Origin of the sequence: Acuticoccus mangrovi (assembly GCF_016411865.1) — a bacterium.
GTDB lineage: Bacteria > Pseudomonadota > Alphaproteobacteria > Rhizobiales > Amorphaceae > Acuticoccus > Acuticoccus mangrovi.
Genome location: NZ_JAEKJA010000001.1, coordinates 282,103 through 512,788, shown reverse-complemented (window position 1 = coordinate 512,788; position 230,686 = coordinate 282,103). Strand labels below are relative to the sequence as shown.

The window sequence follows — 230,686 nt, the reverse complement described above, 5'->3', positions numbered from 1 at the left end:
CGAGGAGCAGCGCCCCCATCCCGCTCGCCAGACGCTCCAGAAACGCCTCGATCCGCCTCATCCCCGTCTCGCGGGGCGGATCGCGGGAATAACGGCCAGGCCGCGGGCGAGCCGAGCCGTCGGCGACGGGTGGGAGGGTGGTGACGAAGAGGTGGTGCCGGTGATCCTCATGCTCGCATCAGCGCCGCCCGGTGCGCTCGCGTCGGTCGCTCAGCGCGCGGCGGAGCGGCGCGTGAGGCCGCCCTCCCCGGCGATCAGCACCTCGTCGGCCATCCCGATGAAGAGGCCGTGCTCGACCACGCCCGCCATCTCCGACAAGCGCGCCGCGACCATTTCGGGATCCGCGATGTCGCCGAACGGGATGTCGAGGATGTAGTTGCCGTTGTCGGTCACGAGCGGGGCGTCGTCGCCGCGCAGCACCACCTCGACGCCGAAGGTGCGCTCGATTCGCGCCGCCGTCGCGGCGTAGCCGAACGGCACCACCTCCACCGGCAGGGCGAAGCGGCCGAGCTTTTCCACCATCTTCGTGCCATCCACAATAATCACCACACGCTGCGCCATGGCGGCGACGATCTTCTCGCGCGTGAGGCAGGCGCCGCCGCCCTTGACGAGGCGGAAGGCGGGGTCGACCTCGTCGGCCCCGTCGATGGCGAGATCGAGGCCGGTCGGCGCGTCCGCGAGCATCATGTCGGCCAGCGCAATGCCGCAGTCTCGCGCTTTGTTTTCAGTGGCTTGCGAGGTTGCCACCACGGCGCCGAGGGTGAGGCCCGCCGCAACGCGCCGGCCGAGGGCCTCGACGAACAGAAGCGCCGTCGAACCGGAGCCGAGGCCGAGCCGCATTCCGGGCTCCACCAGGGCGGCGGCAGCCTCGGCCACCTCGCGCTTGGCGGCCAGCATCCTGTCAGCCGTGTTCGGCGGTCCCATGTTGCATCCCCTTGACCGATCCCCTACAGCGCACATAGCGCTGACGATGTTCCCATAGCGCCTGGCCGGGCCATCGCGATAGACCCGCATGGCCGCGCCGAGTATCGATTTCCCCGCCACTGTCATGGAGCGGTCGAGTTTGTCCCACGGAGCGTTCGAGTCGCATCGATCGGCGACCCATCGGAAAGGCGGCCCCCGCCCTTCCCTCATCGCCCTAGACCTGCACTAGCACGAGGTTCGGCGATGCGACTCATCCTGCACATCGGCTCCACCAAAACGGGCAGCTCCGCGCTACAGTCCACCCTCTTTCACCGCCGCAACGAGCTTGCCGACGTCGGCGTGCACTATAGCACCCTCGGCGTGCAGGCCGGCGCGCATCATCTCCTCGCCGCGGCGATCCATCCCGGCGCCTGGAAGATGCACGTCAAGGATCTGCCGGAGGACCGCGCCGCCTACTTCGACGACACCGCCGCCGTCATCATGCATGACGCCGAGCTGAGCGGCGCCGACACGGTGGTGATCTCGTCGGAATATTTCTGGGGCTCGCTGCCGGTCCAGGTCTACAAGACGTTCCGGGAGGCGTTCGAGCCAGCCCAGTTCGAGATCATCGCCTACGTGCGCCGGCAGGACGAGTGGGCGATGTCGTCCTACCTGCAGGCGGTGAAGACGGGCGAGTCCCTGCCCTTTGCCGAGTGGTTCGAGAAGAAGCTGATGCGCGCGACGAGCGGGCTGCACTACTTCCGCATCATCAGCCGCTGGGCCTATTTCCTCGACGCCAAGGTCCACGTGCTGCGCTATCAGGACGTGAAGACGAACGTCTACAAGGGCTTCGCCGACGCGCTCGATATCCCGGTCGACACCAACATCGAGCTCGACCGGGTGAACCCCTCCCCCTCGCCGGAAGGCCTGGAGCTGCTCCTCGCGGTGAACCGGTCCGACCTGTCGGCGGAGCAGAAGCTCGAGCGCCGACGGGAGATCATGTCGACCCACCGTGCCTCCGGTCCCGTCACGCTGCTGATGGACGGACCGGAGCGCGACCTCATCATGAAAGTGGCGCGACCCTCGGATCGGCTGATTGCGCGGGAATATCTACATTCTGATTCGCCGCTGTTTGCGCCCCCGGATGCGCAGCTTCAGCCGGTGTCGGACCCCGCCTGAGCGCCTTGAAGTGCTCCGTCAGCGGGCACGCCTTGGCCCAGTCGACCCGCGCCGGCAACGACCATAGCTCGTCGAGGTCGAAGCCGAGCAGCGCGTTGTTGAGCGCGACCGGGTCCTCCATCAAATGGCGCTCCAGCACCACGCCGCGGCCGTAGTCGCGGATCCGCTCCGCCTGCGCCCCGAGGTCGAACGACACCGTCGGCAGATGCAGCGCCAGCGCCACCGACAGGGTGAACACGTAGGTCTCCGGCCAGATGGAGGAGACGAGGCAGAGATCGGGCTTGATCTCCTCGATCCGGCGCACCGCCGCGGCATCGCCGTGGTAGCGGCCGTGCACGGTGACGCTCTTGCCCGTGCGGATCTCGCGCATCGAGGTGTAGCCGACGACCTCGAGGTGGAGCGGCAGGTTGCGGTGGGCGATGTCCTGCAGCATCGCGTGGAGAAGATAGGCCCCCTTGTGGGGACCGATCGCACCGAGGATGAGGATGTGGCGCTTGCCGTCGCTCTGCGTCGGCTTCTGCAGCGGCTTCACGTCGAGGAGGTGGGGCTCCGGGTGCGGGTGCACCTTGACCTTCGAGACGTCCACCAGGCGGCGGGCACGCAACGCCGCCTCTTCGCTCGGAGCGCTCACCACCTCGGCGTTGGCGAGATAGGCGCGGAAGCGGTCGCGCCAGTCCGAGATGCGCACCCACTCGAAGGGGGCCGTCGTCGCCGCGAGGCACGGCACGCAGCGGCTGACGTCGGTCTCGCCGCAATAGCGATCCTCGGCGTCGAGGAAGGTCAGCCGCGGGCAGAGCGGCTGATGGTCGTGCCAGACATGCCAATAGGGCCGGTTCGAGGCCGTCAGCGCCTCGATCAGACGGGCGATCGAGGGCACCGACAGGCCGGCGAAGGAATTCATGTGGCAGAGCTCGGGATCGAGGATCGCGATGATCCGCTCCAGGAAGTCCTTGTGCCGCTCGAGGTTGAGGGATTCGAGGTTCGGCAGGTAGGGCAGCGGCCTGCCGTCGAACGCGGCGACCTGGATGAAGCCTTCCCGCTGGGTCTGGATCACCACGCCGCGTGAGACGATGTCGGCAAAGCCGTTTTCGAGCAGCGACAAGCGGGTGTTCTCGAGGAAGGTCTCGACCCCGCCGCCGCGGGTGTGGCTGAAGAAGAGCACCGACACCGACCCGAGCGCCTCGGCGAGGCGGGCGACGTCGAAGAGGACGCGGGAGGGCAGCACCGGATCGGCGGCGATGTGACGCGCGACGCGGCCGGCATAGTCCGGGTGCTTGGCGGCGAGCAGCGCCTGCGCTTTCTGCGAGCGCGCCACTTGCGAGGCGCCGAAGGAGGCGGAGCCGTAGTGTCGCACATAGACGCCGGTCGCCATCACGTTGCGCCAGCCCACCTTGAGGGCGCGCATGCAGAAGTCGCACTCCTCGCCGTAGCCGAGGCCGAAGGTTTCCTCGTCGAAGAGGCCCACCTCGGCAAGGGCGGTGCGCCGGATCGCCATGCAGAAGCCGACGCCGGTGGGCACGTCCACCACCGTGCTGCCGTTGGCGCGCGCGGCGAGGCGGTCGAGCGTCGCCGAATCCACCTCGAGCTCGTAGTCGTTGTCCGTCGCGGTGTGTGGATAGCTCGCGATGGTGGCGTTGTTGGAGAGCGGTGTGACGGTGGCGATGCGCGGATCGTCGCGCAGCGGCGTCATCAGGCGGTCGATCCACCCCTCGTGCACCTTGGTATCGGCGTTGAGGATGATGACGTCGCGGTTGGGGTTCTCCGCCATGCCGCGATTGACGCTCGCCACGAAGCCCCGATTGGTCTCGTTGACGATGAGGCGGATGTGGCCGGATGCGGCGAGGCGCGCCAGGAGCGCCGACACCTCCGGCTCCGGCGAGCAGTCGTCGACGACGAGGCATTCGAACGGCGTCTCGTTGTGGGCCGCGAGCACGCTGTGCAGCGTCGTCGCCACGTGCGGCAGGCTCTTGTAGACCGGGATCACCACGTTGACCGCGGGTGCCGTGGGCGGATCGATCAGCCGCTTGGGCAGGGCGGCCCAGACGTCGGCCGCCGGCACCGGCGGCAGCTCGAACGGCGTGCTCGGCCGCTCCAGCGTGCGCTGGCGCGCCTTGGAGACGGTGGCGATGCGCCCTTCCTGACGACCGTGCGTCAGGTAGTGCTGGAAGGGGTTCACCCCCAGGGTGCCCACGTCGTGATACATCTCGAGGTAGGCGGTGGTGGAGAAGGTCTCCGAGGGGTCCTTCCCCTCCTTCCAGCCGACGAGGATATAGTGCCGCACCGGCCCGATCCGCAGCCGCCGCACCTCCGGATAGGTCGACAGATAGAAGTTGTCGTCGAAGTCCTTGTGGATGTCGCGGCGAATGCGGCGGTACTTCCTGCCCTTCCAATACCAGCGCAGGTGAAGCCAGGTGGACCGCGGACGGACCAGGAACGGCAGATACTCGCGGAGGGTGGACAGAAAGGACAAGGTCAGCGCCACACCAGGAGGTCGAGCAGATAGCGACCGTAACCGCTCTTTTCCTGCTCGGCACCGAGGGATTCGAGGGTGGCATCGTCGATCCAGCCGCGGCGCCAGGCAATCTCCTCGGGGCAGCAGATGCGCAGCCCCTGCCGCTGCTCCAGCGCACGGATGAACATCGAGGCGTCGACGAGGGAGTCGTGCGTTCCCGTATCGAACCAGGCGTAGCCCCGGCCCATGATTTCCGCCGCGAGGGCGCCCCTGTCGAGATAAGCCTGGTTCACGTCGGTGATCTCGAGCTCGCCCCGTGCAGAGGGTGCGATTCCCGCCGCAATGTCGAGCACCGCGTTGTCGTAGAAGTAGAGGCCGGTGACGGCGTAGTTGCTGCGGGGCGTCGTCGGCTTCTCCACGATGGCGGTGGGCCGCCCGTCCCTGCCGAATTCGAGGACGCCGTAGCGCTCCGGGTCCTTCACCGTGGTGGCGAAGATCGTGCCGCCTTCGAGGCGTGTCGCCGCGGCGCTGAGCAGCGTCTCGAGCCCGTGGCCGTAGAAGATGTTGTCGCCGAGCACGAGGGCGACGCGGTCCGTTCCCACGAAGCCGCGGCCGATGATGAAGGCCTGCGCCAGCCCTTCGGGCTTCGGCTGCTCGGCATAGGAGATCGAGACGCCCCAGCGCCGCCCGTCGCCCAGCAGGCGCTGGAACAGGGGGGCGTCCTCGGGTGTCGTGATCAAGAGGATGTCGTCGATCCCCGCCAGCATCAACACGCTGAGCGGGTAGTAGATCATCGGCTTGTCGTAGACCGGCAGGAGCTGCTTGGAGATGACGTTGGTCGCCGGCTTCAGCCGCGTGCCGGCACCTCCAGCCAACACAATTCCCTTGGTTTTCGCCACGTCGCTACTCCACCCAACGGCGATGGCTTAAGGGCCCGCCGGGGCGCGATCAACCCTCCCCCGCAATCGCCAGGAAAACTGGCGTCATCGCAGCGCTGCAACTGGGTGTTGCAGCGCTCCGACCCGCGGCGGAAGCGCTCAGGCGGCGTGGCCGAGCCCGGCCGAGCCGGGTTTGGCGTCGTTGGCCGGCTCGACCGGCGGAAGGTGCCCCGCCCCCTCGACGTAGCGCTGCAGGCCGGGCCAGCCTTCGCCGGACAGAAACTCGCGCACCACCATCTTCAGTTCGTGGATCACCGCCCGCGTGCTCTGCGACACCGGCCGCTGCGACGAGGTGGACAGAAGCAGCGTCCGCGCCACGGGCGGATCGACGATCGGCTGGCCGATCAGCCCGTCCTCGGGAGTGAGCGCGCCACGCGGCAGCATGGTGGAGGCGACGCCCTCGCGCACCAGCGTCTTGATGGCGGCGAGCGAATCGATCTCCGCCCGCACGTCGAGAGCGAGGCGGTAGTGGCCCGCGACCCGCTCCACGAGGAGGCGCAGGCCGTGATTGCGGCGCGGCAGGATGAGCGGATGGGTGGTGACGTCGCGGAAGCGGATGGGATCGGCCCCGCTCTGGGCGGTGCCGACGAACACCAGCTCCTCGCGCACCAGGGGCTCGGTGAGGAAGTGCTGGGTGCGCGTCGCATCGTGCAGCACGGCGATGTCGAGAAGGCCGTTCGAGAGCCACTCGTTGACGTAGCCCGAAAGGCCCTCGGTGAACTCCAGCTCCAGCTCCGGATGGCTGCGCCCGATACGCGCCAGGAGCGGCGGAGCGAGATAGCGGATCACCGTCGGCGTGGAGCCGATCAGGATGGTGCCGCGCGCCACCCCCATGCTGTCGCGAACGTCCTGCTCGGCCTGTCGGATGGCTTCCAGGATCTCGCCCACGTGGCCGTAGAGCTGCTCGCCGGCGTCGGTGAGCTTCACGCCCCGACCGTTGCGGAAGAACAGCGGCGTGCCGAGGGCTTCTTCAAGGTTCGCCACCTGTCGGCTGACGGCGGGCTGGGCCACCGAGAGGGCCGCGGCCGCCCGCGACACGCTGCCCGCATCGGCGACTCGCTTGAAATAGCGAAGCTGCTTGATCTCCATACTCCCCCCGCACACCGGCTCGAGGCGGCGCACCAGGTCAAGTGCGTCGCGGCTGATCGTTCTCCAAGACTGGCAATGGTTCCCTCCGCCGGCATCCGCCGGATCGGCTGCCGGCCAGCCCGCACGCTCCGCCCACGCATCGGCAGGCGACGTGGGGCCGCTCATGGCGCGGCCGCTTGGGATCGCTCACATGTCTAGCCGACCGGCCCTACTCATGGCCGCCGGGGACGTGAGAACCGTCCGGTTGGTGCCGCAGCGGCGAGATACGCCACCGCGTCACGACACCCTCTTCGACGTGGGCGAGCACCCTACCCCACGAACATGGTGCGGAGATTGTCTCCCGAACCGGGGCTCTCCGCCGCCCGCCTCAGAGGCCGTAGCGATCCCAGAGGCGGTCGGAGCGGACGGCACCGATGAGGCTGTCGGCCGAGAGGGCGGCGCCGAGCCCCAGCCGGCCGCGCAGGAAGGAGGGACGCCGCGCCGGCACCTCCCGCACCGCGACGCGGGCGCCGTAGCGCTCGCGCAGGACGTCGCGCAGGTTGCCGATCCGATCCACCAGGCCGAGCGCCCTGCCCGCCTCGCCCGACCAGAAGCGGCCGGTGAAGAGGTCCGGATCGTCGGCGAGACGCGCGCCGCGGCGCTCCTTCACCACGGCGATGAAGGCGGCGTGGATGTCGGCTTGCACGGCGTGCAGGATGCCGACGTCGCTTGGCTTCTCCGGTTGGAAGGGGTCGAGCACGGACTTGTTCTCGCCCATCGTGTAGACGCGGCGCTCGACGCCGATCTTCTGCAGCAGCTCCGGAAAGCCGAAGGTGGCGGTGACGACTCCGATGGAGCCGACGATCGACGTGGCATCGGCGATGATCTCGTCACCCGCCGTCGCGAGCCAGTAGCCGCCGGAGGCCGCGACGTCCTCCACGAACACGAGGACGGTCTTCTTCTTCTCCTGCGCGAGGCCGCGGATGCGTGAGAAGATCAGCGAGGACTGGACCGGCGAGCCACCCGGCGAGTTGATCGCGAGGGCGACGGCCGGCCCCTTCATCGCGAACGCCCTGACGAGCGCCGCCTCCACCGATGCCGCCGAGAGGCCGGGCCGCAGTGACGAGCCCATGCCAATCACCCCCTGAAGCCGCACCAGGGGGATCGTCGTCCTACGCTTGGGCCAGAGCCGCATCGTCACTCCTCGGTCTCGCGCGAAACGGCGAACCGTCGCGCCGCCACATCGCCCGCCCGGTGCGGACCGCCCCGGGCGGGGCCTTTCATGTGGGGTGGGTTCGGGGAAGGAAAAGTCAGCCGGCCGGCAGCCGCCCGTCGGCTTCGAGGCGTTTGCGGATCGCCAGGAGGTCCTGCCAGGCGAGGCGCTTCTGCGCCGGCGTGCGCAGGAGATAGGCGGGATGGAAGGTCGCCATCGCCTCGATCCCGTCGGCCTCGCCCTCGGCGAAGGGGTAGCGTACGAAGCGGCCGCGCTGACGCATGATGCCGGCGTCGTTGCGCAGCAGCGTCTTCGCCGAGGCGCCGCCGAGCGGCACCAGGATGTGCGGCCGCACAAGGCGGATCTCCTGCCGCACGAAGACCTCGCAGGTGGCCGTCTCGATGGGGCTCGGCGTGCGGTTGCCGGGCGGGCGCCAGGGGATGACGTTGGAGATGAACACGTCGCGCCGGGTGAGGCCGATAGCCGCAAGCATCTTTTCAAGGAGGCGCCCCGAGCGGCCGACGAAGGGTCGGCCGGCATCGTCCTCCTCCCGCCCCGGCGCCTCGCCGACGAACATGATCGGCGCCCCCTGCGGCCCCTCGCCGAAGCAGGTCGAGCGCGCCGTCCGCTTGAGCGGGCAGCCCTCGAACCCGGCGAGCGCCTCGCGCAGCGCGGCAAGGCTCGTCGCCGTGCGCGCGGCTTCGCGGGCGGCATGCACGGCCTCGTGCGCCTCGCGCCGCTCCGCCGGAGCAACCGTCGAAGTGCGTGCCACAGCGGCGACGGGTGCCGGCGGGCGCGCCGGCGCCACGGTCGGCGCCACGGTCGGCGCGCGCTGGGGCGGCGCCGCGGGGTGGCGCGGCGGCATCGGACGATCGGGCTCCCGGCGCGCCTCCGGTGGCCGTTGGGAGGGGGCACTCGCGAGGGCATGCGCCGTCATCGCAAGGGGGGCGGCGTCCACCTCGCTGAACCGATCCTGGGGCGTCTCGGCGAGCCGAGCAGTCACACCCGAGGCGGAAAGGAAGGCCTCGAGTCGCGCCCGATCCTGTTGTGCCTCTTCCATCACCGGCTACCTTCGACGTATTCAAACCTAACGATTGAGGCGCGTGGCTGTCGAGCCGCGCCAACGAGACGGCCCCCGAGGGAGACAGAATGACCATCGAGCGCGAGCGCATGGACTACGACGTGGTGATCGTCGGCGGGGGCCCTGCGGGCCTCGCTGGGGCGATTCGCCTGAAGCAGATCGCCGCCGAGAAGGGCGAGGAGCTGTCGGTCGTGCTCGTGGAGAAGGGGTCGGAGGTCGGCGCGCACATCCTGTCGGGCGCCGTCATCGATCCCTCCGGTCTCGACACGCTGGTACCCGAATGGCGCACCGACGCGGAATGCCCGCTGAAGACGGAGGTGACGCGCGACGTCTTCCAGTTCCTCGGCCCCGCCGGCAGCATCAATCTGCCGACGATGCTGATGCCGCCGCTGATGTCGAATCACGGCAACTTCATCGGCTCGCTCGGCAATCTGTGCCGCTGGCTCGGCGGCCTCGCCGAAGGGCTCGGGGTGGAGATCTATCCCGGTTTTCCCGCCGCCGACTTCGTGCGCGACGACGGCGGCGCCATCATCGGCATCGTGACGGGCGACTTCGGCATCGGCCGCGACGGCGAGCCGAAGGATTCCTTCACTCCCGGAATCGAGCTCTGCGGCAAGTACGTGGTGCTCGCCGAGGGCGTGCGCGGCTCCCTCACCAAGCGGGCGATCGCCGAGTTCGCCCTCGACGCCGGCCGCGAGCCGCAGAAATACGGCATCGGCCTCAAGGAGCTGTGGCGCGTCACCGACGCGGTGTTCGAGCCCGGCATGGTGCGCCACACCATGGGCTGGCCACTGAAGAACGACACCGGCGGCGGCTCCTTCCTCTACCACTACGGCGACAACATGATGGCGCTCGGCATGGTGGTTCACCTCAACTACCAGAACCCCCATCTCGACCCCTTCCAAGAGCTGCAGCGCCTCAAGACCCACCCCGCCATCGCGCCCTATCTGGAAGGCGCGACGCGCGAAGCCTACGGCGCCCGCGCCATCGCCGAAGGCGGCTACCAGTCCGTCCCCAAGCTCGTCTTCCCCGGCGGATGCCTCGTGGGCTGCGCGGCGGGCTTCGTCAACGTGCCGCGGATCAAGGGCAGCCACAATGCGCTGAAGAGCGGCATGCTCGCCGCCAACCACATCGCCGCGGCGATCGCGGCGGGCCGAGCCGGCGACACCCTCGACAGTTACGAGGCGGCCTGGCGCTCCTCCGACATCGGCCGCGACCTGAAGCCGGTGCGCAACGTCAAGCCGCTGTGGTCGAGGCTCGGCACCTTCGGCGGCCTCATGGCGGGCGGGCTCGACATGTGGCTCAACACCCTCCTCGGCTTCTCCCCGTTCGGCACGCTCGGCCACGGCAAGCCCGACTATGCGGCGCTGAAGCCCGCGGCGCAGACCAAGCCGATCGCCTACCCGAAGCCCAACGGCGTCACCACCTTCGACCGCCCCTCCTCGGTCTATCTGTCCAACACCAACCACGAGGAGGACCAGCCCGTTCACCTCAAGGTGGGCGACGCGGCGCTGCAAGCGACGTCCGAGCTCGGTGTTTACGGCGGCCCCTCGCCGCGCTACTGCCCCGCAGGTGTCTACGAATGGCAGACTGAGGACGGCGACCCGCGCTATGTCATCAACGCGCAGAACTGCGTCCACTGCAAGACATGCGACATCAAGGACCCGAACCAGAACATCAACTGGGTGCCGCCGGAGGGTGGCGGTGGTCCGAACTATCTCGGAATGTGAGCCTCGCGGCCCACGACACGCGCCGCGCGGCGGCTATTTGGGAGACAGGAACCATGGCTGAGGGATCGACCCCGGTGTTCCACAACACGCCGGGCGTGACCCGCGTGAGGATCGGCGTGAAGGAGTTCATGTGCATGGGCGCCCTCCCGCCGTTCGATCACCCGCACGTGTTCATCGACATGGGGGGCGATACCGAGGCGATCTGCCCCTACTGCTCCACCGTCTACGTCTACGATCCGTCGCTCGCGCCGGACGAGGCGGACCCGAAGGAATGCATCGCCTCCCCCGCCGTCGCGCACGGCGTCACGGCCTGAGCCGATAGGACGAGCGGCGCGCTCCGCCCCCCCGGCGGACTGCCGCGCCCGCTGGAGAAAAGGCCGGCTCAGAATGATCCTCATCGTCGGCGCCGGCATCGCGGGACTTGCCGCGGCGCTTGCGCTCGAAGGCTTCGCCGACGTGCGCGTGGTGGAGCGCCGCCGCGCCGCGGACGCCAACGCCGGGGCCGGCATCCAGCTCGCCCCCAACGCCGTCGCGGCGCTGCGGGCGGTCGGCGCGGCCGACCGCGTGATCGCCGCCGCCGCGCAGCCCGACGGGCTGGTGGTGCGCTCGTCGAACCGCCGCAATCCCGTCGGCCGGCTCGACTACGCCGTCGTCGCCGAGCGCTACGGCGCGCCCTCGCTCACCGCCTCGCGCGCGGCGCTCCACGGCGCCCTCCTCGAGGAGGTCGAGGCGCGCGGCACCATCGCCGTCGACTACGACGTCGCGGCGACCGACGCCTTCCACGACGGTGACGACTATTGGGTCCAGGGCGTCGAGGGGCTGCCCGAGCTGATCATCGCCGCCGACGGCGTCGGGTCGACTCTGAGGGCGAGCCTCGTGGGCGATGCGGAGCACGACGGCGGCTGGGTCGCCTGGCGCGGCCGCGGCGGCGCCGCGAGCGGCAACGTGACCGAGCTCATCATGAGCGCCGGCCACCATCTCGTCCGCTACGGGCTCGACGCGGCCGAGGACAATTGCGTGCTCGTCGCCCGCTACGACCGGAACCCGACCGGCCTCTCGGCCGGTGCCGACGACGTGACGGAGTGGACCTCGTGGCCGATCCGCACCCGGCCGGAGCACGTCTACCACCACGGCCGCGTCGCCTTCGTCGGCGATGCGGCGCACGCGATGGAGCCCTTCCTCGCCCAAGGTGCGGCGATGGCGCTCGAGGATGCGGCGACGCTCGGCGCCATGGTGCGCCGCCACGGGATCGGCGAGGCGGCGCTCGCGGCCTACGCGGCGGAGCGCGTCACCCGCACCGAGCGGCTCGCCCGGCAGACGCGCCAGCAAGGCTCGATCTATCACTTCCCGCTGCCGCTCGCGATCGCCCGCGACTTCGCCATGGAGCGGCTCGGCGCCGAGGGCATCCTGTCGCGCGTGGACTGGATCTATCGCTGGACGCCGCCGCAGGCCTGAGGTCAGGCGGCGTCGGCGGCGAGACGGGCCGCATCCTCGTGGATCCGCTTGACCATGGAGTTGAGGCCGTTGGAGCGCTGCGGCGTCAGATGCTCGGCGAGCTGCAGGCGGCGCAGGTAGGCGTCGACGTCGAGCCCCGCCACCTCCGCCGGCCTCCGCCCGGAGTAGAAGGCGATCAGGATGGCGACGAGCCCGCGCACGATCATCGCGTCGCTGTCGCCGATCAGCACCAGCCGCCCGTCCTTCTGCGACACGATGAGCCAGACCTGCGACACGCACCCCTCCACCCGCGTCGCCTTGGTCTTCAGCGGCTCGGGGAACTCGGGCAGCTCCTTGCCGAGTTCGATCACGTAGCGGTAGCGCTCTTCCCAGTCCTCGATCATGTCGAAGGCTTCGGCGATGTCGTCTGCGTCGGTCATGGCATCCCTCTTTCGCGACAGATAGGCCAAACCGCGCCGCCCTCCAATGCGTCGCTCCCTGTTGCGAACGATCAGGCCGTCGGGCGGTATCCGGGGGCGCCCCAGTGCACGGTCGCGGCACGCTCGGTGCCGGCGGTCTCGTCGGCGAGGCCGTAGTGGGCGGCGAGGCGGGCAAGGGCGAGGCGGAGCACCACCTTGCCGCTGCGCTGCGGCCACCCCATCCGCTTCTCCACGTCGCCGAGCCCCACCTCCTCGCAGCAGACCGCGAGAAGCACGCGGTCGAGATCGGGACCGACCGCCTTCAGCGCGGTTTCCAGCCGGCGCCGGGCATCTTCGGCCGCCTCTCCCGCGCTGAGCCCGTCGCGTCGCGGCTCGCCGCGCACGCCGCTCGCGTCCCATGACTGGGTGACGCGGGGCTGGTGATGGCCGCGCGCGTGGTCCTCGGCGAGACGGCGCCCCGCCTCCGCCTCGGCGGGGGTGATCATCGGGCGGCCGTTGCCGTCCCGCCGCGTCGCGAGCCACGCGAGCGGGCTCTCGCCGAGATTGACCGCAACGTCGCGGCGCGCGCCCTCGTGCTCCACCGAGCGCACCGCGGTGGCGCGATGCTGCGCCCCATAGGCGTCCTCACCTGCGGAGAGAGCGCGGCGCAGCATTCCCCGGCCGGCATCGCCGCGCCACACGGCATCGCGCCGGCGTTCGAGCAATCCTTCGCTGACGAGGCGCATCACCTCGGCGGCGGCGAGGCGCACGTCCTCGCCCGCGGGCGAGGCGAGGCGCAGGCTGCCGTCGCCCGCCAGCACCGCCTTGCGCTCGCCGATCAGACGGAGCGCGCGTAGGATCTCGGTCCTCATTCGGCACCGCTCAGCGAGACCTGCCGCACCGTCTCGACCGCGGTGTACCAGACGTGAAGGGCGTCCTCGACCGCCTGCACCATGCTGTCGATCTGCTGATCGTCCCGCCGATCCTCCACCACGCGGCAGGCGTGAGCCGCCGTCGTGCGGTCGCGATCGAAGACGGACCCAGCCTCGGTGAGCGACCAGCCGAGGGTGACGTGAGCGCAATACATCGCCACCTGGCGGGCGAAGGCGACGGGCGCGGTGCGGCGTGTCTTCGCCGCCAGCTCGTCCACCGGAAGGTTCATGGCCGCGGCGACGGTGACTTCGATCATTCGACGAACGGTGCGGCGGTCCACGGACTTGCGCGGGCAGCACATCGGCCTGGCCTCCAGGACCGCGAACTCTTCTGATTGCATCCCTCAGCCCTTCGCGTTGCGATTCCGAGGCGGGCGTTTTTGCCCTGCTCGTTATCTACAATTTAAAGTTGGATGCGGAAAGCGGGGATAACTTTAAGGACCCATCACATTAGAATTGACAATTTTGATGCGTTTGCCGTCGCTGTTTCTTAAAGCGTTGGGTAAATTTATCCCCGGTAGGATTGTCGGCCTTAGCCTCCTCCCCGCGGTCAACCGACCAGGAGGATGCCATGCCTATCGAGGCCGATCGAAATCACATATTACAACCTAAGATTTTTGAATCCGACTCGCACACGTCGAACGTGGATGCGACGCGTCGTCTCGCTCGGCTCAAGGCGGACCTGCGACGGGAACGAGCGCGTGGCACCGCCGGTCACTGGACCTACGACCTCACGCGTCATCTGGCCCTGGTGCGGAAGGTCCGGCAGGCCGAGCGTCTCGTCGGCGGAAGCCTCTCGCCCCAGACGCTTTCGACACAAGCGCTTTCGACACAGACGCCTTCGACACAGGCGCCGTCCCCGCGGCTGCCCTAGCCACGGACACCCCGCCAACAGTTTCGCGAAAGACATATTCGCCGGGAGGACCCGCGTCGGGGACGGCCTCGCCGTAGGAGGACGCGGCTGCATCACACTCCTGAACGGCCAAGGACCTGGACGGGGAAGCGTCGGTCACGCTCGCCGCCGTCTCTTTATCGTCGACATATCCCCGTCACCTGACGGTGCCGGGAACAGCGCCTCCCCGGACGCGAGGAGGCGGAGCTCGGGCCGATCAGGAACCCGAGCGTACCAGGATCAGCTCGCCGCCGTCGCCTTGCTGCCGCGGGTGGCGCGGGTCGGCTTCTTGCGCTGCTGGCCGAGGCCCATGCGCTTGGCGAGCTCGGAGCGGGCCGCCGCGTAGTTCGGCGCGACCATCGGATAGTCGTTGGGCAGGTTCCAGCGCTCGCGATATTCCTCGGGCGACAGGTTGTAATGTGTCCGAAGATGACGCTTCAGCGATTTGAATTTCTTTCCGTCCTCCAGGCACACTAAGTAGTCCGGCGTGATCGACTTTTTGATCGAAACGGCCGGCTTCAGCGGCTCGGGTTCGGGCTCGGGCTCGCCGCCGTTCGTCTTTTGTAACGCAGCGTAAACGTCCGAAATCAGATTTGGCAGGTCGTGCGACGCAACGGAATTATTGCTCACATAAGCGGAGACAATCTCCGCCGCCAAATCGATAAGATTCGAATCTTGGACTGGTTCTGACATTTGTCACTCGTTCTTGTATTCGGTGGCCGGGGCGAGGAATCTACGCGGCAAGACGGACACCCTATGCAGATGGGTTCACATCTATTGCAGCCTTCGGGGTGCTGCAAGATCAGGCCAACAGATTTTTCTCGACATGCCGGGTTAATTCACAGTCGTCCAAGGACTCCTGGACGGATGAACCGTGCCGGCACAATGTCCGTCACGAATGCTTAACAGTTAAGCCCCAGCAAAATCTCAATGCAGCGTTGCGCGACGCTGACCACCCCTATTGTGCGCCAATCAATCGGGCGTTCGTGTGGCAGTGGCCACCGGATGAGTCGCAAGGGCGTCATGCTGGGTCAGACTGCAGGGGCGATATCCCACAGTATAGGCGGCTCGCGCCAGGAGATGGGCCGATACCGGTGCGGTCAAGAGGAAGAACACCACGCCCGCCAACGCCCGCAACACCACGTCGCTCTCACGCGAATAGAGCGCCAAGGCGAGCACCAGCACGCACGAGCCGAGCGTGCCGGCCTTACTGGCCGCATGCATTCGCATATAAAGATCATTGAGACGCAACACGCCGATCGCCGCCACCAGCACGAAGAACGCCCCGCAGAGGCACAGAAGGCCGGTCAAGTAGAGTGCCCACTCAGGCATTGTCGCCCTCCCCTTCGAGCTCCAGCGAGCCCTCCTCGCCGAGCGACAGCTCGCCGCGCCGCAGCACGAAGCGGGCGAGCGCGACGGTGGACAGGAACCCCACCAGCCCCAGCGAAATCGCGATGTCGACGTAGATCGAAAAGCCGGTGTCGATGCCGAAGGCGGCGATGAAGCCGATCGCGACCGACACCAGGAGATCGAGCGCCAGGATCCGGTCCGGCAAGCTCGGCCCGCGCACGATGCGCACCACGATGAGCACGAACGACAGCGCCAGCACCATCAGCGTGACGGCGAGGCAGATGTCGAGAAACAACGTTCCGCTCATGGGTGGAACACCTTTCTGATGCGATCCTCGAAGCTCTTCTTGATGTCGGCGATCACCGCGTCGGGCTCCGGCGCATCGATCGCATGGACATAGAGCGTGGAGCGATCGTCCGACACGTCCATCGACAATGTCCCCGGGGTCAGCGTGATCAGATTGGCGAGCAACGTGATCTCGGCATCGGTCCGAACCTCGAGGGGATAGGCGATGATCGCCGGCGACAGCGTGCGATGCGGCGACAACACAAGCCGCGCCACGATGATCGAAGACTTGACCAGTTCGTAAACGAAGATGACCGCGAGCTTCACGATCGAGAACGTTCGGCGGAAGTGGCTGACGGACCCGGCCTGCTCGCGAATGAGGGCGAGAGCGATCCCGCCGAGCACGAAGCCGAAGGCCAGATTGACGAACGATACCGACCCGGTGAGAAACGCCCAGGCGATGGCGAGCATCACGTTGATGAAGATGAGCCCCATCGCCCTACTCCATGTCCTGCACGCGCTGGAGGTAGACGGTGGGGTCGAGGAGCCCTGCCGCCCCGCTCTGCGCCGGTGCGATCACGATCGTCGGCAACAGCCCCAGCGCCACCACCAGGATGGCGAGCGCCACGAGGGGCGCGGCCATCGCCCGCGGCGCGCCGACCGCCACGTGCCCGTTCTCGCTGCCGTCGCGCGGGCGCAGGAACACGAGCACCCAGGCCCGCCCGATGGCGATCGTGGTGAGGAGGCCCGAGAGGATCACCCCCACGGCCCCCGCGAGCGCCAGCGCCCCGCTGCCGGCGAGCGACGCCTGCACCAGCATCAGCTTCGGCCAGAAGCCCGAAAAGGGTGGCAACCCCGAGACCGCCAGGCCGAAGATCAGGAACAGCCCCGCGGCGAGCCCGTAGCGGGCATAGACGTTGCTGCCGATCGTGAGGTCGGCGTCGCCCGTCAACCGCTCCACCACGCCGATCACCAGGAAGAGCGCCGTCATCACCAGGATCGAGTGCACCGCGTAGACAATGGCGCCGGTGAGGCCCTCCGCGGTGTCGAGGCCGATGCCGATCATCATCACCCCGACGCCCGAGATCACCAGAAAGGCCGCAAGCCGCCGCAGATTGGTCTGGGCGAGCGCGCCGAGCGCGGCGAGCACCGCCGTCGCCACCCCGACCCAGCCGATGAGCGGCAGGAACATCGTGCCTTTGTCGCCGAACAGCATGATCATCACCCGCATCAGCGAGTAGATGCCCACCTTGGTGAGGAGACCGGCGAACAGCGCCCCCACCACGATACGCGGCGTGTGATAGGAGGCCGGGAGCCAGAAGTGGAGTGGAAAGGCCGCCGCCTTCATGGCGAAGGCGAGGACGAAGAGCGCCCCCACCGTCACCACCGGCGCCCCCTCCGTCTCGGCGAGCACGTGACGGATGTCGGCCATGTTGAGCGTGCCGGTGAAGCCGTAGAGCGCGCCGACGGCGATCAGGAAGATCGTGGTGGCGATGAGGTTGAGCACCCCATACTTCACCGCGCCGTCCATCTGGATGCGCTCGCCGCCGAACACGATCATCCCGAAGGACGACACCAGGAAGACTTCGAACCAGACGTAGAGGTTGAAGATGTCCCCGGTGGCGAAGGAGCCGCAGACGCCGGCAATCAGCAGGCAGTAGAAGGTGTAGAAGCCGAACGAGGCGCCCTCGTGGTCGACGTCGCATCGGGCATAACTCAGCCCAATGAAGCCGACGAGGCAGGTGACGAGGACGAGAAGCGCGCCGAGCACGTCGACCGCGATGATGATGCCGAACGGCGGCAGCCAGTTGCCGGCCGCAAGGAGCAGCGGCCCGTGCGACAGCACCACGATGTTGAGGAACACCGCCGACACCGTGGCGAGGAACATCGCCCCGAAGGCGATGTTCGCCTGCCAGGCGATCTTGTGGCGAAAGGCGAGCGTCAGCGCCGAGCCGATGATCGGCAGGACGATGGGCGCCACGGTGAGCCAGGCGGCGTACCGCGTCGGCTCGGTCAGCATGGCCGGCCCGTTCCCGTGGGGCACCGCGATCGCCGCGAAGGCCGCCGTCGGCAGCAACAGGGCGATGAACCCGAGGAGGGCTGGGAGGACTTGCTCTCGTCTCATCTGCATCGAACGTCTCAATAGCCGAGCGGGGGCACGCGCGGGGTGGGCTCGGCGAGCCGCATCGAATCGACCGAGTCGGTGTCGAGCGACTGATAGGCGCGGAAGGTGAGCACCAGGAGGAAGGCGAAGATCGAGAAGGAGATCACGATCGCGGTCAGGATAAGCGCCTGGGGCAGCGGGTTCGCCGTCGCCAGCATATCGGCATTGGACTGGCTGATCGCGCTCGCCACGGCGCCGGCGGCATCGCCCGCGGTGTGGGCGGCGTGGACCGCCGCATCGCCCGCCGCGGCGGCCTGATCGGCGATCGCATCGGGCGCCGGGCTCGTCGGCGTGACCGGCGGCTGGGGCGCATGGTCGCCCGCCGCCGACAGAACCGGCGGCACCGCCTCGGTCAGCCGGCCGGCCGTGAAGATCATCAGGTTCACCGCGTTGCCGAAGATCGACACGCCGAGCAGGATGCGCACCAGCTGCGGCGACAGCATCAGATAGATGCTCGCGGCGAAGAAAAGGCCGACGATGATCGAGAAGATCGTTTCCATCAGTCGGTCTCCTCCAGGGTGAGCGCGATCGACGATAGCGAGCCGACCACCACGAGATAGACCCCGATGTCGAAGGTCATCACCGTCGACAGCGGGATTTCGACGCCGCCGACCACCGGGATCCACCAGAGCCCGGTGAACAGCGGCTCACCGGCAAAGATCGCCGCGACGCCCGACAGCGCGCCGATCAGAAGGCCGAAGCCCGCCAGCGAGTTGGGGTGGATGTACATCGCCCGCCGCACGGTCTCGACGCCATAGGCGATGCCGTAGATCGCGATGGCTGAGGCCGCGATGAGCCCGCCGATGAAGCCGCCCCCCGGCTCGTTGTGGCCGCGCAGCAGCACGAACACCGAGAACAGGATCATCAGCGCCGACAGATACGGTGCGACGGTGCGGAAAATCAGCGTGCTCATGCCCGCCCCTCCCCTTTGGTGCCGGTTGGATCCGGCGCGGCGATGCGGCGCGTCACCGCCGGCACCATGCGGATGAGCACCAGGATAGCAAGACCCGCGGCCATCACCACGGCGCTTTCGCCGAGCGTGTCGAGGGCGCGGAAGTCGACCAGAATCACGTTCACCACGTTGCGGCCGTGGGCAATGTCATAGGCATGGTCGAGGAAGAATTCGGACAGGCGCGGGTCGAACGGCTGCTGCACCACGTTGAGAAGGAGAAGGGTGAAGCCGAGACCGCAGGCGATCGCCACCACGCCGTCCCGCGTCGCCACCGGTCCCGCCCGATGGTCGCTCGCCTTGAGATCGAGGCGGGTCATCACGAGGGCGAGGATCACCACCGACAGCGTCTCCACCATGAACTGGGTGAAGGAGAGGTCGGGCGCGCCGTAGAGCATGAAGATCAGCGCCACCATGGTGCCCTGGACGCCGAGCGAGACGATGGCGATCAGCCGCGTCTTGGCGCGGATCACGATCCAGAGACCGCCCACCGCCACCGCCAGGATGACGAAGTAGAAGGCCTCCGGCGTCGAGCCGACATAGCGCAGATCCGGCAGCCCGTCGGCGCCGAGGGGCAGGAGCAGCGCCAGCGCGATCGCGAGGAAGGTCGCCGTGACGTAGGACTGCATCGACCCCGGCTGGACCACCTTGGTGACCGCCACCGAGCCGCGCACGATGCCGGCGATCACCTGGTCGAAGCCCTTGTCGGGTCCCCAGCCGATGGCCGTCAACAGCCCCGCCACCGCCCGCCGCAGGACCGACAGGAGGATGAAGAGGACGAGGCCGACGCCGATCGTCACCAGCGTGAGGATCACGGGCGGGTAGAGCCCCGTCGGGATGAGGTGCGGGTGAAGCTCCACCGCGGCGCCGGCGACGGCGCCTGTCATCGGCGCGACGAGGAGGTGGGTGAAGTCGTCGAGGAGCAGCGCCCCGCCAAGGGCAACGCCGCCGAGCACGATCGGCCCGAGCCACAGCGCCGGCGGCGCCTCGTGCGGCTTCTTCGGCAAGGCGCCCGGCCGACGCAGGAAGGGCAGCATCACCGCGCCGGCGATGGCGAACATCAGCGCGTTGCCGATCACCGCGACGATGGTCGCCACCGACACGCCGCCCACCTCCCAGAGGCCGTCATAGAGCACTTCCTTGGCGACGAAGCCGACGAGCGGCGGCAGGCCCGCCATCGACAGGCAGCCGAGGAGCGCGGCGAGGAAGGTGATGGGCATCTTGGTGATGAGCCCACCGAGGACGGTGATGTCGCGCGTGCCCGTCTCGTGATCGATGGCGCCCGATACCATGAAGAGGCCGCCTTTGAAGAGGGCGTGGGCGAGCAGATAGAACACGGCGCCCGCGAGCGCATATTCGGTGCCGATCCCCGTCAGCATCACCAGGAGGCCCAGCGAGGCGACCGTCGTATAGGCGAGGATCTGCTTCAGATCGGTCTGGCGGATGCCGAGGATCACGCCGGTGAGGAAGGTGGCCCCGCCGAAGAGCGGCAGCACGGTGCCCCAGAGGGCGGTGTCGCCGAGCACCGGGGCGAAGCGCATCAAGACGAACACGCCCGCCTTCACCATGGTGGCGGAGTGGAGATAGGCCGACACCGGCGTCGGCGCCTCCATGGCGTTCGGAAGCCACGAATGGAACGGCACCTGCGCCGACTTGGTGAACGCGCCGAGGCAGACGAGCACGAAGATCGCCGTGTAGGCGGGCGCCTCGCGCAGCACGTCGGGCGTCGCGAGGAGCGCCGAGACGCTCGCCTCGCCGCTCGCAAGGCGCATCAGCACCAGCCCGGCGAAGAGGGCGAGCCCGCCGGACCCCGTCACGATCAGCGCCTGCAGCGCCGCCCGCCGCGCCGCCGACCGCTCGTGATCGAAGCCGATCAGCAGGAAGGAGGTGATCGAGGTCAGCTCGTAGAAGATGAAGAGCGAGATCAGGTCGTCGGCGACGACGAGGCCGAGCATCGACCCCATGAAGAGGAAGAGAAAGGACAGGAAGCGGCCGTGATGGCCATGGCCGGAGAGGTAGCCTCCGGCGTAAACGACGATGAAGGTGCCGATCCCGGTGACGAGCAGCGCGAAGGTGAGCGACAAGCCGTCGATGAAGTGCGAATAGCGGACGCCGAGGGACGGCGCCCACTCCACCCCGTAGGCGAAGGTGACGCCGTTGGCGACGGCCGGCAGCAGCGAAGCGAAGGCGACGAAGAGAATGGCGGGCACGAGCGCGAGGACCCATCCCGCCCGGCCACCGATTCGGCCGACGAGCCACGGGGCGATCAGCGCGGCGGCGAAGGGCGCCAGCGCCAGCCACAACATGAAGTCGGGAGAGAAAGCCAAGTCGTCGCTCCGTGTCAGGCGCCGGGCGGCACCGCAGATGGCGGGCAGGACGCCGCACGCGTCGCCAACCCACTACAAGATCGCTTCAATTGGCGCATATGCAGGATGAGAAAGAGGAAGCACAAGTATGGCAACGCAAGACGCCCCCGAAAAAATCCAGAAGTCGGACCAAGAATGGCGCGAACAGTTGACACCTGAACAATATCGGGTGGCGCGCAAGCACGGTACCGAGCGCGCCTTCACCAGCCCACTGAACAAAGAGTCGCGCCACGGGACTTTCGCCTGCGTCTGTTGTGGGCAACCTCTGTTTAGGAGTGAGGCAAAGTTCGATTCCGGCACCGGTTGGCCGAGCTTTTACCAGCCGATCGAAGACGAAGCTGTCACGGACCATGTTGATCGTTCTCTCTTCATGCGGCGTGTCGAGACCCGCTGCGCCCGCTGCGACGCCCATCTCGGCCACGTCTTTCCCGACGGACCGGCGCCGACGGGCTTGCGCTATTGTATGAACGGTGTCGCCCTTCAATTCCGACCGGACGATCAATGACCCTCACCCCCTCCGCGACGCCACCCTCGGCCGAGCGCCGCCCGTACGAGATCACCCGCCACGGCGTGACGCTCAGCGACCCCTACGCCTGGCTGAGGGCCGAGAACTGGCGCGAGGTGATGGCCGATCCGAGCGTCCTCGCGCCCGACATCGCCGCCTATCTCCACGCCGAGAACGACTACGCCGACGCCGCCCTCGCCCCGTTGAAGCCGCTCCGGGAAGAGCTCGTGAAGGAGCTGAGGGGGCGCATCGCCGAGGACGACTGGTCGGTGCCGACGCCCGACGGCTATCACGCCTACGGCTCGCGCTACACCGAGGGCGCCGAGCATCCGCTCATCGTGCGCATGAGCCGCGCCGCGGGCAAGGCCGTGACGCCGGACGCCCCGCCGCGGGACGACGAGGTGCTCCTCGACGCCAACCAGGAGGCGGAAGGCTCGGCCTATTTCCGCCTCGCCGCGGCGAGCCACTCGCCCGACCACGCCCAGCTCGCCTGGGCTGCGGACCGTACGGGCGGCGAGCTCTTCACCCTCTCGCTGCGCGATCTCGCGAGCGGCCACGACACCGTGCTCGCCGAGCGCGTGACGCCCGGCACCGCGTTCGCCGCCGATTCGCAGACCCTCCTCGCCGTCGAGCTCGACGATAATCACCGCCCCTGCCGCGTCCTCGCCCTGTCGTCCGGCGCCGCCCCCCAGACCCTCTACGAGGAGGCCGACCCCGGCTTCTTCGTCGCCGTGTCGCGCACCCTGTCGGGGCGCTTCCTCGTCATCGACAGCCACGACCACCAGACCTCTGAGGTGCGCCTCATCGATGCCTGGGCGCCGCTGTCGCCGCCGGTGGTGGTCGCCGAGCGCATCGAGGCGGAGGAGTACGACGTCGCCCATCACGACGACGCCCTCTTCATCCGCACCAACCGCGAGGCGCGCGACTTCCGCATCGTGCGCGCCCCCGTCGCGGCGCCGGGCCGGGAGAACTGGGAGGACATCGTTCCCCATCGTCCGGGGATCCTCATCGTCGCGATGGCGGTGTTCCAGGACTTTCTCGTCTGGCTGGAGCGGGAGAATGCGTTGCCGCGCATCATCATCCGCCGCCTAGCAGACGGCGACGAGCACCAGATCGCCTTCGACGAGGAAGCCTATTCGCTCGGCCTCAGCGAGGGGCTCGAGTTCCAGACCGACACGCTGCGCTTCACCTACTCGTCGATGACGACGCCCACCGAGGTGTGGGACTACGACATGGCGACGCGCGAGCGGCGCCTGCGCAAGCGCCAGCGCATCCCCTCCGGCCACGATCCCGCGGGCTACGTCACGCGCCGCCTGATGGCGCCGACGGCCGACGGGGAAAGCGTGCCGGTGTCGCTCTTCCACCGCGCCGACACCCCCATCGACGGCACCGCCCCCTGCCTCCTCTACGGCTACGGCTCCTACGGCATCACCATCCCCGCCTCGTTCAGCGCCAATGCGCTGAGCCTCGTCGATCGGGGCTTCGTCTACGCCATCGCCCATGTGCGCGGCGGCATGGACAAGGGGTTCGACTGGTATGATCAAGGCCGCCGCGAGCACAAGGAGAACACCTTCTCCGACTTTGTCGCCGCGGCCGACCACCTGATCGCCGAGGGCTACACCGCGAAAGGGCGTATCGCCGCCCAAGGCGGCTCGGCCGGCGGCATGCTGATGGGGGTGATCGCCAACCGGGCACCCGACCGGTTCGGCGCCATCGTCGCCGAGGTTCCCTTCGTCGACGTCTTGACGACGATGCTCGACGATACCCTCCCCCTCACCCCGCCCGAGTGGCCCGAGTGGGGCGACCCGATCCGCGACGAGGCGGCCTTCCGCCGCATCCTCTCCTATTCGCCCGTCGACAACGTCGCGCCTCAGGCCTATCCGGCGATGCTGGTGCTCGCCGGCGTCTCCGACCCCCGGGTGACCTACTGGGAGCCGGCGAAGTGGGTGGCGCGGCTGCGCGAAGCGGCGACCAACGATCCGCTCATCCTGTTGAAGACCAACATGGACGCCGGCCACGGTGGCGCCTCCGGCCGCTTCAAGCGCCTCGAGGAGGTGGCGATGGTGCAGGCCTTCGTGCTCGCGACCGTCGGCCGCACCGTCACCACGCCCGCCGCCGTCTGAGCCATGATCGAACACCGAGGGGCATCGATCCCCAAGGAGAGGAGAACCCGATGAGCATCGCCCGCTCCACCGCCCTCTGCGCCGCCCTTTGCCTGGGCGCGTCGATGGGCGCGGCGACCGGTCCGGCCGCCGCGCAGGGCATCGAGACGCAATTTCTGATCAGCCACATCGACTCCATCACGCCCAAGTGCCGCGACCATCCCGACGCGCCGGTGGTGGGGCGCGTCTCCGGCATCGTCTCGGGCACGCCGAGCCGCGGCGTCTCCTTCGTCGGCTGCTTTGCGAGCATGGAGGCCTGCGAAGCCTGGCGGATGCCGGTGTCGGGCCGCATCAGCGGCCGCATCATCCAGAACCGCTGCAGCTACCGCCACTAGGCTGACGCCCGCCCTGTCGGAAACAGCAGGGCGGGACGAGCCCGCTCACCGCGGCGCATGAGCGATCGGAGGGCCTGCGCCGAAGCTTTCCGGCAGAGGCCCTGACCCTCAGATCAAAAAGCCGTCGTCGCCGGCGGCGACCGCGAACGCCGTGCCGCCCGCGTCCATCACCGAGGGATCCACCCCCATCGGCTCCTCCGGCAGGGCACCGCCGTATCCCTCGTCGAGGCCCGGGTTGACGGGCATGGTGAGGCCGTAGGTGGGGTCCACCGGCTCCACCATCGGCCGGTCGGCCTCCTCCTGCGCGGGGCAGATCGTGCCGCCGCCGAAGAGCGGCGGATCGAGGGCGAGGACGAAGCCGCCGTCGGCGTCGGCGGGGCAGCCGTCGTCGCCGCCCTCCGCCGGCTCGCCCGGCGCCGGAGCGGGCTCACCGTCGCCGCAGCCACCCTCGGTGCCGGGCTCGCCGGTCATCGCGGCGTCGTCGGTGCCCTCGCCACCGGGCTCGTCGCCGGACGTATCCTCGCCGCCGGCCCCCTCGTCCGTCCCGTCGGCACCGTCCGTCCCGTCGGTATCGCCATCATCGTCGCCGTCACCGGAGGAGGTGCCGTCCTCGCCCGTGCCGCCGTCGGTGGACCCGTCGCCGTCTTCGCCGCCGTTCTTCTCGTGCTCGTCCAGGATCTCCAGGATCTCGTCGATGGTGACGCTCGGCTCCTCGCCGTCGGACCCGCCCTCGGCGTCGTCGTCTGCCGGCTTCACCTCGTTGCCCCAGAGATCGGTATAGGTGCCGGGCTCGACGGTATCGACCTCCTGATCGCCTCCCGACACCGGCCACAGCGTATTGGGGATCGCATCGGTGACCTCGCTCGCCGCCGATTCGCCTTCGCTCCAGTCGGTTCGGCTGCTGGTCACCTCCTCCTTCACCGCGGCCCATTCCTTTTCGAAGGGCTCGTCGCTCTCGAAGTAGGCCCACGGGTCGTCGGCGGCCGCGTCGTCGCCGCCCGCCCCGCCCCCGGTCGACTGCATCAGCCCGTCCTCACCGAGCCCGTCGAGGTCGCCACCGCCGAGCGCCGCGCCGCCCACGTCGGGACCGAACGCCTCGATCGCCGCGCGCCCCTCCGCCGTGCCGAGATCGAGCCCCGCTCCCTCGAGCGCCTTGGCGAGATCCTCGGCAAACCCTCCGGGGTCGGCGCCGTACGCCTCGAGTGCCGCTTCCGGGTCGATCCCCATGATCTTCTGCAGCGCATCGGAGCCGAGGATCACATGGGCGTCGTCCTCGCCCTTTTCCGCCGTCACCACGATCACGATGAAGGCCGGGCTCTCGCTCTTCTCCTCGAGGGACAGGGTCTTGAGTTCAAAGGTGGTCATCGGGCGGCCTCGTTGCTTTCGGTTCTGTTCGACGGCCGCGACCTCGTTGCGCGGCTCATCCGAACGAACGGGCGCCCAAGCCCATTATTCCCACCCACCGATGGCCTCGCCGCCGGGCCGCATCCCGACGACGACGATCGGCACATCTATTGGATATATCCAACAACCTCAGGCAAAACCTCGGAATAATCGGCTCGAAGGGGCGTTCTCCCCGACGAGAGGGCCGGTTTCGTGACCGCGATCACAGGTGCGTCGGTTGTCCGTGGCTCGCCGCTTCCGATCGGCTCTCGACCACACATATCCGCATCGTTCGCCAGCAACGGCGGGCGTTCAACACAACAGGGATCAAGAGCCATGAAGACCATCGTTCGCACAGCCCTCGCCGCCGCGGCACTCTCCACCGCGTTCGCCGGCGCGGCGACCACCGCATCCGCCCAGGGCATCAACACCCAATTTCTGATTGCCGATATCAAATCGGCGACGCCGAGCTGCCACGACTTCCCCGAGTACGGCGTGGTCGGACGGGTGTCCGGCATCGTCTCGGGCACGCCGAGCCGCGGCGTCTCGTTCGTCGGCTGTTTCCCGAGCTTCGGCTCGTGCGAGGCCTGGAAGGGCCCGGTGTCGGGCAAGATCTCGGGCCGCCTCACCCTGTCCACCTGCGACTATCGCTGAGGGGGCGGCCGGAGGGCGCCGGCGGGACGCATGGGCCCCGCCGGCGTCACGTCGTGGCCGAGCGTCTCGATCCAGACGGACCGAACCGCTCGGCGGACGGTTTTATAGATCGACCTGACGAGCCATTTCAGTCACGCAACCGGCTTCCGCCGACATGAAAGGCGGGACCCGAATGTCGCGGTCGATCCACTAGAGCCGGTTCAATGAACGCGCGTTCACCAAACCGGCTCTAGCGTCCTTGTCTGCGCGCGTTCCGAGCGGAAAACCGGCTCCACTATTTCGGAACGCGCCCTAGGCCTTCGACAGCAGCTCGGCGGCGTATTCCCAGTTCACCAGGTTGTCGAACCAGGCCTCGAGATACTTCGGACGGGCGTTGCGGTAGTCGATGTAGTAGGAGTGCTCCCACACGTCGACGCCGAGGATCGGGGTCGCACCGTGCACCAGCGGGTTCTCGCCGTTCGGCGTCTTCATGATCTCGAGCTTGCCGTCGCGCACCGCGATCCAGGCCCAGCCCGAGCCGAACTGACCGGCGCCGGCGGCGAGGAAGTCTTCACGCGCCTTGTCGTAGCCGCCGAGATCGGAGGTGATCTTGGCGTCGAGCTCGCCCGGCAGGGTGCCCTTGCCGCCCTTCGGCGTCATCCACTTCCAGAAATGAATGTGGTTGTAGTGCTGGCCGGCGTTGTTGAAGAGGCCCTGGTTGGTGCCGAAGCTCTTCTTGACGATCTCCTCCAGCGACTCGTTCTCGAGGCCCGACCCGTCGAGCAGCTTGGAGCCGTTCGTCACGTAGGCCTGGTGGTGCTTGTCGTGGTGGTACTCCAGCGTCTCGGCCGACATGTAGGGCCCGAGGGCGTCGTAGGCATACGGAAGGTCGGGGAGTTGGAACGACATTCAGTCCTCCATGGTGCGCCCCGTGGGCGCGGTTTCGTTCAGTTGCGAAATTAGGCGGAAACTCAGCGGCTTCAACGTCGCGTGACCCCCGCCCTCGCCCGGGACCGGCACCGAAGCGCCGTCAGGCATGCGCGTATTCCCAGTAGAGATCACGCGCGGTCTTGAACACCGGGCCGGGCTGCAGCTCACGGTCTTCAATCTTCGTAATGGGCAACACCTTCCCATAGTTTCCGCTGGAGAAGATTTCATCGGCGTCCTTGAAGTCGGCCACCGTCAGCGTGGTCGCCTCCACCCGGTAGCCCGCGGCGCTCAAGAGAGCCATGATGCGGGTGCGGGTGATGCCGGCGAGGAAGGTGCGGTTCTCGGCCGGCGTCACCACCACCCCGTCCTTCACCATGAACACGTTGGAACTCGTCAGCTCGGCGACGTTGCCGAGCATGTCGAGCACCAGCGCGTTGTCGTAGCCGCGCGCCTTGGCATCGAGATAGGCGCGGGCGTTGTTGGGATAGAGGCAGCCGGCCTTGGCGTTGGTGGGCATCGTCTCGATGGTCGGCCGGCGGAAGGGCGACACGCACACCGAGGCCCCCTTGCTGGGCTGCGGCATCGGCGCCTCGTAAAGGCACATCAGGAAACGCGTGGAGGCCGCGAGCGGCTCCACCGACCCCGGACCGCCCTGCTCGGCCCAGTACATCGGCCGAATGTAGAGCGGGGTGCTCGAGGGAAAGCGCGCGACGCCGTCGGCGGCGATCTCGGTCATCTCGCCCACCGACTTCAGCGCCTGGAGCCCCATCACCTCCGCCGAGCGGTTGACCCGCTCGAGGTGAAGGTCGAGGTCAGGCGTCACCCCCTCGAAGGCGCGCGCGCCGTCGAATACCGAGGAGCCGAGCCAGAAGGCATGGGTGCGCGGGCCGATGATGGGCTGGTTTCCGGAGATCCACTCACCATCAACGAACGTCCACGTCTCGTTTGCCATGTCATCCTGTCCTTGCATGTCCCATCGTCAGACGCGCTCGCCTCCCGGGCGGCGCGGACGCGACGAACGGTCGGATCGGTGGTTCGGGGGCCGCGATGGCGCGGCGCGAGGCATTCCCTTCACCCTGGAGCGCCTCCATGGTGTAGGACGGTCTGATCGGAGGGGTAAAGACCATGCATGCCGTCTATTGCTTCGACGCCTACGGAACGCTGTTCGACGTGCACGCCGCCGTGCGCCGTCACGCCGCCGCTGTCGGGCCCGATGCGGACCGTCTCTCGGCGCTGTGGCGCACCAAGCAGCTCGAATATTCGTGGACCCGCGCCCTCGCCGGCCACTACCGCGACTTCTGGGCGCTGACGGAGGACGCGCTCGACTACGCCTTCGCCAAGGTGCCGAGCGCCGACACCGGCCTGCGCGGCGCGCTCCTCGACGCCTACCGCACCCTCGACGCCTATCCGGAGGTCATCGACGTCCTCACCACGCTGAAGCAGGCCGGCGCCGAAACCGCCATCCTGTCCAACGGCTCGCAGGCGATGCTCGATGCGGCCGTCGCCGCCGCCCGCATCGGCGCGCTCCTCGATGCCGTGCTGTCCGTTGATAGCCTTGCCACCTATAAGCCGCTGCCGGCGGTCTACGAGCTCGTGACCACCCGCTTCCGGGTGTATCCGAACAAGGTGTCGTTCCAGTCGTCGAACCGGTGGGACGTCGCCGGGGCCACCGCCGCGGGCTTCCGTGCCGTGTGGATCAACCGCACGCGCGAGCCCGACGAATATGCCGACCTCGCGCCGATGGCGACGCTCCCCTCCCTCAACGGGTTGGAGAGCGTCTGAGGGCTCAGGCCGCGGCGGAGGGACCGCTGTCGGCCACCTTCTTCGCGGCGAGCGCCAGCACGATCAGCGCGACGCCGTGGACAATGATCTCGAGCGCCACGAACAGGCCGATCACCCAGCCCCACTCGCGGAACCAGGCGGTGGCGGTCTCCGCCGTCGCGAGGGTGTCGGCCGAGGGCAGGTTGACGATCGAGTAGATCAGCGCGCCGAGGAAGATCGAGATGGCGCCCGTGATGCCCACGACGATGGCGGCGCCCCCCTGCATCTGGAAGGCCATGATGATGCGCAGGATGCCGTTCACCACGAACATCGCGCCGATGAAGAGGGTCAGCCACCAGGCCGACTGCACCGGCAGGACGACGAGAACGATGCCGGCCGCGAGATAGAGGATGCCGAGGAGCAGGTGCCAGATGAACGACTTCCAGCCCGCGTGCTTGAAGGCGTCGATGATCTGGGCGATGCCGCCGATGATGGCGAGAACGCCGAACCACAGCACCGAGATGATCGTGAGGCCGTAGGTCATGCCGAGACCGATGACGCCGAGCACGGCCATCAGGATGCCGAGCGCCAGCATCCATTTCCAGCTCATCGTCAAGCCGGCATAGATGGAGGGGGGCGTGTTGGGGTCCGCGTCCGTGCTCATGGTCCTCTCCCGAGTTTGAACGAATGCCATTGCGGCCTTTTTCCGAGCCTAGTCAATGACGAAGCGAGTATCCACACGCGCATGGCCGGCGTGTGACGGCGGGGCGCTGCGTGTCCCGCGCCCCGCCGTCGTCACCCCGCTCAGAGGGCCGCGAGCACCCTCGCCCAGGAGCGGATCCCCTTGTGGAAGCACTTGAGGTCGTACTTCTCGTTGGGCGAGTGGACGTTGTCGTCCTCGAGGGCGAAGCCGATCATCAGCGTGTCCATACCGAGCTTGTGCTTGAAGGAGTGGACGATCGGGATCGATCCGCCCATTCCCACCATCGCCGTCTCGGTGCCCCACTCGTCCTTGAGCGCCTGCTCGCCCTTCTTCAGCATCGGCCAGTCCTCGGCGACGCGGAAGGCGGGGCTGCCGCCGTGCTCGGCGAAGCTCACCTCGCAGTCCGCCGGCACGCGCTCGCGCACGAAGGCGCGGAACGCCTCGCGCAGCTTCGCCGGCGACTGCTCGCCGACGAGGCGGAACGACACCTTGGCGCTCGCCTCGCCCGGGATCACCGTCTTGAAGCCCTTGCCGGTGTAGCCGCCGATCATGCCGTTGACCTCGAGTGTGGGGCGCGACCAGAGTTGCTCCAGCACCGTGCGGTCCTTCTCCCCTGCCGCCTCCTTGAGACCGATGGGGCCGAGGAATTCCTCCGCCGTGAGCCCGAGGCGCTCCCAGTTGGCCTTGGTCTCGGCCGCGGGCTCCACCACCCCCTCGTAAAAGCCCGGCACGGTCACGCGGCCGTCCTCGTCGTGGAGAGCGGCGAGGATCTTGGCGAGGATGTGGTTGGGGTTGCGGGCCGGCCCGCCGAACTGGCCGGAGTGCAGGTCGCGGTTCGCGGCGCGAATGGTGATCTCCTCGCCGACGAGGCCGCGCAGCGACATCGCGATCGCCGGCGTGTCGGCGTCCCACATCCCGGTGTCGCAGACGAAGGCGGCGTCGGCCTTCAGCTCGTCGCCCGCGGCGGCGAGGAAGCCCGGCAGGCTCGGCGAGCCCGATTCCTCCTCCCCTTCGATGAGGATCGTGATCGGCGCCGGCAGCGCCCCTTCGACCGCCAGAATAGCCCTGACGGCCTCGACGAAGCCCATGAACTGACCCTTGTCGTCGCAGGCGCCGCGCGCGACGATCATCTTGGAGCCGTCCTCGCGCGTCACGAGATGGGGCTTGAACGGCTCCTCCGTCCACAGCTCCAACGGATCCACCGGCTGCACGTCGTAGTGGCCGTAGAAGAGGATGTGCGGCTTGTCGTCGCCGGCGACCGGCGCCCCGTCCGATTTCGCGAGAACCATGGGCTTGCCTTCGGTGTCGCGCACCTCGGCGCTGAAGCCCATGGCCGCGAAATCGTCGGCGAGCCACTGGGCCGCGCGGCGGCATTCTCCGTCGTAGGCGGGATCGGTGGAAATCGAGGGGATGGACAGCAGCGCGAAAAGGCGCTCCAGGCTGGTCTCGAGATCGTCGTCGATACGCTTCAGGACAGCGTCGATATCCATGGCTCTTCCTTCGTGTTGCCTTACGGCTTCGATCGACCATACTCGCTTCGGGGGGAAGGACCATGGCACTGACTGGCGAAGCCGCACTCTGGGACGCGTGGCGCCCGTTGGCGGAAAAGGCGCTGAAGGGCGCCCCGTTCGACACGCTGCGCACGAGGATTGCGGACGGCCCCACGCTGGAGCCGATCTACCCTCCGCGCAACCCGGTCTATAGCGGCCGTCCCGAGGCCGGCCCCTGGCAGGTGGTACAGCGGGTCGACGGCGGCGCCGGGCCCGCCCGCCAGGCGCGCGAGGATCTCGAGAACGGCGCCACCGGCCTCGCCCTCGTCTTCGCCGGGGCGCCCGGGGCCGACGGCCGGGGCCTCCTCGCCGACACGGTGGACGGGCTCGACGAGGCGCTTGCCGGCATCCTGCTCGACCATTGTTCGGTGCGCCTGGAGGCCGGCGCGCGGGGTCTGCCGGCGCTCGCCCTCCTCCTCGCGCTCGCCCGGAGCCGCGGCACACCGCCGATGGTGCTGTCGGGCGGCGTCGATCCGTTCGGCAGCCTCGCAGCGGCGGGCGAAGGGCCGGCCCCCGAGACCCTCGCTCCACTCCTTGCCGGAATGCTGCGCACCGCCGACGAGGCAGGCCTCGCCGGAACGCTCCTCACCGCCGACGCGCGCCCCCTCGCCGAAGCCGGCGCGACACCCGCGCACGAGGTGGCCTTCGCCCTCGCCGCCACCGCCGCCCTCGCCCGCGCCCTCGACGGCGAGGGGATCGCCCCCGACGTCTCGCTGCCGGCGATCGAGATCGCCCTCTGCGCCGACGTCGACGAGTTCGCCACCATTGCCAAGATGCGCGCCGCCCGCCGCCTGCACGGGCTTCTCGCCGCCGCCTGCGGGGTCGACCGCCCCCTCACCCTCCACGCCACCACCACGGCGCGGATGCTCTCCTTCTCCGACCCGCAGACGAACCTTCTGCGCCTCACCATCGCCGCCTTCGCCGCCGGCGTCGGCGGGGCCGACAGCGTGACGGTGCGCGCCTTCGACGCCGCCGCCAGCCCCTTCGCCCGCCGGATGGCCCGCAACGTCCAGACGCTTCTGTTGGAGGAATCGCACGTCGACATGTTGTGCGATCCGGCCGCCGGCGCCGGCGCCATCGAGGCCTATACCGACGCGATCGCCGAGGAGGCCTGGCGTCTCTTCCAGGCCTACGAGCGGGAGGGGCTGACGGCGGCGATCGCGTCCGGCACCGTCGCCGACGCCGTCACCGCGGCGGCCGAGGCGAGCGAGGCGGCCCTTGCCGACGGTGAGAAAGTCATGATCGGCGTGACCCGCCATCCGCCGCCGGCGCCGACGCCCGTTCCGCAGATCGCGCCCGTCGAGGCGCCGACCCGGCACGTGCGGCCCGTCGAGGGCGACGGCTTCGCCGCCCTCCTCGCCGCCGCCGGCGCCGGGGCGAGCCTTGCCGACCTCGCTGCCGCGCTGCCGGCGTCGACGATCACCGCTCCACCGCTTCCCCCGGCCCGCGCCGCGCGCCCATTCGAGGGCTGACCCATGATCCCCGACTTCACCAAGATCGACTATGCCGCCCGCCCGCTGAAACGCCCCGTCGGCGCGCCCTGGACGACGCCCGAGGGGATCAGCGTCGATCCCGTGACCGACCCCGGCCGCGTCGCCGGCCTCCCCATCGAAACGGTGCCCGGCAAGCCGCCTTATATCCGCGGCCCCTACCCCACGATGTACGTCCAGAAGCCGTGGACGATCCGCCAATATGCGGGCTTCTCGACGGCCGAGGAATCGAACGCCTTCTACCGGCGCAACCTCGCGGCGGGACAGAAGGGCCTTTCCGTCGCCTTCGACCTCGCCACCCACCGGGGCTACGATTCGGACCATCCGCGCGTCTCCGGCGACGTCGGCATGGCGGGCGTCGCGATCGATTCCATCCTCGACATGCGCACCCTCTTCGACGGTATCCCCCTCGGCGAGATGACGGTGTCGATGACGATGAACGGGGCCGTGCTGCCCGTCCTCGCCCTCTACATCGTGGCGGCGGAGGAGCAGGGCGTCGCCCAGGCCGACCTCAAGGGCACCATTCAGAACGACATTCTGAAGGAGTTCATGGTCCGCAACACCTTCATCTACCCGCCGCGGCCCTCGATGCGCATCGTGTCGGACATCTTCCGCTACACCGCGCAGCACATGCCGAAGTACAACTCCATCTCGATCTCCGGCTATCACATGCAGGAGGCCGGGGCGACGGCGGACCTCGAACTCGCCTACACCATCGCCGACGGTCTCGAATATGTTCGCGCCGGCATCAAGGCGGGGATGACGGTGGACGAATTCGCCCCGCGCCTGTCCTTCTTCTGGGCGATCGGCATGCACTTCTTCATGGAAGTCGCCAAGATGCGGGCCGGCCGCTACCTCTGGGCGAAGCTCATCGAGAAGGAGTTCCGCCCCAACAACCCCCGCTCGCTGTCGCTCAGGACCCATTGCCAGACCTCCGGTTGGTCGCTGACGGCCCAGGACGTCTACAACAACGTCGCCCGCACCATGATCGAGGCGATGGGGGCGACCCAGGGCGGCACCCAGTCGCTCCACACCAACGCCCTCGACGAGGCGCTGGCGCTGCCCACCGACTTCTCCGCCCGCATCGCCCGCAACACCCAGCTGGTGCTCGCCGAGGAGTCCGGCACCACGCGCTTCGTCGACCCGTGGGGCGGATCGCCGGCGATCGAGGCGCTGACCCACGACCTCGCCGCCCGCGCCCTCACCCACATCGAGGAGGTGGAGGCGATGGGTGGCATGGCGAAGGCGATCGAGGCGGGCACGCCCAAGCTGCGCATCGAGGAGGCGGCCGCCAAGGCGCAGGCACGCATCGATTCGGGCGAGCAGACGGTGGTGGGCGTCAACAAGTACAAGACCGCCGACGAGGAGGCGATCGAGGTCCTCAAGGTCGACAACGCCGACGTGCGCCGCCGCCAGATCGAGAAGCTGGAGCGGCTGCGGGCCGAGCGCGACGAGAGGGCAACGAAGGCCGCCCTCTCGGCGCTCGAGAACGGCGCCAAAGGCGATGCCAACCTCCTCGCCCTGTGCATCGAGGCGGCCCGCGCCAAGGCGACCGTCGGCGAGATGAGCGACGCCATGGAGCGCGCCTTCGGCCGCCACACCGCCGACATCAAGGCGATCACCGGCGTCTACAAACGGGAGTCCGGCAAGATGGGTGAGCGTATCGATGCCGTCCGCCGCGAGGCCGACGCCTTCGCCGAGCACGACGGGCGCCGCCCGCGCATCCTCGTCGCCAAGATGGGCCAAGACGGGCACGACCGGGGCCAGAAGGTGATCGCCTCCGCCTTCGCCGATCTCGGCTTCGACGTCGATATCGGCCCCCTCTTCGCCACGCCCGAAGAGTGCGCGCGTCAGGCCGTCGACAACGACGTGCACATCGTCGGCGTCTCCTCTCTCGCAGGGTCCCACCTCGCGCTCCTGCCGGCGCTGCGCGACGCGCTCGCCAAGGAGGGTCGCTCCGACATTCTCATCGCCATCGGCGGCGTGATCCCGCCCGGTGACGTGGCCGAGCTGCGCGAGATGGGGGCGGCGGCGATCTTCCCGCCCGGCACCGTGATCGCCGATGCGGCGGAGACGCTGCTCGATACACTCAACGCCCAGCTCGGATACGCGCCGCGTGCCGCAGCCGAGTGAGCTGAGCGACGACGAGAAGGCGTTGATCGCCGCGGCGCGCGCCGCCGCCGACAACGCCTACGCCCCCTACTCGAACTTTCACGTGGGCGCCGCCGTGCGGGCCGAGGACGGCCGCATCTTCACCGCCGCCAACGTCGAGAACGCCTCCTACGGCCTCAGCCTGTGCGCCGAGGCCAACGCCATCGCCGCCGCCGCGGTTGCGGGCGTGCGCACCCTCACCCACGTCGCGGTGGTGGGCTACCCGGCGGCAGCGCCCGACGGTCCGACGCTCGCCACCCCCTGTGGCCGCTGCCGCCAGATGATCGCCGAGTTCGCCGGCGGCGACGCCATCGTCCTCGTCCAGTCGCGCGACGGGACGCAGACGCTGCGCGCCCCCTTCCGCGAGATCCTGCCGCACGCCTTCGGCCCCGACCGCCTCGCCGGAGGCTGATCGATTAACCATAAAGAAACGGAACGAGCCGAGAACGCGCGTTCCGGTGCTCCACCCGGTTGCGTCCTCCCGCATTTGTGATGCAGGGTCCAGCGCAGCCGGATCCGAGGCATTTTCCGACAATCGCGACAATTGTCGGTGGGTGATTTCCTCGGAATTGAGGCTATCGTCGGGCGCCGCCTGACAGAAATGCGGCTATTTGATAGTGCGCATGCATGCTTCGAGTCCTGCTCATCCCCCTCCTTCTGTTGAGCGTTGCCGGCTGTGTGGCAACGCCTGCCGAGCCGTTGACGGAGTCCCAAGTGTCTCCGAGCACCTGGCTCGTGATCACCGACGACGGCGCCGGCGAGATTCGCTCCGGCACCCCCTACACCGAGGCCGCCCTCGCCAAGGTCGCCCCCGGTGCGGAGATCCGCCCGATCCAGACCGCCAAGGAAGACAACACTGTGTGGACCCAGGCCGCCTTCATCGGCGACGTCCAGGCGGTGCAGTTCTTCAAGGGACCGGGCAACACCGTGGGCGAGATCCACGGCGTCGTGCAGCATCTCGCCGGGCCCAACGGCGAGCGCATCGGCATGACGATGGCGCAAGCCGGCGTCAGCCGTCGCGACTGCCGCAACGGCCACGCCCTGTGGCGCGGCATGGCGGTGTGCAAGGCGCGGGGGGCGAGCCACGTCACCCTCGTCTTCTCGATCCCCCAATATGACGGCCCGTTCGACCAGCTCGCCTCCGCGGAGGATCTGAAGCGCGCCGAGCTGCAGCGGATCGTGTGGCACGCGAGCTGACCGATCTTGCCCGTCGCGTGGCGGCGGGCGAGCGGGCGGCCCTCGCCCGCGCCATCACGCTCGTCGAATCGCGCCGCCCGGAGCGGCGGCGCGAGGGCAGCGACCTCGTCCAAGCCCTGATCGAGCGCACCGGCAAGGCGATCCGTGTCGGCATCACCGGCGTGCCCGGCGTCGGCAAGTCCACCCTCATCGACGCGCTCGGCATGCGCCTCATCGAAGAGGGGCACCGCGTCGCCGTCCTCGCGATCGATCCCTCCTCCACCCGCACCGGCGGTGCGATCCTCGGCGACAAGACGCGCATGACGCACCTTGCCACCGCAGACGCGGCCTTTATCCGCCCCTCCCCCTCGGCCGGCTCCCTCGGCGGCGTCGCCGCGCGCACGCGCGAAGCGATGCTCCTGACGGAGGCCGCCGGCTTCGACGTGGTGATCGTGGAGACGGTGGGCGTCGGCCAGTCCGAGACCGCCGTCGCCGAGATGGTCGACACGTTCGTGGCGCTGATGCTTCCAGGCGCCGGCGACGAGCTCCAGGGCATCAAGAAGGGTCTCTTGGAGCGGGCCGACATCATCGCCGTCAACAAGGCCGACGGGGCGAACGTCCACGCCGCCCGCCGGGCCGCCGCCGAGCTTCTCAGCGCGGTGAAGATCCTCGCCTCGGAGACGACGCCGACGATCCTCACCCTCTCGGCGGCGACGGGCGACCGGCTCGACGCCTTGTGGACGGCGATCCTCGCCCACCGCGACGGCCTCGCCGCCGACGGGCGGCTCGATGCGCGGCGTCGCGAGCAGGGGGTGACCTGGATGCGCGACATGGTGCGCGACGGGCTCGAGGACTACCTCGCCGCCCATGCCGGCGCCGCCCGCGCCGAGGCGGAGACCGCCGTGCGCGAGGGCCGGCTCGCCCCGAGCCTTGCCGCACGCTCCATCCTGGATCTTCTGCCGTGAGCCGGGCGTTCGGCCATCCGCGCCTGCTCGTGACGGGCTTCGGCCCCTTCCCGGGCGTGCCGGAGAACCCCACCGAGGTATTGGTCCGCGCCATCGCCGAGAGCCCGCCGCCCGGCGTCACCGCCGCATGCCTCGACACCCACTGGAACGTCGGCCGCGAGCTCACCCGCCTCGCGCAGGGTATGGACGGCGTCCTGATGTTCGGCGTCGCCGCCCGGGCGCACCGGATCCGCTACGAGCGCTTCGCCCACCCCGTCGCGGGCGCCATGGAAGACGCCTCCGGCGAGACCCCGACGGCCGCCCCCCTCCGCTTCCGCCACACGGGCTTCGACGTCCCGCGCCTGGTGCAGGCGGCGCGGCGGCGGGGTTTTCCGGTGACCGCTAGCGACAGCGCCGGCGCCTATATCTGCAATGCGGGCTATGGTGCCGCCCTCGCCGTCAGCCGGGCGGCCCTCTTCGTGCACGTGCCCCTCGCCCGGCCTCGCGGTCCGCTCTCCGCGGCCGGCCTACGGCTCCACGCCGACTGGCTGATCGACCACCTGCGCGCGGTGATCGACCGCCGGCGCCCGGGGCTGCGTTAACCCACGGGCTCAGCCGGAATGGGCTTCAGGCTCAGCCGGGGGAGCGGGGCTGATAGGGGTGATCCTCCCGCCACTCGCGCATCATGTCGAGGAAGTCGTCCGGCAGCTCGCGCGGCAGGTCGATGAGAAGCGTCACCAGCAGATCGCCCTTGCCGCCGGCCTTGCTCGGAAGGCCGAGACCGCGCAGACGCAGCGTCTTGCCGCTGGAGGATCCCGGCGGCACCGTGATGTTGACCGACCCCGTCAGCGTCGGCGCGCGCACCTTGGCGCCGAGGGCGGCGTCGTAGAGCGTCACCGGCAGATCGAGCTTCAGGTTGGCCCCGTCGCGAGTGAAGATCGGGTGGGCGGCGATGCGCAGCGTCAGGATCGCATCGCCCGCCGGGCCGCCCGTCAGGCTCTCGTGGCCGAGACCGCGCAGGCGGATCTGCTGATCGGGCTCGGCGCCCGCCGGAAGCGTCACGTCGACGGTGCGCCCCGTCGGCAGCGAGACGCGCAGCTTGTCCTCGCTCGCGAGATCCTCCAGCGTCACCGTCACGACCACTTCGAGATCGGCGCCCCGCTCCGACCCGCCACCGCCGCTGCCGAAGCCGGACTGCCGGCCGGTGCCGCCGCGCCCGCCGCCATTCATGAACTCGCGCAGGATCTCGTCGACCCCGCTCGTCCCGTCGGAGGTGAAGCGCCACGTCCGGTTGGCGCCGCCACCGGCGCCGGCCTCGCCGCCGCGCGCCCCGCCCGCGCCACGGGAAAAGCCGGAAAAGCCCCCGAAGCCGGCGAACGGGTCACCGCCGCTGCCGCCCCCCGGCTGATAGCCTCCGGTAAAGCGCGGGTGCCCGTCGGCGTCGATCTCGCCGCGGTCGAACTGCTTCCGCTTGTCCTTGTCGCCGACGATCTCGTAAGCCCCGTTTACCTCGGCGAAACGCTCCTGTGCTTTCGGGTCGTCCGCGTTGGTGTCCGGGTGATAGCGTTTGGCCAGCCGACGGTAAGCGGACTTGATCTCGCTTTCCGAAGCGGACTTCGATACTCCGAGGACTGTGTAAGGATCGCGCGCCATCCGTGTCCAATCATGCGACTGTCGGCAAAGGGCAAGCCGCCCTTTCCGGTCATCCCCAAGAACGGTGAACTATGAAGACTTCTCTATGTAGTAGCGAGTGGCGATGAGCGCGAGCCTTAGCGACGAGCTTGTCCGCAACGGACAAGCTCCAGCCCCCATCGCCCTGTTCTCGGCCTGGTTCGAGGAGGCCTGCCAGTCGGAGATCAACGATCCCCACGCGATGGCGCTCGCCACCGTGGACGCCGAGGGGATGCCCGACCTGCGCATGGTGCTCCTCAAGGGGCACGACGAGGACGGCTTCGTGTTCTACACCAACACCGAGAGCGCCAAGGGGACGGAGCTTGCCGGTCAGCCCCGCGCCGCGCTGCTCTTCCACTGGAAGAGCCTGCGCCGTCAGGTGCGGGTGCGCGGACCGGTCACACCCGTCACCGCCGCCGAGGCGGACGCCTATTTCGCCAGCCGTCCGCGCCTCAGCCAGCTCGGGGCCTGGGCCTCGGACCAGTCGCGGCCGGCCGCCGACAGGGCCGAGCTCGAAGCCCGCGTCGCCGCCCGCGAGGCGGAGTTTCCGAGCGACGTGCCGCGCCCGCCGCACTGGTCGGGCTACCGCATCACGCCGACGCAGATCGAGTTCTGGAAGGACGGCGCCTTCCGCCTCCACGACCGCTTTCGCTACCTGCGCGACGGCGCGGGATGGGCCGTCGAGCGCCTCTTCCCCTAACCGTCGCGCGCCATCTGCCCGCTAGAGCCGGGCCACGAACGCGCGTTCATGGTCCCGGCTCCTGCCGCAAGGGCGCCCGGTCAGGCCGTCCAGACGTGATCGCGGCGGTCCTCCACGCGCTTCGCCTTGTGCGTGCCGCGCGGCAGGCTGTCGGCGTCGAGGATCGACACCTTCGCCCCGACGCCGCTCACCGCCTTGATGTGGTCCTTGAGACGCTTGGCGAGCTCCTCGTCGGTCCCGTTGAAGCCGCGGATGCGCTCCGCCTCCACCGTGAGCTGATCGAGGTGGTTCACCCGCTCCACGATGAGGCGATATTCGCCGGTGAAGTCGTGGTCCTTGCGGATGATCGCCTCGACGTCGGAGGGGAAGATGTTGACGCCGCGGATCACCAGCATGTCGTCGAGCCGGCCGTGCACGCCGAGGAGACGAATGGAGGTCCGCCCGCAGCTGCACGGCTTGTCGGTGAAGGAGACGATGTCGCCGGTGCGGAAGCGGATCAGCGGGCGGGCGCGCTTCTTGAGCGTCGTCAGCACCATCTCGCCGCGCCCGCCGGGCGGAACGTGCAGCCCGGTCTCCGGGTCGATCACCTCGACGTGGATGTGGTCCTCGGCCCAGTGGAGGCCGTCCTTCGCCTCGCACATGCCCGCGCACGCGCCGAAGATGTCGGAGAGGCCGTAGTAGTCGTAGACGTCGGCGCCCCAGAGATCCTCGATGCGCCGGCGCGTCTCCGGGATGGAGCCACCCGGCTCACCGGCCACGAAGATGCGCTTCACCGCGAGGTCCTTGCGTGGGTCGATCCCTTCCTTGACGGCGGTCTCGCCGAGATACCAGGCGTAGGACGGGGTGGTCCACATCGCCGTCGCCTGGAAGGTCTTCAGCATGGTGAGAAGCCGCTCCGACGGCACCGTGCCGCCGTGGATCGACAGGGCGCCGAGCTTCTGCGCGCCGAGCACGCAGGGGCCGCCGATGAAGAGCGAGAAGTTCAGCGAGTGGCAGTAGCGGTCCTGCGGGCGCAGGCCGGACGACCAGAATTGGCGCGCCTCGTAGTCGATCCACTCGTCGAAATCGGACTGGGTGAAGGGGGAGACGGTGGGGACGCCGGTGGAGCCGGACGAGGCCGAGACGTAGACCACCTCGTCCTCCGGGACGGCGGCGAGATCGCCCAGGAGCGGCTTCGCCTCCTGCCGCTCGCGCAGCACCGACTTGTTGATCGTCGGAAAGCGGCTGAGATCGTCGAGGGTCTTCACGTCGTCGGGATGGACCTCGGCGGCGTCGAAGCTTCGGCGATAGTAGGGGGCGTTGTCGTAGGCGTGGCGCAGATGGCGTTTCAGAAGGTCGAGCTTCATCGCCTCCCACGCGTCCCGACTCTGAGTTTCGAGCGCCGGGTCCCAATAGGCCTCGCTGGGATCGACGTGACCGTGACCGGTTACGGCGCGCGCGGCGACGTTGGTCGGGCGGTTGTGTTGGTTCATGGACTCCTCGTCGTGAGTTCTCGAAGCGGAGCCGCGCGAGGCGACGCCGCACGGCCGAACGGCCGACTAGGGGAGTGACGACCGTGTCCCGCGACGACCGCGCCTCCTCGTGGAAGGCCCGTTCCTCGCGGCACCGGCACGCGTCGAGGGACACGCGCTCAGCCGTCGCGAAAGGCGTCCGGCGGACCGGTCGCCCCGATGGGTCGGGTCGCCGGACGGCAACCCGCGCGAGCCGTGCCGCGCAACGGCGCCAGGCACGGCCGACTGGGCGGCCGGTCCGTGCCGCACCGCGTGCCGCGCAACCGGACTGCCCATCCTCGCCCTCACTCTAGAGCAAAGACCGCACAGGTGGAAATGATTCCGGGCAAAATCGCCGCGGTGCAGCAAAATGCTGTCACATCGCCCTCGGCCCCGGCGGATCGTTTTGGTATCGAGGCGGTGGAGACGGATGATCGACGAGCCCGTTCCCCCGCTCCCCGCACGGCAGAGAAATAGCCACGCGAGGCTGCCGATCATCTCGTCGGATCGGGCCCAAATCTCACCGCGGTCACGTCCGCCCGCAGCGGAATCGTGCATGGCGTCGACCATGACTTCGACACCCCTCGCCATGGTCCGCCGCGCGCCGAGGCCACCCCCCGGCGGCGAACCACCCTGTTGCGCAAACCGATGGTCGGGCTATGCTTTCCCCGACCCCGGGCCACAACGGGGACCACCAGGGGGCGACGCGGGGGCGCCATGCTCAGCTCCATTCAGGACTGGCCGCTGCTGGTCCATCGGATCATCGACCACGCCGCCGCCTATCACGGCGGCCGCCGCATCGTGACGCGCCGTCCGGACGGGCGAATCGTCCGCACCACCCACGCCGAGGTGCGCGACGACGCGCGGCGGATCGTCGGTCGCCTCCTCGCCCGCGGCCTTAAGCCGGGCGACCGGGTGGGCGCCCTCGCCTGGAACACCGATCTCCACCTCGCCCTCTGGTACGGCGTGATGGGCGCCGGCGCGGTGCACCACACCATCAACCCGCGCCTCTTCGAGGATCAGATCCGCTACATCGTCAACGACGCCGAGGACCGCATCCTGGTGGTGGAGGCGAGCTTCCTGCCGATCATCGAGCGGATCGCGGACAGTCTGCGGACGGTGGAGGAGGTCGTCGTGCTGGAGCCGTGGGCGGCGATCCCGCCGACGGCGCTCGAGGGGACGGCCCTCAAGATCACGGCATGGGACGAGTTCATGTCCGGCGCCGCCCCGGCGGACTGGGTGAGCGTGCCGGAAACCGCGCCGGCGGGCATGTGCTACACCTCCGGCACCACCGGCGCGCCGAAGGGCGTCGTCTACAGCCACCGCTCCAACGTGCTCCACGCCATGGCGATGTCGGTGCCCGACATGTTGGGCATCTCGGCCAACGACGTCGTCATGCCCGTGGTGCCGATGTTCCACGCCAACGGCTGGTCGCTCGCCTTCTCCGCCCCGATGCAGGGCGCGGCGATGGTGATGCCCGGCCCCCATCTCGACGGCGCCTCGCTGTTCGAACTGATGGAGGCGGAAGGGGTGACCCTTTCTGCCGGCGTCCCCACCGTCTGGCTCGGCCTGCTGCGCCACATGGAGGAGACGGGCGGGCGCCTGCCGAAGCTCCAGCGTCTCGTCATCGGCGGCAGCGCCTGCCCGCGGGCGATGATCGAGGCGTTCGAGACGCGCCACGGCGTGGAGGTGGTGCACGCTTGGGGGATGACCGAGACGAGCCCGCTCGGCACCATGGCCCGCCCGCTCCCCGAGCACCGCGAGCTCGACGAAGCCGCCCGCTTCGCCGTCAAGGAGACCCAGGGGCGCCCGCCCTTCACCGTCGAGACCACAGTGACCGACGACGAGGGCCGCCCCGTGCCGCGCGACGGGCGCACCTTCGGCCGCCTCAAGGTGCGCGGCGCCGCCGTCGCCGGCCGCTACCATCGCAACTCCGGCGCGGAGAATTTCAGCCCCGACGGCTGGTTCGACACCGGCGACGTCGCGGTGATGGACGCGCTCGGCTTCATGAAGATCACCGACCGCTCGAAGGACGTCATCAAGTCCGGCGGGGAGTGGATCTCGTCCATCGAACTGGAGAACACCGCGCTCTCCCACCCCGACGTCGCCGAGGCGGCCGTGGTGGGCGTGCCGCATCCGAAGTGGGACGAACGGCCCCTCCTCCTCATCGTTCCCGTGGAGGGGGCAGCGCGCGACGGCGGGGCGATCCTCGCCCATATCGCTCCGCACGTCGCCAAATGGTGGCTTCCCGACAGCGTCGAGTTCGTGGAGGAGATCCCCCACACGGCGACGGGCAAGATCCACAAGCTGACGCTGCGCGAGCGCTACCGCACCTACTACGGCGCCTGAGCGGCGGCGCGACGGCTGCCTTCAGGCGAGGTGCCAGCGCGCGTCGACGCCGTACCCTTCGGCGACCACGGCGCCGTCGTCGGCGAGCTTTTCGAGCTGGGCGAGCACCGAGAGGCCGGCGGCCCGTACGAGCCGGACATCGATGTCGGTATAGAGCGCGGCGACGATCTCGGCGACGGTACGGTCGCCCTTCTGAAGGCGCTCCTTGATCGCCCGCTCGCGCATCAGGCGGTGCGACTTCAGCGCCGAGACGCGCTTGTGCGGCTCCTCGATGAGATCACCGTGGCCGGGCAGATAGCGCGCGTGGGCGTGGCCGAGCAGGCGCTCGAGCGAGGTCATGTAGTCCCGCATCGACCCGTCCGGCGGAGCGACGACGGTGGACGACCAGCCCATCACGTGATCGCCGGAAAAGCAGTCCTCGCCGAGGGTGAAGGCGAGGTGGTTCGCCGTATGGCCGGGCGTCGCGATCGCCCCGACCGCGACCTCGCCATTGTCGAGGCGGTCGCCGTCCGCCATCGCGATGTCGGGCACGAAGTCGGTGTCGGACGACTTGGCGAAGGGATTGGTCTCCCCCTCGTTCAGTGCGCGCGAGGCCCGATAAGGCCCCTCCCCCACGGTCAGCCCGCCGGTTTCGGCCCGGAGCGCCGGCAGTCCCTCGATGTGATCGTGGTGGGTGTGGGAGATCAGGATGTGGCTCACCGGCCGCCCCGCCACGGCGGAAAGGATCGCCGCCCGGTGCGCGGCGTCGTCCGGCCCGGGGTCGAGGATCATCAGCGTGTCGGTGCCGAGAAGATAGGTGTTGGTGCCGGCACCCGTGAGCGGTCCCGGGTTGTTGGCGACCAGCCGCACGATGGCATTGCCGAGGCCCACGGCCTCGCCATAGCGGGGATCGAATTCGCTCATGCCACCACCGCTGCCAGCATCGCGGACAGCCCTCTCGATGTTGCCGGAACAGAAAGCACGAACAAAGGTCCGCCGCCCCACTCTGTCAATGGCGAGAGTTGCCGACCCCTGTCCGTCGCCTCCCGGAGACACCGGGGTGCTCCGGCGGGGTGCGTGCCCACAAACCATTCATTTTCTTCACTTTTAGGCCTTGCACCGCACGACATAAAAGTGATCCTATAGATTCTAACAAAAACAATACAATTGACACAGTTTAGACCTACCGGCTCAAGATTTTTAGCCGGAACAGTTGGGCTTGGGCATCATCTATCGTGCCGACCGCTGGAGGATAAGGCAGGTTTGGTGAGCCCTTTCGAGCCGAACGGGACGCGCCGCCATGGGTCGGCTCGGCCTGGTGTCGCGACGGATGCGGCGGGGTCTCGCCGTGGGCGTCGTTCAATTCATTGGATGAGCTGTGCGTCGCCACGGCCGGAAACTGAAGAATTATGACCGTGGTATCACCGGATCCGTCCGACCTCCCGGCCTCGCTCCTCACCGGCAAGACGTTCGCGGCGCTCTCCACGTCCGGCAACCGGATCGTCGATCAGGACGGCGACGCGGTCACCATCAAGGCCATCAACTGGTGGGGGCTCGAGACCAATCGCGGCGCCCCGATCGGGCTCGAATACCGCTCCATCGACGACATGCTGCAGCAGGTCGTCGATCTCGGCTTCAACACGCTGCGCCTGCCCTTTTCCATCGAGAGCGTGCTCGATCCCTTCGAGGTGAACCCCGCCTTTCCGATCGACACCACGCTCAATCCCGAGCTCGTCGGCCTCAATACGCTCGAAATCATGGAGGTCATCATCGACAAGGCCGCCGAGCACGGCCTCTCGGTGATCCTCGACAATCATTTCCTGCGCTTCACCGATGGAAGCTTCGACGGCTACTATGGTGACTGGCGCGAGGACAACTACACCGAAGCGGACTGGATCGCGACCTGGGAGCAGCTCGCCGATCTCTTCTCCGACAAGGCCAACGTCATCGGCGCGGACCTGCGCAACGAGCCCTACTCGGCCACCTGGGACGACATGGCGCGCGCCGCCACCCTCGCCGGCAACGCCATCCAGGCGATCGACGACGACTGGCTCATCATCGTCGAAGGCGTGCAGCTGTCGGCGGACGGCGACTGGTACACCTGGGGCGGCAACCTCAAGGACGTCGCCGACAATCCCGTCGTCCTCGACGTGGCGAACAAGCTCGTCTACTCCGCCCACGACTACGGCGACCCGTCGACGGACAAGCTGGAGTCGTCCTCCTACGACACCTACTACGAGATCTTCCGCGCCTATTGGGGCTATGTCGAAGAAGAACTCGGCGTACCGATCTTCCTCGGTGAGTTCGGCGTCGAGGACGGCGAGAACTCGGCCTGGAGCGAGGCTCTCGCCAACGTTCTCATGGGCGATCGCGACGGCGACGGCGTCATCTCCGCGGACGAGATGTCGGTGGCCGGCTGGGCCTATTGGGCGCTCAACCCGGGCGATTCCACCGAGACGCTGACCTACAGCCTGCTCGGCTCCGACTTCGAGACGGTGCGCACCTACCAGTACGAATATCTCGAAGCCCTGCTCGCGGCGGCGACCGTCGAAGTCGGCGACGGCGAGCCGCTGCCCGAGGACCCGGCCGAGCCGGAAGGCACCAGCCCCTTCGAAATCGCCATCGTCGATCCGTCCGACTGGGGCAATGGTGCCGTCTTCACGGTCGAGCTGACCAATACGAGCGACGAGACGATCACCCTCAGCGACATCACCATCGCCTTCGATCCCGACACCGACGTCACCATCCAGACCAGCCAGGTCTGGGGCGCGACGGTGATCGACGAGGACCCCGATCGCCCGGTGTTCCAGCTGCAGACCTGGAACGACGGGCCCACCGTCGCGCCGGGCGAGGTGGCAAGCTTCCTGTTCGTGCTGAAGTATGACGGGGTCTACCAGCAATCCAGCCTCGGGGTGGACAGCACGACCTTCACGGTGCTCACCCCGCGCATCGATGCGGCCCTCGACGACGCGCCCGTCGTGCCCGACGTCGACTTCGCCCTCTTCGAGGACGTGCCCACCGAGCTCTCCTTCGACACGCTGCTCGCCGACGCGAGCGATGCCGACGGCGACACCCTCACCGTCGTCGCCGTGACAGACGGCGCGCTCGGCACGGTGAGCCTCGAGGACTCCGGGCTCCTCTACACCCCCGCCGCCGACGCCAACGGCAGCGACAGCTTCGTGTTCACCGTCTCCGACGGCACCGGCAACGAGACCACCGCCACCGTGAACGTCACCGTCACGGCGGTGAACGACGCGCCGACCGCCGACGGAGTATCGCTCGAGACGGGAGAGGATGCCGCCCTCACCGTCCCGTTCGACACGCTCCTCGCCGGGGCAGCCGACGTCGACGGCGACACCCTCACGATCACCGGCATCGGCGACGCTCCGGGCCTCGGGGCGGTCACGATCGGCGCCGACGCCATCGTCTATACGCCCGACGCGGACGCCTTCGGCAGCGACGCCTTCAGCCTCGTCGTCAGCGACGGCGCCGGCGGCACGGTGCTCTTGCCGGTGAGCGTGGCGATCACTGAGCGCAACGACGCACCCTTGCTCGCCCCGCCCTCCCTCGTCCTCGCCGAGGACGGGACGGCGAGCCTCGACGTCGCCGCCCTCCTCGCCGCCGCGAGCGACGCGGACGGGGACGCGATCAGCCTTGCCGGCGTCGGCGGCGCGGCCCACGGCACGGTGACGCTCGCCGACGGCGCCATCGTCTATACGCCCGCAGCCAACTACGCGGGCGAGGACGGCTTCACCCTGACGCTCGCCGACGATCGTGGCGCGACGAGCGAGGTCGCGGTCGCCGTCACCGTCACGCCGGTCAACGATGCCCCGACGGCCGATCCCATCGCCATCACCACCTCGGAGGACACCCCCACCAGCCTCGACGTCGACGGCGTTCTCGCCGACGTCTTCGATGCCGAGGGCGACGCGCTCACCATCACCGCCGTCGGCGGCGCCACGCTCGGCACCGTCGCCCTCGACGGCGCGTCCATCGTCTACACGCCGAACACGAACGCCTCAGGCGACGACGTCTTCACCATCACCATCTCCGACGGCGCCGGCGGCACGCTCCTCCTCCCGGTCAGCGTCACGATCACGCCCGTCAACGACGCGCCGACCGGCGAGCCCATCTTCATCGCGACGCTCGAGGACACGCCGGTGACGCTCGATGTCGCGACCGTCATCGCCGGCGTCTCCGACATCGACAGCGACACCCTCAGCGTCACCGCCGTCGATGGCGGCAGCCACGGGACGGTGAGCCTCGACGGCGACGTCATCACCTACACGCCGAACGCCGACTCCACGCTCGCCGACAGCTTCACCGTCACCGTCGCCGACGGCGACGGCGGCGTTCTGGCGCTGCCCGTCGACGTGGCCGTGACCGCCGTCAACGACGCGCCGACGGCGCAGGATGTCAGCCTCACGACGCCCGCCGGCACGCCCGTCACCATCGATCTCGCCGATTTCGGCGCCGCGGACGTCGATGGCGATTCCCTTTCGATCAGCGCCGTCGCGGCCGGCAGCAGCGGCACCGTCGCCATCGAGGACGGCGCCGTCGTCTATACGCCAGAGAGCGGCTTTGCCGGCGAGGACGGCTTCGAGGTCACGATCTCGGACGGAAACGGCGGCACCGTGACGGCGGACGTCCTGATCGAGGTCAGCGCGCCGGCGGCCTCCTCCGCCTTCGATCTCGTCCTCACCACGGTCAACGACTGGGGGAGCGGCGCCTATATCCGCGTCGACCTCACCAATTCGGGCTCCACCGACGTCGCGGCGAGTGACATCACCATCACCTTCGCCACCGACTATCCGGTGACGATCGAACCGGACCAGATCTGGGGCGGCGTCGAAATCGCCAACACCGGCGACAGCGTGACGTTCCAGCTCGACGACGCGGCGCCCGACGGCGTGTTCTCCCCCGGAGAGACCGGCAAGCTCGACTTCGTGCTCGACTATCCGGGAACCTGGAACAGCTCCTCCCTCGGCGTGACGCTGGACGACTTCGCGGTCGAGGTCGCCGAGCCCGACACCAGCGAGACGGCCGGCGAGACGGCCACCGACACCACCGAGCCCGAGATCGACCTCTCGGTGACCACCGAGACGGACTGGGGCATGGGCGCCGTCATCGTCATCACGGCGGAGAATGTCGGCGACGACGCGGTCGACGTCGACGACTTCGCGATCGCCTTCGATCCGCTCATCGACGTTGCCGTCCGCTCCGACGGCGTCTATGGCGCGGACACGCTGTCGTTCGACCCCGACACGCCGGTCTTCCAGCTCGCCCCCTATGACGGCGGCACCAGCCTCGCCCCTGGCGACGTCGAGGCGTTCACCGTCGTCCTCGACTACGCCGGACAATACGGCACCGCCGCCCTCAACGCCTCCGACGAGTATCTGTCGATGGTCCTGACCGGATAGTCGCGGCGCGCACGCCGAACGCCGCCACGCGGCTCGAACGGCGCGGCCAGATGGAGCCGGGCCCCCGCGCGGGCGGTCCCGGACGGGCCTAGAGGCTCGAAGCCTCCTTGAGCCAGCTCGGGCCCTCCGTCCAGATGACGTGGGGCAGGTGCTTCAGCTCTGGATCCTCGGCCACCACCTTCTGCAGCGAGATGCGCACCGCCTCCGCCGCCGGCGAGATGGCGATCCCGGTGCGCCACAGGAGGTGGATCGTGCGGTTGACGAGCGGGCGGAGCGGGCGCACGCGCACCACCTGATGGGAGGCGCGCGGCATCGCGAGCGACGGCAGGACCGAGATGCCGATCCCCTCCTCCACCATCGCCGTCAGCGTGGAGATGTTGGAGACCTCCGCCACCGTGCGCACCCGGATCGCGTGCTGACGCAGCGCCGCATCGAGGAGATCACGCACGCCGTTGTCGTGGGAGAGCGAGATGAACGGCGCGTCGGCGAGATCGTCCCAAGCGAGGCGGCGATGGCGCGCGAGGGGCGAGGTCGCCGGCAGCACCGCCTGCATCTCGTCCTCGGCAAGCAGCGCCGAGGATACGTCGGGATCCTCCTCATAGAGGCTGCCGATGCCGAGATCGGCCTCGCCGGAGCGCACCTTCTCGGCGACCTGGCGCATGTTGGCGTCGCGAATGTTGACGCGGATGCCGGGAAAGGCGCGCTCGTTCTCGGCCACCACGCGCGGCATCAGGCGCGAGGCGACGGAGGGAAGGCAGGCGATCGTCACCTCGCCCCGCCGACGCGACACGAGCTCCTGCATGTTCGTCACCACCGTCTCGAGCTGAGCGAGGAGATGGCGCACATAGGGCAAGAAGCTCATGCCGAGCGAGGTGAGGCGGACCGAGCGCGTCGTCCGATCGAAGAGCCGCCCGCCGAGCTCCGCCTCGAGCTGCTTGACGCACTGGCTCAGCGCCGGCTGCGACAGATGCAGCTTCTTGGAGGCGGCCACGAAGCTGCCCTCGTCGGCGATCGCCTGGAATGCGCGCAGCTGCTTCAGCGTCAGATTATGCGGGTTCATGGATTAAAGGTTTGGTTCAATTGATTTGATGAAGGAATAGCGCGTCGGCATAGTCCGGTCGAGTAGGCCTCGTCGGAGGCCGTCATTGCGCTACAGCCGAGGCCCGACCGTGACAGAAACCGCCCGCGTTTATGTCGTTCCGATTATTGATGTGAACTGGCTCGTCTTCGCGCCGTTCGATCCCGGGCGCGACTATCGGGTCGATCCGCCCAACGTGCCCCAGAGCGTCGTGGACATGCGCACGCTGACGCCGATCATGAAGGATCTCACCGACGGCAAGATGGTGCTGACCCCCCACTCGGGCACCTACTGCCGCGACGGCTATCTGGAGGGCGAGATCGTCGACACCTACCGCGAGGCGATCGCCGGGGGTGCCGAAATGTCCGTCCACCTCCACGAGGAGATCAAGGGCGAAGGCACCCGCTACGCCGAGTGGGACCACGTCAAGGCGATGTTCGAGCACGCCAAGGGGCGCATGGAGGAGGCCGGCATCAGCTGCGTCGCCTATCGCGGCGGCCACTACGCCTATCACCCCTTCATGAACCGCCTGCTCGAGGCGAACGGGATCCATGCCGACTACTCCTGTTGTCCGGGCATGAACCATCCGGACCGCGAGGCGATCTGGACGGAGGCCGGCACCACCGCCGCCCACCTGCCGCAGGACCCGCGCGCGCCCTGGGCCGGGCAGACGCGCACCACCGTGCTCGAAATCCCGATCGGCTCCGACGGCGAGGGCTTCGCCTACAAGAACATCCTCCACGTCGAGATGTCGGAGCTCGACAATCTCCTGCGCGTCTACGACGTGGTGGCCGGACGGGCCGAGGCCATGGGCGTGCCGCAGATCGTCCATTGCCTCTTCCACACCGCCTCCGTCGGCAAGCCCGAGTGGCTCGCGCGCTACCGGGCGTTCCTGGAGGCGCTGCCCAAGCGCGGCGCGGCGTTCATCAGCACCGCCGAGGCGCACGCCCTCCACGCCGAGATCGCCGGAGCCGCCGCGTGATCTGCCTCGTCATCCAGCCGATCCACCCGAAAGGCCTCGCCCTCCTCGCCGACGCCGGCATCGAGACCCGCCTCGCCTCCGCCGCCACCATGGACGTCGTCGCCAACGAGATCGCCGACTGCGACGCCGCGATCACCCGCAACGCCGGCCTCAACCGGGCCGCCATGGAGGCGGCGCCGAAGCTCAAGGTGCTCGGCAACCACGGCATCGGCGTCGACCCGGTCGACGTCGTCTATGCGAGCGAGATCGGCCTGCCCATCGTCTTCACCCCCTATGGCAACGTTCAGTCGGTGGCCGAGCTGGTGTTCGCCCACCTCTTCGCCATCGAGAAGCGGGTGCGCGAGGCCGACGCCGCGGTGCGCGAAGGCAACTTCGACTACCGCTACACCCGCGACTTCCGCGAGGTGACCGAAAAGCGCCTCTTGATCGTCGGCTTCGGCCGCATCGGCCGCCGCACCGCCGACATCGCCAAGGCCGCCTTCCAGATGGAGGTGTCGGTTCACAGCCCCAGCGTGCCGGAGGCCGACATCGTCGCCGCGGGCTTCACCCCCGCCCCCGACCTCCCGGTCGCACTCAAGAGCGCCGACTACGTCTCGCTCCACCAGACGCTGACCGACAAGACGCGCGGCATGTTCGACGCCGCCCTTCTCGGCGCCATGAAGCCCGGGGCGATCCTCATCAACACCGCCCGCGGCGCGCTCGTCGACCCGCAGGCGCTGGCCGACGCGGTGACGGGCGGGCACCTGCGCGGCGCGGCGATGGACGTCTTCGCTCCCGAGCCCCCGCCCGCCGACCATCCCTGGCTGACGCTGCCCGGCATCCTCCTCTCCCCGCACATCGGCGGCGCGACGGAGGAGGCGCTGGAGCGTACCGCCATGCAGACCGCCGGGCAGGTCGTCGACGTCCTGAACGGGCGCCGCCCGGAATATCTCGTCAATCCCACCGTGTGGGAGCGCCGCCGCGGCGCCTGATCCCCTAGGAGACCCCGTCATGATCAAGTCCAACCCCGTGAAGGCGCTCCACGCCGCGGGCAAGCCCGCCTTCGGCACCTGGATCACCCTCTGCCCGCATCCGCGCGTGGTGAAGATCCTCGCCGCGGCCGGCTTCGACTTCGTCATCATCGAGATGGAGCACACCGACTTCACCTTCGCCGAGGTGGGCGTGCTGGCGATGCTCGCGCGCGAGTGCGGCCTCACCCCCATCGTCCGCCCGCCGGGCACCATGAAGCCGCACGACCTCACCCGCCCGCTCGACGCCGGCGCGCAAGGCCTCCTCCTACCCTCGATCGACACCGCCGAGCAGCTCGCCGACATCGTGACGGCGACGAAGTACCACCCCCTCGGCAACCGCCCCATGAACCTCAAGGGGCCGCACACCGACTACTTCATCGACGAGCCGCGCAAGGTCATCGACCACGTCAACCGCGAGACGATGCTGGTGGCGATGGTGGAGACGCGCAAGTCGATCGACAATCTCAAGGAGATCGTGAAGGTCGACGGCCTCGACTGCGTGATGGTCGGCCCCGACGATCTGTCGCAGGACCTCGGCGTGCCGGGCGAGATGCAGGCGAAGGTGCTGCACGAGGCCTACGAGGAGATCTTCGCGATCTGCCGCGAGGCGAAGGTGCCGTTCGGCCTCTCCGCCCAGTCGCCGGAGATGGCGAACGGCTGGCTTGAGAAGGGCGCGCAGTGGATTCCCTATCAGAATGATGCTGCGATGGTGTTCAATACCGCCCGCGCGGCCGTTCCGAAGCTGCGCGAACTCGCAGGACGCTGATCACCTCATGAGCCCACACGCCGCCACCCACGCCCTCTTCCAGAAGATCAAGGACGCGACCACCGACGCCCCCGGCGTCACCCGCGTCGCCTATGGAGACGGCGAGCAGATCGCTCACGACATGGTGGCGGCGTTCGCGACGGAGTACGGCGCCGAGAAGACCTTCGATGCGGCCGGCAACCAGTTCCTGACCCTGCCCGGCAAGGATCGCAGCCGCCGCATCGTCCTCGGCTCGCACCTCGATTCCGTGCCCCACGGCGGCGACTATGACGGGACCGCCGGGGTCCTCCTCGGCCTCGCCGTCGCCACCAGTCTCGCCGACAACGGCATCGTGCCCCCCTTCGATCTCACCGTCGCGTGCCTGCGCGCCGAGGAGAGTTGCTGGTTCCCGCACTCTTATATCGGCTCCAAGACGGCGCTCGGGCGGCTCGAGCCCGGCGCCCTCGACACGGTCCGCCGGGTGGACAGCGGCCGCACCCTCGGCGAGCACATCGCCGAGGCGGGCTTCGACCCCGACGCCGTCGCAGCCGGCGACACCTTCCTGAAGCCTGCCGACGTCGTTGCCTACATCGAGGCGCACATCGAGCAGGCCCCGCTTCTCGAGACCGAGGACATCCCCGTCGGCATCGTCACGGGCATCCGCGGCTCCTCCCGCTTCCGCGAGATCAAGTGCGTCGGCGTCTACGCCCACTCCGGCGCGATGCCGCGCAAGCTGCGCCACGATGCGGCGCTCGCGAGCGCCCACCTCGTCGTCGCCATGGACGAGGTGTGGGACGAGTTCGAGGCGAAGGGCGAGGACCTCACCGTGACCTTCGGCATGGTGAACACCGACCCCACTCAGCATTCCTTTTCCAAGGTGGCGGGCGAGGTGGGCCTCTGCCTCGACATGCGCTCCGAGAGCCGCCCCACGCTGGAGGCCGCCACCCAGCGTTTTCGCGAGCGCGCCGCCGTCATCGCCCAACGCTTCGGCGTGACCTTCGAGGAAGGGCCGAAGTCGGGCTCCGAGCCGGCGGTGATGTCCCCGGTGCTCAACGAGATGGCCGAAGGCGCCGCCGCCCGCCTCGGCATCAAGACGCGCCGGATGCCGAGCGGCGCCGGGCACGACGCGGCGACCTTCGCCCACGCCGGCATCCCCTCCACGATGATCTTCATCCGCAACCAGAACGGCAGCCACAACCCGGACGAGGCGATGAAGCTTCCCGACTTCGACGCCGCGGTGAACATCGTCATCGACATGATGATGCGTCCGGCCACCGAGTGGTCCGCCGCCGGAAAGACCTAAGTGACGGCCAGCTACCCCCCTCGCCTCCTCGCCGAACGCTGCACCGCGCTTCTGACCGCCCTCGGCGTCGCCCCCGACGACGCACGCCAGACGGTCGACGTGTTCCTCCAGGCCGAGCAGATGGGCGAGGAATCGCACGGCCTGCGCCTCTTCGAAAAGGTGCTCCACCGGGTGAAGGCGGGCGGCGACAAAGCCACCGCCGGCGCCGACGTCGTGAGCGCGAAGGGCGCCATCGCCCTCCTCGACGCCCATCAGGGGCTCGGTCAGGTGGCGGCGGCCCAGGCGATGCGCCTCGCCATGGACAAGGCCCACGATTTCGGCATCGGCATGGTCACGGTGCGCAACGCCAACTCTTTCACGTCCGCGAAATATTATCCGCTAATGGCGGCCCAAGCCGGCATGGTCGGCATCGCCTACACCAATACGAGCCGCAAGATGCTGCCGCCGCCGGGGGGCGTCAAACCCGTGCTCGGCAACAATCCCGCCGCCTACGCGGCACCGGCGCCGGGCGGAGCCTTCGTGCTCGACTTCGCCTGCACCGAGGCGGCGGCGGAACGCATCGTCAAGGCGAAGGAGCGTGGCGAGCCGATCCCCGAAGGCTGGGCGCTCGACAGCGAGGGGCGCGAGACCACAGATCCCGCCGAGGCGCTGAAGTCGCTCGCCTTCCTCCCCTTCGGCGGCTACAAGGCGTTCGGCCTCGCGATGGTGCACGAGATCATGACGAGCGTCATCGCCGGCGGCCCGCTTATGGCGGGCGAGGCGAAGGGCTTCGCCCCCTACGACGCCCCCATGAACACCGCCTTCACGCTGATCGCCATCGACATCGCCGCCTTCATCCCGAGGGCGGAGTTCGAGGCGCGGATGGGCGAGATGATCGCCGCGATCAAAGCGTCGCCGCTGCGCGAGGGCGCCAGCGAGATCCGCTACCCCGGCGAGCGCTCGGCCCGCGCGTTCGAGGCGAACGCCGCCGCCATCCCCGTCGACCCGGCAACGATCGCCCTCCTCGACGACTGGGCCCGCCAGCTCGACCTGCCGACCCTCGTTTAGAGCCGGCGCCAAACTCTCCGTCCACTTGAGGTGGAGCGCCGGAGCGTCCTACTTGAACGCCCAAGTGGTGAGCGGGGTGCCGTCCGGCCCCTTCCCGTCCTTCAGCACGATGCCCTCCGCGAGGAGGCGGTCGCGGATCGCGTCGGCCGCCGCGAAGTCCTTGGCGGCGCGGGCGGCGAGGCGCTCGGCGATCAGCGCGTCGACGTCCACCGCGAGGCTCGCGGCGCGCTCGCTCTCCTCCGCCGCGAGCGTGTCGCGCAGCGCCGGAAGGTCGATGCCGATCAGCCCCGCGCTCGCATCGAGCGAGGGATCGCCGGCGCGCGCGAGCTCGGACAGGCGCGCGATGGCGGCCGGGGTGTTGAGATCGTCCGCAAGGGCCGCCTCCACCGCCGCGTCCGGCCCGCCCGTCCCCGCAGGCGCGGCGGCCCAGCCGCGCAACACCGTCTCCGCCTCGCCGAGACGGCGGGCGGTCCAGTCGATGGGCTGGCGGTAGTGCGTCATCAGCATCGACAGGCGGATCGCCTCGCCACGTGCGGTGGCGAGCGCGTCGCGGATGGTGATGAAGTTGCCCTCCGACTTCGCCATCTTCTTGCCCTCCACCTGGAGGAAGCCGTTGTGCATCCACACCGTCGCCATCTCCGGATGGCCGAAGGCCGCGCACGACTGCGCTCGCTCGTTCTCGTGGTGGGGAAAGGCGAGGTCGATGCCGCCGCCGTGGATGTCGAAGGTCTCGCCGAGATAGCGCGCCGCCATCGCCGAGCACTCGATGTGCCAGCCGGGCCGCCCGTCGACGGCGATGCCGGCGGGGCTCGGCCAGCCGGGCTCACCGGGCTTCGACGGCTTCCACAGCACGAAATCCATCGGATCGCGCTTGTAGGGCGCGACGTCGACGCGGGCGCCCGCCAGCATCTCGTCGGTCGAGCGCCCGGAGAGCGCGCCGTAGCTCTTCAGCGAAGCGACGGAGAAGAGCACGTGATCGGCCGCCACGTAGGCGTGGCCGCCGGCGACCAGCCGATCGATCATCTCGCGCATCTCGGCGATGTTGTCGGTCGCGCGGGGCTGGTGGGTCGGCGGCAGGCAGCCGAGGGCGGCGACGTCGGCCTCGAAATCGGCGGTCGTCGTCTCGGTCAGCTCGCGGATCGAGATGCCCCGCTGGGCGGCACGCGCGTTAATCTTATCGTCCACATCCGTGATGTTGCGCACGAAGGTGACGTGGTCCGCGCCATAGCGTGCCCGCAGCATGCGGAACAGCACATCGAACACAATGAACGGACGTGCGTTACCGATATGGGGCAGATCGTAGACGGTGGGCCCACACACATACATGCGCACATTGGCGGGATCCGCCGGGACGAAGGGCGCCTTGTGGCGCGTGCGCGTGTTATAGAGGCTGATCGGTTCCATGGGATGGCCGTTAGCCCACCCACAAGCCCGGCGCAACGCCTTCGGCCGATGCATCAAATGCGATCGAACGGCGGAAGCGATCCGTAAGCCTGCCGCGAGACAACGGGCGAAGCGGAATGGTCAATCAGCTATGAAAGGCACCGCGACAAGGCGTGGCGATCACAACCTTGAAACACGGTTTAACTTGCAAACGTCCCCGGGTTGGGGTTTGCAGGTTTAAAAAAGAGTACGGGGACCTCAGATGCGAAACACCTTTGGTGCGCTGGCGGCGCTCGCAATCCTGATGATCCTGCTCGTCGGCCCGATCTTCCTGGCGGCGAGCAACGCGAGCGACCGTGGCCTCTCCGCCCCCATGCGGTGCGGAACCGAGATCGGCTGCGACGTTTCGGGGCCGACGGTGGCGATGGGGAGCTAAGCCCCTCGACGCGGCCGTCGACACCACGGTGCGACAGCCGAGCCGGCGTCGGCGCCGGGCCGATGCTCGGCGCCCTACCCCATCGGCCGACCCGTAGGTCGGCCCCACTCGGCTAGCGACGCGCGATGATCCAGAGAGCGTGGATCATGCCGGGGAAGAAGAACAGCAGCGTCAGCAGCACGTTCAGGAAGAACTGCAGCGAGAATCCCACCTGCAAGAACACCCCGAGCGGCGGAATGAACACCGCACACAAAATGCGGACCAGATCGGCCATCATGAACTCCTTGGTTTTCGGTTAAACGAGAAACTTCGGAGTTCGATCCCTCTCCCCTTTGCATTTTGTGCGCCGAAGCGCACCATTGTGCCGTCGGCTCGCCGCCCGGAACACGCGCAATCGCAAAGATCTAGAGCCGGTTCGACGGGCGCGCGACGGTCGATCGGCCTAGCGCACGCCCCGCATCATCCGCACGTCGAGGTCGCGGATCTTCTTGCGCAGCGTGTTGCGGTTGACCCCGAGGAGCTCGGCCGCCTTGATCTGATTGCCGCGCGTCGCCGCGAGCGCCGCCGACACCAACGGATACTCCACGTCGCGCATGATGCGGTGGTAGAGCCCCGGCGGCGGCAGCGAGGCGCCGAACTCGGCGAAATAGTCGTTGAGATGGCGCTCCACCGCCTCCTGCAGCGTCTCCGACGGCTGGCCGCCGGACGAGGCGGGGGTCGACGCCGTCGGCGCCTCGTCGAGCTCGTGCTCGATGTGGGCCGCGGTGATCACGTCCTCCGGATAGAGCGCGGCGAGGCGGCGAATGAGATTTTCCAACTCGCGCACGTTGCCCGACCAGCGGTGCGCCTGGAGCGCCGCGATGGCGTCGGGGTCGAGGCGTTTGGGGGGCAGCCCCTCCGCCTCGCAGGCGGCGAAGAAGTGGCGGGCGAGGTCGCCGATATCCTCCTTGCGCTCGCGCAGCGGCGGCAGACGCAGCGGCACCACGTTGAGGCGGAAATAGAGATCCTCGCGGAAGAGGCCCTGCCCGATCCACTGGCGCAGATCGCGGTTGGTCGCCGCCACGATGCGCACGTTGGTGCGGATCGGTGAGCGGCCGCCGACGGTGGTGTACTCCCCTTCCTGCAGGACGCGCAGCAGGCGGGTCTGCGCCTCCATCGGCATGTCGCCGATCTCGTCGAGGAAGAGGGTGCCGCCCTCGGCCTGCTCGAACCGACCCGGATGGCGCGAGGTCGCGCCGGTGAAGGCGCCCTTCTCGTAGCCGAAGAGCTCGGCCTCGATCAGCTCCTTGGGGATCGCGGCCATGTTGATCGCCACGAACGGGCCCTTGCGCCGCTTGCCGTAGTCGTGGAGGGCGCGGGCGACGAGCTCCTTGCCGGTGCCGGACTCGCCGTGGATCAGCACGGTGAGGTCGGTCTGCATCAGCCGGGCGAGGACGCGGTAGATGTCCTGCATCGCCGCCGAGCGGCCCACGAGCGGCATCGGCTCGGTGGCTTCCGGCGCCTTCTCCACGTGCCGGTTGCGCGGCTCGGAGAGGGCGCGTCCGACGACGTTGATCAGCTCCTTGAGGTCGAAGGGCTTCGGCAGATACTCGTAGGCGCCCCGCTCCGACGCGCGGATCGCGGTCATGAACGTGTTCTGGGCGCTGATCACCACCACCGGAAGGTCCGGCCGGCGCCGCTTGACGCGGGGCAGCAGCTCGAAAGCGTTCTCGTCGGGCATGATCACGTCGGTGATGACGAGGTCGCCCTCACCTTGATCGATCCAGTTCCACAGCGTGGCGGCGTTCGAGGTGCAGCGCACATCGAAGCCGGCGCGGGACAGGGCCTGGTTCAACACTGTGCGGATCGCGCCGTCGTCGTCCGCAACCAGGATCGTACCTGTCATTGGTCCGGGTCTCCTTCAGGATTGCCTTGATAAGCAGGCATCAACACACGCACCGTCGTCCCGGCGCCGGAATCGATCTCGATCACACCGCCATGGTCGCCGACGATCTTGGCTACCAGGGCAAGTCCAAGGCCAGTTCCGTTGGTCTTCGTCGTGACGAAGGGTTCGAAGAGGTGGGGCACCAGATCGTCCGGCACCCCGGGGCCGTCGTCCTTCACGCAGAATTCCAGCGGCAGGCTCACCTTGTGGGGCGAGCCGGGCGCGGCAACGCGCATCCCCGGCCGGAAGGCGGTCGTGAGGGTGATGGTGCCGCCGCCGTTCGCCTCCACCGCCTCCGCCGCGTTCTTCACGAGGTTGAGGAACACCTGGACGAGCTGGTCGCGGTTCGCATGCACCGGCGGCAGCGACGGGTCGTAGGAGTTCTTGATCTCGATGCCGCGGGCGAAGCCGGAGCGGGCGAGGCGCTCCACATGGTCGAGCACGTCGTGGATGTTCACCGGGGCGCGCCGCACCGGGCGGGCATCGCCGAACACCTCCATGCGGTCGACGAGCTTGACGATGCGGTCGGTCTCGTCGGTGATGAGGCGTGCGAGCGGGCGATCCTCCTCCCCGAGCGTCGGCTCGATGAGCTGGGCGGCGCCGCGGATGCCCGACAGCGGGTTGCGGATCTCGTGGGCGAGCATCGCCGCAAGCCCCGTCACCGAGCGGGCGGCGGACCGGGAGGTGAGTGCCCGATCGATCTTCTCCGCCATCGAGTGACGATCGAGCGTCAGGATCACCACCTGCGGGTCCTCCGGCAGCGGCATCGCGTGGATGTCGACGATCTGCCCCTGGCCGAGGCGCGGGGAGGAGAGGTCCACGCGATATTCCACCATCCCGGCCTGCTCCTGACGCACCTTGGAGGGCAGCGTGAGGAGCGGGCTGCCGAAGGGCACGAAGGCGGCGATCGGCCGCTTGGACAGATGCGAGAGGCTCGCCCCGAAGAAGGCCTGCGCCGCGTCGTTGGCGGACACGATGGTGTCCTGCGCGTTGAGGGCGAGCACGGCGTGGGGCAGAGCGTTGAGGATCGACGTCGGCGTGACGCTCAGGAGTTCTGCGGTCATGCGGCAAGTGCCATGTCGGGGGCGGCGCCACGCAGCGCCATCGCCCCGGCGGCGCCGAACAAGCGGCGGATGGCGCGCACCGCCTCGCTCGGCGTCTCGGCGACGAGGGCCGCGCGACGCAGCGTTTCGGGAGCGCCGACGAGCTGGTCGGCGTAGGCGGCGACGTGCTTGCGCGCCAGGCGCACGCCGTGGACGGCACCGGCGTGACCCGCGAGACGCTCCACGTGCTCCACCGCCACCTCGCCGAGCGCGGCGGGGCTTTCGGGCAGACGCGGCGCCGGGGTGCCGTCAAGCGCCGCGGCGATGAGGCCCGGGAGCCACGGCGCACCGAGGGCGGCGCGGCCGACCATCACCGCGTCGGCGCCGGACTGGGCGAGGATGGCACGCGCATCCTCGCCGTCGCTCACGTCCCCGTTGGCGACGACGGGGATCGTCACCGCCTGCTTGACGCGGCGGATGCCCGGCCAGTCGGCCCGACCCTTATAGCGCTGGCAGCGCGTGCGGCCGTGTATCGTCACCAGTTGGGCTCCTTCGGCCTCTGCGCGGCGGGCGAGCTCGGGCGCGTTCATCATCGTCTTGTCGTAGCCGAGGCGCGTCTTGACGGTCACCGGAACGGCAACGGCCGCCACCGTCGCCGCGATGAGGCGGGCGGCGTTGTCGACGTCGCGCATCAGCGCCGATCCGGCGAGCCCGCCCACCACGCGCTTGGCGGGACAGCCCATGTTGATGTCGATCACGTCGGCCCCGGCGGCCTCGGCAATGCGGGCCGCCTCGGCGAGATCGTCCGCCCGGCAGCCGGCAAGCTGCACCACGTGCGCCGACAGGCCTCGCCCCTCGAGGCGTAGACGCGCCTCCTCGTGGCGCGCGATCAGCCGGTCGCTCGCCACCATCTCCGACACCACCAGCCCCGCGCCATAGGTTGCGGCGAGCTGACGGAACGGCCAATCGCTGATACCCGACATGGGAGCAAGGATCGCCCGGTTCGGAACTCTCACGCGACCGATGGAAAGGACGTCCATAGGCGAATTGCTGCCTTCCAGATGCACTCTTGCCCACATTTTGACCATGGTATCAAAATTGGCAAGTGTTGATGCGTATGCCATCCCGAGAAAGCAGACGGCAAGGGGTCCGCCTCGGTCGAAACGCCAGGGCGCCTGCGGATGAGGCACGGCGTGCGCGATTTCTGCAATGAATGCCTCTATAGGCTTCATGGCGATAGAAACAGGCCCTCCATGATGTCAATCGATGCAGTGGTGCTCGCCGCCGGCCGTGGCACCCGGTTCGGCGGCGACGCGCCCAAGCAGTACCTCCCCCTCGATGGGAGCACCGTCCTCGCCCGCGCCCTCGACGCCTTCCTCGCCCACGCTGCGATCCGCCGTGTCGTCGCCGTCATCGGCGCGGGCGACGAGGGCGCCTTCCGCGCCGCGGTGGGCCCGCGGGCGGATCGGGTGGAGGTCGTCACCGGCGGCGACACCCGGCAGGCCTCCGTCGCGGCCGCCCTCGCCCACCTCGCCGTGGATCCGCCCGAAAGGGTGCTCGTCCACGACGGCGCCCGCCCCTTCCTCAGCGCCGCCCTCATCGATCGCGTGGCGCGGGCGCTCGACGATGCCGATGCGGTGATCCCCGCCGTTCCCGTCGCCGACACGCTGAAGCGGATCGACCATGGCCGCGTCGCCGGCACCGTGCCGCGCGACGGCCTCGCGCAGGCGCAGACCCCCCAGGGCTTTCGCTTCGCCGCCCTCCGCGCCGCCCACGCCGCAATGCCGGGCGGCGCCACCGACGATGCAATGGTGATGGAGGCGGCCGGCCACCCGGTGCGGGTGGTGGAGGGCGAGCGCACCAACCACAAGATCACCACCCCCGACGACCTCCCCGCAGCCCGCCTCACCTACCCGGCCGTCGGCAAGGGGTTCGACGTCCACCGTCTCACGCCGGGGGGTCCCCTCATCCTCGGCGGCCTCACCCTCGACGCCCCGTTCCACCTCGCCGGCCATTCGGACGCCGATGTCGCCCTCCACGCCATCACAGACGCTCTCTTCGGCGCGATCGGCGACGGCGACATCGGCCATCACTTCCCGCCCTCCGATCCCGCCTGGAAGGGGGCGGCGTCGGACCAGTTCCTGGCGTTCGCCGCCGATCGGGTGCGGGCGGCGGGCGAGATCTGCCATGTCGACCTCACGATCATCTGCGAGCGCCCGAAGATCGGCCCGGTGCGCGAGGCGATGCGACGGCGCATCGCCGAGATCGTCGGCATCGCCGTCGAACGCGTCTCGGTCAAGGCGACGACGACCGAGCGCCTCGGCTTCACCGGCCGCGGAGAAGGCATCGCCGCCGAGGCCGTCGCAACGATCTTACGCAGCTAGGGCACGCAACGTCAGAGACGCATCATATCCGCACTCACCGCCGTAATGATCGGCGTTCCGAGAGATAGATTTCGTTCGTCGTGGAAAACGTCTCCCGACGCGTCGGCAGGACGGTCCCGGTAGGCGACAGCGTCGGCGGTCTCGGCCACACTTTCGCCGAGACGATGTGGAGCAACGACCGATAACGAGGCCGACCGCCGGGCCGACCCGCCGCACCCTTCTGGCGACCAGCGTTGCCGCCGCCGGGTCCTTGTTGATCCCCGCGGGTCTCGCCGAGCCGCTGCCGCGTCCGCGACCCGACCGACCGTCCCACCTCCTCGACGCCCGCACCCTGCCGGCCGGCGGCTTCATCTGGGAGCCCGACATTGCCCCGGACGGCCCCGTGGCGGTGGTCGTCTCGCTGCCGGAACAGCTCGTCCACGTCTACCGCAACGGCGTCGAGATCGGCGTCTCGACCTGCTCCACCGGTAAGCCCGGCCATACCACGCCGACGGGAATCTTCGTGGTGCTGCAGAAGGACAAGCACCACCACTCCTCGACCTACAACGACGCCCCGATGCCCAACATGCAGCGCCTCACCTGGAGCGGGATCGCCCTCCACGCGGGCCATCTGCCCGGCTATCCGGCCTCCCACGGATGCGTGCGGCTGCCGATGGAGTTCTCCGAGAAGCTCTTCGGCATCACCCACCTCGGGGTGCCGGTGCTGATCGTGAACGAGGCGAGCGCTCCAGAGATCGTCGTCCATCCCGGCCTCGTGCTGCCGCCCGAAGCAGAGGCGGACGCGGCGAAGGCCATCGCCGAAGCGGCCCTGAAATCCCACCACGACACCGACGCGACCACCGACACGGCGGACGTGGTCTCGATCGTCATCTCCGGCGCCGACAAGCGGCTCCAGGTGCTGAAGGACGGAGTGGAGGTGCTCGCCTCGCCGATCGCGATCAAGGATCCCGACACCCCCCTCGGGACCCACATGTACAAGATGCTCGACGCCAATCCCGACGACGGCACCTTCACCTGGCTCGCCCACCCGATCGCCGTCGAGGGGCGCGACGCGGCGAGCCCGCACGACGTCCTCGCCCGCATCTCGGTGGAGGACTGGGCCCCGGTCGTCGACATGCTCGGCGAGGTGCGGCCCGGATCGGTCCTCCTCGTCACCGACCTTCCGGCCGACAGCGACAGCCGGAGCGGCCCGGACTTCGTCATCCTCGACGGGCTCGCCTGATCGGGACGCAAAGGTCACGCTTTCGTGAGTATGGCCCGTCGGTGGCGGATTTGCTGGATCCTCAAACCAGGCCCTGCGTCCACCGCATAGCTGCGTCCGTTGAGCTCTGCGCCACTGGCGTTGGCTCCGCGCCGGTCTAGGTTATGAGGGATAATCATTCCAATCCCGTCGGATTTTATGCCAGCTCAGAGCACCCTGGCCGTCGCGTCCCGCAAGATGCCGGCCTTCCCCGAATTCATTGCGATGATGGCAGCGCTGATGGCGCTGACGGCGTTTTCCATCGACATCATGCTTCCGGCCCTGCCGCAGATCGACGAGATGTTCGACATCACCGATCCCAACGCCCGCCAGCTCGTCGTCACCGACTACGTGCTGGGCTTCGCCGCGGGGCAGATCATCTACGGGCCTCTGTCGGACCGCTTCGGGCGGCGCGCCGTCCTCCTCTTCGGCCTCGGCCTCTACGCCGCCGCCTCGTTCCTGTGCATGGTCGCCGGCAGCTTCGAGATGCTCCTCGCCGCCCGCTTCATCCAGGGCGTCGCCAACGCCTCGCCGCGCGTCATCGCCATCGCCATCGTGCGCGACATCTACGGCGGGCGCCGCATGGCCGAAGTCATGAGCTTCGTCATGATGGTGTTCATCATCGTGCCGGTGATCGCCCCCTCCGTCGGCGGCTTCTGGCTCGTCTTCGGCTCCTGGCACCTGATCTTCGGCTTCCTCTTCGCCCTTTCCGTCGGCGTGTTCTTCTGGATGCTCCTGCGTCTGCCGGAGACGCGCCATCCGGAGGACCGGGCCCCGCTCTCCTTCAGGTGGCTCGTGCACGCCTTCGCCATGATCCTGAAGACGCCGCAGACGCTCGGCTACACGCTCGCCACCGGCGCCGTGTTCGGCTCGATGATGAGCTACATCAACTCGTCCCAGCAGATCTTCACCGAGGTCTACGGCGTCGGCGACTGGTTCCCGGTTCTGTTCGGCTGCGTCGCCCTCGCGCTGGTGTTCGCCTCCTTCTGCAACAGCCAGCTCGTCGGCCGCCTCGGCATGCGCCGCCTGTCGCACGGCGCGGTGGTGGGCTTCGTCGCGGTGTCGGCGGTCCACGTCGTGCTCGTCTACACGACCGGTGACGCCCATCTCGGGATCTTCGTCGTCCTGATCGCGCTCAACCTCTTCTGCTTCGGCTTCATCATGCCGAACTTCAACTCGCTGGCGATGGAGCCGATGGGCCACATCGCGGGCACCGCCTCCTCCTTCGTCGGCGCCGCCACGACGGGGATCGCGGCGGGCCTCGGCTGGTATGTCGGCCAGCACTACGCCGGCAGCACCACGCCGCTGGTGACGGGCTATTTCGTCTTCGGCGTCGCCTCGCTGATCCTCGTCCTCATCACCGAAAAGGGCCGGCTCTTCTCGGTCGGCTCCCCTGGGTCGCACTGAGGCGAGTCCGCCGTGATCCCGGATCTCGTCATCTTCGACTGCGACGGCGTGCTCGTCGACAGTGAGACGATCTCCTGCCGCATCGATGCCGCCGCGCTGACGGCGGAGGGCTATCCGATCGACGCCGAGGAGATGGCCCGCCGCTTTGCCGGCGTGCCGAGCGCCGACGTCTATCGTCGCGTCGGCGAGGAGCGGGGCGCCCCCCTTCCCGCCGACTTCGAGGACCGGGTGGATCGGCAGATCCTCGCCGCCTACCCGGCGCAGCTGAAGGCGATCGGCCCGGTCGGCGAGGTCGCACGGGGGCTTGGCCTGCCGATGTGCGTCGCCTCGTCGAGCCGCCCGGCGAAGCTCCTGCTGGCGCTGATCGTCACGGACCTCGTGGAGATCTTCTACCCGCACATCTTCTCCGCGAGCCTCGTCGCCCACGGCAAGCCCGCGCCGGACATCTTCCTCTATGCCGCCGCCGCGATGGGGGTCACCCCCGAGCGCACCGTCGTGGTGGAGGACAGCGTCGCCGGCGTGACGGCGGGCGTCGCCGCCGGCATGACGGTGATCGGCTTCGCCGGGGCGAGCCACTGCGGCCCGCACCACGCCGATCGCCTGACCGCGGCCGGCGCGCGCATCACGATCGCGAGCCACGCCGATCTCGCCGGCGCCATCGATCGGCTGCCCTGACGCCCGGGTGGGCTTGATCGCGCGCGTTGCCTGCGTCACTCCTCGACCGACGGCCACGCTCGCGCCGTCCAAGGACACAAGCACGATGCCCCTCGACCCCCGCGCCATCGCTGCCGCCGCGGCCGACGCCACCGCCACCGCCCGCCAAATCGCCCCCTTTTCCGAGATCGACCCGAGCTTCGACATGCCGACGGCCTATGCCGCCGCGGCCGAGTTCCAGGCGATCCGGGGCGGCACGATGGTCGGCCGCAAGATCGGCTTCACCAACCGCACCATCTGGGAGCGCTACGGCGTCGACGGGCCGATGTGGGGGGTCGTGACCGACAGGACGCTGGTCCCGTTCGCGGGGGAGTGGGTGGTGGAGGTCGCGCCCTTCTGCGAGCCGCGGCTTGAACCGGAAGTCGCGCTCAAGCTCGCCGCCGCCCCCGAGGCGGGAATGGACGAGACCGCGCTCCTCGGCATCATCGAGTGGTTCGCGCCGGCCTTCGAGATCGTCGATTCCGTCTATCCCGGCTGGCGCTTCAGCCTCGCGGACTGCGTGGTGACGGGAGCGCTCCACCGCGCCCTCCTCCTCGGCCCCGCCGTGCCCAACGACCCGGCGTGGAGCGGGCTTCTGCCCGATCTGGAGCTCGAGCTGAGGCGGAACGGCGAGCTCGTCGAGACCGGCCATGGGATGAACGTTCTCGACGGGCCGGTGTCGGCGCTGCGCTTCCTGGTGGACACCATCGCACGGGACGGCGGCCCGCCGCTTCAGGCCGGCGAGATCATCTCCACCGGCACGTTGACCGACGCCTGGCCCATCGAGGCCGGAGCCACCTTCGAGGCGCGCTACAAGGGCACGCCCTTCGCCGACACGCGCGTGCGCTTCGTCTGAAGGCGGCGTACCCGCGGTACGCCGCCTCGCCTGTCGCCGTCAGCTCTTCGGCAGCTTATAGGCGATGATGTAGTCGCCCACCGGCGTCTCCATGAAGTGGTGGCCGGTTGCGGCGATCAGCACATACTCCTCGCCGTTCACCTCGTAGGTGATGGGGTTCGCCTGGCCGCCCGCCGGCAGCACGTCCTGCCACAGCGTCTTGCCGGTCTTGAGGTCGATCGCCCGGAAGAGATCGTCCGTCGCCGCGCCGATGAAGACGAGGCCGCCGGCCGTCACCACCGACCCGCCGTTGTTGGGCGTCCCGATGTTGAAGGGCAGATAGGAGGGGATGCCGAACGGCCCGTTCCGACGAGCCGTGCCGAGCGGGCGGTCCCACAGCGTCTCGCCCGTCTTGAGGTCGATCGCCCGGATCCCGCCATAGGGGGGCCGAGTGCAAGGCATCCCCGTCAGCGCGCTGCGCCAGCCGGCGTTGACGTCGATGGCATAGGGCGAGCCGGTCTGGGGATCACCCTCGCCCTCGGCATTGGCGCCGCCCTTGGCGCCGGCCGGCGTCTCGTTGATGGGCTTCAGCCCGCGCTCGTCGGCTTCGGCCCGCGGGATCAGGCGGTTGAAGTTCGGAATGTCGTTGTAGTTCGCGACGATGATCCCGTCCTCGGTGTCGACCGCCACCGAGCCCCAGTCCGAGCCGCCATTATACCCCGGATACTGGATGTAGGGCCGGTCCGCCGAGGGCGGCGTGAAGAAGCCCGAATAGTTGGCGAGGCGGAACTGGATCCGGCACCAGAGCTGATCGATGGGGGTGAAGCCCCACATGTCGGCTTCGGTGAGGTCGGGCCCGCGCAGCGTGTGGTAGGCGGACGTCGGCTGGCTCTGCGCGAGGTCGTCCGGCTCAACGTCGCCGCGCGAGGCGACCGTGAAGTCCTCCACGCCGAAGAGGCTCTCGCCGGTCTTCCGGTTGAGGATGTAGATGTCGCCCTGCTTGGAGGGCAGGACGAGCGCCGGAACCGATCCCGATTCCGCCGGGAAGTCGACGAGGCTAACCTGGCTGCCGAGGTCGTAATCCCACACGTCGCGGCGGACGGTTTGGAACGTCCACACCGGGCGCCCCGTCGTCACGTCGAGGGCGACGAGCGAGGTGGAGTAGTCGTTCTCCGCCTCGGAGCGGTTGCCGGCATAGTAGTCCACCGAGGAGTTGCCGAGCGGCAGATAGACGTAGCCGAGCTCTTCGTCGGCGACGGCGGCGGTCCACATGTTGGGTGTGCCGCGCGTGTACGTCTCGCCCTCGGGCGGCCCGTCGATATTCTGATCCGGCGCGCCGAGGTCGAAGGCCCACACGAAGGCGCCGGTCACGGCGTCGAAGCCGCGGATCACGCCGGACGGGGCGTCCTCGGCCTGCCCGTCCTTCACCTGTGCGCCGGTGACGATGATCCCGCGCACCACCACGGGTGGCGCCGTCACCGCGTACCAGCCGGGCACCCTCTTGCCGATGTCCTTCCAGAGGTCCACCGCGCCGTTCTCGCCGAACTCCTCGCAGGGCTTGCCCGTCGCGATGTCGACGGCGATGAGACGCGCGTCGATGGTGCCTTCGATGACGCGCGTGGCGCACGCCTCGTCGGCACCCTTGTCCGGATCGGTGTAGGTCGCGACACCGCGGCACGAGGCCGAATAGGGGATCGCGTCGTTGGAGACGCCGGGATCGTAGCGCCAGTTCTCGGTGCCGTCCGCGGCGTCGATCGAGATGAGGACGTTCTTCGCCGAGCACATCAGGAGATCGTCGCCCACCTTCAGCGGGGTCGTCTCGGCGGCATACTTGCCCTTCGCCGTGCCGGTCGGCATGTCGCCGGTGCGGTAGACGAAGGCGCGCTCCAGCCCGCCGACATTCTGCGGCGTGATCTGGTCGAGCGGCGAATAGCGCGTCGCCCCCGACCCACCGCCGTAGAACGGCCAATCCGCTCCGACGGCAGGCTGCGAGCGGGCGACGTCGACGCCCGTCTTCTCCGGAGCGGCAGGCGCCACCGGCGCGGTGGCGTCGGCGGTCGATGCGGGGCTATCCGCCTCGGCCGGCGTCTCGCCTGCCGCCGCGCCCGACGAGGGCGCCGGTGCCGCGGAGGCGGGCGGCGTGGATGTCGCGGGCGCCTCCGACGCGGGAGGCGCCGCGGCGGCGGGGGTGTCGGCCGATGGGGTCTGGGCGTGCGCCGCGACGGCGAGCGTCAAGAGCGGCGCGACGATGATCAGGGTGCGTCTCATGCCGGCACCTGTCGGGCTGTGGGGCGGGAGCTCAGGGCGGGAATGGCGCACAGCACGGCGATCAGCACGAGCGTCGGCGCCACGAGGCGGGGCACCTGCGCCCACAGATCGAGACCGACCTCCCAGTAGGCCCAGACGAGCGTCGAGACCCACACGGCGAGGTAGAGATAGACGGCCGCCATCTGTCGGCGCACCAGGAGGATCGCGGTGAGCACGAGGCCCAATCCGGCGATCCCATAATACCAGCTTCCGCCGAGAGCGATGAGCCACGCGCCACCCGCGAGGATGACGGCGCCGAGCACGCCGATGACGAGCGCCAGCGCGAGCAATGCCCAGAACCCGCCGCCACGGCGCGCTCCATGGGCTGAATTGTCAGACATAGTGACCTCTTTGGTCCGCGAGAACGGCCGATGGGGGCCGTGCCCTCGGATCGGCCACATGAGTCCAACGGACCCATGTGCATCGCGTTCCAAACCTTTAGATCATTTCATGAAACGATCACCGAGGGGGTCGCCCGCCCGTCGCCGCCGCGTCCGCCCCTCACGCCAAGGTGACGTCCACCACCCCCTGCATCGCCTTGATCGCGCTCGCCACCGACCGCGACACGCTGCGCGTTCCCTTGAGCGCGATCTCCACCTCGCGGCCGTTGTCGTCGCACACGGCGACGAGGCGCACGGCGCACGGCCCCTTCGCCTTGATCAGCCGATCGATCGACCCGATGGGCGCCGGCGAGTTGAGGAACACGGTGAGGGCGCTGTCGCCCATCGCCAGCCGCTTCAGCGGCTCCACGTTCTGGATGCGCACCGCGAGCCCCTCCTCCCGCTCCTGCGCCGTCACCGACAGGAGCACGCAGGACCCGACCTCGAGCCGCTCGCGATGGGCCTCGAGCACGTCGGAGAAGGCGACGGCCTCGAACTGGCCCGAGGGGTCGGACAGGAGCACCACGCCGAGCCGATTGCCGGTGCGCGTGCGCCGCTCCTGCCGCGAGACGACGACGCCCGCGAGCCGCGAGCCCTCCCCGCGCCGCAGCGCCTGGCTGAAGTCGCGCCACTGGACGATGCCGCTCTTCTTCAGCACCTCCGCATAGTCGTCGAGCGGGTGGGCGGAGAGGTAAAAGCCGATGGCGTCGTGCTCGCGCTGAAGCCGCTCCTCCGGCGTCCACACGACGTCCGTCGGCAGGCGAATGTCGTTCGCCGCGCTGGTGCCGAAAAAATCCGACTGGCCGAGCGCGGCGCCGTTCGCCACGCGGTTGGCGACGCCGAGGATCTGGTCGAGGCCGGCCGCGAGGCTGCCCCGGTCCGCCACCCAGCAGTCGAACGTGCCGGCGGCGACGAGCGCCTCCAGCGCCCGCTTGGGCGCCGCCTTCGGGTCGAGGCGGTTGGCGAAGTCCGTCAGCGACTCGTAGGGCGCCTTCGCCCGCTCCTCCTCGATGTGGGCGACGAGCGGCCGCCCCACTCCCTTCACCGCGGCGAGGCCGTAGACGATGTCACCGTCCTCCACCGAGAACTCCGCCTTCGACATGTGGATCGAGGGCGGGCGCACCTTGATCGACATGCGCTGCGCCTCGGCGCGGAAGTCGGCGAGCTTCTCGGTGTTGCCCATGTCCATGGTCATCGAGGCGGCGAGAAACTCGCGCGGATAGTTCGCCTTGAGGTAGGCCGTGTGATAGGCGACGAGAGCGTAGGCGGCGGCGTGCGACTTGTTGAAGCCGTAGTTGGCGAACTTCGCCACGAGGTCGAAGATGCGGTTGGCGTCGGCCGCCGCAGTGCCCCGCTCCACCGCGCCGTTCACGAAGCGATCCCGCTGCACCGCCATCTCGGCGGCGATCTTCTTGCCCATGGCGCGGCGCAGAAGGTCCGCCTCGCCGAGCGAGTAGCCCGACAGGACCTGCGCGATCTGCATCACCTGCTCCTGGTAGATGATGATGCCGTAGGTCTCTTTCAGGATCGGCTCCAGCGTCGGGTGGAGATAGTCGGGCTCCTCCTCGCCGTGCTTGCGCTTGTTGTAGCTCGGGATGTTGTCCATCGGGCCCGGGCGGTAGAGCGCCACGATGGCGATGATGTCCTCGAAGCGGTCCGGCTTCATGCCGATGAGGGCGCGCCGCATACCCGCCGATTCCAGCTGGAACACGCCGGCGGTCTCGCCGCGGGTGAGGAGGTTGTAGGCGGCCCGATCGTCGAGCGGCAGCGTGTCGAGATCGATCTCGTCGTCGATCAGCGAGAGCGCCCGCTCGATGGTGGTGAGCGTCTTGAGGCCGAGGAAGTCGAACTTCACGAGGCCGGCGCTCTCCACCCACTTCATGTTGTACTGGGAGACCGGCAGGGGCGAGCGCGGATCGCGGTAGAGGGGGACGATCTCCTCGAGCGCCCGATCGCCGATCACGATGCCGGCCGCATGGGTGGAGGCGTGGCGGTAGAGCCCTTCGAGCTTCAGCGCGATCGCGAGCAGGCGCTCGACCTCGGGGTCGGCCTCCTTCGCCTGCTGCAGCCTCGGCTCGCTTTCGAGCGCCTGGCCGAGCGTCACCGGGTTGGCGGGGTTCGAGGGGACGAGCTTCGCGAGCTGGTCGACCTTGCCGTAGGGCATGTCGAGCACCCGGCCGACGTCGCGCACCACGGCGCGCGCCTGCAGCGTTCCGAAGGTGATGATCTGCGCCACGCGGTCGGTACCGTAGCGGTCCTGCACGTAGGCGATCACCTCGTCGCGCCGCTCCTGGCAGAAGTCGACGTCGAAGTCCGGCATCGAGACGCGCTCCGGATTGAGGAAGCGCTCGAAGAGGAGGTCGAACCGCAGCGGGTCGAGATCGGTGATGGTGAGGGCGTAGGCGACGAGGGAGCCCGCGCCCGAGCCGCGCCCCGGCCCCACCGCGATGTCGTGCGCCTTCGACCACTGGATGAAGTCGGCGACGATCAGGAAGTAACCCGGGAACTTCATCGAGTTGATGATGTGGAGCTCGTGCGCGAGGCGCTTGTCGTAGGCCTCGCGGTCGACGCCGGGGGCGGCGCCACGCGTCGCGAGCCGCCGCTCGAGGCCGGCGTGGGCCATCTCGGCAAGCCGGTCGGCCTCGGCGGCGAGCTCCGTCTCGTCGTCGTTGTGGGGGTCCGCAAGCCCTTCCATCTTGCGCTCAGACGCCAGATAGCGCGGCAGCATCGGCGACCGCTTGCGCGGGCGGAAGGAGGAGCGCAAGGCGATCTCGACGGTGTTGTCGAGCGCTTCGGGAAGGTCGGAGAACTCCGCCTCCATCTCCTTCTGGGACTTGAAATAGTGCTCCGGCGTGAGGCGGCGGCGGTCGTCGTCGCCGAGGCGACGGCTCTCGGCGATGGCGATCAGCGCGTCGTGCGCCTCGTAGTCCTCCCGCTTCGCGAAATAGGCCTCGTTGGTGGCGACGAGCGGCACGTCGGCCTCGTAGGCGAGCTCCACCGCCACGCGCTCGAAGATGTTCTCCGCGTTGAGGCCGTGCCGCTGGATCTCGCAATAGAAACGATCACCGAACGTTCCATGGAGATCCCGGAACATTGCGCGCGCGCCATCCATGTCGCCATAGTGATGGGCGAGCGCGACCGGCCCGTCGGTCCACCCGGAAAGGCAGATGATCTCGTCGCTGGTGCCGGCGAGGTCGGCGAGCCCCACCACGGCGCCCTGCCCCTCGGAAGCGAGGTAGGCGCGGCTGACGATGCGCTGGAGATTGGCGAAGCCCTCCGCCGTCATCGCGATCAGCGGCAGGCGGGCGACGGGGACGATGCGCTTGCCGTTCTGGATCCGCTCCATCAGCTTCACCGGCAGCGTGCACCCCACGACGGGCTGCACGCCGGCGGCGAAGGACGCCTCGGAAAACTCCAGCGCGCCGAAGAGGTTGGCTGTATCCGTCACGGCCACGGCGGGCTGATCGTCGGCCTGCGCGAGGGCGACGATCTTCTTCAGGTGCAGCGCCCCTTCGAGCAGCGAGTAGGCCGAATGAACCCTGAGATGAATGAACATGGCCCCTCCCCCTCGATCGCCTCAGAGACTAGCGAAACGGCGCTGCGGCGCGCAGGTCAGATCGACCCCTGAAGGTAGCCCATCCACAGATAGAGCGCTGAAGCGAACGACACGCACGACACCAACGCTCCGCAATCCATGAGAAACCGACGCATGACTAACCCTCCATGTTCTGGAACGGAAGGTACGAGAATGTTCTGAGAACATCAAGCGTACGGAACAGCGAATCGGCGTATGGTTACCGATTCACCTCCTCGGTCGAGACAATCTTTCCCTGCTTCAGCGTCACCGTGCGGTCGAGCTCTCCGGCCAGCGTCTGGTTGTGGGTCGCGACCAGGGCGGCGAGGCCCGTGTCGCGGCTGAGGGTTAGGAACGCGTCGCGAACGGCGCCCGCCGTCCGCTGATCGAGGTTGCCGGTCGGCTCGTCGGCGAGGAGAACGCGCGGCTCGTTGGCGACCGCCCGCGCGATGGCGACGCGTTGCCTCTCGCCGCCCGACAGCTCCGCCGGCCGATGCTTGCGCCGATCCTTGAGGCCGAGCCGGTCGAGGAGCTCGTCGGCCCGCGCGAGCGCCGCCCGCGCCGAGCGGCCGGCGAGGCGCTGCGGCAGCGCGACGTTCTCCCGCGCCGAGAAGTCGCCCATCAGGTGGTGGAACTGGTAGATGAAGCCGATCCGATCGCGCCGCAGCGCCGTGCGGTCCTTGTCGCTGAGGCGGCCCGCGTCGGTGCCGCCGATCATCACCCGCCCGGCATCCGGATGCTCCAGAAGCCCGGCGATCTGCAGGAGCGTCGACTTGCCGGCCCCCGACGGCGCGACGAGGGCGACGAGCTCGCCTTCCCGCACGGTGAGGTTCGCCCCGGTCAGCACCTTCACCTCGGCGGTGCCGTCGTCGAAGGTGCGCACCACGTCGGCGAGAACGAGAGGGTCTGCCATCACCCTGCCTTCACTCGGCCTTCAGCGAGACGACGGGGTCGGTCTTCGCCGCCTTCCACGCCGGATAGATGGTGGCGAGGAGCGACAACAAGAGCGCCATGACCACCACGGCGGTGGTCTCCACCGAATCCATGTCCGCCGGCATCCGGCTCAGGAAGTAGAGCTCGGGCGAGAACAGCTCCATCGACAGCAGCGAGGAGATCCCCTGCCGGATCGCCTCGATGTTGAGCGCGATGAGGGTGCCGAGCACGAGCCCGATCAGCGTGCCCACCACGCCGATGGACAGCCCCACGATCAGGAACACCCGCAGCACCGAGCCCCGCGTCGCCCCGATGGTGCGCAGGATCGCGATGTCCCGCGTCTTCTCCTTCACGAGCATCGTCATGCCCGACACGACGTTGAGCGCGGCGACGAGGATGATCAGCGTCAAGATGATGAACATCACGTTCCGCTCCACCACGAGCGCCGAGAAGAAGGTCTGGTTGCGCTGGCGCCAGTCGACGATGAACAGCGGCCGCTCCGCCGCGTCGATGATCTTCTGGCGCAGGGCGTCCATGTCGTCGGGATCCTCGGCGTAGACCTCGATGGCCGTCACCGTGCCTTCCTGGTTGAAGTAGAGTTGGGCGCGCTCCAGCGGGATGTAGATGAAGGTGGAATCGTACTCCGACATGCCGATCTCGAAGATCGCCTGCACGGGGTAGGAATCGATGCGCGGCGTCACCCCGAACGGCGTCACCGCCCCCTTGGGGCTGATGAGCTGGATCGTGTCGCCGATCGTCACCCCGAGCGCCCGCGCCAGACGCGAGCCGATGATCGCCCCCTTCTGCGTGCCGAACTCCTCGTCGGAACCGAGGAGGAGACGGTCGGACACGAAGTCCAGCCGGTCGAAATCCTCCTTGGTGAGGCCGCGCACCAGCGCGCCGCCGGCATTCGCCGGTCCCGACACCAGCACCTGGCCCTCCACGAACGGGATCGCCCGCACCACCCCGTCGATGGCGTCGATGCGCTTTGCCACCTCGCGATAGTCGGTGAGCGGCCCGTCGAGCGGCTGCAGGAGCACGTGACCGGAGACGCCGAGGATCTTGTTGAACAGCTCGGCGCGGAAGCCGTTCATCACCGCCATGACGATGATGAGCGTCGCGACCCCCAGCGCGATCCCGATGAGGGAGAGCGTGGAGATCACCGAGATGAAGGCCTCACGCCGCCGCGAGCGCAGATAGCGCAGGGCGATGGCCCACTCGAGCGCGCCGAACGGCCTCACGAGAGGCTGTTCTCGGCGAGGAAGGGGATGAGGTTCTCCTCCGGCATCGTGTGGCGCTCACCCGTCGCGCGCCGCTTCACCTCCACCTCGCCGCTCTTCGCCCCGCGCGGGCCGACGATGACCTGCCAAGGCAGGCCGATGAGGTCCATGGCGGCGAACTTCGCACCGGGACGCTGGTCGGTGTCGTCGACGAGCACGGTCTTGCCGAGCGACTCGAAGAGCGCCTCCAGGCGATCGACCATCGCATCGGTCGCCGCGTCGCCGGGCTTCAGATTGACGAGGGCGATGTCCCACGGCGCGATGGACTCGGGCCAGATGATGCCCGCCTCGTCGTGGCACGCCTCGATGACGGCACCCACGAGACGCGACACGCCGACGCCGTAGGAGCCCATGTGCACCGGCGCCTCGCTGCCGTCGGGTCCGGCGACGTTCGCCCCCATCGGCGCCGAATATTTGGTGCCGAAATAGAAGATGTGCCCCACCTCGATGCCGCGCGCCTCCACCTGCTTGTCGGCGGGGATCGCGGCGAAGGCGGCCTCGTCGTGCATCTCGTCGGTGGCGGCGTAAAGGCTCGTCCAGTCGTCGACGATGGGGGTGAGGTCGGACATGAAGTCGAGATCGGCGGGGGGCACCGCCTTCTCAAGCATGTCCTTGTGGCAATAGACCTGGCTCTCGCCGGTGGAGGCGAGGATGATGAACTCGTGGCTGAGGTCGCCGCCGATGGGGCCGGTGTCGGCCCGCATGGGGATCGCCGTCAACCCGAGGCGGTGGAAGGTGCGCAGATAGGCGACGAACATGCGCTGATAGGAGTGGCGCGCCGCCTCCTTGTCGACGTCGAACGAATAGGCGTCCTTCATCAAGAATTCGCGACCGCGCATCACGCCGAAGCGGGGGCGCACCTCGTCACGGAACTTCCACTGGATGTGGTAGAGGTTCATCGGCAGCGCCCGATAGGAGCGGACATGGGTGCGGAAGATGTCCGTCACCATCTCCTCGTTGGTGGGGCCGTAGAGCATGTCGCGCTGGTGCCGGTCGACGATGCGCAACATCTCCGGACCGTAGGCGTCGTAGCGGCCCGACTCGCGCCAGAGATCCGCCGACTGGATCGTCGGCATCAGGATCTCCTGCGCCCCCGCCCGGTTCTGCTCCTCGCGCACGATGTCGGCGATCTTGGTGAGCACCGTCATGCCCATCGGCAGCCAGGAGTAGATGCCCGCCGACTGCTGGCGGATCATGCCTGCCCGTAGCATCAGCCGGTGGGAGACGATTTCCGCCTCCTTCGGCGTCTCTTTCAGAAGGGGCAGGAAGGTACGGGAGAGGCGCATTTCGGGCTCGCTGCAAAGGACCCGCGTATTGGACCCTCTAGGCCGACGTGGTCAATGCGACGGGCACGCTTTCGGCCTCCCGCTGCGCCATGGCGATGATCGTGTCGATCGCCTGGTCGTCGTTGCGCGGCATCGGATCGGGCATGCGCTGGATGCGGCTCACCGACAGGCCGTGCCCCCGCCGTTCGGCAACAAGCTGGCGGTCGCGCTGGACGAAGGCGCCGCGCACCAGCGTGTGCACCGGCGCACCCACCGTCTGCCGCCCCTCGAACGGGGTGATCTTGCCGCGCGAATGGAGGCGGCGCGCCTCGATCGTCTCGCGACGGGTCGGATCGATCACGGCGATGTCGGCGTCGGCCCCCACCGCGATGCGGCCCTTCGCCGGCCACAGGCCGAACTTGCGCGCCGGGACCGCCGAGGAGATCGCCACGTAGCGCTCCAGCGTCATGCGCCCCTTGGCCACCTCGGTCAGCATCAGCGGCATCTGGGTCTCGACGCCCGGGAAGCCGCAATCGGCTCGCCAGATGTTCGACTGCCGCTTCTCCTCGGGCGTGTGCGGAGCGTGGTCGGTGGCGATCATGTCGATCATGCCGGCGTCGAGCGCGTCCCACAGCGCCGCCGCATCGCGCCGCTCACGCACCGGCGGATTGACGCGGATGACGCTGCCGACCCGCGCATAGTCGCTGCGGTCGAGCAGCAGATAGTGCGGGCAGGTCTCGCCCGTGACGTCGACGCCGCGCGCCCGCGCCTGCATCAGCGGCACCAGCTCGGCGGCCGACGAGATGTGCAGGATGTGGATACGCGCGCCGGCCCACTGGGCGAGCGCGGCGGCCCGGCCGACCGCCTCGACCGCCACCACGTCCGGCCGCGAGGCGATGTGGTCCGTCGGCGCGCACAGGCCCGCCTCCTCGAGCTGCGCCTGACGCCGCGCCATGATCGAGGCCGTCTCGGCGTGGAGCGAGATCCTGAGCCCCGAGCGGGCGATGATCTGAAACCCCTCCAGCATCGCCCCCGTCGAGGGTGACGGCAGATCGCCGAACGTGTTGCCCATGAAGCATTTGAAGGCCGCGACGCCGCCGTCGATCAGGCCGGGGATCTCGTCGAGATTGTCCTCGGCCAGCAGCCCGTAGATGCCGAAATCCACGTAGGACTTGCGCGCGCAGGCGAGCTTGCCGCGCAGCTCGACGATCGAGCGCGTCGGCGGATCGGTGTTCGGCATCTCGAAGATCGTGGTGACGCCACCCATCGCGGCAGCCGCCGAGCCGGTCTCCCAGTCCTCCTTGTGGGTGTAGCCCGGCTCGCGGAAGTGGACGTGGACGTCGATCGCCCCCGGAATGAGATAGAGGCCCGAAACGTCCACCCGCTCCTCGGCCATCGGCATCGTCTCGGGGGCGCCGACCGCCGTCACGATGCCGTCGCGAATCGCGACGTCCGCCCGCATCGACATCCTGTCCGACACGACGGTGCCGCCGGTGAGAACGGTATCGGCATAAAAGGTGTTCATAGCGCCGCCCACCCCCCATCAACGGGGAGATCGACCCCGGTTATCTGACGTGCCGCGTCGGACGCGAGAAACAGCGTCGCGGCTGCGATGTCCTCGTCGGTGCTGATCCGGCGAAGCGCGTAGTCGGCGGCATGATGGTCGATCGCCGCCTCGACGCTGATGCCGAGCCGCTCGGCCATCTCCGGCACGACCTTGGAGCGAAAGCGCGGCCCCTCCACCATGCCCGGCGCGACGGTGTTGACGTTGATGTTGTCGGCGCCGAGCTCCAGCGCGAAGCTCTTGGTCAGTCCCCGCAGGCCCCATTTGGAGCCCGAATAGGCGAGGCGCCCCGCCTTGCCACGCAGCCCGAAAGTGCCGCCCACGTTGACGATCTTGCCGTACTTCTGCGCCCGCATGATGGGCGCGACCTCGCGGATCATCAGGAACGGGCCGCCCATGTTGAGGGCGACGATCGCGTCGAACTCGGCGGGCGTGGTCGCTTCGCCCGCCTTGCCGATCGGACCGGAGCCGCCGGCGACGTTGACGAGAATGTCGATGCGGGTGAACCGCTCCACGACGGCCGCGACGGTCTGCGCCACCTCGTCGGGCCGGGTCACGTCGCAGCGGAAGATCTCGGCCGTCACACCGGTGCGTCGGCATTCCCCGGCAACCGGCTCGATCGCGGCCACGTCCCGGCCGACGAGGGCGAGGTCGGCGCCTTCGCGCGCGAAGGCGCGGCTGATCGCACCGCCCATCCCCTTCGCCGGCCCAGTGATGAGCGCGACCTGCCCTTTCAAGCCGAGATCCATCGCTACCCTCGTGTCCACGCCCCCGGCGCCGCAAGTCATCGCGGCGCGGCCGGCCCTCTTCTTCGTCTTCGCACGGCGGTTGCAGCAAACCGCACCCTCGGAAATGGACCGGTGTGTCGCAGCTGTCTTGTGCTCATTTTGCGGTAGGGTGCTCGAAAAAATAGAGCACTGGGGACATCGGACATGGTCGAACGCCTGCGTCACCTTCTGACCCTGCGGCTTGTTCAGGAGATCGCTCGCACCGGCTCCGTCCGCAAAGCCGGTGAACTGATGTCCATCACGCCGTCGGCCGTCCAGCGCCGGCTGCAGCTCCTCGAGGAGGAGCTCGGTCAGCCGATATTCGAGCGTCTTCCCAACGGCATGCGCCTCAATCCGGCGGGTGAGGTGGTGCTGCAGCACATCCGCCAGCAGTTCGCCGAGGTCGAGCGCCTGCGCGGCTCCCTCGCCGAGCTTTCGGGCATGCGCCGCGGTCACGTCAGCATCGCCTGCAGCCAGGCCGTGGTGTCGTCCTTTCTGCCCAGCGAGATCGTCGCCTATCAAGCGCTCTACCCGGACGTCACCTTCAACGTGGAGGTGCTCGACCACCTCGCCGCCAGCGCCCGTCTCGCCGACTTCACCGCCGACATGGCCCTCGTCTACGACGTCTCCAACCCGCCCGACGTCGACGTGGTCGTGACGGTGCCCCAGCGCATCTACGCCGTGATGGGGGCCGGGCACCCCCTCGCCCATCGCAAGACCCTGCGCCTCGACGAATGCCTCGCCCACCCCCTCGCCCTACCCAATCCGCGGTTCGGTGGGCGCGTCCTCCTGAACCGCGCCCTCGCGGCGAGCGGCCGGCAGATCATGCCGAAGATCGAGTGCAACTCGTTCGAGTTCCTGAAGGCGATGGTCGCGAGCAACAACTACCTAACGTTTCAGATTCCGATCGGCGCGCCGGTCATCGCGGGCTCGCCGATCGTGACGGTCCCCGTCGATTCGCGCGACATCGACGCCGGCAACATCTACTTTCGCCAGCTGCGGGGGCGCACCCTGCCGATCGCGGCGCAGCGCTTCGCCGACCAGATCACCCGAAGCCTCTCGACGTACGAACCGGTCCTCGCGCCCGGCGCTTAGGCGTCCCGCGCACCGCAACGTCTCGGATGCGCGAGACGCAAGTCGCTCCTCGAACACTTCCAATCCGATCTCGGATCGCTTGACCACTCGGCGGGTGGGCGCGCAACTTGCTTGCAGATGACGCAAATCGAGATCGCCGGCGGGCACGGTCCCACACGATGAACGTGGAGCTGTCTACAATATGAACCAAGAGATGCAATTCGAGGCACGCTCGCCCGATATTTGGCGTTGCGGGTGGGTGTTCCGTATGATCGCATGCCGCCCGTGATGTGACGGGCGATGACGCCGTGATGATCGCGCAGATCCGGGCTCGAGCACGATGGAAGGCCGTACCCACATGCGGTTGAATCCGCCGGCCGTGGCCGGCGCGCTTCCATCGGCCCACAGGGTCCGGTCATGTCCGCCCACCACAGGCCACGCGCGCCGCTTCGCCGCGGTGCGGGGCCGCCACCGACACCCCGACAACAACTGCCGATAGAGCCCATCAACTTGTATCGTGTGACGAACCTCATCGACCGCGGGAACATCCTCTTGGGAGAAATCCTCAAGTGGTGCCTGCCCGTCATCGTCGTTCTCGGCGCGGCTGTCGCGATCCTGCGCTATGCTTTCTCGCTGGGTCGCCCCTGGCTCTCCGAGAGCTTCGTCTGGCTCAACGCCGGCGTGATCCTGCTCGGCACCGCCTCGGTGCTGGCGACCGAGGGCCACGTCCGCGTCGACCTCCTCTACCGCCGCATGGGGCCGAAGGCCAAAGCCGTGGTGAACCTCTTCGGCACGGTGATCTTCCTGTGGCCGTTCACGGTCATCGTCGCCCATGCGGCCTGGCCCGGCGTCGTGCGCTCCTGGCGCCTCATGGAAGGCTCGGCCTCCATCGACGGCCTGCCCTTCCTCTATCTCATCAAGACCGGCATCATCGTCTTCTGCGTGCTTCTCGCCCTCCAGGGCATCGTCACGGTGGTGCGCAGCCTCGCCGTCCTGCGCGGGACGGCCGAGCCGCGTCCCGAGGTCGAGACCGAACCGGCGGACCGCCCGCTATGAGCACCGAAACGCTCGAGATCGTCTTCGTATCCGTTCTCTTCGGGTCGGCGATCCTCGCCCTCCTGTCGGGCTTTCCGGTGGCCTTCGCCCTCGGCGGCGCGGCGATCCTCACCGCCTTCGCGGCGAGCTTCACCGGCCTCTTCGACATGGTGCTCCTCGGCTCCTTCCCCTCGCGCATCCTCGACATCGTGCTCAACCAGACGCTCGTCGCGGTGCCGCTCTTCGTGTTCATGGGCACCGTGCTCGAGCGATCGCGCATCGCCGAGGAGCTCCTGTTGACGATGGGCCAGCTCTTCGGCTCGCTGCGGGGCGGCCTCGGCATCGCCGTGGTGATCGTCGGGGCGCTCCTCGCCGCCTCCACCGGCATCGTCGGGGCGACGATCGTCACGATGGCGCTGATCAGCCTGCCGGCGATGCAGCGGGCGCAATACAACACCGCCCTGTCCTGCGGCGTGATCTGCGCCTCGGGCACCCTCGCCCAGCTCATCCCGCCCTCGACGGTGCTGATCTTGCTCGGCACCACGCTGCAGAACGCCAACACCCAGGCCCAGCTGCAGCTCGGCAACTTCTTCTACGACCCGATGACGGTGACCGACCTCTTCGCCGGCGCCCTCATCCCGGGCTTCGTGCTCGTCGCCTTCTATGTCATCGCGATCCTCGTGACCGCCTTCATCAGCCCCAAGAGCTGCCCCCCGGTCGACCAGCCCGCGGACGACGATCGCAAGCTCATCACCAAGATCCTGAGAGCGATGCTGCCGCCGCTCGCCCTCATCCTGGTGGTGCTCGGCTCGATCCTGTCCGGCCTCGCGACGGCGACCGAATCGGCCGCCCTCGGCGGCGTGGGCGCGATGATCCTCGCCTTCCTCAAGGGCGGCTTCGGATTGCGCAAGCTCGGTGAGGCCTCGCGCTCGGCGATGTCGATCTCGCTCATGATCTACGCCATCCTGGTCGGCGCGACGGTGTTCTCGCTCGTGTTCCGCGGCCTCGGGGGCGAGGAGCTCGTGACGACGCTGCTCAGCACGATCCCCGGCGACGCCTTCGGGGCGACGCTCTTCGTGCTCGGCCTCATCTTCCTGCTCGGCTTCATGATCGACACCTTCGAGATCATCTTCATCGTGATCCCGATCTTTGCACCCGCGCTCATCGTGCAAGGCGTCGACCCGCTGTGGTTCGGCGTCGCGGTCGCGATGGTGCTGCAGACGAGCTACCTGACGCCGCCCTTCGGGTTCGGCATCTTCTACCTGCAGGGCGGCGCCAAGGGCACGCTGGCTCTCAACGACATCTACAAGGGCGTCACCCCGTTCGTGCTGATCCAGCTCGCCGGCGTCGGCATCCTGTGGATCTTCCCGGGCCTCGTCAGCTGGCTGCCGACGGCGCTCGGACTTTGACATCCGCGGCGCGCCCCGGCGCGTCGCAAACACCGGCCACCGGACAGTCCGGGCCGAAAATGACGGAAAGGAGAGAGCGAAGATCATGGACCGCAGACAGTTCATTAAACGATCCGGCGCTGGCGTCGTGGCCGGGGCCGCGGCCTCGACCGGCCTCGCCGCCCCCGCCATCGCGCAGGGCGCCATGCAGTGGCGCATGCAGATGACCTGGGCAAAGAACTCGCCGCTGCTTTCGACCGGCGCGCAGATCGTCGCCGATCACATCACCAAGGCCTCCGGCGGTCGCCTCTCGGTCCGCCTCTACGCGGCCGGCGAGATCGTCCCGCCCTTCCAGGTGCTCGACGCGGTGGCCGACGGCACCCTCGACATGGGCCACGGCTACCCGGCCTACTGGGCGGGCAAGCACCCGGCGATGCAGTTCTTCACCCCGATGCCGTTCGGCATGACCACGCAGGAGCAGAACGCGTGGCTGTCCTACGGCGGCGGACTGGAGCTCGCCGACGAGCTCTATTCCCAGCTCGGCGTGAAGTTCTTCCCCTCGGGCAACACCTCGGTGCAGGGGTCGGGCTGGTTCAACAAGGAGCTCAACTCGATCGCCGACTATCAGGGCCTCAAGGTGCGCTCCGGCGGTCTCGCCGCGAAGGTGCTCAGCGAGGTCGGCGCCACCCCGGTGCAGATGCCGCTCGGCGAGGTGCCGCAGGCGCTCCAGTCCGGCGCCATCGACGGTGCCGACTTCGTCGGCCCGATGAACGACATGGCCTTCGGCCTCCACAAGGTGGCGAAGTACTACTACTGGCCGGGCTGGATGGAGCCCTGCGGCCTGATCGACTGCTTCGTCAACATGGCGAAGTGGGACTCTCTGGACGACGATCTCAAGGAGATCATCCGGGGCGCCAACTGGATGGCGAACCAGATCATGCTCAACGAGTTCGTGGCCAAGAACGCCCAGGCGCTCGTGCAGATCAAGGCGACCGAAGGCGTCGAGGTCCGCACCCTCTCCGACGAGACGCTGAGCGCGCTCGCCGAAGCCGCGAAGGGTGTCGTCGAGAACGTCGCGACGCAGGACCCGTTGGCGCAGAAGGTGTATGATTCCATCATGACCTTCTCCAAGATGGTGCGCCCGTACACGGTGATCTCCGAGGCCTCCTACATCAACGTCCGCCCGATGCTCTAGCGGATCCCGGCGGGGGCCTCGGGTCCCCGCCATCCTCCCGGCCCCGCGCCGCCCTGCCAGACGACCAACAAGGACCGATGCCATGACCGCCGCCCCCCGGAACCTCAACATGCAGGGTGTTCTGTCGATGCGGGGGGGAGGCTACTACACCGAGCGCACCCAGGGTGCGAAGCTCGTCATCAACAACGCCCTGCCGCTCGTGAAGGAAGGCCTCAAGGTCGATCCGAAGAGCGAAGGCGTGCTGCGCGTCGCCGATTTCGGCTGCGCCGACGGCGGGACCAGCCAGGAGATGTGGTCGAACGCCTTCTCCTATCTGCGCGCCAGCGGCGACAAGCGGCAGATCGCCATCACCTACACCGACCTCGCCTCCAACGACTTCTCCCAGCTCTTCCGCTCCATGCAGGGGCTCGCCGGCGACCCGTCGATCGCCTACCAGAAGAACCTCGAGGGCGTGTTCGTCTACGGCTGCGGCACCGGCTTCCACTACCAGCTCTTCCCCGAAGGAACGCTCGACTTCGGCTTCTCGGCGACGGCGATGCACTACCTGTCGGAAAAGCCCTGCGAGATCACCACCCACTGCCATTCGGCGAGCGCCGGGGAGGCGGAGCACGCCCAGTTCGCCGCGCAGGCCAAGGCCGACTGGGAGCGCATCCTCCTCGCCCGCGCGCGCGAGCTGAAGCCCGGCGGGCGCTTCGTGTGCCTCAACTTCGGCATCGACGAGGAGGGCCGCTATCTCGGCAACACCGGCGGCCAGCACATGTTCGACATCTTCGACCGGCTGTGGGCGCGCCTGCGCGATGCCGGCAAGATCACAAAGGACGAGTACGACCGCGCCACGTTCGTCCAATATTACCGCACGCAGGCGGAGTTCGCCGCCCCGCTCCTCGACGAGACGTCGGCGGTCCATAAGGCCGGCCTCCGCCTCGTCGACAGCTTCTCCACCTACACCCGCTGCCCCTACGAGCAGCACTTCGCCGAGGCGAACGGCGCGATGGACCCGCGCACCTTCGCCAAGACGCTCATTCCCACCATGCGCTCGTGGTCGGAAACGGTGTTCTCCTCCGCCCTCTCCGACCGCGATCCGGCCGAGGCCGCCGCGCTCGTCGACGAGTTTTTCCAGAGCTACGAGGACCTCGTGGCCGAGGCTCCCGCCGGCCACGCGATGGACTACGTTCACATCGTCGTGGTGATGGAGAAAGTAGCCTGATATCGTGGTCGCGGACACGACGATGACGACGGCCGGGCGACCATGAACCGAACCGAGCAATTCGAGCGAAGAGGCCGATGATTATCGACGGTCTCCAGTACGCGAACTGGTCGGATGCGATCTTCCAACAGATGCGTGAGGGCGGCGTCGACGCCGTCCACGTCACGATCGCCTACCACGAGACCTTCCGCGAGACGGTCGCCAACATCGAGCGCTGGAACCGCTGGTTCGAGCGCTATCCGCATCTCATCATGCAGGCCCGCTGCGGGGCCGACGTGCGCCGCGCCAAGCAGACCGGCCGCACCGCCATCATCTTCGGCTTCCAGAACCCCTCGCCGATCGAGGACGATATCGGCCTCGTGGAGGTGAGCCACACGCTCGGCGCCCGCTTCATGCAGCTCAGCTACAACAACCAGTCGCTGCTCGCGACCGGCTGCTACGAGGCCGAGGATCCCGGCATCACCCGCATGGGCCGGCAGGTGATCGCCGAGATGAACCGGGTGGGCATGGTGATCGACATGAGCCACTCCGCCGAGCGCTCGACGCTGGAGGCGATCGAATATTCCGCCCGCCCCATCGCGATCACCCACGCCAATCCCGCGAGCTGGCATCCCGCGCTGCGCAACAAGTCCGACACCGTGCTCACCGCCCTCGCCGAGACCGGGGGCATGCTGGGTTTCTCGCTCTACCCCCATCACCTCGAGGGCAAGTCCGGCTGCACTCTGGAGAGCTTCTGCACGATGGTCGCCCGCACCGCCGAGCTGATGTCGGTCGACAATATCGGCATCGGCTCGGACCTCTGCCAGGGTCAGCCCGACAGCGTGGTGGAATGGATGCGGGTCGGCCGGTGGACCAAGGCGGTCGACTACGGCGAAGGCTCGCCGAACGCGCCCGGTTTTCCGCCGATGCCTCACTTCTTCCACGACAATCGGGATTTCGCTAATATCTCAAGCGGTCTCGCCGCAGTGGGCTTCGACGCCCAAGATGTTGCCAAGATCATGGGCGAGAACTGGCTACGCTTCTTCGATCTCAGCTTCGGCCCCATGCCGGAAGGTCCGCCCCGCGCTTATGACGATTGAGCCCGCGTCTCCCACCACCACGCCCGTCGCTCCGCCGGCCATCGCTATGTCCGCCTCCGCCCCCGTCGCCCTCCGCGATCCCGAGTGCGTCATGCGTCTCGCGCGCCTCGGCTCGTCCCATCCGACCCGCCTCTCCTTCCTCTATGCGATGCTGCGTCGGCTGCAGCGGGAGGGATGGACCTTCGACCGCCCGCTCTTTCAGCTCGACGACAGGGGCGTCGGCCGCGCCGTCTACACCGTCCGCGGGCCGGAGCGGACCTATTCGCTGGTCGCCTTCGCCCACGACCTGCCGGACCATCTGCGCTCCGACCGCGTGATCGCGACGCGCTGGGACGCCACCTTCGCCCTGCACGACGGGGTTCCGAGCGCCGAGGACCTCGACCGCCTCGAGGCGAACGTCCCGTTGCAGGAGGCCGGCAGGATCAGCCCGCGAGAATTGACGCTCGCCCGCGCCAACCGCTCCGTGCGCCTCTTCGAGCACGTGGTGGAGAGCCTTGCGGCCGGTCGTCAGCCCGATCCCGCCGAAGTCGCTCCGGTCGGCTACCTGATGCGCACCACCGCGGTCTACGGCTCCGGCAAGTTCGGCGCCGCCGACCGCGCCCTCATCGCCGACCGGGCCGAGCTCAAGGGCCCCTTCCAGGCCGAGATGCTGACGGTGTGGCTGATCCGGGCCTTCACCGTCGACCTCGTGGAGCACCTCGCGGCGGTGCGCGGCGGCGATCGGGCGGTGCCGCTCGACCCGGCAATGCGCCGCCGGTTCGGCGTCGGCAACTCGACCGGGCTCGGGATGGCGCCCTTCCTCGTCAACCATCCCGTCCTCCTCAACAACTGGGTGATGGCGCGCGAGAAGGCCCTCGCCGCCGTGCGCGCGCTGCCGGACGCGACGCCGCGAGCGCGCGCAGCCTTCGCCGACGCCCTCGCCGCCGCCCGCGCGAACGCCGCCGCCTGGCGCTCCGATCACCCGCTGCAGATCGAAAAGCTCGCCGACCTGCGCCACGACCTCGCCCTCGTCGAAGCGAGCGCCGACGCCCATCTCTGCGCCCCCTCGCCGTGGGACGCGTTGTGGCGGTGGGGCGAGGCGACGCTGTCGCTGGAGGGGCAGGAGGCGCTGCTCGCCCTTCTCCTGGAACCTCACGGCGACGTCGTCGACGCGCTCTGCGAGACGATGGACGCCGACGAGGGCGCCCACTTCCGCATCGATGGGGCGATGACCGTCGGCGCGCTGCGCGATCTCCTCGCCGGCCCCTATCGCTGGGCGCTGGCGCCGGACTATGCGAGCCGCGAGGAGTCGGCCCGCTTCTGGTACGTGTCGGAAGAAAAGCTGGAGCCGCGCCTCGGCGAGCGCCACGAGGAGGACGGGGCGGAGCGCGAGGATCCGCTCGGCGTCGGCCGCGACGTCGCCGCGCTCGCCGCCGCGCTCGCCAAACGGCCGGCAGAGGAGCCGCTCGCCACTTTCCTGATGGCCGAGCCGGGGCATCGCCACGTGGTGCGGCGGGTACAGATCGGCGCCCGCCATCCCTACGCCGAGGTCCACGACAACCTCCTGAGCTCGACCATGATGCCCATCGACCTGTTGCGCGCCAAGCTCGCCTTCTTCGGGGCGACGCGCTTCGATCCGCGCTCCGACCGCTGGGTGCGCATCGCGCTCTTCCAGGAGGCGCCCTTCCCGCACGAGCATCTGGAGGCGACGGTGTGACCTACGCGCTCAGTCCCACCATCACCCTGTCCCTCAGCGAGATAGGGGCGACGGCGCGGAAGGCCGCCCGGGGCATCGGCATGCCCTGGGGCTTTGCCGAAGAGGCGAGCCGGGCGACCCGCGCCCTCACCGCCTTGAACCTCCCCGGCCCCGAATCCCTCCTCGCCGCCCTGCAGGCGATGGACGGGATCATCGACCGCTTCCACGCCGAGGAGACCGGCGGCGCGCTGACGAGCCGCTGCGGCCGCCTCTGCCCCATCAGCGCCGGCGCCGCCCTCTCCGATCGGGCGACCCTTCTCGCTTCGGGGGCCATCTACGCCATGCAGCCGGTCGTCTCGCCCCTCCTCCTCCTGCCCTTCCTCATCGACATCGCCGCAGTGACGGGGACGCCGATGTCGCTCGCCGTCGGCATGCGGCCTTACGCCGTGTCCCCCTTTCCGGCGAGCGAACTTCTCGGCCATCTGAGCCGGAACGAGGTCGCGGCGCTGCGGGTGCTGCGTGGCGCCGAGACGGAGCCCGGCTCCAGCCCCTCCCCGACGGCATCGCGCACCGTCGGCATCGCCACCTGGCAGGCGCTCGACCGCCTCGCCTCGCGCACCTACGTGCCCGCCACGGAGCACTCCCGCCGCGCCGGCGCCGGTGCCGGCACCAGCGACAACGACTAGAAAAGGCCCACAATGTCCGACACCGTGGTGATGACGCCCACCGAGATCGAGGCGTTCGCGGAAGAGATGCTGGTCGCCGCCGGCACCCTGCCTCAGAATGCGGCGCCGCTCGCCCGCGCCATCGCCGCCGCCGAGCGCGATGGCATCCCGAGTCACGGGCTGATGTATCTGCCGACCTACATGGAGCACGTGCGCTGCGGCAAGGTGGACGGCAAGGCGATACCGGTGGTGACGACGCCGAAGCCCGGCACCGTCGTCGTCGATGCGGCGACGGGCTTCGCCCATCCCGCGATCGCGGCCGGCTTTCCCGCCCTCGTCGCCGCCGCCCGGACGAACGGCGTCGCCGCGATGGCCGTGCGCAACTCCTATAATTGCGGCGTTCTGGGCTTCCACACCGAGGCGATCGCCGTCGAGGGCCTCCTCGGCATCGGCTTCACCAACGCGCCCGCCTCGATCGCCCCCGTCGGCGGCAAACGGCCGGTGATCGGCACCAACCCGTTCTCCGTCGCGGTGCCCAGCGGCAAGCGCGGGGCGAGCCTCCTCATCGACCAGAGCGCCAGCGTGGTGGCGAAGTCGGAGGTGATGAAGCGCGCGCGCGAGGGCGAGGCGATCCCAGAAGGCTGGGCGCTCGGGCCCGACGGCGAGCCGACCACCGATCCCGCCGTGGGCCTCAAAGGCTCGATGGCGCCCGCCGGGGGCTACAAGGGCTTCGGCATCGGCCTCTTCACCGAGATCATGGCGGCGGCCCTCAGCGGGGCCACTCTCGGGATCGACGCCTCCCCGTTCTCCGGCACCGCCGGCGGTCCGCCCAAGACGGGCCAGTTCTTCCTCGCCTTCGATACCGACACGCCGTCGGGCGGCGCCTTCTCGCAGCGCATGGAAGCGCTCTCCGCCGCGATTGAAGGCGCCGGAGACGCCCGCCTGCCGGGCGCGCGCCGCCTCGCCGCCCGCGCGAAGTCCGACGCCGAGGGCGTGCGGGTGAAGGCCTCCCAGCTCGAAGCCATCCGCAACTGAGGCCCGGCGCCGCCGACGGGCGGCGTCAGCCGACCGCGAGCACCGAATCAGCGCGGGCGAGCACGTAGAGCGGCAGGCCCGCCCTCTTGGCGCGGTCGATGGCGAGGCTCGTCGGCGCCGAGATCGTCACCAGAGCGCCGAGCCCCGCCATCACCGCTTTCTCCACCAACTCGTAGCTGCAGCGCGAGGAAACGAAGGCGAACACATCCCCCTCGCCACCGGCGCGCACGAAGGCGCCGATCGCCTTGTCGAGCGCGTTGTGCCGGCCGACGTCCTCGCGCACGAAGAGCAGCGTTCCGTCCGGCCGGCAGATCGCCGCGGCATGGACCGCCGAGGTCGCCGCCCCCAAGGGCGTCGCCCCGTTCAAGGCGGCGCCGGCGGCAAAGATCGCCGCATCGGCGAGCGACAGGGGCGCGGCGACGGGCGGCAGCGGGCGCAGCACCTCCTCCAGATTTTCGAGGCCGCAGAGGCCGCAACTCGACTCGGCGACGCGGCGGCGGGCCCGCTCGAACACCCGCGCCCGTCCCGCATCGGGAAGCTGCGCCCGCGCGATCACCCCACCCGCGACGTCGTGAAGGCTCACCTCCGGCGGCGGCGAGCCCAGCTCCAGAAGTCGCTCGGCAATGGCAAATCCGGTGACGAAGTCGGCAAGGTCGACGGGCGTCGCCATCATCACCGCGTAGCCGATCCCGTCGAACTCGATGGCGACGGGGGTCTCGGCCGGAACCTCCCGCGACCGCGGGACGGCGGACCGCCCGTCCGCGAAGCGCTCCTCGAAGCGCACGGAAAGGTGCGATGTCGCCACGGCGCTCAGCGGACCGCCGAGGGCCGGATGGCGGCAACGCGCGTCGCCGCTGCCCGTTCGGCTGCGGTCGTCATGCTTCACTCCCCTCGGTTCCGCGGAACCCGGGCCCGCGGCGGCTCTTCTTCGGCGATTGAACGACGAATCGCACACCCCGGCAACCGCCACACGGCCGCCCCGCGTGGCTACCCGTCGACGGCGTGTCAAACGAGGCTGCCGTCGCCGCGGAAGAAGGGATAGGGGCCGTCGTAGTCGCCGATGAAGGAGAGATGGGTGACGTGGGCGAGGCGTCCGCCGTCCTGGGAAACGCGATGGAGGAGAACGGCGGGCGGCTCGAACTCGAACGTCGCCGGCGCGCCGGGGCGGACGTCCAGCGTGACGGCGTGGGCCGGGGACGGGCCGATCAGCGTGCGCACGCCCCCCACCGTGGCGCTCACCATGCGGTGGACGTGGCCGCAACCGATTGCGAGCAGCCCGCGTCCCTCGACGGTCGCGGCGAGCCGCTCCGCCTCGCGGCAGTTGTTGCGGTCCATGTGCTCGATGCCGGTGAGAAAGGGCGGATGGTGGAGGAAGAGCAGCGCCGGCCCCTCCCGCCGAAGCGCCTCAGCGAGCCAGGCGCACCGCTCGGCCGTCGCGAGCCCGTAGGGGGCGCCGGCGACGGTGGAATCGAGCATCAACAGCCGCAGCCCCCCGACGCTCACCTCGTAGCCTAGCCCCTCCCCCGCACGGATCGCGCCCGCCTCGGGAAACGCCTCCCAGATCAGAGCGCTGTCGTGGTTGCCGGGGATCACCCATAGAGGCGCCCGCAGCGGCGCGACGAGGCGCTTGAAGTCGGCATATTCGGCTGCGCTGCCGTAGTCGACGAGGTCGCCGGAGACCACCACCGCGTCGGGCGCCGGATCGAGCGCGTTGAGGTGGGCGACGGCGGCCGCGAGGAAGCGCGTGGTGTCGACCTCGCCATAGGCGAGGCCCCCATTCGCACGGATATGGGTGTCGGTCAGTTGAGCGATGAGCGGCATGGTCAGAACGTCTTGATGGCGTCGGGACGGAGGGTGAGGCCGACGCGGTCCCCGAGAGCGAGCGGCATGTCGGCGGGCGCGTGGGCGCGCAAGGGCGGGTTCCCCGCGAGCGTGACGATCTGGTGGCCGCCGACGAACACAGCCGCCGCGACCTCCATCACCAACCCGTCGCCGACGGAGGTGGCGGGGCCAACGAGAGCGTCCTCGGGCCGAAAGCGCAGCGTGTGCGTTCCGTCGCGGAGGTGGCGGGCGGGCATCGCGCCGTGGGTGGCCCGGAAGACACCGGCCGCGACCTCGCCGCGCAGCTCGTTGGTGAGCCCCACGAACTCGGCGACGAAGCTCGTGGCCGGACCGCGGTAGATCTCCTGCGGCGTGCCGATCTGGGCGATGCGACCCTTCTCCATCACCGCGATCCGGTCCCCGAGCATCAGCGCCTCGGCCTGGTCGTGGGTGACATAGACCGACGTCACCTCGAGGCGGCGAAGGAGCTCGTCGATCTCGGCCCGCAGCGTCTCGCGCAGGTTGGCGTCGAGCGCCGTCAGCGGCTCGTCGAGGAGCAGGATGCGGGGCTTCGCCGCCAGCGCCCGGGCGAGCGCGACGCGCTGGCGCTGGCCGCCGGAAAGCTCGGTGATGCGGCGCTCGCCAAGCTCCTCGATGCGGCAGAGGGCGAGGAAGGATGCCGCTTCGGCGAGCCGGGCCCGCCGTCCCATGCCGCGCACGCGCAAACCATAGGCGACGTTCTCGGCAACGCTCATGTTGGGAAAGAGCGCGTAGGACTGGAACACCATGCCGACGCCGCGACGCTCGATCGGCAGCGCCGTCACGTCCTCGCCGTCGAAGTGGATGGCACCGCCCGCGTCGCTCGCCTCGAGACCGGCGATGAGGCGCAGCAGCGTGGTCTTGCCGCAGCCGGACGGGCCGAGGAGCACCAGCGTCTCGCCGCGCGCGATCGCAAGGTCCGTCGGGTGGAGGGCGCGCGTGCCGTCGGGAAAGGTCTTCGCGACGCCCGTCAGCGTCGCGGATGTGCCGGAGGGTTCGGTCATGAGGACTTTCGCGGGGCTTTGGATCGCGGCGCGCCGGCCCCGACGATCTGGATCGCGACGAGCAGCGGGATGATCATCACGAAGAAGATGAGGGTGTAGGCGGAGGCGATCTCGAGGCGCATCGAGGCGTAGGAATCGGCGAGCCCCACCGGCAGCGTCTTGGTGAGCGGGGTGTGGAGCATCCAGGTGAGATTGAACTCGCCGAGCGACAGCGTCACCACCATCAGTGCGCCGGCGAGAATGCCCGGCCGCGCGTTGGGCACGATCACCGTGATGAAGCGCTGCCACGCGCTCGCTCCGAGCGAGGCGGCGCCCTCCTCCATGGTCCGCGCGTCGATCGACTGGAGCACCGCCATCACCGCGCGCACCATGAAGGGCAGCGTGTAGAGCACGTGGCCGACGAGGATGAAGAGCCATGAGGCGCGGAACTCGCGCACGCCGCCGTAGACGAGGATCAGCGCCAAGGCGATCGCGAGCCCCGGCACCGCGACGGGCAGCGTGATGATCTCCTCGAACGCCCGCGTCCAGCGCGACGGGTGACGCACCATCACCCACGCCGCCGGCACCCCAACAAGGAGGGTGGCGAGGAGCGTCGCCGCCGCCACGAGCAGCGACAGGCCGATGGTGCCCTGGTAGAGGGCGAGCACCTCGCCCACCCACTTCAGCGTCACCCCGGAGGAGAGGCCGCGCATGTAGTTCTGGGTGACGCCGGCGAGCATCGACAGCACCACCGGCACCACCAGAAAGGCGGCGACGAGGACGGTGAAGGCGAGCTGAAGCCAGAAGGAGAGACCGCGGCGCATCGCCCTACCCCGCCGCCGCCACCGTGGTGCCGGCGAGCGATCGCGCCACCGCGAGCACCGCCCAGGTCACGAGCCCCAATACGATCGAAAGGGCGGCCGCCGTGGCAAAGTTCGCCCGCAAGGTGAACTCGGTGTAGATCAGCATCGGCAGCACGTCGATGTCGGTCGCGAGCGTGAAGGCGGTGCCGAAGGCCCCCATGGCGGTGGCGAAGGCGACGGCGCCGGAGGCGATCAGCGCCGGCTTCAGCGCCGGCAGCGTCACGTCACGCAGGATCTGGAGCGGCGAGGCACCGAGCGAGCGCGCCGCCTCCACCGTCGCCCGGTCGAGCTTCTCGATGCCCGCCATCACGGTGAGGAGCACGCGGGGGATCGAGAAGTAGAGATAGCCGAGGAAGAGGCCCGTCATCGAATAGGCGAACACCATGCGGCCGGCGCCGAGCGAGACGGAGAGGGTGTTGATGACCCCCTGCCGCCCGCCGAGGATGATCACCAGGAAGCCCACCACCACGCCGGGAAAGGCGAGCGGCAAGGTCAGCACCGAGACGAGCACCGCGCGCCCTGGAAAGGCGTTGCGCGACAGGAAGAGGCCCACCGTGGTGGAGACGGCGAGCGTCGCGAGGGTGACGAGCGCCGACAGGAGCAGCGTCGCCAGCATCACGCGCATGTGGCGCGGGTTGGTGATCACGGTGAGGTAGGCGCCGAGCCCGTCCTCGCCCGACCCGCCCACCACCGCGAGCACGCCCATCGGCACCAGGAAGAAGGCGAGCGCGAAGACGAGCGCCGGGAGGGCGAGCGCGGCATCGAAGGCGCCGAAGCGGGTGGTCATGCTGTCTCCGCAGGTCCGGGGTGGGTGGCGGCCGGGATCGAGGCGAAACGCTCCCGGCCGACGTCCATGCGGTGCGGCGCCGGCCGGGACCGGCACCGCGGCGGCGCGCGTCAGCGCACCTCGTCGAGGTAGCGCTCGCCGAAGCCGGCCTGCACCTTCTCCATCTTGGCGTAGTCCACCGGCACGGCGCGCGCATACTCGGAGGCGGGCAGGAACTTCGCCGCGATCTCCTCCGGCAGCTCGATGTCGCGGGCCGGCCGCAGGAAGGCGTTCGTCCAGATCGCCTGCCCCTCGTCGGACATGATGAAGTCCAGCACCTTCTTGCCGTTCTCCTCGTGCGGCGCCCCCTTCACGAGGCTCATCACGTAGGGCACCACCACGCTCGCCTCGCACGGCAGCACGAACTCGAAGTTGCCGTCCTCGGTGTACTTCGCCCGGTAGGCGTTGAAGTCGTAGTCGAAGAGAATGGGGATCTCGCCGGAGACGACGCGGGCGTAGGCGGTCTGCTTGGGCACGATCGGATCGTTCGCGGCGAGCTTCTTGAAGTAGTCGATGCCGGGGTCGAAGTTGTCGAGGTCGCCGCCGAAGGCGAGGTTGGCGGCGACGGCGCCGGCATAGCCCACGAAGGCGCTCGAGGGGTCGAGGTAGCCGACCATGCCCTCATATTCGGGCTTCAGAAGGTCGGCGAAGCAGGCCGGCACCGGCGCCCCGCCGAGCGCGTCGACGTTGACGAAGAAGCCGATGGTGCCGGAGTGGACGGTGAACCAGCGGCCGTCCGGATCCTTCAGCCCGTCGGGAATTTCGTCGAAGTGGGCGGGCTTATAGGCTTCCACCACGCCTTCGGCGGCGGCCTTGATGCCGGTCGTCACGCCATAGTAGGCGACGTCGGCCACCGGGCTGCCGCGCTCGGCCATGATCTGGGCGAAGGTCTGGCCGGAGTTCTTGTTGTCGTGCGGCATCGCGATGCCGACATTCTCCTTGATCGCCTCCAGCATGGAGGCCCAGTCCGCCCACTGGGGCGGGCAGTTGTAGCAGATGGCATCCTGCGCGCTCGCCGGAGCGGCGGCCATCAGCGGCGCGAGCGCGAGGCCCGCGGCGAGGAGGGTCGACTTGATGGTCATGGGATGGTCTTTCGGTTGAGGGCGGGTGCCGGAGCGGCTCGCAACGCGCCGGCGATGGTTCCTCCCCGGGCCGCTGCGAGCGATCGGCCGGGGCGAAAGGTGTGGGGCATGATGAGGGTGGCGGGCTCCCGCTCTCCCCTCATCAGAGCAAACAGGAACTGCACCGCCTGCCGACCCATGTCGGCGGCAGGCTGCAGGATCGTCGCCAGCGAGGGTTCCACCATCCGGCCGATGTCGATGCCGTCGAACCCGGCCACCGACAGATCCTCCGGCACGCGTAGCCCGAGGGTGCGCGCCGCCGCCATGATGCGGATGGCGAGAAGATCGTTGGAGCACAGGAGCGCGGTGGGCCGCGTCGGCGCGTTGAGGAAGCGCGCGACGGCGGCGACGAAGTCGCGGTCCTGCCCGACGAAGGGCACCTCCACCGCGGCCTGCGGCTTCAGCCCCGCCTCGCGCATCCGGTCGCAATAGCCGGCATAGCGAATCCGCGCGCGGTCGGACGAGCCGAAGACGCCGGAAACGTAGCCGATGTCGGTATGCCCGCGGGCGATCACCTCACCGGTGAGGTCGGCGGTGGCGCGGCGGTTATCCACCGTCACGGCGGCGACGGCGGGGTCGATCGGCTGGTTGTAGAGAAGGACGTGAGGCACATGCCGTGCGGCGAGGCGGTCGGCGACGCGCCCCGTCGCCGGATCGGTGACGGTGAGGAGTACCCCCTCGACGCCCCGCGCCAAGAGCGCTTCCACCGCCTCGCCGTCGCGGCCGGGGTCGTAGTTGGACGTCGTGACGATGATGTCGTAGCCGGCCGTGCGCGCCGCCTCCTCGATGCCACCGAGGGAGGAGGCGAACACCGGATTGGTGATCGAGGGGATCAGCACGCCGAACGCGCCGGTCTTCTGCGTCTTGAGGCTGCGGCCGATGGTGTTGACGCGGTAGCCGAGCTCGTCGACGGCCGCCATCACCCGCACCCGCGTCGCTTCCGTCGTATGGGGCGAGCCGTTGAGGACGCGCGACACGGTGGAGATCGCGCATCCCGCCCGCATCGCCACGTCCTGGATGGTGGTCATGGCCGGCCTTTGGGAACGTTTCCACCGCCCTATAGAGGCGCTTCATCTCAGAACGATGACGCCCGTTCCGCCGGCCTCCCTCACGCGGCTTGACGTGATGGGCTCACGGGGCGAGCGTGCCCCGACCCACCGGAGATGCCGCGATGGATGACCACACCCCGCCCGACAACAAGCTCACCACCACCAAGCGGCGCTGGGCCGCCGAGGGGCGTTTCCTCACCGGTCGCACGACCCGGCCGGAGGCCGAGCGGCTGCCGCCGGGACAGCACCTCGTGCGCGACTGGCCGGTGCTCGACCTCGGCCTGCAGCCACACGTTCCGCTCGAGACCTTTTCGCTCAGGGTGACGGGCTTCGTCGAAACCCCGCTAAGCCTCGACTGGGCGGCGTTCACGGCGCTGCCGCAGACGGAGGTGACGAGCGACATCCACTGCGTCACCACCTGGTCGCGCTACGACAATCTGTGGCGCGGCGTGACGGTGCGCGACCTCCTCGACCTCGCCCACCCGACGACGGACGCCCGCCACGTGATGCTGACGAGCGCCGACGGCTACTCCACCAACCTCCCCCTCGCCGACTTCGCCGCCGAGGACGCCCTTCTCGCCACCCACTGGCAGGGCGAGCCCTTGACCCGCGCTCACGGCGGCCCGCTGCGGGCGGTGGTGCCGCATCTCTATTTCTGGAAGAGCGCCAAGTGGCTGTCGGGGATCGAGCTGATCGGCAACGACCGCGCCGGCTTCTGGGAGAAGAACGGCTACCACATGTACGGCGATCCCTGGCGCGAACAGCGCTACAGCGGCGACTGAGGCGCGCCGGCGCCTCCCGCCCCGAGGCCGCGCCGCCTCAGCTGAAGATCATGCCGTCGGCGAGCACCTGATCGGCCACGAGCTTCTGATGCTCGCGCCCCTCGGCGAAGTTGCGGAACAGGTCCGATCGGTCCTGCAGGCCCTCGTCGAGCTGATGGGTCCAGGCTGCAAGACCCGCCGCATCGGGGTCGCGGCCGAGAATGTCGTTGTAGAGCGCGGTGATGAAGCCTTCGTCGTCGAGCCCGGCATACCGATCCTGGACCTCGTCGCTCGAAAATATCTGATCGGCGACCCAGTTCAGCCGCTCCAAATTGACGGTGCCGTAGTCCCGGTCGAACTCGTCGTACGTGGGCATCCGGTCATATGCGGCGAGGTAGAGGAGCGACACGCTGACGGCGTTCTCGTTGGCGCTCCAGAGGCCTTCGGCGACGACGTCGGCGAGTTGGGCAACGTGCTCCCGGCTCTCGGCAAAGCGCCAGAGCAGCTCGCTGCGCTCCATCACGCCGCTGTCGAGCCGCGCGGTCCATCCGGCGAGGCCCGTCGCGTCGGCATCGCGGCCGAGCGCCGTCTGATAGAGCGTTTCGACGAACTCCTCGTTGGAGAGGCCGCCGTAGATCTCCTGATATCTGTTGGTCGCAGTGAGGCTTTCCGCCAGATCCTCCAGCGACGCGCCACCCTCGAGTCGCTCGATCCACTCGTTGAAGCCCACGAGGTCCGGCCCGCGGCCCCACGCGGCCTCATAGAGCCGCAGCACCGTGGCCGCGCTGCTCTCGTTGTCGAAATCGAGCTGACCATCGACGAACTTCAAGACCTCGACGTTGGTCAGCGTCATGTCGATGACGGTATCGCCGGTCACCGAGATGACGCCGTCGTCGTTGACGACCGTGACGTCGAGATACGGGATTCTGAAGGTGTTCATGTCGATGACGTCGGTCCCGGCGCCGCCGTCAATGTCGCTGTGGTCCTGTGACACGCTGTCCACGTCCGCAGCCGTGGCGCGAACCGTGTCGTCGTCGGCGCCGGCCTGTATCGTGTCGAGACCCGGCGAAGTGATAATGAGATCGTCGCCGTTGCCCCCGGTGATCCAGTCATCGTCCAGGCTGCCGGAGATATAGTCGTTGCCGTCCCCTCCGTCGAGGCGGCTCCCCCCTTCTAAAGCCCCACTGACGACGTCGTCGCCAGCACCGCCGAGGACGGTGTTCATCCCGTCCCCGCCAATCAGAAAATCGTCGCCGGGACCCCCGTCCATGAAGTCGTTGCCGTCAAAGCCGTTTATTGAATCGTCACCGTCACCACCGAAGAGGCGGTCGTCGTTCGAACGTCCGTTGATAGAATCATCCGCAGGCGTTCCGACGTAGACGTCTCGAGCCGACGACCCTTCAAGCGTGATCGGTCCGGCTTCGAGAGCAGCGTCGAGAAAGTCGATCTGTGTTCCTTGCCCGTCGAGCGCCAGGATCGCGTCGATCCAAGTTTGAATGTCGACGCCCAAGGTCCTGTACAAGCCAGAGATCAACAGCTCTTGAGGCGCGCCGCTGGATGTCCCCAATCGGCCGAAATCGACGGTGCCGTCGTCTTCATTGTAGGTTTGGCCGAGGCGGCCGAAGCTGATGCGGTGGACCGAACCCGACGCCTCGCCCGTGTCCGGGTCGTACGACAGACGACTGCCCGAGCCTATAGGGGCCCGAAGCGCGATATATCGCGTATCGGCCCCCTCGTCCTTGCCGAGGAACACAATCGCCCCGCTGGAGACGATGACCGTCGTCGTCACAAAGTCGGACGTGAGGTCGTGCAGGAGGGCGTTGACGTCGATCCGGCGATAACTCGGAAAGCGAAGATCAAGGTCAATGCTCATCGCCGCATCTCACATCGCAAGTGCGAGCCCGGCGAATACTGGTCTGCCGCACCCCGAAGCTATGACAGGACATAGACGCTACAAGGTCGGCCCCCTCCGACGCAAGCGCTTGTCCGGACCTCGATTGTGAAAGGTTGGTGACGCCCGCCCCGCACGGGCGCCACCGGCGACGTCAGGCGAGAAGAACGCCGTCGTCGAGCACGGAGCTGGCCGTGAGGATCTGGTGCTCCTTGCTGTCGGAGAAGCCGATGAGCACCTCGGCACGGGTCATGTTGCCGCTTTCGAGCTGATTGACCCACGCTTCGAGGCCCGATTCGTTGGGGTCGCGGTCGAGCACGTTGTTGTAGAGCAGCGTCACGAACGCCTCGTCGTCGAGGTCGCCGTAGCGCACCTGGAACTCCTTCGAGGCGACGAAGCGCTCGGCCACGAACTCCAGCCCATCCTCTTCGGTATATTCCGTCCACGTGGCGAGCCCGCTGGCGTCCGGCGAGCGGCCGAACGCGGCGTAGTAGAGGCGCGCGGTGGAGGCGGCGTCCTCGTCGGCGTCCCAGATGCCGGCTTCCACCTCATCGGAGAACTTGTTGATGTGCTCCTGGCTCTCCGAAAAGCGCGCCAGCACCTCGCCTCGATCCATGTTGCCGCTGTCGAGCTGACTGGTCCAAGCGGCGATCCCGCTCTCGTTCCCCTCGCGATCGAGCACGTTGAGGTAGAGCTGCTCGACGAACTCCTCGTTGGAGAGCGAGCCGTAGGTCTTGGTGAACTCGGCGGAGGCGGCAAAGCTGTCCGCCATCTCCTCGACCGTCAGCCCGCTGTCGAGCTGCTCGATCCAGGTGTTGAAGCCGACGAGATCCGGATCGCGGCCGAAGGCGGCGTCGTACATGCGCAGGGCGACGGCGGCGTTGTCCTCGTTGTCGTAGACCATCCGGCCGTCGACGAACTCCAGCACCTCAACGTTCGACACCGTGTCGGTCCCGTCGGTGCTGGTGGTGACGGTCCAGTCTTCCGTCGTGCCACTCACGGTGGCCGCGTTGTAGGCGGTGGCGAACACGGCGGTGTCGCTATCGTCGCCGCCGTCGATGACGTCGTCGCCCGTGCCCGACACGATGGTGTCGTCGCCCGCTCCGCCGGAGAGGGTATTGGTGCCGCTGTCGCCGTAGATGAGATCGTCGCCGCTCCCGCCATCGACCGTGTCGGCGCCGGCACCCGCGGAGATCGTGTCGTCGCCGGCGCTGCCGCTGAGGCTGTCGGCGCCCGCGTCGCCGGAGATGCTGTCGTTACCCGTCCCGCCGTCGACACTGTCCGCGCCTGCACCGGCGACGATGGTGTCGTCACCGGCAACGCCCGTCAGGCTGTCGGCGCCGTCTCCACCGTCGATCGAATCGTTCCCCGCGCCGCCGGACACCGTGTCGCTGCCGCCATCACCCGACAGCGTATCGTTGCCCGCGTCGCCGAGGATCTGGTCGTTGCCCTTGCCGCCCGCCAGGTCGTCGTCGCCGTCGCCACCGTGGATCGTGTCGTTGTACTTCGTCCCGGTGTAGTGGTCGCCGCCGGACGAGCCGATGACGTTGTGGGCGGACGATTCCAGGATGTCGAGGAGGTTGGTGATGCCCTCGGCGTTCTCGCCGCCGAGATACATCAGCTCGGCAACCAGCTCGTGGAAGTCCCCCCGCTCGCTCGACGTGTTCGACACGGAGAGGCCGCTGATCTCGATCGACGCGGTGTAGCCGGTGATGTTGCCGTCGCTGTCGAGATCGAAGGACCCGTCGTCGGCATTATAGCTGTCGCCGAGAGTGCCGATGGTGATGCTGTTCAGCGTCCCGGACACCGTGTGGGTGCCGAGGTCGTAGTCCATGTCCTCGCCTTCGAGAACGATGATCTCCGTGTCGGCGCCATCGACCTCGCCGACGATGATCATTTCGTCGTCGACCTCGAAATAGGGGTAGCCGCTCGATACGAAGTCGGTCTCAAGGCCTGCGAGAATCGCGTCGTAGTCCGCGCCCTCAGTGCCATCGGCATGAAGGGTGATCGTGATCGTCATCAGAACGCTCCGGAAAGAGATGCAAGCTTGGGCGAGCCGCCGAAGCGGCGCGTCACCGAGAAGATCGCGGTGAAGCCGGGGCTTGCCTGCAAGTTGAGATACTGCGTGTATTCGCGGTCGAGGATGTTCTTCAGCGACAGGCTCGCGACGGTGTCCTCATCGAGCATGTAGTTGGCGTAGGCATCGAGGAGACCGTAGGAGTCGCCAGTCAGGCCGAAGAGCTCGGACGCGTCCTTCTTCTCGCCCACCAGCGTGACCGTGGCGCCGATGTCGAGGCGTCCCTCGAACGCGCGCATGCCAAGCGTGGCGGACACCCGGCTCGGCGGCACGTTAGTGAGCTCGCCCCCCTCATCGAGATTGCGACTGTCGAGGACCGTCGCAGCGAGCTGACCATAGAAGCGGCCAGCGTCGTAGAGTCCCTCAAGCTCGATGCCGCGGATCTGCGCCTCATCGATATTGACGTAGGTGCACCCTCCTGGCAGCGGGAAGGTGGAGCACTCGAGATCGATATAGTCTGTGACGTTGTTCTGAAAGGCCGATCCCTTGAGGCGCAGCTTGTCGCCGGCCGTCAGGAGATCGTTGAAGCGCAGCATGAGGCCGGCTTCGATGTTGTGTGCCACCTCGGGCTTCAGGTCCGGGTTGGGGTAGAACGGGAAAGTCACCGGCGGCGGATGCTCACCTTGGATCAGCGTCTCGGTGACGGACGGGCTGCGGAAGGCTTCCGCATAGGTTGCGTAGACCGTCACCGGATCAACCGGCGTCACCGACACGGTGATCTTCGGGGAAATGCGCCCGCCGGTGCGATCGATGTCGTCGCCGGTGGTCTCGTCGGTCCCCTGAAGGCCGTAGCCGTCGTAGCGCAGAGCACCGATCACCTCGAACCAGCCGCGCCGTACGGTGTGCTGAATATAGGCGCCATAGACCTGACGGTCGCCGCTCGGGGTGGAGCCTTCGGCGTACCCTTCGGGGTCCCTGGTCTCCACATGATCGACGTAACCGTCAGCGCCGACGATGGTCTCGTTGCTGAAGCCGTAGGCGTCGAAGCGGGCGACGTTGTAGAGCTCGCCTCCGAAAGTGGCGACATCGAAGCTGCGCTGCGCGCCGAGCAGGTCACCGTCAACGTCTTCCTGATCGAGATGGGTGCCGGTGTAGTAGGCACGCGCCTGAAGGTCGATGAGATCGTTGTCGGCCGGCGCCCAATGGTGGCCGAGGCTGAGCGTCGTGTCGGTGGTCTCGGTGCGACGGACGGTCGAGATGCCGTTGTCGTAGTTGTTGCGCAAGCGCAGCGCGGTCAGCGTGGTCTCGTGCCCTTCCGCGACGCGCAGCCGCGCCTTGATGAGACCGGAGAGGAGATCTTGCGCGCTCAGCAGCTCGTCGCCGTCACCGGTCGTATAGTCACCGGCCGACCGGAGCGTCGCGGCGGCCACGATGTCGAAGGCGTCGCCGATGCGTGTCGCAGCCTCACCATGGATGGACCCGGCGGGACCGTTGCTTTCCGCCGACGTCGTCACGCGCGCGGCAACCGTCTCGTCGCCCTTCAAGACATCATCGGCATCGATCGTGGTGAAGGCGACGCTGCCGCCGATGGCGCCACCGCCGACCACGGCAACCGGGCCACGCGTCACCTCGATCGACTTCACCATGTTGGGATCGATGTAGACGACACCGTTGGCGCTGTGGCCGCTGCGGCCGAAATTCTGCTGTGCCCCGTCGATCGTCACGCTCACGCGGCCAAAGTCCTGCATGCCGCGGATATTGACTGCAACGCCGGGATCGTCCGCGTTGGTCGGGGCAATGACACCCGGCACATTCTGTAGGACGCTGGCAACGCCGGCGCCGGTCTCCCGGTTGATCTCTTCGCGGGTAATCACGTCGACCGGCGCGGGAGTCTCGTACGCAGTCTCTTCACCCTCCTCCCCGTCGGTGGTCGGATTCACGACGATCTCATCAAGCACGATCACCTGAGCGGTCGCGGGATGCGTCAGGAGCGGGCCGACGAGCAATGCGGCGATGGCGGAGGAGCGGAACACGGACACCGGAGACACTCGCGAGGGGTGAGCGGGAATGGCGCGCCGAGCACCCGGGCCGGCGCGCCGGGTCGTCACAGGATGAAGTCGCTCTCCACGATGTCGCCGGTGTAGGCGATCACGAACATGTCGCCGACCGCGTCGCCGTCGGAATCGATCTGGATGATGGACAGATCGCCGCTCGTCTTGACCCGCACCTCGGCCTCGCCTTCGCCCGAGAAGCCCTCGCCGCCGATGTAGGTGAGGTCGAGATCGAGACCCGACAGGTCGATGCTGTCGCTGCCGGAGTTGAACGTCACGATCCGGTCGCGCGCCTCGCTCAGGCTGTCTGAGAGGTCGTTGAAGACGTAGGTGTTGTACCCACTGTTGCCGCGCAGGATGTCGGCCCCCTCGTCGCCGCGGATGATGTCGTTGCCGCTGCCGCCGATGATCTTGTCGTCCCCCTCGTCGCCGATGAGGATGTTGCGACCCTCACCGCCATAGAGGGTGTCGCTGCCTTCGCCGCCCCAGAGGGTGTCGTCGCCGGCGTTGCCGATGATCCGATCGGCGCCCTCGTCGCCCGACAGCTGGTCGTCGCCGGCGTTGCCGCGCAGCTCGTCGTCGCCCGCACCGCCGAACAGCTGGTCGTCGCCGATGCCGCCGAGCAGGCTGTCGCTGCCCGCGTCGCCGGAGAGGATGTCGTTGCCTTCGCCACCCGCGACGAAGTCGTCGCCGGCGCCGCCGCTCAGCTCGTCGTCGCCGCCGTAGCCGCGCAGGTCGTCGTCATACTCGGTCGCGGTGAAGATGTCGTCGCCTTCGCTGCCGAGGAAGCGCTGCGCGTCGCTCGAGAACACCTCGTAGAGGTAGTCGATGTAGCTCGAATCGGTCCCGGCGCTCCGAACGGCGGAGTAGAAGCTATAGACGAGATTGTCCGAGCCCGTGCCCGCGCCGGGCTCGGCGGTGAGGTCGAGATTGTAGACGACGAGGCCGTCGAGACCGGTGACGAGGCCGTTCTCGGTACCGTCGACGGTGGTGGTGTCCGCGTCGGCGATGCCGAAGATGACACCGTCGATCTCGCCAGAGATGCCGTGACCGTAGTCCGAGCCGTAGGTCAGGAAGTCGTAGGAGATGTCCGAACCTTCGAGCAGCGTCATCTGATCGACGTCGTCGCCGTAGGAGAACGAAACCTGCGAGCCGCTGACGTAGTAGCTGCCGCCGAACGCCGAGACCGGCTCACCACCGTGGAACGTGGAGGACCCGGTCGTCAGCCCCGAATAGTAACTGGCAAGGTACGTAGCATAGTCGATCCCATCGGACATGCCACGTGCGTCGATCACGATCATTGCTTAAAGCTCCTTGGACACAGCGCCCCGCCAGCCGCAGCTTTCCGCGGCTTGATCACGCCATAAATCTAGTCGACCGGAGTCATGATTGAGGCAAGACGATGTGTCAACAATTGAACTTGATCGTCACAGAGTGTCACTCTGACGCAACAAGTATAGTGTACTATCTCTAAGGTATAGAAATACTTTTTATTAGAATAGTTCTACACGAAGAGAGGTCGTCGCCCACCACACCGGCAGGCGACGACTGTGTCTTACGCGACGGCTTCGGCCTCTTGCCCCACCGTCTGGATGACCTCGAAGCCTTCGAACTGGGGGCCGCCGATGTAGAGGCTCGCACGGGAGCCGGCGCCCTTGTGGGCCTCGCGGAAGGCCTCCCCCTTCGTCCAGGCGACGAAATCCTCCTGGCTCGCCCAGATGGTGTGGGACACGTAGAGGCGATGGTCGTCGGCCTCGGGACCCCGCAGCATGTGGAACTCCACGAAGCCGGGCTCCTTGCGCAGCTTGACGTCGCGATCGAGCCAGACCGCCTCGAATTCCGCTTCGGCTCCCTTGCGCACGCGGAACCGGTTCATCGCGATGAACATCAACAACTCTCCTTAGGATTGGCAAAACGGCAGAAGCGGGCGAACGGCCCGTCGGTCGGATCTGTCATGCCCACCAACGGTCGATCGGCGAGGGTGGAAAGCCGTCCTCCTCCGCGGCGGGACGGCTGAACCGGTCCCACCAGGCGGTCCGCACCTCGTCGTCGCGCCACAGCGGGATCAGGGCGAGGGTGTGACGGAAGGCGCGGTCGAAGGCGCGGCCGGCGACGGCGAGCGCATCGGGATCGGCCGCCTGCTCCAGCGCTTCGATGGTGCGGTCGACGGCCGGATCGTGCAGCCCGGCGAGGGCATAGGAATTCGGCATGTCGGCGAGGGCGCTGTGCCACAGGAGCCGCTCCGCGGTGCCGGGCAGTCGGGCCGGCGTCCAGGTGAGGCCCGCGAGGTCGAAGTCCTTGCCGAGCATGCGGCGGGAGGCCGTCGCGGGATCGGTGCGCGTCTCCACGAGCTCCACGCCGAGGCGCCGCGCCGCACGCGACAGCCAGGCCGTCGGCTTCTCGAAGTTCGGCGTCATCAGCAGCACTTCGAGCCGCATCGGCGCGCCGGCCGCGTCGCGCCGGACGCCGTCGACGACCGGGTAGCCCGCCTCGTCGAGGAGGCGGGAGGCATAGGCGAGCGCCTCCCGCGAGCCGGGCGCCGGCAGGCCCGCGAAGGGATCGGGATCGGCAAGCGTCGCGGCATCGACGTCCGCCCCGAGGAGCGCGCGCTCGCCCTCCCCCGCGACGCCCTCGGCGGCCAGAGGCGTGCCGGCGAAGACGCTCTGAAGAGGCTTGTAGGCGCCGTGGAAGAGCAGCCGGTTCGCCTCGCCGAAGTCGTAGGCGAGCGCCAGCGCCAGCCGCACCCGACGGTCCGCCGTCAGGGGTCGGCGCAGGTTGGCGACGAGCCCGTTGAGGGCGCCGACCGAGAGCGTCGGCGAGGCCTGCCGCCGCATCGCGCCGGACGAGAGCGCGGCCTCCGGATAGGCCTCGCTCCACCGGGTCGGGCTGTCCTCCTCGCGCACGTCCGCCTCGTCGGCCTTGAAGGCTTCGAGCGCCACGTTGGCATCGCGATAATAGTCGATCTCGATCCGATCGAAATTCCACCGCCCCCGGTTCACCGGATGCTCGGCCGCCCAGTAGTCGGCGGCGCGCTCGAGCACCAGGAGGCGCGGCGCCTCTACGGTGGCCATGCGATAGGGGCCCGATCCCAGCGGCGCGGCGGGCGAGCCGTCCCGATAGGCGTGCTCGGCGTGGATCGGGATCGTCGCGAGGCGGCGCATGACGTCGCGATCGCCGGTCCGCGCGTTGCGCACCACCACCGTCCGCGCATCGACCGCCTCCACCGAAAGCGGCCGAAAGGCCTGACGGTAGAACGGCGCCCCCTTCGCCTTCAGCGTCTCGAGGGTGAACACCACATCGGCCGCCGAAACGGCCTGGCCGTCATGCCAGCGCGCGTCGCCATGGAGGTGGAAGACGATCTCGCCGTAGTCGTCGGAGACTTCGAGCCCGTCGGCGAGGAGGCCGTAGTAGCTCGCCACCTCGTCGTCGCTCGCCACGATGAGGTGATCATAGATCAGCCGCAGGTCGGAGGGCGCGCGGGCCGGATAGGTCAGCGTTTCGGTGTCCTCGAACGCGCCGATGCGGGTGAGACGCAGCCGCCCCCCCTTCGGTGCGTCGGGGTTCACGTAGTCGAAGTGGGCGAAGCCGGGACCGTAGCGCACGTCGCCGATGGGGGAGAAGCCCGGCACCTGCCACTCGGCGCCGACCGCGGCGGCGAGGCGCCCGCCGAAGGGGAGCGCTCCGGCCGCGCCGGCGAGCGCCAGAACGCGGCGCCGAGTGAGGCCGAAGCCGCTCCCTGCCGCCGTCGTCGTCCGCGCTGCCGTCGTGCGCCCCATACCCTCGCTCCCGGATCGGATGATCGGGCGCGCCCATAGCTCCACCCTTGGGCGCGAGGATGTCTTAAACTTGACTGAGCGAGTCAATCAATTTTCTGTCGCATGTTTCAGTCTATAATTAGATCTATTCGAATCTATACTTACGACTTGATCAAACTCGTGCCTCTCTCGGGGCGATCGGGCGACGTCGGCTCCCCACCAGGATCGTCGGCGATGATCGTCGCGGGACCCGGCGCCGTCACCGCGGATTCCCGATGAACGGCCCTTTCGGACGGCAACGTGTGCCCATTTTCCTCGCAGTTGATCGGGTGATACAAATAATTCTCGACCTCACACGATCTTGAATTGTCCTTTCAACTCGAACCGACTCTGCAATCCGAGAACTCGGATGGTCGGATTCTTCGGAGCGCGAGCAAAAGTCGCGCTTCTCTGCGCAGATCGCGATTGATTCGGTGCGCGGATCCCCGAATAGTCATCCCGTCGGAGCGCCGGCGGCGTGCGGAGACCGGGGCTCGGGAGAAAATATGTATATCGGACGACAGATCGTAGTGCTCATGGCGCTCGCCGCCCTCGCCGGCGGGGGGTACACCCTCTACCAGGACCATGTGAACCGAGCCGCCGACACCGGCGGCGGCAGGAGCCCGTCCCGCCCCCGCACGACAACCGTCGAAACCGCCCTCGCCGAGACCCGCACGCTCGTGGAGCGCGTCGAAGCGGTCGGCACCACGCGGGCCCTGCAGTCGGTCGACATCGTGCCCCTCGCCGAGGGGCGCCTCGTGGAGCTCAACATCGAGCCCGGGGCGGAGGTCGGTGAGGGAGCCGTGCTCGCCCGGCTCGATTCGGAGATCGAGGAATCGACGTTGGAGGAGGCCGAAGCCCTCCTCACCGAGCGCGACAGCCGCCTCGCCCGCTCCAACACGCTGATGCGCTCCAACGCCAGCACCGTCAGCACGGCGACCCTCGAGCAGGTCCGCTCCGAGCGCGCCGTCGCCGCCGCCGCCGTCAACCGCGCCCGCCGCCGCTTCGAGGATCGCACCGTGCGCGCCCCCTTCTCCGGCGTCCTCGGCATCCGCCGGGTGGACCTCGGCGCGCGCGTCGACACCTCCACCGTCCTCGCCACCCTCGACGACCTCTCCAAGGTGGAGATCGAGTTCAGCCTTCCCGAGACCGTCTACGGCCAGATCCACGAGGGCCAGCGCGTGGCGGCGACGAGTGCGGCCTTCGCCGACCGCACCTTCACCGGCACCGTCGTCGCCGTCGACAGCCGGGTCGATTCGGCCTCCCGCGCCTTCCGCGTGCGCGCCCGCGTGCCCAACGCCGACCGCGCGCTCCCGGTCGGCATGTTCATGCGCCTCGATCTGGAGCTCGCCGACCGCCAGGGGATCGTGGTGCCCGAGGAGGCTCTGGCGGTGGAGGGCGGCGAGCCCTTCGTGTTCGTGGTGGTCGACGGCAAGGCCGACCGCCGGCCGGTCGAGACCGGGCTGCGCCGCAACGGCCTCATCGAGATCGTCGACGGGATCGCCGCCGGCGACGAGGTGGTGACGCGAGGCATCCAGTCGGTGCGCGACGGTGCCGGCGTCACCGTGCTCAAGACCGTTGGCCCGCAGACATCGCCGCAGTCGAAGGCGCCGGCGCTTCCCGCCACGGAGCAGGCCGCCACCGAGACGCCGCAGGCAGCCGGTCCCCTGACCGACACCGGCGGCGCAACCACCGCCCCCACGAGGGGCCGGAGCCGCAGCTGATGTTGTCCGACCTCTCGATCCGCCGGCCGGTGCTCGCCGCTGTCGCGAGCCTTCTCATCATCGTCTTCGGCATCGGCGCCCTGCTGCGGCTGCCGATCCGCGAGCTTCCGGACATCGACACCGCCGTCGTCACGGTGCGCACCACCTACACCGGCGCTGCCCCCGAGATCGTCGACACCGACATCACCGAGATCCTGGAGGGCTCCATCGCCGGCATTTCCGGCGTGAAGACGCTGTCTTCCTCGAGCCAGCGCGGCCGCAGCTCGATCACCGTCGAGTTCGAGGTGGGCCGCAACATCGACGAGGCCGCCAACGACGTGCGCGACGCCGTCGCCCGCGTCCGCGCCGAGCTTCCGGACGACGTCGACGAGCCGCAGGTGGTCAAGAGCGACGCCGACGGCGACCCCGTGATGCGTCTCGCCGTGACCTCGAGCCGGATGACCCCGGCCGAGATCACCGACTATGTCGACCGCTACGTCGTCGACCGCCTCGCGACCGTCCCCGGCGTCGCCTCCATCGACCTCTATGGCGACCGCCCCTATGCGGTGCGCATCTGGCTCGACCGCCGGGCGATGGCGGCGCGCAACCTCACCGTCACCGACATCCAGCAGGCGCTGCAGCGGGCCAACGTGGAGCTGCCCGCCGGCGAGATCGAATCGACCTCCCGCCAGCTCATGGTGCGCCTCAACAGCCGCCTGCCGACGGTGGAGGCGTTCCGCAACGTCGTCATCGACCGCGTCGCCGGCTACCCGATCCGCCTTTCCGACGTCGCCCGGATCGTCGCCGGCGTCGCCGACGACACCACCATCGTGCGCAACAACGGCGTGGCGGCGGTGGGCCTTGCGGTGGTGCGCCAGAGCCAGTCGAACACCATCGCCATCTCCAACGGCGTGCGGGCGGAGATCGAAGCGCTCACGCCGGGCCTGCCGCAGGGCATGGCGATCGAGGTCGGCTCCGACGACGCGATCTTCGTCGCCGCCTCGATCCGCGAGGTGGTGATCGCCCTCGGCATGTCGCTGATCCTCGTCATGCTCGTCATCCTCGCCTTCCTGCGCTCCTGGCGGGCGACGCTCATTCCCGCGATCACCATTCCCGTCGCGCTGGTCGGCACCTTCGTGCTGATCGGCGCCATGGGCTTTTCGATCAACGTCTTGACCCTGCTCGCCCTCCTCCTCGCCATCGGCCTGGTGGTGGACGACGCCATCGTCGTGCTGGAGAACATCCAACGCCGCCTCGATCTCGGCGAAAGCGTCCTCGTCGCGAGCGTGCTCGGCTCGCGGCAGGTGACCTTCGCCGTCATCGCCACCTCGCTCACCCTCATCGCCGTGTTCATCCCCCTCTCCTTCCTCGACGGCCAGGTGGGGCGCCTCTTCACCGAGTTCGGCTTCGTCATGGCGAGCGCCGTCGCGATCTCCACCTTCGTCGCCCTCAGCGCCTGTCCGGCGCTCGCCTCCAAGGTGCTCACCAATCGCGACGGGGTGGGCGCCGGCGGTGAGGGCCGCGTGCTCGGGGGCTTCCGCCGCATCCTCAACGCGGCGGTGGGAATGCCGCTCATCGTGATCGGCCTCGCCGGAGGCATCGCCGCCCTCGGCGCCGTGGTCTACGTGAACATCCCGCAGGAGCTGACGCCGAGCGAGGATCGCGGCGTCGTGTTCGTGCCGCTGACGGCGCCGGAGGGAAGCACGGTGGGATTCACCGATTCGGCGGCGCAGCAGGTGGAGGCGATCGCCGAACCGCTGCGGCAGGAGGGCGTGGTGGAGACCATCTTCACCTACTCCGGGAGCTGGGGGCGGCCCAACCGCTCCTTCGTGGTGCTGCGCCTCGCCGACTGGGACAAGCGCGAGATGGACCACCGCGCCATCATCGCCGCGATGGGGCCGAAGATGCGCACCGTCACCGCCGCCCGCGGCTTCCCCCTCTCCCCCGCCGGCCTCGGCCTCAGGGGCAGCCGCAACCCGGTGCAGGTCGTCGTCAGCGGACCCGACTTCGAGAGCGTGAAGAGCTGGGCCAACGATCTCCTCGCCATCGCCGAAGGCTCCGACCTCCTCTCCAACGTCGAGATGGACTACGAGGAGAACCAGCCCCAGCTCGACGTCACCCTCGACCGCGAGCGGGCCGACGATCTCGGCATCAGCGTCGAGACCATCGCCGGCACTCTCCAGACCCTGCTCGCCTCGCGCGAGGTGACCAAATATGTCGACCGCGGCCGCGAGTATCCGGTGCTGATGCAGGCGGCGAGCGACGACCGCGCCTCCCCGTCCGACATCGACTTCATCTTCGTGCGCGCCGCCGACGGGGAGACGCTGGTGCCGCTCAGCGCCCTCGTCACGGTGAAGCCGACGGCGGCCGCCGCGTCGCTGCGGCGCTACAACCGCCTCCCCTCGATCACCATCCAGGGCTCGCTGGCGGACGGGGCGACCCTCGGCCAGGCGATCGAGTTCCTGGAAGGGGCGGCGCGCGCCTCCCTCCCCGCCGAGGCGCGCATCAGCCTCGCCGGCCAGTCCCAGCAGTTCCGCGAGACCTCGAGCGGCGTCGCGACCACCTTCGGCCTCGCCCTCCTCATCGTCTTCCTGGTGCTCGCGGCCCAGTTCGAGAGTTTCGTCCACCCGTTCGTGATCATGCTCACCGTGCCCTTGGGGGTCGCGGGCGCGGTGTTCTCGCTGGCCGCCGCCGGCCTCACGCTCAACATCTACAGCCAGATCGGCATCATCCTCCTCATCGGGCTGATGGCGAAGAACGGCATCCTCATCGTGGAGTTCGCCAATCAGCTGCGCGACGAGGGGCGGAGCGTGCGCGATGCCGTGGTCGAAGCCACCGTCCTGCGCCTGCGCCCCATCGCGATGACGGTGGTGTCCACCGTGCTCGGCGCCGTGCCGCTGGTGCTCGCCTCGGGTGCGGGGGCGGAAAGCCGCATCGCCATCGGCACCGTCATCGTGGGCGGGCTGCTCCTGTCGAGCGCCCTCACCCTCTTCCTCACCCCGGTGCTCTACGACCTCCTCGCCCGCTTCACCAAGCCGCGCTCGGCCATCGAAAAGGCCATCGCCGACGAACTCGGCCACATCGGCGCCCCTCGCCACGACGAAGCCGCACCCGGAAATGCATAGCGGCGGCGCCCCGCTGACCGGGGCGCCGATTGCTCAATTTCACGAACCGGCCTTACCATGACCGCCTCGGCAATCTGGTGTTGCGCGGAGTTCGGCAAGCCTCCACCATCACAAGAAAAACACCGGGAGGTTTCACGATGGCACTCGATCAGATCGCGATCGACAGCTTCTGGCGCGATGGCTACCTGTTTCCGCTACGCGTCATGTCTCGCGCGGACGCCGCTCACTACCGCCACGCGCTCGAAGCGTACGAGGCTCAAAATGGCGGCCCCATCGCCGGCAATCTGCGCCACAAGACGCACCTGCTCTTCACCTGGGCCAACGAGATCGCCCGCACGCCGGCGATCCTCGACGCGGTCGAGAGCATCCTCGGACCCGACATCCTCCTGTGGGCGTCGTCCTTCTTCATCAAGGAGCCCGGCACGACGTCCTACGTCTCCTGGCACCAGGACGCGACGTATTGGGGGCTCGACGGATCCGACGTCGTCACCGCCTGGGTCGCCCTCGCCGACGCCCCGGTCGAATCGGGCGCCATGCGCTTCTGGCCGCAGAGCCACACCAAGTCGCAGATCGAGCACAAGGACACCTTCCACGACGACAACCTCCTCTCCCGCGGCCAGGAGATCGCCGTGGACGTGCCGGAAGACGAAGGCGTCGACGTGCCGCTCGAGGCGGGCGAGATGAGCCTCCACCACGTGCTCCTGGTGCACGGGTCGAAGCCCAACCGCTCGGCCGATCGGCGCATCGGCTTCGCCCTGCGCTACATCCCGACGCGGCTCGCGCAGTTGAAGTCCAAGGACTGCGCCATGCTAGTGCGCGGCAGGGATGCCTACGGCCATTTCGAGCACGAGCCGTCCCCCGTCGCCGATCTCGATCCGGCGGCCATCGCCGCTCACGAGCACTCCATGGCTGCGCAGGTTGCCGCGCTCTACTCGGGCACGGACAAGACGCAGTTTCGCGCGTGACGGTGCCGGACATAGGACCGGCCGCAGGCTCATTGGAGCCCATGGAACTGCCGCCCCGGGCCGACGGCCCGCAGGCGGCAGACATCGAGCGCAAGGCGGATCTGTCGGTGCTCAGCGCGCTGCTCCTCGCCGCCCGCACGCACGGCGGCCCCGTCGTCGCCGTGGAGGACGGCGACCGGCGCACGCTGACCTATACCGGGCTGATCCGCGCCGTCAGCGCCCTCTCCCGCGTCATCCGCCGCGAGACGCGGGGCGAGGTGGTGGCGATCATGCTGCCCTCGAGCGTCGCGGCGGTGGTCGCCTACTTCGCCGTGCTCGCCGCCGGCCGCATTCCGGCGATGCTCAACTTCACCGCCGGACGACGCACCCTCCTCGGCGCCTGCCGGCTCGCCAATGTCGGGGCGATCCTCACCGCCGACCGCTTCGTGCAGGTCGCCCAGCTCGAAACCCTCGTCGGGGCCCTCTCGGCGGCGGCGCCGGTGTTCGCCCTCGAATCGCTGCGCGAACGGGTGCGGCTACGCGACAAGGCCTTCGCCGTCGCCGCCGCTCCCGCCGGCCTCCTGCCGCGGAGGGAGGCGAGCGAGACCGCGGCCATCATCTTCACCTCAGGCGCCGAGGGCGACCCCAAGGGGGTGGTCCTCAGCCACCGCAACATCCTCGCCAACATCGCCCAGGTGGAGGCGGGATTGCCGCTGGAGCGGGCGCAGGTGTTCTTCAACCCGCTCCCCGTCTTCCACTCCTACGGCCTCGTCCCGGGGATGATCCTGCCCCTCGTTCTCGGCCGCAAGCTGGTGCTCCACCCCTCGCCGCTACGCGCCAAGGAGGTCGCCAAGCGCATCGCCGAGACGAAGCCCAACGTGCTCCTCGCCACCGACACCTTCCTGCGCCAGTACGCCCGGGCCGGCGATCCGGGGAGCCTCTCCTCGCTCCACTTCGCCGTGTGCGGCGCGGAGCGGGTGCGGACCGAGACGCGCGATCTCGTGCGCTCGCGCTTCGGCTTCGAGGTGGTGGAGGGCTACGGCGTCACCGAGACGAGCCCCGTCCTCGCCGTCAACCATCCCGACGACATCCGCGACGGCACCGTGGGGCGCCTCCTCCACGGGATCGCCGCCCAGCTCGAACCGGTGCCCGGCCTCTCCGACGGCTGGCGTCTCAAGGTACGCGGCCCCAACGTGATGGAGGGCTACCTTCAGCCCGACGGCCGGATCCGAAAGCCTCCGGACGGCTGGCACGACACCGGCGACATCGTCGCCTTCGAAGACGGCTACCTCGCGATCCGGGGCCGTCTGAAGCGGTTCGCCAAGATCGGTGGCGAAATGACCTCGCTGGTGATGGTGGAGAACATCGCCGGCCAGGTGTGGCCGGACTCCCTCCACGCCGCCGCGGCAATTCCCGTGGGTCCGAAGGGCGAGGCGATCATCCTCCTCACCGAAGAGAAGAACCCGGACCCCGCGAAGCTCCTCGCCAGGATCCGCGCCGAAGGCCTCCCCGACCGCTTCGTGCCCTATCGCATCCTGGAGGTCGATGCGGTCCCCCTCCTCGGCACCGGCAAGCTCGACACCGTGGCGGCCACCCAGCTCGCCGGCCAGCGCCTCGCCGAGGCCGACGCCCGCGCCGACTTCAACCGCGACGATCCGGGCGACGACGACCCCCCTCAGACCACCTCTTCGGCGTAGACGAAGGTTTCTTCGGCGCCCACCGGGCGGTCGATGATGTGGGTGTCGGCCGCCTGCCAGCGCGCCGCCACCCGGTCGCCCACCGCGACCGGCGTCGCGAAGAACACCTGATCGGGCACGTGGACCACGAAGGGCTCGCCGTCCCGGCCCATGGTGACCTTCACGAAGGAGCCCTGATACTCGATCTCCTCCACCGACCCGACGACGAGGTTGGGCTCGGCCGCCACCTCGCCGCTCGCGGGGGTGAGCAGGATGCGGTCGCGGCGGATCGAAAAGGCGATCGTCGCGTCACGCGCCGCGCCCTCGCCCTTCGGGTCGATCGCGACGAACGCGCCATCCTTGCCGGCGATGCGGATTTCGCCCGCCTCCGCCGACGTCACCGTGCCCGTCACCACGTTCTGCCCGCCCATGAAGCGGGCGACGTAGGGGGTGGCGGGCCGGGTGAAGATCGCCTCCGGCGTGTCGGCCTGCACGATCTCGCCATGGTCCATCACCACCACGAGATCGGCGAGCGCGATCGCCTCCGGCTGCGTGTGCGTCACGTGCACGAAGGTGATGCCGAGCTGGTTTTGCAGGCTCTTGAGCTCGGAACGCATCCTGAGGCGCAGGAACTCGTCGAGCGCGGAGAGCGGCTCGTCGAGAAGGAGCACCCGCGGGTTGGTGATCAGCGCGCGCGCCAGCGCCACGCGCTGCTGCTGTCCGCCGGAGAGCGCCGCCGGCATCCGATCGGCGAGATGATCGAGCTGCACCCGCTCCAGCATCTCCCCCGCCCGCGCTCGGCGCTCCGCCTTCCTCACCCCGCGCATCTTCAGATAGAAGGCGACGTTGTCGCGCACGGAAAGGTGCGGGAACAGGGCGTAGTTCTGGAACATCATCGCCGTGCCGCGCTGCACCGGTGGCAGACCCACCACCGACTGGCCGCCGATGGTGATCTCGCCGCTGGTGGGCGTCTCGTGGCCGGCGATCATCCGCAGGATCGTCGTCTTGCCGCAGCCCGACGGGCCGAGCAGGCAGCAATAGGAGCCGTTGGCGATCGTCAGGTCGATGTCGCGAACGGCGTGGGTGTCGCCGAAGCTCTTCGACACCCCTTTGAGGCGGATCTCGCCGGATTGGCTCATGGGCTAACAGTTCCGGATGAAAGTGAACACGAGCTGATCTCCCTTCAGCCGTCCGGTGGGACGGCAGCGGTCGTGCACCTCGTAGCGACCGTCGACGATGATCGAATAGGGGTCGTCGTAGACGCGGCCCGACACGCGATATTCGAGCGGCTCGCCGGGACAATAGCGCGAGAAGCGGCGGGCGACGCCCGAGAAACTCCCGTTGGAGACGTTGCCGTCCAACAGCACCGTTCCGCGCCGCACCCCCGCCCGGCGCAGCACGTCGCGCGGCTGCTCGTAGCGCATCACGTAGGAGCTGCCCCGGGTCTGAAGCCGCATCAGCGAATCATTGTGCACAAAACATTCGTCGGCGATCGCAGCGCCCGCCGAGAGGCCGCCCCCCACGATCACCGCGGCGAAAAGCGCCGCCATCCCAATACGCATTTCCCTCGTCCCTTGTTGGTTTATCCGCCGGCGCGCAAACGCCGCCGCTGGATTATAGCGATCGAGCCGATGGCGAGCGCAATCACCAGGAACGAAATCAAGGTGGTAACGGTGCCGAGCGCATAGAGCGACGGTGACGTGACGTTGGTCGTCATCGTCCAGATCTCGAGCGGCAGCGTGTTCTTGGGGCCGGTGGTGAGCCAGGAGCGGGGGAACTCGTCGTAGGACAGGGTGAAGCCGAAGAGGGCAACGGCGATCATGCCGGGGAAGACGATGGGCACGATCACCAGCATCAGGGTCTGGAAGCGGCTCGCGCCGAGGTCGTAGGCCGCCTCCTCGTAGGAGCGCGGCAGGCGCGAGATCACCGCGAACATGATGAGGAGGCCGAAGGGGATCGTCCACGACAGGTGGGCCCCGAGCGCGGAGGTGTACCAGCGCGCCGGCAGGCCGAGGAAGTTGAAGGTGACGAGCGTGCCGATGGACAGCACCAGCCCCGGCACGATGAGGCTCGCGATCGCGGCGTAGAAGATCAGCGTCGAGCCGTAGAAGTTGCGGCGGAAGGCGAGGCCGGCGGGGACGGCGATCAGCACCGTGAGCACCATGACGGCGAGCGCGAGGGGCAGCGAGCGGGAGAAGGCGCCGCCGACGTCACCCGTGCGCGCCTGGCCGAAGAGGTCGCCGAACCACTTCAGCGACACGCCCTGGAGGGGAAAGGTGAGCCCGCCCGTCGGTCCCTGGAAGGACAGGACGTAGATGGTGATCATCGGGCCGTAGAGGAACACGACGAACAGCCCGAAGAAGATCGCCAAGACCCAGAACGACCAGTCCCGCCTGGTTCCCGTCGCCGCCATAGTCGCCTCCCCGTCGCTCGCCGCGATGCATCTCGCATGCCATCTGCGCACGAGGCTCCCACGGCGCTGCGGGTGCGATCAAGCGCCCAGACGGCCCCGAACGGTCAAGTCAGACGGCACCGAACAGAAAGAGCGCCAGCCCCACCACCAGGAGGGTGAGGGCCATCGCTCCGGCGGCCGCCCCCACGCTCCGCCGCGCGACGCGACGGGGCTCGCGGCCCGGATCGGTCATCGCGGGACCGCCGGCGGGAAGTGAACCGCCGGCTCAGCGATAGGGCGCATCGGCGGCAATGTTCGCAGCGATCTCGCGCTCCCAGCGGTCGCCGTTCGCCAGCAGCTTGTCCTTGGTGTAGTAGAGTTCCTCGCGCGTCTCGGTGGCGAACTCGAAGTTCGGCCCCTCGACGATCGCATCGACCGGGCAGGCCTCCTGGCAGAGGCCGCAGTAGATGCACTTCACCATGTCGATGTCGTAGCGCGTGGTGCGGCGCGTACCGTCGTTGCGGCGCGGCCCCGCCTCGATGGTGATCGCCTGCGCCGGGCAGATCGCCTCGCAGAGCTTGCAGGCGATGCAGCGCTCCTCGCCGTTGGGATAGCGGCGCAACGCGTGCTCCCCGCGGAAGCGCGGCGAGATCGGGTTCTTTTCGAAGGGGTAGTTGATGGTGGCCTTCGGCTTGAAGAAGTAGCGCATCCCGAGGAAGAACGCCGAGACGAACTCCGACAGAAAGATCGACTTCGCCGTGCCCTGAAGAGTTGCCATGGGTTTCACTCGTTCGATTGGGAGGGCCTGCCGCCCTCCGGTTGTCCGTTGCGCTCAGCCACGCCAGCCGGTCAGCTTCAGCACCACCGCCACCACGACCACCGCCGCCAGCGAGGCCGGCAGGAACACCTTCCAGCCGAGCCGCATCAGCTGGTCGTAGCGGTAGCGAGGCACGATCGCCTTCACCATGGCGAACATGAAGAAGACGCCGAAGCACTTCAGCACGAACCAGATGACCCCCGGCACCCAGGTGAAGGGCACCACCGCGATGGGCGGCAGCCAGCCCCCGAGGAAGAGGATGGTGGTCAGCGCGCACATGAGGGCGATCGACACGTACTCGCCCAGCATGAACATCATGTAGGGCGTCGAGCCGTACTCGACCATGAAGCCGGCGACGAGCTCCGACTCCGCCTCCGGCAGGTCGAAGGGTGGCCGGTTCGTCTCCGCCAATGCCGAGATGAAGAAGATCACGAACATCGGCAGCAGCGGCAGCCAGTACCAGTTGAGGATCGACAGCCACGGGATGCCGAGCATGGTGGCAAGGCCCGTCTCCTGGCTCGCCACGATGTCCTGCAGGTTCAGCGAGCCGACGCACAGGAGCACGGTGATGAGGACGAGGCCGATCGACACCTCGTAGGAGATCATCTGCGCCGACGAGCGCAGCGCCCCGAGGAAGGGGTATTTCGAGTTGGACGCCCACCCGCCCATGATCACGCCGTAGACGCCGAGCGAAGAGATGGCGAGCACGAAGAGAATGCCGACATTGATGTCGGCGATCACCCAGCCGGGCGCCACCGGCATCACCGACCAGGCCGCAAGCGCCAGGACGGTGGTGATGAAGGGGGCGAGGAGGAACACCACCCGGTCGGCGCCGGCGGGGATGACCGGCTCCTTCAGCGCGAACTTCGCAAGGTCGGCGAAGGATTGCAGCAGGCCGAAGGCGCCCACCACGTTCGGCCCGCGCCGCATCTGCACCGCCGCCCAGATCTTGCGGTCGGCGAGCAGCACGTAGGCGATCGCCACCAGCAGGATCACCAGCATGAGGACGCTTTGGAGCGCGATGATGATCGCAGGCGCCGCGTAGTTGCTCCAGAAATCTTGCATCGGTCTTCCCTAGCGCGCCGTCCGGCCGGCGGTGAGATGGTATAGCTGTCCGCCGGCCACGGCGGGGATGGTGTGGCCTCGCATCATCGCCCTACTCCGCCGCCACCTTCACCGCGGCGCGCTCCTCGATGAGCTTGGCGCACTCGGCCATCACCTTGGAGGCGCGGGCGATCGGGTTGGTGAGGTGGAAGGTGGTGAGCGGGTTCACGAAGGGTGCCTCGTCCATGCTGCCGCCGAGGGCCGCGAGACGGTCGATGGCGGCGGGGTCGCCCGGCACCACCTCGTCGACCTCGCCGAGCCAGGGCGCGGCGGACACCATGGCCGCGTTGAGCGCCGCGAGGCTGTCGTAGGGGAGCTGGGCGCCGAGCTGGGCCGAGAGCGCCCGCAGGATCGCCCAGTCCTCGCGCGCCTCGCCGGGGGCGAAGGCCGCCCGCACGGCCTCCTGCGGACGGCCTTCGAGGTTCACGTAGGTGCCGGACTTCTCCGTGTACGCCGCGCCCGGCAGGATCACGTCGGCGGCGTGGGCGCCACGGTCGCCGTGGCTGCCGATATAGACCACGAACGGCGCCTTGAGGGCGGCCGTGTCGATCTCGTCGGCACCGAGGAGGAAGAGCACGTCGAGCTCACCCGCAGCGCTCGCGGCGAGGATCTCGGCGGTGGGCTTGCCGCCCTTCGCCGGGACGCAGCCGACGTCGAGCCCGCCGACGCGTGCGGCGGCGGTGTGGAGGATGCCGAAGCCGTTCCAGCCCTCGGCGACCGCGCCGACGTCCTTGGCAAGGGTCGCGGCGGCGGCAAGGACGGCCGCGGCGTCGGGCCGGCTGAGCGCCGCCGCGCCGACGACGATCATCGGCCGCTCGGCCTTCTCCAGCACCTCGCGGAAGGAGCCGAGATCGGACAGCGAGGTCGGGCCTGCGCCGATATATTGGTAGGGGTAGGTGAGGTCGACGCGCTCGCCGACGAGCCCGACCTTGGTGCGGTTGTGCACCCACGCCTTGCGGATGCGGGCGTTGAGCACCGCCGCGTCCCAGCGCGGGTTGGCGCCGACGAGAAGGATCGCGTCGGCGCTGTCGATGCCGGCGATGGTCGGGTTGAAGAGGTAGGTGGCGCGGCCGAGCGAGGGATCGAGCGGCGAGCCGTCCTGCCGGCAGTCCACCGAGGCGACGCCGAGCCGGTGCATCAGGTCCTTCAGCGCGTACTGCTCTTCGGTGGTGGCGAGGTCGCCGGCGAGCGCCGCCATCTTCTCCGGCTTCGACGCCTTGACCCGTTCGGTGATGGCGCCGAACGCCTCCCCCCAGGACGCGGCACGCAGCCGCCCGTTCTCACGCACATAGGGGCGGTCGAGGCGCTGGGTCTTGAGCCCATCCCAGATGAAGCGCGACTTGTCGGAGATCCACTCTTCGTTCACCGCCTCGTTGAGGCGGGGCATCACGCGCATCACCTCGCGACCGCGCACGTCGACGCGGATGTTGCAGCCGACCGCGTCCATCGCGTCGATGGTCTCGGTCTTCGTCAGCTCCCACGGGCGGGCCTGGAAGGCGTAGGGACGCGAGGTGAGCGCGCCGACCGGGCAGAGGTCGATCACGTTGCCCTGCAGCTCGGAGCCCATGGCGCTCTCGAGGTAGGTGGTGATCTCCATGTCCTCGCCGCGGCCGATGGAGCCGAGATCGGGCACGCCCGCCACCTCGGTGACGAAGCGCACGCAGCGGGTGCAGTGGATGCAGCGCGTCATGATCGTCTTGACGAGCGGGCCGATATATTTGTTCTCCACCGCCCGCTTGTTCTCGGCGAAGCGCGAGCCCGAGACGCCGTAGGCCATCGCCTGGTCCTGCAGGTCGCATTCGCCGCCCTGGTCGCAGATCGGGCAGTCGAGCGGGTGGTTGATGAGGAGGAACTCCATCACCGCCTCGCGCGCCGTCTTCACGAACTCGGTCTTCGTGTTGATGGTCGGCGGGGTGCCGTCGCGGCCGGGGCGCAGGTCCTTGACGCTCATGGCGCAGCTCGCGACCGGCTTGGGCGGCCCGCCCACCACCTGCACCAGGCACATCCGGCAGTTGCCGGCGATCGACAGCCGCTCGTGGAAGCAGAAGCGCGGGATCTCGGCCCCCGCGGCCTCGCACGCCTGCAGCAGCGTATAGTGGTCGGGTACTTCGACCTCGGCCCCATCGATGATCAGCTTGGCCATCTCGGCCTCCTCACGCTGCGTGTGTGTCGACCGCTCTCGCATCGCGGGAAGCGGGACGGGGCGCCGGCGACGGCGCCGAAGCGATCGGCATCAACACGTCTGTCATTATTCAAAATCGCGTCCGGGGCAACGGTTGCAGTGCAACGACGGCAATTTCCCGCAAGGGCGAGCGCAGTTTGCTCCGGCCGCGCGCCCGCCTCGGCCGCGCCATCACCCTTCGGCCGGGCTGCGCGCCGCCTGCGCGGTGTAGGCCGCCAGAAGGTCGCTGACCGCGATCCCGTTGATCCGCATCCCGGCGAGCTGGGCGTTGTCGATGCGCACGTTGCTGAGATTGACGTTGGTAAAGACCGCATTCGACAAGTTCGCATCCTCGATCCGCGCGTTGCTGAGATTCGCACGGCTGATCGAGGCCACCGATAGATTGACGTTGGTGAAGGTGGAGTTGGAGAGGTTGACATCCTCGAACGCCGAGCCGGCGAGCGTCGCCGCCCGCACATCGATCGCCTCGCGTTTGTCGTGGATGTCCATCCCCCCTACTCCGCCGCCATCGGGACCGGCGCCGGATGAGCGGCCTGGTAGCCCTCGATGCGCTTTTCGATCTCGGGGCGGAAGTGGCGGATGAGGCCCTGGACCGGCCAGGCCGCGGCATCGCCCAACGCGCAGATGGTGTGGCCCTCGATACGCTTCGTCACGTCGAGCAGCTGGTCGATCTCGCGCTTGTCGGCGCGCCCTTCCACGAGGCGCTCCATCACGCGCCACATCCAGCCCGTGCCTTCGCGGCAGGGCGTGCACTGGCCGCAGCTCTCGTGCTTGTAGAAGTGCGACAGGCGGGCGATCGCCTTGATGATGTCGGTGGACTTGTCCATCACGATGACGGCGGCGGTGCCGAGGCCGGACCGCTTCTCGCGCAGCGTGTCGAAGTCCATGTTGAGGTCGTCGCACTCCCAATGCGGGATGAGCGGCACCGACGAGCCGCCGGGGATCACGGCGAGGAGATTGTCCCAGCCGCCGCGCACGCCGCCGCAGTGCTTTTCGACGAGCTCGCGGAAGGTGATGCCCATCTCCTCCTCCACCGTGCACGGCCGCTCCACGTGGCCGGAGATGCAGAAGAGCTTGGTGCCGGTGTTGTTGGGACGGCCGAGGCCGGCGAACCAGTTGGCGCCGCGCCGCAGGATCTCGGGCACCACGGCGATGGTCTCCACGTTGTTCACCGTGGTGGGCGCGCCGTAGAGGCCCATGTTGGCCGGGAACGGCGGCTTCAGGCGCGGCATGCCCTTCTTGCCTTCGAGGCTTTCGAGAAGCGCCGTCTCCTCGCCGCAGATATAGGCGCCGGCACCGTGGTGGACACCGAGCTCGAAGTCCCAGCCGTGCACGTTGTCCTTGCCGATCAGCTTGGCCTCGTAGGCCTCGCGCACGGCCTGCTCGAGGTGCAGCCGCTCGGTGATGTATTCACCGCGCACGTAGATGTAGCAGTGGTGGGCGTCCATCGCCCGGCAGGCGATGAGGCAGCCCTCGATGAGAAGCTGCGGATCGTGCCGCAGGATCTCGCGGTCCTTGCAGGTGCCGGGCTCCGACTCGTCGGCGTTCACCACCAGATAGTGGGCCCGACCATTGTCGGACGCCTTGGGCATGAAGCTCATCTTGAGGCCGGTCGGGAAGCCCGCGCCGCCCCGGCCGCGCAGACCCGAGCCCTTCAGCTGCTCGATGATCCAGTCGCGCCCCTGGTCGACGAAACCCTTGGTGCCGGACCACTGGCCGCGCTTGCGCGCCCCGTCGAGGTGCCAGTCCTCGAAGCCGTAGAGGTTGGTGAAAATGCGGTCCTGATCGTTCAGCATCGTTCAGCTCCAGACGCGCCCGGCCGAGGCGCCACACAGACGGCGGAAGAGATCGACATCACCCCTCCTCCTTGCCGCCGGCGGCGAGGTCGGCCGCCTGTTCCACCCATTTCTCCCGGTCGATCCGCCCCTTGAAGGCGAGGTAGCCGTCCACCCACGCCTTGTTCTGCGGCGTCCACGCCGCGATCTGGGCATAGGTGTAGATGCCGAGCGCGTTCAGCGTCTTGCGGATCACCGGACCGATGCCGGAGATCTTCTGCAGATCGTCGGCGGTCACGTCCCCTTCGGCGACGGCGGCGGGGCGAGTGCCGAGCTCGTCGGCCCGGGCGGCGGCGGCGCTGTCCGGCACCTCCGACGCGACGGTCTCCACCTCCTGCGGCGCCGCGGTCTCTTGCGGCGCGACCGTCTCTTGCGGCGCGACGGTCTCCACCTTCTGCGGGGCCGCGGGCGGCGTCGGCTTGGCGAGCGCCTCGGTGGAGGGCTCGGCCGGCTTCTGCTTGGCCGCCTCCTCGGGAGTGTCGGCGAGGCGTCCGTCGGTCTTCGGCGCAGGGGCGACGTCGGCGGCCTTCGACGGTGCCTCCCCGGTCGCCCGCGTCACCTCCACCTCGGTGCGGTTGTGGCCGCTCGGCCGGGCCGCGCTCTGGTCGCTAGCAGCGGGGGTCGACGGATTGACGTCGGCCTCGGGCGCGGCGTCGGCGGGTGCCTCGGCCGCCGCGGCCACCGCGTAGCGCAGCGGCGTCGTCAGGCTGGTGGCGCCGGTGATCGGCTCGGACGCCTTGCGCGCGCTCTGCGGCCCCGGCGTCGGCGTGCCGCCCGATGCCAGCGTGTCGAGAAGCGCGTTGAAGGTGTCCTCGGTGAGATCCTCGTAGGTCTCGGCGCCGATCTGCACCATCGGCGCGTTCACGCAGGCGCCGGCGCACTCCACCTCTTCCCACGAGAAGCGCCCGTCGGGCGACAGCTCGAAGGCATGCTGGGCAATCCGCTTCTTGCAGATCCGGATGATGTCTTCCGAGCCGCGCAGCATGCACGGCGTGGTGCCGCACACGTTGACGTGCGCCACCGTTCCGACCGGCTGCAGCTGGAACATGGTGTAGAAGGTCGCGATCTCGAGGACGCGGATATAGGGCATGCCCAGCATGTCGGCGACGACGCGGATGGCAGGCTCGGGCAGCCAGCCATTGTGCTGCTCCTGGGCGCGCCACAGGATCGGAATCACCGCGCTCGCCTGGCGGCCCTCCGGATAGTCCGCGATCTTGCCCTTCGCCCACGCCAGATTCTCCGGCGTAAACTCGAACGAGGCAGGTTGTTCGCTGGCAAGGCGCCTTACGGCCATCTCGAAGCTCCGGCAGGTTGGGCGGACGGTGTCATCACTACCATTGTGCGCCGCAAAGAAAAGCCACGACGGGTCGCGGCATGGGGGCCGTCCGCCGACACCCCCCGCCCCTCTCCGGCGGCCCCTCGCCTATGACCGTCAGCGGCGGCCACTCAGCGATCCACCTCGCCGAACACGATGTCCAGCGACCCGAGGATCGCCGCCACGTCGGCGAGCATGTGCCCCTCGCACATCGTATCCATCGCCTGCAGGTGGGCGAACCCCGGCGCCTTGATCTTGCAGCGATAGGGCTTGTTGGTCCCATCGGCCACCAGGTAGACGCCGAACTCGCCCTTCGGCGCCTCCACCGCGGCATACACCTCACCCTCGGGCACGTGATAGCCCTCGGTGTAGAGCTTGAAGTGGTGGATGAGCGCTTCCATCGAGCGCTTCATCTCCGCCCGCTTGGGCGGTGCCACCTTGCCGTCGAGCGTATGGATCGGCCCCTTGGTCACCCGCAGCTTGGCAACGCACTGCCGCATGATCCGCACCGCCTGACGCATCTCCTCCACGCGGATGAGATAGCGGTCGTAGCAGTCGCCGTTCTTGCCGATGGGAATGTCGAATTCCATCTCGTCGTAGCATTCGTAGGGCTGCGCCTTGCGCAGATCCCACGCCGCACCCGAGCCGCGCACCATCACCCCGGAAAAGCCCCACGCCCAGCACTCGTCGAGCGAGACGACGCCGATATCGACGTTGCGCTGCTTGAAGATGCGGTTCTCGGTGATCAGCCCTTCGAGATCGTCGACCACCTTGAGGAAGGGGTCGCAGAACGCCTCGATGTCGTCGACCAGCGCGTCGGGGATGTCCTGATGCACGCCGCCGGGACGGAAATAGTTGGCGTGGAGGCGCGCCCCGCAGGCGCGCTCGTAGAACATCATCAGCTTCTCGCGCTCCTCGAAACCCCACAGCGGCGGGGTGAGCGCGCCGACGTCCATCGCCTGCGTCGTCACGTTGAGGAGGTGGGACAGAAGCCGGCCGATCTCGCAGAACAGCACGCGGATGAGCTGCGCCCGCTTCGGGATCTCGACGCCGAGCAGCTTCTCGGTGGCGAGCGCGAAGGCATGCTCCTGGTTCATCGGCGCCACATAGTCGAGGCGATCGAAGTAGGGCACCGCCTGCATGTAGGTCTTGTGCTCGATCAGCTTCTCGGTGCCGCGATGGAGAAGGCCGATGTGGGGATCGACACGGGTGACGATCTCGCCGTCGAGCTCCAGGACCAGACGCAGCACGCCGTGCGCCGCGGGATGCTGAGGGCCGAAGTTGATGTTGAAGTTGCGGACCTGCTGCTCGGCCATGCCTCTATTCTCCCCCGAACGCCGCCATCACCTCGGCGCCGGTCATCTTCTTCGTGTCGCCGGCGAAGGCGTAGGTGTCGGGCTTGTCGTCGATGAAGATCTCCGTGACGAGCGGCTGGGTCAGCGGCGTGTCGAACACGAAGGCCGACAGCACCACCATCGGCCCGTCCTTCATGCGGAAGCCGAGGCTGGAGCCGCACTCGCGGCAGAACAGCCGCTCGCCCCACTCCGACGAATCCCAGACGCCGAGCGGAGCCTCGGGCGCGACGGAGAGGTTCTGCACCTCGACCGCCATGAACGGGCCGCCCGACCACTTACGGCAGCGACCGCAATGGCAGGCGTCCATCTCGGTCCCCGTCACGTCGACCGAGAAGCGCACCGCCCCGCAGGCGCAGCCGCCCTGCCGCGGCCCTGCCGCAGTCGCGTCGTCCGCCATCAGTTGGCCTTTTCGTCGCCGGGAAGCACGTAGTCGGTGCCCTCCCACGGAGAAAGAAAGTCGAAGTCGCGGAACTGCTGGGCAAGGCGCACGGGCTCATACACCACGCGCTTCGCCTCGTCGTCGTAGCGGACCTCCACGAAGCCCGTCAGCGGGAAATCCTTGCGCAAGGGGTGGCCGTCGAAGCCGTAGTCCGTCAGCAGGCGGCGCAGGTCCGGGTGCTCGGAGAACAGCACGCCGTAGAGGTCGTAGGCCTCGCGCTCGTACCAGTCCGCCGCCGGGAAGAGCCCGGTGAGCGAGGGCACCGGCGTCCACTCGTCGGTGTGGACCTTGAGGCGGATGCGCAGATTATGGACCGGCGAGAGGAAATGGTAGACGACGTCGAACCGCTCCGGCCGGGCCGGCCAGTCCACCGCGCAGACGTCGACGAGGTTGACGAAGGCGGCCCGCGGGTCGTCGCGCAGAAAGCGCACCACGTCGACGAGACCGTCCCGCGTCACGAGCAGCGTGAGCTGGTCGAAGGCGAACGTCTCGTCCACGATCGCCGCGCCGTGCGCCTCGCGCACGATGTCGACGATGTCGCCGAGGGCGTCGTTCTCAAGGGCTTCGGCCATATCAGCGCTCGATCGTACCGGTGCGGCGGATCTTCCGCTGCAGGAGGAGGACGCCGTAGAGCAGCGCCTCGGCCGTCGGCGGACATCCGGGAACGTAGATGTCCACCGGAACCACGCGGTCGCAACCCCGCACCACGGAATAAGAATAATGATAGTAACCGCCGCCGTTGGCGCACGAGCCCATGGAGATGACGTAGCGCGGCTCCGGCATCTGGTCGTACACCTTGCGCAGCGCCGGGGCCATCTTGTTGGTCAGCGTGCCGGCGACGATCATCACGTCCGACTGGCGCGGGGAGGCGCGCGGGGCGAAGCCGAAGCGCTCCGCGTCGTAGCGCGGCATCGACATCTGCATCATCTCCACCGCGCAGCAGGCGAGGCCGAACGTCATCCACATCAGCGAGCCGGTGCGGGCCCACTGAATCAGCGCATCGGCGGAGGTGACGAGAAAGCCCTTGTCGGCGAGCTCGGCCGAGACCGACTGGAAGAAGGCGTCGTCGGGAGCGTTGCCGGGCGCGCTCTGCTGCGCGAGCAGCGGTTTTTCGGTGGTCAGTTCCATTCGAGCGCTCCCTTTCTCCACTCATACACGAAGCCGATGGTGAGGATCGCCAGGAAGAGCATCACCGAGCCGAAACCGAACCAGCCGATGGCATCGAACGACAGGATCCACGGGAACAGGAACGCCACCTCGAGGTCGAAGATGATGAACAGGATCGCCACCAGATAGAAGCGGACGTCGAACTTCATGCGGGCGTCGTCGAAGGCGTTGAAGCCGCATTCATAGGCCGAGAGCTTCTCCCGGTCGGGGCTCTTGTAGGCGACCACGAAGGGCACCACCAGGAGCGCGATGCCGATCACGGAAGCCACGCCTATGAAGATGATCACCGGCAGATAGCTGGCGAGTAGCTCTTCCATAAGGGTCCTCGTCGCGGCGCGGAGCCGCTCAATTCGATGTAGGCCATTCTTGGAATGACTCAAACGACAAGCCGCCGCAACTGTGGCGACGCGTGAGGCTGGTGCGAGACACCGTGCGCGGCGACACCTCGCCGCACATCAGCGCCCGTCCTCTCCGGCCGGCGCTGGCTCGAGAAGGTCCCACCGGTTGCCGAATGGGTCACAGAACACCGCCACAGTACCATAGGGCTCGTGCCGCGGCGATTCGACGAAGCGCACCCCGGCGCCGGTCAAGCGCATGTGATCGCGGGCAAAATCGTCGGTGTGGAGAAAGAAGGCGACGCGGCCGCCGGTCTGACGGCCGATCGCCGCACGTTGGGCCGCGTCGACAGCCCGCGCCAGGAGGAGCCCCGCCCCACCCTGCGGCGGGCGGACGACCACCCAGCGCTTGCCGGGCGCGACCGGCGTGTCCTCCACGAGAACGAAACCCAGCGTGTCGCGGAAGAAGGCGATCGCCGCGTCATAGTCCGGCACGACGAGTGTCACGAGAGCGAGGCCGAGGGGCGCACTCATCGCAGCGCGCGCGCCCCTGCGGCGCGCCGCGTCGCCACGCAGCGCAACGCCGCTCGGACGCGCGACGCTGGCGGCAATGCGCTCGTGCCCGGGACGCTTTCGATTGTGCGGACTAATAACTGGCGGGAGTGACGGGGCTCGAACCCGCGACCTCCGGCGTGACAGGCCGGCACTCTAACCAACTGAGCTACACCCCCAGCTGCAGACGTCGCCGCCGCAGTGACGTGCTGATATTCGAGGGGGCGCGCTGGTGTCAAGCGACATTGTGCGATGCGCCGTGGATCTCTTTCCACCGCCTCGCCGAGCCGCTATTGAAGCCGCCGCGGGGCGGTTAGCTCAGCTGGTTAGAGCGACTGGTTTACACCCAGTAGGTCGGGGGTTCGAATCCCTCACCGCCCACCACCCCTCACCGCTCGCGCAGCATCCATCGTTCGCGCGGCGACCGTCAGTGCACACAGCGACCGTCCGCACGCTCCCGGCGCGCCGCGCCGGCCGAGGCGGGATCGGTCTCACGCCGCGAACCGGCGCTTCGCAACGCAGCCCCCCTCGCCTATTGTCGGACCTGCCGCCTCGCGTGGCCCCCGTTTGCCCCGCGAGGAACCGTTCGATGACCCCCTCCCGCCCCGTTCCCTCGGCCGCACCCGTCGCGCCGCTCTCGCGGCTTCAGCGGCTGACGGCCGGCTGGGTCTACGGCGGCAGCCTCAGCGGCCTCGTCATCCTCGCCCTCGTGCCGGCGATCGGCGCGGCCTGGACCCTCGAGCAGCTCCTCGTCGTCCTCAGCCTGCCGATCTACATGATCCACCAGTACGAGGAGCACGACGACGATCGCTTCCGCCGCTTCGTCAACGACACCCTCGCCGGCGGCCGCGAGGTCCTCACCGTCGCCGACGTCTTCGTCATCAACGTCTTCGGCGTCTGGGCGGTGCTCGCCGTGGTGATCCTCGCGAGCTTCACCCTTCACCCGCCCTGCGGCGTGACGGCCGGCTACTTGCTTCTCGTGAACGGCCTTCTCCACGTCGCGCAGGCCCTCGCCCTGCGGCGATATAATCCAGGTCTCGTCACCGGGATCGTGCTGTTTCTGCCGCTCGGCGCGACGATACTCGTCACCGTCGGGGTCGACGCGAGCCTCCTCGAGCACCTGGTCGCCCTCGGGCTCGTCGTCCTCCTCCATCTCGCCATCGTGGCACGCGTCGCCTCGCGCCGTCGCCGTGCACCCGCCACCTGACCGCCCGCAAAGGGAGACGTCCATGCTGCCGACCCCCGGACCCCGCGATGTGCTCGTCGTGGTGGACATGCAGAACGACTTTTGCGAAGGCGGCGCCCTCGCCGTTTCCGGCGGCAACGCCCTCGTCGCGCCCATCAACGCGGTCGCAGCCCGCTTCGACACCGTGGTCCTGACGCAGGACTGGCACCCCGCCGGCCACTCCTCCTTCGCCTCCTCCCACGCGGGGCGCGATCCTTTCACCACCATTGAAATGCCCTACGGCCCGCAGATCCTGTGGCCGGACCACTGCATCTGGGACACCCACGGCGCCGCCTTCCATCGCGATCTCCACATCCCCCACACCCGCCTCGTGGTGCGCAAGGGCTGGGATCACCCCGTCGACAGCTATTCGGCCTTCTTCGAGAACGACGGCGTCACGCCGACGGGTCTTGCCGGCGCGCTGCGCGAATGGGATGCGGAGCGGGTGATCCTGTGCGGCCTCGCGCTCGATTTCTGCGTCGGCTGGTCGGCGCTCGACGCGCGCCGACTGGGCTTTTCCGTGATGCTCGTCGAGCCGCTCTCCGCCGCCATCGACGTCGACGGCTCGCTCGCCGCGATCCGCACCGCCTGCGACGACGCCGGCGTCGTCCGCATCCTCGAGTGAGATCCGCCCTCGCCGGGCTTCCAGGGTTTTCCGACTGGGTGCTCGGCCCAGTGATCACTTGAAACGCTCCAACAAGAAGCGCGTCCAGGATTGGAAAATATAGGAGTAATGAGTCACAAAGACAAAACCGAATAAGAGTTCTTTCATAGCAGGGTGGCAGTCGCCCCCAGGCTCGCGAAAAAGGTACAGCGGTTCTTTCCTTTCGAACCCATTGTTGGCCCCGCGTTCGAAGACCGTCGAATGACGGTGATTTGCATGACGCCCCGGTCCGGCAGCAGCTATCTCGGTTCGGTGTTGCGGGAAAACGGCTTCGGGACGACCCAAGAGCATTTCCGCATTGTAGGCGGATCCCTGGAACGCGACGCAGAGAAGCTTAAGGGCAAGTCTTACGAAGGTTATTTCCGCGAGAAAGTACAAAGACTGACGGAAAATGGTTATTTCTCAGTCAAACTCGACTGGCCACAGTTCGTTCCTCTCTATTTTTCTAGCGTTTTCGCGACTTATCTGAATAACGCAAATTTCGTTTATCTCACACGCTCCGATATTCTGGCGCAAGCCATCTCTCGATATGTCGCAACCGTGACCGGCTATTTCCATACGACCAACGAAGGCGGCGTTCAGGAAGGTGTCGTACCGTTCGACTATGAAGGTATTCGCAAGCATCTCGATTACCTCGTGACGATGCAAGGCGATTGGGAGCGCTTCTTCGCCAGCGAAGGGCTGCTCCCCGTACGCATCACCTATGAGGAGGTGGCAACCAATCCGACGGAAGCGTTCGCCAAGATCGCCCAGGCTATCGGCGCACCCGTTCCGGAGAACGTCGTCACCAAGACCGAATTCGGTGTGACTCGCACGAGCGAGAATGAGCGTCTGCGCAAGGCCTTTGTCGCGGAACATCGCCAGCGCATGCGGAAGGGAGCAGCGGCGCTCGCCGGTCGGATGCTGACCTGATCAACCCGGGCCCGACCCGATATGGCGCAAGCCGCGGGCCCAGGTGAGGAAAAGCTGCACGAAGCCGATGCGGAGACGCTCCGTGCCCAGACTTGGGCGGAGCGATCCGACATCACGAACCTCGATGTCGCTCAACGGTATGACCGCCATAGCCGGTTTCGTTTCGAACCGAGCTCGCCGCTGCTGTCGTGTCGATCGGGCGGTCGCATGCGAAAACAAGGTCGCCCGGACGAGCGACCACGCGGAGACCGATGATAGGCCGATGCGACTGCCGATCCCCGATGACACTCGGCGATCGGTCGTCAAGGCCCGCGCCGGGGAGTGTCAAGCAGAAGTGTGACGACACGAGGCACCGTGTTCGGCGATCATGACTGCTCGCGGTCGCGAGGATCGTAGCCGGCGCCGCGCGAACGTTCGGCTCGGCCCAACGAGCTTCCGGCCCCGCACGCCACTGTGCAGGTCTCCCCTGCGCAGATGGGCGGGCCCCACCAGTCAGGAATGAGAGACATCAGGAAGATCGCCGGCGAACGCGCTCCCCAGCGGCACTAGCGGCACAGCGTCGCTTGGATGAACAATCCACCGCCGCACGCCGACAGGCTGTCGACGTGCATCCTTGGCCCTTCACTGTCGCGTCCGCTGGTCGTCAGGGTGTCGACGGTTGGGCCTCGACGCCATTCAACCGCGCACTAAGACTGCACCTGATCCCCTCGTGGGGAAGGCCAGACCGGGCCAAGTTCTCTTGAAATCGCGACTCAGCTACACTACCACAAGGTAAGGCATAATTCTCAGGGGACCTGCATGGCGTACAACCTCAAGCCTCGCGACAGTCGCGATATCTGCGAGCGGTGACAGTGCAAGCCCGGAATGCGACTGATATGGCTCTGACGTTGTACGAACATAAAATCCTGCAAAGGTCGAACGAATGGTTCGACAAATACTTGGCTCCCGAGAAGACTGGGCCGGTGTCCGAGTCAGACGGGCCTCTACTGCTTCTGTGCATGACACCGCGGTCAGGCAGTTCGGCACTGTCGGCGGCGCTCACCAGCACCGGCAAGTTGGGTCGAGGGGGCGAGCGCCTCAACCGCAAAGACGGTGGACCGCTGGAAGAAGCGCTGTTGAGCAGCCCTTGCGGGACGCGGCGACAGGTCTTGGACATGGTGATCGCCGGATCGCGCACGCCGAACGGCGTCGCGCAGATCAAGTGCGACCTCGCCCAGATCTACCCTTTCCTCGCGGATGCCGAAAGCTTCGAGCGGCTGAAGACAGCAACCTGGGTCTATCTCACACGGCAGGACATCCTCGGGCAGGCCATTTCCCGATACCGCGGCTTCAAGACCGGGTTCTGGCATTCCACGGGCGGCAAGAAGACGGAGTCCCCTGACGCTGGCTATGATTTCGAAGAGATCCGCCGGCAGGTGGTCTTCATCACCGACATGATGGCATCGTTCGAACGGACGTTCGCCTCGATCGGGGTGCAGCCCCTCAGGATTTCTTATGAGGAGTTGACCGCCAACGAGGGCGGTACGTTGAAGAAGATCGCCGATGCCATGGGGATCGAGATCGACAACGATCTCACGCTTGAGGCGAGCGGTTATTCCAAGGTTGCCTCATCCAATACGGATGAGCTGCGCGACCGATTCCTCGCGGATTTCAAGAGCGCGCTTGTCGCAGGTGGCTGATCTGAGGCGGCCCAACAACAGGCTGGCGGACCCGCGATCTCTCCGATAGGAGTCGACGGCAATAGCGACAGGAGAATCCCGGTCGAGAGTCTGGCAGACGTATGCTCCGGTCGGGCCGTAGGAACGGGGTCGCCGACAGCGGCGAGCGGTCCGCCCGCCGCAACCAACCGGAATACTCGCCAAATCTGGACTGCTGAGGGCGGCGTCACCATCGACGGAGACGCGGTGGATGACATAGGTCTGACCGCAGCGGTGGAGCCGCGGTGGCGGCCCTCGCCGGCCTCCGGACCCGAGCGGCGCACCGCGGGACGATTTGAAAAGCAAAGCCGTCAGGCACGGAACAAGGCATCGGGGGAGATCAATTTGGTCGTGACACGCAGTGCTGAGGTGCCGATGGAGCTTGTCGGCGACCATGCCGACGACCTCGAGGTCGTCGTCGCCCCTGGCGTAAAAGCCGACTTCAGCCTCTGCACGGTTCGGGTGACGGCGCCGGGACCGCATCGACTGGAGATCAACGGCAGCGGGACCGTGCGCGGTCAGATCATCTTTTCCGGCACGAACGGCCGGTTTGTCTTCGGCGGAGATCCGACCCCACCGATGGACAAGCACGCACTCCGCTTCAAGGCCGTGCTGAAAGGCAAGAACAGTCTGCTGGACTGGGGGCGCGGAACCAGCTGCGTCGGCGCCGAGTTCGTCGTGAACGGCAACGACACGCGGATCGAGATCGGCGAGGACTGCATGTTCTCGCAGGGCATCATGGTGCGCACGACCGACAACCATTCGGTGTTCGACATCGACACGTTCGAAATCCAGAAATCCTCGGATTCCATCGTCATCGGCGAGCATGTCTGGCTGGGCATCAACTCGACCGTACTCAAGGGAGTGACGGTCGGCCGCGGGTCGATCATCGGCGCCGGCGCCATCGTCACCGCGGATGTGGGCGAGGCCTCCGTGGCGGTCGGCGTGCCGGCGCGGGTGATCGCCACCGGCAAGAGCTGGAGTCGGGTCGCCAAGCCGACGCGCGACGAGATGGAAGGCATTGCGCGACGGCTGCGCAGCTAGCGCCCTCCCCTTCGGTCCATCCAGACTGAAATTTTGTCGCGGACGCCTTCAGGCGTCCTGTCGGTAGTACTCCGCCAGATACTGGATATCGTCCGCGGCGATCTTATCGCACAGGTCGACAATCTCCGAATCGAGCTTTTTCTCCGAGTTCGTCTTGTGCAGGTGGGGCACCTTTTTGCCGAGCACGTCGCCGAGCTTGTGCAGCTCCTCCATCCGGATGACGTCCGAGTAGTAGGACAGATCCGGCCCTAGGAAATATTGCTGCGGCAGCAGATGCCCGGCAAGATTGGGGCTGAGGGCGGCATAGCGATCAATGTCGCGCAGGAATTCGAGCAGAGTGGGTGACGGGGACAGGCCGGCGGCAATGATGTTCTCACGGCCCTTTTCAGCGTCCGGGCCGCTCGTCACCCACAGCAGTTCGTTCTCCGCCACCCGATGCTTGTAGCACGAGACCAGGCGGGCGACCGGCTCGCGAACAATCGCGATCTTGCGGTACCCGTCCCAAACGTCCTTGAACTTGCTGGACGACATCGTCGCGCCCGGGCCTTCGTGGCGCCATGTCCGAAAATCGGTGTCCGGAGCTTCGATCTTGTAGACCAGACGGCGGATCGAAGCCGAGGCGACCTTGCGCGAGGTGAACACGACGATCTTTTTGGAATGAAACGGATACGGCATCTCGCATGCCCCTCAAATATTTTCGGATGGCTCTACCGGACGCTCCTCTATGAGAGGGACAGCCCGGCCTGATCTTCCGGGGCACGTTCTTCCGCCGGCTGTGGTGGCCAGCCGGCCCCGAGCACACGTACTCTCGGGGCCGGTGGCACCAACGTCACTCTTCGCTGGTGGCGCCGCTCTTCGAAAAGCGGTCGATCGTGTTCAGAACCTTCTTGGCCTTGCCAAGATGAGGCTTCCGCTCGTCTTTGCTCAGCGCCTGCCAGCTCTTCATATCGAGCCCCGAGAGGGTCCGGGCGACGCGCTTGACAAGCGCCCGATCAGGCGCGGTCTTCTCAATGGTCTCGGTTTCTTCGGACAATTGTCGTCTCCTGCAAACTGATGCCCCGGGTCTCTGGGCCAAGTGAACCATCTTCTGCGGCCGGCTCGGGCATACGAGGGGTCGGCCCGCGTGCTACAATAGGCAGCGGTCGATTGCCACGCAAGGGGCCGCAATCACTGTGGATCTCGCACTCGCAGCAAGATCTCCTCAGCCGCAAGCGCTATGTCGAAACTGGCTAATTTCTGTTCGCTTGCTCGCAACTCGGACGTCCACTCGGCAGCGCCGAATTCCCGGGTCGCGCTCCATGGCTCAGGGTCGGATTCGCTGAAATTGCACGGCAAGCGCTGGGTGCTCCGTTCGAGAGGATCCGAAGAACGACCGCGCTCCGCCGAATGTCGAATTGGGTCCCGACGCGCCTGCGAATCCCCATTGTCGAGGTCCGCGCCGGTTGCCAGGAACAGACCTCCCTGCTAGGCAACGGGCCAGTCGAAGCTGCGCTGCAGCATGCCCCTGCCCTGCAGCACCACGGACCCAGATTGTGGGACAGGATGAAGCGGGCCATGCTCAAGTTCTGCATCATCGACGACGGCCATAGGGGCACGTTTCGCCACCCCGCCCCTCCGCGCTTCGACGCTCTGACCGTCAGCAGCTCGACTTCCGGAACGCGAGCGAGCACAGGGCTGGCGCACGGATTCGACCGTGGTCGTCGCAACCTCGCAGCGCAGACAAGGCGGATGGTCGAGAGCTGCGATCCTGAGCGCACGCCGCAGATGCGCGCCCATAACAGCAAGTCGCGCATGCCGTGGGGAGCTGTTGCGCCGCTTCCGAGCCGGCGGGCGACCGTGCCTTCGATGATCCGGCCGAGACCCCTTCGGCACTCGCGGTTCCGTTGGACGGCGGCAGGCATAATGTCCTATATGTTTGTAAAGGTCAGCATCGCGCCGAGTCCCTCGACATCGCGCCGATCGGAGTCCTATACAAGGAGACCAATCCCCGAGCAGATGTTGCACGGGTTCCCTCGGGCGAGGTGCCGATCACCCGTTTGCTCGCCATCGTCGCGCTTGAGCGGACCAGCAACCGCAGCTCTCACGCTGCGACCCGATGATCACCGCCTAACCAGAAATCGACGCACCAGAAGTCGACACAGAGGAGATCGGTCTCATTCGCAGCACCGCAGCCAAGCCGCGTGATGTTGGCCTCAGGCGATCTGTGGGCGCTCCTGTGCTTGACGGACGTCACTGTCTCTATTGGGAACGGATCGAAACTTGACCCATCCCATCTCACTATTGGCGACGAACGACGCAATGGCGACACCACGATGCCATGTCTTTCCATGATCTCGCGTCACGTCCGATCACTGGACCGACCAACCACGCTCGCCGAGTCTGTCCCCGTCTATTCGGTCATGTTCGGTGGTGTTCGCACATTTCTTCCTGCTTCTGTTGGCGCTCTGCACTCGAAGGGAGGCGTATCCATTTCTCGGCACGCATCGTGCATGAAACCCTCCGAGTCCGCCCTTTTCAAATGCTGTTGGACCAGCCACAATCAGCAGCTAGAACTCGGCCAATCTAGGGGGAGTACGATTGAACACACTCAATAAGCAAAGTGTGCGAGACTCGGACATTCCACAAGAAACACAAGTAGACGACTTCGAAGAGACGATAGTCGCCTCCCCTTCTGACATGACTGCTCACGACAAAGAACACTTGAAAAGCCAGGTGCTGGTGACGACCTCCGTTTTGAATGACGGAGTGCCCACTTGCATTGCTTGTGACAACACAGCGGTTGAGACGATCAGCGCCAAGCTGGAGTCTTATTTCTTTTCCGTGCAGGCGTATACGGCACTTTCGACTGAAGAACTCAGCGACGGGGGCGAATATTATCCTATATTTTTCATTGGAAATATATACGACTACTATGAACTCAAACCTTTAATTGCAGCGACTCCAAATTTTGAAATTGTCGCACCCAAAGAATTTAGGTCACTATGCTCAAGTTTAAAGCCTAGAAATCTATTCAACCTCGCGACGTTCGCTCAAAAGAAATATACACGCCCTGCGTCGGCTGTCATTGCGTGTATTTCGTTTGACCCGGGCTATGAGATGGCGCGCGAGTTTGCCGCCAGCGTCAACCGCCCTTTGGTTGGACTTGTGTCGGGATCGTCGACCCCCTTCCGACGGGACTCGTCAAGTCCTTTGGTTGCAGCGGAGTTCATGCGCAACCGCCTGGATGAGTGTCACCTCGTCCTCTATAACGGTCCAGCATCGCTGTCGGAGCATACGCCGAAGCGCTTTGCCGTGCTTGGTGGCGACGTCCCGGTCGATGACCCGGAGCAGCGGCACGGCATCGTCGTCCATCTCGACTTCTCCGAGATCGACCCCTCCCGACGCAGCACCGAGCATCTCGAGCACTGGCTGGCCGAGGTCATGCGCTGTCTCGGTAACCGACAGTTTCGACTGATCGTCCCACCGCACTACACATTCCCGGCGGAGACGGCAGGGGTCGAAGTCACCTCTCTCGAACCGGATGCCTACTTGGAGGCGTTGCAGTCGGCAAGCTTGGTCATTACTCCAGCGTCCCGGGCGATCGGACTTGCGCTGACGGCCAACACCCCAGTTATCCATTTCAATCCGTCGATGTTTTCTGAGCCGCTGCTGTCTCTTTTCGAGGACCAGCGGTTCCGCACGCTGACGTCACGCTCGGAGCTCAACCGCTTCCTGCGGCAGGAACTGCCCACGACGGAGGCCGAGCCAACCCCCGTCGAGCCTGGAGCCAGCGTCGAGATCTTTGGCGCGCCGAATCCGACACGCGCAGCGGACGTCGCTTCCATTGTCGCTCGCCTGTCGGCGGCTTTCCGTCCGGACACGTTTGGCGCACCGCGTCACGGTTCCGAATTGGCGGCCATGCGGCGCCGTTTCGTCTTTTCGAAAATGCCGCCAAAGGGATATTCGGGCGGCCGCTACCATGCACTCACTCTGTGCGAGGCCATGGCGGCCAATGGTGACGAGGTGGTGCTCGTCACCAACCACGTCCCGATCTTCTGGCGTGACTTTTTCGAGTACACGAGCCATCGGCGCGTTCAGATCTGGTTGACCCGGGATTTCCGTTCCGACCTCCCCGACATGCATGGGGACACCGTCTTCATTGTTCCCGGCATGGACCGCGATGATCGGATGTATCGCTTGGCCCTGAGCTTTGCCGCCACACGCGACGCTCATACGGTCCTGGTCAACTTCGAAAGTCCGAACTGGTTCAATTCTCTCTCACCGGTCAATCGCGATCCTGAACTGTGGCGTCATTGGCGAAGCACGGCGGAGCTTTGCTCCTTGGTGCTGTCCACGACACAAACGGGCCTCCACTATGCCCGCGACTGGTATCCCTCGCATCCTGAGATCAGCCACGACTACGCGTGGGCGGCGATCAACAGCCTGGCCCTCGAGCGGGTCCGTCACGACCTGATCAAGGAAAAGCGAATCCTTCTGCTGTCCGCCCGTGCCAAGTATGGCGAGCACAAGTCACTCGATCCGGTCCTCAAACTCATCACGCCGGCCCTTGAGGGTTACACTCTTGCGGTATTGCTCGGCGGCGATCCGCTGAGCGACGAGATGAAGGCCGAGCTCGAAGGCAAGGCCGCGGGCGTTGGAGCCAACGTCGAATATCTGACCACCGTTTCCGACCGCGAGAAGTTTGCCCAATACTGCCGCGCCGCGGCGTTGGTTTTCCCGTCTCGCTTCGAAGGCTACGGCTATCCGCCGATTGAGGCTGCCGCCTGCGGCACCGCGGTGGTCGCCTATGATCTGGCCGTGCTGCGGGAGACCGGCGACGACTGGTACAAGCTGGTCTCGCCGGACGGTAGAGAACCATTGGGGCCGGCGCTCGATATGGCGCTTGCGGAGCAAGCCATAGGGGCGCCTGCCGACAGCTTGCCAGAGCCGGCCATGAGAATTGCCGACGCGGCCAGCTTCACCGCGTACGCACGCCGCCTCGCACAGATCCTCGACAGGCTGCACGCTCGCCCCAGTCGATGGGCGGGGTTTGGCGACATGGCCGAAGTTCGGCGCGCCATCGCGAGCGCCTTCGACTACGAGCTGGACCACTCTCAGCGAACCTCGCTGAAGGCCGATCCAAACCAGCACAGCACCGGCGTCAATTTGGCCGGACGAGCGCTCGGATCGCGAATCCTGTTCCTCATTGGCTTTGATGCGTCGCGACCGACCAGCATCTGCGAGATCGCGATCATCGCTGCCATCCATCATGTCTGCAGCCTCGGGATCGGCGTTGATATTATTAGCACCGAAGCCCATGTCGGCAATTCACGATGGATGCCGACGAGCGTTCGTCTCCTGACTCTTACTGCTTCTGAAGATCAGACTATTCCAAGCGAACCGATCCTCAACGCACTTCGTCTATATAGTTATAATCACGTCTTTATCGATCAGACCTGGAATGCCGAATCCGTCCGAGAGCACTTGAGCGAGGACAGTGTCGACGTCTTTCAATTCCGGGCACCGAGCAGGGGCCTGACCGGTGCAGGGATTGAGTGTGAGGTCATCTCGCCGACATTGGCCACAACGATCCAAGTTCCTCCCGACTATTACCGATATGGGGTGATGGCAAACGTCAATGCCGCCAATCGGAATTGGAATCGTATAGGAATTCTCGCCGGATCCGAAGTCAGGCATTCGTCCCTGTACAGTTATATCTGGCAGTATGCGGAAGCATTGCGTGGTGTCGGTGATGATTTAGAATTTTGTTTGGCGGGTGGCCTCGCTGAGGATCCCACGATAAAAATTCCGTATGGCCTAAAAGTAACGATGGCCAAAACAGAATTCGAAGCGTGGACTCGTTTGTCGACGTGTTCCGTCATCGTCGATTTTTGTTCCGAAGACATCGATTCCATCCAACTCAGAGATCATTTCAAGGCGCTTGGGCTACCGCTGGTCGCGATCAGCGCGCAGGCAAGTGTCGAAGAGCGGGCACGCGCCGTCGCGCAGTGTTTGGCTTTGCGTGATCGTCAGTACTGGCTACAAACGCACGACTCCGCCCTGGGCGACGCCGTCCCGCTGATCGCCTCGAATTGCTACAAGGAGTTGGATGCCAACCTCGGTCTGTCGAAGTCGGCGAATCGGACCGCATTTGCGCCGATCGACCTCTTGGACATTTTCGATCTTCAGGAGCGAGAGGACCGAAAAGTATTCGAGGAGGGAGGCTTTGCCGGTCGGCAAAGCCTCCAGTCGGCGATGTCGGCATACTGGCAGGCGCTCGCATCCGATCAGCTCGAGGTGGCCTTTTCCTACATCGTTCGCGTCGCGCGCATCGCGCCGGAACGCGGCTGGCCGCTCTTTCGAACGGTGGAACTGGGCATTCGTCTCAGGCGTCCTTCGAAGGTGGTCGCGCGCGCACGGCAGCTGGCTCAACTGTTTCCTTTCGAAAAGACCGCCTACATTTTGCAGGCGCGGGTCCTCGCTGCCGATGGCGCCTTCGACAAGGCGCTGAAAAGCCTCCAAAGAGCGCCGCTATCCGGCGACCGAGCGGACATCGCCATCGAGAGCACGCTTCTGAAGTCCACCATCAGTTCGTTGAACCCAACCGAACTCAACGAGTTCGACCCTGCGGCGCTCTCGCTCGAATTTCAAACTGGCGAAGAATGGCGCCCGTTGGCCAGTCAGCTCATCGTGCAGCGTCGCTCCGATCACGCTCGGACATGGCGCAGCAGTGCATTGGACGTTTCCGGCGACGAGCATCTCGATCTCGTGGTGTTTGACTCCGCCTTCGAAGGCGAGGGTTGGTATCCCCCGGAGCAGGCGTCCGAGAAGGAATTTGCAGAGTTTCGTTGGATGGGCTCTGACGAATCTGCGTCTTTCGAAGTCATATGTGGAGATGCCGCCTCTGTTCACGTTCAGATTTTGATCGCCGACGTGGCAAATCCCACTGTTCTACCTGGTCTCAGAGTGTATTTCGATGGCCAAGCCCGGCCATATCAATTCGGGATTCGTGTCGACGCTCCGCATGTGCTGAGCTTTGGGGCCGTTCTTCAACCGGGCCCTCCCCAGCGAACCGTCAAGTTGGTGGCCCCTGTGCGCGTGCCTCCCAAGGAGGAACCGGAGGGTCCAGCCCTGTCGCTGGCGTGTCTCGCCGCGATCGTCAAACGCAATCCCAGCAAGTAGGAATTTCTGCCGAATATGACGCAAGTATCGGCAATGGACCCCGTCCACGTCACCCAGCACTCGGTCGTGTACTATCCGCCGTTCTCCACACAGGAAGACCTGAACAATCACTACCATCGCGCGTGTTGGTATCTTCCCTATACGCCTGGTGTCTTGGACGATGTCATTTTTGGGACATCGAATGACATCAGCATGGCGCGACGGCCGGACCATATGTGTGCGTCTCGCCAACCGGTTCCTCACATTCGATTGGTGAGCGCTGGGAATGCCTATGCCGAAGCGCTCAGCAGAGCCAAACTCGTCCTGGTGTGGACACGGGTCCCCGATTCGGCGCTCGAGATTTTTCGCAACGCTAAGATCCCCGTGGTGAACGTAACCACGGATGATGTCGACACCGCAGAGTACGGAAATTACTGCCGCCTGATGTGGACCTTGCATTCGGCAGATCAGCGTAACGCGGAATTGCACAAGGGTCGACGTCGCTTTCGCGAATTCGGAAAACAAGTAAGTGAGAAAAACTATAAGTCAGCGTGCGTCTTCGGAACAGGCCCGTCGATCGATACTGCCTTTAATTTTGATTTCTCAAGCTGCTTTACTCACGTCTGCAACTCCACTGTTCAGAGCCAAGAGCTTCTCGGTCATATCAATCCCGACTTAGTTTCGGCCGGCGATGTGGTCAGTCATTTTGGTGTATCGAGTTATGCAGAGCGTTTTCGCAATGATCTGTTCAGTTATATGAGATCGAGCGAGGCGTATTTTCTGACAACAGCTCCTTTCGGAATCTTACTAGCTTTACAATACCCTAAATTACGTGACCAAATAATCCTATGCAATCAAGGGCCGGCACTGCCGAACTTCGCACTCGATCAGGAGTGGTGGCTTCCCGGATTGGATAGCGTGCTGAACATCATGATGTTACCCGTCGCCGCGACGTTTCACGACACGATTTACCTTCTCGGTTGTGATGGGAAAAACCCCGATCCAGAACTTAACGAGGATTTCTGGGCCCACTCCAAGTTCGCGCAGTATCACGACCTCGTCGATACCGGGCATCTCTGCCATCCGACGTTCGAGATTCACCGCCAAGTTCGCACCTGGGCTCGGTTTCAGTCGTCGGTCAAAGCCACATCCGAAATCGGTGAGAGCCGATTTGGCAAGCGCTATGTCTCCTTGGCACCGTCGTTTACGCCGGGCGTCACGGAGCGATACAGACCGGACGAAGCCCCTCCTGTGTGAGGCCGGGCGACCTTGATTGCGGGAACCGAGGCGGGTCCGCTCGGTGTTGCCGTGAACGAGCCGAAGAAGCTCTCGCACATCGCATTGTCGAAGGCGTCGCCGGCCGATCCCAAGGATCGTCATACGCCGGCCTCCTTGCATCGGCGGCCTCACCCCGAATGAGTTTGCAGCCCGGTTCCGAGGGGAGCACTCCATCATCCGGCGCCAGCGAATTGACGTGTCTTTTTCAGGGTCTCGCGCATGCCCGGCCAAGGAGCGGGCCTAGACCGACCGTCTAGGACGCGGCCGATCCAGACTCCGCCGGTGGGAATGCCGTTGCGCCTCCTCGGGCCAAGGTTCATTGTCGCGCCGATTGACGGTTCAACTGCGATGGCGGTCGCGCGAGAGAGCGACGTTGAATGTAACGCAAAAGCCGAGCGCAGTTGACGATCCAGCCACCGATCGTGTGGCACGAGTTGGGGAGAATAAATAACTAATGAAACTGAAGTGTGTCTTGATAGCCGCCGTGTTCGCCGCATCGACGTTGCTGCAGGCTTCGCCCGCGTCCGCGCAGGGCATTTCCCAAAGCGAAGCCGATGCGATCGCAGTGGAAGCTTATCTCTATTTCTATCCGATCGTGACCATGGATTTGACGCGCCGGCAGCTCACGAGCATTCCGCCGGGCGCGAACGCCTTCGGCGGCAGCGAGAACTGGTTCACCAACGTCCGCGCCTACCCGACCGCGAACGAAAAATCGGTGGTGCGGCCAAACTTCGACACGCTCTATTCCTCGACATTTCTCGACCTCAGCGAAGAGCCGATGATCGTGTCGGTGCCCGACACCAACGGCCGCTACTACCTTTTGCCGATGCTGGATATGTGGACCGACGTCTTCGCCTCCCCGGGATGGCGGACCACGGGGACGAAGGCGGCGAACTTCCTCATCGCCCCGCCGAAGTGGCGGCCGGACCTCGGCAGCGACTTCGCCAAGACCCTGGGGCTGCCGGAGGGAACGGCGCGGATCGACGCCCCGACCTATCGCGTTTGGATCATCGGCCGCACCAAGACCGACGGTCCGTCCGACTATGCCGCCGTTCATGCGATCCAGGATGGCTACAAGGTGACCCCGCTGTCGAAATGGGGGCAGACCGTGAGCGAGCCGAAGTTCACGCCGGATCCCACGGTCGACATCTCGATGCCGCCGAAGCTGCAGATCCGCCAGATGGCCGGCAAGGACTATTTCACCTACGCCGCGAAACTCTTGGAGGTGGAGCCGCCCCACCTGACCGACCAACCGATCGTCGCCCGCATGGCCCGCCTCGGGATCGTGCCGGGTCAGAGCTTCGACGTCGACACCGCCGATCCGGTCGTCAAGGCCGCGATCGAGGCCGCGCCGAAGACCGCGCTCTCGCTGATGGACTGGAAGACCCCCCAGATTGCGCCGACGACCAACGGCTGGTCGATGGACATCGACACCGTGGGTGTCTACGGCAACTACTATCTGAAGCGCGCGATCCTGACGGACGTCGGCCTCGGCGCCAACGTCCCGCAGGACGCCATCTACCCGATCGCGCTCGTCGATGGCGACGGCCAGCCGTTCGACGGCAAGAACGACTACGTCCTGCACTTCGAAGCGTCGGAGATCCCGCCGGTCGACGCCTTCTGGTCCGTGACCGTCTACGACAATGACGGCTACCAGATCGCCAACAGCCTGAACCGATTTGCCCTTTCGAGCTGGATGCCGCTCGAGCACGGTTCGGACGGCTCGCTCGACCTCTATTTCCAGTCCGAAAGCCCCGGAGCGGACAAAGAGGCGAACTGGCTCCCCGTTCCCGACGGGCCGTTCAACGTCACGATGCGCCTTTACGCACCGCGTCCGGATGCGATCCTCGGAAAGTGGGCGCCTCCGGCGATCGCCAAGGCCGGACACGCCAGCCAACCTGCGCAATAGTCAGATCGGGGGCGCACGGTGATGCCCCGGGCAACGGCACGGACGGACCGGCGCTCTCCGCGCGCTGGTCCGTCCACCAGGTTTCGGTGATCAAACGAATGAAGGACACATGACGCAGATCGTCGTACGGGCCCTAGCCGCCCAGCTTCTCCTTTGGCCCGCCGCGCCGGTCCTCGCTCAGACCTCGCCGCCGGAGGGCGCAAGCTTTGCGAGCGGCGTCGCCGCGCTTCACACCTACGCGCCGACGGGCAATCCCGGCTCGACGGATTTCGACGTCACCGATCGCGCCGCGATCACCAATCTGATCTCTGCCTATTCGTTCGCCTACGACAACTTCGAGGCCGCCGCCTGGCTCTCCCTCTTCACGGCGGACGCCGAGTTCGTTGCCGGTGAGCCGGGCGAGCCGGCGCTGTCGTTCACCGGCGACGGCTTCCGGTCGTTCTGGACGAAGCGGATGAACGCGTTCCGCTCATCCGGCGAGCAGCGTCGGCATCTGATGGCAAACATCCTCTTCCTCGACCAAACCGCCGACACGGCCCACGTCAGCGTCGTCGGCCTTCTAGCGAGCACGGCGGATGCGCATACGTTCAGCGCCGTGTCGAGCCTCAACTACGAAGGCTGGCTGGTGAAGGGACCCGACGGCTGGAAGATCAAGCGCTGGCACGACTTTCCCGACGCCGCGTTCTCCCAATAATTCGCGAGGCGGCACAACCCCGCGCCCCGATACACCAGAGGCAAAACGTGGCGGTTCGCCCACTGCCGTCTCGATCCCATCGTCATCCACACCGGCCTGCATGGCCGCTCTCCGCAGGGCTGCGCCGCATGCCGCCCTGCCCCGCCTCCCCTTAGCCTCCCTGGGCCCCGATCCTTCCGGCACGCCGGTCGCAGGAGCGAACCTCGACCTTCGAGAAGTCGATGAGTTGGCGGGCGGAGTGGGAACGCGCCGGCGGCTTGTTGCTCCTGCGCTGGCGCCGCCACAGGCTGGAGCCCATCGAAATCGAAGACCCTCGCGCGCGCGCCGAGCGGGGTCGCCAAGGTTACGCAGCGTGTCAGCCGATCCTCGTCATCGGAGATGCTGGGCCCTCCCCGCGCCACGCCCTCTCCGTCACAGTGAAAAGGATCGGATCGCTACCTTTGCTTATATTTAGAGGCGTTCGATTGTCTCATAGAATTTTAAAAGACAGCATCCCTTCGCCAAATGTATAGAATACGCAAAATGAAAAAATGTTGCTGAACAGACACGCTGACTGCTCGAGATTTTGCATGAAGGTAAATTTAGACTCGTGAAGGCGAGTATTGGTGTGCATAGTCACAACTGTAGAACGGTTGGATGACATGCGATGCCTTGTAGTAAGATCTCCATACTTGTGTCGGCAAGTGCGGCCGCGGTTTGCCTCACCGCAGGACATTCGCCGTCGTATGCGCAAGTGATTCAACTCGAACAGATCGTTGTTGAGGGCAACTCCGACGATGCTGGAACGACGCCCGGCGGTATCGCCGATCCGGCTCCGCCCGTCGGCTACGTGCCCACCGAGACCACCGCCGGCTCCAAGACCGCCACCGATATCCTCGCGGTGCCGCAGTCGGTCTCCGTCGTCGGCGAGCGCGAGATCGAGGATCTCGGCGCCCAGAAGATCGACGAAGCCCTTCGCTATACGGCGGGCGTTTACGCACAGCCCTTCGGGCCCGACGGGGATACTGACTGGATCTACATCCGCGGGTTCGACGCCAGCCAGACCGGTATCTTTCTCGACAGCCTGCAGCTCTTTCAATATGCCTTCGCCGGCTACGTGATCGATCCGTGGATCACCGAGCGCATCGAGGTCCTGAAGGGAGCCGCGTCGGTGCTGTACGGCGGCTCGAACGCCGGCGGCATCGTCAACATCATCAGCAAGCGGGCGGACGGCAAGCGACGCCGATATGTCGAATTCGGCATCACCGATGAGCCGAATGGCTACGGGGCCTTCGACTTGGGTGATCGGTTCAACGCTGACAGTCCGTGGAGTTACCGTGTCCTCGGCAAGCTGAAGGGCGGCGCGACGCAGACCGAATATGCGGACGAGTTCCGCGGTCTCATCAACCCGAACCTCACCTTCGACAACGGCACGACGCGCGCCGAGTTCTATGGCTCCTTCCAATACGACGACAACCAGCACACCGGCGGCTTCTGGCCCTATGTCGGCTCAGTTGTCGACGCACCCTACGGAAGGATCCCGCGCGACCTCTTCTACTCCGAGCCGGAAGAGGATTACATCCGCGCCTGGCAGGCCGCCGTGGGCGCCGACGTGGAGCACGACGTCAACGAGAACGTCACCGTGCGCTCCAACACGCGATACACCGCGATCCATCGCGAGGAGTACGGACCTTACCCCTACGACTACGACACCACGGACAACACGCTCTATCGGCTCAACTTCAAGCACGACACCGACGCGCAGTTGTTCAACAGCGACAACCAGATCGTCCTGCGCGGCGAGACCACTCCGCTCGTCCAGCACGAACTCCTGCTGGGGGTCGACTACCGCTACTTCCACATCGATCAGGTGCAGGCGACCGGTCCCGCCGATCCGCTCGATCCAATCAATCCGATCTACACCAACGCGCTCCCCGCCCTCTACGACCCCTATCTCGATGACGTCATCGATCTGCACCAGCTGGGATTCTACGCTCAGGACCAGGCGCGGTTCGGGAACGGCTTCATCCTCACCGCGAATGGGCGCGTCGACAATGTCTGGATCGACCGCAACGACCGCTCCGCCTCTAATGCGGACTACTCGGGGTTCGAATCGGCACTGTCCGGCCGGATCGGCCTGGGTTACGAGTTCGACTTCGGCCTGGTGCCGTACGTCTCCGCCTCGCACTTCTTCGCTCCGCAGATCGGCACGGATGCGAACGGCGATCCGGTAAACTCGCAAACCGGCGAACAGTACGAAGTCGGCTTCAAGTATCGCCCCCAGCTCAAGCCCGGGGTCATCGACGGGCTGTTCACCGTGTCCCTGTTCGATCTGACGCGCCGCAACACCCTGCAGTCCGTCGCGCCCCTCTACATTCCGCAAACGGTGGGAGAGATCAATTCGAAGGGGATCGAGCTCGAAGCGACTCTGAGGCTGTGGAACCAGCTCGACGTGAAGGGCGCCTTCACCGCCTACGACCTCACCATCGTGGATGACGCCAACGAGGCGATCATCGGCAATCAGCCGTACCTAATCCCGAACGTGCTCGCTTCACTCTGGATGAACTACACCGTGCCGACAGGACGGTTCGCGGGTGTCGAGATCGGCGGCGGCGTGCGTTACCAGGGCGAATCCTATGCCGACAACGAGAACACATTGAAGGTGCCCGACGCGTTCATCTTCGATGCCCGCCTCGCCTACGAGCGGGACAACTATGGCGTGTCTCTCAACGTGACCAACCTCTTCGATGAAGAGTATGTCTCCGGCTGTCAGGGCATCTACACCTGCGGCTATGGGGAAGGCCGCAAGTTCCTGCTGAAGGCTTTTGCCAGATTTTGAGGATCTGGTTTCGGTCGAGGCGTCGCCCCACAGCGAGCGACGTCGTTCCCGCGTTCCGATGACCTTCGCGGGGTGGACCACATGTCAGCGCTGGATTGAGAACGTGTCTCCCTGCACTGCCCCTGTGCCTACCTCCACCCACTCGATTTCTGGCATTGACCACCGCGAAGCAATCTCGTTCCCGAGAGCATCGCCAGTTCGAGATTGGAGAGGCTGCGGACTACGTCTCACCTCGCGGTAGACAGGCTCGAAGGCATCGCGTTCCGCCGGTCAGGATCGAACTATGTCCATGGTATCCGATCGATCGTTACGAAGCTAAATTAACTGAAACATTTAGGCAACAGTACGACCGGCGACGGTCCGAGCGCCCCGCTTGCCGTCGGGAATTGCATTGAAGCTCCAAGTTCCGTGGGACCAACATCCTCGCAGTCAGGTCGGGGAAGGTTATGGTGCGGAAAAGGCACTCTGCGAGCGTACGAATTCTGAAGTTCGGTGTGAGCGCCATAGCACTCGTCGCAACTGTCCCGACACTTTCCACATTGGCGCATGGACAGTCCGCCTATACCGGCCCGATCGCGGCAACTGGATCAAACGGCAAAGACGACGGTGTCTTCTCGGACGCGGGTGGGGGTGGAACACCTGCACCGATCGACGTGATCGCAAGCGGAAGTGCTACCGTGACAACGGTTTCCATCACATCGACCGGCGGTGATGGTGGTAACGGGAGCGATCACAGCGGTGGCAACGGCGGCGATGGCAGCAGCGTTACCGTAGCCACGCAGGGCGACTTCTTCGACTCTATTGGCTATTCTGCAATCTATGCCGCTTCGGTCGGGGGAAATGGCGGATCCGCAGGCTCTGCGGTTCTCGGTCGGCACACCGCCGGTGCGGGCGGTGCAGGCGGATCCGTGGCGGTGACGATCGACCCCGCACAAGGGAGCTCCGACCCCGCCTCGATCCTCCATGCGAGCAGCTCTCTCGCGACGATCCAGGTCCGCAGCGTCGGCGGTGACGGAGGCTACGCCGAGGGCGACTTCGCCCTCAAGGGTGCCAACGGAAACGATGGCGGCGCCGGGGCGGATGCGTACCTCGAGATCAACGGCGCGACCATCGACACGGAGCCGGACACCGACGGGCAGAACACGGGCAGCCCCGGTATCGAGGTCAGCTCGCTCGGCGGGAACGGCAGCTTGGGCGGGCAATCCGGCGATCCCCACGACAGCGCGAACGGGGGTGCGGGAGGTGCCGGCGGCCCGGCGACCCTCGTCTTCACCAGCGGCACGAACTCGATTACGGCAGCGGGTTCCTACAACCCCGGTGCACTCGTGGAGAGCGTCGGCGGCAGCGGCGGCGCGGCAGGCGCGGGCGGCGGCGGGGGCGACGCGGGCGCAGCCGGGGCCGGCGGCGCCTCCACCCTGATCGTCAGTGGCGGGACACTCGACGTCACGACGAGCGGCACCGGCTCGCACGGCCTCGCCGTCCAATCGATCTCCGGAACCGGCGGATCGGGCAACGCAGAGAACTTCTCGCTGATCTACGGTGCCGGCGATGCGGGCGGCGCGGGCGCCGACGCGGACACGGCGACGGTCACGCTGAACGCGGAAACCACGGTTGGCACCAGCGGCGACGGCGCAATGGGCGTCTTCGCCCAATCGATCGGTGGCGCCGGCGGCAACGGCGGTCCGTCGACGAGCCTCTTCGGCGTCGGCGGTGACGGCGGTGGCGCCGGTGGTGGCGGAACCGTGACCATCACGAACCCCGGCACCGTGACGACGAGCGGCGACGGCGCCTTTGGCCTCTACGGCCTCAGCATCGGCGGTGGTGGCGGACTGGTCCTCGGCTCCGCCATTCCGTCCGAATATCTCGGCGGCGGAACGGGCGGCGGCGGCAACGGAGCGTTCGGCATCGGCGGCTCGGGCGGCTCCGGCGGCGACGGCGGTAGCGTCACGATCGAAACGACCGGCACCGTCAAGACGACGGGCTCGAACGCGCACGCCGTCGTCGCGAGCTCGATCGGCGGCGGCGGCGGCGCGGGCGGTGGCGCGTTCTCGGTCGCGCCGTTCGTCTCGGTCGCGGTCGGCGGCTCCGGCGGCTCGGGCGGTAACGCCGGCACGGTGGAGGTGAACCCCGACGCCACCGCGGCCGTCGACGGCGCGATCATCTCCACCTCGTCCGTCGGGGCGTATGGCATCAAGGCGATGTCCGTCGGTGGTGGCGGTGGCGACGGGGGTGGCGCCGTCGCCACCGCATTCGCGGCTCCGATCACGCTGGCGTCCGGCGGAGCCCAGTTCGGCGCCGCGATCTCCATCGGCGGATCCGGCGGCGCGGGCGGCGACGGGGGCGAGGTCCACGTCAACAACGTGGCCGACCTGTCGACCGCCGACGACGAGTCGATCGGCATCTATGCCGCCTCGATCGGCGGCGGCGGCGGCACCGGCGGTCACGCCGCGTCGTACACGGTCGGCCTCGTCCGCTCGCCGGGAACCGTCTCGCTCAACGCATCGGTTTCGGTCGGCGGGTCCGGCGAAGGTGGCGGCAGCGGCGACGAGGTCTACGTCACCAACTATGGCTCGGTGTCGACCACCGGGATGATGGCGAGCGCAATCCACGCACAGTCGATCGGTGGTGGCGGCGGCAACGGCGGCAACTCGCAGGCGGTCGCGGCGAGCCTTGCGACCGAGAACTCGGTGGGCAGCAGCCTCACGGTCGCCGTCGGCGGCTCCGCCGGTGGTGGCGGCGACGGCGACGAGGTCCACGTCACCAACGACGGCTCCATCTCGACCGCTGGTCAATTCTCCCACGGCATCATCGCGCAGTCGATCGGCGGCGGCGGTGGTACCGGAGGCCTCGGCGCGGCGTATTCGATTCCCGGCATCTCGCTTGCGGCGGCCAACGGCATCGCCGCCGGCGTGGCCGTGGGCGGCAGCGGCGGACCGGCGACGGGGTCCGCGCTCGTGAAGGTCATCAATTCGGGCTCCATCACCATCGAAGGACCGAACTCGTCCGGCATCATCGCCCAGTCGATCGGCGGTGGCGGCGGCTACGGCGGCGGGGCTCAGGCCTCGTCCAACGCCGACGGCCCGCAACTCTCGGTCTCGGTCGGCGGATCGGGCGGGAGCGGCGGCGCCGGCGGTGACGTGACCGTCGACAACCAGGCCGGCGCGGTCATCAAGACCTCCGGCCACGGCGGGTTCGGCATCCAAGCACAGTCGATCGGCGGTGGCGGCGGCGCCGGCGGGGCGGCGAGCGCGGGCAACGACCTGCCCGTCGAGATCCTCGACGAAGCCGACGCTCTCCACCAGGACGCGACGACGATCCAAAAATTCCTCAAGGCCGTCCGCCCCGCTTCCGCGACGGTTTCGCCGGAGGGCGAGGCCTCGGAGCCCGAAGAGCCGGAGGGGATCGAGCTGCCCAACGTCGCTCTGGATATCTCCGTCGGCGGCTCGGGGGGTGTCGGCGGCATCGGCGGCACGATCGAGGTGAGCAACGAGGGAACGATCTGGACCGAAGGTGACACGGCGAGTGCCATCTTCGCTCAGTCGGTCGGCGGTGGTGGCGGATTTGGCGGCGGCGCCAGTGCCGAACTCGGCCAGCTTTCCGGCTCCGTCAACGTGGGCGGTGGCGGCGGCGCCGGCAACAACGGCGGCCAGGTTACCGTCACGAACAGCGGCGAGATCACGACGGCGGGCAACTTCTCGCCCGGCATCGAGGCGCAGTCGGTCGGCGGCGGCGGCGGCACGGGCGGTGCCGCCACGTCCGAGGAAGGCATTTTCCTGTCGGCCGCGCTCACGGTCGAGGTCGGCGGCGACGCCGGCAACGCGTCGAACGGCGGCGAGGTCGACGTCACCAACACCGGCATCATCAAGACGCAGGGCAACCACTCGCACGGCATCTTCGCCCAGTCGGTGGGTGGTGGCGGCGGCCACACCTACTTCAACGGGCAGAGCTTCGACGACAACGGCATGGCGAGCGTCTCGGGCGCTCCCCTTTACGAGACGCCCGGGCTGTCGACCTCGGTCGCGACCGCCGAGGGTGGCGAAGCGGAGGACGAAAGCAAAGGGCTCAACTTCACCTTCGGCGGGAATGGCAGCAACGGCGGCAATGGCGGGCTCGTCGACATCGAGGTCGGCGGCACCATCACCACCATGGGCGACGACGCTTTCGCCGTGTTCGGTCAGTCGGTCGGCGGCGGCGGTGGCACTGGCGCGGTGGGCTCGGGCTATATCGACATCCCGCTCACGTTCAGCGCCGGCGGCGACGGCAACAGCGGCATCGGCGGCAACGTCGAAATCACGCTCGACGACGGCGCCGTGCTCTCCACCGAAGGCACCGGCGCCAGCGCGCTCGTCGCCCAAACGGTCGCCGGCGGCGGCGGTCACGTCGCCGGTCTGGGGACTGAGCTTGCCGATGCGATGAGCTTCCTGGTGTCGAACGGAACGGCGCACACGGGGGGGAGCGTGAGCGTCACGACCGCGGCGGACGCCACCGTGTCGATCAAGACGACGGGCTACGGCGCGCACGGCATCTTCGCGCAGTCGACGGCTGGCGGCGGCGGCTCCATCGGCAGCTATGCCGGGCACCTGTCGCTCGCCGCGATTCCGACCGAGATCGACCTCGAGAATTGGGGCTCCGGCGGCGCGGTGACGGTCGACGTCGTCGGCGACGTCGTGGCGACGGGCGCCCACTCCGTCGCCGTCTACGCCGAGAGCAGCGGCTTGGGCTATGTCACGAACGGTACGATCAGCGTGACGACCAACGGGACCGTGACCGGCGGCACAGGATCGAGCGCGGCGGGGATCGCCATCCTCGGCGGCAATCAGTCCAACACGATCACCATCGAAGGCGGTACGGTCTCTGCCGGCGAGGGCGGCTACGCCGTCGCCGCGGCTCACCTTCTGTCGTTCGACGATCCCGCCTCCGTCACTCTCACCAACCGGGGCACGTTGATCGGCAACATCGATCTCGGCTTCGGCAGCAACGTCTTCGACAATTCCGGGACGTTCTATCCCGGCGAGATCGTCGTCGTCGGCACCAACGACGACACGCTGCATTATGTCCCGCCGACGGTTCAGGCGCTGCAGGGCAACTGGTCGAAGCAGCCTTTTTGGGGCGAGGGCAGCTTTCAAAACACCGGCCACATCGACGTCGCCGGCCCGGGCGTGATCGGCTCCACCGAGTTCCAAGCGGTCGAGTTCTCGCAAATCGGCGGCTCGCTCGGCCTCGACTGGGATCCGGCCAACGGCATGATCGACACGATCGACGTCACCAACGGCGGGGTCGAGGGCGGTACGCTCTCCTTCGGCGGAACGGTCGTGCCGACGCTTCTGTCGCTTCCCACGCCGTCGCAGGAGGCCGCAACCTTCCTCACCACCGACCTCGGCTCGGTCACGCTGAACGCATCGCCCGTTGACACCCTCGCCACCCAGTATTCGCTCAATCAGGTTGGAAGCACGTTCACCGTGGGGGCCACGATCGACTACACCACACCCGAGAGCCTCGCCGGCACGAGCGCCCAGGATGTCGCGCAGCATATCCAGTCCGTCTACACCGCCGGCGGGGGTTCCGGTGGACTGAGTGCCACACTTGTCGCGCTCGCCAACGAGACCGACGAAGACGACTACGTGGCGATGATGAAGGAGATGAGCGGCGACGTCGCCAGCGCGACGACCGGGGTGCATTCCTCCGACAAGGCACAGATGGTTCTGGAGACGCAGAACTCGTGCCCTGTCGTCAATGCGGCGACCGGCCGGCTCACCGAAGAATCCTGTGTCTACCTGAAGCCGATCGGCCGCTTCGCCTCGCTCGATGACGACAGCGCCACGTCCGGTGTCGATACCGTCTACGGCGGCGTCGCCGTCGGCGGACAGAAGCTCGTCGGCGACGGCTGGTATGTCGGCGGCGTCGTCAGCTACGGCCAATCGCGTGCGGAAAGCGACGATGGCCGGTTCGAATCCCATGCCGACGACTATGCCGCCGGCGTGGTCGTCAAGAAGCGCATCGACGACGTGTTCCAAATCGCGCTGGCGGGCACCTACATGTTCAGCGATCTCAACCACGAACGCACCACGGCCCGCTTCACGACCACCGGTGGCCGCGTCGCGCGGTCCGACGCCGTGGCACACACGCTCGCCGGCCGCGTGCGGGTCTCCTATGACGGTGCCGTCGGCCCGATGTACGTGAAGCCGATGGCCGACCTCGACGTGGTGTGGACGAGCGTTCCAGCCTACAGCGAACACGGTGCAGGCGCCTTCAACCTCGCCTACGAGGACACGCAGGACGTCAACGTCGCGGTCAGACCGGCGGTCGAAGTGGGCACGCAGGTGGTTTTCGACGGAGCGAAACTGCGGGCCTATGGCCGCCTCGGCCTCACCTATTGGTCGGATCGCGAGTTCAACCAACGCGCGCGCTTCGCGGCGGCTCCGGTCGGAGCCACCGCGTTCGACAACTCGTTCGAGGGCGCGCGGCTTCTCGCCGACGCCACGCTCGGCGCCGAGCTCGTGACGAGCGGCGGCCTCGAGCTACGCGCGCAGTACGACGTCTCCGCCGGCGGCGACTCGATCTATCAGGCCATCTCCGGCCGCGTGGGGTTCCGCTTCTGACCCCCACACGCCCTGGCTTGCGATGGTCGGTGTGCCGCCCTCGATCGAGGATCTGGCGTTCACGCCCCCATCGCCGACGAGGCATTCGACAGCAACCGGCTCGTCGAAGAGATGGACGGTCGTCGTCCGCGATGGAGAAGCCGACAAGCAAACGGAAGCCGACCATCCGCCGGCCCACTCCGTTGGTCGCGCACACCCGCTCCTGGGTCGTCTCAGCTCGGCGACAGGGACGGCCGATGCGGCACGTCGTCGAATGGAACGGCAAGCCGGTGGAGTCGGTGAGGAAGGCGTTCGAGCGGGCGCGTGAGGCTGCCGGGCTGGGCGAGGACGTCACGCCGCACGTGCTGCGCCATACCTGCGCGACCTGGCTGATGCAGTCCTGGGCGGACCCTTCGGAGGTGGCCGGCTACCTGGGCATGACCATGGAGACGTTGCAGCGGACGTACGGCCACCATTCGCCGCTGCACCCGGCTTCCGTCCACCGATCCTTCGTGAACCGGTTCGCGAAACGGTCCGCCGGTTAGAAGGTTGGGATGGAGAAAGCTAGGAAATCGGTGGTCGGAGTGGCAGGATTCGAACCTGCGACCCCCTCGTCCCGAACGAGGTGCGCTACCAGACTGCGCTACACTCCGCTGCCGACCCCCGCCACATAGCGGGAGATCGGCGTGACCTCAAGCCTTAAACGCGCTCGATCCGCAACGATTGCGCACCATGCCACAGCGTGCGGGTGCCGAGGGCATGCAAATTCTCCAGCCCGCTCGTGAGCGTCAGGAAGTGGTTGCCGGCGAGCTGGCCCATCTTGCTCGCAAAATGCACCCCGCCATAGGCGAGCAGAATCTCCGTCTCGGAGATGCCACCCGGATAGAGGATCATCTGGCCCGGCGCCGGGTAGCTCGTGTGGTTCTCGTAGCTCACGCCGAAATCGCGCTCGCCGAGCGGCACCCACACCCCCTCCCCGCTCCAGCGCACGTGCACCACCTGGCTCTCGAACGGGAGCGCCGCGAGGATTGCCGCGCACGTCTTGGGCGCCCTCTCCTCCTCCAGCACCGCGTCGAACGCATAGGGTCCCGCGATCACCTTCACCGTCGTCATGCCGTCGCTCCCTTGCCGGTCTTTCCCGCCGATGAATGCCCGTTTGCCCGGCCAAAGGGAACGGGGACGATGCATTTCCCCATAACCAGCTATCGTTCCCCGGCGCGGCGTCGCCGAATCGCCCCCATATGCGCCGTTCGCCACCCCACTTCCTGGCCCGAGGCTGCCGCCCATACGTTTGGATGTCTGTCTCGGCAGAACGCCCGTCGTATAACGAAGGCTGTACCCACGACGGGGCGTTTGAGTGCCATGGTGACCAACTGCGAAAGCTGCGAGAAGATCTATCGCGCCCTCGGTTTCGAGTTCACGTTCGCGTTCCAGCCGATCGTCGACCTCCAGAATCGCCGAGTCTTCGCCTACGAGGCTCTGGTGCGCGGCACGCACGGGGAATCGGCGCACACCGTCCTGTCCCGCCTCGACGAATCCAACCGCTACGTGTTCGATCAGCGCGCCCGGCTGAAGGCGATCGAGGTCGCCGCGCCGCTGATGCGGGACGACGGGACGCTGTTGTCGATCAACATCTTCCCCAACGCCATGTTCGACCCGGTGCGCTGCCTCAAGGCGACGCTGCGCGCGGCGAAGGCGCGCAACTTCCTGCCGAGCCGCATCATGTTCGAGTGGACCGAGCAGGAGAAGGTGAAGGACGTCGGCCGGCTGCGTCAGATCGCCCGGCACTACGCCGCCTTCGGCTTCACCACCGCCATCGACGACTTCGGCAGCGGCTTCGCCGGCCTCGGCTTCCTCGCCGAGTTCGTGCCTCACGTCATCAAGATAGACCGTGGCCTCATCACCGGCATTCAGCGCGACGCGGTGCGGCAGGCGATCGTCGAGGCGGTGCTCACCGCGGCTCGGCGGATGAATGTCCGGCTGATCGCCGAAGGTATCGAGACGGCCGACGAGCTGCGCTGCCTGCGCGAGATGGGGATCGATCTCTTCCAGGGTTATCTGTTCGCCCGCCCTGAGATCGAAGCCCTGCCGGACGTCGACCTCTCGCGCCTGCCACCCGACATCTTGGCGTCGACGCCCGACCGGCGCGGCGCTTCTGTGCCGCTCGTCGCCTGAAAGCCTATTCGCGGAAGCCGTGGAAGAGGGCGCGAGACCCCTTCTGCGCGCCATACTCCGCGTCGACGGTGACGCGCGGGAAGCCGCACGCCTTCAGCATCGCCACGACGCACGCGACGTTCGGTCCCCACCAGTTGGTCGGATCGTTGTTGAGCTCGCGGCCGGGATAGAAGGCCATCGACGGCGGCTTGGCCGGAATGTTGAGATCGACGTGCGTCTCGATCACGAACATGCGCTTGGCGAGCGCCCCCACCTTCTCCACCGCCAGGAACGGGTTCTTGAGGTGGTAGAACACGCCGAGCATCAGCACCGTGTCGAAGGTGCCCACCGCGTCCTCGGATAGGTCGAGAACGTCGATCTCCTTCTCGCGCACGGTCGGATCGATCGCGGCCTTCGCGAGATCGAAGCCGCGCTTGCTCGCATGGCCCGGCCCACTCCAGCAGAAATAGTCGGTAGCGAGCACGTCGCTCGCGCCGCGGCGCTTCGCCTCGAACGAGAAGTAGCCGTCCCACGCTCCGACATCGAGCACGCTGTGTCCCTCGACCGGGTGGGCGAAAACGCGGTCCGCCTGATAGGCGAGCCGATCGGCCGGCTTGATGCCATGGGTGACGACCCCGTCGCCGAGATCCATCGTGTGGAACCAGTGGATCTTCTCCGCCCGCGCGCGCTTTTCGTCCACCGTCAGGGGGGCGGCCATAGTCGTGCTGTTCACGGTCTCGATCTCCTCGGCATCGCTCCCGGCAGCCGCCTCGACTGGGTCGATGCGGGCGCCGACGTAGCGCTTTTCAGTCTCATAGTAAGCGTCGAAGCCCACCCGGCGACGCAGTTCGGCAAAGTCGAGAAGCCCCGCCGGGGCCTCGCCCACCTTGAGAGCGTCGAGCGCCTGCGTCATCGCCCGCATCGCGGCCGACATCAAGGTGAGCGGATAGATGGCGATGCGAAAACCGAGATCCGCGAGCTCGTCGTTTGCGAGGATCGGCGTCGCCCCGCCCTCCACGAGGTTCGCCATCTTGGGCCCCGGGAGCTCCTCGCAGATCCGCCGCATCTCTTCCACCGACTGCGGCGCCTCGACGAAGAGAATGTCGGCGCCCGCCTCGTGGAAGGCCGCGGCGCGGGCGATCGCTTCGGAGAGGCCGTGCTCGTGGCGCGCGTCGGTGCGGGCGAGGATCAGGATGTCCCGCCCCTCGTCGCGCGCGTCGGCGGCGGCGCGGATACGGTCCACCGCCTCCTCCCGCCCCACCACGGCCTTGCCCCGCGTGTGGCCGCAGCGCTTGGGGGCGAGCTGATCCTCGATCATCACCGCGGCGAGCCCGGCGTCGGCGTAGCCCTTCACCGTGCGGCGCACGTTGAGCATGTTGCCGTAGCCGGTGTCACCGTCGCCGATCACCGGGATCGACACCGCGCCGACGATGTCGCGCGCCGCCGCCACCATCTCGCCGTAGGAGATGAGGCCGGTGTCCGGCGCGCCGATCCGCGCCGCCGACACGGCGAAGCCCGACATGAAGGTGAGCTCGAACCCCTCCTGCTCGATGAGCTTGGCCGACAGCGCATCGAACGCCGACGGCACAGTGTAGCAACGTTCCTCCGCCAACAGCCCGCGCAGACGCTCGGCGATCAGAGATGGAACGGCAGCCATAGAACGATGTCCTGGAAGATGGTGATGACGAGGACCGTCAGCAGCATGAGGGCCAGGAAGGGAAGAACCCCTCGGGCGACCTCTGTCAACGTTCCTTTCCCCACCGCCTGTATGACGTAGAGATTGAGACCCACCGGTGGGGTGATCAGCGCACACTCGACCATGATCACGAAGAAGACGCCGAACCAGATCGGGTCGATGCCGAGCGGCATCAGCGACCCGGCGAGCACCGGCACCATGATGAGGAGCAGCGAGAGCGACTCCATGAAGAGCCCCATCACCAGGAGCACCAGCGCCACCACCAGGATGAAGAGACCCGCCGAATCGATGTTGGTGGAGATGAAGGCGGAGACGTCCTGCGGGATCCGGTAGAGCGCGATCGCCTTGCCGAACACCTTGGCACCGGCGACGATGAGAAGGATCACCGCCGTGGTCTTCATCGAGCCCACCACCGCGTCCCAGAGGTCGCGCAGGCTGAGGGTCCGCAGAACGACCCCGGTCACGAAGAGGGCGCCGGCGAAGCCGATCGCCGCCGCCTCGGTGGGCGTATACCAGCCGCGATAGATGCCGGCGATGACGAACACCGCGAGCGCCACCGTGGGCAGCGCCCGGACGCCGCTGCTCCAGCGCTCCTCCCACGTCGCCTTGGCGATGCGCTCCAATGACGGCAGGGTCCGCGCATAGAGGATCGAGTAGATGATGAAGAAGACGATCATCAACAACCCCGGCCCGACGCCGGCGATGAAGAGGGCGAGCACCGATTCCTCGGTGATGACGCCGTAGATGATCATGATGAGCGAGGGCGGGATCAGGATGCCGAGCGTGCCGCCGGCGGCGAGCACGCCGAAGGTGAAGTGGCGCGGATAGCCGCGCTTGGTCATCTCCGGGATCGCGACGGTGCCGATGGTGGCCGCCGTCGCCACCGAAGAGCCGGAGATCGCCGCGAACACGCCGCAGGCGAGAATGGTCGCCACAGCGAGGCCGCCCGGCAGATGCCCCACCCACGCCTGCAGCGCGGCGAAGAGGTCCTTGCCGACGCCCCCCTTCAGCATGACGTTCGCCATCAGCAGGAAGAGCGGCACCGAGACGAGGACGAAGTTGTCCATCGACGACAGGATGCCCGCCGGCGCCATCAGCGGCGAGAAGCCGCCGAAGGCCAGAAGCATGAGACCAAGCCCGCCGAGCGCGAACGCCACGGGCACGCCGATCAGGAGCAGCGCGAAGAGCGCCGCAAGAATGAGGAGCGTTTCCAAGGGGCCTAGTCCGTCAGCGGGCGTTCGTCGCCCTTGTGGTCATAGTCGAACGGGTCCCACCCCCCGCAGACGGTGGAGACGGTCAGGATGAGCGCCTGCAGCGAGAGCAGGCCGAAGCAGAGCGGAATGGCGGCCTGCGACCACCACTGCGGTATGTCGAGCATCGAGCCCGACGAGCGGCCGGTGGCAAAGCTCTTCGCCACCGTCGGAAAGCCGTGCCAGGCGACGAGGCCGGCAATCACCGCCACGAAGGTGAGGCTCGTCACGTGCGCCACCTTCTTCGCCGGGCGGGGCATCAGGTCGAGCAGGACCGTGACGCGGATGTGATCGTTGGAGCGCAGCAGGGCGGCGCTCGCGAGGAACACCGCCCAGGTCAAGAAGAGGCGCGACAGCTCTTCCGCCCAGATGGTGGGCGCATTGAAGAAATAGCGCGCCACCACCTCGTAGGTCAGCATCGCACCGATCAGGAAGAGCAGGACGGCGGCCACGACCGCGAGCGCGTTCGCCACCCACGCCACGGGGCCGCCCCCCGTCATCGTCGCATTCCCCTCCACGGCGGCCTCAGAGGCTCTTCGCCGCGTCGTAGACCTTCTGGCCGAGATCGCCCGCTTCCTTCAGCCACGTGTCGATGACGGGCTGGGACGCGGTCTTCCAGGCCTCGATCTCCTCCGGTGTGGGATCGTAGATCGCCATGCCGTTCGCCTCGGCGTCGGAATAGGCCTTGGCCTCGATGTTGGACATCTCGTCGCGGACGCGCTCCTGAGCCCGGGTCGCGGCCTCGTTGATCCACATCTGCTCCTGCTCGGAGAGACCTTCCCAGTAGTCCTGGTTGATCACCACGATGAACTCGATGTCGGCGACGTTCACGCGGGTGATGGTGTCCATCACGTCCCACAGCGAGCGCGACTGGACGCCCGACACGCCGGTCATGCCCACGTCCACCGTGCCGCGCTGATAGGCGAGGAACTGCTCTGAGCCCGAGATCAGCGTCGGCACGCCGCCGACCGCCTGCACCCACTGGCCGAGCGTCTTGCCGAACACGCGGACCTTCTTGCCCTTCATCTCGTCGGGCGTCTTGATGGGCGCGTCGTTCGACAAGAGGATCACCGTGCCATAGGCCTGCCACCAGAGCACGTTCGCCCCGGTCTCGGCGATGGCGTCGTCGATCAGCGTGCGGACGGGGCTGCCGGCGGCGACGGCGGCGCGCACCTTCTCCTCGGAGTTGAGGAGGAAGGGCATGTAGAAGACGTCCACCGCCGGGATCTCGCCCACATAGGTGGTCAGCGAGGCGACGCCGGCCTCGATCTGGCCCGAGCCGACCGCGTCGGGCACTTCCTTGTCCTTATAGAGCTGCGCCGAATCGTAGATTTCGACGCTGACGTCACCCTCGGAGATCTTCTCCACCTCCTCCTTGAAGTAGAGAAGATTCTGGCCGAGGTGCGACTTCAGCGGCAGCTGCAGCGTGATGCGGAGCGTGGTCTCGGCCTGCGCCGGCAGCGCCGTGATCGCCGTCGCCGCGGCAAGTGCTCCGGCCGCCGCCAGACGCGCGACGGTGTTCCATGGGGTCATCGTTTTCCTCCCTCCCTTAGGCCATTCGGCCGAACGCCGATCAAACGCCGGCGATTTCAGCCAGATGGGCTCAGCAGGAAGCAGGCTGTCAACCCTCACCCCATCGAAGGCTCCGTCTCGCCCACGCCAATATGGGGCGCTCGGGTCGAGTTAAGCCGCGACCGCGAAGGCGAGCGGCGTCTCGGCGCCCGCCTCGAGGCCCCGTCCGTCCCGCCGCTCGTTCCAGCCGCGGCCCGGCGCGGTCAGCCACAGTCGCGCGGCCGAGGACAGCATCGAGAAGGTGTCGCGGGTCAGCGCGGCCACGAACATCTTGTCGGACGAGGACAGCGCCGGGCGCATCACGGCGGCGAGCTGATCGGCGTCGCGGGCGGTGTCGACCAGCCAGAATTCCACGCCGACCCGGTAAACCTCGCTGAAGCGCTCGCGGAGGGCGCGATCGATCGCCCCTCCGTCCTTGGACTTCGACGAAATGAAGACCCCATGCACCGCCATCGCGACCTCCCGATCCAGGTTGAGGCAGGGTGAACGTTCTTGGTTAACAAGACGCTAATACGCGCATGACCGTCCGCCGGCGCCTATTGCAGGCGACCGTGCGGACGCCTAATGCGAGGAGATGGCAAGGCCCCCCGTTCTCACTCTGCAAGACATCGCCCTCACCTTCGGCGGCACGCCGCTGCTCGAGGCTGCCTCGCTGCAGCTCGGCGCCGGCGAGCGCATCGCCCTCGTGGGCCGCAACGGCTCGGGCAAGTCCACCCTCCTCAAGATCGCCGCGGGGCTCGTCGCCCCCGATTCGGGCCGCCGCTTCGTGCAACCCGACGTCACGGTGCGCTACCTCGCCCAGGAGCCCGACCTCAGCCAGTTCGCGAGCGTCGGCGCCTACGTGGAGACGGGGCTCGGCCCGGGCGACGATCCGCACGCCGCGCGCGCCACGCTGGAGGCGCTGGGGCTCGACCCCGACGCCGCCCCCGGGCCGATGTCGGGCGGCGAGATCCGCCGTGCGGCCCTCGCCCACGCGCTCGCCCCCAACCCCGACGTGCTCCTCCTCGACGAGCCCACCAACCACCTCGACATCGCCGCCATCGGCTGGCTCGAGGCCGAGCTCAAGGCGCGCCGCGGTGCCCTCGTCCTCATCAGCCACGACCGGCGCTTTCTGGAAAATCTCTCCACCGCCGTGGTGTGGCTCGATCGCGGCCGCACCCACCGCATGGAGCGCGGCTTCGCCGCCTTCGAGGACTGGCGCGACGAGATCCTCGCCGCCGAGGACGACGAGCGGCGCCGCCTCGACAAGAAGATTGCCCAGGAGGAGGAGTGGTTGCGCTACGGCGTGACCGCCCGGCGCAAGCGCAACATGGGGCGCCTGCGCAATCTCCAGGCGCTGCGGACGGAGCGTCGCGAGGCGCGCCGCCAGACCGGCCTCGCCGACATGCAGCTCGCCGGCGCCGAGCGCTCCGGCAAGCGCCTCATCGTCGCCGACCACATCTCCAAGGCGTTCGGCGACAAGACCGTGGTGAAGGACCTCTCCCTCACCGTGATGCGCGGCGACCGCATCGGCCTCGTCGGCCCCAACGGCGTCGGCAAGACGACGCTGGTGAACCTCCTCCTCGGTCGCCTCTCACCCGATCTCGGCACCGTCAAGTTCGGCGTGGACCTCGAGATCAACCTCCTCGACCAGCGCCGCGCCGCCCTCGACCCGGACATGCCGCTGCGCCAGGCGATCAGTCCGTCGGGCGGCGACCAGATCACCGTCGGCCACACCACCAAGCACGTGGCGGGCTACCTGAAGGACTTCCTGTTCGCGCCGGAGCAGTTCAACACCCCCGTCGGCGCGCTGTCGGGCGGCGAGCGGGCACGCGTCCTCCTCGGCCGTGCCTTCGCGATGCCCTCCAACATCCTGGTACTCGACGAGCCGACCAACGATCTCGACCTCGAGACGCTCGACCTCCTCGCCGAGGTGATCGCCGACTATGACGGCACCCTCCTCCTCGTCAGCCACGACCGCGACTTCCTCGACCGCACGGTGACGACGACACTCGTCGCCGAGGGCGAGGGCCGCTGGGGCGAATATCCGGGCGGCTATTCCGACATGCTGACCCAGCGCGGCGACGCGCCCGGCACCGAGCCGGCGGCCGCCGCGCCCAGGGCCGAGAAGGCGGAGAAGGCGGAAAAGCCCCGCCAGGAGCCACAGAAGAAGCTCTCCTTCCGCGAGAAGCACGACCTCGAGACGCTACCCGACCGCATCGCCGCGTTGGAGAAGGAGATGGCCGACCTTTCCGACCGTCTCGCCGATCCGAACCTCTATGCACGCGACCCGAAGCGCTTCGACAGCCTGACGAAGACGCTCGCCGACCGTCAGACCGAGCACGCCGCCGCCGAGGAGCGCTGGCTCGAGCTCGAGATGAAGCGCGAGGAGCTCGAAGCGGGTTGAGCCCGTCGGAGCCGGTGCGGATCACGAACCCCGACGATCCGCGCATCGCCCTCTTCCGTGAGGTGAAGGAGCGCGACCGGGTGGGGCGCGAGGGCGTCTTCATCGCCGAGGGACAGTCCGTCCTGACGGTGCTTCTGACGCGCTCGCCGCTCGACCGGCTGGCGATCCTGGTCGACGAGCGGCGGGCCGATCGGCTCGACGTCCTCGCCCACCGCGGCGCGACGCCACTCTACGTGGCGCCTCAGAAGGTGCTCAACGCGATCGCCGGCTTCGACCTCCACCGCGGCATCCTCGCGGCGGGGCGCATCCCGCCGTCGGCCGCACTCGACGGGGTGGGCTCCGGGCCGCTCGCCCTCCCCGTGCTCGTCAATCTCGCCAACCACGACAATGTCGGCGGCATCTACCGCAACGCCGCCGCCTTCGGCGCGGCGGCCGTGGCGATCGACCCGACCACGGCCGATCCCTTCTATCGCAAGGCGATCCGCGTCGGGGTGGGCGCCCCGCTCTTCCTGCCGACGATCCGCACCGGCGATCCCGTCGCCTTCTGTGCCGAGCTCGCGGCGCACGCCATCGTGCCCTACGCCCTCACCCCCTCGGCGCGCCGCCACGTCGGAGCGGCACCGCTCGCCCCGCGCGCCGCCTTCCTGCTCGGCACCGAGGGGGCGGGGCTGCCCGCTCCCCTCCTCGCCGCCGCCGAGCCGCTCGCCATCGACATCGCCTCGGGCTTCGACAGCCTCAACGTCGCCGCGGCGAGCGCCATCGCCCTCCACGCCCACCGCCTGGAACACGGCGGCGATCGCCCGCTCGCGGACCCGAGCTAAAGCGCGTTCCGGAAAAGTGAAGCCGGTTTTCCGCTCGGAACGCGTAGCCGAGGAAGCTGGAGCCGGTTCGGTGAGCCCGAACCGGCGCTAGCCGACGCGGGTGAGGCTCACGCGGTTGTCGTGGAAGGCGGCGCCGCCGTGCGGGGCGACGGGGTCGGCGCCGGTCAGCACGTTGATGCCCTTGCCGTCGACGAACGCCTCGTTGGGGTAGAGGCCCTCGCAGATCAGCGTGCCCCTCTGCACACCGTCGAAGAGACGCGCCTTCACCCGCACCGCACCGCGCGCGTTGGAGAGACGCACCATGTCGCCCGCCTCGATGCCGTTGGCGGCGGCGTCGTCGGGATGGACCATCACCGAGGGCTCGCCCTCGCGCTTCTGCGAGCCCGGCGTCTCGTTGAACGTCGTGTTGAGGAAGGAGCGCGCCGGCGCCGTCACCAGGCGGAACGGCTCCTGCGGCGTCGCCACCTCGATGACGTTCCACTGATCCGGGAACGTCGGCAGGCCCGCGACGGGCCCCATCGGGCCGTTGTTGGGGGCGCGCGTGCCCACCCAATCCGGCCGGAAGCGGAACTTGCCGTCGGGATTGGCGAAGCCGTTCAGATAGTGCGCCTCCTCGAAGGGGGGCTGCATGTCGATCCAGCCGTCGCGCTCCAGCGCCGCCATGTCGAGGCCCGAGGCGGTCACCATCTGCTCGATGAGCGCGCGCGCCGACATCGCGAAGCCCGGATGCTCCGCCCCCACGCGGCGGGCGATCTCGGCCTGCACGACATGGTTCTCGCGGCACTCGCCCGGCGCGTCGACGAGCTTGAGGCCGAGGAGGAGGTTCTGATGGCCGCCGCCCTTATAGATGTCGTCGTGCTCGGTGAACATCGTCGCCGGCATCACGATGTCGGCCATGCGGGCGGTCTCCGTCATCGCCTGCTCGTGGACGGCGACGAAGAGATCCTCCCGCGCGAAGCCCTTGCGCACCTTCTCGTGCTCAGGCGCCACCACCATCGGATTGGTGTTCTGGATGAACATCGCCGACACCGGGGGACCGCCGAGGAGCGCTTCGGGCTCGCCGAGGAGAACGCGGCCGATCATCGACTGGTCGAGCCGGCGCGTCGTCGGGTCGACCACGTCGGTGCCCTCGATCAGCGTCTTGTCGAGGGTGTAGATCGCCCCGTTGTTGTGGAAGGCGCCGCCGCCCTCACGCTGCCAGAGGCCGAGCACGGTGGCGATGGAGGCGGCCGCGTGCATCGCCACCGCGCCGTTGCGCTGGCGGGTGAAGCCGTAGCCGAGGCGCAGATAGGTGCGCGGCGTGGTGCAGACGAGCTTGGCGAACGCCTCGATCTCGACCACCTCGAGGCCGGTGATGGCGGCCGCCCACTCCGGCGTGCGGGTCGCAAGGTGGGCCTCGAGGCCGGCGGCATCGTCGGCGTAGCGGGCCATGTAGGCGCGGTCGGCGTGACCGTCGCGGAAGGCGACATGCATCACCGCGCAGGCGAGCGCCGCGTCGGTACCGGGGCGCAGCACGAGCCCCATGTCGGCCTGCTTCACGGTGTCGTTGCGATAGACGTCGATGACGACGATCTTGGCGCCGCGAGCCTTCCGCGCCGCCGCCGCATGGGTCATCACGTTGACCTGCGTCGACACGGCGTTGGTGCCCCAGATCACCAGGCAATCGGTCTCGCGCATCTCCCGCGGATCGGGGCCGGCCAGGCGGCCGGTGCCGGCGATGAAGCCGGTCCACGCCATATTGGTGCAGATCGTGTCGAACTGGCGCGAGTAGCCCTTGGCGTGGCGCAGCCGGTGGATGCCGTCGCGCTGCACGAGGCCCATGGTGCCTGAATAGTGGTAGGGCCATACCGCCTGCGCCCCCGCCTTCGCCTCGGCGGCGAGCATCGCCTCGGCGGTGCGCTCGAGCGCCTCCTCCCACGAGATGGGCTTGAAGTCGCGCCCCCCCTTCGGCCCGGTCCGCAGCAGCGGCACGGTGAGACGGTCGGGGTTATGGGCGCGCTCAGCGTAGCGGGCGACCTTCGCGCAGATCACGCCGGCGGTGTAGGCGTTGCCCGGCGCGCCGCGCACGCGCCCGATGCGCCCGTCGGCCACCTCCACCTCCAGGGCGCAGGTCGACGGGCAGTCGTGCGGGCAGGCTGAGCGCAGACGGACGGGTGCGTTCATGTGAGTTCCCATGGGCGACGTGGTGACTGCAACCTTACGCGATCATGCAAGCGCATCAAATGCCGGCGCATAGGCGACCGGGCCCGCCCGGCCGTCGAGCGCCCCGTCGGACAGCGCCAACGCCAGAAAGTAGGGTCCCGCATAGGGCGAGGCGAACGGCGCGGCCGCCTCCGCCGAGAAGCCGAAGCGCTCGTAGTAGGCCGGCTCGCCGAGCACGAACGCCACCTCCCATCCACCCCGCCGCGCCGCCTCCAGCCCGGCGCGCACCAGCGCGCTGCCGATGCCGAGGCGCTGGGCGGCGAGCACCACCGACAGCGGCGCGAGGCCCACCGCGGGCAGCGGCGCCGTCATCTGCGAAAACGCGACGTGCCCCACCACCTCCCCGTCCTGCCGGGCGACAAGCGAGATCGCCATGTCGCCGTCCTCGCGCAGCCGGCGCACCAGATCGCGCTCGGCTCCCCGATCGAACGCGGCAGTTACCACGCGGTCGATGGCCGGAAAGTCGGCCTCCGTCTCCCTCTCGATCACGATCCCGATCTCGCCCCCACCCATTGCAACGGCCCCGTTCTTTCCCAACTGCAAGTCCGGATTGTCCGGCTGCCGGTTGTCCTGCCGTCGCGGCATGCGCTACCCCTCGGGGGTGCCGAGCCGCACCATCGGCCGCAACCCACTACCCGAAGGTACAGCGTTGAGCGCACTCCCCACCTCCATCGACGAGACCGAGGCCCTGCTGGCCGGCGCCGACTACGTGGCCGACCGATCGCTTGCCACCGTCCTCTACCTCGCCCTCAAGCTGCAGCGACCGCTGTTTCTCGAAGGCGAGGCGGGCGTCGGCAAGACCGAGATCGCCAAGGTGCTCGCCTCCGCCCTCGGTCGCAAGTTGATCCGCCTGCAGTGCTACGAGGGACTCGACCAGGCCGCCGCCCTCTACGAGTGGAACTACCCGGCCCAGATGCTCGCGATCCGCCAGGCCGAGGCGAGCGACGGTCATGCCGTCGACGTGTTCTCCGAGCGCTTTCTCATCAAGCGCCCCATCCTCGAAGCGCTGCAGACGCCGACGGAAGGTGCGCCGGTGCTCCTCATCGACGAGCTCGACCGGGCCGACGAGGCGTTCGAGGCCTTCCTTCTCGAAGTGCTGTCCGACTTTCAGGTGACGATCCCCGAGTTCGGCACCGTGCGGGCGGCCGAGCCGCCGATCGTCATCATCACCACCAACCGCACGCGCGAGATCCACGACGCGCTGAAGCGGCGCTGCCTCTATCACTGGGTGGACTACCCCTCGATGACGCGCGAGCGGGAGATCGTGCGGCGCAAGGCGACGGGCGCCGGCGAGCGCCTCGCCGAGGAGGTGGTGGCGTTCGTCCAGATGCTGCGCGCGGGCGACCTCTTCAAGCCGCCGGGGGTCGCCGAGACGCTCGACTGGGCGCAGGCCCTCGCCGAGCTCGATCAGATGGTGCTGGAGCCCGGCGTCGCCGACGACACGCTCGGCGTGCTCCTGAAATATCAGGACGACATCGCCAAGGTGCGCGGCTCCGAGGTGCAGCGCATGATCGACGAGATCCGCGCCCGCGCCGCGTCCCATCCGGTCTGAGCCGGAGCGGCATGAACGCCCCGGCGACGCCACCGACCCCCGCCCCCGGCGGCCACATCCACGAGAACATCGCGATGTTCACGCGGGTGCTGCGCGACTCCGGGCTGCCGGTGGGGCCGGCCCATGCGCTCGACGCGGTGCGCGCGCTCGAGGCGGCGGGCCTCGCCTCCCGCACCGACGTCCACGCCGCCCTCAAGGCCGTGTTCGTGCACAAGCGCGACCAGATCCCGGTGTTCGACGCCGCCTTCGACGCCTTCTTCCGCGGCCGCAACCTGCTCGACAAGATGATGGAGCTCCTGTCGCCCGTCGCCGACGAGCGCAAGGCGGAGGAGAAGCCGCGCGCCGGCGCCGCCCGCGTCGCCAACGCCCTCCATCCGCCGCGCCGCGACCCGGGCACGGAGCAGCCACAGGATATCGAGGTCGACGCCCGCCTCACCGCCTCCGAGCGCGAGACGCTGCGCACCAAGGACTTCTCGCAGATGACGGCGGCCGAGCTCGACGCCGCCCGCGCCGCCATCGCCCGCCTCGCCTTCGACGGCGACCGGGTGAGAACGCGCCGCCGCGTCGCCGCCCCGCGCGGCCGCTTCGATCCGCGCCGCTCGATGCGCGCCGCGATGCGCACCGGCGGCGAGATGATCCTTCCCAAGATGGCGACGCGCGCCGTCAAGCCGCCGCCGGTGGTGGCGCTCTGCGACATCTCCGGCTCCATGGCCGACTATTCGCGCGTCCTCCTCCACTTCCTCCACGCCCTCGGCGAGCGGCGGCGGGTGACCACCTTCCTGTTCGGCACCCGCCTCACCAACGTCACCCGCTCGCTCGATCGCCGCGATCCGGACGAAGCGCTCGCCATGTGCTCGCAGCAGGTGGCGGACTGGTCGGGCGGCACCCGCATCGGCACCTCGCTCGCCACCTTCAATCGCGAGTGGTCGCGCCGGGTGCTGTCGGGCGGCCCCATCGTGCTCCTCGTCACCGACGGGCTGGAGCGCGACGGCGACACCACGGAGCTCGCCCGCGAGACGGACCGCCTGCACCGCTCCTGCCGCCGTCTCCTGTTTCTCAACCCGCTTCTGAGGTTCGAGGGGTTCGAGGCGAAGGCGCGCGGCATCCGCGCGATGCTGCCCCATGTCGACGCCATGTTGCCGATCCATTCGGTCGAAAGCGTAGCCGATCTTGCCGCCGCACTTGCCGGACATGAGGTGCATCGCGCATTTTATTAGTCCGGACATGGGAGATCGTTGAACCGATGGGGTAGTGGTATGGTGCGCGATCCTCTTCTTCGCGGTGCTCGGCCTCGGGCCGGCTCACGCTCTCTCGGGTGACGCGACGGCGGAGCGCCTCGTCACATACGCGCCGCCGCTCGGTGCCGACGCGATCAATTTCGACGACGTCCGCCAGGAGCGCGACACCGTCACCATCCGCTCGATGGATCTCGTCTGGCATGCGGCCATCGGGCGCCCGCCCTATCGGGCCGACCTTCTGCTGCGGATCCCGCATGCCGTCTTTCAAGGGCTGAGCCGGGTCGGGGACCGCGTCCGCGCCGATAAGATCCGCGCCACCGAAGCCCGGATCAGCGTCGTCCGGGCGGACGGCTCCTCCCTTTGGGCAATCACCGTGCGACAGCTGACGCTGTCCGCCGTCTCCTGGGAAATCGGCGACAAACGCCGCCCGCTCGAGCGGCTTGCGGGCTTCGCCGCCAAGGAGATGCAACTCTCCGTTCCGAGCGGCTTCCGGCTGACCGCCCGCGACATCGCGCGCGGTCGGATCGGCTGGATCGGCGTCGGCGACGCGGCGAAGCCGAGCCCCGCCGTTCACTGGAGCTACGCGACGCTCGAGGGGATCGACCTCGTTGCGCTGTTTTCCAGCCTCTCCGCCGAGCCTCGGGCGGGCAGCTCGCGCCCCTTCCTGCGGCGGGGGCGGGTCGGCCCGCTCTCCGCCGTCGGCACCGACGGCGCGGCATGGTCCCTCGGCTCGCTCACCGTCGAAGGGCTCGCCGCGAACGGTGGCATCGTCTCCCTCCTCGACAGCATCGCGACCGGATCCGAGCCGACCTCGCGAACCATCGAGACGGCCGTCGCGAGGACGCTCTGCGCGATGTCGGCCGAGCGCATCGAAGCGACCCGGCTCGTCGCACGCGGCGACCGCGACGTCGCCCTTCGCGTCGACACGCTCACGGCCACCGGGGTGCACCCGGACAGATCGACGACGCTCGCCATCGAGGGAGCCTCGGTGCGAAGTGCGACGAGCGCGGCCCGGCTGGACCGGTTCGAGATCTCGCGCGCCGTGTTGCCGAACTATCAGCGGGCCTGCACCACCCGCAGCGCCGGGCTCACGCGCCTCGCGCACCTGGTGGCGCTGGTACCGGTCATCGAGGCCGTGTCCGTCGAAGGGCTCGCCCTACAGGAGACGGCGAGCGCCCGCGTCACCCTCGACCGGGCCGAGTTGGAGCTTTCCGAGCACGTCGGCCCCTTCCCCACGTCGGCGCACTGGACGGCGTCGCTGTCGGCGCCGATCGGCACCCCCGTCGACCCGCCGGTCGTGGTGCGCATGCTCGCCCGGCACGGGATCCACGAACTGCGCATCGAGGAGAGCGGCTCGCTCCGCTGGCGCAGCGACGAGACGCTGCACGTCACCTCCACCAGCACCTACGCCCACCTCGGCAGCTTGAGCCTCGACCTCACCCTGACGGGTCTGCCCTACGCCGTGCTCGTTCGCCCCAGCCGCCTCGGTGAGGCTCTCAGTACCCTCGCCGCCAAGCAGATGACCCTCACCCTCGCCGACGACGGACTCGTCGATACCATGATGGCGGTGATCGAAGAGCTCGCGCCGACGGTGGCGATCAGCGGTACCGACATGGCGTTGAGCTTCTTTGCCCGCTCCGTGGAGCCGCTCGTGTCCGCTCCGGACGGCGGACCGGCGATGCCGGCGTTCGCGGCCTTTCTCCACGAAGGTGGCGAGCTGGTGCTCTCGGCCACTCCGCCGAAACCGGTGCCGGTCACCCAGCTGATGGTGGCGGCGATGCGGGCGCCGGCGGCGATCGCGACACTGATGCGGATCACCCTCGATCACCGGAATTGAGGGGCTTGTGCCGTCCGCCGGCGGCGGCCGACGCGGTGGACACGCGCTCGCCGCGCGCCATTTCCGCAGCTTGGTGTTCTCGCCATTCCATGCCAGAACGCCGAGCCACGACGACCGCTTGAACAAGGTGTAGACCGATGCGGCAACGAGTTTTTGCGTTTACTTTTTCTCTCGCGGCGCTCGGTGCGCCGACAGCATTTGCACAGGATAATCCCGCCCCCGCGTTCGACCCCGTGAGCGAGGTCAAGGAGTTTCTCACCGACGCCGCAGCGATGGGGGCGAGCTCCGCCACCGTCGGCAGCGTGACCGCCGACGGCGACACCGTCACCGTCACGAACTACCGCGTCGAATGGTCGGCCGATTTGGATGCCGGCAGCGACGATGTGACGTTCCGCGCGACGATCGACGTGCCCACCATCTCGCTGGAAGGCTTCGCCAGAGCCGACGGCCGCTACTCCTCCTCCCGCCTCACCATCCCGTCGATGGAGGCGAGCGCCGAGCTGAGCGGTGGCGCCAAGGAAACCGTCAGCGTGGACGCGAAGTTCACCGACTACACCGCCACGAACCCGAGCTGGGCGCCGCTGCCCACCATCGCAGACGATCCGCAGGCGCCCGTGTCGCGCTTCGCGCCGCTCGCCGAGTGGGCGCTCACCCAGTCCTTCGACGGGACGAGCCTTGCATCGAGCACCGTCACCGTCGTCGCCCCCGATCAGACGCAGACCACCGAGACCGGCCCGATCACCAGCGGTCCCCAGAAGGACGGCCTCCTCAGCTCAATGGAGTACGGCCCGACGACGACCCGCGGCACCACCATCATGCCCAAGGACCCGGGCGCCGACGACGCCTCCGGCGCGCCCGAAGCGATGCAGATGGAGTTCGTTCAGAACGCGCAGAAGGTGCGCATCACCAATTTCGACGTCCGCCCGCTCGTCGCCCTCCTCACCGGCAAGGGTGCGGACGGCAGCGTGGGCACGCTGCTCGAGAGCGCCGTCAGCGAGGGCTTCTCGATGTCGTTCGGCGATCTCGTCAACGTGAAGATCGGCCCCAACCGGCTCGAGAACGTCACGCTCGACCCGTCCGCCGGTCCGGTGCTCCAGAAGCTCGACACCTTCGTGGTGCCGGCGCTCCAAGGCGAAGAGCCGGACCCGCAGACATTCCTTCCCTTCGCCCTCGACCTCTATGGTGCGTTCGGCATCGGCACCTTCAGCGTGTCGGACGTGAAGGTCAGCGGTCCCGAGGGAGGCGACGCGGCCGCCGGCGTTCCGCCCTTCTCCGTCGGGCTCTCGCAGCTCATCGTGGAAGGCCTCTCCTCCGCCGGCCTCGACCGGTTCCTCATCGGCGGTCTCGAAGCCGACGTTCCGGGCGGCTCCGGCAAGCTCGGCAGCTTCGAGCTCGGCTCGCTGGTGTTTCCCGCGCGCGACGTCTTCATGGAGGCCGTCATGGCCAACATGATCGGCGTGCAGCCGGACCTTCAGACCACGCTCGGCGCGATCCCCTACCTCGGCAAGGTGAGCGTCGCGGGGCTGGAGGTGAACCAGGACGACGGCGAGACCTTCAAGGTCGACCTCTTCGAGACCTTGCTGAAGGACTACATCGCCCCGATCCCGACCGAGATCGCCATCACGCTCAAGGGCTTGGAGCTGCCGGTGTCGATGCTCGGCAATCCGCAGACGGCGATGGTGCTCACCGCGCTCAAGGCCGATCCCGTCAAGGCCGACGCGGAGATCACGTTGCGCTGGGACGAGGACACGCAGCGCGTCGAGCTCGACGAGAATGCGAGCGTCGGCGGCGTCGGCACGCTGCAGGCGGACGCGACGCTGTCGGGCATTCCCCGTCTGGTGTTCGAGAACCCGATGCGCGCCAACGAGGCAATCGCCACCGCCGCGGTCAACGGCATCAGCCTGAAGTTCAGCGACGACGGCATCACCTCCTTCCTGCTCGGCATGATCTCGCAGCAGGCCGGACTGGAGACCGCACAGTTCGTCGAAATGCTGAGCCAGCAGGCCGCCGCCCAGGTGAACGGGGTGACCGGCGATCAGAGCTTTGCCCAGCAGGTGTCGGACACGCTGCGCGCGTACCTGTCCGACCCCAAGTCGCTGAGCATTTCGGCCTCGCCCACCAATCCCGTGGCCGTCGCCCAGATCCTCGGCGCGGCGATGACGGCGCCGCAGGCACTCCCCGGCCTCATCAACTTCTCGATGAGCGCCAACGACTGATGCGATGCCGGCGGGGCCTTGTCCGCACAGGATCGGCCCCGCGGGCGGAACGATCCGCCTAACCTCCCGTTGATGGCGACGGAGGATCGGGAGGGGGCATGAGGGACGAGCGAATGGCTGAACCGCCGATCGAGACACCGGCCCGCTCCGAGGCGGGCTGGGGTCGGGCCGCCCTCATCTACGGCGGTGCCGCGCTCGTCGGCACCGCGCTTCTCGAGGCCCACCAACGCCGAACCGCGGAAACGGCGTTCCCGCCCGTCGGCCGCTTCGTGCGCATGGGGGGCAGCCGCCTCCACGTGCTCGACGTCGGGTCGGGGCCTCCGGTCCTTCTGATCCATGGTGTCGGCTCCTCGATCCTCGATTGGATCGCGAGCGGGCTCATCGATGCGCTCACCCCTCACGCGCGGGTGATCGCGATCGACCGGCCGGGATACGGCCACTCGGTGGGCTCGAGCCGCGTCACGTGGACGCCGCGGCGCCAGGCTTCGCTCTTCGCCGCGCTGCTGGAGCGGCTCGGCGTCCCCGAGGCGACCGTGGTCGGCCACTCGTTCGGCGTCCTGCCGGCGCTCCATATGGCGCTCTTCCGCCCGCCCGCGGCGCGCGCGCTGGTGCTCGTCGGCGGGGTCTTCTTTGCGGGATCCACCGTCGCCGGAGCGGGCGGCCTCCTCCCCTCCGTGCCGGGGGTGGGGCGGGTGCTGCGCTCGACCGTGATGCCGAGCCTCGCACGGGCGGCGATGCCGTCGCTGATCCGGCGGATGTTTGCGCCTGACGAGCCGACGGACGCCTTCAACGCGCTGTTTTCGCCATCGATGGCGTCCCGCCCGAGCCAGCTCCACGCGAGCCTCAGAGACATCGCGGCGATGGAGCCGGCGGTGGAGCAACTCTCCTCCCGCTATGGCGAGCTCGCCGTACCGACGACGCTGATCGCCGGGGAGAAGGACCAGATCTTCCCGACCGCGTCTCAGTCGGCCCGCCTCGCCGGCGCCTGCCCGCACGCGCGCTTCGTGCCGATCGCGGAGGCCGGTCACATGGTGCACCACACCGACACGGCGCGGGTCGCAGCGGCAATTCTCGACAGCCTGGGGAGCGGTGTGCCACAAGCGCGCTGATCGTCAGGTCCGCCACGGGCCGAGCGATCACCGCCCGCCGCGTCCCCTCGGACGCGATCGGGACGGGGCTGAGGTGAGGCCACGGGGATGTTCGAAGCCATCCCGCCGGCCATCGGGTGGCGGGGCGTCGTCGTGGGTCTTCTTGTGGCGCTCGCCACCTTCGTGCTGCTGATCAACGTTGCGAGTGTCGCGGTGTTCGTCGCCGACAAGCGGGCGGCCATCGCGGGGCGCCGGCGCGTTCCGGAGCGGGCGCTTCTGACGCTCGCCGCTCTCGGCGGGGCTCCGGCGATGGTGGCCGTCTCCCGTACGGTGCACCACAAGACGCGCAAGGAGCCGTTTCGCTCGCTGCTCCGGGCCATCCTCGCGCTGCAGATCCTGGCGCTTCTCGGTGCGAGCGCCTGGGGGCTCGGCCTCGTCTAGCCTCGAATGAGCCGCGGTCGGCGGATGATCCTGCGCGCGGAGCCCGGTGCGATGAACTCGCGCTGATCGATCCCTCCGCTGCTGTCGTCCCGATCGCGCATTCCGGGCGGATGACCGGGCCTCGCCCCGTCCTGAATGCGCTCGTGTGTGTCCCCCGACGGTCGGCCATCGGGGCGTGCGGAAGATCGCCGCCGCTCCGTCAGCCGAACAGCGCGTCCACGTCGTCCTGGCTGACCACCCCGTGATCGCTCTCGAGCGCCGGCCCGTTGAGGAGGTCGCGATCGGTCTTCTCCTTGCGCGGCTCCACCGGCATCGTGAGGTCCAGCGTCTTCCACACGTCCACCATCGAGCCGATGCGCTCCTCGATGAACTGCAGCGAATCCACCACCTTGGCGATGCGTTGACCGGTGATGTCCTGGAAGTTGCAGGCCTCGAAGATCTGCACCACGGCGTCCGCGATGGTCTGCGCCTTCTCCCGCCCGGGCCCGGGCGGGCCGCTCAGCGCCGGCTGGACCAGATTGTCGATGGTCTCGGCCGCGGCGAGGATGGTGTCGGTGGCGCTCTCGGTTCCGGTGACGACGGCCCGCAATTCGTCCGCAGCCCGGCTGTTGCCGGCGTCCGCCACGCCGTGGGCGTAGAGCGCGCCGATCTCGTTCTTCGTCACCTCGATGCGCTTCTGGATGTCGTCGACGCCGCTCCATAGGGCGATGGCGTTCTCCACGGGCTCGCTCTTGGTGGACTGGCCGCGGAGCGTGTGGAGCTCGCGCAGAATATGGTCCACCTGATGCGACATCGGCGAGCCGCCAGCCAGCCGCTTCGCCTCAGCAATCTCGACCCTGTATGGTCTGGGCATAGTTCGTCGGCTCCCCTCTACACACGGCGGCATGATACACGCATGAAGTGCGTTTACAATCTGGCTCGGCGTGTGTTCTCAGGTCGGAGCAAGGCTCACTGACAGGCTCAAGCAAGCGCTCTCGACTAAAACACTGGCTGAAAGAAAAACCGCCATACCCGATCCTACTCACTCGCGGAGCGCTCCATGTCTCTCGATCTCAAGATGCCCGTTCTGGTTGTCGACGACTACAAAACCATGATCCGCATCATCAAGAACCTGCTTCGGCAGATCGGCTTCGAAGACGTCGACGATGCGGCCGATGGCGGCGAGGCGTTTCAGAAGCTCAAGGAAAAGAAATACGGTCTCGTGATCTCCGATTGGAACATGGAACCGATGACGGGATACGAGCTGCTGAAGCAGGTCCGCGCCGATCCCGATCTCGCCGAGCTCCCCTTCATCATGGTGACGGCGGAGGCGAAGTCGGAGAACGTCGTGGCCGCGAAGAAAGCCGGCGTGAACAACTACATCGTGAAACCCTTCAATGCGCAGACGCTGAAGGGCAAAATCGAGTCGGTGTTCCAGCCGGCCTGACCACCTTCCGTCGGGACGGGACCTATCGGCGCAGCACCAGCGGCTCTGTGCACGTCCATTCTCCATGCGAGGGCACGCAACGCACCCCCTGCATGGCTCACGAATCATCTAATAGGCGAATTTTCGCCCGCTGGTTGCAATATATGGTTGCAATTGGATTAAGGTCCGTCCATGCTCGTCTCGTTCGACAGACCAGGCCCCCTCGATCCGATCAGGAGATGGCGAGAACGCTCATTCCATGCCTGCGATCGAGCCGAGCGCCCGCGCCACAATCGAAAGGTAACGCACCGTGTACATCGTCATCGATTCTCGAGATGTCGTCGCCAACGGCTACAAGTCCGGGTTTGACCGCGAAGGTCTCGCGTGCACCACGTTCGCCGGTCACGACTTCGTCGATTGGCTCCAGTCGCTGTCCGACAGCGACATCAACGCCGTCCAAGCCATCATCGTCGGCGAGACGGAGGATCGGCTCGGAATCCCGGCCCTCATCCGCCCGCGCGGCAAGACCCCCATCATCGCCCTCAAGGAAGAGCGCGGCCTCGACGAGACGCTGTCTCTCTTCAACGTCGGGGTCGACGATGTGGTAAAGAAGCCCGCGCCGGTGCGCGAACTCGTCGCCCGCGCCCACGCCATCTGGCGCCGCTCCAACGACGCGCGCGAGCAGGCCGACTTCGGCCGCCTCACCGTCTACTTCGATTCCCGCGACCCCACCGTCGACGGCGAGCCGCTGGAGCTGCCCCGCCGCGAACGCCAGATCCTGGAATATCTCGTCAAACACAGGCGCCGGCGGATCACGAAGACGCAGCTCTTCAACGCCATCTACGGCCTCTTCAACGAGAACGTCGACGAGACGGTGATCGAAGGTCACATCAGCAAGCTGCGCAAGAAGCTGCGCCAGCGCCTCGGCTACGACGTGATCGACGCCAAGCGCTTCGCCGGCTACGCTTTCATCTGCGAGCGTCAGCCGTGCGAGATCGCGCCTCCGGCCGAACAGCGCCGCGACGACGATCGGAGCGAGAAGGCGGACGTCCCCAATCTCTCGCTCGTCGCCTCCTCGAGCTCCCACGGCCTCGGTGGCCGTCACAGCAGTCGCCCGTTCCAGCGCGACGTTTGATCCTGCCGCGCCACGGCGCGACCAGACCCCGGCGCACCGGCATGAGGCCCGAGCGCGCCCAGCGCGGACCACGCCCGTCCACACCGCACACCGCGTTTTGAGACGATTGCCAGCGGAGACGGCTATGACGGCCGCTGCCGCGTGGCAAATCGATCGCCCAGCAGGCTGATACCGAGCACCGTCACCGCGATCGCCATTCCCGGCAGCAGCGCGACCGCCGGCGCCGTCCGCATCAGCGTCCGCCCGTTGGCGACCATCGCCCCCCAGCTGAACACGTTGGGATCGCCGAGGCCGAGGAACGACAGCGCGCTCTCCACCAGGATCGCCTCCCCGACCGTGACCCCGAACAACGCCGCGACCGGCACCAGCGCCCCCGGCATCACCACGGTGAGCGCGATCGAGAGCGGCCGTAGCCCCGCCATCCGCGCCGCATCGACATATTCGAGAGTGCGCAACCGGAGGACCTCGCCGCGCACGAGCCGTGCCGACAGCGGCCACGACGCGATCGCGATCGCCACGACGATGGTGGTGAGCGAGGCTCCCATCACGCCGCAGAGGGCGAGCGCCAGCAAGAAGGTCGGCACCGTCTGAAACGCCTCGGTGACGCGCATCGCGACGGCGTCCGCGAAACCGCCGAGAAAGCCCGCCGCAAGCCCGACGGCGGTGCCGAGGCCGAGCGTCGCGAGCGCCGCCGCCACCCCCACGAGCAGCGAGATCCGCGCGCCGTGCACCACCCCCGCCAACACGTCGCGCCCGAACTGGTCGGTGCCGAAGAGGTGGCCGGGCGAGAAGAGCGGCAGCATCGGCCGCGCCACCATCGCCGCCGGATCGCCCGGGGCGATCTGCGAGGCGAACACCGCCACGAGCACCACCAGGCATACGAGGCCCCCTCCGATCAGCGAGGCGACGCGCATCTCAGCCCCTTCCCGCCGCCCCGGCGAGCCGCACGCGCGGGTCGATCACCCCGTAGAGAATGTCGACCAGGGCGTTGACCGCGACGACGAGCACCGCGCCCGACAGCACCACCCCGGCGAGAAGCAGCGTGTCGCGCTGGGCGACCGCCATCGCCGCGAGGCTACCGTAGCCCGGCACCGCGAACACCGTCTCCACCACCACCGAGCCGCCGAGCATCGCGCTGCCTTGCACGCCGATGAGGGTGACGATGGGCATCAGCGCCGGCCGCAGCTCGTGCCGCAGCAGAAGACGGCGGCCGCCGAGCCCCTTGGCCCGCGCCGTGCGCACCATGTCGGCCCCCGCCATCTCGATCATCGCCGCCCGCGTGACGCGCACGTAGAGGGCGAGATAGGTGAGCGCCAGCGTACTCACCGGCAACACCAGGTGGCGCACCATGTCGAGTGCCGGCGACCCCTCGGCGCGCCCGATCGTGCCGATCCCCCCGACCGGCAGCCACCGCAGCATCACCGCGAACACCAGGAGCCCGACGAGGGCGACCAAAAAACCCGGCGTCGCGTTGAGCACCAGCGCCACCGTGATCACCAGCGTGTCCACCACCCCGCCCGGCCGGCGCGAGGCGACGATGCCGAGGATCGTGCCCACCACCGAGGTGATCAGCAGGGCGCTTCCCATCAGGATCAGCGTGATCGGCAAGCGCTCGGCGAGCACCTGCGTCACCGGTCGCCCGAACGCCACCGACGTGCCGAGATCGAGGCGGACGAGACGGCCGAGATAGGTGAAGAGGCGGTCCGGCACTGTGCCGGCGAGGCCGAAGCTCTGCCGCAGCGTCTCGGCATAGCCGGCATCGCCGCCCCCGGTCTGCGCGAGGTAGGCGTCCACCGCGTCGCCCTTCGCCACCTCGAGCAGCGCGAACACCGCCACCGCCACGATGAGGAGAACGACGACGCGCTGTCCGAGAGCAGCGCCGATGCGGGCCGCGGCCTCTGCCGCCCCCCTCACGCGTCGAGCCAGACGTCCGCCCAGCCCGAGGTCGCCCAACGCGGGTTGTTGGCGACGTTCTGCACCCGCTCGCGCGCCACCGTGGTGAAGGTGAACTCCACCAGCGGCAACAGCGGTAGCTCGTCGGCCGCGAGGCGCTGCATGTCGGCATAGATCGCGACGCGGGCGGCCGGGTCCACCTCGCTCGCCCCCGCGGCGATGAGCTCGTTCATCTCGGCGCTGTCGTAGCCGTACTGGTTGGCGAACGGCACGCCCGGCGGCAAGCCGCCCTGATAGAGCACCGTGGTGGAGATCGCCGGGTCGTTGCGCCACACCGGCGTGCCGATCGCGAGATCGAAGTCGTGATCGGTGTAGACCGCCTTGATGTGCCCGCCCGGATCGGCGCTCACGAGCTCCACGGCGATGCCGACCCGCTGCAGCGCCTGCTTCACGTAGTCGCCGGCGGCGCGGCTCTCGTTGAACCAGGGCGCCGGCCGCAGGCTCACGCTGAAGCGCGTCCCGTCGCTCCCCCGCGGATAGCCCGCCTCGTCGAGCAGCGCCTCGGCGGCGGCGGGATCGAAGTCGTAGAGGGTGACGTCGTCGGTATAGAAGGCCTCAGCGCTCGCCGGCACCAGCCCCGTCGCCGCCCGCGCGTAGCCGAGGAAGATCACGTCGACGATGAAGTTGCGGTCGATGGCGTGGGCGATCGCCTTGCGCACGTCCACGTTGGCGAGGATCGGGTTGCGGTGGTTGATCTCCACCGTGAGGTCGTAGGTGATGCCCTCGTAGCCGCCCGGGATCACCGTCACCCCGTCGGTCGCCTCGAGCCGGGCGAGGTCGGTCAGCGGCACGGCGGAGAAGGCGGTGAGATCGATCTCCCCCGTCTCGATCGCGGCGGACTTGGCGCTCGCGTCGGGCAGCACGCGGTAGACGATCTCGTCGAGATAGGGCTTGCCCTCCTCCCAATAGTCTTCGTTGCGCACGAGGCGGTAGAACTCGCCCGGCTTGTGCTCGGCGAACTTGAAGGGGCCCGTGCCGATTGGTTCGAGGTTCGCCGGGTTCTCGGCGATGTCGCCATCCGCGTAGACGTGCTTGGGCAGCACCGACGTCAGCGCCGGAAGGGCGTTCTCGATGAGCTGGCCCGGCGTCGGCACGGCGAAGCGCAGGATCGCGGTGTGGTCGTCCGGGGTGTCGACGGTTTCGAGATCCTTGAACACCACGCGGCCGAGATTTTGCAGCGGCTTCCAGACCTCCATCGCCGAGAAGGCGACGTCGGCGGCGGTGAAGGGCTCGCCGTCGTGCCACGTCACCCCCTCGCGCAGGTGGATGGTGAAGGAGAGGCCGTCGTCGGAGGCGTCCCAGCTCCTCGCGAGCAGCGGGCGCAGGCCCGTCTGATAGTCCATCTCGGCGAGTGGCTCGACCACCTTGGAGGCGACGTAGAAGACGCCGTTGGAGGCGACGATCGCCGGGTTGAGGCTTCGCGGCTCGGTGTCGGCGGCGACGACGAGCGTGCCCCCCTTGGTCTGGGCGAACGCCGCCGGCACGCGCAGCCACGAGGGGAGCGCCACGGCGGCGGTGGAGGCGAGAAGCGTGCGGCGGCTGAGAGCGAACGTCATGTTCCATCATCCATGATGTCGGCGGCAGGCGGAATAGCGGCCGTCGGCGCGATGGTTGAGCCGCATCGGCACGCTGTCAATTCTCGCCCGCGGCATTTTGGAGAGGAGCCGATATGCGCCCGCCGCCGGGCTGCGCCGGAGGCTCAGCCGCCACCCTGCCGGCGCGCGCCCGCCGCCTTCAGCTCGGCGCGCGCGATGCCGCGCAGGTGCACCTCGTCCGGCCCGTCGATGAAGCGCAGCGCTCGGCCCCAGGTCCACAGGCCCGCGAGCGGCGTGTCGTCGGTGAGGCCCATGGCGCCGAACACCTGCATCGCCCGGTCGATCACCCGCGTCTGGAGCTGCGCCGCCGCCACCTTGATGGCCGACACCTCGGTGCGGGCCGCCTTGTTGCCCTTGGTGTCCATGGTCCAGGCGGCGTGGAGGTTGAGGAGGCGCGCTTGATCGATCTCGATGCGCGACATCGCGATCCAGTCCTGGAGGTTGGCGTAGTCGGCGAGCGGGCGGCCGAAGGTGGAGCGCGACAGGGCCCGCTCGCACATCAGCTCCAGCGCCAGCTCGCACTGGCCGATGGTGCGCATGCAGTGGTGGATGCGCCCCGGCCCGAGCCGCGCCTGGGCGATTGCGAACCCCGCCCCCGCCTCGCCGAGGATGTTCGAGGCGGGCACCCGCACGTCGTCGAAGCGCACCTCGCAGTGCCCCTCCACGGCGAAGTGCTGCATGATCGGCAAATTGCGCACCACGGTGAGACCCGGCGCGTCCGCCGGCACGATGACGAAGCTGTGCCGCTCGTGGCGCGGCGCCTCCGGCTCGGTGTTCGAGATGCCCATCACCAGCGTGAAGGCGAACTTCGGATGCAGCGCGCCGGTGGTGAACCACTTGCGCCCGTTGATCACGTAGTCGTCGCCGTCGCGCACGATGGTGGTCTCGAGGTTCGTCGGGTCCGAGGAGGCGACGTCCGGCTCGGTGATCGACACGCCGGAGCGGATCGCCCCGTTCAGCAGCGGCATCAGCCACCGCTCGCGCTGCTCCGGCGTCGCGAAGAGGTGCAGGATCTCCATGTTGCCGGTATCGGGGGCGTTGCAGTTGAACACCTCCGGCGCCCACGGCAGCCGGCCCATAATCTCGGCGAGCGGCGCATATTCGACGTTGGTGAGACGCGTTCCGGGCTCGTCGTCCTTGAGGCCGGGGAGGAAGAGGTTCCATAGCCCCTCCGCCTTCGCCTTCTCCTTGAGTCCGTCCACGAGCGCTTCGGGAAAGACGCCGCGGGCGGCGCTCTCGTGCCAGGCGGCATCGGCGGGCGCCACGTGCTCGGCCATGAAGGCGGAGAGGCGCGCGCGCATCGCCTCCACCTTGGGGCTGTGAGAGAAGTCCATGGAGTTTCCTTCTTGTTCTTGCCACCCTCAGAGGGAGGACACGAGGTGACCACCGTCGACGGTGATGACGCTGCCGGTCATGTAGCTCGACGCACTGCTGGCGAGGAGGAGAAGCGGCGCATCGAGCTCCTCCACCTCGCCGAGGCGCCGCTGAGGGATGCGCTTGACGATCGCGGCACCCGCATCGGTGGCGAAGAAGTCGCGGTTGATGTCGGTGAGGATGTAGCCCGGGGCGAGCGCGTTGACGCGGATGCCGTAGCGCGCCCATTCGAGCGCCAGCGACTTGGTGAGCTGCACGAGCCCGGCCTTCGCCGCCGCATAGTGGGCGAGCGCTCCGGCGACGCGAAAGCCGAGGATCGAGGCGATGTTGACGATGCTGCCGCCGGACTGGGCCGCCCGCATCCGCCGCGCCGCCTCCCGCGCCACGGTGAAGCAGCCCGTGAGGTTGGTGTCGACGACGCGGGCCCAGTCCGCGTCGTCGAGGTCGATCGCCGCGCCGGTGGTGGTGACGCCGGCGTTGTTGATGACGACGGTCGGCACGCCGAACGCCTCGGTCGCCGCGTCGAAGCCGGCGACGACGGAGGCGGGATCGGTCACGTCGAGCGCGACGGCCGCGGCGGTCCCGCCGTCGTCGGCGATCTCGGCGCAGAGCTCGTCGAGCCGGTCGCGGCGGCGTGCCGCAACGACCACGTCGGCCCCGGCATCGGCAAGGGTGCGGGCGAAGTGGGCGCCGAGCCCGCTCGACGCGCCGGTGACGAGCGCGACCTGTCCGGCGAGGGAAAGCTCCATGGTTCGTCCTCTTGTCGGCCGGGACCGGCGAATGATCCCTGCGCCAAGGATTTAGCCGCCGCCGGGGCGATCGGAAAACCCCACCCGCCGACCTATTCGACCGAACGTTCCGGCCGGCCGCAGGCCGAGGGTGGTGCCGATCGCGGCGATCGTCCGCCCCCCCTCTGCGATCGGGCGCGGATTTGCTATGGGTTCGACGAGCAGCCCCCCGAAGACCCGCGGCGGACGTCGTCCACCGCCGGTCGCCCGCCCCGAACGACGACGAGACGCGATGCCTCTCCCCAGAATGCGATGGTGCGCCCCGTGAGCGTCTCCCACGGCGGCGATCTCGCCGAGGCGCGCCACCTGGCGGGCGGCAAGGCAGTGCTCGACCTCTCCACCGGTATCAATCCGCACGCCTATCCCGCGACCGTCCCGCTCGATGCCATGACCGGGCTGCCGCAGTCCGAGATGCTCGCCGGCTGCCTCGCGGCGGCACGCGAGGCCTATCGGGTTCCGGCCTCCGCCGCGATCGCGGCGGCGCCGGGCACCCAGGCGATCCTCCAGTGGCTGCCGCGCCTCTTTTCGGCGCGCCGCGTCGCCGTCGTGGGGCCGACCTACGGCGAGCACGCCGCCACCTGGCGCCGGTGCGCGGAGGTGGTCGAGGTGCCCGATCTCGCCGCAGCCGAGGGCGCCGACGTCGCCGTCGTGGTGACCCCCAACAATCCCGACGGGCGGCGCACGCCCGCCGCCGAGATCGCCGCCTTCGCCGCGGCGACGGGGGCGCGGGTGATCGTCGACGAGGCCTTCGGCGATCTCGATCCCGCCGCCACCGCCGCGGGCCGGCCGGGAACGCTCGTCCTCAAGAGCTTCGGCAAGTTCTACGGCCTCGCCGGCCTGCGCCTCGGCTTCGCGATCGGCGATGCCGCCGACATCGCCACCCTCGCCGACGCGCTCGGCCCCTGGGCCGTCAGCGGGCCAGCCCTCGCCGTCGGCCGCGCCGCCCTCGCCGACGCGGCATGGGCCGCCGCGATGCGCCGGCGTCTCGCCGAGGAGCGCATCGCCCTCGACGGCGCCCTCGCCGCCGCCGGCCTCGCCGTCGTCGGCGGCACCGACCTCTTCCGCCTCGTCGAGACGGATCAGGCCGCGGCCTGGCACCATCGCCTCGCCGAGCGGGGCATCTGGACCCGCCGCTTCACCGAGGCGCCGGACCGGCTGCGCTTCGGCCTGCCCGGCGCGGCATTGCCGCGGCTCGCCCAAAGCCTCCTCGCAACGCGCGCCGCGCTCGGGGTCTGACGGATGGCGCTCGTCGTCCTCGCCATCCTGATCGACGCGATCGTCGGCGATCCGCCCACCCTCTGGCAGCGCGTCGGCCACCCGGTGACCTGGTTCGGCAAGGCGATCGACGCGCTCGACCTGCGGCTCAACCGGGGAGCGGCGCGGCGGCAGAAGGGCGTCCTCGCCATCGCCGCCCTCGCCCTCGGCTTCGGTTTTCTCGCCGCCGTCGTCGCCGGCGCGCTGGCGCTTCTGCCCGGCCCGGTCGGCCTCCTCGTCGAGGCGGCGCTCGCCTCAAGCCTCATCGCTCACCGCAGCCTGCACCAGCACGTCGCCGCCGTCGCCGACGCCCCAACGCTCGCCGAGGCGCGGCGCCGCGTCGCGATGATCGTCGGCCGCGACACGGCGAGCCTCGAGGAGGCGGGCATCGCCCGCGCCAGCATCGAGACGCTGAGCGAGAGCCTCTCCGACGGGGTCGTCGCGCCGCTCTTCTGGCTCGCGGTCGCGGGGCTGCCGGGGCTCGTCGTCTACAAGGTGGTGAACACCGCCGATTCCATGATCGGCCATCGCACGCCCCGCCATGAGGCCTTCGGCGCGGCCGCCGCCCGGCTCGACGATCTGATGAACCTCGTGCCCGCCCGCCTCACGGCCGCCTTGGTGATCCTCGCGCGACCCGCGCTGCGCCACCGCTTCGCCGCCATCAAGGCGGATGCGGACCGGCACGTTTCGCCCAACGCCGGCTGGCCCGAGGCGGCCTTCGCCCACGCGCTCGGCGTCTCGCTCGGCGGCCCACGCACCTATGCTGGGCGCCTCGTCGACGGGGTCCGCCTCAACGCCGGGGGACGCGCCCCGGACCGGAGCGACGTGCGGGCGGGCCTCGCCCTCTCGCGCCAGGTGGGGCTGATCGAGGCGGGGCTCTACGCCCTCCTCGCGCTCGCCGCCGCCCTCGCCTGAGCGACGCGCCACAGCGCCTCGACGTCGAGCGAGGCCTCGAGGTGATCGGCGAGGCCGTCGAGCGCCGCGTCGACCCGCGCCTCGTAGGCGAGCGAGGCCGCCACGCCGAAGCCGCCGAGAAAGGCCGCGCGGAACGCGTCCGAGCCGAAGAGGCCGTGGAGATAGAGTCCACACACCCGGCCGTCGGGCGACGTGGCGCCGTCGACGCCCTCTTCGAGCCGCACCGCCGGGCGGGCGCAGTCCGGCCCGGCGGTGCGCCCCATGTGGATCCGGTAACCCTCGACCGGCGCCCCCTCCGCCCCCGCCAGCAGCGACGTGCCGCGGGTCTGGCGCGTGGTCTTCGGCGCCGACAGCACCGTCTCGACGTCGAGAAGGCCGAGGCCGGTCATCTCCCCCGGCGGCCCTTCGAGCCCGTCGGGATCGGCAATGGTGCGGCCGAGCGTCTGGTAGCCGCCGCAGAGACCCAGGATCCGGCCGCCGCGCCGCAGGTGCGCCCGCAAGTCGATGTCCCACCCCGCCGCCTTCAGCGCCCGCGTGTCGGCGATGGTCGACTTCGAGCCCGGCAGGAGCACGAGGTCGGCGTCGGCCGGCAGCGGGTCGGCGAGGTCGGCGAGCACGAAGTCGACCTCCGGCTCGAGGCGCAGCGGGTCCGCGTCGTCGAAATTCGCGATGTGCGGGGTGCGCGGCATCACCACCTTGAGCGCGCCGTGGGCGGAACCCGAGGCGAGGCCCAGCGTGTCCTCGGCCGGAAGCGCCGCGGCCTCGGCGAAATGCGGCACCACGCCGAACGAGGGCCAACGGGTCCGCGCCTCGATGGCGGCGACCCCGTCGTCGAACAGCGACACGTCGCCGCGAAAGCGATTGACGATGAAGCCCGCGACCATCGCCCGGTCGGCGGCGGGGAGCACCATGTGGGTGCCGACGAGGTTGGCGATCACCCCGCCCCGGCCAATATCGGCGACGAGCACCGCCGGAACCCCCGCCGCGACGGCGAAGCCCATGTTGGCGATATCGCCGTCGCGAAGATTGATCTCGGCCGGGCTCCCCGCCCCCTCCGCGATCAGGAGATCGGCGTCCCGGCCCAGAATCGTGAAGCTCTCCAGTACCTGCGGCAGGAGACGTCCCTTCATGGCGCCGTAGTCGCGCGCCCGCGCGCTCGCGACGGCGCGGCCCTGCACCACGATCTGCGCCCCGGTTTCCGACTGTGGCTTCAGAAGCACAGGGTTCATGTGAACGCTCGGCACCGCCCCCGCGGCGCGCGCCTGCAGCATCTGCGCCCGGCCGATCTCGCCCCCGTCCGGCGTCGCCGCGGCGTTGTTCGACATATTCTGCGGCTTGAAGGGGCGAATCCGCAGGCCACGCCGGGCGAACAGCCGGCAAAGACCGGCGACGATCAGCGACTTGCCGACGTCCGACCCGGTGCCCTGAATCATGATCGCGGGGACGGTCAAACGATTTCCCATGCCGAGAGGTGGATTTTCCTTCATCTGCCGTTAAGCCGGCTGGCAAGATGAGGAATTGTCGGCCGACCTCATGTCTGCGGGCCGGCTAAGGGGGTGTATCATGAAAAAGATCATTCTGGCGTTGAGCCTCGTGACGGCGCTGGCGGCATGCAACTCGACCAACCAGCAGGACCGTGCACTCGTCGGCGGCGCGCTCGGCGCGGCGACCGGCGCGACCATCGCCGCGGTGGCCGGTGCCGATGCGGGCGGCGCGCTCGCGGGTGCGGCGGTCGGCGCGGTCGGCGGTGCGGTTCTCGGCGCGGCGACCACGCCGTCCTCGCGCTGCGTCAACCAATACGGCGAGCCGGTTCCCTGCCCCTGATCCCAGCGCCACGCTGAGGCCCGCAGCGGCTCGACCATCGCGACACCGGGCGCTTCGGCGCTCGGTGCTCACCTCTCGCATATTGCCTAAAACTCGATCCCGGCCTGCGGCTTCACGCCGGAGCGGAACGGGTGCTTCACCATCGTCATCTCGGTCACGAGGTCGGCGATCTCGATCAGCTCGTCCTTGGCGTTGCGGCCGGTGACGATCACGTGCACGTCCTCGGGCTTCTCGTCCCGGAGGAAGGCGACCACCTCCTCGAGCGGCAGATAGTCGTAGCGCAGCACGATGTTGAGCTCGTCGAGGAGCACCATCTTGTAGGTGCCGGAGGCGATCATCTCCTTGGCGGCGTCCCAGGCGGCCCGGGCGGCGGCGATGTCGCGCTGCCGGTCCTGGGTCTCCCAGGTGAAGCCCTCGCCCATGCGCTTCACCGTCACCTGATCGGCGAAGCGGTCGAGCACCGCCTTCTCGCCCGTCTCGATCCGACCCTTGATGAACTGCACCACGGCGACCTTCATGCCGTGACCGACGGCGCGCATCACCATGCCGAAGGCGGCAGTGGACTTGCCCTTCCCCTTGCCGGTGTGGACGATCAGGAGGCCCTTCTCGATGGTCTTGGTGGCGAGGATCTTGTCCCGCGCCTCCTTCTTCTTGCGCATCTTCTCCGCGTGGCGGACGTCGAGATCGGACTCGCTCATCGGATGTCCTCGGCTAGCAGCGCCTCGAGGCGCTGGTGAACGCTGTTCTTCTTCGGTGACCATAACCCCCGGCGGATCGCTTCAGCGAATCGGGCGGCGATCTCGCTCAGCGCCGGCCGGTTGGCCTCGGCGATGAAGGCGGCCACCGTCTCGTCGTCGAGATAGGCGTCGTAGAGCTGGTCGAAATGGTGGCTCTCCACCGCGTTGGTGGTGGCCGCGAAGGCGAAGAGATAGTCGACGGTCGCGGCGATCTCGAAGGCGCCCTTGTAGCCGTGGCGCATGACGCCCTGAAGCCACTTGGGGTTCGCCGCCCGGCCGCGGACCACGCGGGCGATCTCCTCGCCCAGCGTGCGGGCGACGGGGCGCTCGGCCCGACTGGTGTCGACGTGAAGGCTGACGGGCGCCCGCCCCGATGCGGCCTCCACCGCCGCCGCGAGCCCGCCCTCGAACTGGTAGTAGTCGTCGCTGTCGAGGAGGTCGTGCTCGCGATTGTCCTGCGCCTGCACCACGGCGTCGATACCGGCGAGGCGGGTGCGCAAGGCGTGCTCCGCCGTCTCGCCCGCGCGGCCCTTGCCGTAGCCGTAGCGGCCCCAGGCGACGAACGCCTCGGCGAGATCCGTCCGCCCCTCCCAGGCCCCGGTGTCGATCAGCGCCTGGAGGCCCGCGCCATAGGCCCCCGGCATCGCTCCGAACACGGAGATGTCGCCCCCCTCACCCGCCTCGCGGAAGCGCTTTGCGACGGGGTTCTGGTCGTCCGGCTCGTCGAGGGCGGCGACGGCGCGGGCGGCGGCGTCGAAGAGGGCGATCTGCTCGGGAAAGGCGTCGCGGAAGAAGCCGGAGACGCGCAGCGTCACGTCGACCCGCGGGCGGCCGAGATCGCCGAGGGAGCGCACGGAAAAGCCCGTCAGGCGGGCGCCGTCCCACACGGGTTCGGCGCCGACGAGGGCGAGCGCCTGGGCGATGTCGTCGCCGCCGGTGCGCATGTTGGCCGTGCCCCAGCAGGTGAGGACGATGGAGCGCGGCCAGTCGCCCTCCTCCATCACGTAGCGCTCCACCACCCGCTCCGCCGCGAGCGTACCGATCTGCCAGGCGGCGCGGGTCGGGATGCCGCGAATGTCGACGGCGTAGAAGTTGCGGCCCGTGGGCAGGATGTCCGGCCGGCCGCGGGTCGGCGCGCCGGAGGGACCGGGCAGCGTGTAGCGCCCGGCGAGCGCGCCGAGAACGGCGGCGATCTCCCGTTCGCCCGAAACGTCGAGCGCGGCGGCGATCGGAGCGAGAGCGTCGAGCACGGTGCGCGCCGCCGGGCCCGCCTCCGCCTCGCCGTCGAGGAGGGCGGCGGCGAAGTCCTCCACCCGCTCCACCGTGTCGGCGGCGGTGCGCCACGGGCTCGCGAGGCGGTCGAGGGCGGCCGGGCGAGGCCCCTCCCAGGGGGCGACGCCGGCGTCGAGCGGATCGAAGTCGAGCCCGAAGTCGGCGGCGATGGCCCGCATCAGCGAGGCGTCGCCGGGACCCGCCCCGCGCGGCGCCCGGGCGATGGCGAGCACGAGATCGCGCCGCTGCCGCCCCGTCGGGCTTTCACCGAGGATGTGCAGACCGTCGCGGATCTGCATCTCCTTGAGATCGCAGATGTGTGCGTCGAGAGCGGCGATCGCCGCATCCCGATCGCCGCCGAGATCGAGCGCGAGGTCCGCGGCGAAGCCCCCGCGCTCCGCGATCTCGATGATGTCGCCGGCGAGGCGATCGGCGCGGCGAGGGTCGAGCGCCCGGGCGCCGGCATATTCGTCGATCAGCGTCTCGAGCTCCAGCGAGGCGCCGTGGCTTTCCGCCCGGGTCATCGCCGGAGTCAGATGGTCGACGATGACCCCCTGCGCCCGCCGCTTCGCCTGCGTCCCCTCGCCCGGATCGTTGACGATGAAGGGATAGACGTGCGGCGTCGGCCCGAAGGCGATCTCCGGCCAGCACGTCTCGGAGAGGGCGACGCCCTTGCCGGGCAGCCACTCCATGTTGCCGTGCTTGCCCACGTGCACCACCGCGTGGGCGCCGAACGTCTCGCGCAGATAGAGGTAGAAGGCGAGATAGGCGTGCGTCGGCACCAGCGCGGGGTCGTGGTAGGTCGCCTTGGGGTCGCGCTCGTAGGCCCGCGTCGGCTGCACCGCCACCACGAGGTTGCCGAAGCGATGGGCCGGGATCATGAAGCCCTCGCCCGTCGCGGAGGGATCGTCCTCCGAGGCGCCCCACTCGGCGAGCACCGCCCGCTGCGCCTCGGCCGGCAGCGCCGCGAAGAAGGCGCGATAGTCGGCGATCGACACTCGCTCCGGCGGCGCGTCGCGGCCGGCGAGAAGGTGCGCCATCAGCTCCGCCGAGGTGCGCGGCGCCGCTGCGACGTCGAGCCCCGCCGCGCCGAGGGCGGCGATGATGTTCGCCGTCGCCGCCGGCGTGTCGAGGCCGACGCCGTTGGCGATCCGCCCGTCCTTGCCCGGATAGTTGGCGACAACGAGGGCGACCCGCTTCTCGGCGAACGGCGTCGCCACCAGCGTGGCGTGCGCGGCGGCGAGGCAGGCGACGAAGCGCGTGCGCCCCGGCTCGGCGACGAAGTCCACCGGGAAGGCCCCGGTCAGGGCGTCGCGCTCGCCACGCGTCTTGAAGGCGAAGGCGCGGGAGAGGACGCGCCCGTCGAACTCCGGCGTGACGACGCTCATCGCGAGGTCGCGCACCGCGAGGCCGGCACTCGTTTCCCGCCACACCTCCACGCTCGCCGACGCCTGCACCGCTTCGAGCACCACGCGGCGGCGATCGTCGAGCGCCGTCCCCGCCCCGCCCGCCGAGAAGGCCATCGTCGTGAGGACGACGCCCGCCCCCGCCTCGTCGAGGAGATGCCGCACGACGCGGTCGGCCACCTCGTCCTTGAGGCTCGCCGCGAAGATCGGCACCGGGGCGAGGCCTTCGGCGGCGAGCGCCTCGACGAGGGCGTCGATGCCGCCCACCTGCCCGTCCATCAGGTGCGAGCGGTAGAAGACGAGGCCGACGGCGGGGCCGTCGGGCATCATCGCGGCGAGCTCGGAGAGGTCCTTCAGCATCCGCCCGCGAGCGTAGAGGCCGGCCGCGGGAACCGACGTCGCCGTCGGCGGCATCGGCGCGTCCGTCACGAGGGCGCGCAGCGTCGCGAGCGCCCGGTCGCGGTTCTCCGGCCCCCCCTCGCGGCAGTAGGCGTGGAAGCGGCGGGCGACCTCGACGGGCGCCGTGCCGCGGGCGGCGAGAGCCTCGTCGAAATCCGCTTCGCCCGGCACCACGATCAGCCGCGCCCCGGTGGCGAAGGCCACCCGCCGCAGCGTCTCGATGCCGTAGGCGAAATAGCCCTCGCCGCCGAGCACGCGCACCGCGATCACCTCGGCATGGCGCAGCGTCTTGTCGGCGAGCATGTCGACCGACATCGGGTGGCTCAGCGCGGCGAGGCTCGCAAGCCGCACCTCCGGCCCCGCCGTCCGCCCCGCAGCATGGGCGAACGCGGTGATCTCCCCGTCGGCGGCCGACAGGATGACGATGGGGGCGGGAGCGAGGTCGAGGTCAACGGCCTCGTCGTCGTCGATGCGCTGGGCTTCGGCGGCGAGAAGATGCATCAGGCGGCTTTCAATTCTCCGAGCGGGGCGAGCACGGCCTCGTTCATGGGGCTGGTACCGATCACGACGAGACCCGTCGCCACCATGCCGGGTCGGCCGAACCAGGTCTCGACGCGCGGCCCCACCGCCTGCACGAAGAGCGGCGCCGGCCGGTCGGCGAGCGCCACGCTGCCCTTCACCCGCAAAATGGTGGGATCGGCGGCGAGCGCGGCGATCACCGCCTCTGCCGCGGCCTTGCTGGCGAAGCGGGCGGACAGCACGCGGCTGTCGAAATCGTCGTGCTCGTGGTCGACGTCGTGGCTATGGTGGCCGTCGCGGGCCGCGGGATCGGCCTCCGCCGCCGCGCCGATGCCGAACACCTGCGGCGCCGCCCCCGAGACCATTGCCACCCCCTCGCGGATCTCCGCCGCGACGAGCGCCCTCACCCGCGCCACATCCTCCGCCGCGACGCCGTCGACCTTCGACAGCACCACCAGATCGGCGGCCTTCAATTGATCCTCGAACAGCTCCTCGAGCGGGCTGTGATGGTCGAGATTGTCGTCGGCCCGGCGCTCGGCCTCCACCGCCGCCGGATCGTGGGCGAAGCGGCCGGCGGCGACGGCCGGCACGTCCACGAGGGTCACCACCGCGTCGACGGTCACGCGCGGCTTCACGCTCGGCCAGGCGAAGGCGGCGATGAGGGGCTGCGGCAGGGCGAGCCCCGACGTCTCGATGACGATCCTCTCCGGTCGGTCCGCGCGCTCGAGCAACGTCTCGAGCGCCGGCACGAAGTCGTCGGCGACGGTGCAGCAGAGGCAGCCGTTGGTGAGCTCCACCACGTCGTCGGCGCAGTCGGGATCGAGGCAGGAGGCGAGCATCTCGCCGTCGAAGCCGAGATCGCCGAACTCGTTGACGATGAGACCAATGCGCATCCCCTTCGCCTGCTCGATCAACCCTTTGATCAGCGTCGTCTTGCCGGCGCCGAGGAAGCCCGTGACGACGGTGACGGGAACGCGCTCGCTCATAGGGTCGGCTCCGGGTGGGGATTGGGCTTCACGACAAGCGGATAGCCCGCGACCATCTTCACGACCGTGTCGGCGGCGCGGGCAAGGCGCTGGTTTAACATACCCTGCCGATCACGAAAGGCGCGGCCGAGCGGCGTCGCCGGCACGATGCCCTCGCCCACCTCGTTGGCGACGGCGATCACCGGAGCCCGCCGGGCGTCGAGGGCGGCGACGACTGATTGGGTCGCACCGTCGATGTCGTGCTCGTCGAGCATCAGATTGGTGAGCCACAGGGTGAGGCAATCGATGAGCAGGATGTCGCGCGCGGTTCGAATCGCCTCGTCGAGCGCGTGAGTCACCTCGAGCGTCACCCACTCGGGCGGGCGGCGGGCCTGGTGCGCGGCGATCCTCGCGGCCATTTCGGCATCGCGGGCGGGGCCGGCGGTGGCGAGGTAGGTGACGGGTCGGCCACCCGCCCGGGCAAGGCGCTCGGCGTAGCCAGACTTGCCCGAGCGTGCACCGCCGAGGACGAGGATGAAGGGTTGCTCACTCACAAGCTGCGATCCGCTGTTGCACGTCGGCCAGAGCGTTGCTATATCGCCGCAACGCCACGGCGTCATTCCCCGGTAGCTCAGTGGTAGAGCAACCGGCTGTTAACCGGTTGGTCGCTGGTTCGAATCCGGCCCGGGGAGCCATCTTCATAGGAAAAGTCCTTTCCTGACTTCGGGTTAGTGACTTCGGCTGTCCCACCTTCGCCGTCCAAAGCTTCGGGTGGGACAGTCTCTTCCTTGCGGGTCGCCCCGCTCTCTTCCAGCCTCGCCATTGCTGACGCCGCCAGAAGCCTCTTGTTCGCGGCCCGCGTATAGACCGCGACATGCTCGAGCTTCGTGTGGCCTGTGACGGCCGCGATTTCGTGCTCGGTGCATCCCAGCTCGGCGAGGCGGGCCGACGTTGCCTTGCGCAGCCCGTGAGCACTGCAATGCTTCAGGCCGGCCGCATCGCACCAGCGACGGAAGCGCATCCCGAACGACTTGTCCGTGAACGGCGTGCCGAGCTCGGACACGACGAAAGTACCGGCCCCGGTCCGGGTCGCAGCGATGCTCCTCGCCAGTGGAGGCAGCACGGGCACTTCCCAGTGGACGGGCTTCCGGTTCCGCCCCTTGTGCTGCACCTTCACGAACCAGCCATCGCGAACGTGCTCCGGCCCCAGGCGAATCGCATCGGAGCGCCGCGCCGCCGTGTAGAGCATCAGGTCGAAGGCCAGGCGCGCCATCGTCCCAACCGGATGGCGGGCTTCGTACTGGCGCACCTCTTCCAGCGTCCAGGAATGGAAGCCATCCGTGACGACAGGGATCAACGCCACCTCGGCGGCCGGATTGCTGGCGACAAGGTCCTCTTCGAGCGCCCAGCGGAAGAGACCCCGCAGGATCTTCACCAGGTGATTCGCGCTGTTCGGCCGCGCCGCGCTCCGATCGCGCAGGCGCCGCACGATCCGTGGCGTCATCGCGGCAAATGGTAGGTCGCAGAATTCGAGATTGAGCCGCCGCAGGATGCCTCGCCGCGCAACCTGGGTCTTCTCATCCAGCGAAAGCCAGGCCGGCGATTCCTGGTAGCGGTCGACCAGCCATTCGAAGCTGGTGCTGTTCTTTCGCGGCAATGACGCCGGCTTTGCGGGGAAGCGTCCCACCAGCGCATCGCCATAGGCCTTGAGAAAGGCATCGGACCCTTCGGGGCCTGGCAGGCGCACTTTCAGCTGGCCGGGGCGCCGGAAGTAGAGCCGGATATTCCCTCGCCGGTCGCGGTCACGCGTCACAAACCGATACGATCGAGCCACTTGTCCTCGTCCGTTGCCTCGCCTTCGGTCGGCAACCGCAAGGCCGCTTCCTCGATCTCGAGCCGCACCCATCGCGCAATGCCGCCCCGCCGCCGGGGCTTTGGCATCACGCCTTCCTTCACCCACCTGTCAAAGGTCGCCGGTGACACCATCAGGTGGCGCGCCGCTTCCTGCCTCGTCATGCCGAAGGGTGGATAGGCCCGGCCGTCGGTGCGGTCCTGATGCTGCGCCATGGCGACTTCCCTTCATCTGACAGATGGTCTGCGCGCGCCGGGAAAGCTCATCCGGCAGGCCGGCGCGCGCTTGAGGCGGGACCACCGCCCGGGCTCTCCTGCCGGAAGCCTAGATCGTGATGCCGTTCAATCGCACCTTCACCGTAGCGTCGCCGCTCTGCCGCGCGGCGATCGCGGCGCCGATGAGGCTGTTGCCGGACGCCGTCGTCGTGACGTTGCCGTTCGCCGTGCTCCAGTAGACCTTTGCGCCGGCGGTGACGGCGCCGGCTGCCTTGGGCAACTCGAAGATGCCGACAAGCGTGCATTCCACCTCCTCGCCCTCCGGGGCGTCGAACGCCGCCACACCGAACACGGTGCCGACGAGAACGCCGTCACCAGAGGTCGCGCCACCCGCCGGGGCCGGCAGGGTAACGGTGTCGCCGCGGTGCACATAGTTCTTCATGACAAACCTCGATCCACACGAAGCTGAAGGAAAGGACGACGCGGCCGGCTCAGGGCGGAAATGCGCCGTTCGACATCGCGGATAGCCACGGCCAGCTGGGCGTCGCTGCGAAATGTCATCGAGCGTGAGCCCATCGCCGTGTTGATAGTGTAAGAGTCCACGCCCTTCGCGCGGACTTCCCGGAGCCTCTCAAGCTGCTCCTCGAGCAGTTCGATCGTTTCACTCATGATCAAGCCCCGGGATTCGCGTACCAGCCGCGCCAGTCCAAGAAGGCCGCGCCAAAGTCGAGGCGGACCTTGATTTCGACCCCATCCACCTCGAAGCCGGCCCGCGTGCTCGTTTGCGGCCCCTCCTCGCCCTCGAGGTAGGCATATTCCAGGCCGTCGATCTGCGCGGGGTCCGCGATCAGGTACCAGCGCGTCGCACTCGACAGGCGCGCATCGACCAGCAGCTCGAGGCGCCCCGCGAAGGGGTTCACATCCGAGCTGGCGCTCGGCTGGATCTGCGCGATTTCCTTCTCCGCCGTGGTCTCCAGCGCCGGCGGCACCAGGAGGTAGCGGGGGCGGACGTTGACCGGGTGCCCACTCAGGCCGACCTGGGTGCGCATCGCGAGCCGGGCCGCCGAAAGCGTGCCTTCGGAGATCGTCGCGCCGCTGCCCGCCAGATTCCCATGGTTGGCATGGAAGAGCGCATTGCCGTCTTCCATCGTCGGGCCGCCTCCGGCATTCGCCTCCAGAAGCCCGATCTTCAGCCGCGCTTCGGTCTCGGCGGCGCCCTGCCCCAGCCGCGCCGCGAGGTCGGCGAAGGCACCGAGGTCGTCGTTGACGATCGCCGGGCGCGAGAGAGCGATGATCTTGCCGTAGGTGGCGATGCTGTAGCTCTCTTTGGCCTCGCTGAGCGTGCCGTGCGTGAACTCGCCGCTCTCGTTCACCCGCTCGAGCACCGGCGCCTCGCTCAGCTGGATGGACGTCTTCGCGCGGAAGTCGCGGGCCGTGGTCTGCCGCGCCACCGTCTTCAGCGCGTCGGGGGCCAGTTCATAGGCCCGGCGCGCCTGGCGTCCGATGGCGTTGCCGAAGATCTGCGGGAAGTCGCTCGTCGTGTGCAGCGCGCGCGTGATCACGTCGTGCGCCGCGCCGGCGGCACTCTCCCCGCGGAGCTGAAGGCAGTGGCGGGCGAGATCGAGGTTCGTCATGCTGACGAACGGCCGCGCCGCTTCCGAAACCTCATGGCGAGGGTTCGCCCGGGCGAACACCGCCTCGCCAGCGCGGGTGACGAACTGCTCGGGCCCGTCGATGTGGTGCACTGCCGTGATCCGTGCCACGGGCGCCGCCGGCTGGTCCCGAAGCGAGCGACGCACCGCCGCGAGCGCTTCCTCGACGCTGGCGCCGCGGTCGATCAGCTCGTCCGAGAAAGCCGGCCCGAGGTCGAACGTGGTGGCGAGCGCCCGAATTTCTCGGTTCGCCTCGGCGCGGTTGATGATGGTCTCGGGCACGTTCTGGGCGGCCGGCTCGGTCGTAGGGTCCATGGTTCTCACCCTCGTGTTCGCATCTGCCGGCGTCGGCGTGATGCTGACTTCCAACAAAGTTGCTCGTGTCGCGACGCGGGACCCCGCCTCGCTGCCGCCCCAGGCGTCGACGCGAAAGCCGACGCTGAGGCCTGAAAGCGTGCCATCCGCCAACCGATAGACGAGCCATAGAAGCGTGGGGTCACTCGACAGGCGGAAGCGGCCGATGAGCTGTCCGCTCTCGGCTCGGTGCTCGATCATCCGGCCCACGGTGGCGCTGGCCTCCGCCCGATGATCGAGGAGAAGCGGCACGTTGTCGGCGATCGCCAGACCGGCCAGGCGGAGAATGATGCCGCCAACCGTGGCTTCCGTCGCGATGACGGCCTCGAATTCCCGGCTCTCCCGGTCAACTGTCGTCGGCGAAGCGATCGTGCGCCGGCGCTCGATCACCTCGTTCATTCCGGGCTCTCCTCGATGGATGCGCCGGTCGCCCCAAGCGTGATGCCAAGCGCTCGCGCTCGTTCGGCGTCGGCCGCGATCTGGCGGTCAAGCTCCTCGGCGTCGAGGCCACGCTCAGCGACCAGCTCGCTACGGCTGCGGAGGCCGGCGTTCAGATCGAGCACGGCCGCCTGCGCGTCCTTCACCGGGTCGACGCTCGGCCAGTGCGGCGGCAGCCAGCGTACCGCGTGGTAGGCGCCAGGGTCGCGCTGATAGGCAGCCGCCGAGACGCGTCCCATCAGCACCTGGTGCCGCATGAAGCGGGTCCAGGCGGGACGGCACAGCTGATGGACAAGCAGACTCTCTTGGACGGAGCGTGCGAAGCGGCGGAACTCGAGCGCGGCCGCACGGGCGGACGAATAGTTCACCTTGCTGTAGTCGCCGGTCACCTGTTCGAACGTCGTGCCAATGCCGGCGGCCAGCATGCGCAGCATCGCGGTCGCAAACTGCTCAACGTCTCCCGTATCCGGGACGTTGGGGAAGGTCATGCTTTCGCCGGGCATCAGCTGGAAAAACGACGCCTGCGGCATCTTCGTCCCCGCGCCGCCGAAGGTCTCGACCGTCGTCTTCCCACCGCCCTCGAGGAAGTCCGGATCGACGGCGATCGCGCCGGGCTGCGCCGCGCCGAGGCGGGCGCGCTCAAGGATGGCGTCGTAGTAGCCGTGTAGCTCTTGCGACGAGAGGAGGACCGGCGCCAGCCAGGACAGGCCGCGATGCTGACCGGGAGCCAGAGGGCGGCACACATGCAACACGTCGGACCGCGGAACCCTCACGGACGGCTGAGCCATCATACCGATCCGTTCGGCCGGCCCGCCGGGACGAATCCAATAGGCGGCGATCCGGCCATAGCCATCGAACTCCACCCCCTGCGAAATGCGGGAGGCGCCTTCCGACCAGGTGTTTCGGGTGCGGTCGAGCTGCTCGGGGTGCAGGCGGCGGAGCTGCGGCTCGCCGCTGTCGGGGTCCGTCGTCCACACCAGCAACGCCTCGCCGAGCACCACGATGTCGCGCGTCGCCGCGGCCAGAAGCCCCGCGAAGCTCGCCAGGCCATCAGCGTCTGCGATGTCCGACCAGACCGACCACTCCCGCGATAGGCGTTCTCGCTCGTCGTCGTCGGGGTGCTGCGGCCGCGCCTTGAATCCGGTGCCGACGAGGTTGCCAACCAACGATTCGACCGCGCGCGTAAGATGCGGATCGTTCGCCACCCGCGCCGAGGCGCGCGCAGCGACCAGGGCTGCACCCTGGTGCGCCATCCGGGCCGCGTCGGCCGTGCCGGGGGTCTCTTCCCAGCGCCGGCCGCCGGCCGCCGCCTCCAGCGAGCGGCGGACCGAACCACCTTTGGGGGCAGCGCCTCGAATTGCAGAGGCGATGCGGCGAAGCATGTTCGGCTATTCCGCCAAACGCTGTTCGACGATCACGGTGATTTCGTCGAGATTGAACAGCAGGACGCCCCCGTCCCCCGAGCGAAGGAAGTCGATTACGAGCGCCAGCGGCATGATGCGCCCCCGCAACTCGCCTGGCTGAACCTCACCGTTCACGCGCTCAACCACGCGGAAGAAGCTCGACCACAGGCTATGGCTGACGCACAGGACGGGGGCCAGTTCCTCGGGTGTAGCAGAAGGATACTCCTTCACCCACCGGGCTCGGGTGGCAGCCTCATTCGGGAAGAGATCGGTCAGGCTCTTGCACCAGCCGTCGGAGAAGAGCCCGCAATCCGTGAAGATTTGGGGGAGCGCATCCCAGGGGACGCCGATCGCGCGCAATCCGGCAACCACATGGATCCAAACAAGGTCTGTCTTATCGAAGGGGCGTTTCTTTCCGTTCTCGACATTCATGTGGCGCATCGGAATCCATGACTTCGCGACCGCCGCAGCGAGCGTAGAACGGCTGAAGCCGGACACCTTCATTCCGTCGTGAATTGTGTAGGACATGAGCCACCTATTAGATTTTCTGTGAGCATATAGCGAGGCTCATAGAAAGTCTAGTAGGTGAGCGCACAACGTGGATATCAGCCCTCACCACAATGCGCTCGGCGCTCCGCCCGCACTTCGTCGAGCGTGTCCCTAAAGCCTTCCGCCCACTCGAGGAGATCGGCCGCTTCGTCCAAGGACAGCGCGAGCGCCTGGGCTTGCCGCTTCGCGCACGTCGCAGCTGCCCGGCCGATCCTGCCCTTTCAGTCTTTCTCGTCGGCCCCGCACAACGAGAATTCTTCGTCATCCCGCAGCGGCACCCACCGACCAAGCTCAGCCTCGACCCGCCGGTGCGCGATGCGGCTAATCCCCTTGAGGTCGAGATAGAGGTCGTCGACCACGCCGCCCACGTCATCGACAGCCCAGCGGAGGGCACCTCTATCGTCCGATGGCACGCTGTCACCCCCGACCGCCAGGTCGAGAAGGTGAATTCGCGGCTGCAACTCCGCCGAGATCTTGTCCAGCAGGTCGAGGATAGTGTCACCCACGAAGCGCTCGAACTGCACGCGCTTCAAGCGGTCCTCGTCGGCTTTGTTCTCAGCATCTGTCGCACGCCCAATCAGCGCGAAGAATTCTTCCTTCAATTCGCGCAACCGGACCTTTTCATCCGGCGTCAGCTCGCCGCCGGGCATGGCTTCCCCGTCGGCCGGAACGGTGGTGTTCGGCATTGTCGTTGCTCCTGTAACGTCGCGTTTGTACCTTGTCCCTAGTAGTGCACTCGAAACGATACACTGTCAACGCGCATAAGGACCCAGAACCAATGACGCCAATTCAACTGAGGATGGCCAGAGCTGGGCTAGGGTGGGGAGTGCGGGAGCTAGCCGCGGAGGCAGGCGTGACAGCCAATACCGTGACCCGCATTGAGAAAGGTGGTGACGCCAAGCAGTCAACGCTTCAGGCTATCCAGCGAGCCTTGGAGGCAGCCGGGGTTCAGTTCGTTTCGGACGAAAGTGGCCGCGGGCTAGGAGTCCAGATAAAAATCCAAGAAGGAGACAAGTAATATGAACAATTATCTCGGGGCAGGAGTAGCGGTTATTATTGCTGCACTCATCGAGATCCTCAAAGAAATAGATCCCGATGTACGGCCCAAGTTCATAAGCCAACTTAATGATGCATATACCAAAGTAAGACACATGCTAGACACAGCAAATGAGACCGATCTACAAGTAATGCGATGGACAATTGAGCTAGTATCAGGATTCTCAAAAATTGAAAGCCAAAAATTGCCATTCCTAAAGACTTAAAAGGTAGACCCTATGAAGATCGAGTTTCGCGATACGCGTGCCGAAGGCGATTTAATCCTATGTCTAGACGCCAATGGTGCACCACGCAAGGGCGACACTGTATACATTGCTGACCGAATTTACCGGGTAGAAACAGTCAGCTGGGCGGTCGACAACGTTGACAAAGATCAAGCCCCCTCTCTCCGCGCTACCGTTATGTTGATGGATGTTGGATCATCCATACCAAACGCGGCCGACTTCGCAAACTGATACTCGCTTCGTCTGTTCAATAGATACCAATCGCAGATACTCTGTACGATAGAGAATATCTGCGATTGCGACACAAATTACGCCCTCTCACCTTATACACGCGCCAGTACCCCTAAACACTAAACGGAGTGTTTAGGCTTCAATCTCGTCTGTAACTGGAGCCACACTGCGGCGCGAACTACCCGCATCCTCCTCCCCAGGAAGGACCCGCGCCGACAGGTCCACGCCTTCCAGCCCCTGCCGGCGGCCGCCTCCTCTCCGTCTGAGTGAGATTTAGTCTCCGAAATCTCCGTAAATCTCTAGCCCCTGTGATTTCAATGAGTTACAGCCGGTTTATCGGAGAATAGCGAGTCTCCGATTAGTCTCCGAAAATCTCCGTAAATCAGCCCCCACACACCGGCGCGGCCCGGTCGACCGATTTACGGAGATTTCGGAGACTCGGCACTCTTCAAAAATACCCCGAAAAAACCGTGCGATATCAACGGTCTGCGATTTACGGAGATTTCGGAGATTTCGGCCTATAGAGATGGTTTTGAAGTGTGTGTTTATATTTTGTTCTCTTTTCGGAGGGCCAGATGCCCTCTCAGCTGTCGCACGCTCTCGCCCCCGCGCATGCGGAAAGGGGGCGCGTGCGCCCCCTTTCAACTCTCCTGCCTTTCGAAGGCCGGTGGCGGCGACCGGCGCCTAGACGGTTCGCAGCGCGCGCACGCGGCTGAGGGCGGGATGCACATCGAAGTGCCGCGCCTGGCGCCCCCGCTTTCGGGCACCAACAGGATGGAGCTCACGGATCAGGCCGGCCTCTTCCAGCTCGCCGCACGCCGCGAGCATCGCTTCAGAAGTCCGCAAGCTTCCGCCAAGCCGCAAACGCACCTCGCGAGCATTGAACACGGTCAGCCCCTCAGACCTGACATGCCGTGCCAAGCGCGTCGCCCCCCGGTCCGCAGGCGGGATGATCGCATCGCCGAACACACGCTCGGCCATCGGCACGAAATAGGCCGCGATGAGATCCACAGCGCGGCGCATCGCTTCTCCGCTGATCCCCTCCGGCTCCGGATCACCAGGCGCCGCACACCAGGCCAGATGCTCGAGAATGCAGGCCAGCCGCAGAGCATGCCCCCGCGCCTTCCCCAGCGCACCGGCAAGCGGTCCGGTGATGTCCTCCGCCTTCGCGGCCATGTCACGGGCAAGCTCCTCGAGGATGAGAACGGCATCCTCGCAGAGCGGCAGCCGCTTCGGCTCCGGGTTCCCGTGCCCATCAGTGCCGATCGGCAACCGCGCCAGACGGACGAACGCGGCGCGGGCCTCGCTGTCGTCGATCGGGGTTCGCGCGATCCGGAACACCGGGGGCCGCTCCGGCCATGCCCACAGGAACCGCGTCGGGAGCCCGTCGTCGGGACCGTCGATGATCGGGGCGAGCCGATCTGGTTGGATGCCGCCCAGCGCGCCCACGCTCAGGTGGCGGACCCGGATCGGGTCCGCCGTCTTCTTGCGGTCGACCACATAGGCGCCTCCGTTCCACGCCTCGAGCGCGAATGAGCGGTCTGCGCCGTCGCCGCTGTATCGGCCGAAGGATGCAAGCCAGCCACTCAGCTCGTCCCTCACGAGGAGAAGGCCACGCGGCAGGACCGCAGCAAGCTCGGCCTGCTTTTCGCTCGTGGCATCGGCGATCAGGATGCGCGGCGCGACGAACGGCGCCGGCGGCTCGGCGTCCGCCGGCAGCGGCGGCGGATCCCGGTCCTCGCGAGCGGCCGCCGCAACCTCCTGCTCCCACACTGCGCGCCGCGCCTTCGCCGCCTGCTCCTTGGTCCGCCAGGCGCGAAGCTTGTCGTCCAGGCCGACGCGAAGCGCCCCCTCGGCCTCGCTGATGAGGCTCACTGCGGCCTTCATCGCCGGCGACTTGCCGGCGGACGGCGAACCCACCAACGCGACCCAAAGATGCGCCGGCTCCGCCCACCCGGCGCCGGCGACCGGCCACCGCACGTTCGCAATCGCGGCGCCTGCACAAGCCAGCAGGGAAGCTGCCACATAGTCGACCGGTGCCGACGCTGCATCTGCTCGTGCGGTTACCCATCGTGACCAGAAGTCGCCGAGGATATGCGTCGGAAAGGGCGGAGCCTTGCGCACCTCGCCGTCGATGACGGTGAGGTCCGGCGTCACCCAATCACCGGCCGCCTGCGCCCCCGGAAACGGCCTGCCTCGGTCTCCGGCGGCGGAGCTCGCCGCTCCGCCTGAACGGAGAGGCATTCCCTCAGAGGCGCGGCCGCGCGAAGGCGCCGCCTTCGCTTCAACCTCGGCGAGGTCGCGCGGCTGCGCCATGCCCGCCTTGAGGCCGCTGGCGATCGTGCCGCGGCTCTTCCGCAGGTTCGGCCAGGTGTCCGCCACCTCCTCAAGCGCCGCGCGCGCCACGCCCTCGGAGAGAGCGCCAGCGCCGGCGAGCTGCCCCAGGGCGAAGGCCGCCCGGTTCAGCCGATCGTTCTGTTCGCCAACCGGTGCGGCCGCGAGCTGCTGGATCTCGGCATCCATCGCAGCAAGGGCATATTTCCGACGCCGTTCCGATGCGTCTAGACGCATCGCCTGGGGCGGCCGCTGAGGGGCGAAGGCGCCCCTTCGGAGGATGCAGTCAACGAGGGGGCCGGCGGCGCTGTGAGCCCTCGCTCGCCATCGGCACGGCGGCGCCACGTGTAGGTGCGACCGTCGCTCATCACGGAAGGGAGCGCGATAACATAGCCGCCGGCGCCGCGGACGTCGACGTGTGGGATCAGGCCGCCGCGGTTCCCGAGCTTCGCACCCTGCGGGAGGTCCGGCCAGGCGAAGTAGAGATGCCAGCCGCCGGACTGAGTGATCGCCACAACCGGCTCGCCGAGTTCGGCACCGATGTGCTCCTCGAGCCTGCGCCACAGGGTCTCGCAGTCGTCCTCGCGGGGATCAAGGTCGACGACGAAGGCGCCGAGGTCGCGGCCGGTCGACAGGCCGATGAGAGCGTCCGGGTGCTCGCGCCACCAGGTGCGAATGGTGTCGGGGTCAGTCGACGCACCTTTGAAGCCCTTCGCGATGAGCGGCTGCTTGCCCTTCGCCTTGTCGGCGGCAGGGTTGCAGGGGAAGACAGGCCAACCGCGTTCGGCGAGCGCGAGGGCGGCGGTGAGGAGGGCGCTCATGCGGCGCCTCCAATGCTCGGAATCCTTGCCGGCGAGGGCTGCAGGGGGTACATATTGGGTGAGCTCTGCTGCTCTACTCTATGATGATTGACGCCGTTCCGGGCCCCCACCCGGGCGGCGTTCTTCGTGATGAAGGGCCGCGGATCGTGGGACACTCCAACGCCGAAACGCGTAGACAGACGAAGAACACCGCCTGTCCTGAAAGAGGCTATCGCCTTGTTATTCCTTGGGCCTTTCAGTGCGGCCCGGGGAGCCACTCCCTCTTCAGACCTGGGGAAGACATTTGCGCCGCGGGCGGCCCGATGCCGCCGAGCGCGTTGCTCCGCGCGTCTGCGCGATCGCTCCAAGTCCTTGAGTTGGCAGGCTTCGTGCACGGCTTTGCGCCGGGCGCGGGATCACCCTCCCGGATGCCCGTGCCGCGAGGGAGCGCGATGGGCCTCATTCTGACCGAACATCATGTGGAAGCCGCGGTGAAGGGCGGATCCGTCTATGCCGCCGGCGGCGGCGGATGGGCCGACCACGGCCGCAAGCTCGGCTATGCCGCCGTCGCCGTCGGCACGCCGGAGCTCGTGTCCATCGACGAGCTCGACCCCGACGCGTGGGTGGCGACCGCCGCCGCCATCGGCGCGCCCGCCTCCACCACACCGTGGGAGATGCAGGGCGTCGACTACGTGAAGGCGGTGGAGCTTCTGCAGGATGCACTGGGCGCCCCCGTCGCCGGCCTCATCATCGGCCAGAACGGGCGCTCCTCCACGCTCAACGCCTGGCTTCCTTCCGCCATCCTCGGCACCAAGGTGGTGGACGCCGTCGGCGACATTCGCGCCCACCCCACCGGGGACATGGGCTCGCTCGGCATGGCGAGCTCGCCGGAGCCCACCATCCAGACCGCCGTCGGCGGCAACCGGGCCGAGAACCGCTACATCGAGCTCGTCGTCAAAGGGGCCACCGCCAAGGTGTCGCCGGTGCTGCGGACCGCGGCAGACATGTCGGGCGGCTTCATCGCCTCCTGCCGCAACCCGCTGCGCGCCGCCTACGTGAAGACCCACGCCGCGCTCGGCGGCATCTCGCTCGCGATCCGCCTCGGCGAAGCGATCATCGCCGCCGAAGGCAAGGGCGGACGCGCCGTGGTGGACGCCATCGTGACCACCACCGGCGGCGCGATCATCGCCGAGGGAACGGTCGCGAAGAAGGCCGTGCGCTACACGCCCGAGGCGTTCGACATCGGCACCCTCACCCTCGACAGCGGCCATGTGCTCCACGTGATGAACGAATATCTCGCGGTGGAGGACGGCGAGGGCGAGCGCCTCGCGACCTTCCCCGACGTCATCACCACGCTTTCCCCGGCGGGCGAACCGCTCAGCGTCGGCGAGATCTCGGAAGGCATGCCCCTTCTCGTGCTGCGCGTCGCAAAGTCGGTGATCCCCCTCTCCTCCTCCGTCGTCGACCCGGCGGTCTACCCGCCGGTGGAGGCGGCGACGGGGCTCGAGATCGCCCGCTACGCGCTCGGTTGAGGCGCCACGTCGGCACACGCCTATCGCGAAATCGAATGTCGCTCGGTCCCGGGTCCGGTTAAGTTGCCGGCCCCTTGAGTCTGCCTGCAAAGGACCCGATCGATGATTCGCCTGCTGACCGCCTTCGCGACACTGTCGCTTTCCGCGGCGCCATCCCTTGCCGCCGATCCGCTGCTCGAAGACGCCATCAGCTTCAGCGGACAGATCTTCCACCTGCAGACCGAGGTGCCCGGCCTCGTCATCGCCGGCGTGCGCGGCGGGGAGAGCGCCGTGTTCGGCTTCGGCGAGGTCGCCGAAGGGTCCGGCCGCGTGCCCGACGGCGACACCGACATCGCCGTCGGCTCGATCAGCAAGAGCATCACCGGCCTCGCCCTCGCCCACCTCGTCGCCGACGGCACCGTCGCCCTTACCGACCCCGTCGCCCCCTACGTCGCGATCGTCGACGCGATGCCCGAGCGCGACGGCCATGCGATCCGCTTCGTCGATCTCGCCACCCAATCGAGCGGGCTGCCGCGCGAGCTGGCGCCGGCGGACGGCGTCGCGAAATACTCCGACGCCTCGTTCGCGGCGAACCTTCGCGACGACGCGCTCCTCTTCGCCCCCGGGACCGGCGTCCTCTACTCCAACGTCGGCTTCGATGTTCTGAGCATCGCCCTCGCCGGCGCCGCGAAGACGCCGTTCGCCGACCTCGTGAAGGCGAAGGTGTTCGATCCGCTCAAGATGGATGCGACGGGCTATGCCGAGCCGACCGGCGACAACGCCTTCACCGGCTACGACTGGACCGGGGCGCCGATCGACCCGGACGCGGTGATCTCGAACCAGTTCGGCGCCTCCTCCGTCCACACCACCGCCAACGACATGGTGAAATATCTGAAGTGGAATCTCGACCGCTTCGGCGCCGGCGGGGCGGAGGCGCGCGCCCTCAGCCACGCCGCCCATCTGATCCGCGACGGCCTCGACCCGGTCTACGGCATGGACGAATCGGGCCACATGGACGCCATGGGTCTCGGTTGGGTGATCATGATGCCGGAGGGGGACCGCCCGCTCATCATCCAGAAGGCCGGCGGCACCAACGGGATCTTCAGCTATCTCGCCTTCGCGCCGACCCGCGGCGTGGGCGTGTTCATCTCCATCAACAAGTTCGACTTCGCCGCGTCGGTGGAGATGGCGGCGATGGTGAACGGCCTCATCGCCACCCTCGCGCCGCGCTGAGGCAAGGCCACGGCGCCGGCCGTCAGCTCGCCGCGCCGGCGCCGTGGATCGTGCGGAGCTCGTGCGCCACGAGCTCCTGCAGACGCCACAGGTTGCGGTCGCGAATGCCGAACTCCTCCAGATGGGCGACGGTGTTGTAGAGATATTCGGCACACGAGCCGACGCTCCCGCACGCCCGCGCCAGGATGTGAGCGACGTCTTCGAGGGGCAGCTTGCTCGCGACGCGCTCGCCCGTCGGCCCGGCCCAGAAGGTCAGCGCCATGCGCGGCCCGTCCTCGGTCTGCACCTTGACCCAGCGCGCCATGTCGACGTTCTGCTCGAAGCGGATCTCGCGACGCAGGACCCGTCGGATCTGACCGAGCCTGTCCTCCTCGCTGAGGCGATAGATCACCCCGTCGCAACGGCCGCCACGCTCCAGCGCCATCATCAGCCCGGTCTGCTCGGGCGAGCCGCGCCAGCGCGTCATCTTCAGGCAGAAGGAGCGGTGCCAGCCGAACGCGGAGGCGCGCATGTGGCCGATCGACTCGAAGTCGGGCTTCCAGATGAGCGAGCCGTAGGCGAACACCCAGATGGGCTCGGCCCGGCCGTTCTCCTCGTCGACGCGGTGGGCGAACGCGTCGAGATCGTCGTCGCTCAGCAGGGTCCATCCCGGCTCCGGCCCATGGTCGGGCTCCGGACGGATGCTGAGGGCAACGAGTTCAGGCGTCAGCAACATGGGTCTTCTTCGCTTGCCGTTGTTTTCGAACAAGAAACGTCATCGAACAAGGGACCGGGCGGGCCGCGGCGGAGGCGACAGCCCGGCGGTGCCGGCTAGCCGCCGTGCCACCACCTGCCGTTCAGCACGACCCCCTCGGCCGACAGCCGAGTCGATGCCGTCTCCACCATGCCGCGGACGTCCTCGAGCTGGAAGACGCCCTCCTTCAAAGAGATAATGCTCGCCTCGCCGATTGCACCCGGCGCGAGGGTGCCGAGCTCGGGACGCTGCATCACCTTCGCCGGGACGCTGGTGGAGCGCGCGACCACCTCCGCCAAAGGCATGCCGAGATGCAGGAATTTCGACATCGTGGTGAGCTGGTCGTAGGCCGGCCCGTTGATGCAGAAGGCGTGGACGTCCGAGGAGATGGTGTCGGGCGGGAAGCCCGCCGCCATCATCGCCCGCGCCGTGCGCCAGGCGAACGAGCCCATCCCGTGGCCGACGTCGAAATAGACGCCGCGCTCGCGCCCGCGCCCCACCTCCGCCTTGAGCGCGCCGTCGCCGGTGACGGGCGCATTGGGGAACGGTCGATAGCAATGGGTCAGCACGTCGCCCGGCCTCAGCCGCGCCACCACCGCCTCGTAGGTCGGCGGCGGCTCGTCGATGTGGCACATCACCGGCAAGCCCACCTCGCCGGCGAGCTCCAGCGCCACGTCGAGCGGGGCGATGCCGGAGGGGCCGCTGGCGTTGCGGCCGATGCGCACCTTCACGCCGATGATGAGGTCGCGGTTCGCCGCGATGACCTTCGCCGCCTCCTTGGCGGCCATCAGCCGCCAGTCGTGGCTTTCGCCGACCATCAGCGGCGGTGCGAATCCGTAGATCCCGGCGAACGACACGTGGAGATAGGCGAGGATGCGGACCTCGCTGCGCTCGATGACGTGGCGGCGAAAGCCCATGAAATTGCCCGGACCCGCGCTGCCGGTGTCGACGAGCGTGGTGAGCGCCCCGCCGCGGGCGTAGGCATCGGCGTCGACGCCCAGCGACGTGCCGCCCCAATAGACGTGGGTGTGCAGGTCGATGAGGCCGGGGGTGATGATCTTGCCCGTGACGTCGCGGACCTCGGCGGCCCCGTCTGCGAGGTCGTCGCCGATCGCCGCGACCCGTCCCCCGGCGAAGGCGACGTCGACGATGCGGTCGAGATCCTGCGACGGATCGATCACCCGCCCGCCTTTGAGAATGAGATCGAAGCTCATGGCATCATCACCGTTGGCCGGTCGCACGGGTGGGACGCCCGATGCCGCGACCGGCGCCGGACGGAAAGGCGCAGCACGAGCCTAGAGCCGACCGCCACCCCTGCCTAGAGTGGCCGGCCGGCCACTCTAGGCAGGGGTGGTGCACGGTCAGGCCGCGCGGGTCACCTGATGGTCCTTGGTCTCGCCCGTCGTCACGAAGGGAACCACCTCGATGGCGCCGTCGACCTCCCGGAAGCCGCGCACCCCGGCGTAGGAGATGCCCGCCTCGTCGAGGAGCGTCTTGGTCGCCGCCTCCATGCCGGCGGGCACGTAGACGAAGAAGTGACGCTCACCCGAATCGGTGTCGTCGTCCGCGGCCTCCGACGCAATGCTCCAGTGGGCGACGCAGTCGGGCCCCGGCTCCAGCTCGACCTCGCCCACCTCGCGCACGCGGTCGGTGCCGTCCACCACGCAGATGTCGGAATAATGCATGCCCCACGGCGCCGGGATGCCCCGCTTGGGCGTGCCCGCGTTGATGTGGGTCACGTAGTCCGCGTGCCAGTCGGTCTGGCCGGGAAACGGATAGCGCGTCGTGCCGACGACCCGCGCCACCTTGTCGTGCAGCGTCTCTTTGTCGTGCAGCGTCTCTTCGGGGGTGTCCTGCATGAAGGCCTCGTCTGCCGCCGCGACGCGAGCGCCCGTCGGCGGGAAGCTGGGATCGCCCGCCAGCGGGCGGCGCCGATGTCGCGTGCCGGCCGCGCCGGGCCGGGCGACGCGGCGAAGAGTTCTAGTCGCGGTAGCTCATGTCGATCCGGTCGAGCTTGCGCAGCAGCGAGGGCCACATGCGGGTGCCCTTCGGGGCGGTCGACTCGAACTGGCCAGCGGCGTGGGCGATCACCTCTTCCGGCGGAATGTCCATCTCGGCGCCGGTTTTCTGCGTCTCGAGCTGAATCCGGCAGGCCATTTCCAGATAGTACATGTAGTAGAACGCCTCGGCGACGGTGCGCCCCACGGTGAGAAGCCCGTGATTCTTCAGGATCATCGCCGGCTTGGTGCCGAGGTCGCGCTGCAGCCGCTCGCGCTCGGAGAGGTCGAGCGCGATGCCCTCGTAGTCGTGGTAGGCGAGGCGGCCATAGAACTCCATGCTCATCTGGTTGAGCATCAGGAGCTCGCCCTTGAGCGCCGACACCGCCATGCCCGCGAGGGTGTGGGTGTGCATCACGCACATCGCGTCCTCGCGCGTCATGTGGATCGCGCTATGGATCGTGAAGCCGGCCGGGTTGACGTTGTCGGTCCCCGCCACCGAATAGCCGTCCGGATCGACCACCACGAGGTCGCTGGCGCGGATCTCGTCGAACTGCATGCCGTAGGGATTGATCAGGAAGCGGTGGGGTTTTCCCGGCTCCGAAGGCAAGCGCACCGAGGTGTGGGTGTAGATCATGTCGTCGAGGCCATAGTGGGCCAGCAGCCGATAGGCGGCGGCAAGATCGACGCGCAGCGTCGCTTCCTCGAATATGGGGGCGTTGTCCATCTTGGCCTCTCACTTGCGTGCTTACTCAGGAATCTAGCAGGAACTATGCCATGAGCGACCTCGAATCCCAGCTTCTCGCCGCGCTGGAGCGCGACGAGGACAATTTGATCTCCTTCTTCCAAAAGTTCCTGCAATCGAAGAGCGCCAACCCGCCCGGCGACACGCGTCCGGCGGCCGACACGATCAGCGAGTGGCTGAGCGAAGCGGGCGTCGACCATCGCATCGAAGCCGCCAAGCCGCACATGCCCAACGTCGTCGGCACGATCGAGATGGGCGCCCCCGGCCGCCACCTCGTGCTCAACGGCCATATCGACGTGTTCGCCCCGATCGACGACAGCACCGCCTGGACCGGCGAGATCAAGGACGGCCGCATCTACGGGCGCGGCGCCTCCGACATGAAGTGCGGCACCGCGGCCTCGATCATCACCTATGCCTACCTTTCGGGCGTGCGTGATCAGCTGAAGGGCAAGCTCACCCTCACCTGCGTGTCCGACGAGGAGACCGGCGGGCGATGGGGCACGCTGTGGCTGATGGAGACCTTTCCCGACGAAGTGCTCGGCGACTGCTGCCTCAACGGCGAGCCGTCCGGCACCAACAACATCCGCTTCCTCGAAAAGGGCACCCTGCGCTTCACCCTGATGACCAAGACGGCGGGCGGCCACGGGGGCTATCCGCACCTGTCGCCCAACGCCATCGTGCAGGCGACAGAGATCATCAACGGGGTGCTGGAGCTGCACGGCCGGGAGCCGGAGCTCCCCGAGGCGGTGGCGCGGGCGCTGCTGTCGAACGAAGGCATCGCCGGCACCGAAAAGGGTATGGGCGAAGGCGCCGCCAAGGTGGTGCGCTCGGTGACGGTGAACATCGGCACCATCCACGGCGGCCTCAAGGTGAACCAGATCCCCCACGAGTGCCGCACCGAGATCGAGATCCGCTTCCCCTGGGGCTTCACCCGCGAGGAGATGCTCGCTCACGTCGACGCGGTGGTCGCCAAGGTGCCGGGCGCGAGCTACGAGCTCGACGTGAACCACTCCTACCCGCCGAGCCTCGCCAATCCCGAGCACGAGATGGTCAAGATCCTCGCCGACGTCGTGGAGGAGCTCGGCATGGAACGGCCGATCCCGCTGTCGAGCCTCGGCGGCTCTGACAGCCGCTACTGGCGCTGGCGCGACATCCCCGCCTTCCTCTACGGCCCGAGTCCCGTGACCATGGGCCGCGCGGACGAAAACGTGACGCTCAAAGAGTTCCTTCATATCGTGAAGACGCACTGCCTCGCCTCGGCGCGCTACCTCTCGGCCTGACGGAAGCCTCCGGCGAGCGCCGATGCGATCGCCCAAACACCGGCATCACGATGGCGGGGCGCGGCCATGCCGGCCCGCGGGGCGACAACGGCCGGTGCACGACGTATCGTCCATCGTCCCGGCCCCCGCCCGTCGCCTCTCCGCAGGTGGTGCAATCCTTGCAGCGCGACACTGCAAAATGAGCATTAGAAGTCGTCACCGCGGCGTCGCATGCTCGAACGATGAAGATGGGTGCCCAGGGCACCCGTGCGACACAGGCGCAAAGCCGCCCAACGCAAAGGTCGGAGCACAATGAGCAACATTCTCTCGAGGAGATCCCTTCTCAAGGCCGGCGCCGGCGCGGGCGTCACCGCGTCCATGCTGCCCTTCCTGCGCGCCATCCCGGCGTCCGCGGCGGGCAACGACGTGCTCGTGGCGGTGACCGGCTACACCGTGAACAGCCTCGACATTCATCGCACCGGCACCAACCGGCCGAGCTACCAGATCGCCGTCAACTGCTACGACCGCCTCGTCTCCTTCGGCATCAAGGAGACCGAGGAAGGCCTCAGCTACGACTACGAGACAATCAACCCCGATATCGCCGAGAGCTGGACGGTCTCCGAGGACGGCAAGGTCTACACCTTCAAGATCCGCCAGGACGCGGTGTTCTCCGACGGCCGTCCCGTGACCTCCAAGGACGTGAAGTGGTCGTTCGACCGCGCCGTCACGGTGGGCGGCTTCCCGACCTCGCAGATGGCCGCCGGCGGCTTCAAGCGCCCCGACCAGTTCGAGGCGCCGGACGACTACACCTTCGTGATCACCCTCGACGAGGCGTCCAAGCTGGCGCTGCCGGACCTCGCCGTGCCGATCCCGATGATCATGAACTCCGAGCTCGCCAAGGAGCACGCCACCGCCGACGATCCCTGGGCGCTCGAATACACCCACAAGAACACCATCGGCTCCGGCCCCTTCACCGTGGCACGCTGGGACCAGGGCCAGCAGCTCGTCTACCAGCGCAACGACAAGTGGACCTCGGGGCCGCTTCCCGAGATCCAGCGCCTCATCATGCGCGAGGTGCCGAGCCCGGCCACCCGGCGCGCCCTCATCGAGCGCGGCGACGTGCAGATCTCCTTCGACATCCCCAACAAGGATGCCGCCGAGCTCGACGCGAACCCGGACGTCGACGTGTTCTCCAACCCCATCGAGAACGCGATCTACGTCGTCGGCCTCAACTACGCCTTCGAGCCCTTCCAGGATTCGAACGTGCGTAAGGCCGTCGCCTTCGCGATCCCCTACGAGGAGATCTTCCAGACCGCCGCCTACGGCCGCGGCAAGCCGTTGTGGGGCGGGAAGGCCGGCGTCACGAGCACCGAGTGGCCGCAGCCCTCACCCTACTACACCGACCTCGACGTCGCGAAGGACTTCCTCGCCCAGTCCGGCTACAAGGACGGCTTCGAGGTGCCGCTCTCGATCGACATCGACCAGACCTCCTGGATGGAGCCGACGGCGCTGCTCGTCGCCGAAAATCTCGGCAAGCTCGGCATCAAGGTCACGATCAACAAGATCCCGGGCGCCAACTGGCGCACCGCCTCGCTCGTCGAGAAGCGCCTGCCGATGCACCTCGAGACCTTCGGCGGCTGGCTGAACTACCCGGACTACTATTTCTACTGGTGCTACCTCGACGGCCACCTCTTCAACTCCTCGAACTACAAGAGCGAGGTGATCGAAGAGCTCGTGCCGGTGACGCTGCCCCTGCCCGTCGACGACCCGGCGTGGGCCCCCAACGTCAAGAAGATGATCGAGACCGCCTTCGAGGACATCCCGCGCATCCCGCTCTTCCAGCCGGCGGTGAACGTCGCCACCCACGGCGCCGAGGGCTATGTCTACTGGTTCCACCGGCAGCTCGAGGGCAAGACCCTCAAGAAGAGCTGACATGGGGCGGCTGAGGCAGATTTCGAAGCGGGTCGCCCAGGCGATCCCGGTCGTGGTGGGCGTCGTCATCATCAGCTTCGTGCTGACCCGCGCCCTCCCCGGCGACCCCGCGGTCTACTTCGCCGGCGCCACCGCCGACGAGAAGTCGATCGCGGAGGTCCGCGCCAATCTCGGCCTCGACAAGCCGCTTCCCACCCAGTTCCTCTACTATGTGAGGGACCTTGCGACCGGCGATCTCGGCCGGTCGCTTTCCACCGGCCAGCCGGTGACGGAGGATCTCGCGCGCCGTCTGCCCGCCTCGCTGGAATTGACGCTGTGCGCGCTGCTCCTGTCCTGCCTCGTCGCGATCCCGCTCGGGGTGCTCGCGGCGACGCGCCCCAACTCGTGGGTCGACCATCTCTGCCGCGTGCTCGTGACCACCGGCGTTTCGATGCCCACCTTCTTCACGGGCATCCTGCTGATCTACGTCTTCTATTATCTCCTCGGCCTCGCCCCCTCGCCGCTCGGTCGGCTCGACTTCATCTACATCGACCCGCCGAGCGTGACGGGCTTCTTCCTGATCGACTCCATCCTCGCCGGCGATTGGGAGACCTTCCTCGGTGCGCTGAAGCAGCTCGTCCTGCCGGCGGTGACGCTCGCCCTCTTCACCCTCGCCCCCATCGCGCGGATGACGCGCGCGGCGATGCTGTCGGCGCTGTCGTCCGACTTCATCCGCACGGCGCGGGCGGCGGGGCTGACGTGGCGCACCATTCTCTTCGGCTACGCGCTGCGCAACGCGATGCTGCCGGTGATCACCACGCTCGGCATGGTGTTCTCCTTCACCCTCGGCGCCAACGTGCTCGTCGAGAAGGTGTTCGCCTGGCCCGGCATCGGCTCCTACGCGGTCGAAGCGCTCGTCGCCTCCGACTACGCCGCCGTGCAGGGCTTCGTGCTCGCGATGGCGCTCCTCTTCGTCGCCCTCAACCTCGTGATCGACATCCTCTACACGCTGATCGATCCGCGCATCGGGTTCGCCGACTGATGAGCGACGCGACCGCCCCCGCTCCCGCCCGCCAGTCGACGCTCGGCCACATCGGCTACGTGCTGCGCGACAACCCGGTGACGCTCGTCGCCTTCCTGATGTTCGCGCTGCTGATCGTGCTCGCCTTCTTCGGCCCGATGCTCGCTCCCTACGATCCGCTCGCCTCCAACGCATCGCGTGCGCTCGAGCCCCCGTCTTGGGACCACTGGTTCGGGACCGACAATCTCGGCCGCGACATCCTCTCGCGCGTGATCGTCGCGACCCGGCTCGATCTCACCATCTCGGTGGCGGCGGTGGCCCTCTCCTTCATCGCCGGCTCTGTCCTCGGCGCTGTCGCCGGCTACTGGGGCGGCTGGGTCGACGCCGGGTTGTCGCGCTGCCTCGACACCATCATGGCCTTCCCCCTCTTCGTGCTCGCCATGGGCATCGTGGCGGCCATGGGCAACACGGTGGAAAACATCGTCTACGCCACCGCCATCATCAACCTGCCCTTCTACGCTCGCCTGGTGCGCGCAGAGGTGAACATTCGCCGCAACGCCGGCTTCGCCCTCGCCGCCAAGCTCTCCGGCAACTCCGACGCGCGCGTCCTCGCCCTCCACATCTTCCCCAACGCGCTGCCGCCGATGATGGTGCAGGTCTCGCTCAATCTCGGCTGGGCGATCCTCAACGCCGCCGGCCTCTCCTTCATCGGCCTCGGCGTGCGCCCGCCCACCGCCGAGTGGGGCATCATGGTCGCCGAGGGCGCCAACTTCATCGTCTCCGGCGAGTGGTGGGTCGCCCTCTTCCCCGGCATGGCGCTCGTCCTCGCAGTGTTCACCTTCAACCTTCTCGGCGACGGGCTGCGCGACATGGTCGACCCGCGCCGGCGCACCTGAGGGCCTTGGCGATGCTGCTTTCGGTCAAGGACCTCAAAGTCGTCTTCCGCACCCGCCGCGGGCCCGTCGAGGCGGTGCGCGGCATCGACCTCCACGTCGAGGCCGGCGAGACGCTCGGCATCGTCGGCGAATCGGGCTCCGGCAAGTCCGTGACCTCCTACGCGCTGCTGCGCATCCTCGACGCCGGCGGCTCGATCCGCGCCGGCGACATCGTCTATGGCGGCATCGATCTGCGCCATGCCCCGGAGCGGCAGATGGCCGATATCCGCGGCCGCGAGATCTCGATGATCTTCCAGAACCCGCGGTCGGCGCTGAACCCGATCCGCAAGGTCGGCCATCAGATCGAGGACGTGCTGCGCCGCCACAACCGGGCGACGCGCGGCACCGCCCGCGCCAAGGCCATCGAGGCGATGGAGGCGGTGAAAATCCGCGACGCCGCCAAGCGCTACGACGCCTACCCGTTCGAGCTCTCCGGCGGCATGTGCCAGCGCATCGTCATCGCGCTCGCCCTCGCGTGCGACCCGCGCCTGCTGATCGCCGACGAGCCCACCACCGGCCTCGACATCACCACCCAGAAGGCGGTGATGGATCTCGTCTCGCAGCTCATCCGCGAGCGCGGCATGAGCGCCATCGTGATCACCCACGACCTCGGCCTCGCCGCCCAATATTGCGACCGGATCGCGGTGATGAAGGACGGCGAGGTGGTGGAGACCGGCCGCTCCGTCGACGTCTTCACCGCGCCGCGGCACGCCTATACGCGCCGCCTGGTGGACGCGACCCCGCGCGACGGCGCCTCGATCCGCAGCCTGCTGCCGGCCGAGGTGCGCACGCCCGAGCTCACCCACACGCCGAGCCCGGAACCGCTCCTGCGCGTCCAGGACCTCGTCAAGACATTCGAGGGAAAGTCCGGCCCGGTCCATGCCGTAAAGGGCGTGTCGTTCACCGTCCACGACGGCGAGACGGTGGGGCTCGTGGGTGAATCGGGCTGCGGCAAGTCCACCACCTCCTCGATGGTGGTGCGCCTCCTCGACCCGACGTCGGGGCACATCATGTTCGCCGGCGAGGACCTCGCGAAGACGCCCGCCAAGGCCTTCGCCCGCGATCCGCGCCGCGCCTCGATCCAGATGGTGTTCCAGGACGCGACCGACAGCCTCAACCCGCGCCACTCCGCCGAGCGATCCATCGAGGAGCCGCTCCGCCGCCTCGCCAAGCTCTCCTCCCGCGCGCGGATCGACCGGGTGCGCGAGCTCGCCGACCTCGTCGGCCTGCCGCGCCACCTCCTCGACCGCTTCCCCCACCAGCTCTCCGGCGGGCAGAAGGCGCGCGTCGGCATCGCCCGCGCGATCGCCGTCAACCCGCGCTTCCTCATCCTCGACGAGCCCACCGCCGCGCTCGACGTGTCGATCCAGGCCGTCGTCCTGAACCTCCTCGCCGACCTTCGGGCGAAGCTCGGCATGAGCTATCTCTTCGTCAGCCACGACCTCCACGTCGTCCGCCTCCTGTGCGACCGCGTGGTGGTGATGCGCGACGGCGAGGTGGTGGAGGCCGGCACCGCCGAGGAGGTGATGGAGCACCCCTCCCACCCCTACACCGCCGAGCTGATCGCCGCCGCGCCGCGCCCGCCGGTGCGCCATCAGGCGGCCTGACGGGTCGGCGCTAAGCCCTCGTTCATGTGGAGAGGTCCAGTGTGGCGCTCCGGCCCGGCCGGGCGCTGCGGCATGCCGCGTTCCCCTGCCGGCCAACATCGGCTAAAGCTGGACCCATGGCGCGCAACCGTGATCCCTATCGGCTGACCTACCCCCAGGTCTATCTCTGGCGGATGGTGCTGTTCGTCATCCTCGTGGCGTTTCTGATCTTCATTCAGATCGTCACGGTGGCGGACGCCTTCATGGCGAACCCCATCCTCAACGGCCTCATCATCGGCGTCGGCCTCATCGGCGTGTTGCTCGCGGTGGTGATGGTGACGCGCCTCTTCCGCGAGGTCGCCTGGGTCAACCGCTATCGCTCCGGCGCCGTCGCCCGGCGCCAGCCACGCCTCCTCGCGCCGATGGCCACCCTGATGCGCGACGGCGTCAACGACACCGTGATGAGCGCCGTCACCATGCGCTCGATCCTCGACACCGTCGGCACGCGGCTCGACGAGCAGCGCGACATCCTGCGCTATCTCATCGGTCTCCTGGTGTTCCTCGGGCTGCTCGGCACCTTCTACGGCCTCCTCCAGACGGTGAGCTCGGTCGGCGCCACCATCCAGTCGCTCGACGTGTCGTCGGGCGATTCGGCGGTGATCTTCCAGGACCTCAAGGCCGGCCTCCAGGCCCCTCTCGGCGGTATGGGAACGGCGTTCTCGTCCTCCCTCTTCGGCCTCACCGGATCGCTGATCGTGGGCTTCCTCGACCTCCAGGCCGGCCAGGCGCAGAACCGCTTCTACACCGAGCTCGAGGACTGGCTCTCCACCCTCACCGACATCGTCGACGACGTGGAGGTGGCCGCCGGCGCCGCCCAGGCCACGGTGGAGCTGCAGCGCTCGGTGGACCGCCTCGCCGACCTCCTCGCCGAGACCGTGGAGAACGGGGCGGCGGCGAACGGCGGCGACCGCGCCCAGGTGAAGGCGATGGCGAGCCTTGCCGAAGGCATCCAGGCGATCGTGAAGAATGTGCGGCGGGAGCAGAAGGTGCTGATCGACTGGGCCGAGGCTCAGGCCGCCCAGAACGAGCGCGTCGAAGAGCTTCTGATCCGCCTCAATCGCGCGCTCGAGCAGGACGAGCGCGCCTGACGCGGGAGGGAGTCCGATGCCGCTCCGATCCCGCCGCCGCGAGGTCCGCGCCGACTATTGGCCCGGCTTCGTCGACGCGATGGCGACGCTGCTCCTCGTCATCATCTTCCTGTTGTCGCTGTTCATGCTGGCGCAGTTCTTCCTGAGCCAGGAGCTGTCCGGCCGTGAGAGCGCGCTGGAGCGGCTCAACGCGCAGATCGCGGAGCTGTCGCAGCTCCTGGCGCTCGAGCGCGCCGGCAGCAGCGAGCAGGCCGACGAGGTGACGGAGATGCAGGCGAGCCTCGATGCGCTGATGGCCCAGCGCGACCAGCTTCGCGGCCAGCTCGCCGGCGAGACGGAGAATTCGGAGGCGGTCAACGAGGAGATCGCCAGCCTGCGCGCCCGCCTCGAGAGCGAGAAGGATCTCGGCTCCGACGCCCTCTCGCGCGTCGCCCTCCTCAACCAGCAGCTCCGCGCTCTACGCCGCCAGATCGCCGCGCTCGAGGAGGCGCTGGAAGCCTCCGAGGCACGCGGGGAAGAGAGCCAGACGCAGCTCGCCGACCTCGGCCGCCGCCTCAACGTGGCGCTGGCGCAGCGGGTGCAGATCCTCAACCGCTTCCGCTCCGACTTCTTCGGCCGCCTGCGCGACATCCTCGCCGAGCGCTCCGGCATCGAGGTCGTCGGCGACCGCTTCGTGTTCCAGTCGGAGGTGCTGTTTCCGACGGGCTCGGCCTCGCTCAACGCGGCCGGCCGGGAGGAGCTCGCCAAGCTCGCCGCCGAGCTGAAGCAGCTCGACACCGAGATCCCCGACGACATCGACTGGGTTCTGCGCGTCGACGGTCACACCGACAACCGCCCCGTGTCGGGCGGCGGGCGCTACGCCTCGAACTGGGAGTTGTCGGCGGCCCGCGCCATCTCGGTGGTGCAAGATCTGATCAGCGAGGGGGTGCCGCCGTCCCGCCTGGTGGCGGCGGGCTTCGGCGAGTTCCAGCCGCTCGTGGAGGGCGACAGCCCCGAAGCGCTGGAGAAGAACCGCCGCATCGAGCTGAAGCTCACCCAGCGCTGAGCGATCACCGGCGGCGGCCGGTGTGGGTGGCGGAGCGGGGCGACCAGCGCCCCGCCGCAAGCCTCAGTCGTCGTCGTCCTCGTCGTGGTGCCGCTCGCCCTTCTTCCAGGCCTGGAGGCCGGAGAACACGGCCTCGGGGTCGTAGCGCTCGTTGGAGCGGCGGTGATCGTCCTCCTCCTGGGCGTCGAGGCTCTCCTCCACCGGCATCAGCGCGTCGGGCTGCTCGCCGAGGCCCGGGATGACGGTGGGCTGCGTGATCCCCGCCTCGCGGGCCGCCACATCCACCTCGCGATCGAGGTCGATCTGGGAGCACAGACCGAGCGTCACCGGGTCGACGGGCTGAAGGTTGGCCGAGTTCCAGTGCGTGCGGTCGCGAATCGCGTGGATCGTCGTCTTGGTGGTGCCGACGAGACGGATGATCGCCGACTCCTTCATCTCCGGGTGGTGCCGCAGCAGCCAAAGGATGGCGTTCGGCCGATCCTGGCGCTTCGACACCGGCGTGTAGCGCGGACCCTTGCGCTTCAGCTCCGGAACGATGGTCTTCGGTTTCGACAGCTTGAGGCGATAGGCCGGGTCGGCCTCGGCCTTCTCGATCTCCTGCCGGGTCAGCTGCCCGGTCTGGATCGGGTCGGCGCCCTTGATGCCTTGTGCCGCATCACCGTCGGCGATGGCGCCCACCTCGAGCGGATGCAGCCGGCAGAAGGCCGCGATCTGCTCGAAAGTGAGCGAAGTGTTGTCCACCAGCCAGACGGCGGTCGCCTTCGGCATCAAAGGCGTATCGGGGTCAGCTTGCATGGATCCTCCTTGTGCTCTCGCGCCAGAGGCGGGAGAACCCGGGACGTGTCACGGGATTTTCGGGAACGGGGTAGATATAGGCCTCCCCTGCCGGCGACGCAAACACGAACCGCCTTGCCCACCGCTTTGCCGGGATCATCGATCGGAGGGGCGGAAAGCGGGCGACACGCCCCCGCCGGGCCCGAAGATGTCCCGGCGAGGGCATGGCCGAACGGTCGCGCGCCGCCGCGATCGGGCGGCGTGCGGCGGCGTCAGACGGTGAGGACGATCTTGCCGATATGCTTGCTCGATTCCATGCGCCGATGGGCCTCGGCGGCGTCGGCGAGGGCGAAGCTCCTATCCATCACGGGCTTCACCTTGCCGGCCTCGATGAGCGGCCACACGTGCTCCTTGAGCGCGGCCGCGATCTCCGCCTTGAAGGCGACGTCGCGCGCTCTCAGCGTCGAGCCCGTATGCACCAGCCGCTTCTGCATGACGTAGCTGAAATTCGCCTCCGACGGCCCGTTGAGCGTCGCGATCTGCACGATGCGCCCCTCGACGGCGGCGGCCTTCCAGTTCCGCTCCACATAGTCGCCGCCGACCATGTCGAGGGTGAGGTTCACGCCGCTCCCGGTCACCTCCTTGGCGACGCTCACGAAGTCCTCGGCGTTGTAGTTGACCGCCCGGTCGGCGCCGAGCGCCTCGCAGGCGGCGCACTTTTCCGGCGAGCCGGCCGTCGCGATCACCTTGGCGCCGAAGAGCTTGGCGAGCTGGATCGCGGTGGTGCCGATGCCGGAGGTGCCGCCGTGCACCATGAACCACTCGCCGGCCTTCAGCTTGCCGCGGTCGAACACGTTGGTCCACACGGTGAAGTAGGTCTCGGGCAGCGCCGCCGCCTCCGCGAGGCTGAGGCCCTTGGGCACGGGTAGCGCGTTCGCCTCGTCGACCGCGCAATACTCGGCATAGCCGCCGCCGGGAACGAGGGCGGTCACCTCGTCGCCCACCTTGTAGCGCGTCGCGGCGCGGCCGACGGCGACCACCGTGCCGGCGAACTCCAGCCCGAGGATCGGCGTGACCCCCGGCGGGGGCGGATAGTTGCCGCTGCGCTGAATGCAGTCGGGACGGTTCACGCCGGCGGCGGCCACCTTCACGAGCAACTCGGTGGGGCCGGGCGCTGGGGTCGGATGATCGTCGATGGCGAGCACATCCGGTCCGCCCGGCACGGGAGCGGTCACGGCGCGCATCATGGTTTCAATAGTCATTTCAGACCCCTCGAACTCTGGTGCCGAAAACGATAGGCTTCGGCACGGATGGAGGTGACCATGGACGATGAGCCCCTCGCGGGAAAAGCCCCAGGTACACAGTCCCACACCTTGGGCGACGACCTGTCCCGCCTGTCGGTACGCGAGCTTGCCGAGCTGAAGGCCGCCTGCCTCGCCGAGGCGGAGCGGATCGACACGGAGATGCGCACCAAGGACGAGACGCGCGAAGCCGCCAACAGCGTCTTCCGCTTCTAGCGCGCTTGCCGCTCAGGTTGGATCAACCTGGAGCCGGCTCAATGAACTCGCGTTCATCGCACCGGCTCCAGTTTCCTTGTCGGCGCGCGTTCCGAGCGAAAAGCCGGCTCCACTGTTCCTAAACGCATTCTAGCGGCGTCGTGCCGCGCTCAACGCGTCGTGATCTCCGAGAGGTCGAGGGGCCGCAGCCGCCCGGGATCGAAGGCGGCGAGGTTGACGGCGGGGGCCTCGTCCACGAGGAGCGCCGCCATCGCCTCGCCCGTCGCCGGGCCGTTCAGGATGCCCCAGACGCTGTGGGCGGTGGCGAGGTAAGCGCCCTCGACGCCCGGGACCGGACCGATCAGCGGCAGCCCGTCCACGGCGACCGGACGGTGGCACGCTTGCCGCGCCAGCACCTTCGCCCGCGCCAACACCGGCGACAGCTGGCAGCAGATCGCGTGGAGGCGGTCGAACGCCCCCTCGTCACCATCGACCGCGGCTGGGTCGACGGGGAGCGGCGCGTCGCTGGAGAGAGCGCAGATATAGGTGGTGCCGTCGGGGCGGGGAAAGATTTCCGGCGTCTCGACGCCGCCGCCCGCCTCCCGCGCTTCGAGGAACAGCGCCTCGGGCGGCACCTGATCGCCCGTATCGAACACCAGGCTGTGCCCCTTGATGCCGTAGACGGCCGGAAGCGGCAGCGAGCCGGCGAGGAGGATGGACCAGGGCCCCATCGCCACCACCACCTTGTCGGCGGGGAGCCTCTGCCCGTCGGCGAGGTCGACGCCGCGGACGGCGCCGTCCTGCGTCGCGATCCCCGCGACGGTCGCCGTCACGATGCGGGTGCCGCGGGCGCAGGCGGCTTCGGCGAGCGCTTCGGTCAGCCGGCGCGGATGCACCTGGCGGGTGGTCGCCGGGGTGCCGATCCGCCCCTCCAGGCGCACCTGCGGGGCGATCCAGGCGAGTTGGGGCTCGCCCGCGGCCGCGCCGCCGGGGTCCGCGCCGGCGTAGGTGTCGAGGGCGCGGTAGCCCCACCGCCCACCGCCGAGCGCATTCGCAAGCTCGGCATGAAGATCGAAGCTGCGGCGGGCGAGCGGGGCGACGGGCGTCCCCTCGCACCAGTCGCGCGCCAGGAAGCCGCCGGATTTACCGGACGCCGCGGCCGCGAGAGCGGTCCGCTCCACGATGGTCGCCCCGATCCCGCGGGCGGCGAGGTAGTAGGCCGTCGCCGCCCCGATGATACCGCCGCCGCAGATCACAACGCGCATCGCCACCTCCGATGGGAGAGGCTAGCGCGTCCGCTTCCGCTCCGACAGCCCGCCGCCGGCTCCCGATCAGAGCGACTGACCGCCGGACGCCTCGATGCGCTGACCCGTCACCCAGCCATTCTCGCCGGTGAGGAGGCTCGCGATGGCGCCACCGATGTCGTCCGGCTGACCGACGCGGCCCATTGCGGTGGCCTCCTTCACCATCTGATTGACGGCGGGGTTGTCGCGCACCGCACCGCCCGCGAAGTCGGTGGCGGTGGCGCCGGGGGCGATGGCGTTCACCGTGATCCCGCGCGGGCCGAGCTCCCTCGCGAGGTAGCGCGTCAGAACCTCGACGGCGCCCTTCATCGAGGCATAGGCGGCGTAGACGCCCAGCGTGAAGCGGGTGAGCCCGGTGGAAAGGTTCACGATGCGCCCACCGTCGACGATCACGGGCAACAGCGCCTGGGTGAGGAAGAACACGCCCTTGAGGTGGATGTTCATCAAGACGTCGAATTCGGCCTCGGTGGTCTCGGCGAAGGTCTTGTGGAGGCCGGTGCCGGCGTTGTTCACCAGGAAGTCGATGGTGTCGCGGCCGAAGGTGGCCTCGAGCGTCTCCTTCAGCGTCGCCACGAAGGCGGGGAAGGTGCTGGTGTCGCCGGTGTTGAGCTGAAGCGCGACGGCGCGGGCGCCCGCCGCCTCCACCTCGGCGACGGCAGCCTCGGCCTCGTCGGCGCGGCTGTTGTAGGTGAGGATCACGTCGACGCCGTGCCTGGCGAGATGGAGCGCGGCGTTGCGGCCAAGCCCGCGGCTGCCACCGGTAATGAGCGCGATCTTCTGTGTCATGGTCGATATCTCCTCGGTCGGATGACATCGATGTGGGGCACGGCGGGCGTCTTCGCCTGCCGCATCGTCGCAAGGACCTGCCCGATCCTCCAGAAGGATTGATCGTCCCCCCTCCACCACCCACGTTCCAGGCAGTCGATGGAGAGGACCATGACGCTTGCGACGTTCACCGAGAGAGTTGCCGCCTTCGCCGAGGCCCACGGGATCGCCGGCGCGCAGCCCTTTGCAACGTCGATCGCCGGTCTCACGGTGATGCGGGCCACCGAGGCGCGCGACATCGCGGCCACCCTCTACCACCCCGTGTTCTGCCTAGTTCTCCAAGGCGCCAAAGAGCTCGTGCTGGAGGATGGGCCCGTGCGCTTCGGCACCGGCCAGTCGCTGATCGTCAGCGTGGATCTGCCGGCGATCTCGCGCGTCACGGAGGCGAGCCTTGCCCGCCCCTATCTCGCCGTCGCGCTGCGCGTGGACATGGGGATCATCCGCGACCTCGCCGCCGAAACCGGCATCGGCGGGGCGGCCGAAGGGGGCGCCTCCGTCGCCGCCGACACCGCGGACGCGGGCGCCGTCGCCGCCATGAGCCGCCTCTTCGCCCTTACCGAAACGCCGGAGGCCGCTCCCGTCCTCGCCCCCCTCGCGGTTCGCGAGATCCACTATTGGCTCCTCGCCGCCGGCCATGGCGGCATGCTGCGCGACCTCACCCGGGCCGACAGCCACGCGACGCGCATCGTGCGCACCATCGCGACGATCCGCACCGACATCGCCCGCCGCCTGTCGATCGGCGAGCTCGCCGCGCAGGCGGGGATGAGCGCGTCGGCCTTCCACAACCACTTCCGCGGCGTCACCGGCACCAGTCCGCTGCAGTATCAGAAGCGGCTGCGCCTCATCGAGGCGCGGCGGCTCCTGATGGCGGGCACCCACGGCGTCGCGAGCAGCGCCTTCGCCGTGGGCTACGAGAGCCCCACCCACTTCAGCCGCGACTACTCGCGCCTCTTCGGCGCGCCGCCGCGGAGCGACCTCGCCCGCGCGACGGGCGGCGGCATCCCCGAAGGCGCCGCCGCCCGCCCCGTCACAGGATGACGTCGCCGACCGTGATCGAATCGGAGAGGCCCTGCGCCTGGAAGCCCCACCCGGTGGAGCCGCCGCTTGCGACGCTGTCGTTATATCCGAGGCTGCCGATCACGTAGGTGTCGCCGGTGTGGGAGACGATCGCGGCGTTCCAGATGTTCACGATCTCTCCGTCGAGGGCGAAGCTGACCGTCCAGCCGTCGATACCGGCGCCGCTCTCGTTGAACACCGTGCCGTCGGCGACGAAGCCGCTGCTCCAGCTGTCGCGCACGCTGATCACCGAATAGACGCCGTCGCCGTTGGCGTCGCCTTCCTCGGGCGGCGCCGCCTCGTCGTTGTCGAGGATCGTCAGCGTCGCGCGGTCGTCGCCGATCGTCGCCCCGTCGGCCCCGGTGAGGCGGAGCGTCGCCGTCTCCGTGCCCTCCACCTCGTCGTCGTCGACGAGGTTCACGGCGAGGAACGCCTCGGTCTCGCCGGCGGCGAAGAGCACCGCCCCGCTGCCGATGTCGAAGTCGTCACCATCGGCGCTGCCGCCGCTCGCGGCGACCGTCACGGCGACGTCCTCGCTCGCCGCGCCGTCGAGCGTGAGGCGGACATAGGCCGTGCCGTCACCCTCCTCCACCTCGAGGCCGGCGATGGAAACGACGGGGACGGCGTCGGGCGTCTCCTCGCCGCCACCTTCCTCGTCGTCGTCGAGGATCGTGATCGTGGTGCGGGCGCCGTCGAGCTCGCCCCCGTCCGGGTCGGACAGCACCACGTCGAAGCTGCGATCGTCCTCGGCGACGCCGTCGCGCAGGACGTCGACCTCGATGATCACCGTCGTCTCGCCGGGATCGAAGGTGACCGTGCCGCTCGTCGCTTCGTAGTCCACGCCGGCGATCGCCGTGCCGTCCACCGTCGCGTAGTCGACGCTCACGCTGTGGCTCGCCGCCTCCGAGAGGCTGACCGCGATCGCCACCGTGGTGGTGTCGACGGTGCCGCCATCCGTCGGCAACGCGTCGCCGAGGGCGGCCTCGAGGAGATCCATCTTGGCCTCGACCACGGTGGTCCAGTCGTCGGCGAGGATGCCCCCGGTGTCGCCGGAATTGGGGTTCCACGACCAGTAGGTGAAGGAGAGCCCGTTCTCCTCCAGATAGGGCACCATCTCGTCGAACCAGGCGACGTCCTTCGCGTCCTCGAGGCGCGAGCCGAACTCGCCGAGGAGCACGGGAGCGATGCCCTCCTTGGCGATATAGCCCCAGTTCTCGTCCCATTTGTCGGTCAGGTTGTCGGGAAAGTCGGGATCGGAGAACCAAGGCTGACTGTAGATCGAGTTCGGGTAGGCGTGGGGCGAGTAGACGAGCTTGTCGGTCGCGTCGAGCCGGATCGGGGCGCTGGCGACGCCCTTAAGGTTGCCGCCCCACCAATAGTCGCCGCCGATGCCTTCCACGAGCACCAGCACCTCGGGGTTGACGGCGTGGATCGCCTCGATCGCCGCCTCGGCGCCGAGCCGCCAGTCGGTGGCGAGATTGCCGTCGCCCCACGTCGCCGAATGCGGCTCGTTGGAGAGGTCGAGGCCGACGACGGTCGGATCGTCCGCGTAGCGCTCCGCCAGCATCTGCCAATCGGCGATCCAGTCGTCCTGGGAGTAGCCCTCGCCGTACCACAGGCCGTTGCTCGACGCCCCGTCGCCGGCGGCGTTGCGGTGATTGTCGAGGATGATGCGCATGCCGATCTCGCCGGCATAGTCGACGATCTTGTCGATGATCTCGATCGGCGAGAGCCCCGCGAGGTCGGGGTTCAGCGCGTAGTTGATCCCCGACGGCGTGGCCCCGTCGCGCAGCGCGTCGTTGGAGAACGGCAGACGGATGGTGTTGAAGCCGAGATCGGCCATCTGATCCATCATGTCCTGCCAGTTGCGGGTGTGGAGACCGTCCGGCGCCATGCGCGTGGTCTCCGCCCCGAACCAGTTGACGCCGGTGAGACGCACGACGTCGCCGTTCGCATCGACGATGTCCGATCCGGACGTCGAGAACCAGCCGGCCGCGGCGCCGGTCTCGACGTCGCCCTCGGCGACCGCCTGCGACGCCTCGATGGTGATCGACGGCGGCGGGGCGACGTCCTCGCTCACGATCGTCACCGTCGCCTCGCCGTCGCCGATCTCCGCCCCGTCGGCATTCTCGAAAACGAGGGTGAAGCCTTCGTCGGCCTCGATCTCGCCGTCGTCGGTGATCGCCACCACGATCTCGGCGGTGGTCTCGCCGGCGGCGAAGGTCAGCGTGCCGCTCGTGCCGGTGAAGTCGGCGGCGCCGGCGGTCCCGGTCACGGTCCGGTAGTCGGCGCTGACAGGGCCGTCGGCCGCCTCGTCGAGCCGTACCGTGAGGGTGGCGCTCCCGCCATCCTCGGCGACCACCACGTCGTCGACGGTGAGGACCGGCAGGTCCGGGACATCATCGACGGGCTCGTCGTTGACGGCGATCTCATCGACCGCGGGCGTCGCCCCGTCGGCGCGGCCGATGAAGCCGAAGGAGATCTCCGACCCGCTGCCGATCGTCGCGTTCCAGGACAGATTCTCCACCACGTAGGTGTCGCCCACATGGGACACGATGCGTGCGCCCCAGATCTGAGAAATCTCGAAATTCGCGGTAAAGGACAGCAACCAGCCGGACACGGCCGACCCGCTGTTCGAAAGCTTGAATTCGCCTTGGAATCCCGCGCCCCAATTGTTGATATCGGTGAAACTGACGTCGATCATGGCTCCTGTCGTCCCCACACTGTGCGTGTTGAAGCAAGGGATATGTAAAGGCCTTGTAAAATGCCGTTTTTCCCTGGCTGCGGTCCCCGAAGACAGTCAAGGTGGACGATTGTGGCGGAACTCTGGCCTTTTCGGTCGATGCAAGCGGCAAATCATGAACAAGATTTCATTCTGAATGCCTGTGACCGGGGTGCGAAAACATGACCGCCGCGGACAGATTCTCATCCGCGCACCGCGGAATCGCCGATGAGCCGGGGCGTTCACGTCGTCGGAAACGCGGCCGTCGACATCATCTATCGCGTCGACCGCCTGCCGCGGTCCGGTGAGACGCGGCTCGCCGGCCGGCCGCATCGCGATTGCGGCGGCAAGGGTCTCAATCAGGCCGTCGCCGCCGCCCGGGCCGGCGCGCGCGTGGTGTTCCATGCGCCGGTGGGGCGGGATCGCGAGGCCGAGATGCTGGCCGCCGCCCTCGCCGGCCACGACGGGCTCACCGTCCGCTGGTGGCCCCGACCGCTCGCCACCGACCACTCGATCATTCTGGTGGAGGACGGCGGCGAGAACATCGTCGTCAGCACGACCGAATGCGCCCATTCGGTGAGCGAGGCGGAGGCGGCGCACGCCGTCGACGGGACGCAGGCGGGCGACGTCCTCCTGATGCAGCCGGGCCTCACCGATGCGGCGACCCGTGCCGCCCTCGCCCGCGGCCGGGCGCGCGGCCTCGTGAGCATCCTCAACGTCGCCCCTCCCCTCGACCCCGGCCCGCTTCTCGGCCTCGCCGACGTGATGGTCGCGAACAAGGACGAGGCGGTGGCCCTCTTCGGTGCGCCGGTCGCCGACGGACGGCATCCGCCGAAGGGGGTCGCGCGCCTGGTGGTGACGCGCGGCGCCCGCGGCGCGCTCCTATGGGAAGCCGGCGGCTGCACGGTGCTGCCGGCCCCGACCGTCGACCCGGTCGACACCACGGGTGCGGGGGACGCCTTCGCCGGCACCCTCGCCGCCGGGATCGCGCTCGGGGTGGACCTTCGCCGCGCCCTCGCGGCGGCCATGCGCTCGGCCGCCGACAGCGTGACGCGCCGCGGCACTCACGCCGCCATCGCCACCCTCACCCCACCCCGCTGGTAGGGCCTCAAGCCTTGCCGAAGTGACGCTCCGACACCTTGGAGCGGGCGATGCGCTCCCAGTCATAGCTCACGCCGAGGCCCGGCCCGGTCGGCACGGGGAAGGTGCCGTCGGGCGAGATCGCATCGAGATCGTCGGAATAGCCGCAGGTGTAGATGGGTGGCAGGGCGTTCTTCATGCCCGGCCCCACGAGGGTCGATTCGTAGAAGTTGGTGTTGCGGATCGCCGCCATCGCGTGGCGCTGGGCGGGGCCCGGCGAGTGCAGCTCCACGTCGAGGCCGAAGGATTCGGCGAGGTGGGCGATGCGCATCGTGCCGGTGATGCCGAGGTCGAACTCGGGATCGGCGCGCACATAGTCGGTGGCACCCGCCACGATGAAGTCGGCCTTCTGCTCCAGCCCGCGCACGTGCTCGGTCATCAGAAGCGGCGTCTTGATGAAGGATTTCAGCCGGTTCGCCCCGTGCTGCGAGACGCCGTTGTCGCGATAAGGGTCTTCGAGCCACATGAAGTTCGCCTCGTCGCAGGCCCGCCCCACGGTGAGGGCGGCCGAGAAGGTCCTGAGATCGCACGAGGGGTCGAGCATCAGCTTCATCTCGCCGCCGAAGCGGTTGCCGAGGAGTCGCACGGTGGTCGCCTCCTCCTCCGGGTCGCCCTCCGAAAAGCCGTGCACCTTGAAGCCCGTGTAGCCGAGCGACTGGCACTCGGCGCAGAAGTCCACATAGGCCTCGGAGCTCGACAGGCGCCCGTTGCGGTCGCCGTGGATGGTGCTCGCATAGGCGGGCACGGCGGTCTTGTCGCCGCCGAGAAGGGTGGCGACGGACGCGCCGAAGCGCTTGCCGGCGAGATCCCACAGGCAGATGTCGATGAGGCCGATGCCCATCATGTCGGTCTGGCGCAGGCCGTAGCGGAAGTGGGCGTAGATCGCCTCGCGGTGCAGCGGATCGCGGCCGATGAGCTGGGGGGCGAGCTGATGGACCTGCGCCATGGCGCCGGGCGTGCCGCCCCATCCCACCACGTATTCCCCGCTCACCCCGTCGCTGTCGCGGATCACGATGGCGTGACGCGTCATGCGGTGGCGCTGCCCGGGGGCGCAGACGATGTTGAAGCCGCCGTCGTCGAGGGCGAGGTCCTCCACGACATACTCGAACTCGGTGACGGCGACGCTCTCGATGACGCTCATCGGATCCTCTCGGTGGGAAGGGGGTTGCAGATTGCGGCAATCTCGATAACGATAATGATAACGATGACGAGAGGGAACAACCTTTCGTCGGTTCGGGTGCCAAAGCCTGAGAGGAGGAACAAGATGCCCAAGGGTCTCAACCGTGCCGCGCTGACCGCCGTCGGCCTCGTGGCGTTCGCCGGTGCGGCGAGCGCCGACGAGCTCGTGATGTACTGCTCGGTGCAGCAGTCCTGGTGCGAAGCGACCGCCGCCGCCTTCACCGCCGATACCGGCGTCGACGTCGCCATGCAGCGCAAGGACACCGGCGCCGCCCTCGCCCAGATCCGCGCCGAGGCGTCGAACCCGCAGGCGGACGTGTGGTGGGGTGGCTCGGGCGACGCTCACATCCAGGCCGCGTCCGAGGATCTGACCGAAGCCTACGAATCGCCGAACATCGACCAGCTCCAGGATTGGGCGATCGAGCAGTACGAGACCGCCGACCACAAGACCGTCGGCATCTATTCCGGCGTGCTCGGCTGGGGCTACAATACCGAGTTCTTCGACCGCATGGGCCTCAAGCCCCCGCTCGCCTGGTCCGATCTCGAGAACCCCGACTACGAAGGCGAGATCCAGGTCGCCAACCCCAACACCTCGGGCACCGCCTACACCGCGCTCGCCACGCTGGTGCAGCTCTACGGCGAGGACGAGGCGTTCGAGTTCCTGAAGCGCATCGACGACAACATCTCCGAGTACACCCAGTCCGGCACCGCCGGCATCCGCGCCGCGGCGCTCGGCGAGACCGGCATCGGCATTGCCTTTTTGCACGACGTGATCCAGCAGGCCGCCGCCGGCTTCCCGGTGAAGGCCGTCGCCCCGTCCGACGGCACCGGCTACGAGATCGGCTCGATGAGCATCATCGCCAACGCGCCCGACCCCGAGCTCGCCAAGCAGTTCTACGACTGGGCGCTGACGGCGAAGGCGCAGTCGCGCGCCCTCGAAGCCGGTGCCTATCAGATCCAGGCGAACAAGGCCGTCGCCCCGCCGCCCGAGGCGCCGAAGCTCGAGGACACCAAGCTCATCGACTACGACTTCGCCAAGTACGGCTCGGCGGAGACGCGCTCTCACCTCCTGAAGCGGTGGGACGACGAGATCGGCTCGCAGCGCTGACCTCCTGACCCTTTAGGCGCGACGTGTTGCGACCCTCTTTCCTGTGGCTCGTCACGATCCTCGTGGCGAGCCTCCTGCCCTGGTATGCCGACGGCCCGGGCGGGTTCGTCTCCGGCGGCCTTCTGGGCCTCGCCCTGTCGGGCCTTGCGGCCGTGTGGCCGGTGGCGCTGGCGGCAATCGCCGTCCTCGCCTTCGTCGTTCTCGACACGCGGGCGAGCGCTCTCGCCACGCTCCTCGTGAGCCTTGCGGCGGCGGGGTGGATCCTCGCCTCCGGCGGCCTTTCGGGCCTGCCCTACGATGCCGAGCTCCCGCTCTCGCTCGCCAATCAACCGGCCATCGGCTGGGGCGCCACCCTCGCCTTCTTCGCCTTTCTCGGCCTGATGGGCGACGCGCTCGCCCGTCGCGGCGTGATGGACGGCGACCCCTTCGGCACCCATCTTCTCGTCTTCGCCTCCGCCGTGCTCGCGGTGTTCGTGCTCTTCCCGCTCGCCCAGGTGTTTCAGGAGGTGCTGCGGCCCGACGCCGCGGGCTCCGTCGCCGGCGGCCTCGCCGACCATCTCCTCGGCAAGGACGTGTGGGGCCTGTCCTGCCTCACCGGCGGGCGGCGCTGCGGCATGGTGTGGAACTCCATCGGCCTCGGCGTGGCGGTGGGGCTCGCCACCACCCTCCTCGGCCTCGCCGCCGCCCTCTTCATCACGCGCATCCGCACGCCTTTCTCCACACCCGCTCGCCTCATCACGCTGCTGCCGCTCGTCACGCCGCCGTTCGTGGTGGGCCTCGCCCTCATCCTGCTCTTCGGCCGCTCGGGCTCGGTCACCCTCTTCCTGTGGGACGCGTTCGAGATCCGCCCCTCGCGCTGGATCTACGGACCGCAGGGCGTGTGGCTCGCACAGACGCTTGGGCTGACGCCTCTCGCCTTCATGGTGATCCACGCGACGCTCGTCTCGGTCAGCCCGTCCATCGAGGAGGCGGCCTCGACGCTGCGCGCCTCGCGCTGGCGCACCTTCCGCACCGTCACGCTGCCGCTGATCCGGCCGGGGCTCGCCAACGCCTTCCTGCTGACCTTCATCGAAAGCCTCGCCGACCTCGGCAACCCGCTGATCCTCGGCGGCGGCTTCAAGGTCCTCGCCTCGGGCATCTACTTCAAGATCGTCGGCGCCCAGGCCGACCTCGGCGAGGCGGCGGGGCTCGGGGTGATCCTTCTCGTGATCTCGCTCGGCGTCTTCCTGTTGCAGACGCTGTGGCTGCGCAACGCCTCCTTCGTCACGATCACCGGCAAGGGCGACGGCGGCCAACCCGCCCGCCTCGCCCTACCGCTCAAGGCGGCGGTGGTCGGCGTCACCCTCCTCTGGGGCGCCTTCATCCTCACCGTCTACGGCACCATCATTCTCGGCTCGTTCGCCACGCTATGGGGCCGCGACTACACGCTGACGCTCGCCAACTACGTGGACGCCTTCAACGTCATCGCCGGCGACCACGGGCTCGTCTGGGCCGGCGGGGCGTGGAACTCCTTCGGCACCACGCTGATGCTCTCCACCCTCGCCGCGCCGTTGACGGCCGCCCTCGGCCTCCTCATGGCCTACCTCATCGCCCGGCGGCGCTTCAGGGGGCGGCGGACCTTCGAGTTCGCGGCGATGATGAGCTTTGCGATGCCCGGCACCGTGATCGGCCTCGCCTACGTGCTCGCCTTCAACACGCCGCCCATCGAGATCACCGGTACGGCCTTCATCCTCGTGATCGCCTTCATCTCGCGCAACATGCCGATCGGCGTGCGGGTGGGTCTTGCCCAGTTCTCCCAGCTCGACCCCTCGCTCGACGAGGCCTCCACCACGCTGGGCGCGGGGCCGGGCATGACGCTGCGGCGGGTGCTCTTCCCGCTCCTCAAGCCGGCGGTGGCGACGGCGATCATCTACGCCTTCGTCGCCTCCGTCACCACGCTCTCCCAGGTCATCTTCCTGGTCTCGCCGCGCTACGACTGGGCGACGACCTACATCATCGGCCTGGTGGAAAACACCAACTACGGGCGCGCGATCGCCTATAGCGTGGTCCTGATCGTGCTCCTCATCCTCGTCGTGGCGTTCCTGCAGCTCATCCTGAGCCGGGTGGAGTTCCGCCGCGTC

The 230,686-nt window shown here is 68.2% G+C and carries 193 protein-coding genes, 4 tRNA genes and 1 pseudogene (2 of these 198 running past the window's edge); 86 read left to right on the top strand and 112 right to left on the bottom strand.

Annotation, left to right across the window (positions count from 1 at the left end):
• Positions 1–61 carry the beginning of a TRAP transporter large permease subunit gene (locus JCR33_RS02320; RefSeq protein ID WP_198880381.1) on the bottom strand. The gene continues 1,640 nt to the left of window position 1, outside the view, so only the first 61 of its 1,701 coding nucleotides appear in the window; the start codon lies at positions 59–61; its stop codon lies off the left edge, out of view.
• 149 nt (positions 62–210) lie between these two features.
• Complete coding sequence (gene rpiA / locus JCR33_RS02315; RefSeq protein ID WP_332461097.1) at positions 211–924, bottom strand: ribose-5-phosphate isomerase RpiA; 714 nt, start codon at positions 922–924, stop codon at positions 211–213.
• A gap of 243 nt (positions 925–1,167) precedes the next feature.
• Here rpiA and JCR33_RS02310 point away from each other — a divergent pair, with 243 nt between their 5' ends.
• Complete coding sequence (locus JCR33_RS02310) at positions 1,168–2,082, top strand: hypothetical protein (protein ID WP_198880380.1); 915 nt, start codon at positions 1,168–1,170, stop codon at positions 2,080–2,082.
• On the opposite strand, the gene JCR33_RS02305 is transcribed toward JCR33_RS02310, so the two are convergent.
• From JCR33_RS02305 to JCR33_RS02285, 5 genes are all read right to left on the bottom strand, one after another.
• Entirely contained in the window at positions 1,967–4,552 is a 2,586-nt protein-coding gene (locus JCR33_RS02305; RefSeq protein WP_211110004.1) for a glycosyltransferase, read from the bottom strand. The two genes, JCR33_RS02310 and JCR33_RS02305, sit on opposite strands and share 116 nt — an antisense overlap.
• A 2-nt stretch (positions 4,553–4,554) precedes the next feature.
• Positions 4,555–5,409: a glucose-1-phosphate thymidylyltransferase RfbA gene (gene rfbA / locus JCR33_RS02300; protein WP_211110003.1), complete on the bottom strand. Its 855-nt coding sequence runs from the start codon at positions 5,407–5,409 to the stop codon at positions 4,555–4,557.
• A 162-nt stretch (positions 5,410–5,571) separates the two neighbouring features.
• Positions 5,572–6,561, bottom strand: a complete 990-nt coding sequence (locus JCR33_RS02295; protein ID WP_198880377.1) for a LysR family transcriptional regulator — start codon at positions 6,559–6,561, stop codon at positions 5,572–5,574.
• 367 nt (positions 6,562–6,928) lie between these two features.
• Positions 6,929–7,735 carry a S49 family peptidase gene (locus tag JCR33_RS02290; protein ID WP_198880376.1) on the bottom strand — a complete coding sequence of 269 codons (807 nt, stop codon included), beginning with the start codon at positions 7,733–7,735 and terminating at the stop codon, positions 6,929–6,931.
• Between the two features lie 115 nt (positions 7,736–7,850).
• Positions 7,851–8,813 carry a uracil-DNA glycosylase gene (locus tag JCR33_RS02285; RefSeq protein ID WP_198880375.1) on the bottom strand — a complete coding sequence of 321 codons (963 nt, stop codon included), beginning with the start codon at positions 8,811–8,813 and terminating at the stop codon, positions 7,851–7,853.
• Between the two features lie 89 nt (positions 8,814–8,902).
• On the opposite strand from JCR33_RS02285, the gene JCR33_RS02280 reads away from it, so the two are divergent.
• The 3 genes from JCR33_RS02280 (at position 8,903) to JCR33_RS02270 (ending at position 12,019) form a co-directional block, all read left to right on the top strand.
• Positions 8,903–10,564 carry an electron transfer flavoprotein-ubiquinone oxidoreductase gene (locus JCR33_RS02280; RefSeq protein ID WP_198880374.1) on the top strand — a complete coding sequence of 554 codons (1,662 nt, stop codon included), beginning with the start codon at positions 8,903–8,905 and terminating at the stop codon, positions 10,562–10,564.
• Positions 10,565–10,617: 53 nt separating this feature from the next.
• Positions 10,618–10,878: a zinc-finger domain-containing protein gene (locus JCR33_RS02275; RefSeq protein ID WP_198880373.1), complete on the top strand. Its 261-nt coding sequence runs from the start codon at positions 10,618–10,620 to the stop codon at positions 10,876–10,878.
• A 73-nt stretch (positions 10,879–10,951) separates the two neighbouring features.
• The gene (locus JCR33_RS02270) at positions 10,952–12,019 is read left to right on the top strand and encodes an FAD-dependent monooxygenase (RefSeq protein WP_198880372.1); all 1,068 of its coding nucleotides are present in this window, start codon (positions 10,952–10,954) and stop codon (positions 12,017–12,019) included.
• A gap of 2 nt (positions 12,020–12,021) precedes the next feature.
• On the opposite strand, the gene JCR33_RS02265 is transcribed toward JCR33_RS02270, so the two are convergent.
• The 11 genes from JCR33_RS02265 to JCR33_RS02215 all read right to left on the bottom strand — a co-directional run bounded on the left by JCR33_RS02265 (position 12,022) and on the right by JCR33_RS02215 (position 21,295).
• A complete protein-coding gene (locus JCR33_RS02265; protein ID WP_198880371.1) occupies positions 12,022–12,438 on the bottom strand; it encodes a SufE family protein in 417 nt (138 codons plus the stop codon).
• A 71-nt stretch (positions 12,439–12,509) separates the two neighbouring features.
• Positions 12,510–13,289, bottom strand: a complete 780-nt coding sequence (locus tag JCR33_RS02260; RefSeq protein WP_198880370.1) for a DUF6456 domain-containing protein — start codon at positions 13,287–13,289, stop codon at positions 12,510–12,512.
• Entirely contained in the window at positions 13,286–13,606 is a 321-nt protein-coding gene (locus JCR33_RS02255) for a helix-turn-helix domain-containing protein (RefSeq protein WP_198880369.1), read from the bottom strand. Before JCR33_RS02255 ends, JCR33_RS02260 begins: the two co-directional genes overlap by 4 nt.
• Before the next feature lie 875 nt (positions 13,607–14,481).
• Positions 14,482–14,934: a MucR family transcriptional regulator gene (locus tag JCR33_RS02250; protein WP_198880368.1), complete on the bottom strand. Its 453-nt coding sequence runs from the start codon at positions 14,932–14,934 to the stop codon at positions 14,482–14,484.
• A 279-nt stretch (positions 14,935–15,213) separates the two neighbouring features.
• Positions 15,214–15,573 (bottom strand): monovalent cation/H(+) antiporter subunit G, encoded by a 360-nt coding sequence (gene mnhG / locus JCR33_RS02245; protein WP_198880367.1) that lies wholly within the window; start codon positions 15,571–15,573, stop codon positions 15,214–15,216.
• A complete protein-coding gene (locus JCR33_RS02240) occupies positions 15,566–15,898 on the bottom strand; it encodes a cation:proton antiporter (RefSeq protein ID WP_198880366.1) in 333 nt (110 codons plus the stop codon). The genes mnhG and JCR33_RS02240 overlap by 8 nt, the downstream gene beginning before the upstream one ends.
• Complete coding sequence (locus JCR33_RS02235) at positions 15,895–16,371, bottom strand: Na+/H+ antiporter subunit E (protein WP_198880365.1); 477 nt, start codon at positions 16,369–16,371, stop codon at positions 15,895–15,897. The genes JCR33_RS02240 and JCR33_RS02235 overlap by 4 nt, the downstream gene beginning before the upstream one ends.
• Positions 16,372–16,375: 4 nt before the next feature.
• Positions 16,376–18,007, bottom strand: a complete 1,632-nt coding sequence (locus JCR33_RS02230; protein WP_198880364.1) for a proton-conducting transporter transmembrane domain-containing protein — start codon at positions 18,005–18,007, stop codon at positions 16,376–16,378.
• Positions 18,008–18,015: 8 nt separating this feature from the next.
• Positions 18,016–18,540 (bottom strand): Na+/H+ antiporter subunit C, encoded by a 525-nt coding sequence (locus JCR33_RS02225; RefSeq protein ID WP_198880363.1) that lies wholly within the window; start codon positions 18,538–18,540, stop codon positions 18,016–18,018.
• Positions 18,540–18,953 carry a Na+/H+ antiporter subunit B gene (locus tag JCR33_RS02220; protein ID WP_198880362.1) on the bottom strand — a complete coding sequence of 138 codons (414 nt, stop codon included), beginning with the start codon at positions 18,951–18,953 and terminating at the stop codon, positions 18,540–18,542. The genes JCR33_RS02225 and JCR33_RS02220 overlap by 1 nt, the downstream gene beginning before the upstream one ends.
• Positions 18,950–21,295: a putative monovalent cation/H+ antiporter subunit A gene (locus JCR33_RS02215; protein WP_198880556.1), complete on the bottom strand. Its 2,346-nt coding sequence runs from the start codon at positions 21,293–21,295 to the stop codon at positions 18,950–18,952. Before JCR33_RS02215 ends, JCR33_RS02220 begins: the two co-directional genes overlap by 4 nt.
• 148 nt (positions 21,296–21,443) lie before the next feature.
• Here JCR33_RS02215 and msrB point away from each other — a divergent pair, with 148 nt between their 5' ends.
• The 3 genes from msrB to JCR33_RS02200 are packed head-to-tail and all read left to right on the top strand — an operon-like array spanning position 21,444 to position 24,357.
• Positions 21,444–21,860 carry a peptide-methionine (R)-S-oxide reductase MsrB gene (msrB, locus tag JCR33_RS02210; protein WP_198880361.1) on the top strand — a complete coding sequence of 139 codons (417 nt, stop codon included), beginning with the start codon at positions 21,444–21,446 and terminating at the stop codon, positions 21,858–21,860.
• On the top strand, positions 21,857–23,983 hold the full coding sequence (locus tag JCR33_RS02205; protein ID WP_198880360.1) for a S9 family peptidase: 2,127 nt from the start codon (positions 21,857–21,859) through the stop codon (positions 23,981–23,983). The genes msrB and JCR33_RS02205 overlap by 4 nt, the downstream gene beginning before the upstream one ends.
• 50 nt (positions 23,984–24,033) lie before the next feature.
• A complete protein-coding gene (locus JCR33_RS02200) occupies positions 24,034–24,357 on the top strand; it encodes a hypothetical protein (protein ID WP_198880359.1) in 324 nt (107 codons plus the stop codon).
• Between the two features lie 108 nt (positions 24,358–24,465).
• Here JCR33_RS02200 and JCR33_RS02195 read toward each other — a convergent pair whose 3' ends face one another.
• The gene (locus JCR33_RS02195; RefSeq protein WP_198880358.1) at positions 24,466–25,722 is read right to left on the bottom strand and encodes a hypothetical protein; all 1,257 of its coding nucleotides are present in this window, start codon (positions 25,720–25,722) and stop codon (positions 24,466–24,468) included.
• 354 nt (positions 25,723–26,076) lie between these two features.
• Between JCR33_RS02195 and JCR33_RS02190 the strand changes: the two genes are divergently transcribed.
• The gene (locus tag JCR33_RS02190; protein WP_198880357.1) at positions 26,077–26,394 is read left to right on the top strand and encodes a hypothetical protein; all 318 of its coding nucleotides are present in this window, start codon (positions 26,077–26,079) and stop codon (positions 26,392–26,394) included.
• Between the two features lie 291 nt (positions 26,395–26,685).
• Here the strand turns inward: JCR33_RS02190 and JCR33_RS02185 are convergent, their stop codons facing one another.
• Complete coding sequence (locus JCR33_RS02185) at positions 26,686–27,282, bottom strand: superoxide dismutase (RefSeq protein WP_198880356.1); 597 nt, start codon at positions 27,280–27,282, stop codon at positions 26,686–26,688.
• A gap of 121 nt (positions 27,283–27,403) precedes the next feature.
• Positions 27,404–28,255 (bottom strand): branched-chain amino acid aminotransferase, encoded by an 852-nt coding sequence (locus JCR33_RS02180; protein WP_198880355.1) that lies wholly within the window; start codon positions 28,253–28,255, stop codon positions 27,404–27,406.
• Between the two features lie 173 nt (positions 28,256–28,428).
• On the opposite strand from JCR33_RS02180, the gene JCR33_RS02175 reads away from it, so the two are divergent.
• On the top strand, positions 28,429–29,085 hold the full coding sequence (locus JCR33_RS02175; protein ID WP_198880354.1) for a haloacid dehalogenase type II: 657 nt from the start codon (positions 28,429–28,431) through the stop codon (positions 29,083–29,085).
• A gap of 4 nt (positions 29,086–29,089) precedes the next feature.
• Here JCR33_RS02175 and JCR33_RS02170 read toward each other — a convergent pair whose 3' ends face one another.
• Complete coding sequence (locus tag JCR33_RS02170; RefSeq protein ID WP_198880353.1) at positions 29,090–29,728, bottom strand: HdeD family acid-resistance protein; 639 nt, start codon at positions 29,726–29,728, stop codon at positions 29,090–29,092.
• Between the two features lie 140 nt (positions 29,729–29,868).
• Positions 29,869–31,257, bottom strand: a complete 1,389-nt coding sequence (locus tag JCR33_RS02165; protein WP_198880352.1) for a dipeptidase — start codon at positions 31,255–31,257, stop codon at positions 29,869–29,871.
• Positions 31,258–31,319: 62 nt separating this feature from the next.
• Between JCR33_RS02165 and JCR33_RS02160 the strand changes: the two genes are divergently transcribed.
• From JCR33_RS02160 to JCR33_RS02135, 6 genes are all read left to right on the top strand, one after another.
• A complete protein-coding gene (locus tag JCR33_RS02160; RefSeq protein ID WP_198880351.1) occupies positions 31,320–32,789 on the top strand; it encodes a methylmalonyl-CoA mutase family protein in 1,470 nt (489 codons plus the stop codon).
• Between the two features lie 3 nt (positions 32,790–32,792).
• Positions 32,793–34,940 (top strand): methylmalonyl-CoA mutase, encoded by a 2,148-nt coding sequence (scpA, locus tag JCR33_RS02155; protein ID WP_198880350.1) that lies wholly within the window; start codon positions 32,793–32,795, stop codon positions 34,938–34,940.
• Positions 34,924–35,370, top strand: coding sequence for a cytidine deaminase (locus tag JCR33_RS02150; RefSeq protein WP_332461096.1), 447 nt, complete (start codon positions 34,924–34,926; stop codon positions 35,368–35,370). The genes scpA and JCR33_RS02150 overlap by 17 nt, the downstream gene beginning before the upstream one ends.
• Positions 35,371–35,672: 302 nt before the next feature.
• Positions 35,673–36,155 carry a DUF1131 family protein gene (locus JCR33_RS02145; protein WP_198880348.1) on the top strand — a complete coding sequence of 161 codons (483 nt, stop codon included), beginning with the start codon at positions 35,673–35,675 and terminating at the stop codon, positions 36,153–36,155.
• Complete coding sequence (gene meaB / locus JCR33_RS02140; protein ID WP_332461095.1) at positions 36,140–37,099, top strand: methylmalonyl Co-A mutase-associated GTPase MeaB; 960 nt, start codon at positions 36,140–36,142, stop codon at positions 37,097–37,099. Before JCR33_RS02145 ends, meaB begins: the two co-directional genes overlap by 16 nt.
• On the top strand, positions 37,096–37,680 hold the full coding sequence (locus tag JCR33_RS02135) for a pyroglutamyl-peptidase I family protein (protein WP_198880347.1): 585 nt from the start codon (positions 37,096–37,098) through the stop codon (positions 37,678–37,680). Before meaB ends, JCR33_RS02135 begins: the two co-directional genes overlap by 4 nt.
• 31 nt (positions 37,681–37,711) lie before the next feature.
• Here JCR33_RS02135 and JCR33_RS02130 read toward each other — a convergent pair whose 3' ends face one another.
• A complete protein-coding gene (locus tag JCR33_RS02130) occupies positions 37,712–38,731 on the bottom strand; it encodes a DnaJ C-terminal domain-containing protein (protein WP_198880346.1) in 1,020 nt (339 codons plus the stop codon).
• Between the two features lie 103 nt (positions 38,732–38,834).
• Here JCR33_RS02130 and pdxH point away from each other — a divergent pair, with 103 nt between their 5' ends.
• Positions 38,835–39,449, top strand: a complete 615-nt coding sequence (gene pdxH, locus JCR33_RS02125; protein WP_198880345.1) for a pyridoxamine 5'-phosphate oxidase — start codon at positions 38,835–38,837, stop codon at positions 39,447–39,449.
• Positions 39,450–39,529: 80 nt separating this feature from the next.
• On the opposite strand, the gene JCR33_RS02120 is transcribed toward pdxH, so the two are convergent.
• On the bottom strand, positions 39,530–40,921 hold the full coding sequence (locus JCR33_RS02120; protein WP_198880344.1) for a phenylacetate--CoA ligase family protein: 1,392 nt from the start codon (positions 40,919–40,921) through the stop codon (positions 39,530–39,532).
• A 735-nt stretch (positions 40,922–41,656) separates the two neighbouring features.
• On the opposite strand from JCR33_RS02120, the gene JCR33_RS02115 reads away from it, so the two are divergent.
• Positions 41,657–43,288, top strand: coding sequence for a long-chain fatty acid--CoA ligase (locus tag JCR33_RS02115; RefSeq protein ID WP_198880343.1), 1,632 nt, complete (start codon positions 41,657–41,659; stop codon positions 43,286–43,288).
• 21 nt (positions 43,289–43,309) lie between these two features.
• Here JCR33_RS02115 and JCR33_RS02110 read toward each other — a convergent pair whose 3' ends face one another.
• Positions 43,310–44,191 (bottom strand): MBL fold metallo-hydrolase, encoded by an 882-nt coding sequence (locus tag JCR33_RS02110; RefSeq protein ID WP_198880342.1) that lies wholly within the window; start codon positions 44,189–44,191, stop codon positions 43,310–43,312.
• A 491-nt stretch (positions 44,192–44,682) separates the two neighbouring features.
• On the opposite strand from JCR33_RS02110, the gene JCR33_RS02105 reads away from it, so the two are divergent.
• Positions 44,683–48,687 (top strand): tandem-95 repeat protein, encoded by a 4,005-nt coding sequence (locus JCR33_RS02105; RefSeq protein ID WP_198880341.1) that lies wholly within the window; start codon positions 44,683–44,685, stop codon positions 48,685–48,687.
• An 88-nt stretch (positions 48,688–48,775) separates the two neighbouring features.
• On the opposite strand, the gene JCR33_RS02100 is transcribed toward JCR33_RS02105, so the two are convergent.
• Positions 48,776–49,747 (bottom strand): LysR family transcriptional regulator, encoded by a 972-nt coding sequence (locus JCR33_RS02100; protein WP_198880340.1) that lies wholly within the window; start codon positions 49,745–49,747, stop codon positions 48,776–48,778.
• 109 nt (positions 49,748–49,856) lie between these two features.
• On the opposite strand from JCR33_RS02100, the gene JCR33_RS25445 reads away from it, so the two are divergent.
• From JCR33_RS25445 to JCR33_RS02075, 5 genes are read left to right on the top strand one after another with little or no spacing between them, the layout of a single operon-like run.
• Positions 49,857–50,747, top strand: coding sequence for a polysaccharide deacetylase family protein (locus tag JCR33_RS25445; protein WP_198880339.1), 891 nt, complete (start codon positions 49,857–49,859; stop codon positions 50,745–50,747).
• A complete protein-coding gene (locus tag JCR33_RS02090) occupies positions 50,744–51,718 on the top strand; it encodes a hydroxyacid dehydrogenase (protein WP_198880338.1) in 975 nt (324 codons plus the stop codon). The genes JCR33_RS25445 and JCR33_RS02090 overlap by 4 nt, the downstream gene beginning before the upstream one ends.
• Positions 51,719–51,737: 19 nt before the next feature.
• Positions 51,738–52,523 carry an HpcH/HpaI aldolase family protein gene (locus JCR33_RS02085; RefSeq protein ID WP_198880337.1) on the top strand — a complete coding sequence of 262 codons (786 nt, stop codon included), beginning with the start codon at positions 51,738–51,740 and terminating at the stop codon, positions 52,521–52,523.
• A gap of 7 nt (positions 52,524–52,530) precedes the next feature.
• Entirely contained in the window at positions 52,531–53,805 is a 1,275-nt protein-coding gene (locus JCR33_RS02080) for a hydantoinase/carbamoylase family amidase (RefSeq protein ID WP_198880336.1), read from the top strand.
• Positions 53,806–54,852, top strand: a complete 1,047-nt coding sequence (locus JCR33_RS02075; RefSeq protein WP_198880335.1) for an Ldh family oxidoreductase — start codon at positions 53,806–53,808, stop codon at positions 54,850–54,852.
• A 48-nt stretch (positions 54,853–54,900) separates the two neighbouring features.
• On the opposite strand, the gene cysS is transcribed toward JCR33_RS02075, so the two are convergent.
• Positions 54,901–56,256 (bottom strand): cysteine--tRNA ligase, encoded by a 1,356-nt coding sequence (cysS, locus tag JCR33_RS02070; RefSeq protein WP_198880334.1) that lies wholly within the window; start codon positions 56,254–56,256, stop codon positions 54,901–54,903.
• Positions 56,257–56,497: 241 nt separating this feature from the next.
• On the opposite strand from cysS, the gene JCR33_RS02065 reads away from it, so the two are divergent.
• A complete protein-coding gene (locus tag JCR33_RS02065) occupies positions 56,498–56,671 on the top strand; it encodes a hypothetical protein (RefSeq protein ID WP_198880333.1) in 174 nt (57 codons plus the stop codon).
• A gap of 112 nt (positions 56,672–56,783) precedes the next feature.
• On the opposite strand, the gene JCR33_RS02060 is transcribed toward JCR33_RS02065, so the two are convergent.
• From JCR33_RS02060 to dusB, 4 genes are all read right to left on the bottom strand, one after another.
• Positions 56,784–56,945 carry a YqaE/Pmp3 family membrane protein gene (locus JCR33_RS02060; protein WP_198880332.1) on the bottom strand — a complete coding sequence of 54 codons (162 nt, stop codon included), beginning with the start codon at positions 56,943–56,945 and terminating at the stop codon, positions 56,784–56,786.
• 168 nt (positions 56,946–57,113) lie between these two features.
• Positions 57,114–58,556: a nitrogen regulation protein NR(I) gene (gene ntrC / locus JCR33_RS02055; RefSeq protein ID WP_198880331.1), complete on the bottom strand. Its 1,443-nt coding sequence runs from the start codon at positions 58,554–58,556 to the stop codon at positions 57,114–57,116.
• Positions 58,553–59,659, bottom strand: coding sequence for a two-component system sensor histidine kinase NtrB (locus JCR33_RS02050; RefSeq protein WP_198880330.1), 1,107 nt, complete (start codon positions 59,657–59,659; stop codon positions 58,553–58,555). The genes ntrC and JCR33_RS02050 overlap by 4 nt, the downstream gene beginning before the upstream one ends.
• On the bottom strand, positions 59,656–60,717 hold the full coding sequence (gene dusB / locus JCR33_RS02045) for a tRNA dihydrouridine synthase DusB (protein WP_211110000.1): 1,062 nt from the start codon (positions 60,715–60,717) through the stop codon (positions 59,656–59,658). The genes JCR33_RS02050 and dusB overlap by 4 nt, the downstream gene beginning before the upstream one ends.
• Before the next feature lie 177 nt (positions 60,718–60,894).
• Here dusB and JCR33_RS02040 point away from each other — a divergent pair, with 177 nt between their 5' ends.
• The 5 genes from JCR33_RS02040 to JCR33_RS02020 all read left to right on the top strand — a co-directional run bounded on the left by JCR33_RS02040 (position 60,895) and on the right by JCR33_RS02020 (position 66,218).
• The gene (locus tag JCR33_RS02040) at positions 60,895–62,022 is read left to right on the top strand and encodes a bifunctional 2-C-methyl-D-erythritol 4-phosphate cytidylyltransferase/2-C-methyl-D-erythritol 2,4-cyclodiphosphate synthase (protein ID WP_198880554.1); all 1,128 of its coding nucleotides are present in this window, start codon (positions 60,895–60,897) and stop codon (positions 62,020–62,022) included.
• Between the two features lie 166 nt (positions 62,023–62,188).
• Positions 62,189–63,244, top strand: coding sequence for a L,D-transpeptidase (locus JCR33_RS02035; protein WP_198880328.1), 1,056 nt, complete (start codon positions 62,189–62,191; stop codon positions 63,242–63,244).
• 177 nt (positions 63,245–63,421) lie between these two features.
• On the top strand, positions 63,422–64,669 hold the full coding sequence (locus JCR33_RS02030; RefSeq protein ID WP_211109999.1) for a multidrug effflux MFS transporter: 1,248 nt from the start codon (positions 63,422–63,424) through the stop codon (positions 64,667–64,669).
• A gap of 12 nt (positions 64,670–64,681) precedes the next feature.
• Positions 64,682–65,344, top strand: coding sequence for an HAD family hydrolase (locus JCR33_RS02025; protein ID WP_198880326.1), 663 nt, complete (start codon positions 64,682–64,684; stop codon positions 65,342–65,344).
• An 85-nt stretch (positions 65,345–65,429) separates the two neighbouring features.
• Positions 65,430–66,218: a 2-keto-4-pentenoate hydratase gene (locus JCR33_RS02020; protein ID WP_198880325.1), complete on the top strand. Its 789-nt coding sequence runs from the start codon at positions 65,430–65,432 to the stop codon at positions 66,216–66,218.
• A 39-nt stretch (positions 66,219–66,257) separates the two neighbouring features.
• Here the strand turns inward: JCR33_RS02020 and JCR33_RS02015 are convergent, their stop codons facing one another.
• From JCR33_RS02015 to JCR33_RS01980, 8 genes are all read right to left on the bottom strand, one after another.
• On the bottom strand, positions 66,258–68,465 hold the full coding sequence (locus JCR33_RS02015) for a pyrroloquinoline quinone-dependent dehydrogenase (RefSeq protein ID WP_198880324.1): 2,208 nt from the start codon (positions 68,463–68,465) through the stop codon (positions 66,258–66,260).
• Complete coding sequence (locus tag JCR33_RS02010) at positions 68,462–68,845, bottom strand: glucose dehydrogenase (RefSeq protein WP_198880323.1); 384 nt, start codon at positions 68,843–68,845, stop codon at positions 68,462–68,464. Before JCR33_RS02010 ends, JCR33_RS02015 begins: the two co-directional genes overlap by 4 nt.
• A 160-nt stretch (positions 68,846–69,005) precedes the next feature.
• A complete protein-coding gene (gene dnaE / locus JCR33_RS02005) occupies positions 69,006–72,440 on the bottom strand; it encodes a DNA polymerase III subunit alpha (RefSeq protein WP_198880322.1) in 3,435 nt (1,144 codons plus the stop codon).
• Positions 72,441–72,678: 238 nt separating this feature from the next.
• Positions 72,679–73,371 carry an ABC transporter ATP-binding protein gene (locus tag JCR33_RS02000; protein ID WP_198880321.1) on the bottom strand — a complete coding sequence of 231 codons (693 nt, stop codon included), beginning with the start codon at positions 73,369–73,371 and terminating at the stop codon, positions 72,679–72,681.
• 10 nt (positions 73,372–73,381) lie between these two features.
• Positions 73,382–74,632: a lipoprotein-releasing ABC transporter permease subunit gene (locus JCR33_RS01995; protein WP_198880320.1), complete on the bottom strand. Its 1,251-nt coding sequence runs from the start codon at positions 74,630–74,632 to the stop codon at positions 73,382–73,384.
• Complete coding sequence (proS, locus tag JCR33_RS01990; RefSeq protein WP_198880319.1) at positions 74,629–75,957, bottom strand: proline--tRNA ligase; 1,329 nt, start codon at positions 75,955–75,957, stop codon at positions 74,629–74,631. Before proS ends, JCR33_RS01995 begins: the two co-directional genes overlap by 4 nt.
• A gap of 37 nt (positions 75,958–75,994) precedes the next feature.
• Positions 75,995–77,461, bottom strand: a complete 1,467-nt coding sequence (gene allB, locus JCR33_RS01985; protein ID WP_198880318.1) for an allantoinase AllB — start codon at positions 77,459–77,461, stop codon at positions 75,995–75,997.
• The gene (locus JCR33_RS01980) at positions 77,458–78,249 is read right to left on the bottom strand and encodes an SDR family NAD(P)-dependent oxidoreductase (RefSeq protein ID WP_198880317.1); all 792 of its coding nucleotides are present in this window, start codon (positions 78,247–78,249) and stop codon (positions 77,458–77,460) included. The genes allB and JCR33_RS01980 overlap by 4 nt, the downstream gene beginning before the upstream one ends.
• A 183-nt stretch (positions 78,250–78,432) precedes the next feature.
• Between JCR33_RS01980 and JCR33_RS01975 the strand changes: the two genes are divergently transcribed.
• From JCR33_RS01975 to JCR33_RS01935, 9 genes are all read left to right on the top strand, one after another.
• Positions 78,433–79,362, top strand: a complete 930-nt coding sequence (locus JCR33_RS01975) for a LysR family transcriptional regulator (RefSeq protein WP_198880316.1) — start codon at positions 78,433–78,435, stop codon at positions 79,360–79,362.
• Positions 79,363–79,860: 498 nt separating this feature from the next.
• On the top strand, positions 79,861–80,397 hold the full coding sequence (locus JCR33_RS01970) for a TRAP transporter small permease subunit (protein WP_332461106.1): 537 nt from the start codon (positions 79,861–79,863) through the stop codon (positions 80,395–80,397).
• Positions 80,394–81,785 carry a TRAP transporter large permease gene (locus JCR33_RS01965; protein WP_198880314.1) on the top strand — a complete coding sequence of 464 codons (1,392 nt, stop codon included), beginning with the start codon at positions 80,394–80,396 and terminating at the stop codon, positions 81,783–81,785. Before JCR33_RS01970 ends, JCR33_RS01965 begins: the two co-directional genes overlap by 4 nt.
• Before the next feature lie 85 nt (positions 81,786–81,870).
• Complete coding sequence (locus JCR33_RS01960) at positions 81,871–82,959, top strand: TRAP transporter substrate-binding protein (RefSeq protein WP_198880553.1); 1,089 nt, start codon at positions 81,871–81,873, stop codon at positions 82,957–82,959.
• 82 nt (positions 82,960–83,041) lie between these two features.
• The gene (locus tag JCR33_RS01955) at positions 83,042–84,166 is read left to right on the top strand and encodes a class I SAM-dependent methyltransferase (protein ID WP_198880313.1); all 1,125 of its coding nucleotides are present in this window, start codon (positions 83,042–83,044) and stop codon (positions 84,164–84,166) included.
• Between the two features lie 77 nt (positions 84,167–84,243).
• Positions 84,244–85,245 carry a membrane dipeptidase gene (locus JCR33_RS01950; RefSeq protein WP_198880312.1) on the top strand — a complete coding sequence of 334 codons (1,002 nt, stop codon included), beginning with the start codon at positions 84,244–84,246 and terminating at the stop codon, positions 85,243–85,245.
• Between the two features lie 91 nt (positions 85,246–85,336).
• The gene (locus tag JCR33_RS01945) at positions 85,337–86,941 is read left to right on the top strand and encodes a hypothetical protein (RefSeq protein ID WP_232372061.1); all 1,605 of its coding nucleotides are present in this window, start codon (positions 85,337–85,339) and stop codon (positions 86,939–86,941) included.
• Positions 86,938–87,606 (top strand): DUF3726 domain-containing protein, encoded by a 669-nt coding sequence (locus tag JCR33_RS01940; RefSeq protein WP_198880311.1) that lies wholly within the window; start codon positions 86,938–86,940, stop codon positions 87,604–87,606. Before JCR33_RS01945 ends, JCR33_RS01940 begins: the two co-directional genes overlap by 4 nt.
• A 12-nt stretch (positions 87,607–87,618) precedes the next feature.
• Positions 87,619–88,620, top strand: a complete 1,002-nt coding sequence (locus tag JCR33_RS01935) for an Ldh family oxidoreductase (protein ID WP_198880310.1) — start codon at positions 87,619–87,621, stop codon at positions 88,618–88,620.
• A 25-nt stretch (positions 88,621–88,645) separates the two neighbouring features.
• Here JCR33_RS01935 and JCR33_RS01930 read toward each other — a convergent pair whose 3' ends face one another.
• The 7 genes from JCR33_RS01930 to JCR33_RS01900 form a co-directional block, all read right to left on the bottom strand.
• Positions 88,646–89,506: a formate dehydrogenase accessory sulfurtransferase FdhD gene (locus JCR33_RS01930; RefSeq protein ID WP_198880309.1), complete on the bottom strand. Its 861-nt coding sequence runs from the start codon at positions 89,504–89,506 to the stop codon at positions 88,646–88,648.
• A 119-nt stretch (positions 89,507–89,625) separates the two neighbouring features.
• On the bottom strand, positions 89,626–90,441 hold the full coding sequence (locus tag JCR33_RS01925; protein WP_198880308.1) for a phosphodiesterase: 816 nt from the start codon (positions 90,439–90,441) through the stop codon (positions 89,626–89,628).
• 2 nt (positions 90,442–90,443) lie between these two features.
• Positions 90,444–91,484: an ABC transporter ATP-binding protein gene (locus JCR33_RS01920; protein WP_198880307.1), complete on the bottom strand. Its 1,041-nt coding sequence runs from the start codon at positions 91,482–91,484 to the stop codon at positions 90,444–90,446.
• A complete protein-coding gene (locus JCR33_RS01915) occupies positions 91,481–92,287 on the bottom strand; it encodes an ABC transporter permease (RefSeq protein ID WP_198880306.1) in 807 nt (268 codons plus the stop codon). The genes JCR33_RS01920 and JCR33_RS01915 overlap by 4 nt, the downstream gene beginning before the upstream one ends.
• 4 nt (positions 92,288–92,291) lie before the next feature.
• Positions 92,292–93,113, bottom strand: a complete 822-nt coding sequence (locus JCR33_RS01910) for an ABC transporter permease (RefSeq protein WP_198880305.1) — start codon at positions 93,111–93,113, stop codon at positions 92,292–92,294.
• Positions 93,114–93,223: 110 nt separating this feature from the next.
• Positions 93,224–94,234 (bottom strand): ABC transporter substrate-binding protein, encoded by a 1,011-nt coding sequence (locus tag JCR33_RS01905; protein WP_198880304.1) that lies wholly within the window; start codon positions 94,232–94,234, stop codon positions 93,224–93,226.
• On the bottom strand, positions 94,231–95,301 hold the full coding sequence (locus JCR33_RS01900) for a LacI family DNA-binding transcriptional regulator (RefSeq protein WP_198880303.1): 1,071 nt from the start codon (positions 95,299–95,301) through the stop codon (positions 94,231–94,233). Before JCR33_RS01900 ends, JCR33_RS01905 begins: the two co-directional genes overlap by 4 nt.
• Positions 95,302–95,444: 143 nt before the next feature.
• Between JCR33_RS01900 and JCR33_RS01895 the strand changes: the two genes are divergently transcribed.
• On the top strand, positions 95,445–96,104 hold the full coding sequence (locus tag JCR33_RS01895; RefSeq protein ID WP_198880302.1) for a sulfite oxidase-like oxidoreductase: 660 nt from the start codon (positions 95,445–95,447) through the stop codon (positions 96,102–96,104).
• Positions 96,105–96,141: 37 nt separating this feature from the next.
• Here the strand turns inward: JCR33_RS01895 and JCR33_RS01890 are convergent, their stop codons facing one another.
• From JCR33_RS01890 to JCR33_RS01865, 6 genes are all read right to left on the bottom strand, one after another.
• The gene (locus tag JCR33_RS01890) at positions 96,142–97,956 is read right to left on the bottom strand and encodes a DUF4214 domain-containing protein (RefSeq protein ID WP_198880301.1); all 1,815 of its coding nucleotides are present in this window, start codon (positions 97,954–97,956) and stop codon (positions 96,142–96,144) included.
• Between the two features lie 172 nt (positions 97,957–98,128).
• Positions 98,129–99,994 (bottom strand): DUF4214 domain-containing protein, encoded by a 1,866-nt coding sequence (locus JCR33_RS01885; RefSeq protein WP_198880300.1) that lies wholly within the window; start codon positions 99,992–99,994, stop codon positions 98,129–98,131.
• A complete protein-coding gene (locus tag JCR33_RS01880; RefSeq protein ID WP_198880299.1) occupies positions 99,994–102,030 on the bottom strand; it encodes a TonB-dependent hemoglobin/transferrin/lactoferrin family receptor in 2,037 nt (678 codons plus the stop codon). The genes JCR33_RS01885 and JCR33_RS01880 overlap by 1 nt, the downstream gene beginning before the upstream one ends.
• Before the next feature lie 65 nt (positions 102,031–102,095).
• On the bottom strand, positions 102,096–103,343 hold the full coding sequence (locus tag JCR33_RS25195) for a calcium-binding protein (RefSeq protein ID WP_198880298.1): 1,248 nt from the start codon (positions 103,341–103,343) through the stop codon (positions 102,096–102,098).
• A 254-nt stretch (positions 103,344–103,597) separates the two neighbouring features.
• Positions 103,598–103,930 carry an antibiotic biosynthesis monooxygenase family protein gene (locus JCR33_RS01870; RefSeq protein ID WP_198880297.1) on the bottom strand — a complete coding sequence of 111 codons (333 nt, stop codon included), beginning with the start codon at positions 103,928–103,930 and terminating at the stop codon, positions 103,598–103,600.
• Positions 103,931–103,994: 64 nt separating this feature from the next.
• On the bottom strand, positions 103,995–105,818 hold the full coding sequence (locus JCR33_RS01865) for an extracellular solute-binding protein (protein ID WP_198880296.1): 1,824 nt from the start codon (positions 105,816–105,818) through the stop codon (positions 103,995–103,997).
• 524 nt (positions 105,819–106,342) lie between these two features.
• Between JCR33_RS01865 and JCR33_RS01860 the strand changes: the two genes are divergently transcribed.
• The 4 genes from JCR33_RS01860 to JCR33_RS01845 all read left to right on the top strand — a co-directional run bounded on the left by JCR33_RS01860 (position 106,343) and on the right by JCR33_RS01845 (position 113,305).
• Positions 106,343–107,560 carry an efflux RND transporter periplasmic adaptor subunit gene (locus JCR33_RS01860; RefSeq protein WP_198880295.1) on the top strand — a complete coding sequence of 406 codons (1,218 nt, stop codon included), beginning with the start codon at positions 106,343–106,345 and terminating at the stop codon, positions 107,558–107,560.
• Entirely contained in the window at positions 107,560–110,664 is a 3,105-nt protein-coding gene (locus tag JCR33_RS01855) for an efflux RND transporter permease subunit (protein WP_211109998.1), read from the top strand. The genes JCR33_RS01860 and JCR33_RS01855 overlap by 1 nt, the downstream gene beginning before the upstream one ends.
• Before the next feature lie 137 nt (positions 110,665–110,801).
• Positions 110,802–111,629 carry a phytanoyl-CoA dioxygenase family protein gene (locus JCR33_RS01850; RefSeq protein ID WP_198880294.1) on the top strand — a complete coding sequence of 276 codons (828 nt, stop codon included), beginning with the start codon at positions 110,802–110,804 and terminating at the stop codon, positions 111,627–111,629.
• Positions 111,630–111,670: 41 nt separating this feature from the next.
• Positions 111,671–113,305 (top strand): AMP-binding protein, encoded by a 1,635-nt coding sequence (locus JCR33_RS01845; protein ID WP_198880293.1) that lies wholly within the window; start codon positions 111,671–111,673, stop codon positions 113,303–113,305.
• Here JCR33_RS01845 and JCR33_RS01840 read toward each other — a convergent pair.
• The 17 genes from JCR33_RS01840 to JCR33_RS01765 form a co-directional block, all read right to left on the bottom strand.
• Complete coding sequence (locus JCR33_RS01840; RefSeq protein ID WP_198880292.1) at positions 113,284–114,423, bottom strand: ABC transporter ATP-binding protein; 1,140 nt, start codon at positions 114,421–114,423, stop codon at positions 113,284–113,286. The two genes, JCR33_RS01845 and JCR33_RS01840, sit on opposite strands and share 22 nt — an antisense overlap.
• Before the next feature lie 3 nt (positions 114,424–114,426).
• Positions 114,427–114,741 (bottom strand): hypothetical protein, encoded by a 315-nt coding sequence (locus JCR33_RS01835; RefSeq protein WP_232372060.1) that lies wholly within the window; start codon positions 114,739–114,741, stop codon positions 114,427–114,429.
• 125 nt (positions 114,742–114,866) lie between these two features.
• Positions 114,867–115,697 carry an ABC transporter permease gene (locus tag JCR33_RS01830; protein WP_198880290.1) on the bottom strand — a complete coding sequence of 277 codons (831 nt, stop codon included), beginning with the start codon at positions 115,695–115,697 and terminating at the stop codon, positions 114,867–114,869.
• A 109-nt stretch (positions 115,698–115,806) separates the two neighbouring features.
• Entirely contained in the window at positions 115,807–115,929 is a 123-nt protein-coding gene (locus JCR33_RS25190; protein WP_269751123.1) for a hypothetical protein, read from the bottom strand.
• A gap of 33 nt (positions 115,930–115,962) precedes the next feature.
• Entirely contained in the window at positions 115,963–116,454 is a 492-nt protein-coding gene (gene nuoI / locus JCR33_RS01825; RefSeq protein ID WP_198880289.1) for an NADH-quinone oxidoreductase subunit NuoI, read from the bottom strand.
• A gap of 54 nt (positions 116,455–116,508) precedes the next feature.
• Positions 116,509–117,558, bottom strand: coding sequence for an NADH-quinone oxidoreductase subunit NuoH (nuoH, locus tag JCR33_RS01820; RefSeq protein ID WP_198880288.1), 1,050 nt, complete (start codon positions 117,556–117,558; stop codon positions 116,509–116,511).
• A 91-nt stretch (positions 117,559–117,649) separates the two neighbouring features.
• Positions 117,650–119,740 (bottom strand): NADH-quinone oxidoreductase subunit NuoG, encoded by a 2,091-nt coding sequence (nuoG, locus tag JCR33_RS01815; RefSeq protein WP_198880287.1) that lies wholly within the window; start codon positions 119,738–119,740, stop codon positions 117,650–117,652.
• A gap of 210 nt (positions 119,741–119,950) precedes the next feature.
• Entirely contained in the window at positions 119,951–120,268 is a 318-nt protein-coding gene (locus tag JCR33_RS01810; protein ID WP_198880286.1) for a pentapeptide repeat-containing protein, read from the bottom strand.
• Positions 120,269–120,273: 5 nt separating this feature from the next.
• On the bottom strand, positions 120,274–121,575 hold the full coding sequence (gene nuoF, locus JCR33_RS01805) for an NADH-quinone oxidoreductase subunit NuoF (protein ID WP_198880285.1): 1,302 nt from the start codon (positions 121,573–121,575) through the stop codon (positions 120,274–120,276).
• 58 nt (positions 121,576–121,633) lie between these two features.
• On the bottom strand, positions 121,634–122,908 hold the full coding sequence (nuoE, locus tag JCR33_RS01800; protein ID WP_198880284.1) for an NADH-quinone oxidoreductase subunit NuoE: 1,275 nt from the start codon (positions 122,906–122,908) through the stop codon (positions 121,634–121,636).
• 152 nt (positions 122,909–123,060) lie between these two features.
• Positions 123,061–124,245 carry an NADH-quinone oxidoreductase subunit D gene (locus JCR33_RS01795; RefSeq protein WP_198880283.1) on the bottom strand — a complete coding sequence of 395 codons (1,185 nt, stop codon included), beginning with the start codon at positions 124,243–124,245 and terminating at the stop codon, positions 123,061–123,063.
• A 4-nt stretch (positions 124,246–124,249) separates the two neighbouring features.
• A complete protein-coding gene (locus JCR33_RS01790) occupies positions 124,250–124,681 on the bottom strand; it encodes a GFA family protein (RefSeq protein ID WP_198880282.1) in 432 nt (143 codons plus the stop codon).
• On the bottom strand, positions 124,681–125,295 hold the full coding sequence (locus tag JCR33_RS01785; RefSeq protein ID WP_198880281.1) for an NADH-quinone oxidoreductase subunit C: 615 nt from the start codon (positions 125,293–125,295) through the stop codon (positions 124,681–124,683). The genes JCR33_RS01790 and JCR33_RS01785 overlap by 1 nt, the downstream gene beginning before the upstream one ends.
• Before the next feature lies 1 nt (position 125,296).
• The gene (locus tag JCR33_RS01780; RefSeq protein WP_198880280.1) at positions 125,297–125,851 is read right to left on the bottom strand and encodes a NuoB/complex I 20 kDa subunit family protein; all 555 of its coding nucleotides are present in this window, start codon (positions 125,849–125,851) and stop codon (positions 125,297–125,299) included.
• Entirely contained in the window at positions 125,842–126,207 is a 366-nt protein-coding gene (locus tag JCR33_RS01775; protein WP_198880279.1) for an NADH-quinone oxidoreductase subunit A, read from the bottom strand. The genes JCR33_RS01780 and JCR33_RS01775 overlap by 10 nt, the downstream gene beginning before the upstream one ends.
• 138 nt (positions 126,208–126,345) lie before the next feature.
• Positions 126,346–126,759, bottom strand: a complete 414-nt coding sequence (locus tag JCR33_RS01770; protein WP_198880278.1) for a VOC family protein — start codon at positions 126,757–126,759, stop codon at positions 126,346–126,348.
• Positions 126,760–126,879: 120 nt separating this feature from the next.
• Positions 126,880–126,956: transfer RNA gene (locus JCR33_RS01765), tRNA-Asp, on the bottom strand.
• 128 nt (positions 126,957–127,084) lie between these two features.
• On the opposite strand from JCR33_RS01765, the gene JCR33_RS01760 reads away from it, so the two are divergent.
• The 6 genes from JCR33_RS01760 to JCR33_RS25440 all read left to right on the top strand — a co-directional run bounded on the left by JCR33_RS01760 (position 127,085) and on the right by JCR33_RS25440 (position 132,319).
• Positions 127,085–127,161: transfer RNA gene (locus JCR33_RS01760), tRNA-Val, on the top strand.
• A gap of 205 nt (positions 127,162–127,366) precedes the next feature.
• Entirely contained in the window at positions 127,367–127,984 is a 618-nt protein-coding gene (locus JCR33_RS01755; RefSeq protein WP_198880277.1) for an HXXEE domain-containing protein, read from the top strand.
• 22 nt (positions 127,985–128,006) lie between these two features.
• Positions 128,007–128,627, top strand: a complete 621-nt coding sequence (locus tag JCR33_RS01750) for a nicotinamidase (RefSeq protein ID WP_198880276.1) — start codon at positions 128,007–128,009, stop codon at positions 128,625–128,627.
• 240 nt (positions 128,628–128,867) lie between these two features.
• Positions 128,868–129,578 (top strand): Stf0 family sulfotransferase, encoded by a 711-nt coding sequence (locus JCR33_RS01745; RefSeq protein ID WP_198880275.1) that lies wholly within the window; start codon positions 128,868–128,870, stop codon positions 129,576–129,578.
• Between the two features lie 875 nt (positions 129,579–130,453).
• Positions 130,454–131,257 carry a Stf0 family sulfotransferase gene (locus JCR33_RS01740; protein WP_198880274.1) on the top strand — a complete coding sequence of 268 codons (804 nt, stop codon included), beginning with the start codon at positions 130,454–130,456 and terminating at the stop codon, positions 131,255–131,257.
• A gap of 225 nt (positions 131,258–131,482) precedes the next feature.
• Entirely contained in the window at positions 131,483–132,319 is an 837-nt protein-coding gene (locus tag JCR33_RS25440) for an acyltransferase (RefSeq protein ID WP_198880273.1), read from the top strand.
• Positions 132,320–132,367: 48 nt separating this feature from the next.
• On the opposite strand, the gene JCR33_RS01730 is transcribed toward JCR33_RS25440, so the two are convergent.
• Positions 132,368–132,994, bottom strand: a complete 627-nt coding sequence (locus JCR33_RS01730) for a sulfotransferase family 2 domain-containing protein (protein ID WP_198880272.1) — start codon at positions 132,992–132,994, stop codon at positions 132,368–132,370.
• 154 nt (positions 132,995–133,148) lie between these two features.
• Entirely contained in the window at positions 133,149–133,352 is a 204-nt protein-coding gene (locus tag JCR33_RS01725; RefSeq protein WP_198880271.1) for a hypothetical protein, read from the bottom strand.
• A 1,544-nt stretch (positions 133,353–134,896) separates the two neighbouring features.
• Between JCR33_RS01725 and JCR33_RS01720 the strand changes: the two genes are divergently transcribed.
• From JCR33_RS01720 to JCR33_RS01690, 7 genes are all read left to right on the top strand, one after another.
• Positions 134,897–139,480 (top strand): glycosyltransferase family 4 protein, encoded by a 4,584-nt coding sequence (locus tag JCR33_RS01720; RefSeq protein ID WP_232372059.1) that lies wholly within the window; start codon positions 134,897–134,899, stop codon positions 139,478–139,480.
• Between the two features lie 15 nt (positions 139,481–139,495).
• A complete protein-coding gene (locus JCR33_RS01715; RefSeq protein ID WP_211109997.1) occupies positions 139,496–140,716 on the top strand; it encodes a hypothetical protein in 1,221 nt (406 codons plus the stop codon).
• Positions 140,717–141,302: 586 nt separating this feature from the next.
• Positions 141,303–142,646: a DUF1254 domain-containing protein gene (locus JCR33_RS01710; RefSeq protein WP_332461094.1), complete on the top strand. Its 1,344-nt coding sequence runs from the start codon at positions 141,303–141,305 to the stop codon at positions 142,644–142,646.
• Between the two features lie 109 nt (positions 142,647–142,755).
• Entirely contained in the window at positions 142,756–143,340 is a 585-nt protein-coding gene (locus JCR33_RS01705; protein ID WP_198880268.1) for a nuclear transport factor 2 family protein, read from the top strand.
• Positions 143,341–144,073: 733 nt separating this feature from the next.
• On the top strand, positions 144,074–146,158 hold the full coding sequence (locus JCR33_RS01700; RefSeq protein WP_198880267.1) for a TonB-dependent siderophore receptor: 2,085 nt from the start codon (positions 144,074–144,076) through the stop codon (positions 146,156–146,158).
• A gap of 914 nt (positions 146,159–147,072) precedes the next feature.
• Positions 147,073–152,757 carry an autotransporter outer membrane beta-barrel domain-containing protein gene (locus JCR33_RS01695; protein WP_198880266.1) on the top strand — a complete coding sequence of 1,895 codons (5,685 nt, stop codon included), beginning with the start codon at positions 147,073–147,075 and terminating at the stop codon, positions 152,755–152,757.
• A gap of 236 nt (positions 152,758–152,993) precedes the next feature.
• Positions 152,994–153,281 (top strand): tyrosine-type recombinase/integrase, encoded by a 288-nt coding sequence (locus tag JCR33_RS01690; protein ID WP_198880265.1) that lies wholly within the window; start codon positions 152,994–152,996, stop codon positions 153,279–153,281.
• Positions 153,282–153,312: 31 nt separating this feature from the next.
• Here the strand turns inward: JCR33_RS01690 and JCR33_RS01685 are convergent.
• Together JCR33_RS01685 and JCR33_RS01680 are read right to left on the bottom strand one after the other, a co-directional pair.
• Positions 153,313–153,389 (bottom strand) — tRNA-Pro (locus JCR33_RS01685).
• 46 nt (positions 153,390–153,435) lie between these two features.
• Positions 153,436–153,849: a DUF3830 family protein gene (locus JCR33_RS01680; protein ID WP_198880264.1), complete on the bottom strand. Its 414-nt coding sequence runs from the start codon at positions 153,847–153,849 to the stop codon at positions 153,436–153,438.
• A 249-nt stretch (positions 153,850–154,098) separates the two neighbouring features.
• Here JCR33_RS01680 and JCR33_RS01675 point away from each other — a divergent pair, with 249 nt between their 5' ends.
• Positions 154,099–154,911, top strand: a complete 813-nt coding sequence (locus tag JCR33_RS01675; protein WP_198880549.1) for an EAL domain-containing protein — start codon at positions 154,099–154,101, stop codon at positions 154,909–154,911.
• A 4-nt stretch (positions 154,912–154,915) separates the two neighbouring features.
• On the opposite strand, the gene JCR33_RS01670 is transcribed toward JCR33_RS01675, so the two are convergent.
• From JCR33_RS01670 to JCR33_RS01650, 5 genes are all read right to left on the bottom strand, one after another.
• Positions 154,916–156,547, bottom strand: a complete 1,632-nt coding sequence (locus JCR33_RS01670; protein ID WP_198880263.1) for an isocitrate lyase/phosphoenolpyruvate mutase family protein — start codon at positions 156,545–156,547, stop codon at positions 154,916–154,918.
• Positions 156,526–157,800, bottom strand: a complete 1,275-nt coding sequence (locus JCR33_RS01665; RefSeq protein WP_198880262.1) for a TRAP transporter large permease — start codon at positions 157,798–157,800, stop codon at positions 156,526–156,528. Before JCR33_RS01665 ends, JCR33_RS01670 begins: the two co-directional genes overlap by 22 nt.
• Before the next feature lie 5 nt (positions 157,801–157,805).
• Entirely contained in the window at positions 157,806–158,336 is a 531-nt protein-coding gene (locus JCR33_RS01660) for a TRAP transporter small permease (RefSeq protein WP_198880261.1), read from the bottom strand.
• 25 nt (positions 158,337–158,361) lie between these two features.
• Positions 158,362–159,369 (bottom strand): TRAP transporter substrate-binding protein, encoded by a 1,008-nt coding sequence (locus JCR33_RS01655; protein ID WP_198880260.1) that lies wholly within the window; start codon positions 159,367–159,369, stop codon positions 158,362–158,364.
• A 150-nt stretch (positions 159,370–159,519) separates the two neighbouring features.
• Complete coding sequence (locus JCR33_RS01650) at positions 159,520–159,861, bottom strand: hypothetical protein (RefSeq protein ID WP_198880259.1); 342 nt, start codon at positions 159,859–159,861, stop codon at positions 159,520–159,522.
• Between the two features lie 121 nt (positions 159,862–159,982).
• Here JCR33_RS01650 and JCR33_RS01645 point away from each other — a divergent pair, with 121 nt between their 5' ends.
• Positions 159,983–161,794 carry an ATP-binding cassette domain-containing protein gene (locus tag JCR33_RS01645; protein WP_198880258.1) on the top strand — a complete coding sequence of 604 codons (1,812 nt, stop codon included), beginning with the start codon at positions 159,983–159,985 and terminating at the stop codon, positions 161,792–161,794.
• Positions 161,791–162,615: a TrmH family RNA methyltransferase gene (locus JCR33_RS01640; protein WP_198880257.1), complete on the top strand. Its 825-nt coding sequence runs from the start codon at positions 161,791–161,793 to the stop codon at positions 162,613–162,615. Before JCR33_RS01645 ends, JCR33_RS01640 begins: the two co-directional genes overlap by 4 nt.
• 87 nt (positions 162,616–162,702) lie before the next feature.
• Here JCR33_RS01640 and JCR33_RS01635 read toward each other — a convergent pair whose 3' ends face one another.
• Positions 162,703–164,778, bottom strand: coding sequence for a molybdopterin oxidoreductase family protein (locus tag JCR33_RS01635; protein WP_198880256.1), 2,076 nt, complete (start codon positions 164,776–164,778; stop codon positions 162,703–162,705).
• 42 nt (positions 164,779–164,820) lie between these two features.
• On the bottom strand, positions 164,821–165,330 hold the full coding sequence (locus JCR33_RS01630) for a GNAT family N-acetyltransferase (protein WP_211109995.1): 510 nt from the start codon (positions 165,328–165,330) through the stop codon (positions 164,821–164,823).
• Between the two features lie 136 nt (positions 165,331–165,466).
• On the opposite strand from JCR33_RS01630, the gene JCR33_RS01625 reads away from it, so the two are divergent.
• The 6 genes from JCR33_RS01625 to JCR33_RS01600 all read left to right on the top strand — a co-directional run bounded on the left by JCR33_RS01625 (position 165,467) and on the right by JCR33_RS01600 (position 173,189).
• On the top strand, positions 165,467–166,369 hold the full coding sequence (locus JCR33_RS01625; RefSeq protein WP_232372058.1) for an AAA family ATPase: 903 nt from the start codon (positions 165,467–165,469) through the stop codon (positions 166,367–166,369).
• Between the two features lie 11 nt (positions 166,370–166,380).
• Positions 166,381–167,586, top strand: coding sequence for a vWA domain-containing protein (locus JCR33_RS01620; protein ID WP_198880253.1), 1,206 nt, complete (start codon positions 166,381–166,383; stop codon positions 167,584–167,586).
• A 34-nt stretch (positions 167,587–167,620) separates the two neighbouring features.
• Complete coding sequence (locus JCR33_RS01615) at positions 167,621–169,444, top strand: hypothetical protein (protein ID WP_198880252.1); 1,824 nt, start codon at positions 167,621–167,623, stop codon at positions 169,442–169,444.
• Positions 169,445–169,677: 233 nt separating this feature from the next.
• Complete coding sequence (locus JCR33_RS01610) at positions 169,678–171,660, top strand: hypothetical protein (protein WP_198880251.1); 1,983 nt, start codon at positions 169,678–169,680, stop codon at positions 171,658–171,660.
• A 113-nt stretch (positions 171,661–171,773) separates the two neighbouring features.
• Complete coding sequence (locus JCR33_RS01605) at positions 171,774–172,769, top strand: alpha/beta fold hydrolase (RefSeq protein ID WP_198880250.1); 996 nt, start codon at positions 171,774–171,776, stop codon at positions 172,767–172,769.
• Positions 172,770–172,856: 87 nt separating this feature from the next.
• The gene (locus tag JCR33_RS01600; RefSeq protein WP_198880249.1) at positions 172,857–173,189 is read left to right on the top strand and encodes a DUF1294 domain-containing protein; all 333 of its coding nucleotides are present in this window, start codon (positions 172,857–172,859) and stop codon (positions 173,187–173,189) included.
• Between the two features lie 199 nt (positions 173,190–173,388).
• Here the strand turns inward: JCR33_RS01600 and JCR33_RS01595 are convergent, their stop codons facing one another.
• Positions 173,389–174,042 carry a protein phosphatase CheZ gene (locus JCR33_RS01595; RefSeq protein ID WP_198880248.1) on the bottom strand — a complete coding sequence of 218 codons (654 nt, stop codon included), beginning with the start codon at positions 174,040–174,042 and terminating at the stop codon, positions 173,389–173,391.
• A 186-nt stretch (positions 174,043–174,228) separates the two neighbouring features.
• Here JCR33_RS01595 and JCR33_RS01590 point away from each other — a divergent pair, with 186 nt between their 5' ends.
• On the top strand, positions 174,229–174,615 hold the full coding sequence (locus tag JCR33_RS01590; protein ID WP_198880247.1) for a response regulator: 387 nt from the start codon (positions 174,229–174,231) through the stop codon (positions 174,613–174,615).
• A 289-nt stretch (positions 174,616–174,904) separates the two neighbouring features.
• Positions 174,905–175,729 (top strand): response regulator transcription factor, encoded by an 825-nt coding sequence (locus JCR33_RS01585; protein ID WP_198880246.1) that lies wholly within the window; start codon positions 174,905–174,907, stop codon positions 175,727–175,729.
• A gap of 122 nt (positions 175,730–175,851) precedes the next feature.
• On the opposite strand, the gene JCR33_RS01580 is transcribed toward JCR33_RS01585, so the two are convergent.
• From JCR33_RS01580 to JCR33_RS01560, 5 genes are all read right to left on the bottom strand, one after another.
• Positions 175,852–176,643 carry an ABC transporter permease gene (locus JCR33_RS01580; RefSeq protein WP_198880245.1) on the bottom strand — a complete coding sequence of 264 codons (792 nt, stop codon included), beginning with the start codon at positions 176,641–176,643 and terminating at the stop codon, positions 175,852–175,854.
• 1 nt (position 176,644) lies between these two features.
• Entirely contained in the window at positions 176,645–177,643 is a 999-nt protein-coding gene (locus JCR33_RS01575; RefSeq protein WP_332461093.1) for an ABC transporter permease, read from the bottom strand.
• A complete protein-coding gene (locus tag JCR33_RS01570; RefSeq protein WP_198880244.1) occupies positions 177,640–179,238 on the bottom strand; it encodes an ABC transporter substrate-binding protein in 1,599 nt (532 codons plus the stop codon). The genes JCR33_RS01575 and JCR33_RS01570 overlap by 4 nt, the downstream gene beginning before the upstream one ends.
• Before the next feature lie 143 nt (positions 179,239–179,381).
• A complete protein-coding gene (locus tag JCR33_RS01565) occupies positions 179,382–180,611 on the bottom strand; it encodes an acyl-CoA dehydrogenase family protein (protein WP_198880243.1) in 1,230 nt (409 codons plus the stop codon).
• A 27-nt stretch (positions 180,612–180,638) separates the two neighbouring features.
• Positions 180,639–181,400 (bottom strand): SDR family NAD(P)-dependent oxidoreductase, encoded by a 762-nt coding sequence (locus tag JCR33_RS01560; protein ID WP_198880242.1) that lies wholly within the window; start codon positions 181,398–181,400, stop codon positions 180,639–180,641.
• A gap of 303 nt (positions 181,401–181,703) precedes the next feature.
• Between JCR33_RS01560 and cobD the strand changes: the two genes are divergently transcribed.
• Positions 181,704–182,675, top strand: a complete 972-nt coding sequence (gene cobD, locus JCR33_RS01555) for a threonine-phosphate decarboxylase CobD (protein WP_332461092.1) — start codon at positions 181,704–181,706, stop codon at positions 182,673–182,675.
• Between the two features lie 3 nt (positions 182,676–182,678).
• Complete coding sequence (gene cbiB / locus JCR33_RS01550; RefSeq protein ID WP_198880240.1) at positions 182,679–183,608, top strand: adenosylcobinamide-phosphate synthase CbiB; 930 nt, start codon at positions 182,679–182,681, stop codon at positions 183,606–183,608.
• Here cbiB and JCR33_RS01545 read toward each other — a convergent pair.
• Positions 183,572–185,059, bottom strand: coding sequence for a cobyric acid synthase (locus tag JCR33_RS01545; RefSeq protein ID WP_408628746.1), 1,488 nt, complete (start codon positions 185,057–185,059; stop codon positions 183,572–183,574). The genes cbiB and JCR33_RS01545 overlap by 37 nt on opposite strands.
• Before the next feature lie 112 nt (positions 185,060–185,171).
• Here JCR33_RS01545 and JCR33_RS01540 point away from each other — a divergent pair, with 112 nt between their 5' ends.
• The gene (locus JCR33_RS01540; protein ID WP_198880238.1) at positions 185,172–185,432 is read left to right on the top strand and encodes a lipoprotein; all 261 of its coding nucleotides are present in this window, start codon (positions 185,172–185,174) and stop codon (positions 185,430–185,432) included.
• A gap of 86 nt (positions 185,433–185,518) precedes the next feature.
• Here JCR33_RS01540 and cobO read toward each other — a convergent pair whose 3' ends face one another.
• The 4 genes from cobO to cobU are packed head-to-tail and all read right to left on the bottom strand — an operon-like array spanning position 185,519 to position 191,284.
• Positions 185,519–186,130 (bottom strand): cob(I)yrinic acid a,c-diamide adenosyltransferase, encoded by a 612-nt coding sequence (gene cobO, locus JCR33_RS01535; RefSeq protein ID WP_198880237.1) that lies wholly within the window; start codon positions 186,128–186,130, stop codon positions 185,519–185,521.
• On the bottom strand, positions 186,127–189,747 hold the full coding sequence (cobN, locus tag JCR33_RS01530) for a cobaltochelatase subunit CobN (protein WP_198880236.1): 3,621 nt from the start codon (positions 189,745–189,747) through the stop codon (positions 186,127–186,129). Before cobN ends, cobO begins: the two co-directional genes overlap by 4 nt.
• Positions 189,747–190,751 (bottom strand): cobalamin biosynthesis protein CobW, encoded by a 1,005-nt coding sequence (gene cobW / locus JCR33_RS01525; protein WP_198880235.1) that lies wholly within the window; start codon positions 190,749–190,751, stop codon positions 189,747–189,749. The genes cobN and cobW overlap by 1 nt, the downstream gene beginning before the upstream one ends.
• Positions 190,748–191,284 (bottom strand): bifunctional adenosylcobinamide kinase/adenosylcobinamide-phosphate guanylyltransferase, encoded by a 537-nt coding sequence (gene cobU / locus JCR33_RS01520; RefSeq protein ID WP_332461091.1) that lies wholly within the window; start codon positions 191,282–191,284, stop codon positions 190,748–190,750. Before cobU ends, cobW begins: the two co-directional genes overlap by 4 nt.
• A 66-nt stretch (positions 191,285–191,350) precedes the next feature.
• On the opposite strand from cobU, the gene JCR33_RS01515 reads away from it, so the two are divergent.
• Positions 191,351–191,425: transfer RNA gene (locus JCR33_RS01515), tRNA-Asn, on the top strand.
• A 209-nt stretch (positions 191,426–191,634) separates the two neighbouring features.
• Here JCR33_RS01515 and JCR33_RS25610 read toward each other — a convergent pair.
• The 8 genes and pseudogenes from JCR33_RS25610 to JCR33_RS01475 all read right to left on the bottom strand — a co-directional run.
• A pseudogene (locus tag JCR33_RS25610) lies at positions 191,635–191,979 on the bottom strand (tyrosine-type recombinase/integrase); the annotation flags it as partial.
• Positions 191,980–192,539: 560 nt separating this feature from the next.
• Positions 192,540–192,797 (bottom strand): helix-turn-helix transcriptional regulator, encoded by a 258-nt coding sequence (locus tag JCR33_RS01505; protein WP_198880233.1) that lies wholly within the window; start codon positions 192,795–192,797, stop codon positions 192,540–192,542.
• 109 nt (positions 192,798–192,906) lie between these two features.
• Positions 192,907–193,239 (bottom strand): DUF2190 family protein, encoded by a 333-nt coding sequence (locus JCR33_RS01500; RefSeq protein WP_198880232.1) that lies wholly within the window; start codon positions 193,237–193,239, stop codon positions 192,907–192,909.
• Positions 193,236–193,466 carry a phage head-tail joining protein gene (locus JCR33_RS01495; RefSeq protein WP_198880231.1) on the bottom strand — a complete coding sequence of 77 codons (231 nt, stop codon included), beginning with the start codon at positions 193,464–193,466 and terminating at the stop codon, positions 193,236–193,238. Before JCR33_RS01495 ends, JCR33_RS01500 begins: the two co-directional genes overlap by 4 nt.
• Before the next feature lie 2 nt (positions 193,467–193,468).
• Positions 193,469–195,202 carry a prohead protease/major capsid protein fusion protein gene (locus JCR33_RS01490; protein WP_198880230.1) on the bottom strand — a complete coding sequence of 578 codons (1,734 nt, stop codon included), beginning with the start codon at positions 195,200–195,202 and terminating at the stop codon, positions 193,469–193,471.
• Positions 195,199–196,623 (bottom strand): phage portal protein, encoded by a 1,425-nt coding sequence (locus JCR33_RS01485; RefSeq protein WP_198880229.1) that lies wholly within the window; start codon positions 196,621–196,623, stop codon positions 195,199–195,201. Before JCR33_RS01485 ends, JCR33_RS01490 begins: the two co-directional genes overlap by 4 nt.
• Positions 196,624–196,629: 6 nt before the next feature.
• Positions 196,630–197,172: a hypothetical protein gene (locus JCR33_RS01480; protein ID WP_198880228.1), complete on the bottom strand. Its 543-nt coding sequence runs from the start codon at positions 197,170–197,172 to the stop codon at positions 196,630–196,632.
• Positions 197,173–197,414: 242 nt separating this feature from the next.
• A complete protein-coding gene (locus tag JCR33_RS01475; RefSeq protein ID WP_198880227.1) occupies positions 197,415–197,879 on the bottom strand; it encodes a hypothetical protein in 465 nt (154 codons plus the stop codon).
• Between the two features lie 92 nt (positions 197,880–197,971).
• Here JCR33_RS01475 and JCR33_RS01470 point away from each other — a divergent pair, with 92 nt between their 5' ends.
• The gene (locus tag JCR33_RS01470) at positions 197,972–198,211 is read left to right on the top strand and encodes a helix-turn-helix domain-containing protein (RefSeq protein WP_198880226.1); all 240 of its coding nucleotides are present in this window, start codon (positions 197,972–197,974) and stop codon (positions 198,209–198,211) included.
• 1,177 nt (positions 198,212–199,388) lie between these two features.
• Here the strand turns inward: JCR33_RS01470 and JCR33_RS01465 are convergent.
• Positions 199,389–201,227 (bottom strand): DUF3987 domain-containing protein, encoded by a 1,839-nt coding sequence (locus tag JCR33_RS01465; RefSeq protein ID WP_198880225.1) that lies wholly within the window; start codon positions 201,225–201,227, stop codon positions 199,389–199,391.
• Between the two features lie 38 nt (positions 201,228–201,265).
• On the bottom strand, positions 201,266–201,859 hold the full coding sequence (locus JCR33_RS01460; RefSeq protein WP_198880224.1) for a bifunctional DNA primase/polymerase: 594 nt from the start codon (positions 201,857–201,859) through the stop codon (positions 201,266–201,268).
• A 431-nt stretch (positions 201,860–202,290) separates the two neighbouring features.
• Here JCR33_RS01460 and JCR33_RS01455 point away from each other — a divergent pair, with 431 nt between their 5' ends.
• Entirely contained in the window at positions 202,291–203,370 is a 1,080-nt protein-coding gene (locus JCR33_RS01455; protein ID WP_198880223.1) for a DUF917 domain-containing protein, read from the top strand.
• A 102-nt stretch (positions 203,371–203,472) separates the two neighbouring features.
• Positions 203,473–204,582, top strand: a complete 1,110-nt coding sequence (locus JCR33_RS01450) for a serine hydrolase (protein WP_198880222.1) — start codon at positions 203,473–203,475, stop codon at positions 204,580–204,582.
• 22 nt (positions 204,583–204,604) lie between these two features.
• Here JCR33_RS01450 and JCR33_RS01445 read toward each other — a convergent pair whose 3' ends face one another.
• The 4 genes from JCR33_RS01445 to JCR33_RS01430 form a co-directional block, all read right to left on the bottom strand.
• A complete protein-coding gene (locus JCR33_RS01445) occupies positions 204,605–205,297 on the bottom strand; it encodes a gamma-glutamylcyclotransferase (protein ID WP_198880221.1) in 693 nt (230 codons plus the stop codon).
• A 95-nt stretch (positions 205,298–205,392) separates the two neighbouring features.
• Complete coding sequence (locus tag JCR33_RS01440; protein WP_198880220.1) at positions 205,393–206,529, bottom strand: amidohydrolase/deacetylase family metallohydrolase; 1,137 nt, start codon at positions 206,527–206,529, stop codon at positions 205,393–205,395.
• Between the two features lie 147 nt (positions 206,530–206,676).
• Positions 206,677–207,174 carry a hypothetical protein gene (locus tag JCR33_RS01435; RefSeq protein WP_198880219.1) on the bottom strand — a complete coding sequence of 166 codons (498 nt, stop codon included), beginning with the start codon at positions 207,172–207,174 and terminating at the stop codon, positions 206,677–206,679.
• A gap of 121 nt (positions 207,175–207,295) precedes the next feature.
• The gene (locus JCR33_RS01430) at positions 207,296–208,039 is read right to left on the bottom strand and encodes a class II aldolase/adducin family protein (protein ID WP_198880218.1); all 744 of its coding nucleotides are present in this window, start codon (positions 208,037–208,039) and stop codon (positions 207,296–207,298) included.
• Between the two features lie 50 nt (positions 208,040–208,089).
• On the opposite strand from JCR33_RS01430, the gene JCR33_RS01425 reads away from it, so the two are divergent.
• The 7 genes from JCR33_RS01425 to JCR33_RS01395 all read left to right on the top strand — a co-directional run bounded on the left by JCR33_RS01425 (position 208,090) and on the right by JCR33_RS01395 (position 216,962).
• Positions 208,090–209,337 (top strand): M20/M25/M40 family metallo-hydrolase, encoded by a 1,248-nt coding sequence (locus JCR33_RS01425; protein WP_198880217.1) that lies wholly within the window; start codon positions 208,090–208,092, stop codon positions 209,335–209,337.
• A 291-nt stretch (positions 209,338–209,628) separates the two neighbouring features.
• Entirely contained in the window at positions 209,629–211,248 is a 1,620-nt protein-coding gene (locus JCR33_RS01420; protein ID WP_198880216.1) for an ABC transporter substrate-binding protein, read from the top strand.
• A gap of 1 nt (position 211,249) precedes the next feature.
• Entirely contained in the window at positions 211,250–212,269 is a 1,020-nt protein-coding gene (locus JCR33_RS01415) for an ABC transporter permease (RefSeq protein ID WP_198880215.1), read from the top strand.
• Complete coding sequence (locus JCR33_RS01410; protein WP_198880214.1) at positions 212,269–213,144, top strand: ABC transporter permease; 876 nt, start codon at positions 212,269–212,271, stop codon at positions 213,142–213,144. The genes JCR33_RS01415 and JCR33_RS01410 overlap by 1 nt, the downstream gene beginning before the upstream one ends.
• A gap of 11 nt (positions 213,145–213,155) precedes the next feature.
• Entirely contained in the window at positions 213,156–214,790 is a 1,635-nt protein-coding gene (locus tag JCR33_RS01405; protein ID WP_211109994.1) for a dipeptide ABC transporter ATP-binding protein, read from the top strand.
• Between the two features lie 116 nt (positions 214,791–214,906).
• Positions 214,907–215,917 carry a Frag1/DRAM/Sfk1 family protein gene (locus JCR33_RS01400; protein ID WP_198880213.1) on the top strand — a complete coding sequence of 337 codons (1,011 nt, stop codon included), beginning with the start codon at positions 214,907–214,909 and terminating at the stop codon, positions 215,915–215,917.
• Between the two features lie 16 nt (positions 215,918–215,933).
• Entirely contained in the window at positions 215,934–216,962 is a 1,029-nt protein-coding gene (locus JCR33_RS01395) for a peptidoglycan -binding protein (protein WP_198880212.1), read from the top strand.
• 63 nt (positions 216,963–217,025) lie between these two features.
• Here the strand turns inward: JCR33_RS01395 and JCR33_RS01390 are convergent, their stop codons facing one another.
• Complete coding sequence (locus JCR33_RS01390) at positions 217,026–217,757, bottom strand: DUF1013 domain-containing protein (RefSeq protein WP_198880211.1); 732 nt, start codon at positions 217,755–217,757, stop codon at positions 217,026–217,028.
• Between the two features lie 251 nt (positions 217,758–218,008).
• Complete coding sequence (locus JCR33_RS01385; protein ID WP_198880210.1) at positions 218,009–218,998, bottom strand: NAD(P)H-quinone oxidoreductase; 990 nt, start codon at positions 218,996–218,998, stop codon at positions 218,009–218,011.
• A 60-nt stretch (positions 218,999–219,058) separates the two neighbouring features.
• Here JCR33_RS01385 and JCR33_RS01380 point away from each other — a divergent pair, with 60 nt between their 5' ends.
• The gene (locus tag JCR33_RS01380) at positions 219,059–219,253 is read left to right on the top strand and encodes a DUF1192 family protein (RefSeq protein ID WP_198880209.1); all 195 of its coding nucleotides are present in this window, start codon (positions 219,059–219,061) and stop codon (positions 219,251–219,253) included.
• Between the two features lie 149 nt (positions 219,254–219,402).
• On the opposite strand, the gene JCR33_RS01375 is transcribed toward JCR33_RS01380, so the two are convergent.
• Together JCR33_RS01375 and JCR33_RS01370 are read right to left on the bottom strand one after the other, a co-directional pair.
• The gene (locus JCR33_RS01375; protein WP_198880208.1) at positions 219,403–220,497 is read right to left on the bottom strand and encodes an NAD(P)/FAD-dependent oxidoreductase; all 1,095 of its coding nucleotides are present in this window, start codon (positions 220,495–220,497) and stop codon (positions 219,403–219,405) included.
• Between the two features lie 66 nt (positions 220,498–220,563).
• The gene (locus tag JCR33_RS01370; protein WP_198880207.1) at positions 220,564–221,322 is read right to left on the bottom strand and encodes an SDR family NAD(P)-dependent oxidoreductase; all 759 of its coding nucleotides are present in this window, start codon (positions 221,320–221,322) and stop codon (positions 220,564–220,566) included.
• A 150-nt stretch (positions 221,323–221,472) separates the two neighbouring features.
• On the opposite strand from JCR33_RS01370, the gene JCR33_RS01365 reads away from it, so the two are divergent.
• The gene (locus tag JCR33_RS01365) at positions 221,473–222,399 is read left to right on the top strand and encodes an AraC family transcriptional regulator (RefSeq protein ID WP_198880206.1); all 927 of its coding nucleotides are present in this window, start codon (positions 221,473–221,475) and stop codon (positions 222,397–222,399) included.
• Here the strand turns inward: JCR33_RS01365 and JCR33_RS01360 are convergent.
• Complete coding sequence (locus JCR33_RS01360; protein ID WP_198880205.1) at positions 222,389–225,121, bottom strand: cellulase family glycosylhydrolase; 2,733 nt, start codon at positions 225,119–225,121, stop codon at positions 222,389–222,391. The two genes, JCR33_RS01365 and JCR33_RS01360, sit on opposite strands and share 11 nt — an antisense overlap.
• Before the next feature lie 246 nt (positions 225,122–225,367).
• Here JCR33_RS01360 and JCR33_RS01355 point away from each other — a divergent pair, with 246 nt between their 5' ends.
• The gene (locus JCR33_RS01355) at positions 225,368–226,243 is read left to right on the top strand and encodes a PfkB family carbohydrate kinase (RefSeq protein ID WP_198880204.1); all 876 of its coding nucleotides are present in this window, start codon (positions 225,368–225,370) and stop codon (positions 226,241–226,243) included.
• A 4-nt stretch (positions 226,244–226,247) separates the two neighbouring features.
• On the opposite strand, the gene JCR33_RS01350 is transcribed toward JCR33_RS01355, so the two are convergent.
• Positions 226,248–227,420, bottom strand: a complete 1,173-nt coding sequence (locus JCR33_RS01350; protein ID WP_198880203.1) for an enolase C-terminal domain-like protein — start codon at positions 227,418–227,420, stop codon at positions 226,248–226,250.
• A 123-nt stretch (positions 227,421–227,543) separates the two neighbouring features.
• Between JCR33_RS01350 and JCR33_RS01345 the strand changes: the two genes are divergently transcribed.
• Together JCR33_RS01345 and JCR33_RS01340 are read left to right on the top strand one after the other, a co-directional pair.
• Positions 227,544–228,566, top strand: a complete 1,023-nt coding sequence (locus JCR33_RS01345; RefSeq protein WP_198880202.1) for an ABC transporter substrate-binding protein — start codon at positions 227,544–227,546, stop codon at positions 228,564–228,566.
• A 23-nt stretch (positions 228,567–228,589) separates the two neighbouring features.
• A protein-coding gene (locus JCR33_RS01340) for an ABC transporter permease (protein ID WP_211109993.1) crosses the window boundary here: on the top strand, positions 228,590–230,686 show its 5' portion. Its footprint extends 30 nt past the window's final position; the window shows 2,097 of its 2,127 coding nt (coding positions 1–2,097); its start codon is at positions 228,590–228,592; its stop codon lies off the right edge, out of view.

What these genes read in the sequence shown, in the direction of transcription:
- JCR33_RS01380 (WP_198880209.1), top strand. Translation starts at nt 219,059, where the DNA reads ATGGACGATGAGCCCCTCGCGGGAAAAGCCCCAGGTACACAGTCCCAC.
- JCR33_RS02060 (WP_198880332.1), bottom strand. Translation starts at nt 56,945, where the DNA reads ATGGCCGATCTGGTCCGCATTTTGTGTGCGGTGTTCATTCCGCCGCTC.
- JCR33_RS01655 (WP_198880260.1), bottom strand. Translation starts at nt 159,369, where the DNA reads ATGACCCCATGGAACACCGTCGCGCGTCTGGCGGCGGCCGGAGCACTT.
- JCR33_RS02080 (WP_198880336.1), top strand. Translation starts at nt 52,531, where the DNA reads ATGAGCCCACACGCCGCCACCCACGCCCTCTTCCAGAAGATCAAGGAC.
- JCR33_RS02215 (WP_198880556.1), bottom strand. Translation starts at nt 21,295, where the DNA reads ATGTTGTGGCTGGCGCTGGCGCCCTTCGCCGCCGCGCTGATCGCCCCG.
- JCR33_RS01360 (WP_198880205.1), bottom strand. Translation starts at nt 225,121, where the DNA reads ATGATCGACGTCAGTTTCACCGATATCAACAATTGGGGCGCGGGATTC.
- JCR33_RS02165 (WP_198880352.1), bottom strand. Translation starts at nt 31,257, where the DNA reads ATGGATATCGACGCTGTCCTGAAGCGTATCGACGACGATCTCGAGACC.
- JCR33_RS01395 (WP_198880212.1), top strand. Translation starts at nt 215,934, where the DNA reads ATGCCGCTCCGATCCCGCCGCCGCGAGGTCCGCGCCGACTATTGGCCC.
- cobN (WP_198880236.1), bottom strand. Translation starts at nt 189,747, where the DNA reads ATGCATCTTCTCGCCGCCGAAGCCCAGCGCATCGACGACGACGAGGCC.
- JCR33_RS01500 (WP_198880232.1), bottom strand. Translation starts at nt 193,239, where the DNA reads ATGAAGAACTATGTGCACCGCGGCGACACCGTTACCCTGCCGGCCCCG.
- JCR33_RS01840 (WP_198880292.1), bottom strand. Translation starts at nt 114,423, where the DNA reads ATGAGCCAATCCGGCGAGATCCGCCTCAAAGGGGTGTCGAAGAGCTTC.
- JCR33_RS02190 (WP_198880357.1), top strand. Translation starts at nt 26,077, where the DNA reads ATGAAGACCATCGTTCGCACAGCCCTCGCCGCCGCGGCACTCTCCACC.
- JCR33_RS02310 (WP_198880380.1), top strand. Translation starts at nt 1,168, where the DNA reads ATGCGACTCATCCTGCACATCGGCTCCACCAAAACGGGCAGCTCCGCG.
- JCR33_RS01835 (WP_232372060.1), bottom strand. Translation starts at nt 114,741, where the DNA reads ATGCGGCTTCAGACCCGGGGCAGCTCCTACGTGATGCGCTACGAGCAG.
- JCR33_RS02020 (WP_198880325.1), top strand. Translation starts at nt 65,430, where the DNA reads ATGCCCCTCGACCCCCGCGCCATCGCTGCCGCCGCGGCCGACGCCACC.
- JCR33_RS01680 (WP_198880264.1), bottom strand. Translation starts at nt 153,849, where the DNA reads ATGACGACGGTGAAGGTGATCGCGGGACCCTATGCGTTCGACGCGGTG.
- allB (WP_198880318.1), bottom strand. Translation starts at nt 77,461, where the DNA reads ATGAACACCTTTTATGCCGATACCGTTCTCACCGGCGGCACCGTCGTG.
- JCR33_RS01650 (WP_198880259.1), bottom strand. Translation starts at nt 159,861, where the DNA reads ATGGCGGTGCATGGGGTCTTCATTTCGTCGAAGTCCAAGGACGGAGGG.
- JCR33_RS01790 (WP_198880282.1), bottom strand. Translation starts at nt 124,681, where the DNA reads ATGGCGGACGACGCGACTGCGGCAGGGCCGCGGCAGGGCGGCTGCGCC.
- JCR33_RS01645 (WP_198880258.1), top strand. Translation starts at nt 159,983, where the DNA reads ATGGCAAGGCCCCCCGTTCTCACTCTGCAAGACATCGCCCTCACCTTC.
- JCR33_RS02235 (WP_198880365.1), bottom strand. Translation starts at nt 16,371, where the DNA reads ATGGGGCTCATCTTCATCAACGTGATGCTCGCCATCGCCTGGGCGTTT.
- JCR33_RS01955 (WP_198880313.1), top strand. Translation starts at nt 83,042, where the DNA reads ATGACCGCCGCCCCCCGGAACCTCAACATGCAGGGTGTTCTGTCGATG.
- JCR33_RS02250 (WP_198880368.1), bottom strand. Translation starts at nt 14,934, where the DNA reads ATGTCAGAACCAGTCCAAGATTCGAATCTTATCGATTTGGCGGCGGAG.
- JCR33_RS01980 (WP_198880317.1), bottom strand. Translation starts at nt 78,249, where the DNA reads ATGGATCTCGGCTTGAAAGGGCAGGTCGCGCTCATCACTGGGCCGGCG.
- JCR33_RS01390 (WP_198880211.1), bottom strand. Translation starts at nt 217,757, where the DNA reads ATGCAAGCTGACCCCGATACGCCTTTGATGCCGAAGGCGACCGCCGTC.
- JCR33_RS02195 (WP_198880358.1), bottom strand. Translation starts at nt 25,722, where the DNA reads ATGACCACCTTTGAACTCAAGACCCTGTCCCTCGAGGAGAAGAGCGAG.
- JCR33_RS01595 (WP_198880248.1), bottom strand. Translation starts at nt 174,042, where the DNA reads ATGCCCAGACCATACAGGGTCGAGATTGCTGAGGCGAAGCGGCTGGCT.
- JCR33_RS01860 (WP_198880295.1), top strand. Translation starts at nt 106,343, where the DNA reads ATGTATATCGGACGACAGATCGTAGTGCTCATGGCGCTCGCCGCCCTC.
- JCR33_RS01570 (WP_198880244.1), bottom strand. Translation starts at nt 179,238, where the DNA reads ATGACGTTCGCTCTCAGCCGCCGCACGCTTCTCGCCTCCACCGCCGCC.
- JCR33_RS02290 (WP_198880376.1), bottom strand. Translation starts at nt 7,735, where the DNA reads ATGCGGCTCTGGCCCAAGCGTAGGACGACGATCCCCCTGGTGCGGCTT.
- JCR33_RS02185 (WP_198880356.1), bottom strand. Translation starts at nt 27,282, where the DNA reads ATGTCGTTCCAACTCCCCGACCTTCCGTATGCCTACGACGCCCTCGGG.
- mnhG (WP_198880367.1), bottom strand. Translation starts at nt 15,573, where the DNA reads ATGCCTGAGTGGGCACTCTACTTGACCGGCCTTCTGTGCCTCTGCGGG.
- JCR33_RS01740 (WP_198880274.1), top strand. Translation starts at nt 130,454, where the DNA reads ATGGCTCTGACGTTGTACGAACATAAAATCCTGCAAAGGTCGAACGAA.
- JCR33_RS01375 (WP_198880208.1), bottom strand. Translation starts at nt 220,497, where the DNA reads ATGCGCGTTGTGATCTGCGGCGGCGGTATCATCGGGGCGGCGACGGCC.
- cobO (WP_198880237.1), bottom strand. Translation starts at nt 186,130, where the DNA reads ATGAGCGAGTCCGATCTCGACGTCCGCCACGCGGAGAAGATGCGCAAG.
- JCR33_RS01885 (WP_198880300.1), bottom strand. Translation starts at nt 99,994, where the DNA reads ATGACGATCACGATCACCCTTCATGCCGATGGCACTGAGGGCGCGGAC.
- JCR33_RS02110 (WP_198880342.1), bottom strand. Translation starts at nt 44,191, where the DNA reads ATGAGCGAATTCGATCCCCGCTATGGCGAGGCCGTGGGCCTCGGCAAT.
- JCR33_RS02040 (WP_198880554.1), top strand. Translation starts at nt 60,895, where the DNA reads ATGTCAATCGATGCAGTGGTGCTCGCCGCCGGCCGTGGCACCCGGTTC.
- JCR33_RS01945 (WP_232372061.1), top strand. Translation starts at nt 85,337, where the DNA reads ATGCGTCTCGCGCGCCTCGGCTCGTCCCATCCGACCCGCCTCTCCTTC.
- dnaE (WP_198880322.1), bottom strand. Translation starts at nt 72,440, where the DNA reads ATGTTCATTCATCTCAGGGTTCATTCGGCCTACTCGCTGCTCGAAGGG.
- JCR33_RS01895 (WP_198880302.1), top strand. Translation starts at nt 95,445, where the DNA reads ATGGATGACCACACCCCGCCCGACAACAAGCTCACCACCACCAAGCGG.
- JCR33_RS01690 (WP_198880265.1), top strand. Translation starts at nt 152,994, where the DNA reads ATGCGGCACGTCGTCGAATGGAACGGCAAGCCGGTGGAGTCGGTGAGG.
- JCR33_RS01445 (WP_198880221.1), bottom strand. Translation starts at nt 205,297, where the DNA reads ATGTTGCTGACGCCTGAACTCGTTGCCCTCAGCATCCGTCCGGAGCCC.
- JCR33_RS01965 (WP_198880314.1), top strand. Translation starts at nt 80,394, where the DNA reads ATGAGCACCGAAACGCTCGAGATCGTCTTCGTATCCGTTCTCTTCGGG.
- JCR33_RS02130 (WP_198880346.1), bottom strand. Translation starts at nt 38,731, where the DNA reads ATGGCGCGCGATCCTTACACAGTCCTCGGAGTATCGAAGTCCGCTTCG.
- JCR33_RS02275 (WP_198880373.1), top strand. Translation starts at nt 10,618, where the DNA reads ATGGCTGAGGGATCGACCCCGGTGTTCCACAACACGCCGGGCGTGACC.
- JCR33_RS01420 (WP_198880216.1), top strand. Translation starts at nt 209,629, where the DNA reads ATGAGCAACATTCTCTCGAGGAGATCCCTTCTCAAGGCCGGCGCCGGC.
- JCR33_RS02000 (WP_198880321.1), bottom strand. Translation starts at nt 73,371, where the DNA reads ATGGCAGACCCTCTCGTTCTCGCCGACGTGGTGCGCACCTTCGACGAC.
- JCR33_RS02115 (WP_198880343.1), top strand. Translation starts at nt 41,657, where the DNA reads ATGCTCAGCTCCATTCAGGACTGGCCGCTGCTGGTCCATCGGATCATC.
- JCR33_RS02100 (WP_198880340.1), bottom strand. Translation starts at nt 49,747, where the DNA reads ATGAACCCGCATAATCTGACGCTGAAGCAGCTGCGCGCATTCCAGGCG.
- JCR33_RS01505 (WP_198880233.1), bottom strand. Translation starts at nt 192,797, where the DNA reads ATGGCGCAGCATCAGGACCGCACCGACGGCCGGGCCTATCCACCCTTC.
- JCR33_RS02255 (WP_198880369.1), bottom strand. Translation starts at nt 13,606, where the DNA reads ATGATCGAAGTCACCGTCGCCGCGGCCATGAACCTTCCGGTGGACGAG.
- JCR33_RS01705 (WP_198880268.1), top strand. Translation starts at nt 142,756, where the DNA reads ATGACGCAGATCGTCGTACGGGCCCTAGCCGCCCAGCTTCTCCTTTGG.
- JCR33_RS01495 (WP_198880231.1), bottom strand. Translation starts at nt 193,466, where the DNA reads ATGAGTGAAACGATCGAACTGCTCGAGGAGCAGCTTGAGAGGCTCCGG.
- JCR33_RS01425 (WP_198880217.1), top strand. Translation starts at nt 208,090, where the DNA reads ATGAGCGACCTCGAATCCCAGCTTCTCGCCGCGCTGGAGCGCGACGAG.
- JCR33_RS02050 (WP_198880330.1), bottom strand. Translation starts at nt 59,659, where the DNA reads ATGACCGCAGAACTCCTGAGCGTCACGCCGACGTCGATCCTCAACGCT.
- JCR33_RS01480 (WP_198880228.1), bottom strand. Translation starts at nt 197,172, where the DNA reads ATGTCCTACACAATTCACGACGGAATGAAGGTGTCCGGCTTCAGCCGT.
- JCR33_RS02220 (WP_198880362.1), bottom strand. Translation starts at nt 18,953, where the DNA reads ATGAGCACGCTGATTTTCCGCACCGTCGCACCGTATCTGTCGGCGCTG.
- JCR33_RS01450 (WP_198880222.1), top strand. Translation starts at nt 203,473, where the DNA reads ATGATTCGCCTGCTGACCGCCTTCGCGACACTGTCGCTTTCCGCGGCG.
- JCR33_RS02085 (WP_198880337.1), top strand. Translation starts at nt 51,738, where the DNA reads ATGATCAAGTCCAACCCCGTGAAGGCGCTCCACGCCGCGGGCAAGCCC.
- JCR33_RS01490 (WP_198880230.1), bottom strand. Translation starts at nt 195,202, where the DNA reads ATGAACGAGGTGATCGAGCGCCGGCGCACGATCGCTTCGCCGACGACA.
- JCR33_RS01750 (WP_198880276.1), top strand. Translation starts at nt 128,007, where the DNA reads ATGCTGCCGACCCCCGGACCCCGCGATGTGCTCGTCGTGGTGGACATG.
- JCR33_RS01435 (WP_198880219.1), bottom strand. Translation starts at nt 207,174, where the DNA reads ATGCAGGACACCCCCGAAGAGACGCTGCACGACAAAGAGACGCTGCAC.
- JCR33_RS01855 (WP_211109998.1), top strand. Translation starts at nt 107,560, where the DNA reads ATGTTGTCCGACCTCTCGATCCGCCGGCCGGTGCTCGCCGCTGTCGCG.
- JCR33_RS01745 (WP_198880275.1), top strand. Translation starts at nt 128,868, where the DNA reads ATGACGGTGATTTGCATGACGCCCCGGTCCGGCAGCAGCTATCTCGGT.
- JCR33_RS02120 (WP_198880344.1), bottom strand. Translation starts at nt 40,921, where the DNA reads ATGAACCAACACAACCGCCCGACCAACGTCGCCGCGCGCGCCGTAACC.
- JCR33_RS02225 (WP_198880363.1), bottom strand. Translation starts at nt 18,540, where the DNA reads ATGGAAACGATCTTCTCGATCATCGTCGGCCTTTTCTTCGCCGCGAGC.
- JCR33_RS01905 (WP_198880304.1), bottom strand. Translation starts at nt 94,234, where the DNA reads ATGACCATCAAGTCGACCCTCCTCGCCGCGGGCCTCGCGCTCGCGCCG.
- JCR33_RS01415 (WP_198880215.1), top strand. Translation starts at nt 211,250, where the DNA reads ATGGGGCGGCTGAGGCAGATTTCGAAGCGGGTCGCCCAGGCGATCCCG.
- JCR33_RS02030 (WP_211109999.1), top strand. Translation starts at nt 63,422, where the DNA reads ATGCCAGCTCAGAGCACCCTGGCCGTCGCGTCCCGCAAGATGCCGGCC.
- JCR33_RS01430 (WP_198880218.1), bottom strand. Translation starts at nt 208,039, where the DNA reads ATGGACAACGCCCCCATATTCGAGGAAGCGACGCTGCGCGTCGATCTT.
- JCR33_RS01795 (WP_198880283.1), bottom strand. Translation starts at nt 124,245, where the DNA reads ATGGCCGAGCAGCAGGTCCGCAACTTCAACATCAACTTCGGCCCTCAG.
- JCR33_RS01355 (WP_198880204.1), top strand. Translation starts at nt 225,368, where the DNA reads ATGAGCCGGGGCGTTCACGTCGTCGGAAACGCGGCCGTCGACATCATC.
- nuoH (WP_198880288.1), bottom strand. Translation starts at nt 117,558, where the DNA reads ATGCAAGATTTCTGGAGCAACTACGCGGCGCCTGCGATCATCATCGCG.
- JCR33_RS01635 (WP_198880256.1), bottom strand. Translation starts at nt 164,778, where the DNA reads ATGAACGCACCCGTCCGTCTGCGCTCAGCCTGCCCGCACGACTGCCCG.
- JCR33_RS02180 (WP_198880355.1), bottom strand. Translation starts at nt 28,255, where the DNA reads ATGGCAAACGAGACGTGGACGTTCGTTGATGGTGAGTGGATCTCCGGA.
- JCR33_RS01865 (WP_198880296.1), bottom strand. Translation starts at nt 105,818, where the DNA reads ATGGGGCGCACGACGGCAGCGCGGACGACGACGGCGGCAGGGAGCGGC.
- JCR33_RS01925 (WP_198880308.1), bottom strand. Translation starts at nt 90,441, where the DNA reads ATGCCGCTCATCGCTCAACTGACCGACACCCATATCCGTGCGAATGGG.
- JCR33_RS01620 (WP_198880253.1), top strand. Translation starts at nt 166,381, where the DNA reads ATGAACGCCCCGGCGACGCCACCGACCCCCGCCCCCGGCGGCCACATC.
- JCR33_RS01830 (WP_198880290.1), bottom strand. Translation starts at nt 115,697, where the DNA reads ATGGCGGCGACGGGAACCAGGCGGGACTGGTCGTTCTGGGTCTTGGCG.
- JCR33_RS01400 (WP_198880213.1), top strand. Translation starts at nt 214,907, where the DNA reads ATGGCGCGCAACCGTGATCCCTATCGGCTGACCTACCCCCAGGTCTAT.
- JCR33_RS02170 (WP_198880353.1), bottom strand. Translation starts at nt 29,728, where the DNA reads ATGAGCACGGACGCGGACCCCAACACGCCCCCCTCCATCTATGCCGGC.
- JCR33_RS01560 (WP_198880242.1), bottom strand. Translation starts at nt 181,400, where the DNA reads ATGGAGCTTTCCCTCGCCGGACAGGTCGCGCTCGTCACCGGCGCGTCG.
- JCR33_RS02010 (WP_198880323.1), bottom strand. Translation starts at nt 68,845, where the DNA reads ATGTCTGACAATTCAGCCCATGGAGCGCGCCGTGGCGGCGGGTTCTGG.
- JCR33_RS01775 (WP_198880279.1), bottom strand. Translation starts at nt 126,207, where the DNA reads ATGGAAGAGCTACTCGCCAGCTATCTGCCGGTGATCATCTTCATAGGC.
- JCR33_RS02270 (WP_198880372.1), top strand. Translation starts at nt 10,952, where the DNA reads ATGATCCTCATCGTCGGCGCCGGCATCGCGGGACTTGCCGCGGCGCTT.
- rpiA (WP_332461097.1), bottom strand. Translation starts at nt 924, where the DNA reads ATGGGACCGCCGAACACGGCTGACAGGATGCTGGCCGCCAAGCGCGAG.
- nuoI (WP_198880289.1), bottom strand. Translation starts at nt 116,454, where the DNA reads ATGGCAACTCTTCAGGGCACGGCGAAGTCGATCTTTCTGTCGGAGTTC.
- JCR33_RS01590 (WP_198880247.1), top strand. Translation starts at nt 174,229, where the DNA reads ATGTCTCTCGATCTCAAGATGCCCGTTCTGGTTGTCGACGACTACAAA.
- JCR33_RS01600 (WP_198880249.1), top strand. Translation starts at nt 172,857, where the DNA reads ATGTTCGAAGCCATCCCGCCGGCCATCGGGTGGCGGGGCGTCGTCGTG.
- JCR33_RS01410 (WP_198880214.1), top strand. Translation starts at nt 212,269, where the DNA reads ATGAGCGACGCGACCGCCCCCGCTCCCGCCCGCCAGTCGACGCTCGGC.
- JCR33_RS01365 (WP_198880206.1), top strand. Translation starts at nt 221,473, where the DNA reads ATGACGCTTGCGACGTTCACCGAGAGAGTTGCCGCCTTCGCCGAGGCC.
- JCR33_RS01960 (WP_198880553.1), top strand. Translation starts at nt 81,871, where the DNA reads ATGGACCGCAGACAGTTCATTAAACGATCCGGCGCTGGCGTCGTGGCC.
- nuoG (WP_198880287.1), bottom strand. Translation starts at nt 119,740, where the DNA reads ATGGCCAAGCTGATCATCGATGGGGCCGAGGTCGAAGTACCCGACCAC.
- JCR33_RS02160 (WP_198880351.1), top strand. Translation starts at nt 31,320, where the DNA reads ATGGCACTGACTGGCGAAGCCGCACTCTGGGACGCGTGGCGCCCGTTG.
- JCR33_RS01810 (WP_198880286.1), bottom strand. Translation starts at nt 120,268, where the DNA reads ATGGACATCCACGACAAACGCGAGGCGATCGATGTGCGGGCGGCGACG.
- JCR33_RS02295 (WP_198880377.1), bottom strand. Translation starts at nt 6,561, where the DNA reads ATGGAGATCAAGCAGCTTCGCTATTTCAAGCGAGTCGCCGATGCGGGC.
- JCR33_RS01455 (WP_198880223.1), top strand. Translation starts at nt 202,291, where the DNA reads ATGGGCCTCATTCTGACCGAACATCATGTGGAAGCCGCGGTGAAGGGC.
- JCR33_RS02230 (WP_198880364.1), bottom strand. Translation starts at nt 18,007, where the DNA reads ATGCAGATGAGACGAGAGCAAGTCCTCCCAGCCCTCCTCGGGTTCATC.
- JCR33_RS01915 (WP_198880306.1), bottom strand. Translation starts at nt 92,287, where the DNA reads ATGCGCCGCGGTCTCTCCTTCTGGCTTCAGCTCGCCTTCACCGTCCTC.
- JCR33_RS01370 (WP_198880207.1), bottom strand. Translation starts at nt 221,322, where the DNA reads ATGACACAGAAGATCGCGCTCATTACCGGTGGCAGCCGCGGGCTTGGC.
- JCR33_RS01345 (WP_198880202.1), top strand. Translation starts at nt 227,544, where the DNA reads ATGCCCAAGGGTCTCAACCGTGCCGCGCTGACCGCCGTCGGCCTCGTG.
- JCR33_RS01975 (WP_198880316.1), top strand. Translation starts at nt 78,433, where the DNA reads ATGGTCGAACGCCTGCGTCACCTTCTGACCCTGCGGCTTGTTCAGGAG.
- JCR33_RS01780 (WP_198880280.1), bottom strand. Translation starts at nt 125,851, where the DNA reads ATGGAACTGACCACCGAAAAACCGCTGCTCGCGCAGCAGAGCGCGCCC.
- JCR33_RS02175 (WP_198880354.1), top strand. Translation starts at nt 28,429, where the DNA reads ATGCATGCCGTCTATTGCTTCGACGCCTACGGAACGCTGTTCGACGTG.
- cobW (WP_198880235.1), bottom strand. Translation starts at nt 190,751, where the DNA reads ATGAGCGAGCGCGTTCCCGTCACCGTCGTCACGGGCTTCCTCGGCGCC.
- JCR33_RS01910 (WP_198880305.1), bottom strand. Translation starts at nt 93,113, where the DNA reads ATGACCACCCGCTTCGGCGCCTTCGATGCCGCGCTCGCCCTCCCGGCG.
- cbiB (WP_198880240.1), top strand. Translation starts at nt 182,679, where the DNA reads ATGGCGCTCGTCGTCCTCGCCATCCTGATCGACGCGATCGTCGGCGAT.
- JCR33_RS01350 (WP_198880203.1), bottom strand. Translation starts at nt 227,420, where the DNA reads ATGAGCGTCATCGAGAGCGTCGCCGTCACCGAGTTCGAGTATGTCGTG.
- JCR33_RS02280 (WP_198880374.1), top strand. Translation starts at nt 8,903, where the DNA reads ATGACCATCGAGCGCGAGCGCATGGACTACGACGTGGTGATCGTCGGC.
- JCR33_RS01755 (WP_198880277.1), top strand. Translation starts at nt 127,367, where the DNA reads ATGACCCCCTCCCGCCCCGTTCCCTCGGCCGCACCCGTCGCGCCGCTC.
- proS (WP_198880319.1), bottom strand. Translation starts at nt 75,957, where the DNA reads ATGCGCCTCTCCCGTACCTTCCTGCCCCTTCTGAAAGAGACGCCGAAG.
- JCR33_RS01465 (WP_198880225.1), bottom strand. Translation starts at nt 201,227, where the DNA reads ATGGATGCCGAGATCCAGCAGCTCGCGGCCGCACCGGTTGGCGAACAG.
- JCR33_RS01630 (WP_211109995.1), bottom strand. Translation starts at nt 165,330, where the DNA reads ATGGGTGGGGGCGAGATCGGGATCGTGATCGAGAGGGAGACGGAGGCC.
- JCR33_RS01660 (WP_198880261.1), bottom strand. Translation starts at nt 158,336, where the DNA reads ATGACGGGGGGCGGCCCCGTGGCGTGGGTGGCGAACGCGCTCGCGGTC.
- scpA (WP_198880350.1), top strand. Translation starts at nt 32,793, where the DNA reads ATGATCCCCGACTTCACCAAGATCGACTATGCCGCCCGCCCGCTGAAA.
- JCR33_RS02265 (WP_198880371.1), bottom strand. Translation starts at nt 12,438, where the DNA reads ATGACCGACGCAGACGACATCGCCGAAGCCTTCGACATGATCGAGGAC.
- JCR33_RS01890 (WP_198880301.1), bottom strand. Translation starts at nt 97,956, where the DNA reads ATGAGCATTGACCTTGATCTTCGCTTTCCGAGTTATCGCCGGATCGAC.
- JCR33_RS01870 (WP_198880297.1), bottom strand. Translation starts at nt 103,930, where the DNA reads ATGTTCATCGCGATGAACCGGTTCCGCGTGCGCAAGGGAGCCGAAGCG.
- JCR33_RS01440 (WP_198880220.1), bottom strand. Translation starts at nt 206,529, where the DNA reads ATGAGCTTCGATCTCATTCTCAAAGGCGGGCGGGTGATCGATCCGTCG.
- JCR33_RS01565 (WP_198880243.1), bottom strand. Translation starts at nt 180,611, where the DNA reads ATGGACTTCTCTCACAGCCCCAAGGTGGAGGCGATGCGCGCGCGCCTC.
- nuoE (WP_198880284.1), bottom strand. Translation starts at nt 122,908, where the DNA reads ATGGCCGTAAGGCGCCTTGCCAGCGAACAACCTGCCTCGTTCGAGTTT.
- JCR33_RS01950 (WP_198880312.1), top strand. Translation starts at nt 84,244, where the DNA reads ATGATTATCGACGGTCTCCAGTACGCGAACTGGTCGGATGCGATCTTC.
- JCR33_RS02205 (WP_198880360.1), top strand. Translation starts at nt 21,857, where the DNA reads ATGACCCTCACCCCCTCCGCGACGCCACCCTCGGCCGAGCGCCGCCCG.
- JCR33_RS01770 (WP_198880278.1), bottom strand. Translation starts at nt 126,759, where the DNA reads ATGAGTGCGCCCCTCGGCCTCGCTCTCGTGACACTCGTCGTGCCGGAC.
- JCR33_RS02240 (WP_198880366.1), bottom strand. Translation starts at nt 15,898, where the DNA reads ATGAGCGGAACGTTGTTTCTCGACATCTGCCTCGCCGTCACGCTGATG.
- JCR33_RS01900 (WP_198880303.1), bottom strand. Translation starts at nt 95,301, where the DNA reads ATGACCACCATCCAGGACGTGGCGATGCGGGCGGGATGCGCGATCTCC.
- JCR33_RS01405 (WP_211109994.1), top strand. Translation starts at nt 213,156, where the DNA reads ATGCTGCTTTCGGTCAAGGACCTCAAAGTCGTCTTCCGCACCCGCCGC.
- JCR33_RS01920 (WP_198880307.1), bottom strand. Translation starts at nt 91,484, where the DNA reads ATGACCGAACCCTCCGGCACATCCGCGACGCTGACGGGCGTCGCGAAG.
- ntrC (WP_198880331.1), bottom strand. Translation starts at nt 58,556, where the DNA reads ATGACAGGTACGATCCTGGTTGCGGACGACGACGGCGCGATCCGCACA.
- nuoF (WP_198880285.1), bottom strand. Translation starts at nt 121,575, where the DNA reads ATGCTGAACGATCAGGACCGCATTTTCACCAACCTCTACGGCTTCGAG.
- JCR33_RS02065 (WP_198880333.1), top strand. Translation starts at nt 56,498, where the DNA reads ATGCGAAACACCTTTGGTGCGCTGGCGGCGCTCGCAATCCTGATGATC.
- JCR33_RS25195 (WP_198880298.1), bottom strand. Translation starts at nt 103,343, where the DNA reads ATGATCGTGATCGACGCACGTGGCATGTCCGATGGGATCGACTATGCT.
- JCR33_RS01485 (WP_198880229.1), bottom strand. Translation starts at nt 196,623, where the DNA reads ATGCTTCGCCGCATCGCCTCTGCAATTCGAGGCGCTGCCCCCAAAGGT.
- JCR33_RS01605 (WP_198880250.1), top strand. Translation starts at nt 171,774, where the DNA reads ATGGCTGAACCGCCGATCGAGACACCGGCCCGCTCCGAGGCGGGCTGG.
- JCR33_RS01730 (WP_198880272.1), bottom strand. Translation starts at nt 132,994, where the DNA reads ATGCCGTATCCGTTTCATTCCAAAAAGATCGTCGTGTTCACCTCGCGC.
- JCR33_RS01715 (WP_211109997.1), top strand. Translation starts at nt 139,496, where the DNA reads ATGACGCAAGTATCGGCAATGGACCCCGTCCACGTCACCCAGCACTCG.
- dusB (WP_211110000.1), bottom strand. Translation starts at nt 60,717, where the DNA reads ATGTGGGCAAGAGTGCATCTGGAAGGCAGCAATTCGCCTATGGACGTC.
- JCR33_RS02285 (WP_198880375.1), bottom strand. Translation starts at nt 8,813, where the DNA reads ATGGAAGAGGCACAACAGGATCGGGCGCGACTCGAGGCCTTCCTTTCC.
- JCR33_RS02260 (WP_198880370.1), bottom strand. Translation starts at nt 13,289, where the DNA reads ATGAGGACCGAGATCCTACGCGCGCTCCGTCTGATCGGCGAGCGCAAG.
- JCR33_RS01675 (WP_198880549.1), top strand. Translation starts at nt 154,099, where the DNA reads ATGGTGACCAACTGCGAAAGCTGCGAGAAGATCTATCGCGCCCTCGGT.
- pdxH (WP_198880345.1), top strand. Translation starts at nt 38,835, where the DNA reads ATGAGCGCGAGCCTTAGCGACGAGCTTGTCCGCAACGGACAAGCTCCA.
- JCR33_RS01475 (WP_198880227.1), bottom strand. Translation starts at nt 197,879, where the DNA reads ATGCCGAACACCACCGTTCCGGCCGACGGGGAAGCCATGCCCGGCGGC.
- JCR33_RS01845 (WP_198880293.1), top strand. Translation starts at nt 111,671, where the DNA reads ATGGAACTGCCGCCCCGGGCCGACGGCCCGCAGGCGGCAGACATCGAG.
- JCR33_RS01470 (WP_198880226.1), top strand. Translation starts at nt 197,972, where the DNA reads ATGACGCCAATTCAACTGAGGATGGCCAGAGCTGGGCTAGGGTGGGGA.
- JCR33_RS01850 (WP_198880294.1), top strand. Translation starts at nt 110,802, where the DNA reads ATGGCACTCGATCAGATCGCGATCGACAGCTTCTGGCGCGATGGCTAC.
- JCR33_RS01385 (WP_198880210.1), bottom strand. Translation starts at nt 218,998, where the DNA reads ATGACTATTGAAACCATGATGCGCGCCGTGACCGCTCCCGTGCCGGGC.
- cysS (WP_198880334.1), bottom strand. Translation starts at nt 56,256, where the DNA reads ATGGAACCGATCAGCCTCTATAACACGCGCACGCGCCACAAGGCGCCC.
- JCR33_RS25190 (WP_269751123.1), bottom strand. Translation starts at nt 115,929, where the DNA reads ATGACCGATCCGGGCCGCGAGCCCCGTCGCGTCGCGCGGCGGAGCGTG.
- msrB (WP_198880361.1), top strand. Translation starts at nt 21,444, where the DNA reads ATGGCAACGCAAGACGCCCCCGAAAAAATCCAGAAGTCGGACCAAGAA.
- JCR33_RS02200 (WP_198880359.1), top strand. Translation starts at nt 24,034, where the DNA reads ATGAGCATCGCCCGCTCCACCGCCCTCTGCGCCGCCCTTTGCCTGGGC.
- JCR33_RS01670 (WP_198880263.1), bottom strand. Translation starts at nt 156,547, where the DNA reads ATGGCTGCCGTTCCATCTCTGATCGCCGAGCGTCTGCGCGGGCTGTTG.
- JCR33_RS01540 (WP_198880238.1), top strand. Translation starts at nt 185,172, where the DNA reads ATGAAAAAGATCATTCTGGCGTTGAGCCTCGTGACGGCGCTGGCGGCA.
- JCR33_RS01460 (WP_198880224.1), bottom strand. Translation starts at nt 201,859, where the DNA reads ATGAGCGCCCTCCTCACCGCCGCCCTCGCGCTCGCCGAACGCGGTTGG.
- JCR33_RS01935 (WP_198880310.1), top strand. Translation starts at nt 87,619, where the DNA reads ATGTCCGACACCGTGGTGATGACGCCCACCGAGATCGAGGCGTTCGCG.
- JCR33_RS01785 (WP_198880281.1), bottom strand. Translation starts at nt 125,295, where the DNA reads ATGGCCGAAGCCCTTGAGAACGACGCCCTCGGCGACATCGTCGACATC.
- JCR33_RS01580 (WP_198880245.1), bottom strand. Translation starts at nt 176,643, where the DNA reads ATGCGCGTCGCCTCGCTGATCGGAGGGGGCCTCGTATGCCTGGTGGTG.
- JCR33_RS02015 (WP_198880324.1), bottom strand. Translation starts at nt 68,465, where the DNA reads ATGAGACGCACCCTGATCATCGTCGCGCCGCTCTTGACGCTCGCCGTC.